This is a genomic window from Sphingomonas sp. Leaf339 (assembly GCF_001426195.1).
Taxonomy (GTDB): domain Bacteria; phylum Pseudomonadota; class Alphaproteobacteria; order Sphingomonadales; family Sphingomonadaceae; genus Sphingomonas.
The window spans coordinates 403,763-634,448 of sequence record NZ_LMRS01000001.1 but is presented as its reverse complement, the minus strand read 5'-3'; the positions used below and the strand labels follow the sequence as shown (position 1 = coordinate 634,448).

Sequence of the window (230,686 nt, the reverse complement as noted above, 5' to 3'; positions counted from 1 at the left end):
TGGGATCGGATCTGGCGCCCGATTATCTGACGCAGGTGGAATTCGGCGACCATTTCGGCTGGCCGTGGTTTTACTGGGGTGGCTATGTCGATGACCGGGTCGAGCCGAAGAACATCGCCTTGCAGGAATACTCCAAGCGTCCCGACTACGCACTTGGCCCGCATGTCGCCGCTCTGGGGCTGACGTTCGCGCCCGATGCGAAGCTGGGCGGCCGGTGGGCGCAGGGCGCGTTCATCGGTGAACATGGGTCGTGGAACCGCAAGCCAGTGTCGGGCTACAAGGTCGTCTGGGTACCGTTCGGCTCCAACGGATTCCCCAAGCCGGGGGTCAAGCCGGTCGATGTGCTGACCGGCTTCTTGTCGAAGGATGGCGATGCGCTGGGTCGTCCGGTCGGCGTCATCACTGACCGGACCGGCAGTTTGCTGGTGGCGGACGATGTGGGCAACCGTATCTGGCGGATCAGCGCCGCCGGACAGGTCGCGGCTCGTTGACCGATGACACCATCACCGCGCATCGTCGCGGCGATGGTGTCAGGCCATGGCGGGCAGCAACCGCGCTTCCTCTTCGGCTTGGAACAACGGCGATCGATACAGTCTCCAACGGGCGAGGCGATATTCCAGTGCGGTGCCGACCACGCCCAATCCATAAATGCAGCTACGACGGAAATTGATGCTCGACGCTTCTTGAAAATATTTTGTCGGACAGGATATTTCGCCAATCTGGTAACCGAACCACGCGGTCTGCGCCACCATCTGATTGTCGAAGACGAAATCGTCGGAGCAGGCCAGCAGAGGTAGCCGCTCCAGCACCGACCGGCTCCAGGCGCGATAGCCGGTGTGATACTCGGACAGCTTCTGTCGCATAACCAGGTTCTGGAATGCGGTCAGCGCGCGGTTGCAGATGTATTTATAGAGCGGCATGCCGCCGACCAGCGCCCCGCGACCCAAGATTCGCGATGCGAATACGGCGTCGTAATGACCGCTGGCGATCATCGATGCCATCGCCCGGACGAGCAGCGGCGAATATTGATAATCCGGATGCAGCATCACGACGATGTCCGCCCCACGGGCGAGCGCGGCCTGATAACAGGACTTCTGGTTGCCGCCATAGCCGCGATTGGCAGGATGCGACACGACATGGATGCCAAGTTCGCGCGCGACCGCGACGGTATCATCACGACTGGCGTCGTCGGTCAGGATGATGTCATCGACGATATCGAGCGGAATCTCGGCGACCGTACGCCGCAACGTTCTAGCAGCGTTATAGGCAGGCAGCACCACAGCAACCTTGCGACCCTCGATCATAAACCCCTTCCCCCTGCGACCCCGACGGACCGGGCTGGCAAAGACGCCTATCGGGCATGAGCGTTAAGAACGGCCTAATCGCTAATCGTGCGCACTTATCGCATCGTTAACCATCCGGGATTAGTCGCCTCTATATGGCTCAGGTCTTCACGCTCACCACCGATGCGCCCGCGAAAGACAACCGCGTGCTCCGTGGTTGCCTCTTCGGCGCTTGGCTGGGGATTGCCGGCTATTTCATCATCACTCATGTGATGTGGCGCGACGAAGTCAGGGCACTGAGTTTCGCGCTGGCCGGCGATTCTATCGGGGCGATGCTCCGCGGCGTGCAAGGCGAAGGGCATCCGGTGCTCTGGTACGTCCTGCTTCGGGTTGCGCACGATCTGGCCCCAGTCCGCGAGGTATTGCCGGCCATGGGCGCAGCGATCGGAATAGCCGCCGCCGCAATGCTCGCGTTCCGGGCGCCGTTTCGGCCGATCATACTGATGCTGGCACCGTTCGGTGAGTGGCTGATCTTCGAATACACCGCCGTCGCGCGCAATTACGGCATGAGCGCGCTGATCCTGTTCGTGATCGCCGATCGATATGATCCTCGATCAGGACGTGGATGGTTGGCCGGCGTGCTGCTGTTCCTGCTGTGCAACACCAATGTGCCGTCGATGTTGCTGGCCTGTGGCATTCTGCTGTTCTGGCTGGTCGAACTGCTGACGTCCGATGGTCTGCGGTTAACGCCGGCTATCAAAAGATGGGCGGTGGCGGCGGGTTGCTCGGCATTCGGTGCGATCGCCTGCGCGCTGGCGGTGTATCCGCCGTATAACGATGCCGCGGTGTCGCCGGCGCTCCACCATCTGTCGCCCGCGATCATATGGAACGCCGCGACCGACTGGGTGAACGCCCTTTTCCGCCTGCTGCCCTTCTACCTGTGGCAGTGGCGGCCGGCGACCGATGTACTGCTCGTCGTCCTTGTGTGTTGTATGCCGCTCAGCCTGATCCGCTCGCCGGGCGGATTTGCCGCGAGCCTGTTCGCCACCGCGATCTTCATTCTGTTCTTCGGCTTGATCTATCCAGCCAGCTATCGTCACGCCGCGCTGCTGTTAGCGTTCGTAATCGCCTTGCATTGGATGGTGGCCCGTGGTGGCGGCGGGCGTTGGTCATCGACGATCCAACCAAAGCTGCAATTGCCAGCCAGTGTGGGATCAGCCGGATTGGCGCTACTTCTCGCGTTGCAGGTCAGCATCACTATGGTCCAGCTGGACTATATGCTGCACGGAGGCGTCTACAGCCGCTCCGCCGATCTGGGGCAGTTGTTGAAGCGGCCCGATCTGCGGCGAGCCGTCGTGATGGCCAACCCGGACGTGATGATCGAGGCGTTGGGCTATTATGCGCCGAACCCGACTTGGCTGGTCAGGCAGCATCAGTTCGGCCGGGTCGTCCGCTTCACCTTCTATCCTGACAAGGATCTGAGCTTGGGCGAATTGCTTGCCGAAGCGCAGTTCGTCAGACGCCAGACCAGACGCCCGGTGGTGATCGTCATCCGTGAACATCTCGATGCCGGTCGTGCCGCGAAAATCGGGGACGAGGGTTATCAGATCACCTTCTCGACCACGCCAGCCCAAGTGCACGATTTCTTCGCAGCGACTCGGCGGATCGCGCGCTTCGGCCCCGCACAGATGGACGAGGATTACGACGTCTATCTGCTGCGCTGACCCTGTCAGACCTTGGCGGAATAAATCATCCGGCCGGAGCCAAGGTTGGCGAAGACGCGGTCGAGATCGTCCTCTCCGACCGCGAAGCAGCCCTGGCTGCGGCCAAGAACGCCGTGGGTCCGGATCATGTCGGGATTCGCGTACCACGCCGAATGAACAACAATCGCTCGGCCCATCGCGTTGCAATTGGTGGGGTCCAGACCGATCAACCGCTGCGACCGGCCATGCTTGCCGACATAGTAATCGGCGGTGACGAACGCCCCCTCGGACGAGGCGTTTGAATCGAAGTCATTGGAAAAGCGCTCGACATAACCGGTGTGGGCGGGATCGGACCCGCTGCCATGCGCGACCAGCAACGACTGGCTGCGGCCGCTGATGAGATCGACGAGATGGAACCGTGGCTGATCGGAGCCGGCGGCGAAGTCGGCAATCGCGATCCTGTCGCGCTGGGCGATCCGCGCTCCGTGATGGTTCAGGGCAGCTAAGGCGTTACGCAGCAATTCCGGACGCACCACGCGAGCCGACACCAGCGGTGCCGGTGCGATCCGGGCGGTCGGTTCGATCTGACTCATATCGCGGGTCGCACAGGCGACGGCACCTGGCACTGCGATCGCTCCCGCCAGCGTCAGGCCAGTCTTTAAAAATGCGCGCCTTGCGCGCGCCACATCGTGATCGTGCATCGATTTCCCGATTACCAGGTAGCCCCTTGCGACTCCCGATAGCACAAAGCACCTGAATTTTCTTAACCTTCCGAGCCACTTGTTCCGGCTACGGCCCCCATTCGCCGCAAACATCCCCCGCCCTGTCGCGCAGCGTAATGCCGGCACATTTCATCGGATCAGGCGTTGACAAGTCGAAAATGGATACGGTCGAAAGGCGTAAGCATATGAAATCAGGCTGGCTTGCTATCGGTGCGTGCATAACGATGGCGATAGGAACGTCTCCCGCCATGGCTGCGGATACGGGTGCGATGGTGGAAGAGGCCGCCGCAACCCTGGAGCCGAATCGCTATGTCTGGGTCGATCCCGGCACGTCCGATCCGGTAACGGTGGTCGTCAGCATTCCGCAGCAACGTGCGTTCGTTTATCGTGGGGAAGCGCTGGTCGCCGCGTCGAGCGTATCGACCGGCAGGGACGGCAATGAAACGCCCATCGGCATCTATCCCATCCTGCAGAAGAACGAGGTTCACAAATCGAACCTGTATAACGACGCGCCGATGCCGTTCATGCAGCGCCTGACATGGGACGGCATCGCTCTGCATGCCGGTCGCAATCCCGGTTTCCCCGATTCGCATGGCTGCGTCCGGTTGCCAGGCAGTTTCGCCAAGAAGCTGTTTGCCGTCACCGATCTGGGTAGCACCGTCGTCGTGACTGACCAATATGTCGAGGGCAGGACGCTCGATCCGACCCTTCTCCTCACGGATACGATGCAGGCCAATAGCGATCGGCTGGCCGCCGTGATGGGTTATTAAGCCGGCAGTCCCAGCGCGCGCAGACGCGGCAACAGATCATCGACACCGGTAAACAGAATGGCTGTCAGCCCGACAGCCTGCGCACCGGCAACGTTGGCCGCATTGTCGTCGATAAAAACCGCATCGCCCGCATCGATGCCGAAGCGGTCAAGCGCCAGTCGATAGATCGTCGCATCCGGCTTCACGAGCTTCTCTTCGCCCGAAACGACGATATCGCGAAACCGGTCGAACAACGCCGCTTCCTTTGCGCGAAAAGGCGGGAAGAATTCGTGGCTGAAATTGGTGATCGCAAACAGCGGCACACCGGCGTCATCCAGCCGCGCGGCCAGCTCGTGCATTCCGCGAATAGGACCAGGAATGGTATCGCCGAAACTCGGCCCCCACACCGCGATCAGGTCGGCATGCTGGGGATACAGCGCGACCAACTCCGCCGATGTATCGGCGAAGTCGCGGCCAGCATCATGCTGGAAATGCCAGTCGTGCGTGACGACATCGCGCAGGAACGATTCGAGCGCCTCACCCCGTGGGATCAGACGCTCGTACAGGAACCGTGGGTCCCAATCGTACAGGACGCGGCCGATGTCGAAGATGACCGACGACACCGGCATCGCGGGCTGGATCAGCCCTGGCGCGCCTTGAAACGACGGTTCGTCTTGTTGATGACGTAGGTACGGCCGCGACGACGGATCACGCGATTATCGCGATGGCGGTCCTTGAGCGACTTCAGCGAATTGCGGATCTTCATGGTTTCGCGCTTCTGTTCGAATGGTGTCGGAAAGCGCTGGCGCCTAGTGGTCGATCACGTGCAAGTCAAGCAACGGAGCGCCGCTCTGGCGCGTTACGCCCTCGCAACATTCGCTCGATCACCGTCCTTTCAAGGGGTTTCCATGTCCATCCGCCCGCTTACCGCCCTGCTCCCCCTCGGTCTGGCCCTGTCGGCCTGCGCGACCGGTGGCGCATTGCCGCCGACCGAAGTGATTCGCTATCATCTGGGCGAGCCGGTCGATCGCGGCACGATCCGCGTCGAACCGCTGGCGACGGGTACGGCGAGCATCGAGTTCAAGACCTATGCCGCTGCCGTAGAGACGCAGTTGCTGCGCAACGGCTATGCGATGCCGGCGGTGGGTGCGCAGCCGCAGCTGGTCGCGACCGTCGGCTTCAATCGCGCGAACCGGCTGGGACCGCCGAAATCGTCGCCGGTGCAGATCGGGCTGGGCGGCGGATCGTTCAGCGGCGGGCGTCGCGGTGGCGGTGTCGGTCTGGGTGGCGGGATCGGCTTCCCGATCGGCGGTGGCGGCCCGCGCGAGCTGGTGGTGACCGAACTGGTCGTCACCATCAAGCGCCGGGCCGACCAGTCCCCCGTGTGGGAAGGCCGCGCGCAGGCGGTGAGCGATCCGCGCAAGGTGGAGGGCGATGCGGACGTGCAAGCGGCAAAGCTCGCCAATGCGTTATTCACGGGGTTTCCGGGTGAGTCGGGTCGCACTATCGAGGTGAAATGACCCTCACTTCCTCTCCCCTCGCCATCAACGCCGCCTTTGACGGCGGCAATATCCGCGTCGTCTCGATCGACGACGCGGCCGATGGCTGCCGAATCGATCTGGAGATCGTCGCCGATCACCAGTCGGACTTCTTCCAGTGGTTCTATTTCCGGATCGCCGGTGCGCGGATCGGACAGGCGATCACGTTCCGCATCTTGAATGCAGGCAAGTCGGCCTATCCGTTCGGGTGGCCGGGGTACAAGGTACGCGGATCGACCGACCGGCTGGCGTGGCGGATGCTCGACACAGACTATGCCGACGGTGTGCTGGAATGGACGTGGACGGCGGACCGTTCGCTTGGCTGGTTCGCCTATTTCGCGCCCTATACGATGGAGCAGCACGAGGCGCTGGTCGCGCGCATCGCGGCGATGCCCGGCGTGCGTCACCGTGAGCTGGGCCAGAGTCTCGACGGGCGGGCGATCGATTACCTGTCGGTGGGCACCGGTCCCAAGCAGGTCTGGCTCTATGGCCGCCAGCATCCCGGCGAATCGATGACCGAATGGTGGATGGAAGGCGCGCTGGAGCGGCTGACCGATGCCACTGATCCCGTCACCGCAGCGTTGCTGGCCAAAGCGACATTCCATGTCGTGCCGAACATGAACCCGGACGGCACGCGGCGCGGACATCTGCGCACCAATGCGGCGGGGGTGAACCTGAACCGCGAATGGCATGCCCCCTCGCCGGAGCGCAGCCCGGAAGTGCTGTGCGTGCGTAACGCGATGGACGCGACCGGCGTCGATGTGGCGATGGACGTGCATGGCGACGAGGCGATCCCCGCCAATTTCCTCGCGGGCTATGAGGGTATCCCCTCATGGACAGATGCGCATGGTGAGAAATTCTACGACTATGGCCGTCGCCTTGCTGCCCACACGCCCGATTTCCAGACCGAGAAGGGCTATACCAAATCGTCGCCGGGCAATGCCAATCTGTCGATGTCGACCAACCAGTTGGCCGAGCGCTTCGGTGCGATGTCGATGACGCTGGAGATGCCGTTCAAGGATCATGATCCGAACGCCGACCCTAAATTCGGTTGGAGCGGCGAACGGTCAAAGAAGCTGGCGCATGCGATGCTGGAGACGCTGGCCGGGATGATCGACGAACTGTGACATCGCCACTGGTGATTCGGCAGGACGATCCGGCGGCGGCGCATGTCGCGCCGCTGCTGGCGATGCACCTGACCGAACTGCGCGGGCACATGCGCGAATTCGCGTTTGCGCTGGATGCAACGGGGCTGTCGGCGCCGGACCTGACGTTCTGGACCGCGTGGCGGGGCGAGATGCTGGCGGGCTTTGCCGCACTGAAGCGGCTGGACGGCGAACAGGCCGAAGTGAAGTCGATGCGCGCGGCCCCGGCGGCGCGGCGGACGGGTGTTGGCCGTGCGCTCCTGATGCATGTTATCGGCGAGGCGCGGGCACGGGGTTACCGCGTCTTGCATCTCGAAACCGGCACCGCCGATCTGCACGCACCCGCCGTCGCGCTGTATCATAGTGCGGGCTTCGTGGACGCCGGGCCGTTCGCCGACTATCAGCCCAGCCCTCATAACCGATTTATGTCGCTCACGCTCCGAGGCGATTTATGTCGCTCGACCTGTAAGGAACCCGCATGCCCAAGCTCGTCCTGATCCGCCATGGCCAGTCGACCTGGAACCTGGAAAACCGCTTCACCGGCTGGTGGGACGTGGATGTGACCGAGAAGGGCGCGGCCGAGGCGCGGGCGGCGGGCGAATTGATGGCGGCCAAGGGCCTCGACTTCGACCAGACCTTCACCAGCCTGCAATTGCGGGCGATCAAGACGCTGAACCTGGCGCTGGAGGCGATGGGTCGGTTGTGGCTGCCGACCGAGAAGGACTGGCGCCTGAACGAGCGGCATTATGGCGGCCTGACCGGCCTCGACAAGGCGGAGACGGTGGCCAGGCACGGCGAGGATCAGGTGAAGATCTGGCGCCGCAGCTTCGACGTGCCGCCGCCGGTCAGCGAGCCGGGTGGCGAGTTCGATATGACTCATGACCGCCGCTATGCCGGCATCGCCATCCCGACGACCGAGAGCCTGAAGGATACGATCGAGCGAGTCCTGCCCTATTGGGAAGAGCGCATCGCGCCGGCGCTGAAGGACGGGCAGCGAGTGCTGATCTCCGCTCACGGCAATTCGCTGCGCGCGTTGGTGAAGCATCTGTCGAACATTCCGGACGACGAGATCACCGGGTTGGAAATCCCGACCGGCCAGCCGATCGTGTACGAACTGGATGCCGATCTGAACCCGACCGACCGCTATTACCTGTCAGAGCGTTGATCGGCGGATCGCCGCCCGCTAGGCGACGGACATGACACTGGTCGGCATCATCATGGGCTCGACGTCCGATTGGGACACGATGCGCCACGCCGCCGAGACGCTCGATGCGCTCGGCGTTCCGTATGAGACGAAAGTCGTATCGGCGCATCGAACGCCGCAGCGGCTGGTCGAATATGCCACCGGCGCGGCGGATCGGGGGCTGAAGGTCATCATCGGCGGCGCGGGCGGGGCGGCGCATCTGCCGGGCATGGCCGCGGCGATGACGCATCTGCCGGTGCTGGGCGTGCCGGTGGAATCGAAGGCGCTGAAGGGCATGGATAGCCTGCTCTCCATCGTCCAGATGCCGGGCGGCATTCCGGTGGGAACGCTGGCGATCGGCAAGGCGGGTGCGATCAACGCGGGGCTGCTGGCCGCCGCGATCCTTGCCACCGGTGACGAGGCGCTGACCGAACGGCTGAAGGCGTGGCGCGCGGCGCAGACCGACGGCGTGGCGATCGATCCGGCATGATCGAGCCGGGTTCCACGATCGGTATCCTCGGCGGCGGGCAACTGGGCCGGATGCTGGCGGTCGCGGCCGCGCAACTGGGGTATCGCACGCATGTGCTGGCGCCCGATCGCGAGAGCGTGGCGGCGCAGACCGCGTCGAGCCTGACACGGGCCGATTACCACAATCGCATCGTGCTGGCCGACTTCGCCGAGGCGTGCGACGTGGTGACCTACGAGTTCGAGAATATCGCGCTGGGTCCGGTCGAATGGCTGGCGGAGCGGGTGCCGGTGCATCCGCACCCCCGCGCGTTGGCGGCGGCGCAGGAGCGGATCGCGGAGAAGCGCTTCGTTGAGAGCGTCGGTGGACGGCCGGCGCGATGGGCGGCGGTGGACAGTCGCGAGACGCTGGAGGCGGCGATCGCGCATGTCAGCACGCCGGCGGTGCTGAAGACGGCGCGGTTCGGCTATGACGGCAAGGGGCAGGTGCGGCTGTCGTCGTCCGCCGATGCGGATTCGGCGTGGGAGGCGATCGGCGGGCCGGCGGTGCTGGAGGCGTTCGTCACGTTCGAGCATGAATTCTCGGTCCTGATCGTGCGCGGGCAGGACGGCGCGACGGTGCGATACGATGCGCCGCTGAACGTGCATGAGGACGCGATCCTGCGCACCTCCACCCTGCCCGCGCCCACCGCCGTGCTGGCGCAGGTGGACGAGGCGACGGCGCTGGCGGGCCGGATCGCGGCGGAGCTCGACTATGTCGGCGTACTGGCGTGCGAGTTCTTTGCGACGGCCGAGGGGCCGGTATTCAACGAGATGGCGCCGCGGGTGCATAACTCCGGGCACTGGACGATGGAGGGGGCGGAGACGTCGCAGTTCGAGAACCATATCCGGGCGATCTGTGGCTTGCCGCTGGGGTCCACCGCGCTGACCGGGTCGGCGGTGACGATGCACAACCTGATCGGTGACGATCCGTGGGCGGACGCGCTGGTCGATCCGGGCGCGCATCTGCACCTGTATGGCAAAGGTGCGGCGCGGCCGGGCCGCAAGATGGGGCATGTGACGCGGGTAATGCGCGGCTAGGGTGGATGGCATGAACCATCGATTCGTGCTGCTCGCTCCCGCGCTCCTGACCATCGCCGCCGCGCCGCAGGTGGCGCCCGTGCCGGCGGTGACGCCGGTTCCGCTGGCAACACCGGTGCCGCTGCCGGCCCCCTCCCCTGCGCCCAAGCCCTATGCCACGGTCGGGGTGACGATCGTGACGAGCGAGGGGCCGATCGTGCTGGAGCTTGAGCGTGAGCGGGCGCCGATCACGACGGCCAATTTCCTGCGCTATGTCGACGGCAAGCGGTTCGACGGGACGACGTTCTACCGGGCGATGAAGCTGGGTCAGGCGGGGCTGATCCAGGGCGGCGTGCGCAATGCGACCAAGCTAATCTATCCGCCGATCGCGCATGAACCGACGACCAGGACGGGCCTGACGCATGACGACGGCGCGATCTCGCTGGGGCGGGCGGCGCCGGGGAGCGGACGGGGCGACTTCTTCATCATGGTGGGATCGGTGCCGACGCTGGATGCGAACCCGGCCGCGACGGGCGACAAGCTGGGCTATGCGGTGTTCGGGCATGTGACGAGCGGGATGGAGATCGTCCGCCACATCCTGGGCGAGCCGACGTCGCCGACCGCGGGGCCGCCGGCGATGAAGGGCCAGATGCTGATCGCCCCGATACGTATCCTGACGGCGCGTCGGGTGGTGGCGAAGCGAAGCTGAGGCCGCTCGGAACGCCGGAAAGTTAGGCTAAGGTTAGGCCAAAAACGTCAGTTTTCCGCCGTTTTTCCGTCCGCCTTGTCAAAGAGCGATGCTTGATGACGCCATAGGCTTTTCGGGGGCTGTAGGACAGCGCCTGCGGAGGCAAGATGGCTCAGCGGCGGACGTCGAGGCCACCGGCGAGATAGGCGTCGAGATCGGGCTGGCGGAAGAGGCTGGCGTCGCCGGGCAGCGAATGTTTGAGGGCAGCCAGTGCGAGACCGGTGGCCGCCGCGTTGGCGATGTCGCCGCCGGAGCGAAGCGCGTGGAGGACACCCGCCGCGAAGGCGTCGCCGCCGCCGATGCGATCGACGATACCGGCCAGCACGACCTCCTCGGTCTGCGCCTGACCCTCGCGCGAATCGACGCGGGCGGACAGGCGGTGGAGATCGACATGTTCGACATGGCGCGCGGTCGAGGCGATCGTCTGGAGCCGGGGAAAGGCATCGAACGCGGCTTCGGCGGCATGACGGCGGCGGTCCTCGCCATTTCCGGAGAAGTCGTCGCGGCCGAGCAGCAGGGCGATGTCGCGGTGGTTGCCGAACATCAGGTCGGCATGTTCGACAAGCTGGGTCAGGATCTGGCGGGGGTTGGAATCCCACCGCTCCCACAATTTGCCGCGCCAGTTGCCATCGAACGAGACGGGGATGCCGCGGTCAGTGGCCGCGCGGGCGGCGGCGATGGCGCTTTCCGCCGGTACGGGCCCGAGCGCGGGCGTGATGCCGGAGAGGTGGAAACGGTCGACCCCGGCGAGCAGCGTATCCCAGTGCCAGGCGCTGGTCGGTGCCTCGGCGAACGAAGACCATGCGCGATCGTAGATGACCTCCGTCGCGCGCAGCCCGGCGCCGGACGTGACGAAATAGAGACCCATCCGGTCGCCGCCGAGCGCGATCGTGCCAGTATCGACACCGTGCCCACGCAAGGTGGTGATCGCGGTACGGCCGAGATCGTTATCCGGAACGATCGTCGCCATGCCGACGTCATGGCCCAGGCGGGCAAGCTGGGTGACGACGTTCGCCTCTGCGCCCGCGACCCACACGTCGAGGCGCGGGGTCTGGAGCAGCAGCTCGCGGCCCGGTGGCGACAGGCGCAGCATGATCTCGCCGAATGCCAGGAACTTGGCCATGCCTTCCACCCTCACCCTTTCGGCGCGTTGCGCCTGCGTCCCTCTCCCGGTGGAAGAGGGATATCATTATCGCGCCAGCCAGCCGCCATCGACCGCCAGGATGTGACCCTGCACGTATTTCGCCGCGTTGCTGGCGAGGAAGACGGCAGCACCGCCGAGATCGTCGGCATCGCCCCAGCGGGCGGCGGGGATGCGATCAAGGATCGATTTGTTGCGGGCCTCGTCGGCCTGCAGCGCGGCAGTGTTGTTGGTGGCGATATAGCCGGGGGCGATCGCGTTGACGTTGATATTCTTGCCCGCCCATTCATTGGCGAGCAGCTTCGTTAGGCCACCGATGCCGCTTTTCGACGCGGTGTAGCTCGGCACGCGGATGCCGCCCTGGAAGGTGAGCATCGAGGCGATGTTGATGATCTTGCCGCCGCCGTTGGCGATCATGTGGCGACCGGCGGCCTGACACAGGAAGAACACCGATTTCAGGTTGGTGTCGACGACCGCGTCCCAATCCTCCTCGGTGAAATCGACTGCGTCGGCGCGGCGGATGATGCCGGCATTGTTGACGAGGATATCGAGGCCGCCGAGCTTGGATACGGTTTCGTCGACGACACGGCCGATCGGTTCGATGGTGGAGAGATCGGCGGAGACGACCTCCGCCTTGCGACCGAGCGCGCGGATTTCGGCGACGGTGTCTTCGGCGGGGGTGCGGCCGACACAGGCGACGTCGGCGCCGGCGGCGGCGAGGGCCACGGCGATCGCCTGACCGATGCCGGTGTTGGCACCGGTGACGATGGCGACCTTGCCGGAGAGATCGAACGGGTTGGTGATCATCTTGGTCTCCTCCCCTACCGCTGGCGGGAGGGGTCGGGGGTGGGCTTGCACAAGCGTCGCGCGGGTGGACAGGCCCACCAGCTCCTCCGGCAAGCGGGAGGGGAGTTTGGCTTCCCCTCCCCTATCGGCGGCTTTCCGGCGTGAGGCTTATGCGAGCTGGCAGATGTCGAGGACGTTCATGTCGGTATAGTCCTGGTTCTCGCCGGCCATCGCCCAGATGAAGGCATAGGCGCGGGTGCCGGAGCCCATATGGACCGACCAGGGCGGCGAGATGACCGATTCCTCGTTGCCGACGACGATGTGACGCATGGCCTCACCCTCGCCCATGTAATGGAACACCTTGTCGTTGTCGGTGGGCAGTTCGAAGTAGAAATAGATCTCGCTGCGCCGCTCGTGGATGTGCGGGGGCATCGTGTTCCAGACGCTGCCGGGCTTCAGGACGGTCAGGCCCATGACCAGCTGCGCCGAATCGCAGACGCCGGGGATGACGAGCTGGAAGATGGTGCGCTCGTTGGATTCCTCCAGGCTGCCACGCTCCAGCGCATTGGCGTCGGCGATGCCCAGCTTGCGGGTGGTGAACGCCTTGTGCGCGGGGCACGACGCCAGATAATAACGCGCGCCGGCGCCGGCAAATTCGACGTCGGCGGCGCCCATCGTGACGTACAGGCAATCCTTGTTGCCGAGCGTGAAGCTTTCGCCATCGACGGTCACGGTGCCTTCGACATCGCCGACGTTGACGATCGCGAGTTCGCGGCGTTCGAGGAAGGGGTGGCCGACGGCCGATTTCGGCTCAGTCTGCGCGGGCAGTTTCACCGGCGCACCGGCGACGGCGACGCCACCGATCACGAAGCGGTCGGCATGGGTATAGTTCAGGACGCACTCACCGTCGCGGAACAGGCCCTGGATCAGGTAGCGGTCGCGCAGTTCGTCGTTAGAGACGCACTCCATCATATCGGGATGCGTGGCGTAGTAGGTGCGGTCGAACATCAGATCACTCCGGTTTCGGCGGTGGCGTCGGCATAGCCGGGGCCGCGCGCCCTGATGGGGAACGCTACGACGGCCGCCCCGTCAGGGGAAGCCGTCGTTCATGCGCTTGCCCGCCTATTCGCACATGCTGGGATGAATTCCCAAATGTTTATTGCGGATCGGCGGCGGCCTCATCTGGGAAGGCGTTGGTCGGCTTGCTGCCCCAGACGGCGTAGAACAGGATGTATAGTTCGCAGACCGCGGTCAGGATGAACGACGATTGCAGGCCGTAATGATCGGCCAGCCAGCCCTGCACCGCGACGAGCGCGCCACCGGCGATCGCCATGATGAGCAGGCCCGAACCCTCCTCGGTCAGCGGCCCCAGCCCCTTGATGCCGAGGGTGAAGATCGTCGGGAACATGATCGAGTGGAACAGGCCGACGAGGATCAGCGACCACATCGCGACATGGCCGGTGGTGACGACGGTGATCGACATGACGACGAACGCCCCGATCGAGAAGAACGCCAGCACCTTGTCCGCCGCGACCTTCTGCATGATCGCCGAGCCGACGAAGCGGCCGACCATCATGCCGCCCCACAGGAAGGTGAGGTAGCGACCCGCCGATTCGGTGGTCATGTTGCCGATTTCGGGGCGGCTGACGAAGTTCACGAACAGGTTGCCGACGCCGATCTCGGCGATCAGGTAGATGAAGATCGCGGGGATGCCGAAGACGAGGTTGCGATGCTTCCACAGCGAGTGGTTGCGGCGTTCCTCCTTGGCGACGCGGCTGGTCGACGATCCCATCGCCGGCAGCGGGAAACGGGCGATGATGATCGCGAGCACCACGAGGACGATGGCGACCAGCGCATAGGGCAGGACGACCGACTGCGCGTCGGCCAGCCGCTCTGCCTGGGTCAGGACGACGCCGGCCTCTGCCGTCCCGCCCTTCGACCGGCCGAGGATCAGGTACGCGCCGAACAGCGGCGCGAGCATGGTGCCGGCCGAGTTCATCGCCTGCACCAGATTGAGCCGCGACGACGCGGTCTTGGGCGATCCCAGCACGGTGACGTATGGGTTGGCCGCGACCTGCAACAGGGTGATGCCGCTGGCGATCACGAACAGCATGACCAGCGTGATGCCATAGGACGGGATGCTGGCGGCCAGGATCATGCCGAGCGCGCCGGCGGCCATGATGAGCAGGCCGATAACCAGCGATTTCTGATAGCCGATCCGCTCGATCAGTTTGGCCGACGGGATCGAGGCGAAGAAATAGGCGATGAACCACACGCTTTCGATCAACGCGGCCTGGAAATAGCTGAGGTCGAACACGCTGCGCAGATGCGGCAGCAGCGTACCGTTGATGACGGTGATGAAGCCCCACATGAAGAACAGGCTGGCGAGCAGGCCCAGCGCCTTGCCATAACCCGATGTGGGTTGGCCGGGCGCGATGACGCTCGCGCTGTTGGTGCCAATCGGTGCGGCCATGCGTGGAAAACCCCTCTCTATTTTTTCGCGCATCCAGCCCCGCGACGATGCGGGCGGACTTGCTCTCGCGCTTTTTGTCTGAGTATAAGCGATGGCATAGTACGTCAACGGTCGGCAACTGGCCGGAACGGGAGGATCGTCCATGAATATATTACCGGCCGCCGGCGCCGCCGCGCTCGCCCTCGCTTCGGGCAGCGCCCATGCCGCGGAGGCGAAACGCGCGCCGTTCGGGACGCTGGCCGATGGCCGCCCGGTGGAGGCGGTAACACTGACCAACGCGCACGGCGTGACCGCGCGGATCATCAATTACGGTGCCATCCTGCAATCGGTGCAGACCCCCGATCGCGCCGGCAAATCGGCCGAGATCACGCTCGGGTACGACAGCATGGACGGCTATCTGAAGGCGCCCAATTATTTCGGCGCGACGGTGGGCCGCTATGCCAACCGGATCGCCGGCGGCAAATTCTCGCTGGACGGCAAGCAGTACACGCTGGGGCTGAACGACAAGACGAACGCGCTGCACGGTGGCAAGGTCGGCTTCGACAAGGTGTTGTGGCGGATCGTCGACGTGAAGAACGGGCCGGCGCCGTCGGTGACGCTGTCGTACACCAGCGCGGATGGCGAGGAAGGTTATCCCGGCAAGCTGGACGTGACGGCGACCTATACGCTTGACGACAGCAACGCGCTGACCGTGGAATACAAGGCGAAGACGGACAAGCCGACGATCGTCAACATGACGAACCACAGCTTCTTCAACCTGAACGGCGAGGGATCGGGCAAGTCGATCCTGACGCACGTCCTGACCCTGCCCGCCGAACAGTTCACGCCGGTGTCGGCGACGCTGATCCCCACGGGCGAGCGGCGGCCGGTGGCGAATACGCCGTTCGATTTCCGCACACCCCATGTGATCGGCGACCGGGTACGCGACGGCCGCGATCAGCAGATCGTGTTCGGTCAGGGATATGACCACAACTATATCCTGGGTGCCGCCGACGCGAAGGGGCTGCGTCCCGCCGCGCGGGTCGAGGAGCCGGCGACCGGCCGAGTGATGGAGATCGCCACCAACCAGCCGGGCGTGCAGTTCTACACCGGTAACTTCCTCGACGGGACGGCGATCGGCCGCTCTGGCCTGGCCTATCGCCAGTCGGACGGGCTGGCGCTGGAACCGCAGGTGTTCCCGGATACGCCAAACCAGCCGGCGTTCGGTTCGGCCCGGCTCGATCCGGGCCAGACGTATCGAAGCGTCATCGTCTATCGTTTCTCGACCAGCGCCCGCTGATCCAACCCCGGACTACCATCACCATGACCGATCGCCCGAAGCTGCGCAGCCGCGCCTGGTTCGACAATCCCGACAATATCGACATGACGGCGCTGTATCTGGAGCGCTATCTGAACTTTGGCCTGTCGCTGGAGGAATTGCAGTCAGGCAAGCCGATCATCGGCATCGCCCAGACCGGCAGCGACTTGAGCCCCTGCAACCGTCACCATCTGGTGCTGGCGGAGCGAGTGCGCGAGGGCGTGCGCGACATGGGCGGTATCGTGCTGGAATTCCCGGTGCATCCGATCCAGGAGACGGGCAAGCGGCCGACCGCGGGGCTCGACCGGAACCTGGCCTATCTGGCGCTGGTCGAGGTGCTGTACGGATACCCGCTGGACGGCGTGGTGCTGACGATCGGATGCGACAAGACGACACCGGCGTGCCTGATGGCGGCGGCGACGGTGAACATCCCGGCGATCGCGCTGTCGGTCGGCCCGATGCTGAACGGCTGGCACAAGGGCGAGCGCACCGGATCGGGCACGATCGTGTGGAAGGCGCGCCAGTTGCTGGCGGCGGGCGAGATCGACGATGCGGAGTTCATCCGGCTGGTGTCGTCGTCGGCGCCATCGACCGGTTACTGCAACACGATGGGCACCGCGACGACGATGAACTCGCTGTGCGAAGCGCTCGGCATGTCGCTGCCCGGCTCGGCCGCGATCCCGGCCCCCTATCGCGACCGGCAGGAAGTGGCATGGCGGACGGGCAAGCGCATCGTCGAGATGGTCGCCGAGGACCTTAAGCCGTCGGACATCCTGACCAGGCCGGCGTTCCATAACGCGATCAAGGTCAATTCCGCGATCGGTGGATCGACCAACGCGCCGATCCATCTCGCCGCCATCGCGCGCCATATCGGTGTCGACCTGCCGCTGAAGGATTGGGAGACGGAGGGGCACAAGGTGCCGCTGCTCGTCAACCTGCAGCCGGCGGGCGAGTATCTGGGCGAGGATTATTACCGCGCCGGCGGCGTGCCGGCGGTGGTGAACCAGTTGATGGGCCAGGGCCTGATCGCCGAGGACGCGCTGACCGTGAACGGCCGGACGATGGGCGACAATTGCCGCGGCGTGGCGATCGAGGATGAGAAGGTCATCCGTCCGTTCGCCGAACCGCTGAAGGAGGAGGCTGGCTTCATCGTGTTGTCGGGCAATCTGTTCGACGCGGCGGTGATGAAGACCAGCGTGATCGGGCCGGAATTCCGCGAACGATATCTGTCGAACCCCGACGATCCCGAGGCGTTCGAGGGGCCGGCGGTCGTGTTCGACGGGCCGGAGGACTATCACCACCGGATCGACGATCCGTCGGTCGGCATCACGCCCGAGACGTTGCTGTTCATGCGCGGCGCCGGCCCGATCGGCTATCCGGGCGCGGCGGAGGTCGTGAACATGCGACCGCCGGCGTATCTGATCACCGAAGGCGTTCATGCCCTGCCCTGCATCGGCGATGGTCGCCAGTCGGGCACGTCGGGATCGCCATCGATCCTGAACGCCAGCCCGGAGGCGGCCGCGGGCGGTATGCTGGCGCTGCTGCGCACCGGCGACCGGGTACGCGTCGATCTGGGCAAGGGCACGGTCGATGCGCTGGTGCCGATGGAAGAACTGGCAGCACGGCGCGCGGCGTTGCAGGCGGCGGGCGGCTATGCCTACCCTGCCTCGCAGACGCCGTGGCAGGAGATCAGCCGTGGCCATGTCGGTCAGATGAACACCGGCGCGATCATCGAGGGTGCGGAGAAGTATCAGCGGATCGCGCAGACGAAGGGATTGCCGCGGGACAACCATTGAGGAGTGGCCGGTTCGGGGCGGTTCCTGTGCCCCGGACCGGCTGTCGATCGGTTGATTTATTCGCACTGAGAACGTGATGGCGGGACACAGATAGGTCCGTCATCGCGAGCGGACCGGAGCAACCCACAGCAGAACGTAGCGCTCTGGGTTGCTTGGCGTCACTCGCGACGACGAGTTAAACCGGCGTCATTATTTTCTAATGTAGCTGGTTCTGCGTCCGGGCGATCAACGGTGCGTTGCCGGGCCGGTCGCCAAAGACGGGCGGTGGGTCGAGATCGCGGCTGCGGGTCAGCAGGGCGCGGGCGTCGCCGGGGCTGAGCGAGGGCCGGCCGTCCTGCCCGGCAGCGGCGATCACGCGGTCGAGCAGGTCGAGCCCCTCTGGCCAGCGACCGATGCCGCTGGCGGCGTTGATGTGGCCGGTATCACCGACGTCGACGAAATGACTGCCCCATTCGGCCGCCAGACTGTGCGCGCGGTCAATCGTGATCCACGGGTCATCGGTGCTGGCGACGACCAGCGACGGAAACGGCAGGGGGATGCGCGGGCTTGGCGCAAACGCTTTCAATTCGGCACAGGCATCGGGCCGGTCGGTATCGGCGGGCGCGACCAGCAGCGCGCCGGCGACAGGCCAGCCATAAGGCTGCGGGCTTAGCTGCGCCCACCACGCCACCGCCAGACAGCCCAGGCTGTGCGCGACGAGGATCACCGGCGCCTCGGCCTGGCGGATGGCCTCGTCCAGCTTCGTCACCCAACTGTTGCGATGGGGGGTGTTCCACATGCCCAGATCGGCGCGGTGAACGCCCGGCACGGATGATTCCCACAGGGTCTGCCAATGCGAAGGCCCAGAGCCGCCCAGACCCGGCACGGTCAGGATCGTCGGTCGAACGGCGTCATACGCGGCGAATGATCCCATCATGCTTCTCCTTCGAGTCGCCGAGATTTGGCCTCCTGCCAACAGAGGCAGCCAGCCATACTCTCGTCCCCTATTTATATCCCATCATATTAGTGGGCAATGGAGACTGCGATGAAGCGAACGGACGATGCGATGGTTCCCGGCGTACGGTGACCGTACCACGATCGTCGGCGGCAAAAGCGATACCGAAGGAACCGGGGGCGCTGCATCCGCCGGGGCGGATGACGCTGTCAGGTTATCCAGCTTCGCTGGCATCGGGCGGTCCACCGATCGTGTTTCGGTCTTACGATGCACATCATGCCGTAGCCGAAATTACCCGCCTCCCTCGTCGATAGCTCCACCAGCGCGAACGTGCCGTTGCTGGAGAATATCGGACTGCTGAAGGTCGTGTAGGTCGCATGTCCCTCCTCATCGACGACCGGGCCGGCAGAGCCTTTCCATACGCAGTGCGGATCGAACGATGGATCGCGATAGATGTCCTGTCGAGCGACCAGATCTCTGGAATCGCGGGGAGTCAGACCAAGATTGGTCCCATCGCCGGAGATGATGCCCGTACTGCCGTTCGGCGTGCGCTTCATGCGAACGTCGACTGGATAAGCGGGAGTGCGCGCGCCGATCGCGGCGGTATAGGCTGTTTGCAGGACGGCGCAGGTTCGCGGTGCGGCGGCAAAATGGCGCTCGGTCACCAGATACGAAGCGAGAACCAGCGGCAAAGCCAGCGGCGCGATCAGTCGCACCCCGGCAGGTCGACATGGATGCGGCGGTATCGCGCCTCGACAAAGCTGTAGATGCCGAACAGGCCGAGGCCGATGCCGGTTGCGGCGAGCAGCCATTGGCCGCCGGGCTGGCCTTGTAACATACCCAGTGCCGCCGCCATGCCGCCAGCCTCGCTCGCCTGCGCCTGCCACGCGGCGAGGGTGAAGAAGCCGGCGAGGATCACGAACACCAGCGCCCGCGCGCCATAACCGAGGCGGCCGATCGTGCAGACATAGGTCGGCGTCGGCGTGTCACTGCGCAAATCGGCGGCGAACCCGCCGGTCCATGCCTTGCGCGCCTGTTGCCCCGCCGCAACGACCAGACCGACCGCGACGATGCCGACAAGAATCTGGCCGAATGGCTGCGCGAGCAGCCAGGCGGTCCAGTCGCGGGCACTCTCGTCGCCGGGGGACGTGCCGCCTTCGGTCTCGCCGATATCCAGCGCGATGCGCGCGGCGGTCCAGGCGAGGATGACGTGGGCGGTGCCGCTGACCAGATGGCCGAGCCGCCTGAAATTGCCCTTCGCGTCACGGGCGATCCGTTCGGGGTTGGCCAATCCCTCGGTCAGGCGCCAGACGGCATAGCCCAGCATGCCGGCGGCGATGACCGCCAACAGGATATGGCCGAATTGTTCGTCGGCCAGCGAGGCGATCGCGCCCTGATTGTCGGCGGCCTGGCCATCGCGGAACGCCGCATCGATCGCGAACCAGCCGACCAGCAGATAAACGAGACCCCGCGCGGCGAAGCCCAGCCGGGCCAGCCATGTCGCATTGCGGTCAGTAAACATGGTTGGTGGCGCCCCGGCGGTGAGAAATGTTGCGGAGGCTCAACAATCCTCAGGCGCGCGCGTTCCTGTCGTCGGCGATCAGGCCGCGACCGCCTGTTCAGTGTCGCGCAGGGCCAGCGCCACGAGTTCGGTCATGCGGACGCGCGCGAGATCGCCGTCGCCCGCCGCGATCGCATCGTACAGCGCGAAATGTTCGGGCATCGGATCGCGCGGCGGCAGAGTGCGACGCTGCTTGAAGATCGTCGTCCAGCCGACCGCGGCGGCGATAGTGGTCGACAGCGTCGTCAGCGGCTCGTTGCGCGTCGCCTCCAGCACCAGATTGTGGAAAAGCTGGTCGGCGGCGCGGCCAGCGGGAGACGCGAGCCCGTGATGCGCCATGTCGTGCAGCGCCGCGCCCATGCGGGACAGCTCGTCGGCGGTGCGGCGTTCCGCGGCGAAGGCGGCGGCGGCGGGTTCGATCATCATGCGCAGTTCGAACAAGCTGCGGATGAACACCTCGTCCGGCTCGCTCTCGAACATCCAGGCGAGGACGTCGGGATCGAGCATGTTCCAGCGCCGACGGTCGCTGACGCGGGTGCCCGTTTTGGGCCGGCTTTCGACCAGTCCCTTGGCGGCGAGGATGCGCACCGCCTCGCGATACGCGCTGCGCGACACGTCGAGGCGGTGGCTGAACTCGATCTCGCCGGGCAATATCTCGCCCGGCTGGTGATGGCCGGTGACGATCGCGACGCCCAGATCGTGTGCGATGTTGCCGTGGATGCGGCGTGGTGCACTGGTCCCCAGCGGCGATGTTTCCGGCGTCGATCGCTGGCGGCTCACCGCATTTCTCCTGTCAGCCCGCAATCATGGGCGCGGGGTCCGCAGGTGTCGAGCGATCAGTAATGGAATGGCTCCACCGGCTTGCGGACGCCGCGCAGGAACGCATCGGTGACGTGCGCCAGCGGGGTGGTGTCGGCATCCGATTTGCCCGCGGCGATCAGTTTGGCGAATTGATCGTACAGGCCGCGATATTCGGCCTCTGGCGCGGTGGTCTTCAGCACGCCATCAATCCACAGCTCGTTGCCGCCCTTGGCGAGCAGCATCGTGCCGGCGGCGGTTTCGGCATGGACCTCCCAGGTGTGTGGCCCCGGCTGGCGGAAATCGAACTCGGCCGCGACGGGCACGCCGGCGGTGTCGACATAGGTCAGGTCGGCGGCGATCGGCGCGGCGCGGTTTTCGGGGAACTCCAGCGTCGCATCGAGCAGGAAGAAACGGCGCGGCAGGATCGCGGTCAGCACCGACAGTGCGTTGATGCCGGGATCGAACACGCCGAGCGCACCCGCTTCCCACAGCCACTCCTGCCCCGGATGCCAGACGCGGACGTCCTCCTTCCAGATGGCCTTGACCGAATGGATCGTGGTGGCGGCGAGCCAGGCGCGCGTATCCTCGATCGCGGCGCCGTAGCGGGAATGCCAACTGGCGAACAGCGACACGCCGGCATCCGCCGCCTGTTCGGCGAGCGCGGCGACCTCGCCCAGCGTCATGCCGGGTGGTTTTTCGAGGAAGACGTGCTTGCCGCTGGCGATGGCGAGGCGGGCCGCGTCGTAGCGGACGTGCGGCGGCTGGCAGAGGGTGATGGCGTCGATCGTCTCGGGACCGTCCAGCATCGCCTCGATCGAGGGATAGGAGGGTGTGCCCTCGACGCTGCCGTGGCGGCTGGCGGTGGCGACCAGTTCGAAATCGGGCGAGGCGGCGATGGTGGGGATATGCTGGTCGTGCGCGATCTTGCCGACGCCGACGAGGCCGAGACGGATCGTCATCAGAGCGCCCTCACCGCGACCGGGCGATGCACGTCGGTGGCGACGGTGTTGCGCAAGGGAAGCGCGAAGGGCGCAGCCTCAATCTCGAACACGTCGCCTTCCTGCGTGGTCACGCCGTCGCTGAACGACAGGGTGGCGGTGCCGAAGAAGTGGACATGGACGTCGCCGGCGCTGCGGAACAGCGCGTACTTGAAATGATGGTGTTCGAGATTGGCGAGGCTGTGCGACATGTTCGCCTCGCCCGACAGGAACGGCTTCTCCCACAGCGTCGCACCGTCGCGGACGATGCGGCTGGTGCCGATCACCTCCTGCGGCAAGTCGCCGACGAGCAGTTCGGGGCCGATCGCGGCGGGGCGCAGTTTCGAATGGGCGAGCCAGAGATAGTTGCCGCGCTCCGTCACATGGTCGGAGAATTCGTTGGCGAGCGTGAAGCCGATGCGGACGGGGGTGCCATCCGATGCGACGAGATAGACGCCGGCGATCTCCGGCTCCTCGCCCGCGTCCTTGGCGAAGGCGGGGGAGACGAGCGGCTGGCCGGGGGCGACCAAGGACAGGCCATTGCCCTTGTAGAACCATTCGGGCTGCGCGCCCTCGGTACCGGCGGCGGGCTTGCCACCCTCGACACCCATCAGGAACATCTTCATCGAATCGGTGGGCGCGGCATCGGCCTTGGCGGCGCGGTGCATCTGGTCGCGGCCCTCGGCGGAGCCGAGATGGGTCAGGCCGGTGCCGGTGAGGATGCAGTGGGCGGGATCGTCGTGATCGATCGGCGCGAGCAACGTGACCTGATCGAGATCGACCACATCGCCGAAACCGGCGGCAGCGACGGCGGCAGCGAGACCGTGGCCGGCATCGATCGCGCCCTGCGCCAGCGCGCGGACGCTGGTGGCGCCGGTCACGCGGCGGGGAACGCGGTCCTCACCCAGCGCGGCGACGCCGCGGTTACCGGACGCATCGCGGAATTGCAGCAACGACAGGCGCATCGGCCATCCTCTCCTGATCGGACCTGCGGCCCATTACTCAGACAAGTCGATAGCGGCTGGATGCGCGGGCGGCAAGCGCCTCCTCAGATATCGAGGCCCAGTCGGTAGATGCGGTCGGCGTTGCGTCCCCACATCGCGCGGCGTTCGTCGTCGGGGTAGCCGGCGATGATCGTCGCATAGGCATTCAAGGTATCGTCGAAATCGCCGAACAGACGGTCGGTGGGGAAATCGCTGGCGACGAGGCAACGGTCGGGGCCGAACAGGTCGATCGTCTCGGTAATCCAAGGCCGCGCATCGTCGGCGGTCCAGGGCCGCTGGACGAAGCCGAAGCCGGAAATCTTGACCGACACCTGCGGCAGCGCGGCGAGCGCGGCCATGCCGGTGCGCCATTGGTCGCGGCCGTCGGTGTCGTCGGGAACGGGCATGCCGAGATGGTCGACGATGACCGGCGTGTCGGGGTGGCGGGCCAGCAGGGTGGCGAGCGCGGGGAACTGCGCAGGATATGCCTGAAGATCGAAGGACAGGCCGTATTTGGCGAGCAGTGCAAAGCCGCGTTCCCAGGCGGGATCGGCCGTCAGGTCGCGCGGCGTATAGGTGCGGCGCGAGGTGGCGTGCCAGTTGACGATGTGACGGATGCCGCGGACGCGGCCGTGCGCAGCGTGGGCGGCGAGCAGTTGCTCGACGTCCGGGTCGTCGAGCGCGGCGAAGGCGACGATGCCGGTCGGCAGGTTGCCGTCGTTCGCCTGTGCTTCGAGCCATTCGGTTTCCGCCAACGCATCGTCGCCATGCGCGCCGGCGTCGATATGGACGATGCCGGCGACCGCCCAGTTCGCCGCCTCGGCACGATAGTCGGCGGGGCGATAGGTCGCCGCGATCGGCTCGACGCTGCCGTTGGGGCCATCATCGGCGAAGGGCGGCGTCAGCCATGGGTAGCGGAGATGGTCGAGGTCCCACAGATGGACGTGAGCATCGACGAAGGGGATGTCTCGCATCCGCTCGGGGGGGATGTCGCGCATGGATCAGGCTCCGCGATAATTGCCGTAACCGATGACGATGGTGGCGAGGACGAGGATGGCGACGCCGCTCCATACCATGCCACGAACGCGGGGGGCGGCATCCTTCCATTCGCGGAAGGCGAAGCCCCACAGCGTGCCGAAGATGATGATCGACGCCATGTGCAGCGTCCATGACGAGAAGCCGTAGCGACCCATCTGGCTCTCCCCCATCGTGTAGAAGAAGAACTGGAAATACCAGGCGATGCCGGCGACCGCGCAGAGCAAATAGTTGCGCAGCATCGGTGCCTTGGCGGGGGTAGTCGATCCCACGGCAGTGGCCGCGGGTTCGAACGTGGCGCCGTGATCGGGCGAGGCGGTCTGTGCGGCGGGATCGCTGGCGACGCCCCTGCCGAACCACTGCCCGGCGCTGCGGTTCTTCACGACGAGATAGCCGCACCACAACGCGTTGGTGATGAGGCCGCCGAACATGACGAGGCACAGCACGGGCAGTCCGGTCCAGAGCGGGCCGGTGCCGGCGGCGGCGGACAGCGCCTTGATCGGCTCACCGGCGGCGAGGCCGAAGGCGAAGCAGGCGGACATGATGCCGGCGAAGATCGCGACGACGATGCCCTTCTTGAAATCGAACTCGGCGACGGCGGCGGCCTTTTCCTCCTCGGACAGGGCGGCATCCTTGCGGGCGCCGGCCATGGCGACGACGATGATGCCGACCAGCGTCAGCAGGATGCCGGCGAGGATGATGTTGCCCGATGTCGTGGCGAGCAGTTTCTCATGGAAATCGCCGAGGAACAGCGGCGGCACCAGCGTGCCGAAGACGGTGCAGAGCCCCAGCACCACCGCCATGCCGAGAGACAGGCCGAGATAGCGCATCGTCAGGCCATAGCCGAGGCCACCAAAGCCCCAGAGTACCCCGAAGAATACCGGCCACCAGATGTTGGGCGATGGCGTGGCGGCCAGCACGCCGAGCAGGTCGTTGGTCTGGATGCTGGCGAAGAACCACGGCGCAAGCAGCCACGAGAAAATGCCGCCGGTGAGCCAATAGACCTCCCACGACCAGCGCTTCACGCCCCGGTAGGGGACGTAGAAACTGGCGGAGGCGAGACCGCCCAGCCAGTGGAACGCGACGCCGATCAGGGGATTGCCCATGGTTGCTCCGTCGAAATGAAAATAACCGTTCGTCCTGAGAAGTCGCTGAGTCTGTCGAAGCGACGTATCGAAGGACTGGCCCGCCCGGGGCAATGTCCTTCGATACGGGTCTTCGGCTTCGCTCAGCCCCTGCTCAGGACGAACGGATAATGGTCTAGAACGTCGTGCGGCCGCCCGATGTGTCGAACGTCGAGGCGGTCGTGAAACTGCACTCCTCGCTCGCCATGAAGCACACCATCGCCGCCGATTCGTCGATCTCGCCCAGCCGGCCCATGGGGATTTTCGATCGCATGTAATCGACCTGGCTTTTGGGGAGTTGTTCCAGGATCGGGCTTTCGAACGTCGCGGGGGTCAGCGTGTTGGCGATGACACCCTTGCCGGCCAGTTCCTTGCCCAGCGACTTGGTGAAGCCGATCACGCCGGCCTTTGACGCGGAATAGGCCGACGCGTTGGGATTGCCCTCCTTGCCCGCGACCGACGCGACGTTGACGATGCGGCCGTAACCGTTCGCCAGCATCAGCGGCACGACCGAACGGTTGCAATAGAACAGGCCGTTCAGGTTGATGTCGACGACGCGCAGCCAGCTGTCGATCGGGAATTCATGCACCGGCACGGTCGCGCCCGTAATGCCCGCCGAACAGACCAGCACGTCGACACGGCCACCGAGCGCGGCGTTCGATTCCCGCGCGGCGTTGGCGACGGCGGCATGATCGGACACGTCGATCGCGACGGTGTGGGTCGCGCCGATTTCGGTGCGCGCGGCGGCGAGCGCGTCGGGGTTCAGATCCCACAGGCACACCTTGCCACCCTCGGCGACGATGCGCTTGGCCACCGCCTTGCCGAGGCCGGACGCGCCGCCGGTGACGATGGCGGTGCGTCCGTCGAAACGGCCCGAAAAAGTCCTCATGCGGCGGCGCCGGTGCGCGGGTGCGCCCAGGCGACGACGGCCTGCGTCTGCGTGCCGAGCTTGTCGATCGACAGCGTCATCGTGTCGCCCGCCTTCAGGAAGATCGCCTCTGGCTTCTTGCCTTCACCCACGCCCGGCGGCGTGCCGGTGATGAGCAGATCGCCCGGCTCCAGCGTGACATATTCGCTGACGTAGGAGATCAGTTCGTCCACCGCGAAGATCATCGTCTTCGTGTTGCCGGTCTGCATCCGATCGCCATTCACGTCGAGCGACATGGCCAGATCCTGCGGATCGCCCACCTCGTCGGGCGTTACCAGCCATGGACCCACCGGGCAGAAGGTGTCGTGACCCTTGCCCTTCGACCACTGCGTGCCGCGCTGCTTCTGGTTGAAGCGTTCCGACACGTCGTTGGCCAGCACGTAACCGGCGACGTGATCCATCGCCTCGGCCTTGTCGACATAGCGGCAGGTCTTGCCGATGATGACGCCCAGTTCGACTTCCCAGTCGCCGTGGGTCGCGCCCTTTGGCAGCATGACCTGATCGTTCGGGCCGGTCAGGCTGGACAGCGCCTTCATGAACATCATCGGTTCGGTCGGGATCGGCAGGTTCGATTCGATCGCATGGTCGCGGTAGTTGAGGCCGATCGCAACGATCTTGCCAATGCCGGCGACGGGCACGCCGTAACGCGGGCTGCCCTCGACCACGGGCAGGCTGGCGGCATCGACGCCGGCCAGGGTCGTGAGGCTGGCGATGGTGATGTCGTCGACCTTGCCGGAAAGGTCACGGACCTGGCCGTCGGCATCGACCAGACCGGGTTTCTCGGCGCCCTTGGGGCCATAACGGCAGAGTTTCATCGGGTACGTCCTCGCGTGAAAATGTGGTGTCTCCCCCCGCTTGCGGGAGGGGCTTAATCAATGCGTGTACGGGCGGTGCAGCGCGACCTCGGGGTTCAGTTCCACGCCGAACCCCGGCTTGTCGAGCGCCGACGCCTTCAGGCGTCCGTTCTGCGGCACCGGCTCGCCCAGCAACTGAGGGCTGAACATCGGCACCACTTCGGTCGGTCCCGGGTGCATCATCAGGAACTCGGCGAAGGGCGAGTTGTGGCGGGTGATGACGAAGTGGTAGCTGTAGACCGACGAGCCGTGCGGCACGACCATCTTGCCCTTGGCATCGGCCAGCGCGCTGATCTTCAGCAACTCGGTCACGCCGCCGCACCAGCCGACATCGGGCTGGATGATGTCGCAGCAGTCCATCTCCATCAACATGCGGAAGCCCCAGCGGGTGGCCTCATGCTCGCCGGTCGTCACCAGCATTCCCTTGGGGACGTTACGCTTCAGCTCGGCATAGCCCCAGTAATCGTCGGGGCTGATCGCCTCCTCGATCCACTTCAGGCCATGTTCGTGGCACGCGATGGCGAGGCGGGTGGCGTAGTCGACGTCGAGCGCCATCCAGCAATCGTACATCAGCCAGAAATCGTCACCGACCTTCGACCGCATGTCTGCCAGCAGCGCGACGTTCTTGTGCAGCCCCTCCAGCCCCTCGGCCGGGCCATGGTGGAGCGGCAGCTTGCCGCCGATGAAGCCCAGTTCCTTGGCGATGTCGGGCCGCGCGCCGGTGGCGTAGAATTGCAGTTCGTCGCGCACCGCGCCGCCCAGCAGGTGATACACCGGCTCCTGCCGCAGCTTGCCGAGCAAGTCCCACAGCGCCAGATCGACGCCGGAGATCGCGTTCACGACCAGCCCCTTGCGACCGTAATACTGGGTCGAGAAGTACATCTGGTCCCAGATCTTCTCATACTCGGCCGGGTCGCGCCCTTCGAGGAAGCGGGCGAGGTGCTTTTCGACGATGAACGCCGCCGGTTCGCCGCCGGTCGTCACCGCGAAACCGACCGTGCCGTCCTCCGCCTCGATCTGCACCACCAGCGTGCCGAGCACGTTGATACCGAAGCTTTGCCGCGACTGGCGATATTCGGGATAGCGGCTCATCGGCGTGGCGATGTGATCGTCGATCCAGTGGCCTTCGCCCTGATCGTGGTAATCGGCACCACCGCCGCGCACGACGAATGCGCGGACGTGCTTGATCTTCGACAGGCTCATGCGTCTTCTCCGAACATGAGAGATAGGCAGCGCGTACCAGCATTTGGTACGACGTCGCATCGCGATGGATGACGATTGCTGTCCAGGGCCCCTCTCCTACCGCTTGCAGCGGCTTAACTTCCACATTATGGAATGGCGTATTACGAAATGAAAAACTCTCCGTCAAATCCAGAATCGGCCGACAGCACGGTCAAGAGCCCACCCGGCAGCCAGACGCTGCTGCGCGGGCTCGACGTGCTGGACGCCGTGGTCGATGGGCCGATCGCGCTTGCCGACCTCGCCGCCCGGCTCGGGCTGACACGGTCCACCACGCATCGGCTGGCCAATGCACTGATCGACCGGCGTTACCTGACGTTCGTGCCGCGGCTGGGATACCAGTTCGGGCCGAAGCTGCTGGAACTGGGCTTCATGGCGCAGCGGCAGGCGGACGTGGTGCAGATCGCGCGGCCGCATATCGAGGAGCTGGCGACGCTGAGCGAAGATACGGTGCATCTTGGCATCCTCGACCAGGACCGGGCGCTGTATCTGGACAAGATTCCGGGCCGCCGGCGGGTCGAGATTTCCAGCCGGATCGGCGACCGCCAGCCGCTGACCGCGACCGGTCTGGGCAAGGCGCTGATGCTCGACGACCTGCCGACGCGGTGGGAAGCGCTGTTCGCGGGCGATCAGGCGGCGGGCGCACCGGCGGCCGATTACGCGCTGTGGACGGAGCGGATGCAGGGCTATGTCGGTGCCGGCCGCGCATTCGATCTGGAAGAGAATCAGGATCAGATCCGCTGCGTCGCCGCACCGATCCGCGACGCATCGGGCCGGATCGTCGCGGCGATCAGCGTATCGAGCGCGGCGCAATATATGTCCGACGAGCGGATGGGGACGCTGAGCGACGATGTGCGTGGCACCGCGACCTCGATCAGCCGCGACCTCGGCTGGACCGACGAGACGCCGATACCCAAGCAAAAGCGATAATCAGGAGAGCGTTCGTGAAGTTACTCGAAGGCAAGACGGTATTGGTGACGGGCGCATCGGCCGGGATCGGCCGCGCCGCGGCGATCGGCGCGGCGCGTCACGGGGCCGACGTGGTCATCAACTTCTCACGCGACGAGGCCGGTGCGGCAGCGGCGGTCGCCGAGATCGAGGCGCTGGGCCAGCGCGGGCTGTATGTGCAGGGCGACGTCGCCGATCCGGCCACGGCCAAGGACTTCGTGGCGGAGGCCGTCGACAAGTTCGGCAAGGTCGATGTGTTCGTCAACAATGCCGGCATCTGCCCCTTCCACGCCTTCCTCGACATGCCGGTCGAGACGTTCGAGCGGACGATGCGCGTCAACATGCACGGCGCGTATTTCATGGTGCAGGCGGCGGCGAACCAGATGGTCAAGCAGGGTCACGGCGGCGCGATCGTCGCGGTGTCGTCGATCTCGGCACTGGTCGGCGGCGAATATCAGACACACTATACTCCGACCAAGGCGGGCGTGCATTCGCTGATGCAGTCGACCGCGATCGCGCTGGGGAAGTACGGCATCCGTTGCAACTCGGTGCTGCCGGGGACGATCCTGACCGACATCAACAAGGACGATCTCGCCGACGTCGAGAAGCGCGAATATATGGAAAAGCGCATCCCGCTCGGCCGGCTGGGGCAGCCCGACGATCTGGAGGGGCCGATCGTGTTTCTGGCGTCCGATCTGGCGAAGTACGTTACCGGTGCGGCGCTGCTGGTCGATGGCGGTATGTTCGTGAATCTCCAATAGGGCTTTGGCGGTAATGGCAAAGGCGGCATCTGCGCTCGATTACCGGGAACTGGCACGGCGCAAGCTGCCGCATTTCCTGTTCGAATATATCGACGGCGGTTCCTATGCGGAGGTGACGCTGCGCCGGAACGTCGCCGATCTGGAGGCGATCGCGCTCCGCCAGCGGGTGCTGACCGATGTGTCGACGCTGGACCTGACGACGACGCTGTTTGGGCGCGAGCAGAAGCTGCCGGTGGCACTCGCCCCGATCGGCCTTGCCGGCATGAACGCGCGCCGTGGCGAGGTGCAGGCGGCACGGGCGGCGGAGAAGGCGGGTATTCCGTTCTGCCTGTCCACCGTGTCCGCCTGTCCGATCGACGAGGTGGCGCAGGGTACGAGCCAGCCGATCTGGTTCCAGCTATACATGATCCGCGACCGGGGGTTCATGAAGGACCTGCTGGCGCAGGCGAAGGCCGCCGGGTGTACCGCGCTGATCTTCACGGTCGACATGCCGGTGCCGGGATCGCGGTATCGCGATTACCGGTCGGGGCTGGCCGGCGCATCCGGCTTTGCCGGATCATTCCGGCGGACGGTGCAATCGATGCTGCGGCCCGCCTGGGCGTGGGACGTGGGCGTGAAGGGGCGGCCGCACCAGTTGGGCAATGTCGCGCCGGTGCTGGGCAAGAACACCGGGCTGGAGGATTTCTTCGCCTGGATGCGCAATAACTTCGATCCGACCGTGTCGTGGAAGGACCTGGAGTTCATCCGCGACAGCTGGGACGGGCCGCTGGTCATCAAGGGTATCCTCGACCGCGAGGACGCGATCGCGGCGGCCGATCTGGGGGCGGACGGGATCGTCGTATCGAACCATGGCGGGCGGCAGTTGGACGGCGTGCCCTCCACCGCGCAGGCATTGCCGCCGATCGCGGACGCGGTGCGGGACCGGCTGACGATCCTGGCGGATGGCGGCGTGCGATCGGGTCTGGACGTGGTGCGGATGCTGGCGCTGGGCGCGCATGGCGTGCTGCTGGGCCGGGCATGGGTCTATGCGCTGGCGGCGGCCGGCGAGGCGGGCGTGACGCACATGCTGCAGCTGATGGAAGCGGAGATGCGGGTGGCGATGGCGCTGACCAGTTGCACCAGCATCGATCGGATCACACGGGATGCTTTGGTAGATTTTCGCGGCTGATCTGAGTTTCAGAGAGAAGAAGGTTGGTTCGCGCGGAGGCGCGGAGACGCGGAGAAGAAGAAGGTATTTATAGCGCTGCGCGCGGCTGTTCTTCGCCGCCGCCGGCGTCTTTCATCATGCTTGTCATCACCGGGGCACGATGCGGCGCGTCACATTCACCAGCACCCCCCCCTCTTCTCCGCGTCTCCGCGCCTCCGCGCCTCCGCGCGAACCAAATCTTCTTCCTCTGATCGACATACCCAACCAAGTGTCGCCTACGAAACCACTTGCATCATGTGAGATAGAGTACTATTATCTGGGACGAGAGCGGCGCCAGACCGCATGAGCGTTCCCGAGGAGTGGTGCATGAAGTTCGCGTCCCTGTTGCTCGCCATGGCGCTGCCCGCCGCCGCTCTGGCGCAAGCGCCCTCGCCGCCCGCGTCGATGCCGGCGTCCTGGGTGGATGCGAAGACCGGGCACCGGGTGATGCGGCTGTCCGACGTGCCGGGCAATTACCTGCTGTATTTCAACTACAACGCCTTCACCCCGCAGGGCGACAAGATGGTGTTTTCGACCGCCGAGGGCATTTCGGTCGTCGATCTGAAGACATGGGCCGTCAAGCCGCTGGTCAAACAGAAGATCGTGCGACTGCTGTTCACCGGTCACAACACGCGCACCGCCTATTACACCGTTCGCGCCACCGGCAAGGCGGCGACAGCGGGCGCGGGATCGGATGGGCAACGCGATCCACTGGAGCTCTGGGCCGCGGATATCGATAGCGGCAAGGCCCGCAAGGTCATCGATTTGCCCGCCGGCCAGATCGATACGATGAACGCGGACGAGACTTTGGTGGCGGGGCAAGTCGCCGAACGGGCGATGCCGCTGCAACCGGGGCGGACGGCGCGAAGCGGCAAGACCGACCAGGCGGAATATGCCGCCAACGGGCCGGACGGCAAACCCCTGCCCTTTGCCGAGGCCAAGGAGGTGCGGCTGAACGACCGGCTGGAAGCGCGTATCCCGATGGAGATCTTTACCATCGACCTGAAGACCGGCGCGCGCACGGTGGTGCACCAGGCGACCGACTGGCTGAACCATCTGCAATTCTCGCCGACCGATTCCGGCCTGTTGATGTTCTGTCACGAAGGGCCGTGGCATAAGGTCGATCGCATCTGGACGATCCGCACCGACGGCACGCAACTGACGAAGATTCATACGCGGACGATGAACATGGAGATCGCCGGGCACGAATGGTGGAGCCCGGACGGCAAGACGATCTGGTACGATCTGCAGACCCCGCGCGGACAGGTATTCTGGGTGGCGGGATACGACGTCGCGACACAGAAGCGGCGCTGGTATCATGTCGAGCGCAACCAGTGGTCGGTCCATTACAACACCTCGTCGGACGGCAAGACCTTTGCCGGGGACGGCGGCGACAGCGAGATGGTGGCGCATGCGCCGGACGGGAAGTGGATATACCTATTGACGCCGCAGGCGATTCCCGACGTCGCCGGCATCCACGCGGCGGATGCGGACAGTTTGATCGCGCCGGGGACATTCGCGCCGGAGCGGCTGGTCGACCTGTCGAAGCACAATTACCAGCTTGAGCCGAACATCCACTTCACGCCGGACAACAAGTGGATATTGTTCCGGTCGAACATGGAGGGCCGCAACGCGATCTATGCGGTCGAGGTGGCGAAAGCGGTGGCGCGATGAGCCGGCTCGCGATCCTGTTTGCGCCGTTGCTGCTGCTCGCGGCACCTGCGGTGGCCGGCGACAAGGTGGCGTTCGATGCGGACTGGCGTGTCACGCGCGGCGATATCGCGGGAGCAGATGCATCTGCCTTTGGCGATACCGGCTGGACGAAGATCGATTTGCCGCATGACTGGGCGATCGCGGGGCCGTTCGACGAACATGCCGCCGCGACCGGATCGGGCGCATTCCTGCCCACCGGCGTCGCCTGGTATCGCAAGCATTTCGCGCTTGCTCCGAACATGCGCGGCAAGCGGGTGTTCGTCGAGTTCGACGGCGTCATGGAGCGGTCGGGCGTCTGGGTTAACGGCGTGCATGTCGGCCACCGGCCGAGCGGCTATGCCAGCTTTCGCTACGAGATCACGCCGCACCTGAAGGCGGATGGCGACAATGTGATCGCGGTACGGGCCGACACGTCGTCGCAGCCGGCGTCGCGCTGGTATGCGGGTGGCGGCATCTATCGCCATGTTCGGCTGATCGTGAGCGGCGACGTGCATGTCGATACCGACGGCACCTATGTCACGACGCCCGCGCTGACCGCCGATGCCGCGACGGTCGCGGTGCGCAGCAGTGTCGTCAATCAGGGAACGGCCGAGCGGACAGCGCATCTGGAGGTCGACCTGATCGGCCCGGATGGCCGCCGCGTCGCGACGACGAAGGGCGAGGCGGTGGTGCTGCCGGTCGGGCGGACGATCGATCTGTCGGCGCAGGGTTCGGTTGCGAAGCCGCGCCGCTGGGATATCGACGATCCGGCGATGCACAGTGCGGTGGTGCGGGTCGTTGCGGATGACGGCAGCGTGCTGGACGAGGACCGGGTCAGTTTCGGCATCCGCGACATGCGGTTCGAGGCGCCGACGGGGTTCTGGCTGAACGGCCGCAATTTCAAGCTGAAGGGCGCGGCGATCCATGCCGATGGCGGCGCGTTCGGGATGGCGGTGCCGCTGAGTTTCTACGAACGCCGGTTGAAGGGGTTGAAGGCGCTGGGCGTCAACGCGATCCGCACCGCGCATCATCCGTTCGGGCCGGAGTTCCTCGACCTGTGCGACCGGCTGGGGTTGGTGGTGATGGACGAGGCGTTCGACATGTGGACGGTGGCGAAGAACCCGCAGGATTATCACCTGTTCTTCACCGACTGGTCGACGATCGATGCGCGCGCGATGGCGCGGCGCGATCGCAACCATCCGTCGATCGCGTTGTGGTCGATCGGCAACGAAATCCACGACACGCCGTACCCGCTGGTGGCGCAGTCGATCATCACGCGGCTGCGCGACGTGTTCCATGCCGAGGACCCCAGCCGCCCGGTCACGATGGCGCTGTTCCGGCCGAACGTGACGCATGATTACGAGAACGGCACCGCCGATCTGCTCGACGTGGTCGGCCAGAACTACCGCGAAAATGAGCTGGCCAAGGCGCATGCAGACAAGCCGAGCCGCAAGATCATCGGCACCGAAAACGGGAAGAACCGCAGCAACTGGCTCGTGGTGCGCGACGACCCGGCCTATGCCGGCATGTTCCTGTGGACCGGCGTCGATTATCTGGGCGAGGCGGATCGATCGGGCTGGCCGGCGATCAGCAATCCGTCGGGGCTGGTCGATCGCACCGATGTGGTGAAGCCGATCGGCTGGAAACGCGCAAGCTGGTGGTCGGACGCCCCCGTGGTGAAGATCGCGCGGCGGGTGACGGAGGTGATCGACATCAGCGAGATGCCGACGATGGTCGGCGTCGCCCTGCCCCAGCCCAAGGGGCCGGGGGCGCTGGCGGACTGGTCGCCGACGAACCGCACGCCGCATCCCGAGACGGTGGAGGTGTACAGCAACGCGCCCGAGGTCGAGCTGATCATGAACGGCCGCTCGCAGGGACGCAAACCCCGGCCGGCCGATGATAGCGCGCGGGCCTGGCAGGTCGGGTTCGTGCCGGGCGAGGTGCGGGCGATCGGCTGGGACGGGAAGCGCAAGGTCGCCGAGGATCGGCTGCGGACGGCGGGACCGGCGGCGGCGATCCGGCTGGTGCCGGAGGCGCGGACGATCGGGCGCGGCTTCGATGCGGTCGGTTATGTCCGGGTCGAGGTGGTTGATGCCAAGGGTGTGATCGTACCCGATGCCGCCGTGCCGGTGACGGTCGCGGTCGATGGCGGGACACTGGCGGCGTTCGACAATGCCGGCGTGACCGACCACACCGCCTTTGCCAGCCCGACGCGGACGACCAGTGCCGGCCGCGCGCTGGCGATGGTGCGCGCGGGTGACGGACGCGGGCCGGTGCGCCTGAGCGCGACCGCGCCGGGATTGAAGAGTGCCACCACCAGCTTTGCGAGCGACCGATGATCCATACGACCTTTGCCACCCTCGCCGCCATGCTGCTGGTCGGCGCGACCGAGCCACCGCGCATCTTCATTGCCAGCGATTCGACCGCGCAGGATTACAAGGCGGACAAGGCGCCGCAATCCGGCTGGGGGACGATGCTTCGCTGCTGGACGCCGCTGGCAGTTGAGAATCGCGCGATCGGCGGGCGCAGCACGCGCAGCTTCATCGCGGAGGGGCGGTTCGACAGGATCGCGACCGATATCCGCGCCGGCGATACGCTGCTGATCCAGTTCGGACATAACGACGCGGACACGAAGAAGATGGCGGAGCGGTTCACGCCGATCCCCGACTACATCACGAACCTGCGCCGCTTCGTGGCCATGGCGCGCGAGCATGGCGCGTCGCCGGTCATCATCACGCCGGTCACGCGCCGCGCGTTCAAGGACGGGCATGTGCCGCGCAGTTTCCCGCTGTACGAGGATGCCGCCAAACAGGTCGCGGCGGAGACGAAGACGCCGTTGATCGATCTGTCGCTGCTGTCGCGCGGCTGGGTAGAGCGGGCGGGCGAGGACAGGTCACGGGGATACTATTTGCATGCGACGGCGGCGGATAACTGGCCGGGCTTTCCCAAGGGTGTCGACGACGACGTGCATTTCAGCAAGGCCGGTGCCGAGGGGGTCGCTGCGCTGGTCGCGGGCGGGTTGAAGCGGACGCGCCTGCCGGTGGCGGCGACGATCCGGCGGCGGCCGTCGTGCGGCTGATCGCTTTTGCCGTGATCGCGATGATCGCCTCGCCCGTGGCGGCGCAGCGTTTCGACCTGACGGCGGCGCGGCCCTATGATGGTATGTCTGGGTTCGAGCCGGGGCAGCCGCGCCTGTTTTCGGTGAAGGTGCCGGAGGGCAATTACCGCGTCACCGTAACGCTGGGCGATCCGAAACGCGCATCGGAGACGACGATCAAGGCGGAGAGCCGGCGGCTGATGCTGGATGCCGTGGCGGTGCCGCGTGGGAAAAGCGTGACGCGGAGCTTCGTCGTCAATGTGCGTACCGCCGCCCTGCCCCCGCCGCCGGCCAATGCGCCGGGCGGGGTCGCGGTACGGCTGAACGAGCGTGAGACAGGGTCGTTCAGTTGGGACGACAAGCTGACGCTGGAGATACTGGGCGACCGCGCCGCCGCGACGGTGGTGGCGATCGAGCCGGTCGAGGTGCCGACGCTGTACCTTCTGGGCGATTCGACCGTGACCGACCAGCGGTATGAGCCGGCGGCGAGCTGGGGGCAGATGCTGCCGGCATTCTTCGGCCCCGGCATCGCGGTGGCCAACCATGCGGAATCAGGCGAGACGTTGAAGTCGTTCGTCACCGAGTTGCGGTTGGACAAGGCGCTGTCGCGGGTGCGCCCAGGCGACTGGGCGATGATTCAGTTCGGGCATAACGACCAGAAGGCGCAGTGGCCGCAGACCCATGCGCCGGCCGCGACGACCTATCGCGACTGGCTGCGCACCTACATAGCTGAATTCCGGCGACGGGGTGCGATGCCGATCCTTGTCACCTCGCCCGAGCGGCGGAACTGGACGGGCGATCGGATCAAACCGACGCTGGCGGATTATGCCGAGGCGGTGCGCGCGGTGGCGGCCGAGGAAAAGGTGCCGCTGATCGACCTGAACGCGGCGTCTATCGCGTTTTATGAGGCATTGGGGCCGGCGCGTGCACCGCTGGCGTTCAACGATGGCGGCAAGGACGCGACGCATCACGACAATTATGGTGCGTGGGTGTTGGCGCGCGCGGTGGCGGAGAAAGTATGGATGTCGGGCCTGCCACTCGCGGCGATGCTCGCGCCCGGCCTGACGTCGTTCGACCCTGCGCATCCGCCTGCGCCCGAGACATTCCGGATCGCCCCCAGTGTCGCATCCAGCGACCAGCGACCCGCAGGAAACTGAGCCGATGGACCGCCGCACGCTTCTCGCCGCCGGGCTCGCCGCCAGCCTGACCGCCACCACGCCGCTTCGCGCGCAGCTATCCGTCAAACCGGCGCAGCGCATTCCGTTGTGGCCGGGGCGGGTGCCGGGCGGCGAGGGTCTGAGCGTCGCCGATACCTTCGTGAAGCGGTCGCCCGATGGTCCGGCCGACGACATCGCGTGGACGCATCTGGCGACGCCGGTGTTGAAGGTGACGCCGGCGCTGAAGCCGAACGGCACCGCGGTGCTGATGATCCCCGGCGGCGGCTATACCCGGATCGCGGTGGGCAACGCGCCGTCGAATCTGGCGCAGATGTATGCGGCGAACGGCGTCAGCGCGTTCGAACTGCTGTACCGGTTGCCGCACGACAATTGGGCGGCGGGGCCGGATGCGCCGTTGCAGGACGCGCAGCGGGCGATGCGGATCATCCGGGCAGGCGCGCGGCGATGGGGTTTCGATCCTGCGCGGGTGCTGGCGCTGGGCTTTTCGGCGGGCGGGCATCTGGTCGGGCGGCTGGCGGAACAGGCGGGATCGGCGACGTACCAACCAGTCGATGCCGCCGATACGCTGTCGGCGAAACCGATAGCGGTCGGCATGTTCTTTCCGGTGGTGACGATGGCCGAGGCGGATGCGCACGGGCCGTCGAAGCGCGAGTTGCTGGGCGCCTCGCCGACCGCGCAGACCGGCGACACCTATTCGCTGGAACGGCATGTGCCGGCCGATATGCCGCCGACCTTCGTGTGCCACTGTGCTGACGACAGGACGGTGCCGTACACTAACAGCATCCGCATGTTCACCGCGTTGCAGGCGGCGAAGATTCCGTCCGAACTGTCGATTGCCGAGGCGGGCGGGCACGGCGTGCCGCTGATCGGGCGGGACGGCAAACCGCATGTGTGGCTGGATCTAGTTGCGGCGTTTGCGGCGCGGCATGGGTGGGTGGCGGCGTGATGGTCCTTGCGCCCGTGCATGGTGCAGACCTGGCAATAGTCTCGTCCGATGTCGTTCTGCCTTCCGGCGGAAGCAATAAGGGCAGGATGGCAACAACCGAGGAGCCGGCATGATCGACCGGCGCGCCATCATCGGTGCAGGACTGGCGATGCCGCTTCTGACCGCCGCGACGGCCCCTGTCGACGTGCGCAGCTTCGGCGCGAAGGGCGATGGCCGGACGCTGGACCACGACGCGATCAACCGGGCGATCGTCGCGGTGGCGCGGACGGGTGGCACGGTGCTGGTGCCGGCGGGGCGGTATCTGTGCTTCTCGATCCGGTTGCTGAGCGGCATCACGTTGATGCTGGCGGAGGGTGCGGTGATCGAGGCGGCCGATCCGGCGCGTCACGCCGGTGGATATGACCTGCCCGAGCCACCGTCGAACGATGTGTATCAGGATTTCGGCCACAGCCATTTCCACAACAGCCTGATCTGGGGCGACGGCGTGCATGATGTCGCGATCATCGGCCCCGGCCGGATCGACGGCATCGGCCTGACCCGCGAAGGACCGGGCGCGCGTTGGAAAGGCGGGGGAAAGAACGCAGGGTCGCACCCGGCGTCGATGCGCGGCGTAACGGCCAGCGAGATGCAGCAACTGGAACCCGATCGCAGCCTGATGAACGGGCGCGGCAACAAGGCGATCGCGCTGAAGAATGCCCGGCGGGTGCGGATCGCCAACCTGACGATCGCGCGCGGCGGGCATTTCGCGATCCTGGCCACCGGCTGCGACGATGTAGCGATCGAGGGGTTGCGGATCGACACCAATCGCGACGGCATCGACCTCGACGCCTGCCGCCGCGTCACGATCCGCGACTGCCAGGTCAACAGCCCGAACGACGACGCGATCGTCCTGAAGGCCAGCTATGCACTGGGCGAAACGCGGACTTGCGAGGACGTCACGATCACCGGCTGCACGGTATCGGGATACGACCCCGGCACGCTGCTGGACGGGACGCGTGGGCGCACGCAGGAACTGGCGCCCGACCGCGACCGCGTGACCGGGCGGATCAAGCTGGGCACCGAATCGACCGGCGGTTTCCGGCGGATCAGGATCGAGGATTGCCGCTTCCTGCGTTCGCGCGGCCTGGCGATCGAGATGGTCGATGGCGGCGTGCTGGAGGAAGTGACGGCGCGCAACCTGTCGATGGAAGAGGTCACAACCGCACCCCTGTTCCTGCGACTGGGTGACCGGCGGCGCGGGCCGGAGGGGACGGGTGTCGGGCTGTTGCGGCATGTATCGATCGCCAACCTGACCGCGACGGGTATCGATCCGCGCTATGCCGCGACGATCGCCGGCCTGCCCGACCGGCCGGTTGAGGATGTACGCTTGACGGATATCGACCTGCGCTATGCCGGCGGCGGCACGACGGCGGAAGCCGCACGGGTGGTGCCGGAGGCGCGGGACGGCTATCCGGAGCCCAGCATGTTCGGCACGTTGCCCGCCTATGGCCTGTATGTCCGCCATGTGCGGGGGCTGACGGTGAAGGGGCTGGCGATCGCCACCGACGCGCCCGACGCGCGACCGCCGGTAATTGTCGAGGATGCGCGCGACGTTCGGATCACCGGCCTGCGTGCGAGCGGCGAGCCGGTGGTGCGCGACGGTCGGAATATCAGGATCGACGCTGCGTCGTAATTGACGACCTCGCCCGTATCGGGCATGACTCCCAGATAATGATCCGTTGTTCCACATAATCAACGGACGGAGGAGTTGATGTCCACTCACGCCTTTCGTATGCAGCTAAAGCCCGGCACGATTGCCGAGTATCGCCGTCGCCACGACGAGATCTGGCCGGAACTGGCCGAGGCGATCTCGGCGGCGGGCATCCATGACTATTCGATCTTCCTCGATGAAGAGACGCTGTCGCTGTTCGCGGTGCTGAAGCGGCGCGACGATCATACCAGCGATCAATTGCCGCATCAGCCGGTGATGCGCCGCTGGTGGGATTACATGGCGGAGCTGATGGTAGTAGAGCCGGACAACAAGCCGGTCGAATGGCCGCTCGTGCCGCTGTTCCATCTCGCCTGATGCGCCGTCTTGCCCTTCTTGCCGCCCTGCTCGGTGCCACCGCCGCGCCGGCGCAGGTCGCCGCCCCCGCCAAGCCGCGTGTGGCGTTCGACGAGCGATCGTTCATCATCGACGGCAAGCCGACGCTGATCTGGTCGAGCGAGTTCCACCCATTCCGCCTGCCCTCGCCCGACCTGTGGCGCGACATCCTGCAGAAGATGAAGGCGAGCGGGTTCAACGCCGTCGCGATCTATTTCGACTGGGGATATCACAGCCCCAAACAGGGCGTGTACGACTTCACCGGCATCCGCGACATGGACCGGGTGCTGGACATGGCGAAGGAGGAAGGGCTCTACGTCATCACCCGCGCCGGGCCGTATGTGAACGCGGAACTGTCGCGCGGCGGCTTTCCCGGCTGGCTCGTGAACCAGCGCGGCCGGGCGCGGAGCGACGATCCCGAATATATGGCCGCCGCCGATGAGTGGCTGACACGGATCAACGCGATCATCGCGCGTCACCAGTTGAACGACGGCCGCGGCACCGTGATCCTGCACCAGATCGAGAACGAGCTGGCGCTGACGACGCCGTCGCAATCGCGCTATATGCAGCACCTGTACGACAAGGCGCGCGCGGACGGCATCACCGTGCCGATCTTCCACAACGATCAAGGCCGCAACGGATACTGGGTGCCGAAGTCGTCCACCGTGCCGCTGACGGTGCCGGGACCGCAGGAACTGTACGCGTTCGACGGTTATCCGGGGGCGACCTGCACCGTCCACAACACCGTGACCAAGGGTGCGCCTGCCCCCGATTGGGGACTTTACGGCGAGGGCGCGCGTGGCGGTGCGAGTGCTTCGCCGAAGACGCCGGGGTTCATTGCGGAATTCGGTGGCGGCTGGTTCGATTACTGGGGATCGAACGGCATGTATCCGTGCAACGCGATCCAGCGCGGCGTCGGGTATCAGCGCGTCTTCTATGGCACCAACATCGCCAACGGCATCGCCGCGCAGAGTTTCTACATGGGTTATGGCGGCACCAGCTGGGGCTGGCTGCCGGCGCCGGTGGTGTACACGTCGTACGATTACGGTTCGGCGATTTCCGAGCCGCGCGTGCTGCGCGACAAGGCGCTGGAGCTGAAGCAGCTTGGCCAGTTCGCGACCGGAGTTCCCGATCTGGCGAAGCTGGTGAAGGCGCCGCCCGTCACCGTGTCGGCGGCGGACGTACAGGTCTATTCGGATCGCAATCCCGATACCGATGCGCGGTTGTTGTTCGTGGCGCACAAGCCGTCGACCTCTGGTGGCGACAAGAGCTTCACGATCACCGCCGACCTGCCCGACGGGCGTTATACCTTCGCGAGCGAGCTGCACGGGCTGGACGCGAAGCTATTGCTGGCGGGGTATGATCTCGAACGCCAGCGGCTGGTCTATTCGACCTCCGAATTGCAGACTTCGCTGCGGCGGGGGGCGGAGGATATCGCGCTGTTCTATGGCCGTCCGGGCGAGAAGGGCGAAACGGTCCTGCGCTTCGCCGCCGCGCCCAAGGTGACGGTGCTGGAGGGCGATGTCGCGTCCAGCTGGGATGCGGGCAAGCGCGATCTGAAGCTGGATTACGCGCATACCGGCCTGGCCCGCGTGCGGATCGAGGGCGGCAAGGCGCCGCTGACATTGTTGATCGGCGAAGTGAAGGAGGCGCAGCGCTTCTTCCGGCCCGATGCGGCGACGCTGGTGCGCGGGCCGAACCTCGTGCGGCACGCGGCACTCGCGGGCGGGACGCTAAGCCTGACCGGCGATACGGCCGGCGGGGAACCGCTGGAAGTGTGGACGGGCGCGGGGCGCGTGCGGTGGAACGGGCAGGCGGTCGCCACCGGGCGATCGACGAGCGGTAGTCTGGTGGCGCGCGCGCCGTTGGCCGGCCCGCGTGACCTTGCCTTGCCGGAGCTGACCGGCTGGCGGATGGCGGCGGGGTCGCCGGAAACCGATCCCCGCTTTGATGACAGCGCATGGGCGGTGGCATCGGGCGGGCGCAACGCCAGCACGATCAAGCCGCCGACCGGGCAGCCGAGCCTGTCGATGGACGGGTACGGATTCCACGATGGCGACGTCTGGTATCGCGGGCGCTTCACCGGATCGGCGGAGGCGAAGACGATCGCGCTGCATTACGGCGCGGGCGGTGCGGGGATGCTGCAATTGTGGCTCGACGGGAAACTGGTCGGCCAGCATGAGTTGCCAACTGGCCTGCCCCGCCCGATCACCACCGGCGTCGCCGAATTCGCGCTGCCCGAAGCGGCATCCGTGCCCGGCGAGCATGTGCTGTCGGTGATGGTTCGCAACAACGGCCACAACTGGGACCTGGATTCGGACGAGTTCCACAAGGAAGCACGCGGCCTGATCTCGGTCTCAATCGCGCGTCCCGGCGGCATCAGCTTTGCGGTGCCGGTGGCGTGGAAGATTCAGGGCAAGCTAGGCGGCGAGGATCTGCCCGATCCGGTGCGCGGGCCTGCCAATAACGGCGGGCAATATGGCGAGCGGATGGGCTGGCACCTGCCGGGCTTCGACGACGCCGGCTGGACGCCCGCGAGCGTGCCGGCGGCAACGCCGGTGCCGGGGACAATCTGGTATCGCACCCGCTTCGACCTGAACGTCCACAAGGGTGACGATGCGACGATCGGCGTCCAGATCGGCGATCCCGCCACGCCGCGTTCGCCGGGTCCGGGCCGTTACCGCGTATTGATCTTCGTCAATGGTTGGCAGATGGGGCAGTTCGCCGCCAATGTCGGGCCGCAGCGGACTTTTTCGGTGCCGGAGGGTATCCTGAACCATCGTGGCCGCAACAGCATTGCGCTGGCCGTCACCGGCGACGGTGCGCCGGGTGCCGCGCTGGAGCCGGTCAAGCTAGTCACGCTTCATCATGTTCGCGGAGGCGTGCCTGTCGGCCTCGTCGCCGCTTCCACCACCCTATCGACCCCCAAGGAGTAATTCGTGGCCGCCCTAACCCATCAGGTTCCGCGCAAGCAGGTGACCGACGCGATCACGCTGCTGATCGACAACCTCGTCAACATCAAGGACGAGACGGGCGAGTTCCTGTTGCGGCTGGAGGACGGCCGCGTCATCGACACCAAGGGGTGGAACGACTGGGAATGGACGCACGGCATCGGCCTGTTCGGGCTGTGGCGCTATTACGAGCAGACCGGCGATGCTTACGCCTATGACGTGATGGTGAAGTGGTTCGACGATCGCTTCGCGGCCGGTACGCCGACCAAGAACATCAACACGATGTCGCCGTTCCTGACGCTGGCGTATCTGTACGAACAGACCGGCGACCAGAGCTATATCCCCTATCTGGACACTTGGGCCGAATGGCTGATGGCCGATGACGGCCTGCCCAAGACCGAGGAGGGCGGGTTCCAGCACATCGTCTTCAATGACGAGAATCCGGGCGAGCTGTGGGACGACACGCTGATGATGTCGGTGCTGCCGCTGGCCAAGATCGGCCTGCTGCTCGACCGGCCGCATTATGTCGAGGAAGCCAAGCGCCAGTTCCTGATCCACATCAAGTATTTGTTCGATACGAAGACCGGGCTGTGGTTCCACGGCTGGGACTTCAACGAGCGGCACAATTTCGCCGGGGCGCTGTGGGCGCGGGGCAATTGCTGGGTCACGATCGCGATTCCCGAGATCATCGAGATGCTGGACCTGCCCGAGGGCGATGCGTTCCGCACCTTCCTGATCGATACGCTGGCGGCGCAGGTGAAGACGCTGGCCGAGCATCAGGACGAGAGCGGCCTGTGGCACACGCTGATCGTCGACCCGACCAGCTATCTGGAGGCATCGGCCACCGCGGGCTTCGCGTACGGCATCCTGAAGGCAGTGCGGAAGGGGTATCTGCCGCGCCACTATGAAACGGTCGGGATCAAGGCGATCCAGGCGGTGCTGGCCAATATCGACGACAAGGGCGAATTGAAGCAGGTGAGCTTCGGCACGGCGATGGGCAGCACGATGCAGTTCTACAAGGACATCGCGCTGACCAGCATGCCATACGGCCAGAGCCTGGCGATCGTCGCGCTGGGCGAATTCTTGCGTTCGTATATCTGATCGACTGACCGATGGCTGTTCCCCGGCGCAGGCCGGGGTCCAGTCGGGCCGAAGCGACGCGAAGATGCGCAGCGCCCACCAACGACCCACATCGCAACTGGACCCCGGCCTTCGCCGGGGAACGGATTGTTCTCACGTTGAGGAAGCCCATGGCCAGCACGCCCGCCGCTGTCGTTCCCGCGATGCCCGTGGCCCCCACGCGGCCGGTGCGGTGGTACAACCTGCTCGCCTATGGCTCGAACGATGTCCTTGGCGCCGGGTCGATGGCGGTCATCAGTACGTGGATACTGATCTTCTACACCAGTTTCTGCGGGCTTTCCGCCGCGCAGGCGACAATCATCTTCGGCGTCGCCCGCGTGCTGGATGCGTTCACCAGCCCGATGATCGGGCATCTGTCCGACAACATCGGGCGGACGCGGCTGGGCAAGCGGTTCGGGCGGCGACGGTTCTTCATCCTGGCCGCCATCCCGCTGTTGCCGGCGTTCGCGATCATGTGGGTGTCGGGGCAAAGCTTCTGGTATTATCTCGTCACGTACGTGCTGTTCGAGATGGTCTATGCGATGGAGATCATCCCGTACGAGACGCTCGCGTCCGAAATGGCGACCGATTACAAGACCAAGGCGAAGTTCGCCGGCGCGCGCATCCTGTGCGGCCAGTGTTCCGCGATCGCCGCCGCGTTCCTGCCGGCATGGCTGATCGCGTATCTGGGGCCGGATTCGCCCGACACCTATCTGTACATGGGCATCATCTTCTCCATTCTGTTCATGGGCGCGGCGGGGCTGCTCTATGCGTTCAGCTGGGAGCGGGAGCGGCCACCGGAGCTGGAGGCGGAGGAGGCGGCGCGCGAGCGGCCGACGCTGGGCGCGTCGTTCCGGGCGCTGTACCGCAACCTGTTCTCGACGCTCCGCATCCGCGCGTTTCGCCTGCATCTGGGCATGTATCTGGGCGGATATATCAGCCAGGACATCTACAACGCGGCCTTTACCTATTTCGTGATCTTCGCGCTGGCCGGATCGACCGCGATCGTCGGGCAACTGGTCGGCGTGACGTATATCGTGCAACTCGTCGCGGTAGTGCTGGCGATCAATTTCGCGCTGCGACTGTCGCCGGCGATGGCATACCGCTTCGCCGCGCTGAGTTTCGCGATCGGGGTGTGCATCTTTCTCGGCATGTACTCGGCGGGCTATACCGCGACATCGTCACTGTTCTGGCTGCCCGTGGTGTTCGCCGGGCTGGGCCGCGGGGCGCTGAACTACATCCCGTGGGCGACGTACAACTATATGGCCGACGTCGATGAGATCGTGACCGGCCGCCGCCGCGAAGGTGCGTTCGCCGGCGTGATGACGTTCGTGCGCAAGATGAGCCAGGCGCTGGCGGTGATCCTGGTCGGGCAGGTGATGCAGGCGTCGGGTTTCGTATCGAAGGCGACGGTACAGAGCCCGGAGGCGATCGCCGCGATCGTCGGCGTGCTGGGGCTGGGCACGATCGCGATGCTGATCTTTGGCGTGTTCGTATCGACGCGCTTCCGGCTCGACCCCAGGACGCATGCGATCCTGTTGAGCGAGATCGAGCATCTGCGCGCCGGCCACGATACCCCCACCGACGAGCGTATCGCGCGCGTGGTCGAAGACCTGTCGGGTTGGCGATACGATCAGCTCTGGGGCCGGAACCCGGTGGCATGAGCGCGCCGATGTTCGGGGCGGACAGCGCCCTGCCACTGTGGGACGACCAGCCGGTCGAGGGCGCGTTCACGCTGGCTGATGCCGGAGTCGTCGGCGCGGTGGAGCGGCCCTGGCTGTTCGGCTTTGCGCCCGATCGGCCAAATGGTGCGGCGATGCTGGTGCTGGGCGGCGGCGGCTATACGCAGTTGATGGTGGAGCGCGAGGGCGTTGCGGTGGCGCGCTGGCTGAACGGCCTGGGCATCCACGCCTATGTGCTGGTGCACTGTTTTCCGACCGCCGACACCGGACCGCTGGCGCCGCGCGCCGATGCGATCCGGGCAATTGCGATGATCCGGGCGTCGGGCCATGACAAGGTCGGCGTGGTGGGGCTGTCATCGGGCGGGCATCTGGCCGCTTGCCTGTTGACGGAAGGCGCCGAGGTGGCGCGGCCGGACGTGGCGGTGATCGGCTATGCGCCGATCTCGACCAATGCGGCGGGCCGCACCGTCATCGCGGACAAGCCGCCGCTGCCGCCGGTGGAGAAGCAGGCGCTGTACGACCGGCTGCAACCCGACGCGCAACTGGCGGACGCACCGCCGCCGGTGTTCATTGTGTATGCCGGCAACGATCCGGTCGTGCCGGTGGCCAACGCGTACCGGCTGAAGGATGCGATCGCAGCGAAGAGCGGTGCGGCGGAACTGCATGTTTTCGCGGATGCGCCGCATGGCTTTGCGCTGGATACGCCGGACCAGCCGGTCAGCCTGTGGCCGATGCTGTGCGCGGCGTGGTTGCGACAGGTCGGGTTTTTGACAGAGTGATGCCAGCACTGGCTTGATGTCGTCGTTGCTTCGCTACGTTTGCAATGACGATGCAGTATGAAAAGCCCCTCCTTTGAAAAGGAGGGGCTTTTTGACGTTCAGCGTAGCTCCAGCACCGCCACCGACTTCGCCGGCAACGTCACCGACAACGTGCCGCCAGCGACCTGCGCGCCATTGAACGCGGCGGGCTTCACCGCTTCGCCCGTGCCGAAATCGTTATGCGCATCGATCGTGGCGGCGGTCAGAATTCGCCCCGTCACAGCGGTCGCGGCCACGCCAGTGATCGCCACCGACACCGACGCCGCCCGGTTGGGATCGACATTGGTCATCGCCACGCGGACCACCCCGTCCGTACCGCGGGCGGCAGTCGCGCTGACCGATGGCACCGTCCATTGCTCCTTGTTGTACCACGGCGATTTCAGGTCCAGCGGCAGATAGGTCGCGTCCTGGAAGCCCTTGTACATCTCGAACACGTGATAGGTCGGGGTCAGCACCATCTGCCCCTCGCGCGTCAGGATCATCGCCTGCAGCACGTTCACCATCTGGGCGATGTTGGTCATCCGTACCCGGTCGGCGTGACGCGTGAAGATGTTGATGTTCAGCGCCGCGACGATCGCATCACGCAACGTATTCTGCTGATACAGGAAGCCGGGATTGGTGTTCGGCTCGACGTCGTACCACGTCCCCCATTCGTCGACCGCCATGTTCACGCGCTTCTTGGGATCATATTTGTCCATGATCGCGCCGTGCTTGATGATCAGCTCTTCCATCTTGAGCGTCTTCGAGATCGTGCGGGCGTAGTCCTCTTCGCTGAACTGCGTCGCCGATCCCTTGTTCTTCCAGTCACCCGGCACCGTGTAATAATGCACGCCGATGCCGTCGATGCGGTCGCCCGCCTCGCGCATCATCACCTCGGTCCAGTTGTAATCGTCGGAATTCGCGCCGCTGGCGATGCGCAGCGTCTTCGTACCCTCTGGCACCTTGATGAAGGTGCCGTAACGGCGCGTGACGTCGGCGGCATAATCCGGTTTCATGTTGCCGCCGCAGCCCCACAGCTCGTTGCCGATGCCGAACATCGGCAGCTTCCACGGTTGCTTGCGGCCGTTCTTCGCGCGTTCCTCGGCCAGCGTGCCGGCGGGGGCGGTCATGTATTCGACCCACTCGGCCATCTCGGCCGGGGTGCCGTTGCCGACATTGCCCGACACATAGGCATCGGCACCGATCAGCTCGGCGAAGTCCATGAATTCGTGCGTGCCGAACGCGTTCGATTCGGTGACACCACCCCAGTTGGTGTTGACCTTGGTCGGGCGCTTGTTGCGCGGGCCGATGCCTTCCCGCCAATGATATTCGTCGGCGAAGCAACCGCCCGGCCAGCGGACCAGCGGCACCTTAAGCGCACGCAGTGCGGCGACGACATCGTTGCGATAGCCGCGGGTGTTGGGAATCTTCGACCCCGGCCCGACCCACAAGCCGCCATAGATGCCGTAGCCCAGATGTTCGGCGAACTGGCTGAAGATATGGCGATCGATCGTCGATCCCGGCGCATCTGCCTTCAGCGTCGCCGTGGCGGTCACGGTCGCGGCCGACGGCGCTGCTTCCTGCGCCATCGCCACCATGGGCGTCATCACCATCGCCGCCGACGCCATTGCCAGCGCGAACAATCCTGCTCTCATCCAATCCTGCTCCCTTTGTTATATTGTCTGAGTAATCGATCGGGAGCAGAACGTAAAGCTCAGGATACCTGTTGCGATTTCCCCTTCTCCGACCAGGCGGGGATCGTCCCGCGATCGATCGCTTCCGGTACTAGCGCCAGCAACTGGATCGCCGCCAACCCCCATTGCGAGGCGGCATTAGTCGACACGCCGGGCCATTCGATCACGCCCCCCACGGTGCGGCGCGGATCGTTGGTCCAGGTGCCCAGCCCCGCCTCGCCCGAGAAGAATTCGGTCGCGGCGCGGGTCGCCAGCGCCGGGTCGTGCTCCATCTGCGCGGCATAAGCGGTCAGCCGCGAATGCCCCTCGCGCAGGTTGCGGGGGCCGGCAGGCGGGCCGAACTTCGCCACGAACTGGTCGCGCGGCGCATTGTACCAGCGGCAATATTCCAGCCACGCGGCCCGGTAACGCGGTACGTCGATCAGTTGGATCAGCTCCGCATTCACCTCCACCGCGCCGAACACCGCGCTCAGATGCGACAGCCGGATTTTCTTGCCGGGATCGAGGTAACGCCCGCTTTTCAGCTCGAACGGCGCGCTGCCGGTCAGCCAGCCGCGTTCCATGCGGCCGATGCTGTCCATGCCGTTCGCCACCCGGTCGCGCCATTTCGTATCGCCGGTCCGCTCCCATTCGGTCAGCCACGCGCCGGCCATCGCGGTCCAGCTGGGGCCGAAGCCCATTTCGATCGTGCCGGCGGGCGTCGGCGCTGGCGGGCCGCTCGGCACCTTGCGACCGATCTCGACGCGGGTCAGCGTCTCGTCGGAGGTGATCAGGTCGTGCATCAGGTCGCCGACCCGCTCGTCCGCGGTCAGGTAATAGAACAGGCGGCGATAGGCGACGTTGGAGACGCGCGGCTGTTTCGAGCTGTCGGAGAAATGCTGCACGCCGTGGCGCGTGCCCATGCCCTTGAAACGACCAAGGTGATAGGTATCGACCTCGCCGGTATGGCGCGTCATCGCCTCGGCCAGCCGAAATGCCTGCGCCTTGCCGCTGCGCAGCGCCGCGTACCAAAGCCACAGGTCGGGCGAGAGTTCGCTGTTCGCCCAGGCGAAGCCGCCGATGTCGTATTTCCACTGATGCCGGTCGGAATCATAGCTGTGCATCACATCGCCATGGTTCCAGAACCCGTACCAGTTCCGCCGCTCCACCTCGCCCGCATAGAAATCGACGAGGTGATCGAGTTGGTCCTCGATCGCCACGCGATTGGGCGTGGAGCGATCCGGCAGGTTCCAGATACCGAGCACTTCGGCGGCGTGGAGGCTGGCGGGATCGGCCATCAACTGCGGCGGCACGGCGCTGGCGGCGGCCATCGCGTGGAGCGTGTTCGTCTCGGGCGTGGCGGGCAGCGCCCAGAGCGTCAGCTCGCTGGTGCGGGCAATGCCGGTGGCCGAGTCCCAACCGGGTTCGTAGTCTTCATAGGTGACATCAAGCCCCTCGTTCTGGGCGGCGAATTCCTCCATGCCCATGACGCCGCGATATGGGCGCAGGTCCATCGGCGGTGCCTCGGGCGACCACATCCAGGCGGTCAGTGTCGCACTGTCGGTCGCGGCATCGCGGATGTGCAGCGCGCTGGGGTGGCGTTGCCAGAAATAGCGTTGCGCGATCGCGACGCCGCCCTCCGGGCCGCCGACATAGGCGAGGCCGGGGGCGCGTGATCCTTGCGCTGAATCGATCCAGGCATGGCCCTCCCCCGTCCGCTTGACGATGGTGAAGCCGTGCGCGGTCGGCTGTTCCAGCGACACGTCGCCCCAGGCGGGAATGCGCTCCAGCTTGTCGCGGACCGACTTGTCCATCGATGCCAGCGCCGGGGTGGCGCGGCCGGCGGTCTGTGCGGCACGGAACGCCGCGCCGGGATCGCGACGCAGGCCGGTCAGCGGCCGCACGCCCTCCACGAACATCGCGCCATCGGTGGCAAGGCGCAGGTGCCGATCGTGCAGCGCGCCGCGCATCGGCACGCTGGCCTGCACGCCGATCGCCGACAGGAAGTCCTTCGCCGGATCGCCGTCATAGATGAAGCTGTGGACGATGCGCAGATGGCTGGTGCCGGCATAGGCATAGAGGCGCACGGTGAACGGCAGCCAGCTTTTGCCCGCGCCCTGATGCATCCCGCTCACGCGGATAACCGCGCGGACCGGGCCGGTGCTCTCCACCACGGCGTTATCGATGCGGCCGGTAAAGGCGGCAGGTGCGCCGTCGAGCGAGGGGCGTACCGCGCCGACCAGCGTGACGGGGCCGAGGACCGGCCGGTCGCCCAGCCGCGCGCCACGGATCAGCACATCACCGCTCCTGGCGATATCCCACGTCAACGTGCCGGTGCGGACGGTGATGGTGTCGCCGCGTTCGGTGACGCGGACGGGTTGCGACGGGGCGGCGGGGCGACCGGGGGCGACGGTCAGGCCCTCCAGCGCCGTACCGGGAGGCACCGCATGGGCGGTCCATTTGATCGATCCGTCGGGCCAGGTGGCGGTGGTCCAGTGCTGCGACGGCACCGCCCTGCCCCCTGCGTTCACCGACAGCGCCGCGCCCTTGCGTAAGGCACCGCGCGGCCAGGCGACGCCGACCGTCTGGCCCAGATGCGATGCGGGGGCGGCGCCGTCGATCCAGCGCAGCGGCACCGGGCGGGTGGCAGCCGGGCGCGCAATCGCGGCTCCCGTGGCGGGTGCGGCGACGGCAACGCCACCCAGCAGCGCGGCCTTCACTGCATCACGTCGGTTGATGGTCATGGCTCTCAAGTCCTTCAGGGATGCGTGACGCGCACATGGCGCAGGCGCCAGTGGCTGGCCGTAGTGCGAAAACCGAACCAGCCGCTCGTGTAGGGATGCGGATCGTCCATCACGAACAGCGGCGCGCCGTCGCGGTGGACCGCGATCCGCCGGCCATCCGCCACGAGCCGGATATGCGTCCAGCGGTTTGCGACCAGCATCGACCCCGGATCGGCGCGATCATGCTGCGGCAATAACGGCCGCTCGCCGGGCCGCCCGACATAGCGCCGCATCCGCGTCGTCGTGTTCCGGTTACCGCCGACGCCGACATAATAGGTGAGGAGCGTGTCATACTCCTCGAACTTGCCCGATCGCGGCTTGGCGAGCGGCGAGCCATCGGCGGCGGCCGGATCGGTCGCCATCCAGAATGCGTTGAGATCACTGACCGTATCTTTCGCGCCACCGGCGGACACCGCCATCGCCTCGAATTCGATCGCCACCGGCCCCGACAGGCGCTTCGCATACCAGAGCGTCAGGCCGCCGGCGGTATCGATATCGATCGTCCCCGCCGCGATGCGAACGCGCTTGGCCGGGTCCTCCGCCTCGACCCGCCACGCATTGGCGCTAATCGGCAGGTTGCGGGCCGGCGATGCGGCCGCCGTCATCATGGCGTAAACCGCCAGCCCCCAGAAAAGAGGCCCGACGCGAACGGATCGCGCCGGGCCTATCCGACCGTCATGAAACGGACGATCGGAGGGGGAACTCTGAGGCAGTGGACGGGCGGCAGCTGACATCGTCGGCACCTTCCCGTCCAAGCCCATCACAACTTCATCTGCGCACCAACGGTGATGCGCTGCCCGGGGTATGAATACTCGATCGGCCGCGCGGCATCGATGTAGGTTTTGGTGAATTCCTTGCCGAGGTTCTGACCCTCTGCCCAGATGCTGTAACGCGGCGACAGGCGGATCAGGACCTTGGCGTCGAGATACGTCTCACCCTTGCGGAAGATAGGATTATTCCCGTTGTTGGCATCGGCGGCAGTCTGCAACCAGGAACTGCGACGGTTATAGTTGAACTTGGCGTTCAACCAATCCCTGTCGTAAAAAACGCTGGCATTGTAAGTAAACTTTGACAACCCAGGATAGGCATTGAGCGGCTCGCCAGTAGCGACGTTGGTCAACGCATTATTGACAACACGGGCATAAGTGAAATTTCCACTTAGTCCAAAACCATCGAAGGGTTGAGGAAGGAAAGTGAAAACGGTCTGGGCACTCGCCTCGAATCCATCGAGCTTTGCGCCAAAACCGTTCACTGGCTGGCGAACCGTGTACAGTACGCCGTCGCCGAACAGATCGACGTTGGAGCGCGTCTGTGCCGGCAGGACGAAACTCTTGATGTCCTTAAAATAATAGCCAAGGCTGAGCAGGGTATCGACGTTGGGATACCACGACACGTTCACTTCATACTGATCGGCACGATAGGGCTGCAGTGCAGGATTGCCCGCCGTGCAGACATCGGCGATCCCCACTGTGTCCAGTGTATCGAACGTACAGGAGATCGACGGTGACAGATCACTGGGCCTGGGCCGCGCCAGATTCTTTGCGTAGTTGGCTCGGACAAACAGATTTTGCTGCACTTCCAAGTTGAAGTTCACCGCCGGCAACCAGTCATGGTAATCGTTCTGAAGGGTGATCTCCTGCACAGACACCGTGAAGTTTTCGGTAACGGCCGGGATGATCGTACCGTTCGGCAGCGTCACACCGGTTCCCGGAACAATACGACGTTCAACCCGCGTGTTTACGCTGGTGCCGCGGTCACGGGTGTAGGTATAACGCATACCGGCATTGCCGGTCAGTCGCATTCCCAGAAATTCCTGTTCGAAATTGAACTTCAGGTAGCCGGCGACGATATCCTCGTTGATGACGTAACTGGGAATCTGCGGCAGGCCATCAGCAAACCGGACGTTGTCCTGATCGAAACCGGACAGGTCGTAATAGCGCGACAGATTACCATAGTTAAATAGCGGGATCGCCAGCCGGGTCGGTGCACCGTCGGGGGTCGCGGACAGACCGGTGAAGAGCGGCGCCCCGCCAGTTACGCCGGCGTTCTGGGCCACGAATTGCTGATACTGCGCCTGTGTCAGATAGACCGTGTTGGCCGCACGAACCGCCGGCGGCGTTTCGGTGATGATCGTGTTCAGCGACACGTTGGCGGTCGTCTGAAACACCGCCGGCACACCGACGATCCCCGCCGATGGAACCGCCGTCACCGCCGGCCGTAACAGCCGATTGCCGCCGCCGAGATAGCGGAAGTATCCAGATTCGCGATACTGGCCGCCAAACTCGACGCTGGTCAACAACGGCAACAGGCCGCTCGTGTCATAGTCCACGTCCAGCTTCAGCTGCTTCTCGCTCGTGCCGGCATCTTCTGGACGGTATTGAACGCTGGGGCCGGCCTGCAACAGCCGCTGCCCATTGGCACCGGTGCGATTGAAGTTCGCATAATCGGACGGGTTCGCCGGGTCGAAACTTTCGGGGAAGATCAGCACGGGCACGCCCGCGTCGTTGCGCCGATCAACTTGGATGCTGCCGACGCCGGTGCTGATCGCCACCAAATTGGTGTTATTGATCAGCTTCGCCTTTGAATAGGAGGCAAGACCGATCATCTTCATCCGATCGAGTTCCCAGTTGAACCCGGTCTGATAGTATTGCGTCAGCTGGTTATAGTCGAAATCGCGCCGCTGGACGCTAACGATGCTGTTCGCGCCAAGGTATGTCGGCGCGGCGGCTGTACCAGTGTTGATCCCGTTAGCCTGCGTGATCCAGCTGGTGACCGTGTGCGTTTCCTGATCGACGCTGAACGTGCCCGGGGTGATACGCTGACGGCTGGCCCCTTCGAACAGGTTGGTGCCGAGCGCGCGACCGACCGGCGTAATCGGACCGTCGAAGTTAAAGCGATCGACCGAACCCGCATTCACGGCGTAATTGGCGTCGCGCAACTGCTGAATACGCTGATTGACCTGCGCCTGCCCCCAAATATTGAAGTTATCCGCAACCTTGAACTGCAATTGGAAGTCGGCGGTGGTCCGCTTGTCGTTGCGATCAAGCGTCCGATAGCGTGCGATCGTCGGCGCCCAATCAAAAAACTGGGTTTCGCAGGCCAATCGGTTAGCCGTCGCCACCGCCTGCGTATTGCCCGTCGCGCCCGAGCAGCTCTCATACGTCGCGTAGTTCGCATAGGTCGGGTTGGCGATCGTCTTGGTGCCCGACCGATCGAAATCCGCGATGCGGCCCCAATTAGTATTGGACGCATAATCTTCACGCGTATCGACGTCCGAGTAGGTGACGTTGACGATGAAGCCGAGACGATTATCGAGATAATCCCCGCGACCCGCCGTGAAATTCAGGCGCGGCTTCCAAGATTCGGTCAGGTCGAGATGCTGCGCTTCGGCCTTGATGCTGAAGATCGGGTTCTTCAGTTCCAATGGGCGCCGCGTCTCGACGCTGACGGTGCCGCCGATGCCGCCTTCGGTCAGATCGACGGTATAGCCCTTGTACACGTCGATCGACTTGACCAGCTCGACCGCCAGTTCACGGAAATCGCCGCCGCGAGCGCCCAATGCCGACTGCTGGCTGACGCCGTTGATTTCGACGCGGTTCAGATCGGGTTCGACGCCGCGGATCGAAATCTGGTTACCCTCGCCGAAGGTGCGGCTCAGCTGCACGCCGGTGATGCGACCCAGCGCTTCGCCGACGTTCTTGTCGGGGAAGCTGGCGATGTCGTCGGCGACGATCGAATCGACCACGGTGCCGGCGTTCTTCTTGCGCGCGATCGCGGACTGCAAGGACGCGCGGGTGCCGGTGACGATGATGTCTTCGGGGTTGGTGTTTTCCGGCGTGTCGGGTGTCGCCGGGTCCTGCGCCGTCGAGACGGTCTGCGGCGCGGCTTCGACGGCCTGGCTGCCGGTTGTATCCGTCGCTGGAGTCGTGGAATTCTGCGGCGTGGCGGTCTGCGCCTGCGCCGGCGCGGTCATAACCATGCCGCTCGTCAATGCGATGATCGAGGTCGCGCCCTGGATGGCGACCATACGGGTCCGAAACGTCGTCAAGCAAACCTCCCCTGTCATCATTCCCCGCAGCGCCGATCAGGGCGCCGCCGGCACTTTTTCCATGCCTTAAATCCGACATATCCGAGATTGAGGAGGATGCAAATCTATTTTCAACATGTCGAAAATTAATCCATATGTTAAGACAAAGAAAATATGAGGAGGATGTCATGCGAAGGATTCGGTGGGCGGCTTGGCTTCCCATGGCGGTCGCGACGGGAGCCGCCGTCTCTGCCGCCAGCCCTCCCGTATCGGTTGGCGGGCGCCAGATGGAGCGGCTGGATCGTGGCCTGATCGCGGTGCCGGCGGCGGATGGCGGCAACCATGTCCAGTGGCGATCGCTCGGCACCGACCCCGCCGGCACCCGCTTCGAGCTTCGGCGCGATGGCCGGCGGCTTGCTACCATTGGCGGTGACGAGGCGACCAGCTTTCACGACCGCAGCGGCACCGCCACGTCGCGCTATGCCATCTCCGTGCCGGGCCCGCGGGAACGCTCCGCCGTCGTTACCCCATGGGCCGCCGGCTTTCTGCGCATCCCGCTCGACAAGCCAGCCGACCGGACGGCGCCCGATGGCGAGCGATACAGCTACACCGCCAACGACGTCAGCGTCGGCGATCTGGATGGCGACGGCCGGTACGAACTGATCGTGAAATGGTATCCGTCGATCGCCAAGGACAATGCCTTTGCCGGCTATACCGGCGAGACGTTGCTGGATGCGTACACGCTGGAGGGCAAGCGGCTGTGGCGGATCGATCTGGGGCGTAACATCCGATCCGGCGCGCACTATACGCAGTTCATGGTGCAGGACTTCGACGGCAATGGCCGGGCGGAGGTGATGATGAAGACCGCCGATGGCACGATCGACGGTACTGGCCGGACCATTGGCGATGGCAAGGCGGACTGGCGCGGCACGGCGGCGGATGGCGAGGTGGACCAGCGCGACCGCACCGGCGCCAAGACACTGGCGGACGGCCGTCGCGTCGCGCCGCTGGTCGGGCGTATCCTGAAAGGGCCGGAGTTCGTGTCGGTCTTCGATGGTCGCACCGGGCGGATGCTCGCCACCGCGCCCTATGCGCCGCCGCGCGATGCGACCACGCTGACACCGACGACGGCGCAGATGGCGGCGACCTGGGGCGATGGCTACGCCAATCGGTCGGACCGGTATCTGGCTGGCGTGGCGTATCTGGATGGCACACGGCCGAGCGCGATCTTCGGGCGCGGTTATTATGCGCGGTCGACGGTGGCGGCATGGGACTGGCGCAGCGGCAAGCTGACGCAGCGCTGGTTGTTCGATTCCGCCGCGCCCGGCAACGCCGCTTATGGCAGTCAGGGCAATCACCAGTTGTCGGTCGCGGATGTCGATGGCGATGGCCGCGACGAGGTTATCTATGGATCGATGGCGATCGACGACACCGGGCGCGGTCTGTGGACGAGCGGGCTGGGCCACGGCGATGCGATGCACGTCTCCGACCTCGATCCGACACGGCCGGGGCTGGAGAAGTTCGGCGTGCATGAGGATGTGCGCGGCAATGGCGGGATCGGCGCAGCGATGCTCGATGCGCGCACCGGCGAACGACTGTGGACGAAGCCCGCCGACACCGACACCGGGCGCGGCATCGCCGCCGATATCGATCCACGCCATCCGGGCGCGGAGGTTTGGGCATCGAACGCGCGCGATTTGTTCAACGTGAAAGGTCAGGTAATCCCCGGTGGCCGGCCGCGCGCCGCCAATTTCGCGATCTGGTGGGATGGTGATCCGTTGCGCGAACTGCTCGACGGGACCTGGATCAGCAAATGGGACTGGCTGACCGGTACGGAGCGGCCTTTATTGTCGCCGGAGGGTGTGGCGTCGAACAACGGGACGAAGAACAACCCGGCGCTGAGTGCGGACATCCTCGGCGATTGGCGCGAGGAATTGGTGGTGCGCGATACGTACAGCACCGAATTGCGGGTCTATGCCACGCCGTATCCGACCAAGTATCGGCTGGCGACGCTGATGCACGACCCGGTCTATCGCGCGGGCGTCGCATGGCAGAACACGGCGTATAATCAGCCGCCGCATACGTCGTTCGATATGATGACGCGGCTGGAAGGGAAACAGTAGGGGCTAGACTGTTCCCCGGCGGAGGCCGGGGTCCAGTTGGAAAGTGTAACGACCGACCGCAACGCTCGACAATCTGCGTTCCCAAACTGGACCTCGACCTTCGCCGGGGGAAAGTTAAGCGGTGAACGACGCCGTCGTCTTCGCCCGCACTTCGTCCACCGTTACCCCCGGCGCGCATTCGACCAGGCGGAATGGCGTGTCGTGATCAGGCCGCTGGAATACCGCCAGATCGGTGACGATCATATCGACCACGTTCTTCCCCGTCAGCGGCAGCGAGCAGGCGGGGATGAACTTGGGGTCGCCGTTTTTCGCAGTGTGCTCCATCACGACGATGATCTTCTTCACGCCGGCGACGAGGTCCATTGCGCCGCCCATGCCCTTGATCATCTTGCCCGGGATCATCCAGTTGGCGATGTCGCCGCTCTCGCTGACCTCCATCGCGCCCAGCACGGTCAGGTCGATATGGCCGCCGCGGATCATCGCGAAGCTCTGCTCGCTGCCGAAATAGGCGGAGGACGGCAGTTCGCTGATCGTCTGCTTGCCGGCGTTGATCAGATCGGCATCGACCTCGTCGTCATACGGGAACGGGCCGATGCCCAGCATCCCGTTTTCCGACTGCAACGTCACCGTCATGCCGGCGGGGATGTTGTTGGCGACCAGCGTCGGGATGCCGATGCCGAGGTTCACGTAGAAGCCGTCCTGCAATTCCTGCGCGGCGCGGGCGGCCATCTGGTCACGGGTCCAGCCTTTGATTTCCTGGGCCATCAGACGCTCTCCCTTTCGCGCACGGTGCGGAATTCGATTTTCTTGTCGTACGGGCTGCCGACGATCATCCGCTTCACATAGATGCCGGGCAGATGGATGTGATCGGGATCGAGCGAGCCGACCGGCACCACCTCCTCCACTTCGGCGACGCAGATGCGGCCGGCGGTAGCCATCGGCTGGTTGAAGTTGCGTGCGGTCTTGCGGAAGATCAGGTTGCCGCTCTCGTCTGCCTTCCACCCCTTGATGATCGACAGGTCGGCGCGGATGCCGCGCTCCAGGATGAATTCCTCACCGTCGAAGATTTTCACCTCCTTGCCCTCGGCCACCTGCGTGCCGACTCCGGTCTTGGTGTAGAAGCCGGGGATGCCCGCACCACCCGCGCGGCAGCGTTCGGCGAGCGTCCCCTGCGGGCAGAACTCCACCTCCAGCTCGCCGCTCAGATATTGCCGCTCGAACTCCTTGTTCTCGCCGACATAGGACGAGATCATCTTCTTCACCTGTCGCGTGCGCAGCAGCTTGCCGAGACCTTCGTTATCGATACCGGCATTGTTGCTGGCGATCGTCAGGCCGCTGGTGCCGGCGTCGCGGATCGCGTCGATCAGGCGTTCGGGAATACCGCACAGGCCGAACCCGCCCGCACAGATCGTCATGCCGTCATGGAGCAGTCCCTCCAGCGCAGTCGCGGCATCCGGGTAAAGCTTTCGCATCGATATCCCTCCGTTTGGCGGAGCGTTAAGCGGCTGGACGCCGCCTGGTCAATCGCAGGCCATCGTTGACTTTTGCAATCAACCCGCTAGTGGCACCCCCGCGTTCGGCAGGCTTCTGCCCGTCGAACTCCGTCCAAGACAGCAGGTGTCGTGGGTTTGCCACGGCTTAATGTCCTGCCGAGACGGGGATAGAGAATTATCTGCCGTATTCCATGCGGCCGGTCCCCCTTCCCCATCGATGGACTCAACCGGACACGTCCTTTTCGGGCGTGTTCAAACGTGGAGAATGGCATGGATCGGACTGAAAAGGCCGCAGCCGTCGCCGAGTTGAACCGTAACTTTGCCGAAGTCGGCGTGGTCGTCGTGACCCGCAACCTCGGCATGACCGTCGCACAGTCCACTGTGCTGCGCGGCAAGATGCGGGACGCTGGCGCGACGTACAAGGTCTCGAAGAACAAGCTTGCCAGGATCGCGCTCGACGGGACCGACTATGGATCGATCGGCGATATGCTGACCGGCCCAGTCGCTCTTGCCTCCTCGATCGACCCGGTCGCCGCAGCCAAGGTTGCGGTCGAATTCGCGAAGACGAACGACAAGTTCGAAATCGTGGGCGGCGCGATGGGCTCTACGCCCCTCGACGTCGCGGGCGTTCAGGCACTCGCAACGCTGCCGTCGCTGGACGAACTGCGTGCCAAGATCGTCGGCCTCATCGTGGCACCTGCCACGAAGATCGCCACGATCACGCAGGCTCCGGCTGCACAGCTCGCACGCGTGCTGTCCGCCTATGCGGAGAAGGAGGCGGCCTGAGCCGTCTTGAGCATTCCTGGTTTCAACCTGAACTTTGGGGGCGTCGTCCCCCGCATGGAGAATACACATGGCAGACCTGAACGCGCTCGTTGAGAGCCTGAGCGAACTGACCGTCCTGGAAGCAGCCGAGCTGTCGAAGATGCTCGAAGAGAAGTGGGGCGTTTCGGCCGCAGCAGCGGTTGCCGCGCCGGCAGCTGGCGGCGGCGCCGCCGCACCGGCCGCTGAAGAGCAGACCGAGTTCGACGTGATCCTGACCGGCGACGGTGGCAAGAAGATCAACGTCATCAAGGAAGTCCGCGCGATCACCGGCCTGGGCCTGACGGAAGCCAAGACGCTCGTCGAGAGCGCTCCGAAGGCCGTCAAGGAAGGCGTGAACAAGGACGAGGCCGCCAAGGTCAAGGCGCAGCTGGAAGCAGCCGGCGCGACCGTCGAGGTCAAGTAAGCCGCAGGATCGGGTCGACGGACCCGATCCGAGGCCGGCCGGCGGCGCTCGGCGCCGTTCGACGTCATGGGATTAACTCCCATGACGGCTCGCCAAAGATAAAGGGCGGTTCCCACAAGGGAGCTGCCCTTTTTCGTTTCCGCCAACAGCTACCCCGTGGATCTTGAACCTGAGGCGCCGCCCGACCAATAGACGCCACCACGGCGAGGTCGGAAGGAAACAGGGCATGGCCGCGAACGGCACAACCGCACGGCTCATCATCGCGACCACAGCCATCGGCATCACGGTCGCCGCGCCCTCACCCGCGGCCCCGCGCTCTGCGATCACCCGGTCCGAATTCATCTACGCGACGGCCCCCTATCCGCAGGCACACGCCTCGACGATCGTCGAGTTGCCCGATGGCACGCTGGCCGCGTCATGGTTCGGCGGCAGCGGCGAAAGCCGTCCGGACGTCGCGATCTGGTTCGCCCGTCGCGGCCCCGCCGGCTGGGCGACCCCCACCGCGGTCGCCGATGGCAAGACCCCGGACGGCCGCCGGTTCCCGACCTGGAACCCGGTGCTCTTCCAGCCGCCCGGCGGCGACCTTGACCTGTTCTACAAAGTCGGCCCGTCGCCGCGCGACTGGTGGGGCATGGTCATCACCTCCACCGATGGCGGTCGCCACTGGAGCATACCGCGCCGCCTGCCCGACGGCGTCCTCGGCCCGATCAAGAACAAGCCCGTCATCGCCCCGGATGGCGCGTGGCTTTCCCCCTCCAGCCGCGAGGAGGGAACGGCGGAGGATAATCACTGGTCGATCCGCATTGAACGCAGCACCGATCGGGGCCGGACATGGCGGGTCGGCGAGCGGATCGCGTCACCCATGCATATCGAAGCGATCCAGCCCAGCATCCTGTCACATCCCGGCGGCAAGCTGGAACTGATCGCCCGCACCCGGCAGGACGCGCTGGCAATAAGCTGGTCGCGCGATGCCGGTGTCACCTGGTCGCCGCTCGCCGCGATCGACCTCCCCAATCCCAACGCCGGCACCGATGCGGTAACGCTGCGCGATGGCCGTCAGTTGATCGTCTACAACCACGCCGCGCATTTCGCCGACCGCCCCGGCGACGGACCACGCTGGCCGCTTAACGTCGGGCTGTCGGATGACGGCATCCACTGGCGCAACGCGCTGACGCTGGAGAGCAGGCCGGTACCGGACGGTTATGCCTATCCCGCCGTCATTCAGACGCGCGACGGCCTGATCCATGTCACCTACACCCACAACCGCACGCGTATCCGCCACGTCGTGATCGATCCACGCTGGGTGCGGTGAAGGTGCATACCCCTTTGACACGACCCGATGGCGACCCTATATCCCAACCCTTGCCCCAGTCTCCGGGAAACGACGCGCCGTCGCGCAGCGCGCTGATCGAATGGGAGACTGACGGTATCAGGACGCCGAAAGCCGACGCACGGGTTGCGATCGGCTTTTTTGCGTCCGACCCCTGCGCCCGTAATTCTGGCTGACCCCATTTCGTTTCGAAGGGCAACTACTCCATGGCAACCAAGGCAATCGACGGCGGTTCGATCAACTCGGGCGCACGACGCACCGAGAGCGGCACCGCGAAGCGTCGTATCCGCAAGGTCTTCGGCAACATCCACGAAGTCGTGCAGATGCCGAACCTGATCGAGGTTCAGCGCGAAAGCTATGAGCAGTTCCTGCGTTCGGACAAGTCGATCGGCCACGTCTCGGGTCTTGAGAAGACGCTGCGCAGCGTGTTCCCGATCCAGGATTTCGCCGGCACCGCCTATCTCGATTTCGACGATTACGTCCTGGAGCCGCCGAAGTTCGACGTCGAGGAATGCCGCCAGCGGGGCATCACCTATGCCGCGCCGATGCGCGTCACCCTGCGTCTGACCGCGTTCGAGGTCGATCCCGACACGGAAGCCAAGTCGGTCATCGATATCAAGGAGCAGGACGTCTACATGGGCGACATGCCCCTGATGACGGAGAACGGCACCTTCTTCATCAACGGCACTGAGCGCGTGATCGTGTCGCAGATGCACCGGTCGCCGGGCGTGCTGTTCGACCATGATCGCGGCAAGACGCACGCATCGGGCAAGTACCTGTTCGCCGCGCGCGTGATTCCGTATCGCGGTTCGTGGCTCGACTTCGAGTTCGACGCCAAGGACATCGTCAACGTCCGCATCGACCGCAAGCGCAAGCTGCCGGTCACGGCTCTGCTCTATGCACTGGGCATGACCAGCGAGGACATCCTCAGCCAGTTCTACAACCGCGTCACCTATGTGCGCGGCCAGGGCGGCTGGATCATCCCGTTCGATCCGGCCAACTGGCGCGGCGTGAAGCCGTTGTTCGACATCGTCGACGCCTCGTCGGGCGAGGTCGTGTTCGCCGCGCAGCAGAAGATTTCGCCACGCGCCGCGAACAAGTCGGCCAAGGACGGCCTGAAAGAACTGCTGATCCCGACCGAGGAAATCTACGGTCGCTATTCCGCCTATGATCTCATCAACGAGGCCACTGGCGAAATCTATGTCGAGGCCGGTGACGAGATTTCGGCCGAAAACCTGGAGGCGCTGGACAAGGCCGGGATCGAGAAGCTCGAACTGCTCGACATCGATCATGTCTCGGTCGGTCCGTGGATCCGCAACACGCTGAAGGCCGACAAGGCTGAAGAGCGCGAGCAGGCGCTGTCCGACATCTATCGCGTGATGCGCCCCGGCGAGCCGCCGACGCTGGAGACGGCCGAGTCACTGTTCTCGGGCCTGTTCTTCGATCCCGATCGCTATGACCTGTCGGCCGTCGGTCGCGTGAAGCTGAACATGCGTCTCGACCTCGATGCCGAGGATACGGTGACGACGCTGCGTACCGAGGATATCCTGGCGGTCATCAAGACGCTGGTCGATCTGAAGGACGGCAAGGGCGACATCGACGATATCGACAACCTCGGTAATCGTCGTGTCCGCTCGGTCGGCGAGCTGCTGGAGAACCAGTACCGCGTCGGCCTGCTCCGCATGGAGCGCGCCGTGAAGGAGCGCATGTCGTCGGTCGATGTGTCGACGGTGATGCCGAACGACCTTATCAACGCCAAGCCGGCGGTTGCCGCGGTGCGTGAATTCTTCGGCTCGTCGCAGTTGTCGCAGTTCATGGATCAGACGAACCCGCTGTCCGAAGTGACGCACAAGCGTCGCGTATCGGCACTCGGGCCGGGCGGCCTGACGCGTGAGCGCGCAGGCTTCGAAGTCCGCGACGTTCACCCCACGCATTACGGCCGCATCTGCCCGATCGAAACGCCGGAAGGCCCGAACATCGGTCTCATCAACTCGCTGGCATCGTTCAGCCGGGTGAACAAGTACGGCTTCATCGAAACGCCGTACCGCAAGGTCGTCGACCACAAGGTGACGAACGACGTCGTCTATCTGTCGGCGATGGAAGAGGCCAAGCACACGATCGCGCAGGCATCGGCCGAGCTGACGCCAGACAATGGTTTCGCCGAGGAACTGGTGTCGTCGCGTCAGGCGGGCGAATTCCTGATGGCGCTGCCCGACAACATCACGCTGATGGACGTCAGCCCCAAGCAGCTCGTCTCGGTCGCCGCATCGCTCATTCCGTTCCTGGAAAACGATGACGCCAACCGCGCGCTGATGGGATCGAACATGCAGCGTCAGGCCGTGCCGCTGGTACGCGCCGAGGCGCCGTTCGTCGGCACCGGCATGGAAGAGACGGTGGCCCGCGATTCCGGCGCCGCCATCTCGGCCCGCCGCGCCGGCATCGTCGATCAGGTCGATGCGTCGCGTATTGTCATTCGCGCCACGGGTGAGGTCGATGCCGGCAAGTCGGGCGTCGACATCTACACGCTGATGAAGTTCCAGCGCTCCAATCAGTCGACCTGCATCAACCAGCGTCCGCTGGTGAAGGTGGGCGATGTCATCATGGCCGGCGACGTGCTGGCCGATGGTCCGTCGACCGAGTTCGGCGAGCTGGCGCTGGGCCGCAACGCGCTCGTCGCGTTCATGCCCTGGAACGGTTACAACTACGAGGATTCAATCCTCATCTCCGAGCGGATCGTGAAGGACGACGTGTTCACGTCGATCCATATCGACGAGTTCGAGGTAATGGCTCGCGACACGAAGCTGGGGCCTGAGGACATCACCCGCGATATCCCCAACGTCGGTGAGGAAGCGCTCCGCAACCTCGACGAAGCGGGCATCGTGTATATCGGTGCAGAGGTCGAGCCGGGCGATATCCTCGTCGGCAAGATCACGCCGAAGGGCGAAAGCCCGATGACGCCGGAGGAGAAGCTGCTCCGCGCCATCTTCGGTGAAAAGGCATCGGATGTGCGCGACACCTCGCTGCGCTTGCCGCCGGGCGTTGCCGGTACGATCGTCGACGTCCGCGTCTTCAATCGCCACGGCATCGACAAGGACGAGCGCGCGATGGCGATCGAGCGCGAGGAGATCGAGCGCCTGAAGAAGGACTCGGACGACGAACGCGCGATCCTCAACCGGGCGACATGGAGCCGCCTGCGCGAGATGCTGCTCGATCAGGTCGCGACGGCGGTGCCGAAGGGCCTGAAGAAGGGCTCGGCAATCGACATGGACCTGCTGGACAGCGTCGACCGCCACGACTGGTGGAAGTTCGCGGTGCAGGACGACAAGGTCCAGTCCGATCTGGAAGCCGTGAAGCAGCAGTATGACGACGCCGCCAAGCTGATCACCGACAAGTTCCACGACCGTCGCGAGAAGCTGGAGCGGGGCGACGAGCTGCCGCCGGGCGTGCTGAAAATGGTCAAGGTCTTCGTCGCGGTGAAGCGCAAGCTGCAGCCGGGCGACAAGATGGCCGGCCGTCACGGCAACAAGGGCGTCATCAGCCGCATCCTGCCGCAGGAGGACATGCCCTTCCTTGCGGACGGGACGCCGGTTGATCTCGTGCTCAACCCGCTGGGCGTGCCGTCGCGCATGAACGTCGGCCAGATCTTCGAGACGCATCTGGGCTGGGCCGCACGTGGTCTGGGTCAGCAGATCAGCGTCGCGCTGGACGACTGGCGTGAGGCCAATCCGGACGCCAAGGCGGGTGCGATGCCCGAGGCGGTCAAGGAGCGATTGAAGGTCGTCTATGGCGATCACTATATCGCCGACATCGAGGCGCGCGACGGGCAGGAGATCGTCGAACTGGCGGAGAACCTGCGCGGCGGCGTTCCGATGGGCACCCCGGTGTTCGACGGCGCGGTGGAAGCCGATGTGGCGGCGATGCTGGAGCTGGCGGGTCTCGATGTGTCGGGCCAGTCGGACCTGTTCGACGGCCGCACCGGCGACCAGTTCGACCGCAAGGTCACGGTGGGCATCATCTATATGCTGAAGCTCCATCACCTTGTGGACGACAAGATCCACGCACGGTCGATCGGGCCGTACTCGCTCGTCACGCAGCAGCCGCTGGGTGGTAAGGCGCAGTTCGGTGGCCAGCGCTTCGGCGAGATGGAGGTCTGGGCACTCCAGGCCTACGGCGCCGCTTATACCTTGCAGGAAATGCTGACGGTGAAGTCGGACGACGTGGTCGGCCGCACCAAGGTCTACGAGGCGATCGTCAAGGGTGACGACACGTTCGAGGCCGGCATCCCGGAGAGCTTCAACGTGCTCGTCAAGGAAATGCGTTCGCTGGGCCTGAACGTCGATCTCAAGAGCAACGAGGTCGACGCGGACGGCATCGCCATCGCGGCGGAGTGACCTTCGTCTCCCTCTCCCGGCGGGAGAGGGAGGAAGGCGCGCAGCGCCGGAAGGGTGAGGACAGGTAACTGCCCTGCCCTCACCTTCCCACCAGCGGTGCTGGCGGGCCCCTTCCTCTCTCATCGGGAGAGGAGTTGAGTTTCAAAAGAGGTTCATCCCCATGAACGAACTGACCAATTTCGCCAATCCGATCGCGAAGCCCGAAACCTTCGACCAGATCCAGATTGGTATCGCTTCCCCCGACAAGATCCGTTCGTGGTCGTTCGGCGAGATCAAGAAGCCCGAGACCATCAACTATCGCACGTTCAAGCCAGAGCGTGACGGCCTGTTCTGCGCGCGCATCTTCGGTCCGATCAAGGATTACGAGTGCCTGTGCGGCAAGTACAAGCGCATGAAGTACAAGGGCATCGTCTGCGAGAAGTGCGGTGTCGAAGTCACGGTGTCGAAGGTTCGCCGCGAGCGGATGGGCCATATCGAGCTGGCCGCGCCGGTCGCGCACATCTGGTTCCTGAAGTCGCTGCCGTCGCGCATCGGCCTGTTGCTCGACATGCAGTTGAAGCAGCTGGAGCGGGTGCTCTACTTCGAGGCGTATATCGTCATCGAACCGGGTCTTACCCCGCTGGAAAAGTTCTCGCTGCTGACGGAGGATGAACTCCTCGACGCGCAGGACCAGTATGGCGAGGACGCGTTCTCGGCCGGCATCGGCGCCGAGGCGGTCCGCATCATGCTCGAGAGCCTCGACCTAGAAGGCGAGCGCAAGGAGCTGCTCGAAGAGCTGGCCACGACCAAGTCGGAGCTGAAGCCCAAGAAGATCATCAAGCGCCTGAAGGTCGTCGAGAGCTTCATCGATTCGGGCAACCGCCCGGAGTGGATGATCCTCGAGGTCGTGCCGGTCATCCCGCCCGAACTGCGCCCGCTGGTGCCGCTGGACGGCGGCCGCTTCGCGACGTCGGATCTGAACGACCTGTACCGCCGCGTCATCAACCGCAACAACCGCCTGAAGCGGCTGATGGAACTGCGCGCTCCGGACATCATCGTCCGCAACGAGAAGCGCATGTTGCAGGAGGCGGTCGACGCCCTCTTCGACAACGGCCGTCGCGGCCGCACGATCACGGGCGCCAACAAGCGTCCACTGAAGTCGCTGTCCGACATGCTGAAGGGCAAGCAGGGCCGCTTCCGCCAGAACCTTCTGGGCAAGCGCGTCGATTATTCGGGTCGTTCGGTCATCGTGACCGGTCCCGAGCTGAAGCTGCACCAGTGCGGCCTGCCGAAGAAGATGGCGCTCGAGCTGTTCAAGCCGTTCATCTACGCGCGCCTCGACGCCAAGGGCCTCAGCATGACGCTGAAGCAGGCGAAGAAGTGGGTCGAGAAGGAACGCAAGGAAGTCTGGGACATCCTGGACGAGGTGATCCGCGAGCATCCCGTGATGCTGAACCGCGCGCCGACGCTCCACCGTCTGGGCATCCAGGCGTTCGAGCCGGTCCTGATCGAGGGCAAGGCGATCCAGCTGCATCCGCTGGTCTGCTCGGCATTCAACGCCGATTTCGACGGCGACCAGATGGCCGTGCACGTTCCCCTGAGCCTCGAGGCCCAGCTGGAAGCGCGCGTCCTGATGATGTCGACGAACAACATCCTGTCACCCGCCAACGGCAAGCCGATCATCGTCCCGTCGCAGGACATGGTGCTTGGTCTGTATTATCTGTCGATGCTGAAGGAAGGTGAGCCCGGCGAGGGCATGCTGATCTCCGACATGTCGGAAGTGCATCAGGCGCTGGAGGCCAAGGCCGTCACGCTGCACACCAAGATCATCAGCCGCGTTCCGCAGACCGATGAGAGCGGCAAGCAGTACATGAAGCGTTTCGAGACGACGCCGGGCCGCATGCTGCTGGGTGAAACCCTGCCGCAGTCGTCGAAGGTGCCGTTCGAGACCGTCAACCGCCTGCTCACGAAGAAGGACGTGGGCGACGTGATCGATGAGGTCTATCGTCACACCGGTCAGAAGGAGACCGTGCTGTTCGCCGACGCGATCATGGCATTGGGTTTCCGTCACGCGTTCCGCGCCGGCATCTCGTTCGGCAAGGACGACATGATCATCGCGCCGGACAAGGACAAGCTGGTCGATGAGACGCGCGATCAGGTGAAGGACTTCGAGCAGCAGTATCAGGACGGTCTGATCACGCAGCAGGAGAAGTACAACAAGGTGATCGACGCCTGGAGCCGTTGCGGCGACCAGGTCGCGAATTCGATGATGAACGAGATCAAGGCTGTCCGTCATTATACCGACGGTCCCAACAAGGGCCGCGAGAAGGACATCAACTCGATCTACATGATGGCGCACTCCGGCGCCCGTGGTTCGCAGGCGCAGATCAAGCAGCTCGCCGGTATGCGCGGGCTGATGGCCAAGCCGTCGGGCGAGATCATCGAAACGCCGATCATCTCGAACTTCAAGGAAGGTCTGACCGTCCTCGAATACTTCAACTCCACCCACGGCGCCCGCAAGGGTCTCGCGGATACGGCGTTGAAGACCGCCAACTCGGGTTACCTGACCCGCCGTCTCGTCGACGTGTCGCAGGATTGCGTCATCATCGAGGAGGATTGCGGCACCGAGCGCGCGCTGGAGATGAAGGCCATCGTCCAGGGCGGCACGGTCATCGCGTCGCTCGGCGAGCGTATCCTGGGCCGGACCACGGCCGAGGACGTGGTCGACGCGAAGACCGGCAAGGTCGTCATCCCGACGGGCACGCTGCTCGACGAGGCGATGATCGTGCAGATCGAGGGGATCGGCATCCAGGGCATGAAGATCCGCAGCCCGCTGGTCTGCGAATCGAAGATTGGCGTCTGCGGCAAATGCTACGGACGTGACCTCGCCCGCGGTACGCCGGTGAACATCGGCGAGGCGGTCGGCGTGATCGCGGCGCAGTCGATCGGCGAGCCGGGCACCCAGCTGACGATGCGGACGTTCCACATCGGCGGCGCAGCCCAGCTGAACGAGCAGTCCAACCTTGAGGCACCGGTCGACGGCACCGCGCAGTTCAAGGATCTGCGCCTGATCGTCGATCAGCGTGGTCGGCGCGTGACGCTGTCGCGCTCCGGTGAGATCGTGATCGTCGATATGGATGGTCGCGAGCTGTCGACGCACCGTATCCCGTACGGCGCCTATGTGTTGTTCGAGGACGGCCATGTGCTGACCAAGGGTGATCGCATGGCCGAATGGGACCCGTTCACCATGCCGGTGATCACGGAGAACTCGGGCATCGTGAAGTATGTCGATCTGATCGAGGGCAAGACGCTCACCGAGCAGACCGACGAAGCGACGGGCATCGCCCAGCGCGTCGTCATCGACTATCGCACGTCGACCAAGTCGAAGGAGGATCTGCGTCCCCGCCTGACCCTGACGGGTGACGGCGAGGCTGAGGCCGCACGTTACATGCTGGCATCGGGCGCCACCCTATCGGTGGATGACAATGCGCAGGTCCACGCCGGTGACGTGCTGGCCCGTGTCAGCCGTGAATCTGCCAAGACGCGCGACATCACCGGCGGTCTGCCGCGTGTTGCCGAGCTGTTCGAGGCACGCATCCCCAAGGAAGCGGCGATCATCGCCAAGGTTTCCGGTCGGGTCGTGTTCGGCAAGGATTACAAGGCGAAGCGCAAGATCGGCATCCAGCCTGAGGATGGCGGCGATATCGTCGAGTATCTGGTGCCGAAGTCGAAGGTGATCGACGTTCAGGAAGGCGACTACGTCAAGCGTGGCGACAACCTGATCGGCGGCAGCCCCGATCCGCACGACATCCTGGAGACGATGGGGATCGAGCCGCTGGCCGAATATCTCGTGTCAGAAATCCAGGAGGTCTATCGTCTGCAGGGCGTGAAGATCAACGACAAGCACATCGAGACGATCGTTCGCCAGATGCTGCAGAAGGTCGAGATCACCGATGGTGGCGACACCACGCTGCTGAAGGGCGAGCAGGTCGATCGCGACGAGATGGACGCGGTCAACGACAAGCTCGACAAGGGCCTGGCACGCGCGTCCGGCAAGCCTGTCCTGCTCGGTATCACCAAGGCGTCGCTGCAGACCCGCAGCTTCATCTCGGCGGCATCGTTCCAGGAGACCACCCGCGTCCTCACCGAGGCGGCTGTCCAGGGCAAGCAGGACACGTTGATGGGCCTGAAGGAGAACGTGATCGTCGGTCGCCTGATCCCGGCGGGTACGGGTGCGGGCATGAACCGTCTGCGCGTGGCGGCCACCAGCCGCGACGTGGCGCTTCGTGCGCAGCAGCGGGCGCTGTCGGCTTCGATCGTCGCGCCGCTGTCGGCCGCCGATCAGCGCGCCGCTGAAAAGGCCCGCACCGCGCGTGAAAGCGCCGGTACGGGTGACGATGCACTGGCCGCGGTCGTGACGTCGGGCACCGGCACCGATGCCGATGCGGGCGAGTATCTGAACGACTGATCCGCCGTTCAGGCTGAATGAGGAAAAGCCGTCATCCGGACCACCGGATGGCGGCTTTTTCATTCCCTCTCCCGCCGGGATAGGGAGGAAAGCGCAAAGCATCGGAAGGGTGAGGGTCGGCGTCAGGGGAAAAAGCGCTGTCCTACAGCCACTGACCCACGTAGCCACTCCAACACCTGCTCTTTCTCACCGCGGCGATTAAACTCCCCACATCCGCGCGCGCCAGCGCGCGCGCGCGGCGCCGTAGGTGTGACTTTAGCGACTTTCCGATCGAACCCCAATCGCCACCGCCTGTCCCGGTTCCGCACTCATTGTCGCTGCACCGCAACAAAACCCGGTCATCCACGACTTGTTTAACAACGCGGTTTAAGGGATGAAGCCAGCATGCAATCCACCCTGCCCACCCTGATCGAACCGCGCCGTCACGGCGACGCCCGCGGATGGTTTACCGAGGTCTATAACGAGGCCAGCTTTGCCGAACGCGGTATCACCTGCCGCTTCGTCCAGGACAACCATTCGATGTCGGCGCCGCGGTTCACGCTGCGCGGTCTGCATTTCCAGCGCCAGCCGCATGGGCAGGACAAGCTGGTCCGTTGCATCCGTGGCCGCATCTTCGATGTCGCGGTCGACATCCGCAAGGGCTCGCCGACCTATGGCCAATATGTCGGGGCCGAGCTGACCGCCGAGAACGGCCACCAGTTGTTCGTGCCGGTCGGCTTCGCCCACGGATTCCTGACGCTGGAGGAGGATTGCGAGGTCACGTACAAGGTGTCGTCGCTCTACGCCCCCGATTGCGATGGCGGCGTCCGCTGGGACAGCTGCGGCATCGACTGGCCGATGCCCGCCGGCACCATTCCCGAATTGTCGCCCAAGGACGTGAAGCTCCCGACGCTCGCCGACTTCGACAGCCCCTTCCCTTACGACGGCAGCCCGCTGGCGCCCCTGGCTTGAGGTAATATCATGCGCATTCTGCTTACCGGCGGTGCCGGCTTCATCGGCTCGGCCCTTGTCCGCCAGCTGATCGACCACAGCGAGCACGAGGTTCTGAACTTCGACAAGCTGACCTATGCCGGTACGCTGACCACCGTCGAGAAGGTGTCGAGCTCCAATCGCTATCGCTTCGTGCAGGGCGATATCTGCGACGGGGCCGCCGTCCGCGCCGCGATCGAGGAATTCAAGCCAGAGATCATCACCCATCTCGCCGCCGAGAGCCATGTCGATCGTTCGATCGACGGCCCGGACGCGTTCATCCAGACCAACATCGTCGGCACGTTCCAGATGCTGACCGAGGCACGCCGCTACTGGCAGACGCTGGAGGGCGCCGCGAAGGAAGCCTTCCGCTTTCACCACATCTCGACCGACGAAGTGTTCGGCTCGCTGGGCGACACCGGCTTTTTCACCGAAGAAACGCCCTACGACCCGCGCTCGCCCTATTCGGCGTCGAAGGCGAGCAGCGACCACCTCGTCTCGGCATGGGGGCATACGTTCGGCCTGCCGGTGCTCATCACCAATTGCTCGAACAACTATGGCCCGTACCACTTCCCAGAGAAGCTGGTGCCACTGATGATCGTCAAGGCGCTCGCCGGTGAGACGCTGCCCGTTTACGGCAAGGGCGATCAGGTCCGCGACTGGCTGTTCGTCGAGGATCACGCCCGCGCCCTGCAGACCGTGTTCGAGAAGGGGCAGGTCGGCCGCACCTATAATATTGGCGGCAATAACGAGAAGCAGAACGTCGAGGTGGTGAACACCGTCTGTTCGATCCTCGACCGCCTGCGCCCGCGCGCCGATGGCCAGTCCTATGCGACGCAGATCGGGTACGTCGCCGACCGTCCCGGCCACGACAAGCGCTACGCGATCGATGCCAGCCGCATCCGTGACGAACTCGGCTGGAGCCCGGCCGAAACCTTCGACAGCGGCATCGAGAAGACCGTCGCCTGGTATCTGGCCAACGAAAGCTGGTGGCGGCCGATCGTCGAGAAGAGTGGCGCCGATCAGCGTCGCGGTCTGGCGGCCTGATTTGTCCGTGAAGCACGTCCTCGTCACCGGTGCTTCGGGCCAGGTCGGCACCGAACTGGCCCGTCACACATGGCCAGAAGGCTGGGCGGCGGTCGCGCTGACCCGCGCCGATCTCGACCTGACCGATCCCGCCGCGATCACCGCGACGGTGGCGGCTGGGCATGACGGCCAGCCCTGGTCGGCGATCGTGTCGGCAGGCGCCTACACCGCCGTCGACAAGGCAGAAACCGATGTGCTGACGGCATGGGCGGTCAATGCGGTCGCCCCCGCCGCGCTGGCGGCCGCGGCACAGGCGGCGGGCATTCCGATCGTCCATGTCTCGACCGATTACGTCTTTGCCGGCGACCGCGATGGCGAGTGGGAAATCGACGATCCCGTCGCCCCGCTCGGCGTCTACGGCGCATCGAAGCTGGGCGGCGAACTCGCCGTTCGCACCGCCTGCCCCCGCCATGCGATCGTCCGCACCGCGTGGGTGGTCAGCGCGCATGGCAACAACTTCATCAAGACGATGCTACGCGTCGGCGCGGATCGCCCAACCTTGCGCGTCGTCGCGGATCAGCGCGGCAGCCCGACGAGCGCCACCGACCTCGCCGCCGCGCTTGCCACGCTGGCGGTGCGGCTGGTCGAGGATGCCGACGCACCGACCGGCACCTATCACTTTTCCAACGCCGGCCCGACCAACTGGCATGGGTTCGCCGAGGAGATCTTCCGCCAGTCGGCTGCACGCGGTGGCCCATCCCCGACGGTGGAGCCGATCACGACGGCGGACTATCCGACCCCGGCCAAGCGCCCGGCCAATTCACTGCTCAGCCACCGTGCAATCGAGCGCGAACACGGCATCCATCCCCGCGGCTGGCAATCGGCGCTGGGCGACATTCTCGACGAACTCCTGGGAGCATCCAAATGAAGGGCATCATTCTGGCCGGCGGCTCCGGCACCCGGCTTCATCCGGCGACGCTGGCGATCAACAAGCAGTTGCTGCCGGTCTACGACAAGCCGATGATCTATTACCCGCTGTCGGTGCTGATGCTGGCGGGAATCCGCGATATTCTCATCATCTCCAGCCCCGAATATATCGACAATTACAAGCGCATGTTCGGCAACGGGTCGAACTGGGGCCTGGCGATCAATTACGCCGAACAGCCCAAGCCGGAAGGTCTGGCGCAGGCGTTTACGATCGGCGCGGACTTCATCGGTGACGACCGTGTCGCGCTGGTGCTGGGCGATAACATCTTCTTCGGCGCGCACCTGACCGACCTGCTGGAAAGCGCCGTGGCGCGGACCGAAGGCGCGACCGTGTTCAGCTACCGTGTCGATGATCCCGAGCGGTACGGCGTCGTGGAACTGGTCGAGGGCGGAAAGGCGATCAGCCTTGAAGAGAAGCCGGAAAAGCCAAAGTCGAACCACGCGGTCACCGGTCTGTACTTCTATGACAATCGCGTCGTGCAACTGGCCCGCGACCTGAAGCCGTCGCATCGCGGCGAGTTGGAGATCACCGATCTCAACCGGCTCTACATGGAGGCGGGCGATCTCTACGTCGAACAGATGGGCCGCGGTTATGCGTGGCTGGATACCGGCACGCATGACTCGCTGCTAGAGGCATCGGAATTCGTCCGCACGATACAGCATCGCCAGGGCATTCAGGTCGCCTGCCTGGAAGAGATCGCATTCGAAAAGGGCTTCATCACCGCCGATCAGGCGCGTGAGCGTGGCGAAGCCCTGAAGAAGACCGCCTATGGCCGCGCCATCTTAGCCGCGGTCAACGACGCTCACTGATCGATCGAAACATCGCCGGCCGCCATCGCCTGATTCTCGGCGCTGGCGGCCGCAGGCATGGCCTTTCCTGTCGCGCCACATTCACGCAGGCTCTTCACCTCGTTGTCGCCGCCGCGCTTGATGAGCACCGACAGCGTCCGGCACCGACCATCGGACGGCCCGGCGACGACGAAGCCGCGCTCGCTGCCGTCCGACTTCGCCCATTGCTGCATCTGACCGGTCTTCATCGCCGCCGACACCGCCGGCTGCATCGCCGCCAGCCGGGTGACGGGCAGGTCAGGCGCCGGATCGTCTTCGATGACCGACACCGCCGCATCGTCCGCCACCACATCCGCTGACGGCATCGGCGACGCGGCAATAGCGGTGCTCGGCACCGCGACCGACTTCCTAATAGCTTTCGCCCTCACGACAGCGGCTCGCGACTTCTCCGGCACGGCGATGCTTAGCGTATAGCGATTGCCCGCCGCCGCTCGCTCGGAATTGACCGCGAGGCCCAGCGTCGTCGCACCGGCGATCAGCGCCAGCATAATTCCAAGCATCGTCGTGATCGACCGCCGCTGCGGGGCTGCGCGATGGTTGATGACCTGCAACGCAGTGCAGGACGAGCGATAATCAACCTTGGTGAAGGACCAGCGCCGCGACCCTGTGACCAGTGTCCAGGATCGTTCATACCGCTGGATGTCATCCACGAAGGGATCGATCGGCCGCGTCGTCATCATGGTTCCCCCATGACGGCATTCTACGCCATCGCCGGATCAAGGCCACCCCGGAAAATGCGAGGCGTCCGTCCCGCTATGAACTGACAAAAAAAGGGGCGCCGCGACGATGGTCGCGACGCCCCTTTTTTAGATATCCGAATAACTCAGGCGAACACGACGTTCGTGCGGCGACGACGAGCGCGCATCGCCAGACCAATCATGCCGAACCCGGCCAGCATCGTGAGCCAGGTCGAAGGCTCCGGCACCGCGAACACGACGTTATCGACCTCGGCCGAATTCAGGCCGCTGCTGAACGAGATACCACCGATCTTGGCTTCGCCGCTGCCCACCGAGTAGGTGACGCGACGGTTGAAGTACGGGAACGACCTGTCGCCATTCGGTTCGAACGGCAGGGTGAAATCGGCACCGGTATAGGCGGCGATCAGGGCGCCGGTGGTGCTGAAGATCCGGACCGAGTTGAACGTATCGATCGAACCCAGGAAGAAGCTTACCGACTCGAAAGCGGCCGAACCCTGATACGATGCGGTGCCACCGCCATAGACCGCGAGATAGCCACTGCCGTCGCTGAACGCCGGCGCCGCGCTGCAACCCGTGACGCACGACAGCGGCGTGGTGCCGGAGGTGATCGCCGCGTTGGTCAGCGTGAACGCCGACGTCGGCGCGTTGAAGTTGAACGTCAGCGCGCCAGCGGGGGCGGCGAACGTCGCGGCGCTGCCCTGCTCAGAAACGAGCGTAGCGGCCGATGCCGGAACGGAAACCAGTGCGCCGAGAGCGGCGGCGGCGAACAATACCTGCTTGATCATCATAAATCTCCCTGTCTCACCTTGTCTTGCAATCTGCGCTTCGCTGGTGGAGCGCTTGATCGCGGGGGCGAACCGCGTTGCGGCCTGCAATCGGTAAAGCAGTCGTTAATCTGAGAGTAAAGCAGTCGTCGTCCATAAAAGATCGATTCCGAACGATTTATCGATCGGTGTGGTTAACGGGCAAGACCCCCGTCCCATGCTGAAACAGCACCTCTGCGCTTAATCGGCGGAAAGCGTCGGCGATCGCGATCCCGACCACGTCGCGCAACCGACCGACCGAATCAGTAGGCGGATTTGGGGAAGAGCACGGCCGCGACGGTGCGGGCCATGATGTAGAGATCGAAACCGACCGACCAGTGATCGATGTAGAACAGGTCGAATTCGACGCGCTTCAGCAGCTTCTCGTCGGTGTCGGTTTCGCCGCGCCAGCCATTGACCTGCGCCCATCCGGTCATGCCCGGCTTCACGCGGTGACGAGCGGCATATTTCTGCGTCGCTTCGCTGAACAACACGCCCGCCACCCGTGTGGAGGGTGCGTGCGGACGCGGACCGACGAGCGACATGTTGCCGATGACGACATTGAAAAGCTGCGGAATCTCGTCGATGCTGGTCGCCCGGATGATCCGACCGACACGCGTCACGCGCGGATCACTGACCTGCGCCTGCTTGATCTCGTCATATTGCAGCGTGTCGCTACGCATCGAGCGAAATTTCCAGATGCGGAAGCGACGATGGTTGAATCCCTCCCGCTCCTGCTTGAAGAACACCGGTCCAGGGCTGTCCAACTTGATCGCCAGCGCCACGATCGCCAGAAATGGTGCTGCCAGGATTAGGACGATCGACCCGAGCAGCAGATCCTCCACCCGCTTGATGACCTGATCGACATCGTTGATCGGCCGTTCGAACAGGGTCATCAGCGGCAGATCGCCGAGCATCACCATCGACTGACCGGCCATCGTGAACGACGACAGGTCGGGCGCCAGCCGGATCAGCACCGGGAGCATCGCCAGCCGCCCGACAACGTCCTGCAATTCCTCGTCACTGGCGAACGGCATCGCGACGATAACCTGATCGATCCGTTCGGCGCGGATATCCGTCAGTAGCTGCTCGACCCCACCGCGCATGGGGATGCAGCCGCCGTCATCGCCAGTAGCGCGATCGTCATAACAGCCAACGATATCCACCGTCAGCACGCTGTTTGACCGAATATAGCTGGCTAGCCGGCGCCCCTGCGTATTCGCGCCGAGAATGGCGACACGCTCGTTGAAGATGCCACGCCGCTTCAGCGATCGCAGCCCCACTGTCGTTAACCCGCGCACGACGACCAGGGACAACGCAACCGAGACGAACCAGAAGACCGCCCACCCGCGCGAGAAACCCTCCGACGCCTTCAGGAAGAAGGCGAGCGTGAGCATCGCGACGCACGAGCCCACCCATGCGGTCAGCACCCGCGTCCAGCCGTACCGCAGCGAGAAGCGGGCATCGACGTCGTAACAACCGGTCAGCTCGCCGATCAGCGCATAGACGACCGCGCTCAGCCAGGCGACGCGGACATATTCGTCCAACGGGGTCAGATCGAAAGTTATGAAGGTCAGCCAGATGCCGATCAGCCCGACGACGAGCACGGTCAGCCCTTCGAACAGTCGCGCGGCGAGGCTCGACAGCTCGAGCATCGCCGGCGTGCGGCTCGCACGCCGATCCTGCTTCGGGGGGCCGGACCCGGCGCCGTTGCCAGCATCAGTCACCGGGCTCACGATCGTCTCAACTCCCATTCCCCCGTTCTACCCCTTCGTCGCCTTGATAGAGATAGCATGATTAATATCGCGCAAACTCAACCCGGATCAGTCCCGATCGGTTCTGATCCACGTCCGCTCTCGCCGTACCAGCGCCGCCAACGACAGGCCGAGCTTCCATACGACGTAGCGCGGTACATCGCGCCAGCCCCGTAACAAAGCCGTTTGATGATGGGCAACCAACGCGACGACAACGGCGAGCATCGCCATGACCGTCATCACCATCAGGATACCCATCGCCGCGCCACCGACCCCCGCGATGACGAACGCCACCATCAAGAGAAGCGACGCGGCGGTGTCGAGCATCAACAGCGGCACCAGCGGCGGCGTCAACAGATGCAGGCCCAGCCACGCCAGACCGGGGCGACGGGTGGTGACGGCACGCCGGAACAGCGCGCCAGCACTGTCGCCGGCCACCTGGAAAAAGCCCGACTCCCATCGGCGCCGCTGCACCGCCGTGCCTCGATCGGAACTCGCGGACCCGAGCACGATGGCTAGCGCATCGAACGACGGCGGCCGCCCTGCCAGACTGGACTGCACCCCCAGCATCAGGTCTTCGGCGACATGTCCCGTCGCCAGCGGCAGATCGGTGAAGATCGCCCATGGAAAGGCCATGCCCGATCCGGTCAGCAACGCCGGTGCGCCGATCCGGGCCGCACCCAACTGGCGCACCGCGTTCTTGATGTAGAAGGCGGCGGCGGAAAAACGGGCGACGCTGCCATCGGCGTCGGTGACGGCGATCGTATAGGCGCTCTGCACCGGCCGGGCGGAGGCGATTGCCGCGCCGGCCAACCGGACCAGCGCACCGGCGGCCGGCACGGTATCAGCGTCCACCACGATCACGCACGCGGGCGGATCGCCGGCCATTTCCTGCCGACCACGATCGAGCGCGAAACCCTTGCCACGCCGCTCGACATCATGCCGCTCGACTACGTCCGCCCCGGCGGCCCGCGCGACAGCGGCGGTCTGGTCAGAACAATTGTCGGCCACGACCAGAATGCGCATGCCGGCGGGAACGCCCGCGCGCATCGCGGCCAGAACCTTACCAATCCCCAGTTCCTCGTCATGCGCCGGCACCAGGATGACGGCCGACGCGGGATCGAAGGGCGGCGTAGTACCGTGCGCCTCACGGCGCGGAATGGCGCCGCCCAACGCCTCTACCAGAAAGACGCCGGTCGCGAGGATCAGCGGCGCGACCACCAGCAGGCAGAGCAGGTCGATCACCGTCATGCCGCCTCCATATGTTTCAGCAATATGGCCGCGTTTCGACCCGCATCATGATCGTGCGAAACCCGGCGGCGACCCTCCGCACCCATCGTCGCGCGCCGTTCGGCGTCCGCCGACAGCGCCTCGGCCATCGCATCCGCCAGCGACTCGACCGACCCCGCCGGCACGATCCAGCCACAGCCGTCATCGACCAGCTCGGGAATGCCCGCCACCGCCGTTGTCACGACCGGCGTACCGACCGCCAGCGACTCCATGATGACGACCGGCAATCCTTCCGCGAAACTTGGCAGGACCATCGCCCGCGATGCCCGCAACTGCGCCGCGACCGCCGCGCCGCCCTTGCTGCCCAGCAAGGCGACCTGCCCGGTCAGCCCCCGCGCGGCGATGTCGCGTTCCAGTTCGTCCCGTAGCGGGCCGTCCCCGACCAGCGCCACGCGCGGGCGCACACCGCGTTCGCCCAGCAACGTCAACGCCTCCAGCAGGATCGGCAGTCCCTTTTGCGGCGCGAGGCGGGCGATGCAGCAGAAATCGAAGCCGGGTTCGGCATTGCCCTGCGCCGCGTCGATCGCCGCCAGATCGACGCCGCAGCGGACGACCACGATGCGCGACCAGTGCGCGGTATCGACCCAGCGGCACAGCTGGCTGCGCCCATAATCGCTGATCGCCACCGTGAATTTCGCATCGGCGATCTTGCCGGCGAGATCGAGCTGGCGCGGTTCATCGAACTCGTCGGGGCCATGCACGGTAAAACTGTATGGGATACCAGAGATCAAATGCGCCATCCGCGCGACGGCGGCGGGGTTGGTGCCGAAATGCGCGTGCAGATGGCGGACATCGGCGCGGTGCATCGCCGAACTGAGCGAACAGGCCTCCGCCAGATAGGCCACGCGCGCCACGAAGCCGCGCGCGGTCGGCGGCGTCATCGCCTTGCTGGCGCGCCACGCCGCCCATGCGCCGCCCGGCCGCCGCAGTACGACCGCGGCTGCGCCCAGCAACAGCGGCACCGGTTTGGTCAGGATAACCGCCGTCTTCTCCCGCTCCGCGCGATCGGCGGGATCGGGCAGGTCGTCGGGCGCGGCGCGGATCGAGAAACGATGGACGCGGTGACCCGCCGCCTCGATCCCCAGGATTTCGCGGCGGACAAAAGTATGGCTCACGGTCGGATAACGATTGACGAGATACGCGATGTTCATGACTGATCGGATCGCCCCCGCCCCGTGGTACACCGATGATACGCCGTCGGTCGAAATGACAAAGACGATCGGACGCGCAACGTCAACGCCTTCCCCGTCCAACCCCTCTTGTCAGTGTCGGGGAAAGTCGGGTTTAGCGGTGGAACGCCGCAATATCACGGGAAAGAGATTACGCGCATGACCGGCAGCATCGACGATCCGGCCCCGCCGCGGACGACCCTGGTCGAACCCGACTGGTCGCGGGAGCATAAGCGGCGGCTGCAATGGTATCCCTCGCGCGCGCTGCTGCGCGCGATCCGTGATTATCAGGCCGCCAGCGGCCCCTTCGCCCGGCTGAAGCGGCGGTTTGCATCCGAACGTCATCGGTTCTGGTCGATCATCACCGGCGCGGACATCCCCATCGGATCGCGGATCGGTGGCGGTTTGATGATGCCGCATCCATCGGGGATCGTCATCTCGCCCTGGGCGGTAATCGGCCCCAACTGCCTGTTGTTTCAGCAGGTGACGATCGGCAACACCGGCAAGGGCGCGCCGACGCTGGGCGCCCACGTCGATGTCGGGGCGGGCGCCAAGATCATCGGCCCGGTGACGGTCGGCGATCACGCCCGCATCGGCGCGAATGCGGTCGTAACGTCCGACATACCAGCCGGCGCCACCGCCGTCGGTATCCCCGCGCGGGTGATCAGCCGGGTAGACTGACCCCGGGCGCGTCCGGCACGGCCCGCAACCGAATCGTCGCTGGGACCCCCACCGCCAGCGCGCCCGCCGGCACATCGGTCAGCACCACGGCATTGGCCCCGATCGCCGCCCCCGCCCCGATCGTGACACGGCCCAGGATCACCGCCCCAGCCCCGACATTGACGTCGGCCATCAGCACCGGCGCATCCTGCAACCGGTCGAGCGAGCGGACGCCCAGCGTGCAGTTCTGCCGAATGATGCAGCGATCGCCGATCACGGTGGAGCCATGCACCACGATCCCACCCTGATGCTCGATCACGACATCAATGCCGACCGTCGCTGTGTAGGGCAGTTCGATACCATAGATGTTCCGGCACCAGCGAAACGCCCATCCATACAGGACCGACAACGGCGCCCGGAACGGCTGTCGCACCCCCATCCGCCAGACGCCGAAACGATAGGCCGCGATGGTGCGGAAACCGGGCTTGGTCCAGTCCTGACCATGTGCCCGCCAATCAGCCTTTACCCGCCGGCACAGATCACCCAGCGTCATGCGCGTTGCGCTTCCGGGCCCTTATATTCGATCAGCGATCCGCTCCGCCCGGTCAGGCGCCGCCAATGAAACAGCCCGGCGCCCTTGATCTGCGCGAACTTGCCCAGCACCAGATGGAACGCCAGCGACCATGCCGCCCGGTCGTCGAGTCCCGGCCGATGCCGCAACCGGCGCGCGATACGCACCACCTGCACCGGATAGAGTAACGCGACGGCGAGCCCGACCCACCACCCGATGGCGATCGCAGCGACGACAATCAGGATCGGCAGCAAGCCCGCCCAAACCGTCATGCTGCGCACCTCGCGCCGCCAATGCGGATCACCGGCCGTACCATGCCGCCACGCCAGTTGCGCAAAGGCGTGGCCACTGCGCTCGGTGCGCCGCCACCACTGGCCGAACCGCGTCATCGCCGCATCATGGCGCGTCATTTCCGCATCCAGCCGCCGAATGCGCCAGCCCGTCTTTCGTAGCCGCAGACACAGGTCAGGCTCCTCGCCGGCGATTAGCTCGGGCGCGTAACCCTCCGCCTCATCCAGCGCAGCCCGGCGGAACAACGCATCGCCGCCACAGGACTTGGCCTCGCCCACCGGCACGTTCCACTCGTCGTCGCACATGCGGTTATAGATGCTGGCATCGGGAAAGCGCTCGCGCCGGCGACCGAACACGACGGCCAGGCCGGGATCCGCGGTCAACGCAGCCACAGCGGTATCCAGCCACGCGGCATCGAGCTCGCAATCGCCATCCACCACCTGCACGAACTCGGTCGGATGCCCGGTCAGCGCCGCCAGTCCGGCATTGCGCGCGAGTGCCGCCGTGAAGCGCGTACCGGGCGGCAGGGTGACGACCTCCACCCCTTGCGTCTCGGCGAAGGCCACGCTGCCATCCGTCGACCCCGAATCGACATAGATGCGCGCCGCGTCGGCGGGCAGCGAGCGAAGACAGGTCTTCAGCCGCTCTCCCTCGTTGCGCCCGATCGCGATGATCGCAGGCGATGGCCGGGCACCGGTCATGATCGCGTCTTCCAATGCGGCAGTTGATCCTGCGGACCATCCCAGCGGCCGATCGCGGTTTCCCGGTCGAGCGAGGACGGCCCCACGCCGTTGCGGATCAGGTCGCGCCATTCGCCCGGCGCATGTGCACTGTCGCGGCCCAGGCCCGCGATCTCCCGCAGGCGCCAGATCGCATAGCCGCCCAGCCACGCGATCCCAGAAAGCCGGGCCTGTAAGGGCCCATAGGCTTTGGCGAAGAACCGGCGACGCGACCGAAACCAGTAATCGGGCAATGGCCGCTGCGCGCTCGCACCATCGACCACGCCCGTTGCCGCTCCGCCGACATGCCAGACGCGGCTGGCTGGACAATGAAGCGATCGCCATCCCGCAGTGGCGAGGCGGTGCATCAACTCGACCTCCTCGAAATACAGGAAGAAGCCCTCGTCGAACAGGCCGCAATCCCGCAGCGCCTCCGCCCGTAACAACACGCTGGCGCCGGTTACCCAGTCGGCCTCGGTCGTCTCGGTCGCCTCGATGACCAACGGGGCGCTGCCGACGAGCCGTTCGATCAAAGGCGTATTCGCCCCGCGCAAGAATTCGCGCGCAACGGTAGGAAAGCGGAAAGCAGACCCGAGCGGATGCCCATCGGGCGACAGCAGCAGGCTACCGGCCGACGCCGCCTTTGGCGCATCGACCAGTGTCGCCACCAGCAGCGCCAGCGCGCCCTCCTCGATCACCGCATCGGGGTTCACCAGATAGATAAACTCGGCGGGCTCGCTCCGCGTCAAGGCGCGGCGGATGGCCTGGTTGTTCGCCCAGCCGAAGCCACCGTTGAACGCCAGCGGCAGGAACGTCACCCAGTCGACGAACGCATCCGCCTTCACCGCATCGGCCAACATGTCGGCCGACCCGTCGCCCGATCCGCCATCGACCAGGATCGCGTCCAGCCCCGGCAGGAAACGCCGTTCCCGGTCGAGTGCCGCCAGACAGGCCATCGCCAGATCGGGTGTGCGATAATTGACGATCACCGCCGTCACGCGACGATCGATGATGCGCGGCAGGACAGGGTCCGTCATGCCGGCTTCCGATCGGCGGCATTAGCCTCGGGACCGCCTAGCCGAGCAAGGCCGCGGCCCATTCCTGCCGCGGCGATAGCCAAGATCAAATCACGCACCTGTTTCACGCTCCCGGGCGCCCGCCGCGCCGTAAACCACAGCGGCATCGATCTTCTCCTACGCCCCGGCCGTTCGGGCTGGCAAGCAGCGGCGGCGGGGTACATTCGCCGATCAACGGATGTGAAAGACCGAATGCCCCAGCACGTCGACGCCATAGCCGATGGCCAGACCGGCAAGGCCCGCTGCGATGATGAGCAATTCGCGTGATGGGCGGAAAAAGCCCAGCCGGGCGAGCCGGGTCCAGGCATAGATCTGCCCGGCGAGTTCGACCGTGCCGACCACCCAGATGATTCCGATCGGCCCAAAATACCTCCACCCCAGCCAGGCGCCGACACCCAGATAAATGATCCGGACGATGTTGGCGGCAAAGGTGTAGCTCGTCTTGCCGATCGTGATCATGATGTCGTTGGCGACGCTCGTGCCCGCCGCGAAGAAGGTCGAGATCAGCAGGATCTGGAGATAATGACCGGCGTCGGTGTATCGCGGATCGTACAGGATGTTCACGACCAGCGGCGCGCAACCGATGAAACCGCCGACGGCAAAGGCGTACAGCAGCGACAACCGCATGCGTACGCTATAGAATTTCTCCTTCAGCGCGCCCGGATCGGTACGGAATATCTCGGCATATTGCGGATACAGCACCCGCCCCGCATAGGAGCCGACCAGCGACACCGGCGTCGCCGCCAGCCCCGCCGCCATCACGTAGAGCCCCATGATGCTGAGCGGAAAGGCACGCGACAGCACCAGTTTGTCGCCTTGGCTGATGACCAGCGTCAGCATCGTCGATCCGGTGATGAACCGCGAAAATTGCCAGAGTTCGGCCGCCCGCTCGCGCGAGAAATTGAAACGCTGCCCGGAATCGGGATATAGTTTGTAGCTGAAGAACACGCCCATCAACTGGCCGAGCAGGCTGGAGAAGATGATCGCCCAGTAGGAATGGAACACCAGCGCCAGCGCGATGGTGATGGCCGCCCCCAGCAATTGGCTCATGACGTCGATCGCGCTGAGCAGCCGGACCTTGCGATTGCGCAACGCCGTGAACGGCGCCATCGACCCCAGCCCGTCGATGATCGAGAACAGCCCGGCCGCCGCGATCGCCCATTGCAGATAGGGCTTCTGCATATAGTCCGCGACCGTGCTCGCCAGCACGGCGATCAGGATCGACAGCACGATCCCGCGGATCAGACGCAGCGTCCACACCTGATCGCGGAATTCGCGTTCGTGGCTCCGCTCGTGCCGAACCATGAACGCGATGATGCCGACGTCGGAGATGAGCGCGAACGTCACCATCACCGATGTCACGATGCCGGCGACCGCGAATGCCTCGACGTTCAGCAGGCGGGTCAGGATCATCGAGCTGCCGATGCGCAGCAAATTCTGGAACACCATCACCCCGACGACGACGCCGGCGTCGCTCGCCAGGCTGCGTCGCGCGGCGCCGATCCCGGACATCAGGGGGTTCATCAGCAATCTCGGATGCATCGTCACTCGCTTTGGTCGTGCGGATCAGGAGGAACGAAAGGAGCGGTCATGCGCGCGGGCGTAGACGTCCTGCCACCGCGTCAACAGATCACGCCAACGGAACCCCAGCGCCATCGCCTTGGTCCGCGCGCGTTCCGACAGGCCATCGGCGAATGCGCCGTCCTGCCCCAGCCGATCCATCGCCACGGCCACCGCCGCCACGACATCGTCCTCGCTGGTCGGCGCGATCATGATGGCTTCATCGGCGGTCAGCAATTCCTGCGGCCCAGCCCAATCGACGCACACCACCGGCAGGCCGAGCACCATCGCCTCCTGAAACGCGATCCCGTTGGCTTCGGCGACAGAAGGCAGCACCAGCGCACGATATCCAGACAGCCGGTCGTACAATTCAGGCCCCGCTGGCACCCAGCCGACGAAGCGGACGCGCTCACCCAGCCCCAGTTCCGCGACCAGCGCCTGCAACGCCGGCCGTTCGCTGCCGTCACCGATGATGTCCAAGGTCGCCTCTGGGTGTGCCAGCGCCAGCGCCCTGATCGCCAGATCGCATCCCTTGTATGGCACCAGCCGGCCCAGATGCAGGAACGACCGGTTGACACCGGCGTGCGCGATCCGCGCGCGATCGACCAGCGCGTCGGGGATGCCGCAATCGAGCGTGAAGACGAACTGATCAGCGGTGCAGCCGCCCATCGCCAGCGCATCCGCCGTCCGCTTGCCGCCGGAGATCAGCAATAGTGCCTGCTTCTTGCCATGGAACAGAAGTCCAAGCAGCGCTTGCATCGGCCGCAGCACCGCGCGGCCCAATTTCTTCCCGGTCGGCTCACGCGACTGGAAAGCTGCCGGATGCGCGACATTGCCGTTAAGCGGCCCGATCACCACCGACCGCCCCGGCATCCGGAAATACGGCAGCACGGGTGAAATCGGCGAGGTGAAGTGAACCACCCATGGATCAAACCGATCGGCGACCGTCCGGCTCAATCGGTGGAGCTGCCATCCGTTCAACAGCCCGAGCAATGGCTTCAGCCGCAACCGGTGCAGCCAGATCTGCGCCGCATCGTCCTCGACATAATCGATCGCCAGATCGGGCTGGTCGCGCCGCATCTCGTCCCGCACGCGCGCATGCGTCACCTGACGGACGTCATGACCCATCGCCCGCAGTTCGAGATGAATCTGCAACGCCTTCAGGCCTTCGCCGCCCATTTGGCGCGAGATATTGGGGGCGACGAGCAGGATGCGCCGTCGGCCGTCCCCGCGATCGCCGGTCGCGGCGTCTGGCATCAGCCGTTACCTATCACCGAATAGAGACCCAGCTTGCGCGCGAGCTTGCGGATGCGAATCTTGCGTTCGAACTTGGCCAGCGGATAGAGAACGAACGGCCGCACCGGTGTCGCTTCGACCCGCGGCGAGCCATCGGCAAATACGCCTTCACGCTCGGCATCGACCAGCCAGTCCTTGGCGATCCCGCCGGCATGGAAAGCCTTCATCCGGCCGAACGCCAGCTTGCGCAGCATCTCGGGCCCGCTGCGGCCCAGCCGCCGCGCGATCCGCCCGGTGACCGTATTGCCGTAGCAATGCCAGCTGCTCGGATCGAGATACCCGCCACCCATCTGTTCGGCCAATGCCGCCCAGACAATCGACTCGACATGCATCGAATGGGCATATGCCCGCGTATCAAGCGTTTCCAGCAACCGCTCCAGCTCGGCATAGGGCAGCGGCGCCCGAAACTGGCAAACACCGATATCGGTGTGGTCCGCCATCGGCACCGATTGCGCATAGGCATCGCGCACCAGTGGTTCGGGCAGCAGGCAATTCGGCCGCTGCCACATCAGCAACAGGCCGGTCGCCGGCGTCGGTTCGAACGTGAAGCGATTCGGGAAATAGACGTCCGGATCGATGATGATGACTTCTTCGCCGGGCGCGGCGTAGAGTACCGGGTCGGTGATCTTGCGCCAGCACGGATGCCCGCCCCGGAACCGGATGATCGCCGGATAATCACGGAAGATGTCGGCCGCGCGCGCGTCGGCATCGGCCTGATCGTACACCGTCAGGCGGTGCGCGGTGCCCGCGACGAGCGGTTCCATCGCTTCACGCAGGGCCACTGCATCGGCGGGCGCATCGGTCAACAGGAATAGATCGAGCGGCTCGTCCGACTGTTGCAGCATGCTAGCAAGGCATGCCCGCGCATAGCGCAATGACCGCGCGCCGAGAACACAATAGACCTTGCGAAACATCGTCCCGCCCGCAGTTGCATCGTCAACGATCAATTGTAGTAATCCGAATAGCCACTGCCCTTGCCGTAGCCATAGCCATAATCATCGCCGGTGAAACCCTGAACGTAATTGTTCAGGACCGTGCCGAAGCAGCGCACCGACTTCATCAGGCGCATCGAATCGCGGACCTGCTTGGCGGTGGTGACACCGTCCTCGACCACCATGAGATAACCGTCGATCAACTCACCCACGATCATCGCATCGTCGTTGGCGAAGATCGGTGGCAGATCACACAGGACGACTGCCTGTTCCGGCATCGCCCGAGCCGCCGCGATCAGTTCCTGGAAACGTGAACCGGCCAGCAATTCGGACGACAGCACCTTGCGTACCGCCGCCGGGTAGATGGTCAGTTCCTGCCCCGCCACGCCCCACGCGATCTCGGACAGATCGTCGATCCGCCCGGCCAGATATTCCGTCATGCCGCGCTCGACCGGAAGGTTGAACCGCTCCGCCACCGAACCACGCCGCAGATCGAGGTCGATCAGCACCGTCTTCAGATCGGGCAGTCGCGCCATCGACGCGGCCAGATTGCACGCGACGAACGTCTTGCCGACCCGCGGGGTGGCGGACGTGACGCCGATCACCCGAACGCCGCCGGCGACCAGCCGGGCGATCTGCGTGCGCAACAGGTTGAACGGCCGCGACCGTTCATCCCGGCTGCGAAAGCCGACGATCGCCTCGCCCAGATTCTCGACGGGCAGGAAGTGCCGGGGCTCGGTGCCGATGATCGGCAAGCCGGAAGGGGCCGGGGACTGAAAATTCATCGACAAATTCCCGTGCTCAGCTCGTGACCGCGGCGGCCGGTGCATCCTTGCGACGCAGCAACGTCTGCCACCATTTCTTTTTCTGCAACAGCTTCGGTACGATCACCAACGGCGGCTCGCCGGTAATGTCCTGCAAGGCACCGACGCCGCGTATCGGCCGCGCAATCAGTTCGAGCAGCAACGCGATCGCCAGCCCCAGACCGCCACCGGCGATGATGCCGCCGGCGATCAGGATCGGCCGGTTGGGCGAGGAAGGATGATCCGGCACGACCGGCGGATCGATCACGCTCAACCGCTCACCGCGCTGTTGCTCGCTGATCCGGGCGGACCCGCGCGCGTTCATCAGGTTGGTCTGGATCGTCTGATAGTTGTTGCGCAAGCCGTCGGCCCGCGACTGCAACTGCGAAATCTGCTCCTGCACCGCCGGCGCCCGCGCCTGTGCGCTGGCGACCGCACTGGTCCGTGCCTGCGCGCTGCCCTGCGCCGATTGCAGATTCGCGATCGACTGGTTGTTGGTCGCGATCTGACTGCGGATCTGGGCGCCAAGATCGGCGCGCGTCACGTTGGTCGCGGCGAATTTCTTCGATTCGGCCAGACGTTGTTCGGCGAGACGGACATCAGGATGATTGTCCGAATAGATCGCGCGCATGCTGGCGAGCTGAGCCTCCGCCGCAATGACACCCGGATCGCGATCGATCGCGCCCGACTGCTGGCGAAGCTGCACGCCGAGCTGCGCATTCTCACGTTGCAGGCTGGCGATCTGGCCCGAATAATCGCTGCCGCCCGGCAGCATCAGGCTGTTGGCGCTCGACAGCGCCATACCGTTGGTCAGCTTGATGCTTTCGATCTGCCGTTCGATCGCGCTGATCTGGCCCGACAGACTATTTGCCTGCTCCTGCAGAAACTCGACCGTGCCCGTCGCCTGTTCGGCGGTCTGGCTGGCATCCAGCTTCACCAGCCGCTCGACGAAATCCTGTGCGACGATCTGCGCCTTTTGCGGCTCAGAATAATCGAAGGTCAGGTTGAACGCGATCGTGTTGGAACCCGGGCCATTGCCGATATCCGCGGCCACGGGCGAGATGCTGGTCGATCCGCGCATCTTGTCGAGGATCGCCGACAGCGGCTTCTTCTGCCGTTCTTCGCTGTAAAGATTGTTCGCCTCGATCAGTTCGATCAGGTCGGGGCGGCTGAGTATCTGCTGGCGCACCTTGGCGATCCGGCGATCGATCAGGCTGTTGGCGCCCTGCCCCCCGACCAGCTCGCTGGGCAGTTGCGGCGATTCGACGAGCAACGTGGCACCCGACCGATAGGTCGACGGCATCAGGAACGCCGCGGCGCTGCCCAGAATCGTCCCCGCCACCAGCGGCCCAACGATCCACCAGCGGCGCTGCCATGCGATGGACGGCAGATACGCAATGAAGCCAGCACCGCTGCCCTCATTGTCCATGTCCTGGGAATAGCCTTCGTTCATTCAACGTCCACCAATCGACACCGAGAGACCGAGCCGTGCACTCAGGTCCGATCCACTCGCATACACGCCATTAACATAGCGATAACCGACCGAACCAACCGCCGACAGTCGCCGCCCCAGCGCCCGGCTGAGGCTGACGTCGCTGGAGAACAGGTCCTGCGAGCCGGCATTCAACAGGCTGGTTCCGGTGCTGACGATGCCGTTGTTGGTATGGTTGTAGGAACCGTTGACGCCGATGTTCAACACTTCGCTCAACCGCTGCGAATAGCTCAGGCTGACCTGATTCTGCACCGTCACGCCGCCCAACCCGGTCGCGCCGGGGACCCGGGATACGGACAAGCAGCCGCTGCCCCGTTCACCCTGGCGGCAGACCGATCCCTCCACCGACAACGACGTCGACGTGCCGTTCAGGCTGTCCTTCACGATGCCGGCGCCGACCGCCGCGTTGAACGACCAGATTTCCGACAACGTGCGCGAATAGGTCAGCCGGGGCGTATAAATCTGCGACGACAGTCCACGGCTGTAATCGACCTTGCTCGCCGAAATCTGGAAACCACCTGACGACACTTCAGACAGCGTCCGGGAATAGCCGAAATTGGCACCATAGCTCTTGTTGTTCGAGACCAGCGAGTTGCTGCCGGGAACCACGTTACCGCCGGGATAGGTTGCCCGCGAGCCGAAGATACCGAGATTGGCCGACGACCGGCTGCTGAGCGCGTAGGAGCCATTCAACTGCGCCGACAACTGATTGCGTCGTTGCCGCAGACCGATCAGGCCGACATCGCCGTTCACACCCGTCAGATCAGGGCCGACGACCACGGGTGTAGTCAGTATTGGCGCTGTCGCGACGGGCGTCGTCACCGTCGTGCCGGTCGTAATCCCGGCCGTCGGCGTCGTGATCGTCGATACGTTGGGAATATTAAACCCACCGTTATTGCCCAGGATCGAACTGTCGTACGATGCCGACAGGCCGAGCGACGCGCGCGGATTCAACTGCGTGCCGGCATTCACCCCGATGCCGTACCCATCGTTGCTGCCATAACGCGAGAAATAATCGGAGCGGTTGTAGTTACCGCTAATGGTCGCCTGATTGACGCCATCGATCAGCAGCAATGACGGTCGGATATCGACTTGGGTCGATCCCGCGCCCGGCTGGTCGTCCCCCAGGAACGGGTTGGTCGAATAGGAACCGCCCACCGTCGCGGTCAGCGAGGGGACGGTCGTGATCTGCGCCCCGGCACCGCCCCAGGGGATGACGGCCATCGCGCTCAGCGACACCGTGGCGATCGAGAGACGGCGCATGGTCACGGAACGATGACCGTGTCGCCGCTCTGCAATTCAGGCAAGCCGGCCAGATCGCGGGCGCTGGGATTGCCCTTGATCGCATCGCTAAGCCGGACGCGGATCGGGGTCAGGCCGCTGCCCTGCTTGCGCAGGATGATGATGTCGTTGGTATTAGCGAAATCGGTTGGACCGCCGGCGATGAACAATGCCTCCAGCACGTTCAGGTAGCGGCCCGGCGTGAACGAACCCGGCGCCCGCACCTTGCCGATGACCGAGAACTGGAAACCTGATGGCGTACGGATCGACACCGTCACCTGCGGCACCTGCTCACGGAACTGGCTCGCCAATCCGCGCGAGATCGCCGCCTCGATTTCACCCGGCAGCTTGCCCGCCGCGTCGATCCGGCCGGCAAGCGGGAACGAGAATGTGCCGTCGGGGAGCACGCGGACGCCGCGCTGCAACCGCTCTTCGCCCCACACGTAGACTTCCAGCTCGTCGCCGGGATTGATGCGATAGGGGGGCAGGGTCGCCGTCGCCCGCGCCGTGGACTGCTGTTGTGCAGCTGCCGGCAAGCCGCCGACCATCGACGCCGCCGCGCCGGCAATCGCCAGCGCCCGCACCAGGACCATCTTCATTCGAAACCCCCACGCCTATTCGTTCGACCTGCTTGCCTTAGCTTCAGAACCTTGAGAAAGCCATACGCCAAGCGCCGTCGGCATCGGCCGGGCGGCATGATGAGGCGGATGATCTGCCCCTGACAGAAGAACGATCGGAAACCGGGTGATGGTCAGACAACAGCGGCGACGCGGAGCGCGAATCGCGACGCCCCGGCATCCCGGCGACGGAGCGGCGCGGCGGATCGTGATGACGGCGCTGGCAGTTGGCGGCGCGATCCTGCTCGCTGGCTGCCAGTCCCCCGCGGAGCGCGCGGCAGAGGCGATGGCGATGGGGCAGCAACTGGCGTCGGCCGGGCAATATGGCCCGGCGCAGCAGCAGTTCGACATCGCCGTCGCGGCGCGCGACGATCTGCCCGAACTGTGGATGGCGCGCGCGCGCAATCAGGTCGCGCTGAACGATTATGCCGGCGCGTTCGGTTCGTTCCGCAATGCGCTGGACCAGGATCGCACGAATCGGGAAGCACTGGATGCGGTGGCGCAATTATCGCTGGCGACCGGCCGGCTGGACGACGCCCGCGATTACGCAACACAGATATTGTCGCTCGATCCGAACAACATGAATGCCCTGCTCGTCGATGCCACCGTCGCCTTCCGACGCGGCCGGCTCGATTATAGCGAAAAGCAGATCGCCAAGATCAGGACGCTGGAACCGAACAACGAGGCAGGCCGGGTTCTCGCCAGCCAGTTCGCCCAGCGGCGAGGCCGACTGGACGAGGCACAATCATTGATCGAGCCGATCTTCGTTGCGGGTGAAGGCGGTCGCGAGCTGCGGCGGCAGTTGCAATCGCTGTATGAGCGCAGCGGCAATGCTCGTGGCCTGCTCGCCATCGCCCAGCGCAATGCCGCCGAACAACCCCGCGATCCGGCCACGCAACTGGCGCTCGCCAAACAATTGCTGCTGGGCGGTCAGGATCGCGCCGCTGCGCAGGCGCTCGACCAGATCCACCGCGCCGCACCGGGCGATGCCCAGCGCGACATGACCGTGGCGATGCTGGCCGATGCCGATGTCTCCGGTGCTAGCCTGGTCGCAATGCTGGGCACCCTGTCGCCACCCGATCCGGAACTGGCACTGGCCGCCGCGCAATATGCGCTGGCTCGCGGCGATTATGCCAGCGCGGAACGGCTGCTGGCGCCGACCGCGCGCGATCGTCAGGTCGGGCCCGACACCGCCGATGAACAGGGCGCCTATGCGCTTGCGCTGGCCGGGCTAGGCCGATCCGACGAGGCGGCTAGGCGCGCGAAGACCGCGCTGCAATTCGATGGCGGCCAGACCGAGGCGCTGATGGCGCGCGCGTTGGTCGAACTGGCCGCGCGCAACGTCGACGGTGCACTCCGCGATGCCCGCGTGGTCGCGGCCCAGAGCGCGGATTATGCGCCGGGTGCGGCCCTGCTTTCGCGCGTCTTCAATGTGGCGGGAGACAAATTGCTGGCGGACAAGGCACTGTTCGATGCGATCAACGCCGATCGCGACGATCCCATCGCGCTTCGTCAGTTGACAACGATGCTGGTTCAGCGCGGTCGCGCCGCCGATGCGGCTGATTATGCGCGCGGATTCACTGTGCGCAATCCGGCCTCGGTTGCCGGCTGGTCGATCCGTCAACCGCTATGCCGCCAGACCCGTGACGCCAACTGCGTTGCCCGCGCGACGGCGATGAGCGCTCGCCTGCACGGCCAGTCGGCGGCGCTGCCCGCCACGCCGGAGGACGAGCAACTCGCCGAGCGCGATTACAGCGACGGCGGAGATACGAAATGACCGACGGCCGCCCCCGCACGAGCTTTCTCGGCATCGATTACGACCCGCTGACGCTGACGGAGGTCGCGGCGCAGCTCGACGCCCGCCCCGTCACCGCGCCGTTTGCCTATCTGGTCACGCCCAATGTGGATCACGTCGTCCGCCTGCACGACGATCATGGCGCCGATCGCGAGACGATCTGGGCGGCCTATCGCGGCGCAAGGTGGTGCACCTGCGACAGCCGTATCCTCGCCGCCCTCGCCCGACCACAGGGTATCGACCTGCCGGTGGCGGCGGGCAGCGATCTGACCGCGCTGATCCTGGAGACATTGTGCCGGCCGGGCGACCGGATCGCCGTCATCGGCGGCAGCGAATCGACTGTGATCGCACTGGCGAAGCGCTTCCCCGATCTCGACATCGTCCAGCACAGCCCGCCGATGGGCCTGCGCCATGATCCGGTCGCGATGGCCGCCGCTGCCCGGTTCGCCACTGACGCGCGGGCAAGGTTCACGTTTCTGGCGATCGGATCGCCGCAGCAGGAACTGCTCGCCGCGCTGATCGCGCAATCGGATGGGGCGACCGGCATCGGCCTGTGCATCGGCGCGGCGATCGAATTCGTCGTCGGCGAAAGCAAGCGGGCGCCCCGCGTGCTTCAGCGACTGCATCTGGAATGGGCGTTCCGACTGGCGTCGAACCCGCGCCGCCTGTGGAAACGCTATCTCGTTACCGGCCCGCGCATCTTCCGGCTTGCCCGGCAGCATCGTAAGGCAACGCCCGGCGCCTAAGACAGCGCCGGGCGTCATGTAGCGTCAGGTCTTGTTGGCGCCTGCCGCTGCCGGCTTGCTGGCATCGGTCTTGGGTGCGAAGCCCGGCTGATATTCGATCTTCGCCGCGTCGCGCGCCTGCTTCAACTGCTTCTGGGCGATCTCGGACACCGCGGCCTTCCGGATGGCCTCGGCGGCGATCCGACGGGCCTGCTCGCCGGCAATCGGCTGCGATTCCTTGCCGGTGATGACGCTGACGACACCCTTGCCGCCCGTCGCCACGACGAACGGCTCGCCGGCCGGCAAGGCGTTGACCTGCGCCAGGAACTGCGGCGGCGTCGCCACGGTATCCAGCTTGCCCGGCGCCCGCTGGAACGGGATCGACATGCTGCGCAGGCGCGCCGCTACCGCATCGAGCGTGTGGTCAGCCTCCAATGCCTTCAACCCGCTGGGGTCGGCCGGCAGCGGGAACACGATCTGGTCGATCGCATAAACCATGCGGTTGGCGAACATCTCGGGATGGCTGGCGATATAGCGATCGATGTCGGCCGCGGTCGGCACCGGCACATTCTTCGTGACCTGTTGGCCCAGCATGCCGATCATGACCTCGTCGTCCATGCGGCGCTGTTGCTGCAGGTAATCCGGGTCCTTGTCGATCCCGCGATCGCGCGCCTGCTGCACCAACAGCTTGCGGTTGATGAGGCTTTGGAGGGCGGCGGCGCGGATTACTTCCTTATCACCACCGGTCGGCGCGTTCTTGAGCTCGCCGTTCAGTTCCGACAACGACACTTCCTCGCCATTCACCACGGCCACGACCTGACCGGTGGCGGAGCGCTTGCACCCCGTCACGGCGATTGCCGATGCCATAAGTAGGATCGTTAATGCTTTAGATCGCATAACCGTCTTTAACTCCTAACCAACGTCCAGTAACCGGATATGGCAAGCCCATCGGGTGAGGGGTGCCCGCATATACCGCCCAAGGCGGAATTCTGGAAGGAATACGTGATGCAGACTGTGTACGATTGGATCACGGTGGCCTTCTTTGCCGGGCTCGTGGTCCTGCTGCTCCAGCGCTCCGTCGGACCGGAGGAGAAGCAGGATTCGATGCTCCATTACATCGTGCCTGCCGGTGGTTGCGCCGTCACCAATTATCTCGGCAACAATGGCTACGACGCCTTCGCGATCCTCATCTTCGTCGGTATCATCGCGTATACCCTGTATTTTCTGAAGCCCTTCGCGCGAACCTGAGCATGTTTGGCCCGCCCGGCCCTCGGGCTAGTGCGGGCCGATCAGCATCGCCCGCCCCTGCTTGCCGGTGGAGGCCACCATCGTCTGAACGAACCGGGTCAGCGTTGCGAAGGCGGCGTCGCGGTCCGTGCCGATGATCGATGCCCGCGCCAGCAGACCATCCGGGATCGACCCTTGCAGGTTCGCCTTCGCCATCATCAGGCGCTGGTCGAACCAGCGCACCGGCATCGAATCGCCCACCCGCGTCCAATACACCACATACTCCCGCCGCGCGCCGCGGTCGGCGGTCAGCAGGCGGACGGGGATCGCGAAGTCCTTGGTGATCGGAATTTCCTGTGCCGTATTCTCGATGATCGAGAACCCCGCCGCCGGATAGCAGACCTCCGGGCGGTGGACCTGCAGCCGACCCTCCTGCACGCTGCTATACGCCAGCACGAGCATCACCGATTCGTCGTCGCTGCCGTTCTCGGCATACACCCGCGTCAGCAACTGTTCGTACAGTGTGCGCGACAGCTGGTCCTCCGGCGGCAGCACCAGACCCGATTCGGTCAGATAGTGCCACGGCCCGAGCGTCGTCGGCACCAACCGCTCGAACCCCGCCTCGCTGATCCGTGCGACGCTCCGCTGCGGCACATACAGCTCGGACAGCACCACCGTACCGCCGACCGCCAGACCGATGATCATCTTGCGCCGCGAAATGTCACGGCGGCCAGTCGTGTCCGCGCTCATGCCTTCATCAACCCAAGCCGATAGCCGACGACCGTGAAGATCTTGTCGACCAGGAAAATCGTCAGCACCGACACCACGAACATGAACAGCCCGGCGGCTTCGTGCAGGAAGCCCTGCGCCACCGCCTCGCCACCATAATAGGTGAGCAGGACGAGCATCAGCACGCGCAGGAAATTGGCGAACACCGCGATCGGGAAGATCGTCATGATTAGCAGCAGGGTGTACCGCCAACTCGCATTGTGGCGCAGATAGACATAGAAGCTGCCGATCGCCGTCAGGCTGATGAGCGAGTTCAACCCGGCGCACGCCGCCGCGATCAGCAGCTCGAACTGGCCGATATAAATGCTGACGCCCGATGTCGCGACCGGATAGCCGATGCCCGATAGCAAGCCGACTACCGCCTTCGAGATCGCTAGCTTCACCGGTTGCGTCGCCATATCGACGAAGGTGTCGGGGATCGGGATCAGGAACAGCGAATACAGGATCGGGAACCACAGTACTTCCAGCGATCGACGCCCGCCGACCGCATACAGGATCGCGACGAACGACAGATACGCGGCGAGGCCACGCACCTCCAGCAAACCGGTGATCCGCGCCGCCGCATACAGGATGAGGCACGGCGCCAGCCACAGATAGGCGATCCACGCCCGTGGCGGATCGGCGACGGCGGCGGCCCGTTTGGCGCTGAGCGCGAAGATCCAGATGGCGGTGGCGAACACGATCGGCGCATGCGCTGCCTGATCCGTGCCCCACCCGCGCGAGGCCAGTTCGAACAAAGTCGGTCCGGCCAGCAGCACCAGGCCCAACCAATAGATCGGGTCACGGCGCAGCGCCGCCCAGATAACCTTCGCCGTCGCCAACCACTCCTCGCGCCGGGGCGGCAGCGTGGGCGGCGTACCACCGGCGGGCGGTCCCATGGCATTGGTCGGCGAAGCCCATTCCGGCTCTGACGATGCGGTAGATGAAGAAGCGCTCAGGTCCATGATATCGGCAAGTCTAACCCGCAAAGGTTAAGGGCGAACCCAATAAAGCGATGATGAGCGGCGTTCCAAGTCGATGGATACCGAACGGCGCCAGCGGCCTTCCGGTAATGTCGCACCCCCTCCAACGCTCCGGATGTAGCGGTCGCCCGTGATCTTGGCAATCCGCGACCAAGCGGTGCGTCATTGCGATAATGTACAGATGCGGCCACTGTCCCTACACGGGACTCGGGCACCGTATTTCGGGAGAACAGGGGCATGGCTGACAATCGGGGTCGCATCGCTCGACATCGCCACGCTATGACGCGGGTTAACCGCTGATGCAGCATGACGAGATCGAACGGCGGACACGACGGCGGCGACGGGTGCGGTCACTGCTCGCGATATGGGCAGTATTCGTGTCGGTGTTCCTGTTGTGGCAGACCCTGACGTATCGCGGCCTGATGGCGCTGGCGGCGGAGTGGCAGTTCAACACCTTCGGCCGTTACTATCCCTCCCTCACCTATATCCTGCTGGCGGCGATCATCGCCTCGCCGGTGCTTTGGCTGCTGCGCGGCCGCCGTCGCCGCGACGACGAGGTCCGTGGCGTCAATTACACCATGACCGAAGCGGCACAGGTCGCCGCGAAGCTGCCCGGTCGCAACTTCATCCGCGCCATCCTCGGCGTGGCCGGTGGCTGCGTCGTCGCCTGTCTGGTCGTGCTGATCGCGATGGCGTCGCTGCCCAGCGACGTCGGTCAGGTACAACGCATCGCCATTGGCTCGCCTGCAGCGATCGAGCCGCGCACCGGCCCGACGGAACTGGTCGGCTCCGTCCTGCGCAGCCGCACGGCCGGCCTGAACCAGGAACTGCTCGTCGCCCGCCGCACGATCCGCTTCGCGCCGATGTTGTCGCCCGGCGGCAACAACCGCGAGGCACTGCATTTCTTCGTCGAGATCGGCGCCGACGAGAATGCGGCCACATTGCAGAGCGATGGCACGCGCGAAGGCGTGCTTCGCCGACACGGCCTGCCCGGCGAACTGGTCCGCCTGTTCCAATATGCCGGTTACGAGGTCGCCGACCCCTATTACGTCCTGTTCGCCTCGCGGAGCGCGCTGCAATGGCCGTACCGGGTGGCGGCAATCCAGTTGGCTATCGTCGGTCTGATCTGCCTGATCGCGGCGGGTGGCCTGCATGTGCGGCGTGAGCGGTTGCGTCGCCATCTGCGCGAGCAGGACGTGGCGATCGCGCCGGCGGGGACATCGCCGGCCTGAATCTCCTAACGCCGCATTAACGGAGCCATGGAAGGCAATCTTTAGGCCTGCGGATGCAAAGTCTGCCCATGGCTGCTTCGCTGTCCTTCAAATCCTTCTCGCTGGCCCTGGCCGCGCTCGGCTTCACCGGCGTCGCTCCACCCAGCGGCGGCGCGCGCGTCGTGCCTCTGCCCGCCGTGGTCCCGGTCGCCGCTGCGGAGGACACGATTGACCCGCTGACGCTTACCAAGGCGCATGACGGCCTGTTCTATGTCACCGCGAAGGTGAACGGGGTGCCGATCCGCTTCGTCGTGGATACCGGCGCCAACGTCGTCGTCCTGACCAAGGAAGACGCCCTGGCCGCCGGGGTCGAAAAGTCCGGCGGACCCAGCCGCACGTTGCAGACCGCCGCCGGCGATTCTACGATGCACTGGGCGAAGATCGATCACGTCACGATCGGCGACCACGCCGTTACCAGCGCCGATGCGGCGATCCTGACCGGCAACGGCCCGCCCCATTCGCTGCTGGGTCAATCGGTGCTGTCGCGCCTCGACTCGGTCACGATGCGCGGCAACCGCCTCGAATTACGCTGACGCCATTCCGGAGGCTATTACCTCCGCATAGACGCAGGTTTTCCACCCCGCCCCGTTCGCCCTGAGCGAAGCGAGGGGCATATCGAGCGATGCCGCGGCCCGGATCATCAACAGCGCAAGCCGCTGATCCCAGCGCTTGAGAACTTCAGCTAACCCGTTCGCGCCGAGTAGACCCAAAGGGGCGTATCGAGGCACCGCCCCGCGTTCCAACCCACGGGCAAAGCCCGGCTACCCCGCAGGATAGCCGGTCCAACAGCATCGATCAGAGTGCCGGAGCAGCCGAAGCCTTCGCCCGACGAGCACGACGGGTTACGATCCCGACCAGCCCCATACCCATCAGCAACATCATCCACGATGCCGGCTCCGGCACCGGCGTCACGGGATCGGGCGTCGGCGTCGTGACTGGCGGGATCACCGGCGTATCGGTCGGCGTAGCAGTGGGGGTGCTCGTCGGCGTGCTGGTGGGCGTTGCCGTCGGCGTCGCGGTCGGAACCGCCGTAGGCTCCGGTGCCGGCGTGGCCGTCGCGACCGGATCGGGCGTCGGCGTAGTCGCCGTCGGCCCCGGACCGCTGCCAACCAGACCAAAGCCGGGCGTCAGCGCCGCCAACTGCGGCCCCGGCGACCCGGCGCTGCTCGCCGGCGTCAGACCACCGGCATCGCTGACCAGCACCGGCGGACCATCGGTAGCGGGCGTCAGGAAGCTGTCGTTGACCGGCGAATCGGGAACCGTCCCCGGCACCAGGTTCGACAGCACGGTGCGCGCCGGCCCCTGCGGCGCCGCCGGCCGACCTGACCGGAACGCGCGCGCGAACGACGTCGGCGTCATCACACCGAAGCGCCTGAGCGTCGGGATTACGGGCGCCGGCACCACGGCCGCGAAAGCGGCGGGTATCCGCCCTTCCTCGAATAGCGCTCGCTCCGTATGGGGAGATAGGGCAACGATAGCGAACACGGTAACTAGACTGCCAACTACGACCGCCTGGAAGCGTCGTTCGTGTGAAGCCAAGGCCAAGGGGGAAGATATCATGATGCGGTTCCTCACCTGCATGTATAGCGCGGTAAACGACCGATGGCGATCATCGATGCACAGTTTTCAGGGGCCAATCGTCTCGACCGGCCCGTTCGGGGACACAGGCCGCTCTCGCCGGTGGCGATCGACCCGGATCGGGACGGCAATGCTGCCGATCGCGCTCGCCGCCTGCTCGGTCGGACCCGGTAACGACGATACCGCGATCATCCGGGCGACGCTGGCGCTGTTGCAATCCGGTCGCGCCCCGACGGCGCCGGGTCTGTGCGTCGATTCGCGCCCCCGCGGTGCGGCGCTCGCCATCTTCCGAACGATGCGGATGACGACCGAGCCGGACGAGCGGCCATGGCGCCTGCCCGCCCCGCTCGGCACCCCGCCCCGCGTCGTCGGTCGTCAGTTGTTCAACGATGCCACCGGCCGCGACCGGCTGCGTATCCGCGAACCCGATGCGGAGACCGCCGAATTGCCGCGTGAGACGCAGGCCCGGTTCGATGCCGCCGCCCGCGCGCTGTCGCTGGCCGACCGGTCCGAATCGTTCGTGATGAATGACGACATGGCGCCGGCCGGCATGGCCGTCCGCTGGTGGTTGATGAACCGGATCATGCGCGGGTGCGAGCGGACGTTCGTCCTGTCGCGGATCGCGCGCAACGACCGCATCGGCTTTGTCACCGTCACGGCCGATCACTGGGGCACCACTTATGCGGTCGAACGCGCTACCGATGGCTGGCGCGTGACCGGTCAGTGGGACAAGTGGCTCTATTGATCGCACGCCGCCGCGCATCGCTCGACGTCGCTCAGGCCAGCGCGGTCAGGATCGCGCCGATGATGATCCACGGCACGATCAGTCCGGTCAGGATGATTGGCCCCCGGAACTGACGGATGCGCCGCTCGACCGCATCGAGCGGCGGGTCCTCGTGCATCAGCATCGGCGGTGAGGCGACCGTGCCGAAATCGGCGCGGACGATCGTCTGCGGCGGTTCGGCCACGTCGATGCCGTCGATCGACACCGGCCGCAGGAAGCTGCAGCCATATTGATTGCCGTTCTGGCGCACGACCCGCGCGGTGTGGCGGCCCAGGCCCGCGATACCGACCGATACCGTCGAATCCATCGCGATCGGCTCGTCGCTCTGCATCCGGAACCCGGTCGACGACAGGTCGTCGATCTGCACGTCGATCGGTCGCTGGTCGTCCCGGCGCACGGTGGCGCCCAGATTCACCGGCTGCCGATCGGCGATCCGCTCGTCCTGCTCGCGATAGAGTTTCGCCGTCAGCGACATGGTACGCATCTCCAACCGATCATCGGTCAGTCTATGCGGTCGGTTGGGTTAGGGGCGCGTCAACAGCGCTGGTTAACGCAGGGGCAAAGGGCACCGCCGACCCGATCGGTCGACGATGCCTTTCAATCCCTCAGTCCGCGAAACGTACCACCGTCCGGCGCCGTCCGTACCGGATGGCGCCACCGATCAGACCGAAGCCGACCAGCATCATCGCCCAGGTCGTCGGCTCCGGCACCGGCGCCAGCACGCGATAGATGTCCGCCGACGTCGCCAGATACTTTGAGTTGGCCAGCACGTCGAAGTTCAGGTTCCACCCGATCGCATCGAACGCGGCCAGATCGTTCGCGGTCACTTCGCCCATCTGGCTGAAGCAGAAATTCGGGTCCATGATCCCGATCTGGTTGGTGCAGCCGCCCTTGTCCTTGAAGTGCGACGCCTGCTGCCCATCACCAAAATTTCGGCCGGTCGAAAAGCGCGAATCACCGAACAATTGCGAATAGCCGCCGTCGATCGAAAAATAGGTCGGCGACCCCACCGCCAGATCGAGCACCGGCCCCGAACCCGGCACAACGTTGGTCGGGTCCTGGCTATACCGGAACAGGTCGAGCGTCGTGAAGATGGCGCCCGAATTATTGATGTTGACCGCGCCATTGGCCGGGTTGTCATAGATGTCGACGCCGCTGGTGAAGCCCAGCGCATGGCCGATCTCGTGGATCGCCACGCCGATGAAATCCATCCGCCCCGCCGTGATCCCGTCGCTGGGGTCGAAATCGAACGCGAAGTTGCTGCTGAAATTCACCTGCGCGTCGCGGGCCGTGGCAGCAAAACCAGTGAAACCCAGCGCCTTCAACGCCGCGCCGTTGACGCCCATCGTCGTATTGTTGAGGCTGTCGTCGGCATCGAATACCCGCTTGGTGGTGTCGATCCCGACCTTGGTCGCGTCGTTCCGATACCCGCTGGTGATCGCCTGCAGGCCCCCGGCGCTGGTCAGCGGCATCAGGTTGGCGACGGCGATGGCGTCGAGCCTGCTATCGCCCGTGGCCGCAAGCTGTTCGTAGATGTCGGTGGTGTTGACCCGATAGCGCGAGCTGCCCGTCGATCCGATGACGTTGGCCGCTAGCGCGTTGTACCCGATCTCCAGGCGCACAGTCACGTCGTTGGTCAGGACAGACGCCCAGTAATCCGTTGCGATCTTGAACCCGACTTCGGCCGGCGTGCCGCGGACCGAGCCGTTGTAATCGACCAGATCGAACGTGAGGGCCTGTGCTGGCACCGCAGTCATTGCTGCCACCGCGATCCCTGCGGCGAGGACGTGTCTCATCATGCTCATGAACGCTAACCCTTTGTCTGGCGGACCTAACCGCTTTTGCCCCGAGCGGGCCCGACCCTTTCGGATCGGCCAGCGTCACTGTCTGGTTAACGGATGCTTCATCATTGCCCGCTGGTTATCAATTGTTTTCCTTGAACTGCTGCAACGGTTTTGCCGCATCGCGGCATATTTGCCACATGCCCGGTCAGTCGCCGGCAAATCGCAACGCTGGCACGCCTCGCTCGCGATCGTTGATCGATAGTGACCGGCCCAACGGCGGCAACGATCGTTGCCGGCAATCGGGTCGGAAACAGGCCCGGCACCCCAGCCCGATCGGTGTCGCCGGCCCGGCCAGATCGACCCCGCGCACCGCCACCAGCGATCCCGCCCGACCCACCTCCACGCCGATACCGACTGCAAAGCCGACCGGCGCCCCGCCCCACCCTTGGGACGACACCGCCCGTTGCAACGTCACCCAGCGCGCACCGTCCTCCATCTCGACCAGTTGCATCTGTAGCGACCCCGGCCGGTCGAACACGCCGTGCAGCTGCCACAGCGGACAGCGACCGGCGGCGGTGGCCAGCACCGATCCGCTCGCCCCGGCAAACCGCTTCGACACCTGCCCCGCCCGATCGATCCGGATCATGAAAAACGGCAGCCCGCGCATCCCCACCCGCTGCAACGTCGTCAGCCGGTGCGCGACCTGTTCATACCCCATGCCGAACCGCCGTTGCAGCAGATCAAGGTCATAGCCGCTGCCCTCACAGGCCCGCAGGAACCGGGTATAGGGCATGATAATCGCGCCTGCGAAGTAACTGCCCAGATGTCGCCTGAACAGCCGCTCCGCGACCCGGTCGGCAAAGCCCGCCCCGCGCGCCAGCGCCTCAATCTCCGCCCGCGCCTCGATCAAGCCCAGATGGAATGCGACCGCGAAGACCCGCCCCGGCGCATCCAGCGCCTCGCTCAACTGCAACTGCCGCGCATGCAGGTCCAGCCGGCGGAGCGCGTCGGGCATCACATCGACGGGCAGCACCCGGATCGACAATCCGTGCTTCACCCGCAACCGCTCGACCATCGCGCCATACAGGTCGGCACCCACCAGCCGCAGGTCGTCGGCCAGCAGTTCCGCCTGCTGGTCCAGATCGGCGAAGTGATTCTGCCATCGCTCCACCTCCTGCCGGACCAGCGCCAGTGGATCGTCGCCACCGATCGCCGCCGGATCGCCCCCCGACCCGCCCAGCCGGTCGAACGCCCGCGCGAACGCCTCTGCCCCACCAGGCGCGGCGGCCAGCCATTCGTCCACCTCGGATCGATCGACCTCCAGATCGGCGAACAGCGGATCGGCCAGCCGCCGCCGGATCGCCACCGCGCCGCCGCCCGGTTCCCCCGCCGCCAGCGTGCGCGGATCGAGATCGAATTGCTCCGCCATCCGCACCAGCAACGATGCGGACAGCGGCCGGTGGTTGCGCTCGATCAGGTTCAGGTAACTGGGCGACACGGCCAGCATCTCCGCCATCGCCGCTTGTGTCAGACCCGCCCGACGCCGCAACCGCCGCACCGCCTGTCCCGCCAACAGCTTCCGCTCCGCCACGCCCGCCTCCTTGTAAACAACATTACAGCTTTACCGGAAAATAACACAGCCGTCCGACGATACGACGCGATTTCTGGCAAAGATTTGTTCTGATATCGTCAATCCTGCCGCATCAGATTGCCACGAGCAACGCCGGATCAGGCGACTGACTCATTTGGAGAGATGCGATGAACACCGAACCAGCACGCAGCCGCGCCGTTTTCTCGACCGAGGATTTCGGCCTGATGAAGGAAGCGGTCGCCGACTATGTCCGCAAGATCGCGGAGGACCCCCGCTCGGTCAAATTTTCGAACCTGTACCACCGGCTCGGCCGGCTCGGCTGATCGCGTCGCGCGCAGGGGGGAGGAAGACATGGGATATCAGGATCGCATCGCACAGGCCGAACGGCTGACCCGGACACACGGACCGTCATGGGACGGCATCGGTGCGGCGGCGGTGGCGCGCATGCAGACGCAGAACCGCTTCCGCACCGGGCTCGACATCGCCCGGTACACCGCCGCGATCATGCGTCGCGACATGGCCGCCTATGATGCCGATCCAGCCGCCTACACCCAGTCGCTTGGTTGCTGGCATGGGTTCATCGGCCAGCAAAAGCTCATCAGCATCAAGAAGCATTTCGGCACCACCGACCGTCGCTACCTGTATCTTTCGGGCTGGATGGTGGCGGCGTTGCGCTCCGATTTCGGCCCCCTGCCCGACCAGTCGATGCATGAGAAGTCCAGCGTCCCCGCGCTGATCGAGGAACTCTACACCTTCCTCCGCCAGGCCGATGCGCGGGAACTGGGCCAATTGTTCCGCGATCTCGATGTCGCGCGCGATGCCGGCAACCAGATCGACGAACAGCGCCTGCTTCACGCCATCGACCAGCATCAGACACATGTCGTGCCGATCATCGCCGATATCGACGCCGGCTTCGGCAATGCAGAGGCGACGTACCTGCTGGCCCGCAAGATGATCGAAGCTGGCGCGTGCGCGATCCAGATCGAGAACCAAGTGAGCGACGAAAAGCAGTGCGGCCATCAGGACGGCAAGGTGACGGTCCCGCACGAGGACTTCCTCGCCAAGATTCGCGCCTGCCGGTACGCCTTTCTGGAACTGGGCGTCGATGACGGGATCATCGTCGCGCGAACCGACTCGCTCGGCGCGGGCCTCACAAAGCAGATCGCCTATTCGCGTGAACCCGGCGATCTTGCCGACCGGTACAACGCGTTTCTCGATTGCGAGGAGGTGACGGACCTTGCGGGCTTGCGTGGCGACGTCCTGATCGAGCGCGACGGCAAGCTGATGCGGCCGAAGCGCCTGCCGTCGAACCTGTTCCAGTTCCGCGAGGGCAGCGGCGCCGACCGCTGCGTGCTCGACTGCATCGCCTCGCTCCAGAACGGCGCAGACCTGTTATGGATCGAAACGGAGAAGCCCCACATCGACCAGATCGCCGGCATGGTCGATCGCATCCGCGCGGTCGTGCCGGATGCCAAACTGGTCTACAACAACTCGCCCTCGTTCAACTGGACGCTCAACTTCCGCCAACAGGTATACGACGCATGGGCTGCCGATGGCCGGGACGTCGCTGCTTATGACCGTGCCCGCCTGATGAGCGCGGATTACGACGACACGCCGCTCGGGATCGAGGCGGACGACCGCATCCGCGAGTTTCAGCGCGAAGCGTCGGCGCGGGCGGGCATCTTCCACCATCTCATCACCCTGCCGACCTATCACACCGCCGCGCTGTCGACCGACGAACTGGCCCGCGAGTATTTCGGCGAGGCGGGGATGCTCGGCTATGTCGAGGGCGTCCAGCGTCAGGAAATCCGCCGCGGCATCGCCTGCGTCCGCCACCAGAACATGTCGGGCAGCGATATCGGCGACGACCACAAGGAATATTTCGCCGGTGATGCGGCGCTGAAGGCCGGCGGCGCCCACAACACGATGAATCAATTCGCCGCCTGACGATGCCACTACCTCTCTCTATGCGGGAGAGGAAAGGATCGGCCAAGCCGTCATCCCAACGCCTCGTCATTGCGAGCGTAGCGACGCAACCCAGTGTCCCGCGCGCTGCCCTGGATTGCTTCGCTCCGCTCGCAACGACAAACATCGATCGATCGTCACCGACGACAAGGGGAATAGGCCTCTGTCCTACACCACCCCATCAGGGTTATCCCCACCGGATGACCACCCTCCCCGGCCCCCACCACGCCCGCGCAAAATCCTCCCCCCCGCGGGCGGGCGCACGCGCACGACCGCGCCCGCGCGTGGATGGGTGTGACTTTCGAGACCTTCCGCCCCCGCCAGCAGCGACCCTCAGGTGATCTGCCGCTTCTCCAGCTTCCGTGCCAACGTCCGCCGATGCATCCCCAGCCGCCGCGCGGTTTCGGAAATGTTGAAGCCCGTGGCGGCCAGCGCCTCGTTGATGTGCTCCCATTCGACCGTCTTGATCGAACTTGGCCGAACGCTGATGGGCGCGGTCGCATCGCCACCGCCGACCTTGCCGAACGCCGCTTCGATATCGTCGGTATTGGCCGGCTTGGCGAGATAATGACAGGCACCCAGCTTGATCGCCTCGACCGCCGTCGAAATACTGGCGAACCCGGTCAGGACGACGATCAGCATCGCCGGGTCATGCTTGTGCAGCGTCTGCACGCATTCCAGCCCGGATGCTGTGCCCAGCTTCAGGTCGACCACCGCCCGGTCGAACGTTCCCTCGATCAGCAACGCTGCCAGTTCGTCGGGACCGGCGGCGGTCGACACCTGATAGCCGCGTCGTTCGAAGGATCGCCTGAGCGTGCGGGCGAAGACCTGGTCGTCCTCCACGATCACCAGCGTATGTGCCATGTTATCGTCCTTCCTCGTCGATGCCGATCGTCGACAGCGGCAATGTCAGTGTCACCGACGCACCGCCCCCCGGCCGGTTGGCGGCATCGGCCCGCCCGCCCAGCTTGCGCGCGACATTGACCGCCAGGAACAAGCCGACGCCATGGCCCGATCCCTTGGTCGAGATATGGGGCTTGCCGAAGTCGGCGAGGAGGGCGGGCGCGAAGCCGGGGCCATGGTCGCGCACCGCCAGCACCAGCGCCGCGTCTCGTATCCGTGCCTCCAGTTCGATGCCGTCGGGCGAAGCCTCACCGGCATTGTCCAGGATGTTGGCGATCGCCTGTCGCAGCGTCGGTTCCGCCACGATCGGCACATCCGCCGCCTCGTCGCGGACATATGCCAGCGGTATGCCGGCATGACTGGCGCGCCAGCCCTCCACCACATGATCGACGAAGGCGTGAGCGGATGTGACCTCCGGTCCCTCGCCACGCGGCTCGCCGGCAGATTGCAGGATTTCGGTAACGATCGCCTTGCAACGGGCGACCTCGGCCTGCATCTCCGCGATCTCACCCAGCAGGTCGCGGTGACGCTGGAACACCGGCATCCGTCGCCAGTCGCTCAGGATCACCGACAGCGATGCCAGCGGCGTCCCCAGCTCGTGCGCCGCACCGCTCGCCAGCATACCCATGCGGACGATATGATCCTCCTCCGCCGCCTGTTGCCGCAGATCGGCCAATCCCGCGTCGCGCGCGCGCAGGTTGCGCGTGATCCGCGTCACGAACATCATCAGCAACGTCGCGATCAGCCCGAAACACAACCAAGCGCCCAGCGTGAACAGATCGCGCGCATCCATCGCCAGCGACGACGGCAACAGCAGCGGGCGATAGATGAAAGTCAGCAGCGCGAAGCACAGGCTGGTGATGACCACGACCGCCCACGCCGCCCATGCGTTCAGCAGGATCGCCCCCAGCACCACCTGCAACAGGAACAGCGAGACGAACGGATTGGTCGCCCCGCCGCTCAACCCCAATTGCAGCGTCAGCGAGGCGATGTCGAACAACAGCGCGAAGAACAGTTCCAGATTGCCGATCGTCCGCTGCCGCATCCGCGGCGTGCTCGCCAGATTGACCAGCGCCGCGACGCCGACGATGGCCAGCATCGGCAGCAGCGGCAAAGGTACGCCCATCGGGCCGCTGGCGATCAGGATCGTGACCAACTGGCCCGCCACCGCCAGCCACCGCAGCTCGACCAGCTGGCGCATGTTGCGCGCACCGGTGCGATCGGGGCCGCCCGTCACCTTGCGCGCCAGCGACAGCAGCGGCGGATCGATCATCCGTCCTGCCCGCCGCTTCTTTTTCCGCTCCGCACCACCATCACCATCGCGCCCGCCACCATCGCCGCCAGCGCATACCATGTAATGGCATAGACGAGATGATTGTTCGGAAACCGGATCACCGTCATTCCGCCGATCGGATAGCCACCGGGATTGGGCGTCGCATCCGCGTCGACGAAATAGGGTGCCGCCACGATCCCGCGATGCTTCGCGATAGCGGCCACGTCGCGCGAGAACCAGCGGTCCGCCGCCGGATCGTTGCTGCGCAGGAAACCGCCCTTCGGTTCGGTCAGCCGCACGAGCCCTGTGATCGAGGTCTCACCCCCCGGCGCCGCGCGCGCCAACCCTGGCGGCTCGGTGGGCACGAAGCCGCGGTTGACCAATACGACCGGCCCGCTGGACGTCGCCAGCGGCATCATCACCCAATATCCGGCGCCCCGCTCGGTCAGCGCCTGCACCAGCGTCGGTGCGCCCGGCATGAAGCGACCCGTGAGCCGCACCCGCCGGTATTCGTCATCGCGGAAATCGCCGCCCAGCGCGGACACCGCGACCGGCGCCCCATGCACCCGCGCCTCGACACGGGCGATCAGGTCCAGCTTCCATGCCCGGCGCTGCACCTGCCAGCTGCCCAGTGCCAGCAGCGCGATCACCAGCATCCCGCCCAGTCCCAGCACTAGGGCCAGGCCGCGCGGGCGCCGGCGGTCGGTCACCGCATCTCGCTCATCGCCTCGGCGGGCATCATGTTGCTATTCAAATGATACATGACCCAAATTGACCCGGACAAGGTGATGACGACCAGTACGACGGTGAAAACCAGCGCCATCATCGTCCACCCGCCCTCGGACTTGGAATCCATATGCAGGAAATAGATCATGTGGACGATGATCTGCACGAACGCGAAGGCCATGATCGCCATCGCCGTGGCTCCAGCGGACAACGGACCGCCCATAACCAGCCAGAACGGGATCGCCGTCAAGACCACCGATAACGCGAAGCCGATCAAGTAGCTCTTGCGCGATCCGTGGTTATGGGTGTCGCCATGATCGTGATCATGGTCAGCCGCGTGATCGGCGACATTCACAGGGCCGGCGCTCATCGCAGCACTCCCAGCAGATAAACAAAGGTGAAAACGCCGATCCAGACGACGTCGAGAAAGTGCCAGAACATGCTTAGGCACATCAGGCGGCGCCGGTTCTCCGGGATCAGGCCGCGGCGCGATACCTGCACCATCAGCGTGACCAGCCAGATGATGCCGAACGTCACATGTAGACCGTGCGTGCCAACCAGCGTGAAGAACGCCGACAGGAAAGCCGACCGCTGCGGCGTGGCACCTTCATGGATCAGGTTGGCAAACTCGTAGAGTTCGATCGACAGGAACGCGAGGCCGAACAGCCCCGTGACCGCCAACCACCCCTGCGTCTCGCGCTGCGCCCCGCGCGCCATGGCCAGCATCGCAAAGCCATAGGTGATCGACGACAGCAGCAGCATCGACGTGTTGAGCGCGACGAGCGGCAGTTCGAAGATCTCGCGCGGCGTCGGTCCGCCGGCATAGGCAGTGCCCAGCACGCCATACGTGGCAAACAGGACCGCGAAGATGAGGCAATCGCTCATCAGGTAGATCCAGAAGCCGAGCGCGGTACCGCCCATGCCGCCGTGATCGTGCGCTTCCTCTTCAGCGAGGTAGAAGATCGCCTTCTGCGCCGGATCGCTAGAAAGAGTAGAGGACGACATCAGTTGTGGCTCCCCACCCCGACCGGCAGCGCCAGGAGGCGGGTACGCTCGCCCTCCTCGTGCAGCACTTCATCGGCCGGAATGTAATAGTCGCGATCATAGTTGAAGCTGTGGAAGATCGACACGCCAATGATCGCGGCAAAACTGAGCGCCGCCAGCCACCAGATGTACCAGATCATCCCGAACGCAAAGGCGACGCTAATACCCGCCAGGATCACGCCGGTGCCCGTGCTCTTGGGCATGTGGATCGGGCGATACCCCTCCACCGGACGCTCATATCCGCGCGCCTTCATGTCTGACCACGCATCCAGATCATGAACGACGGGCGTGAACGCGAAATTGTAGTGCGGCGGCGGCGACGAGGTCGACCATTCCATCGTCCGGCCACCCCAAGGGTCGCCAGTCACGTCGCGCAGCTTCTCACGGTTTCGCACCGATACGAAGATCTGCATCAGGAACGCGCCGATGCCGACTGCGATGATGGCGGCGCCGATCGCAGCGATGATGAACCAGATTTGCAGCGACGGATCGTCGAAGTGGCGCAGACGCCGGGTAACCCCCATCAGACCGAGCACGTACAATGGCCCGAACGCGACCCAAAAGCCGATCGACCAGCACCAGAACGATACCAAGCCCCATGTCTTGTCCAGCGTGTATCCGAACGCCTTCGGCCACCAATAATTGATGCCCGCGAACGCCCCGAACAGCACGCCGCCGATGATGACGTTGTGAAAGTGCGCGACGAGGAACAGCGAGTTGTGCAGCACGAAGTCCGCCGGCGGCACCGCCAACAGCACGCCGGTCATCCCGCCAACCGTGAAGGTCAGCATGAACGAGATTGTCCACATCATCGGCAGCTCGAACCGGATCTTGCCTCGGTACATCGTGAACAGCCAGTTGAAGATCTTCGCCCCCGTCGGGATCGAGATCACCATGGTGGTGATGCCGAAGAACGAATTGACGCTCGCCCCCGACCCCATGGTGAAGAAGTGGTGCAGCCAGACAAGGTACGACAGGATGGTGATGACCACCGTCGCATAAACCATCGACGTGTAGCCGAAGAGCCGCTTGCCCGAAAAAGTCGAGGTCACTTCCGAAAAGATGCCGAACGCCGGCAGGATCAGGATGTACACCTCCGGATGGCCCCAGATCCAGATGAGGTTGAAGTACATCATCGGGTTGCCGCCGGCCTGGTTTGTGAAGAAATTCGTGCCGACGTACCGATCAAGGGACAGGAGGACGAGCGTCGCGGTCAGTACCGGGAAGCTCGCGACGATCAGGATGTTGGTGCACAGGCTGGTCCAGCAGAACACCGGCAGCTTCATCATCGTCATGCCGGGTGCGCGCATCTTGATGATCGTCACGACCAGATTGATGCCCGACAGCGTCGTGCCGACACCGGCCACCTGCAACGCCCAGATATAATAATCGACGCCGACATCGGGGCTGTAATCCAGCCCCGACAGCGGCGGGAACGCCAGCCAACCGGTACGCGCGAATTCGCCGATGAACAGCGACATCATGATGATGACGGCACCCGCCACGGTCATCCAGAAGCTGAAATTGTTGAGATACGGGAACGACACGTCGCGCGCGCCGATCTGAAGCGGGATGACGTAGTTCATCAACCCGGTCACCAGCGGCATCGCCACGAAAAAGATCATGATGACGCCGTGGGCAGTAAACACCTGGTCGTAATGATGGGCGTTCAGATACCCTTCGTTCGCACCGAACGCCATCGCCTGCTGCCCGCGCATCATGATGGCATCCGCGAAGCCGCGCAGCAGCATGACGATCGCCAGCACCATGTACATAATGCCGACCTTCTTATGGTCGACGCTGGTGAACCACTCCTTCCAGAGATAGCCCCACAGTTTGAAATAGGTCAGCAGGCCGAGCACGCCGATACCGCCGATCACCACCGCGACGAAGGTCGCGACGACGATCGGTTCGTGGATCGGCAGGCTGTCGATCGTCAACCGGCCGAAGATGGTCTTCAGGAATGTGGGGTCCATGGCGGGTGCCTTCAGGCGCGGTCGGCGGCGCCGGCGGCGCGCGCGTGGGGGATGATGGTACGGGGGTCGAGCGCGGTCATATCGCGGTTGCGTTCATTGCCGGGGGCCGCGTTGCCCGGCGAACCGGGGAGGCGTTCCTTGGTCATGTGCGGGGACGTGCCCTTTTCACCGGGATCTTTCAGCAATGCGCCCTCAGCCTTGTCACCGTGCATCGGCGCGGCGTCGTTGACCGGCGGGTTGCCGGAACCGGGCCGCATGCTGTGCGGATCGCCACCGCCCCGCCGGTCGTGCGACATCATGTCGGACATGCACGGCTTGCCCGGCTCGACGCAGCGGTTGACGATCTTGCCGAACAGGCCGTCTTCGACCGTGGCAAAACGAATCACCGGCACCTTTTCGGTCGGCTTTTCAAGGCGGGTATAGAGCGAGGCATCGAGGCGCCGTGGATCGGCCTTCACCCGTTCCACCCACTGCGCGAACCCGGACTGATCCATGCCCAGCATCTTGAACTTCATGTCCGAAAAACCGGCGCCGCTATAGTGCGCGGCGATCCCGTCGAACGTGCCGGGCTCGTTCAGCACCGCATGCAGCTTCGTTTCCATGCCTGGCATTGCATAGATCTGGCCGGCGAGCGCGGGAATGTAGAACGAATTCATAACCGACGAGGCGGTGATCCGGAACGTGATCGGGCGGTCGATCGGCGCGGCCAGTTCGTTGACCGTCGCGATCCCGAGTTCGGGGTAGATGAACAGCCACTTCCAATCGAGCGCGACGACCTGCACCTCAAGCGGCTTGACGCCGGCCTTCAGCGGCTGGCCCGCCTTCAGCCGATCGATCGGGCGATAGGGGTCGAGCAGATGGGTGCTGCTCCATGTCACCGCGCCCAAAAAGATGATGATGAGCAGCGGCGCCGACCAGATACCCAGTTCCAGCATCGTCGAATGATCGAAATCGGGATCATAGGCGGCGTCCTTGTTGCCGGCCCGATAGCGCCAGGCGAACACGACGGTCGCAACCATCACCGGGATGACGATCAGCAGCATTAGGCCGACCGAGATCAGGATCAGATCGCGCTGTTGCAGGGCGACGTCACCTGATGGGTTCATCACCACCATGTTGCACCCCGGCAGGAGCGCCAATAGGGCGAGCGGAGCCCAGCGGCCTTTTAAAGTGCGAGCGGCGGACGCGACAGGGGGAAGGTGCGGCATGATGGTGGTCAGCTAGGCCTTTACGCTGCACTGCGACATTGGACAGTTTGTCCAATCCCCTCGAGGCTATGCTATCGTCATAAGCCGCCCTGCGAGCACCTGAGTCCGGTGCCTGCATGTTTATTCGGAGCCATGGCCGTGAGTGCAGCAACCGCCGCGTCGAATTCGACGCAACTCGAACGCGACGCGCGCCAGATCAACGCGGACGGCCACAAGGTCGCGCCCGGTGAGATCGCGATTGGCGTCATCATCGGCCGGACCTCCGAATTCTTCGACTTCTTCGTGTACGCCATCGCATCAGTGCTGGTGTTTCCGTCGCTGATCTTTCCGTACGTCGACGCGCTGACAGGGACCATGTACTCGTTCGCGCTGTTCGCGCTGGCGTTCATCGCCCGGCCACTCGGCACCGCGCTCTTCAGCATCATGGACCGCCGTTATGGTCGCAGCGTCCGCTTGACGATGGCGCTGTTTCTGCTCGGCGGATCGACGATGGCGGTGGCGTTCCTGCCTGGATACGACCAGATCGGCAGCTACGCCGCGGTGTTGCTCGGCCTGCTCCGCGTCGGTCAGGGCATGGCGCTGGGCGGCGTGTGGGACGGTTTGCCGTCGCTCCTGTCGCTGAACGCGCCGGAGGAGAAGCGCGGCTGGTATGCGATGATCCCGCAGTTGGGTGCGCCGATCGGCCTGTTCGTGGCTTCCAGCCTCTTTGCTTTCTTTCTCGCGACGCTGACCACCGCCGACTTCCTTGAATGGGGCTGGCGCTATCCGTTCTTCGTGGCGTTCGCGATCAACGTGGTGGCGCTCTTCGCCCGCCTGCGCATCGTCGCCACCCCGGAATTTCAGCAGATGTTCGAGAGCCGCGAGTTGCAGCCGGCCTCGATCCGCGAAACGATCCGGTTCGAGGGGCGTGTGATCCTGCTCGGCGCGTTTGCTCCGCTTGCCAGCTTCGCGCTGTTCCACCTCGTCACGGTGTTTCCGCTGTCGTGGGTCGTGCTGTTCACGCAGCAGGCGCCGGTGCGCTTTCTGGTGATCGAGATGATCGGCGCGGGCTTCGGCGTCGTGTCGATCCTCGCGTCAGGTATCATCGCCGACCGGGTCGGCCGGCGTACCCTGCTTGGCGTATCCGCCGCGCTGATCGCTGCCTACAGCGGCTTTGCGCCGCAGTTGTTGAACGGTGGCGACATCGGCGAGACGATCTATACCATCGTCGGCTTCATCCTCCTCGGTCTTGCCTTTGGCCAGTCGTCGGGCGTCATCGCCTCGCGCTTCACACCGGCGCGACGCTACACCGGTTCCGCGCTGACATCCGACCTCGCCTGGCTGGTCGGTGCCGGTTTCGCACCGCTCGCCGCCTTGTTCCTATCGAGCAATTTCGGGCTGCTGGCCGCCGGTGCCTATCTGTTGTCGGGCGCCGCCTGCACGCTGATCGCGCTTGGTTTGAACAAGGAGATGGGCCGCCGGATGGGCTGATCGGAAATTCCGGTCGCATCGATCAGGGAAACCGATTTCCATGCTGCGGCGCAGCAAGGTAACAGCGTTTTCACGTTGCGATGCACAAAGGAGTTTCCATGTCGCTCATCGGTACCCAGCTAAAGCCCTTCACTACCCAGGCGTACAAGCAGGGCAAGTTCCTAACCGTGTCCGACGCCGACGTGCGTGGAACATGGGCGATCTTCTTTTTCTACCCGGCCGATTTCACGTTCGTTTGCCCGACCGAACTGGAAGACCTTGCCGATCAGCACGACACGTTCGCGCGTATGGGCGTCGAGATCTACAGCGTGTCGACCGACACACATTTCAGCCATAAGGCCTGGCACGACACGTCGCCCGCGATCGGCAAGATCCGCTATACCATGCTGGGTGATCCCGCCGGCGTCATCACCAACAATTTCGGCGTGATGCGTGAGGGCCAAGGTCTGGCCGATCGCGGCACCTTCGTCGTCGATCCCGATGGCGTGATCCAGTTCATGGAGATCACCTCGGAGGGCGTCGGGCGCAACGCGATGGAATTGCTGCGCAAGGTGAAGGCCGCGCAGTACATCGCCGCGCATCCGGGTGAGGTTTGTCCCGCCAAGTGGGAAGAGGGCGAAGAGACGCTCGCGCCCTCGCTCGACCTCGTCGGCAAGATCTGATCCACGCACCTCCCCGCCCGCGGGGAGGTGGCAGGCTGTGAAGTCTGACGGAAGGGGGGATCGACGGACATGATCCGCTCGCCGCGATCCCCCTCCACCGGCTTCGCCGGTTCCTCCCCCCGTGACGGGGAGGATCTAAATTCAACGGAGGCCGTCCGTGCTCGACGCCAATCTCAAGACCCAGCTCAAGACCTATCTCGCCAACATCCGCCAGCCGATCGAGCTAGTCGCGTCGCTGGACGACGGCACCAAGTCGGCCGAGATGCTGTCGCTGCTCACCGAGATTGCGGCACTCTCCGACGATGTAACGGTCGTGCGCAGGGATGATGATCGTCGTCGCCCGTCGTTCATGATTCGCCGGACCGGCACCGATCTCGGCGTTCGCTTCGCCGGTATCCCAATGGGGCATGAGTTCACCTCGCTGGTGCTGGCGCTGCTTCAGGTTGGCGGTCATCCGTCGAAACTGGCACAGGACGTGATCCAGCAGGTCCGCGACCTCGATGGCGATTATGCCTTCGAAACCTATTTCTCGCTCTCGTGCCAGAACTGCCCTGACGTGGTGCAGGCGCTGAACCTGATGAGCGTCATCAACCCCCGCATCAGCCATGTCGCGATCGAGGGCAGCCTGTTCCAGGACGAGATTGCCAGCCGGGGCGTCATGTCCGTGCCGGCGATCTTCATGAACGGCGAACTGTTCGCATCGGGCCGGATGGACGTGGAGCAGGTGCTCGCCAAGCTCGACACCGGCAGCACCGCTCGCGCCGCCGAGAAGATCAGCGCCAAGGACCCGTTTGACGTCCTCGTCATCGGTGGCGGCCCCGCCGGCGCGGCGGCGGCAATCTATGCCGCCCGCAAGGGCATCCGCACCGGCATCGCCGCCGAGCGGTTCGGCGGACAGGTGCTCGATACCATGTCGATCGAGAACTTCATCTCGGTCCAGCATACCGAAGGGCCGAAGCTGGTCGCGAACATGGAACAGCATGTCGCCGAATACGGCGTCGACCTGATGAATCTGCAACGCGCCGAACGACTGATCCCGGCGCATGACGAAGGCGGCCTGCACGAGGTGCGGCTCGCCAGCGGCGCCTCGCTGAAGGCACGGACGGTGATCCTGTCGACCGGCGCGCGCTGGCGGCAGATGAACGTGCCGGGCGAGGAAGCGTACCGGAACAAGGGCGTCACCTATTGCCCGCATTGCGACGGTCCCCTGTTCCGCGGCAAGCGCGTGGCGGTAATCGGCGGCGGCAACAGCGGGGTCGAGGCGGCGATTGACCTCGCCGGTCTGGTCGCACACGTCACGCTGATCGAATTCGACACCGACCTGCGCGCCGATGCCGTTCTTCAGCGGAAGCTCGCCAGCCTGCCCAACGTGAAGGTCATCACCTCGGCGATGACGACCGAGGTGGTCGGTGACGGGGACCGCGTGGCGGGCCTGCATTACAAGGACCGTCATCACGGCACGCTGCACCAGATCGAGCTGGAGGGCATCTTCGTCCAGATCGGCCTTGTTCCCAACACCGAGTGGCTGAAGGACACCGTCGCGCTGACGCTGCGCGGCGAGATCGAGGTGGACGATCGCGGCGAAACCTCGCTGCCAGGCATCTTCGCCGCCGGTGACGTGACGACCGTGCCGTTCAAGCAGATTGTCGTCGCGATGGGCGAAGGATCAAAGGCATCGCTCGCCGCCTTCGACCACCTGATCCGCCTGCCGGTGCCGGACGCCGCGCTGATCGCTGCCTGACGTGCCGGCCGGGTTGAGGCGGCACGCTTTGCCGCACCCACCTTAACCCGGTTGCAACGCTGGCCATATATAACTTCATCCCTCAGCGGGGCCGCGTTATAGCCACCCCGCTCGTGGCGGCTCTGGAGGATCATCATTATTAGCCCCCAATCGATCTGGCCGGCCATTAAGCGGCGTATCTGGCCGCTGACGTCGCGTGTGGAGGATATCGGCGCCGATCGGGCGGTGAAGCCGAAGCTGGCACAGCTTCGCGCCTCGTCCTTCTATGCCGACATGCCCCGTCGCCGCATCCTGGCGTTGGGCGTGCAATCACCGCGCCGGCCCGGATCGCTCGATCGCATCTACCGGACGATGCAGAACAGCGGTCGTCATGAGGTTGTGGTCGATAGCAAGGGCGTCGACGGGATCGGCAAGCTCGACAACATCAACCTGCTGGTCGAGCGGCATGATATCAGCCAGTTCGACTGGATCTGGATGGTGGACGACGATGTCGAGTTGCCCGCCGATTTCACCGATCCGTTCGTGGCGCTGTCCGAATATGCCGATCTGAAGATCAGCTCGCCCGCCCATCGTTCCTTCTCCTATTGGAGCCATGACGTCACGCATCGTCAGCGCGGGATGCTGGTCCGCCAGACAAACTTCGTCGAGGTCGGGCCGATCACCGCGTTTCATCGCGATACGTTCAGCTCCGTCTTTCCACTGCCCAGCCTTCGCTATGGCTGGGGTCTCGATCTCGTCTGGCCGGTGATCGCGGAGCGCAACGGATGGAAAGTCGGCGTGGTCGATGGTGTGGCCCTGCGTCACACCAGCCCGATCGCGGCCACCTATGACGTCGCTGCCGCCGGGGCCGAAGCGGAGGCCTATATGGCGCCATATGGCGTCAAGACGGGGGTGCATAAGATCGTCACGATCGACCGGATCGCCTCGATCGACGACCGCTCGCCGCGTGGCTGAAATCATGCCTGCCGCCGGCCTCACCACGTTGATGCTGGTGCTGCCGCTGCCGATTTTTTGCGATGGCGACGCCTGTGTGATCGATCGTCAGGCGCATAACGGTATCCGCCGCTGGCTCGACAATTTCGATCGTCTCATCATCTGCATGCCGGAACTGCAGGTAGCCGATGCCTCGGCGGACGTGTCACCGTTGCTGAAAGATGATTTTGGCGGCCGCTGTCGCCTCGTCCGATTGCCCGATCATCGCCAACCATTGCCATTCATGAAGGCGCTTGGACCGACGACAAAACGACTGGACGCGTTGATCGACGAGAGCACGCATCTGTGCTTCGCGATCGGCGGCCTGTTCGGCGACTGGGCGGCAGTGGCCGCCCTGCGCGCCGCCAAAAAGGGTAGGAAAGCGGCGATCTGGACCGATCGGGTCGAATCCCAAGTGCTGGGCTTTACCGCCTCACAGGCCACGGGTTTGCGCAAGATCTATTGGTCGGCGACGGCATGGGCGATGCGGCATTACGAACGGCTGGTGATCCGGCGCAGCGCACTCGGCCTGTTCCACGGCGCCGACTGTTTTGCCGCCTATGCGGCGTACAGCCCCGACGCCCATCTGGTCCACGATATCCATCTGTCCGAAGAATCGCGGATCAGCCCGGCTGAGCTGGATGCCAAGAGCCAACGGTCGGGACCATTGTCGATCATCTATGCCGGTCGCGCGCATCCCGACAAGGGCGTGCTGGATTGGGTAGAGGCGCTGAGATTGTTGGCGCAGGCCGGCGTTGATTATCATGCCACGTGGTACGGGGATGGTCCGCAATTCGACGAAGCACGCCGTGCGGTGTCTGCTGCGGGGCTGGATAGCAGCATAACTTTCCCCGGCCCGCTGCGGGATCGCGATGCCCTCATGCGGCACATGCGCGCGGCCGATATCTTCCTGTTCTGCCACAAGACACCGGAATCACCACGTTGCCTGGTCGAGGCGCTGATCTCGGGCACACCGATCGTCGGATACGACAGTAGCTATCCCGATGATCTCATCAAGGAACATCGCGGCGGGGTACTGACGGAAGGTAACCCGGTGGCGCTCGCCCACGCGTTAAAGACCCTGGCCAAGGACCGCGAACGGCTCGCAAACCTGACCCGGGCTGCCGCGGCGGATGGATATCCCTTCACGGACGTCCATGTTTTTCGCCACCGTTCCGACCTGATCAAGGCCGCGTCGTAACGCGGCCTTGATCGGCACGCTCAGTCCGGCTTCTTTGCGACGCCGACCAGCGACGGCCGCAACAGCCGGTCCTTGATCATGTAGCCGGCCTGCATCTCCTGCACGATCGTCCCCGGCGCTTCATCGCTCGCCAGTTCCATCATCGCCTGATGCTTGTTCGGGTCGAGCGGCAGGCCCATCGCTTCGATCTTGGTGATGCCATGGCGTGCCAGCACACTGTCGAGTTCGCGACCGGTCGCATCCAGGCCAACTACCAGCCCCTTGAACCGCTCGTCCTCGCGCGCATCCGCCGGAATCGCGGCGAGACCGCGCGAGAGATTGTCCGCCACCGACAGGATGTCGCGGGCAAAGCTGGTCGCGGCATAGGCGCGCGCATCGACCGCATCCTTTTCCGCCCGGCGACGGACGTTCTGGATATCCGCCTGCGCATAGAGCGTGGCCTGTTTCGCCTCGGCCAGTTGGTTCTTCAGCTCGGCAATGCGGGCCGCCGCGCCGTCATGCTCGGCTACCTCGGGTGCTGCCTCGGCCGTTTCCTGCCGCAAGGTGTCGGCGCCGGATTCATTCTCGTCGATCATCATATTCCCTGTACTTCAGCCCATCAGACGGGCGAGCGTTGCCGCCGTGAAATCAACCATGGGCACGACCCGTGCGTAGTTCAACCGCGTCGGCCCGATCACACCGACCACACCGACCACTTGTCCGCCCGGTCCCCGGAACGGTCGAGCGATGACCGACGATCCACTGAGCGCGAACAGTTTGTTCTCCGCGCCGATGAAAATGCGCGTCGCATCGCCGGCGCTGGCCGAATCGAGCAGGCTCGCAATCTCCTGTTTGCCATCGAGATCGTCGAGCAGATCGCGCACCCGGTCGAGATCGGCCGCCGCCGCCGCATCGATCAATCGCCCCTGCCCGCGCACGATCAGCACCGGCCGGCGATCGCCATCCTCGCTCCACACCGCCAGCCCGCGCTCCACCAGTGTGCGTGCCGCGCCATCCAGCGCCGCGCGGCCGTCCGCCAGTTCCCGCTCGATCCGCGCTCGTGCCTCGCCCAGCGTCAGGCCACCGAGCGTCGCCGACATGTAATTGCCCGCCTCGACCAGCGCCGATCCCGTCAGTCCCGGCGGCAGGTCGAGTACACGGTTCTCGACCGTGCCGTCCTCGGCGACCAGCACCGCCAGTGCCTGCACCGGCGAAAGTGGCACGAAACCGATCGACCGCAACGTCAGTTCGCGTTTGGGCACCAGCACCAGCCCCGCACAGGCCGACAGGCCGGACAGTGCAGCGGTCGTTGCGGCGAGGGCTGCCTCCACCGGACCGCCGCGCCCGGCGTTGCGACCGATCTCCGCCTCGATCTGCGCGCGCTCGTCCGCCGATGGTTCGGTCGCCTGCATCATGCCGTCGACGAACAGGCGCAACCCGCGTTCGGTCGGGACCCGGCCGGCGGAGGTGTGCGGGCTGGCGAGCAGGCCGAGCGATTCGAGCTGGCCCATCACGTGCCGGATCGATGCCGGCGACAGGTTCAGCCCGGTAGCGAGCGCAATCGTTTTCGACCCCACCGGCACACCCGACGTCAGATAGCCGTCCACGACCGCGCGAAAGATATCGCGCGCCCGGTCGGTCAGTTCGGTGACGGGAGGACCCATGCCCATGATCTAGGCTGGCGTGGCCCGGAACGGAAGGCTACGCAGCCGCACCGGTTCACGACGAAGGAAATACCATGCGCCCCAGCGGCCGCACGCCAGACCAGATGCGCACGATCACGATCGAGCCGCGCTTCACCCGCCATGCCGAGGGTTCGGTGCTGATCGGCTTCGGCGACACGAAAGTGCTCGTCACCGCCTCGATCGAGGAACGGGTGCCACCGTTTCTGCGCGGCAAGGGCGAAGGCTGGGTCACGGCCGAATACGGCATGCTGCCCCGCGCCACCCACACCCGCAGCAACCGGGAGGCCGCCAAGGGCAAGCAGTCCGGCCGGACGCAGGAAATCCAGCGGCTGATCGGTCGCTCGCTTCGCGCCGTGGTCGATATGAAGGCGCTGGGCGAACGCCAGATCGTGCTCGATTGCGACGTGATCCAGGCAGATGGCGGTACGCGCACCGCATCGATCTCCGGCGCATGGGTCGCGCTGCGCCTGGCGGTCGATGGGCTGATGGCGTCCGGCAAGCTGACGGTCGATCCGATTCGCCAAAAGGTCGCGGCGGTCAGTTGCGGCATCTATCAGGGCACGGCCGTCCTCGACCTGGATTACGACGAGGATTCGAATGCCGATGCCGACGGCAATTTCGTGTTGCTCGAGAACGGCCACATCGCCGAGGCTCAGGCGACCGCCGAACACGCGACCTATGACGAGGAATCGCTGCTTCGGTTGCTGCGGCTTGCGCGGATGGGTTGTGCCGATATCTTCCGGGCGCAGACGGAGGCGGTGAAGAAATGAGCGGCGAGGGCAAGGAACCACAGGCGATCCGCAAGCTGACACCCGGCCGGCTGGTGATCGCCAGCCACAATGCCGGCAAGGTGCGTGAGATCGCCGCGCTGCTCGCCGGCCGCGGTCTCGACGTCGTGTCGGCGGCCGAACTGGACCTGCCCGAACCGGAAGAGACGGGCACTACGTTCGTCATGAATGCCGAACTGAAGGCGCGCGTCGCCTCCGACCTGTCGGGGCTGCCGGCACTGGCCGATGACAGCGGACTGTGCGTCGATGCGCTGGGCGGCGATCCGGGCATCTTTTCGGCACGCTGGGCCGGCGAATCGAAGGATTTCGGCGTGGCGATGGACCTGATCGAGCGTAACGTCGCCGCATCCGGTCCGGCACCGGCGCGCACCGCGCATTTCGTCTGCGCGCTCGCGCTGGCGTGGCCGGACGGGCATGTCGAATGGTTCGAAGGCCGCGTCGACGGCTCGCTGGTCACGCCGCCACGCGGCGACAAGGGCCATGGCTATGACCCGATGTTCCAGCCCGATGGCTATAACACGACCTTCGCCGAGATGGACGAGGACCTGAAGAACGAGATCAGCCACCGGGGCGTGGCATTCCGGCAGATGGTGGCGGCGGTCTTCTGAGCCGCGGTCGCTCGGCGGGGCCTCAGAAGGCCGCGCGGCCGATCACATTGCCGGCCGGGCTATAGCGACAGACGAGGTAATCCTCCTCGTCGTCGCTGGCCATGCCGCACCCTACCTCCCGCGTGCCGCGCCACACGATCTGGGCGTAATGGCCGACATCCTGCCATTGCCCAGTGCGGCTGAACGCGGGGGTCGGTGCGTTGACGAAATTGCGCGATTCTTCGACCCAGGCGCCGGCCATCTCGTCGAACCGATAGGCGCCGCGGGTGCCCATCCATAGGTTCTCGCCCTGTGCCTCCTGCAACAGGCCGCCCGAATGACGAAAGCGACCAGTGCGGGCGAGTTCGTCGGCATATGCCTGCGCCCTAGCAGCGAGACTGGGGTTCCACGCCAGCGGTCCGACCCCCACCGCGCGGCGGGCGGCGGCGTGGGTGCCCAGCATCGTGTCACGCAACGTCTCGCTCGACAATTGCGTCGATCCGACCGCCGGCAACTCGGTCATCGCCATCAGGCTGGCGAGCAGCAAGGGAAGTTTTGCCAACTCCATGCCCGATCATCTATCGGGCAAAGATGAAACCGGACAGAATGCCTATCGTTAACACGTCCGACACGGCGACCGATCTGGCGCTATACGTCCACTGGCCGTTCTGCGTGTCGAAATGCCCTTATTGCGATTTCAACAGCCATGTCCGGGCGGACGTGGATCAACGAGCCTGGCGGGACGCTCTGCTCGCCGATCTGGCGTACGAGGCGTCGTTGCTGCCCGGCCGGCGGTTGGGATCGGTTTTCTTCGGCGGGGGTACGCCATCGTTGATGCCGCCGGCGACCGTCGCGGCGGTGCTGGATGCGGCGGCGGACGCATGGGGCTTCACCGACGGCGTCGAGATCACGCTGGAGGCAAACCCCTCGTCGGTCGAGGCGGCGCGCTTTGCCGATTTGGCGGCGGCGGGGGTCAACCGGGTTTCGCTCGGATTGCAGTCGCTGGATGACGACGCGCTGCATTTTCTGGGTCGGGCGCATGATGTGGCCGAGGGATTGGGCGCGCTCGCCGTCGCGCAGTCGGTGTTCGCGCGAGTCAGTTTCGACCTGATCTATGCGCGGCCGGGGCAGACGATGGCGGCGTGGTCTGACGAGCTGGCGCGGGCGCTGTCATTCGGAACCGAGCATCTGTCGTTGTACCAACTGACGGTGGAGCCGGGCACCCGCTTCGCCACCGAGGCACTGGCGGGGCGGCTGGTGCTGCCCGATGGCGATGCGGCGGCCGATCTGTTCGAGGCGACGCGGGCGATGACCACCGCCGCCGGATTGCCGGCCTATGAGACGTCGAACCATGCGCGGCCGGGGGCGGAGAGCCGCCATAACCTGACCTATTGGCGATACGGCGATTATGCCGGCATCGGTCCCGGTGCGCATGGCCGGCGTGGCGGGCTGGCGACGGTGCGCCATCGCAAGCCGGAGAACTGGCTGGGCGCGGTGGAGCGCAACGGCCACGGTGCGCAGAGCGAGGAGGTGCTCCCCCCGCACGATCGCGCCACCGAGGCGCTGTTGATGGGCCTGCGGCTGGCCGAGGGGATCGACCTGACGCGGATCGCGGCGCTGGCCGGCGGCGTCGCGCCGGTGGATCAGTCGGCGGTCACTCGCCTTTCCGCGCTGGGCCTGATCGAGCGGACCGGCGACTGGCTGCGCGTGACCGAGGCCGGGGCGCTGCTGCTGGATGCGATCCTGCCCGAAGTTGTGCTGGATGCGCCGGTGGTGGTTACCGCCTGACCCCTTCGGAAAGTCCCGAAAGTCACACCCTCCTACGCGCGCGGGATCGCGTGGAGCGGGGCGGGATGTGGGTGGCGGACGATGAGAAAGACCGGTGGTGGGTAAACCATAACCGGATGCGGCCCTGTAGGACATGACCGCATCCGTCCGGCTCGCCCTATTTCCCGAAACCCGCCGGGGCCGGCGACACGGTGGTCGCGGCGCCGCCGGTCACTTCCTGAACCTCCAGCGCGCGTTCGGCGACGCCGTCGCGGTTGAAGCGGAACGCGCCGTCGATGCCGGAGAAGCCATCGGCGTCGCGCAGCCGGTTCTCGGGGAAACGCTGACCCACCTTCCAGTCGCGCGAGATGCGGACCGTCAGCAGGACCGCGTCATAGCCAAGACTAGACAGGCGATACGGCGGGGTGCCGAAGCGGGCGCGGTATTTGGTGACGTACTGGCGATAGAGCGTGTTCGATACGCTGGCGAACCAGGCGCCGCTGAGCGCCGGCCGGGCGATGCCGGTGTCGGAATTCCACAATTCGGTGCCGAGCAGCCGTGTGGTGGCGCCGCCGCCCCGCTTGATGGCGGGCGCCGCCGCCGCCGCTGTCGAGGCTGCGTCAGCGACGAGGACCGCGTCATAGGGCGACTTGGCCGCCAGCCGCTGCGCCGCGGCGCCGATCGCGCCGGCGGTACGACCATAGGGCTGAAGCGAGACGACTTGCCCCCCCGCCCCCTCGACCGCGCGCAGGAATGCGGTCGATGCGCGCTCGCCGTACAGCCCGTTCGGGACCAGTCCGGCGAAAGTCGTGACGCCGCGCGACCGGGCGTAATCGACGACGCGCTCGATCGATTGCGCCGGGACATAGCCCATCAGGTATGCACCGTTGCCGGCGACGCCGGTGTCGTTGGAGAAGCTGAGCACCGGCACCCCCGCCGCCCGCGCGATCGGGGCGACCGCGCGCACGTCGTCGGCGAGCAACGGCCCCAGGATCAGCTGCGCACCCTCGGCGATCGCCCGATTCGCGGCGGCGGCGGCCCCGCCGGCGGTGTCGTAATTGGTGATCCGCACCGACTGGTTCTGGGTGTCGAGCAGCGCCAGCATCGTCGCGTTGGCGATCGATTGACCGACGCCGGCATTGCTGCCCGACAGCGGCACGAGCAACGCCACGCGATTGCGCGCGGTGTCCCTGGGGATGCCGAGTTCGACCGATGGCGGTGCGACCGGCCCGGTCGGGCGCGTCACCACGCGTTCGGGTGGGCGTTCGACGCCGCGCGGCAGGACGGTCTGACACGCGCTGAGCAGGCACGCGGCCGTCAAAGCGATCCAGCGTCCAACACCCAGGCGTTGCGGTAGTGCTCCGGCGTCTGCCATGACGGTATCCATGCTCCCTCTTGATCCCGGCCTCTACATCGTTGCCACCCCAATCGGCAATCTTGGTGACCTATCGCCCCGCGCGGCGGACATATTGGCGCGCGCCGACGTGGTCGCGGTGGAGGACAGCCGCGTCACGGCGGGGCTGCTCCGCCATATCGGCGCGAAGCGGCCGATGGTGCCGTATCACGACCATAATGCCGAAGGGGTGCGCCCCGGCCTGATCGCCCGCATGGCGACGGAGGCGGTGGCGCTGGTGTCGGACGCCGGCACGCCGCTGATCTCCGATCCCGGTTACAAGCTGGTGCGCGATGCGCGGGCGGCGGGGCATCTGGTGGTGACGATCCCCGGCCCCTGCGCGGCGGTGGCGGCGCTGACACTGGCGGGGCTGCCGACCGACCGGTTCCTGTTCGTTGGGTTCCTGCCATCGAAGGAAAAGGCGCGCGGAGAGGCGATCGCCGAGATCGCCGGCATCCGTGCGACATTGGTGATGTACGAATCGGGGCCGCGCCTGGCCGCTTGCCTGAGTGCGCTCGCCGCCGGTCTGGGCGACCGCGAGGCGGCGGTGACGCGCGAGATCAGCAAAAAGTTCGAGGAAGCGGTGACGGGGCCGCTGTCGATGCTCGCGGCCCGCTATGCCGATACGCCCCCGCGCGGTGAGATCGTGGTCGTCGTCGCCCCGCCGGGCGAGGCCGCACCGGCCAGCGAGGAGGACGGTGACGCCGCGCTGGCCGAGGCGCTGACCCGCCTGCCGGCCGGACGGGCAGCGAGCGAGGTGGCCAAGCAACTCGGGCTGGATCGGCGGACGCTGTATGCGCGCGCGCTGACCATGAAATGACTGGGAAGCGATCGGGAAGCGATCCGTTCGTCCCCATCGACGATCATCGCGCGTTGGGTCGGTGTTTCCGGGAGATACGCCAATGAACGATCGTGAGAGCAATGCCCATGTCAACGAGAAGAAGGGCTTCAAGCCAGCAAAGGTGCTGGTGATGGCGATGGTGGCCGTGCTGTTCGGCGCCTCGGCATTGATGGCTTGGTATATTCATCGGACGGCGGATCCCGCGAAGATGCAGCAGCCCGAACAGGCGCAGCGCGAGATGCAGCAATGACGGGCAACCGATCGATCCGATGACATCGAACATGCCACCGCCAGCCGGCCCTCGCCGTACCAAGCCAGATCGCCGTGTTGCCGAGGCCGCCGGGCGGCGCGGCGAACGGCTGGCCGGGTGGTGGCTGCGGCTGAAGGGGTGGCGCATCCTCGACCGGCGGGTGCGGACCCCGGCGGGTGAGGTTGATCTGGTTGCGCGCAAGGGCAATCTGGTGGCCTTCGTCGAGGTGAAGACGCGGGGATCGGCCGCCGAATTGGACTTTGCGATCGACCAGCGGCGGCTGGCACGGGTTGCCGCAGCGGCAGAGGTCCTGATGCCGCGCTATGCCGGGCCGGGCGACGATATCCGCGTCGACGTGCTGTTGATGGCCCCGGGCGCGCGCCCAAGGCATATCGAGAATGCGTGGATGCCGTGACTTGGCGCGCGCCGGCCCCTACATGGCGGGCGAATAACCGAACGGAGCCTGCATGTCCCTGACCGTCGCCGTCCAGATGGACCCGCTCGCCGATATCAACATCGCCGGGGATTCGAGCTTCGCCTTGATGCTGTCCGCACAGGCGCGGGGGCATCGGCTGTTCCATTACGATGCGGGCGACCTGAACTGGTCGGAGGGGCGGCTGTGGACGCGGGCGCATCCGGTGACGGTGCAGCGGGTGCAGGGCGATCATTTCAGCGTCGGCGATGCCGTCAGCCTCGATCTGGGTGACGAGGCGGATGTGGTGCTGATGCGGCAGGACCCACCGTTCGACCTGGGTTACATCACCGCGACGCATCTGCTGGAGCGGATCGCCGACCGCACGCTGGTGGTGAACGACCCCGCCAGCGTCCGCAACGCGCCCGAGAAGGTGTTCGTGCTGGATTATGCGCGCTTCATGCCGCCGACGCTGGTCACGCGCTCGCTGGAGGAAACGCGGGCGTTCCTGAAGGAGCATGGCGCGATCGTCATCAAGCCGCTTCACGGCAATGGCGGCAAGGCGATCTTTCGCGTGGGACCAGAGGGCGAGAACCTGTCGGCGCTGATGGAGGTATTCAACCAGACGTGGCGGGAGCCGCATATGGTGCAGGCGTTCCTGCCCGACGTGGCCAAGGGCGACAAGCGCATCGTGCTGGTCGACGGCGAAGTGGCGGGCGCGATTAACCGGCTGCCCGGCGAAGGTGAAATCCGCTCCAACCTCGCGGTCGGCGGATCGGCGGAAAAGACCGTGCTGACCGACAAGGAGCGCGAGATCTGCGCGGTGCTGGGGCCGGAGTTGAAGGCGCGCGGGCTGTTGTTCGTGGGCATCGACGTGATCGGCGGCGAGTGGCTGACGGAGATCAACGTCACCTCCCCCACCGGCATCGTCGCGATCGAGCGGTTCGACGGGACGGATGTGGCGGGCATGATCTGGGATGCGATTGAGCGGAAAGTCGCCGCGCGTCGTTGAGCGCCGCATGGCTTTCCTATCATGACCCAGTTTATCGTCGAATGGATCGCGCGGGGTGGGTATCTCGGCATCGCCCTGCTGATGGCGTTGGAGAACATCATCCCGCCGATCCCGTCCGAGGTCATCATGGGCCTGGGCGGGATGGCGGTGGCGCGGGGGCGGATGCAGCTGGGCTGGCTGATCGTAGCGGGCACTATCGGGACGGTCGCGGGCAATTACTTCTGGTACTGGGTCGGGCGGCGGTTCGGATATCAGGGGCTGAAGCCCTTCGTTGCGCGATGGGGCCGCTGGCTGACCATCGAGTGGGAGGATGTCGAGCGCATCACCCGCTTCTTCCACGACCGGGGCGGCTGGGTGGTGTTCGTATTCCGCTTCATGCCGACGTTCCGGACGATGGTGTCGCTGCCCGCCGGCATGTCGGCGATGCCGCGCTGGCGGTTCCTGATCGCGACTGCGGGGGGATCGGCGATCTGGAACACGATCCTGGCGGGCGCAGGGCTCTATCTTGATCAACGATTTGAAGAGCTCGATCGATATGTCGGGCCGTTGGCTATCGCGCTGTCGGTGGCGATCATTGTCTTTTATATCTATCGCGTCGTGACCTGGAAGCCGCGCGAGCGATCGGAAAGTTAGGCTAAGGTTAGGCTAAGGTTAGGCCTAAACCGGTACTATCTGATGCCTAAACAGGCGGCGGAACGGTGGGATTGCCGGCCCGGATTAGGGATAGCATGACCCCTTGCCTGTAGGACAGCCGGCTCACGCACGCGGATGGGCGTGGCGATAGACGTCGAGTAGATGCGCGGCATCGACCGCCGTATAGACCTGTGTCGAGCTGAGGCTGGCATGACCCAGCAGTTGCTGGAGCGAGCGGAGGTCGGCGCCGCGCCCGAGCAGATGCGTGGCGAAGCTGTGGCGGAGCGCATGGGGCGTGGTGCGTTCACCGAGGCCCAGCCGGGCGCGGGCGCCGCGTACCGACAGGCGGACGACGCCGGGGTCGAGCGGGCCGCCACGCGCGCCGCGGAACAGCGCCTCGGTGCGGGGCAGCGGCCAGGGACATTGGCGGACATAGTCCTCAATCGCGATACGCACCTGAGGGAGCAGCGGCACGATGCGGGTCTTCGCGCGCTTGCCGGTAACGGTCAGCGTCTCGCCAAGCGGCACGACACCGCCGGTCAGCGCCAGCGCCTCGCCGATGCGCAGGCCGCCGCCATAGAGCAGCAGCAGCAGCGCCCAGTCGCGCGCGCCGATCCATGGCTCGCGCGCATCCTCGGCGACGTCCTCGGCCAGTGCGATGACATCGGCAGGGGCGACGGGGCGCGGGATGCCCTTGGCGACCTTCGGGCCGCGCAGGCGCGGGCTGGCGGTGCCGGTCCATTCGAGGAAGCCACGGACTGCCGACAGCTCACGCGCGGCCGACGCGTTGCCGAGGCCGTCGCCGCGTCGGCTGGCGAGGAAGGCGCGCAGGTCCGCAGACGTGATGGCCGCCAATGCTCTTGCGTCGATCGCGCCGCCCCAATGCTGGCCGAGGAAGGCGAGCAACCGGTCGGCGGTGGCGTGATAGGCGCGCACGGTATGCACCGACCGTCGCCGGTCGCGCGACAGATGCGCGGCCCAGTCGGCGGCGAGCGGGTGCGGGAGGGTGGCGACAGGCATGGCCCGGTATGTGCCACCGGCGATCGCTCAACGCTATGCGTACCCACCGACTTCACGGGGACTCACGAAGGCCCCATATAGCGGCCCGATGTCGCGCGCCCGTGTCCTGCTCCTCAATGCCGCCCTCGGGCCGCTCGATTACCGTGTGCCGCCTGGGATGACGGTGGAGCCGGGATCGATCGTCGTCGCGCCGCTCGGGCCGCGCCAGTTGCTGGGCGTGGCGTGGGAGGCGGAGCGGATGCCGTCGGACGCGGAGGTGGGCGACAACCGGCTGCGGCCGTTGCTGGCGGTGGCGGACGTGCCACCGCTGCGCCCTGCCCTGCGCCGGCTGGTGGAGTGGACGGCGGATTATTACCTCGCGCCGCCCGCTGCGGTGTTGCGCATGTGCCTGGCCTCCACGTCGGCGCTGGAGGGCGCGCGGACGGTGACCGAGTATCGCGCGACGGGCGAGGTGCCGGGCCGGCTGACGCCGCAGCGCGAACAGGCGCTGGAGCGGATCGGCGACCGACAGGGCCTGATCCGCGAGCTGGCCAGTATCGCCGATGTGTCCGACGCGGTGATCCGGGGGCTGGTGAAGGGGGGCGTGCTGGAAGCGGTGACGGTTGATATCGACAGCCCCTATCCCCTGCCCGACCCCGCTTATGGCCCGCCCGAACTGTCCGACGACCAGCGCGCGGCGGCCGACGTGCTGGCGGCGGGGGTGGCGGCGCACCGGTTCGAGACGACCCTGCTCGACGGCGTGACCGGATCGGGCAAGACCGAGGTGTATTTCGAGGCGGTGGCCGAGGCGATCTTGCACGGGCGCCAGACATTGGTGCTGCTGCCCGAGATCGCCCTGACCGAGCCGTTCCTGAAGCGGTTCCGCGACCGGTTCGGCGTGGAGCCGGTGGCGTGGCATTCGGGCCTTCGCTCCACCCAGCGGCGGCGCGCGTGGCGGGCGATCGCGAGCGGCGAGGCACTGGTGACGGTAGGGGCGCGATCGGCGCTGTTCCTGCCCTACGCCGCGCTTGGCCTGATCGTGGTGGACGAGGCGCACGAGACGAGTTTCAAGCAGGAAGAGGGTGTGCATTACCACGCCCGCGACGTGGCGGTGATGCGCGGCAAGTTCGAGGAATGCCCGGTCATCCTCGCCAGCGCCACGCCGGCGATCGAGACGCGGCAACAGGTGGCGCTGGGCCGTTATGCCGAACTGAAGCTGACCGGGCGGTTCGGACTGGCCGAGATGCCGGCGATCGAGGCGATCGACCTGATCCAGGAACCACCCGAGCGTGGCCGCTGGCTGAGCCCACGGCTGGTGAAGGCGATGGGCGAGACGCTGGAACGGCGCGAGCAGTCGCTGCTGTTCCTGAACCGGCGTGGCTATGCACCGCTGACCCTGTGCCGGACGTGCGGGCATCGCTTTCAATGCCCCAACTGCACCGCATGGATGGTGGAACACCGGCTGACGCGACGGCTGGCGTGCCATCATTGCGGGCATGTCGAACCGGTCCCGCGCGCCTGTCCCGAATGCAAGGGCGAGGATACGTTGGTCGCGTGCGGCCCCGGCGTGGAGCGGATCGCGGATGAGGTGGCGGCGCTGTTCCCGGAGGCGAAGACGGCGGTCGTCACCAGCGACACGATCTGGTCGCCGGCCAAGGCGGCGGAGTTCGTCGGGCGGATGGAAATGGGCGATATCGACATCGTCGTCGGCACGCAGTTGGTGACGAAGGGATATCACTTCCCCAACCTGACGCTCGTCGGCGTGATCGATGCCGATCTGGGGCTGGAGGGCGGCGACCTGCGTGCGGCGGAGCGGACGTTCCAGCAGATCCGGCAGGTGTCGGGCCGCGCCGGTCGCGGCGAGAAGCCGGGGCGCGTCTATATCCAGACGCATAGTCCGGGCGCGCAGGTGATGCAGGCGCTGATTACCGGCGATGCCGACGCGTTCTATGCGGCCGAGACGGAGGCGCGGGCCGATGCGGGCGCGCCGCCGTTCGGGCGCTATGCGGCGATCGTGGTGTCGTCCGAGGATCAGGCGTGCGCGCATGAGACCGCGCTGCTGGTCGGGCGGGCGGCGCCGAAGGTGGACGGAATGGCGGTGTACGGACCGGCACCGGCGCCGCTGGCGATGCTGCGCGGGCGGCACCGGTATCGATTACTGGTCCATGCGCGGCGAGCGCTGGACGTGCAGGATGTGATCCGGGACTGGCTGGGGGCGCTGGACTGGTCGGCCAAGGCGCGGGTCACGGTGGACGTGGACCCGTATAGTTTCTTGTGATCGAAGTTGATCGATCCTGCTCCCCGGCAGAAGCCAGGGTCAGGTCAGACGTTTTACCGCGGACACGCGCTGTGCTCCGTGGCCCTGTCCTTCGCGGCCAACCCCGGCCTTCGCCAGGGAGCAGACAGCGGGTAGGGTACCCGCCTCAGCCCGCGTGTTCGGCGAGGATCGTCAGGCCCTTGGCGTTGACCTCGGCAAAGCCGCTCTTGATGGCGACGGTTTCGGGGGTGCCGCCCTGGCTGCGATAGATCGAGATGATGCCGTCGCGGACGGTGGACATGAAGGGGGCGTGGCCCTCCAGCACGCCGAAATCACCCTCGGTGCCGGGGACGACGACCATGTGGACTTCCTCCGAGCGGAGGAGCTTTTCGGGCGTGACGAGTTCGAAGTGGAGCATGGAATGTCTCGCTCCCCGCCCGTACGCGGGAGGGGCTGGGGGTGGGCATGGAAGCGCGCCCTCGACAGGCCCACCCCCGTCCCCTCCCGCTCGCGGGAGGGGAGATGCAGGCTTTACGCCTCCTGTGCCATCTTCTCGGCCTTGGCGACGGCTTCGTCGATGCCGCCGACCATGTAGAAGGCGGCTTCGGGCAGGTGATCATATTCGCCGTTCACCACGCCCTTGAAGCTGCGGATCGTGTCCTCGATCTGCACGAACTTGCCGCTGATGCCGGTAAAGACCTCGGCGACGTGGAACGGCTGGCTGAGGAACTTCTGGATCTTGCGGGCGCGCGTGACGGTCAGCTTATCCTCTTCGGACAGCTCGTCCATGCCGAGGATGGCGATGATGTCCTGCAGCGACTTGTACCGCTGGAGCAGCGACTGGACCGCGCGGGCGGTGTCGTAGTGATCCTGGCCGACGACGCGGGGTTCGAGGACGCGTGACGTCGAGTCGAGCGGATCGACCGCCGGGTAGATGCCCAGTTCCGAAATCGCGCGGTTCAGCACCGTCGTGGCGTCAAGATGCGCGAACGACGTGGCCGGTGCCGGATCGGTAAGATCGTCGGCGGGAACGTACACGGCCTGTACCGAGGTGATCGAGCCCTTGTTCGTGGACGTGATCCGCTCCTGCAGCGCGCCCATGTCGGTCGACAGCGTCGGCTGATAGCCCACGGCCGAGGGAATGCGGCCGAGCAGCGCCGACACTTCGGCTCCCGCCTGGGTGAAGCGGAAGATGTTGTCGACGAAGAACAGGACGTCCTGCCCTTCCTGATCGCGGAAATATTCGGCGATCGTCAGGCCCGACAGGGCGACACGGGCGCGGGCGCCCGGCGGCTCGTTCATCTGGCCGAACACCAGCGCGACCTTCGATCCCTCGCTGGTCGGATTGCCGTCGGCATCCTTGGCGATGACGCCCGCGTCGAGGAATTCGTGGTAGAGGTCGTTACCCTCGCGGGTACGCTCGCCGACGCCGGCGAACACCGACGTGCCGCCGTGACCCTTGGCGATGTTGTTGATGAGTTCCTGGATCAGCACGGTCTTGCCGACGCCGGCGCCGCCGAACAGGCCGATCTTGCCGCCCTTCGCATAGGGGGCCAGCAGATCGATGACCTTGATGCCGGTGACGAGGATGGCGTTTTCGGTCGACTGGTCGACGAACAGCGGCGCATCGGCGTGGATCGGGCTGCGCAGGTCGGTGAGGACGGGACCACGCTCGTCGATCGGCTCGCCGATGACGTTCATGATGCGGCCGAGCGTCGCGGGGCCGACGGGGACGCTGATCTGCGCGCCGGTATCGGTGACGGTCTGGCCGCGGGTCAGACCCTCGGTCGCGTCCATCGCGATCGTGCGGACGGTGTTCTCGCCCAGATGCTGCGCGACTTCCAGCACCAGCTTGTTGCCGTTGTTGCTGGTTTCCAGCGCAGACAGGATCGCCGGCAGCTGCTCGGGGAAATGCACGTCGACGACCGCGCCGATGACCTGCGAGATCGTGCCGACGTTATTGGTGGCGCCAGTGGTCTGGCGGATATCTTCAGCGGCGGTTGCCATGGCGTTCTTCCTGCTTCGAGGCGTTAAAGCGCTTCCGCGCCAGAAATGATCTCGACCAGTTCGGTCGTGATCGCGGCCTGGCGGGCGCGGTTGTACTGGATGGAGAGGCGCTTGATCATGTCGCCGGCATTCTTGGTCGCGTTCTCCATCGCGTTCATGCGGCTACCTTGTTCGGAGGCCGCATTTTCGAGGAGCGCGCGGAAGATCTGGATCGCTACGTTGCGCGGCAGCAGATCGGCGAGGATGGTTTCCTCGTCCGGTTCGTATTCCGTCACCGCGCCGCCGCTGGTCGCTTCGACTTTGTTCACGCCGGTTTTCGCGGCTAGCGGCACGGGGACGATCTGGATACCCGTGGGCTCCTGCACCAGCGCCGACACGAACTTCGAATAGAACAGGTGCGCGACGTCAAATTCGCCGTTCAGGTAACGGGCGATGATGTCGTCGGCGACGACGCGGGCGTCGTCGAACGTCAGCTTCTTGATCGCGCCCATTTCGTGATCGGCGAGGATCGCGGTGGGGTAGAAACGACGGAGCACCCGCCCCTTCTTGCCGGCGAGGTAGAACTTCACCGTCTTGCCCTGCGCGGTCAGTTCGTCCGCCTTGCGGCGGGCGGCGCGGACGATGTTGGTGTTGAACGCGCCGGCCAGACCCCGTTCGGAGGTGGCGACAACGATCAGATGAACCTGGTCCTTGCCGGTGCCCGCCAGCAGCGGCGACGCGCCGACGCCGCTGATCCGGCCGGCAAGCGACGCCATGACCTGTTCCAGCCGCTCGGCGTAGGGACGGCCGTTCTGCGCCGCCTCCTGCGCACGGCGCAGCTTGGCGGCGGCGACCATCTTCATCGCCTTGGTGATCTTCTGCGTCGACTTCACCGAGCCGATGCGGATCTTGAGGGCCTTCAGGCTCGCCATGCTGCTATCCGGTCAGATGTTTACGCGAAGGTCTTCGCGAACTGGTCGAGCGCGGCCTTCAGCCCCGCCTTCGCCTCGTCACCCAGATCGCGGGTTTCGCGGATCTTGGTGAGGACGCCGGCGTGGTTGGCGCGCAGGTCGGACAGCATCGCGGTTTCGTACCGCGTCACGTCCGCCACCGGCACCTTGTCGATATAGCCTTGCGTCCCCGCGAAGATCGACGCGGTCTGTTCCTCGAACGGCATCGGCGCGAACTGCTTCTGCTTGAGCAACTCGGTCAGGCGCGCACCGCGGTTCAGCAGTTTCTGCGTCGAGGCGTCGAGGTCAGAGCCGAACTGCGCGAAGGCCGCCATTTCGCGGTACTGCGCCAGCTCCAGCTTGATCGAGCCGGACACCTTCTTCATTGCCTTGGTCTGGGCGGCCGAGCCGACGCGGCTGACCGACAGGCCGACGTTGATCGCCGGGCGGATGCCCGCGAAGAACAGGTCGGTTTCGAGGAAGATCTGGCCGTCGGTGATCGAGATCACGTTGGTCGGGATGTACGCGGATACGTCGCCGGCCTGCGTCTCGATGATCGGCAACGCGGTCAGCGAGCCGCCGCCGTTCGCGTCCGACATCTTGGCGGCGCGCTCCAGCAGGCGCGAGTGGAGATAAAACACGTCGCCGGGATAGGCTTCACGGCCCGGCGGGCGGCGCAGCAGCAGCGACATCTGGCGATAGGCAACCGCCTGCTTCGACAGATCGTCGAACACGATCAGCGCGTGCATGCCGTTGTCACGGAAATACTCGCCCATCGCGGTGCCGGTATAGGGCGCGAGGAACTGGAGCGGTGCGGGCTCGGATGCGGTCGCGGCGACGACGATGGAATATTCCATCGCGCCATTCTCTTCGAGCGTCTTCACGAGCTGGGCGACGGTCGAGCGCTTCTGGCCGACCGCGACATAGACGCAGTACAGCTTCTTCGATTCGTCGGTGCCGGCGTTCACGCCCTTCTGGTTGATGAAGGCGTCGATCGCGACGGCGGACTTGCCGGTCTGGCGATCGCCGATGATGAGTTCGCGCTGGCCACGGCCGACCGGCACAAGCGCGTCGATCGCCTTCAGGCCCGACTGCATCGGCTCGCTGACCGACTGGCGCGGGATGATTCCCGGCGCCTTCACCTCGACGCGGCTGCGCTTCTCGGCGACGATCGGGCCCTTGCCATCGATCGGATTGCCGAGGCCATCGACCACGCGGCCGAGCAGACCCTTGCCCACGGGGACGTCGACGATCGTGCCGGTGCGCTTGACGACGTCACCTTCCTTGATCTCGGCATCCGAGCCGAAGATCACGACGCCGACGTTATCGGCTTCGAGGTTCAGGGCCATGCCCTGCACGCCGTTGGCGAATTCGACCATTTCGCCGGCCTGGACATTGTCGAGGCCATAGATGCGGGCGATGCCGTCGCCGACCGACAGCACCTGACCGGTCTCGGAGACCTGTGCCTGGTCACCGAAACTGGCGATCTGGTCCTTGATGACCTTCGAGATTTCTGCGGCGCGGATATCCATCAACTCAGCCTTTCATCGCGTGCGCGAGAGCGTTCAAACGGGTGCGGATCGACGAATCGATCATCTGGGAACCGAGGCGGACCACCAGTCCACCGAGCAATGCGGGATCGACCGACAGGTCGACCGACACGTCGCGGCCGACGCGCTGGCGCAGCTGCTGCTTTAGCTCGCCGACCTGATCGTCGGTGAGCGGGTGGGCGCTGGTCACTTCAGCCGACATTTCGCCACGGTGGCGGGCGGCGAGCGTGCGAAACGCGCGGGCGATCGCCGACAACTGGCCGAGGCGGCGGTTTTCAGCGAGGACGCCGAGGAAATTCTTCGTCGTCGGATCGACACCGAGCTGGTCGGCGACGGCCAGCACGGCCTTCACCGCCGCGCCGCGCGCGATCAGCGGACTGGTCGTCAGCCGGCGCAGATCGACCGACTGCGACAGGGCGTCACGAATCGTGGCGAGGCTGGCTTCCACCACCTCGATGCTCTTCGATTCGCGCGCAAGGTCGAACAGCGCCACGGCATAGCGACCGCCCAAGCTTGCCTGAATACCGCCAGCTGTCTCCACGGACCCGGAATTCCTCGTCATCAGAACGGTTTTGCCCATAGGAAACGGAGCGCCGAAAAGCGCTGCCGATAGGCTGCGGCGCGGCTAGCATGGGGGTGGCGCGGATGCAAGACGGCGGACAGTCCGCATTCAGGATCAGGGCCGTATCGGTCGCTTGAACGAGCGGGGATACAGACGATGCGCGGTGCGATGGGGATGGCAGTGACGATCGTGGCAATTGCGAACGCCCTGCCCGCCCGGGCCGAGACGCTGCGCATCGAGGGCATCTTCGCCGCCACCGCGCGGGAGGCCAGTTTCCTGCCGACGATCGGCGTCGATACGCTGTCCGGGCGGGCGGGCGAGCAACTGGGGATCGCGATCGAGCGGCAACTGGAGGAACTGGAGACGAGCGGCGTGCCGCACCCCCGGTTGGTGCCGACGTCGCTGCGCCCCGATGGCCTGTTGCGCGGACAGGCCGATGTCGCGGTCGAGGAGAACGACTATACCGAGGCGCGTGAGCGCTGCACCGAGAAGAAGGACGGCAAATGCGTGCGGCGGGTGTCGTACCGGGTCGGCTGCACGACGCGGACCATCCGGTTGCGTGCCGATCTGCAACTGGTCCGCCGCAGCGACGGGCGGACGCTCTATGCCATGCCACAGACGCGCGACGACAGCGGGTCGTGGTGCGAGGATAGCGGCGTCGAGCCGGTCGTCGAGCTGGCGGTGGACGTGATGACCGAATCGATCGCGCGGGCGGTGCGGCTCGATCTCGCCCCGCACCGCGAACGCTATACGATCCGCGTGCAGGAGAACCGTGACGGGTTGGCGCATGACACCGCCGACCGGTTCAATCAGGCGGTGCGGCTGACCAAGACCGACCAGTCCGCCGCCTGCCGCACCTTCGCGGATGTCGACCGGATGGCGCCCGACAACGGATCGACGCTGTTCAACCTGGCGCTGTGCGCGGAGGCGGAGGGGCGGTACGCGATGGCGGGTGACCTCTATAGTCGCGCCCGCGTCTTCTCGCCGCGGGCAGGTGGTGACATCAGCAAGGGGCTGGGCCGCGTACGGTCGCTGGCGGACGGCGAGGCGGATGTGAAGCGGATGGCCGCGCTTTGATCGCAAGCGCCGGGATGAGCCGGCGCGACGGACGCGCTATAGCGGTGTCATGAACGACCCTGAGAATCATAACGGCGCCACCATCGATACCGACGCGGCCTGGGCCGCCTTTTCGGCGCGCGACCGGGCCGCCGACGATCGCTTCGTCGTCGCGGTGACCAGCACGCAGATCTATTGCCGGCCGAGCTGCCCGGCGCGGCGTCCGAAGCGCGAGCATGTCCGGTTCTATGCCGATGGCGGCGCGGCGCGGGCGGCGGGGTATCGCGCGTGCAGGCGTTGCCTGCCCGATGCGGTGGCGCGCGACCGGACGGCGGTGGCGGCGGCCGCCGCGCTGCTGGATACCGGCGCGACGCCGACGCTGGCCGATCTGGCGGCGCGGGTGGGCTATGCACCGCATCATTTCCAGCGGCTGTTCGTGCGCGCGACGGGGATCAGCCCCGCCGCCTATATGCGTGCGCGCCGGGCCGAGCGCGCCGCCGCGGTGCTGGCGACGAGCGACAGCGTGACGGCGGCGATCTATGACGCGGGCTATGCCGCGCCCAGCCGCTTTTACGACGAAACCGCGCCGCGACTGGGCATGACGCCCGCCCAGCGGCGGCGGGGCGCGCCGGGTGAGACGATCCGGTGGACGCGGGCCGACACCAGCCTGGGGCCGCTGCTGATCGCGGCGACGGGCAAGGGGCTGTGCCGCGTGGCGTTCGACGAGGACGAGACGACGCTGGCGCAGCACTTCCCGCGCGCCACGATCCGGCCGGGCGATGCGGCGCTGGACGCGTGGGCCAACGAGGTGGTGGCGATGGTCGAGACGCCGGGGCGCGATGCCGACCTGCCGCTCGACGTGCGCGGGACGGCGTTTCAGGAATCGGTGTGGCGGGCGCTGCGCACGATCCCGCCGGGCGAGACGCGCAGCTATACCGAGCTGGCGGCGCTTGCCGGCCACGCCACCGCGATGCGCGCGGTCGGCAGTGCGTGCGGGGCGAATGACCTAGCGGTCATCATCCCCTGCCACCGCATCCTGCGCGGCGATGGCGGGATCGGCGGCTATGCCTATGGCCCCGACCGCAAGCGGGTGTTGCTGGACCGCGAGGCCGGGGGCGGCACGGCAGGTTAGGTAAATGGTAAAGCTTGGCCCTTAACCCTTCGGTCAACTCGAGAGGTTTGGGCATGAGCGCGTTCGGTCGGCGTAGTGGCGTGAGTGGTGGTCAGCCGGTGAGGCCGGCGTTCGGCGTCGCGCGGCCGATGCAGGGCGGCGGCCCGGTGCCCCGTACCGAAACACGCGCCGAGGAGGGCGGCCAGCAATTTCCGCCGATCGATCTCGGCGCGTTGTCGGGTGACGGCGATGTCGGCATGTCGGGCGCGACCGTCGATGCGATGCAGCGCCTGTCCGATCGCCAGAATTCGTCGGGCGAGGCGGGCAACAGCCGGGTCGAGGGGTTCGAAAGCTCGATCCACAAGATCAAGGAACAGGTTCTCCCCCGCCTGCTGGAACGCGTCGATCCGGAAGCCGCAGCGACGCTGGGCAAGGACGAGCTGGCCGAGGAATTCCGCCCGATCATCGGCGAGGTGCTGGCCGAGTTGAAGCTCACCCTCAACCGCCGCGAGCAGTTCGCGCTGGAAAAGGTGCTGGTCGACGAGCTGCTGGGTCTGGGGCCGCTGGAGGAGCTGCTGGCCGATCCGAACATCAGCGACATCATGGTCAACGGCCCCGACCAGACCTATGTCGAGCGCAAGGGCAAGCTGGAACTGGCGCAGGTGCAGTTCCGCGACGAGGAGCATCTGTTCCAGATCGCGCAGCGCATCGTCAATTCGGTCGGCCGCCGGGTCGACCAGACGTCGCCGCTGGCCGACGCCCGGTTGAAGGACGGCAGCCGCGTCAACGTGATCGTGCCGCCGCTGTCCTTGCGCGGCACGGCGATCTCGATCCGTAAATTCTCCGCCAAGCCGATCACCATCGACATGATGGCAGGTTTCGGCAGCATGAGCCCGAAGATGGCGACCGCGCTGAAGATCGCGGGCGCCAGCCGGTTCAACGTCGTGATCTCCGGCGGCACGGGTTCGGGCAAGACGACGATGCTGAACGCCCTGTCGAAGATGATCGACCCGGGTGAGCGCGTGCTGACGATCGAGGACGCGGCCGAGCTTCGCCTGCAGCAGCCGCACTGGCTGCCGCTGGAAACCCGGCCGGCCAATCTGGAGGGTCAGGGCGAGATCTCGATCCGCGATCTGGTGAAGAACGCGCTGCGTATGCGGCCGGACCGGATCATCCTGGGCGAAATCCGTGGCTCCGAATGTTTCGACATGCTGGCGGCGATGAACACCGGCCACGACGGATCGATGTGCACCCTCCACGCCAACTCCCCGCGCGAGGCGCTGGCCCGGATGGAGAACATGGTGATGATGTCGGACATCAAGGTGCCCAAGGAAGCGATCAGCCGCCAGATCGCCGATTCGGTCGAACTCATCATCCAGGTGAAGCGCCTGCGCGACGGGTCGCGCCGTGTCACCAACGTCACCGAAGTCATCGGCATGGAAGGCCCGGTGATCGTGACGCAGGAGCTGTTCAAGTTCGAATATCTGGACGAAAGCGCCGACGGCAAGATAATCGGTGAGTACCGATCGATGGGCCTGCGCCCCTATACGCTGGAAAAGGCCAAGCAGTTCGGCTTCGATCAGGCGTATCTGGAGGCCTGTCTGTAGAATTATACCGCGGACATGGCAGACACGCGCCCGGTTCGGCACTAGGGGCAGCGGCGATGTCGTCTTCCGTCTCGATCCGGCCCGTCGTCCTTCTTCAGCCGGCCTGGCGGGACTGGCGCGTGCCCGCGTCCGCCACCGCGCAGTTCCTGCTGCTGCTGGCCGCCGCGATCGCGACGCGCGGGGCGCTGTACGGCAATCCGGTGATCCATAGCGACGAGCAATTCTATCTGCTGGTCGGCGACCGGATGCTGCACGGCGCATGGCCGTTCGTCGATATCTTCGATCGCAAGCCGGTGGGGCTGTTCCTGATCTTTGCCGCGATCCGGTCGATCGGCGGCAACGGCATTCTGATGTACCAGTTGGCCGCGACATTGACGGCGGCGGGCACCGCGTTTCTGGTGACACGGATCGCCGGGCGGTTCACGACGCGCGATGCCGCCTTTGCCGGGGGGCTGTTCTATCTGATCTGGCTGGTCGTGTTCGATGGGGCGGGCGGGCAGTCCGCGGTGTGGGGCAACGCGCTGATGGCCGGCGCGGCGCTGATCGTGGTCGATGCGATGGCGGCCAAGGATCGCGTACGCGAGCGGGGGACGCTGGCCATGCTGCTCGTCGGCGTGGCGATGCAGGTGAAATACACCGCGATGTTCGAGGGCATCTTCTTTGGCCTGACGCTGATGTGGACGCCGTACCGGGCGGAGCGGCCGTTGCCGGGACTGGCGATCGACGCCGCCTGCTGGGTCGCCGCCGCGCTGGTGCCGACCGCGCTTGCCTGGAGCGTCTATGCGCTTGCCGGCCATGACGCGGCGTTCGTGTTCGCCAATTTCCTGTCGATCTTCGGACAGCAGGACGACGACACGTTCTGGACCGACGTGCCCAAGGTGGCGGGTGCGCTGGCGCTGTCGGCCCCGCTGTTGCTGATGGCGTGGCGAGGACGGCGGCGTGGTGCCTGGCCGCTCGCCTGGGTGGGCGCGGCGCTGGTCGCGATCTACATCATGGGGACGTGCGAACTGTTGTACTGGTTGCCGCTCGCTTTGCCGCTGTCGATCGCAGCGGCGCTGGGGCTGGATCGCCATTGCCGCTGGGCAAGCCGGCAGGTGGTGGCCGTGGTTCTGATCTTCGGGGCGATCGGTGGGGTCACGATGTCCGTTGTAAGGGTCGAGCGACGCGGGACGGCGGCGCAGATCACGCGGCTGGTCGATATGATCGGGCCGGCACCACGCGGTTGCCTGTTCACGTTCGGGGCGGAACCTATCCTGTATTATCTGACGCGGTCGTGCCTGCCGACCCGGTACGTTTTTCGCAGCCATCTGGGCCAGATCAGCGAGATTAGGGGAACGGGCATCGATCCGGTGGCCGAGGTCGCGCGGTTGCTGGCCGCGCGACCTGGCGTGATCGTGATGCGGGCGCCGAAGCCCGCGACCAATCCGGCGACGCGGGTCCTGGTCGAACGGGCGGTCGCCACACGGTATGATCTGGTCGGCACCGTGCAGATCGGCGAGTTGCCGCAATCGGTGTATCGCCTGCGGCCGCTCGCCCGGCCTTAAACGCTGACGGTGACGGTCGCCGTGACCGATGGCAGGTTCCGCTGACGCAAGGCGACCGACACGGTGCCGCGATAGGCCGCCGCCAGTGCCGGCACCCGGACCACCGCCTGCCCGGCGGCGGATGACGACAGCGTTGGCGCGGGCGTCCAGTTGCCGCCGTCGAGCGCATGGTCATAGCCATCGGGACTGCCGCTATAGTCGATCGCCAGATCGATCGTGCGGGTGGCGGCATCGAACGTCGCCGACCGGATCGCCAGCGGCGCGACCAGCGCGCCCCAGGTCACGTCCGCCATCGCCGGCCCGACGGTAACGACGAAGCGCACGCCAGTGCCGCGTACCGGTTGCAAGGCGTCGAGCAGCTCCGCCGACACCCATGCCGATACCAGCACGCCGTCCTGATAGAAGCCGGCGCTGCCATCCGGCGCCGTCTGCAACGCGATCATCGCGGTGCCGGGCTGTGCCACCAGTCGCGGCGCGAAGGTGCGATAGGTGAAACCGCTGACGTCATCCATCACGCCGCCGGCCAGCCGCGACAGACGGTAATGATCGTCGTCGATGATCCGGAACACCATCCCGTCGTCCGACCCGGTCATCCGGAAATAGAAATCGGCCGTGTTGGTCGCCCGGCGGAACCGCGCGCCGACCGTCTGGGCCGCCGATCCGGTGTCGCGATAGCCTAGGCTGGATAGCGTTCCGGCGTTGGTCGGCCCCGCGATATACGGCGCGAGCACGACGTCGGTTGGCTTGGGTGTGGGCGTGGGCGTGGGTGTCGGGGCTGGTGCCGCGACGATGGCGGCCGTGGTCGATCGGGGTGATCCGGTCGCGCCGGCAAGCGTCTCGGTCAGCGATCCGGCGACGCCGCCGGCCGCGACGCCGTCGAACCCATAGCGACGGGCGGCGCTGTCGATCGTCAAGCCCGGCAGGTCGGTGGTCAGCGTCGATCCGTCCGCCGCCCCCGCGATCGTCCCGGTGGACGCCGTTCCCGCCGTCAGCGCGCCGGACAGGCTCAATGCCCCTAGCGTGACGGCGGGCGGCGGTACGGCGACCCCGCCGTCGAACGGCACCGGTCGCTGCGTGAAGGCCGCGCCATCGGCGCCCACGCGGATCGTCACGCGCGTGACCATCGCGCCCGTCACGCCGCCGTCGAGCGACGCGACGCCACCCGCCGACGCCGCCACCGTCATCAGGCCGGTCGCGATCACGTCGCGGCCCAGCCGGTATCGCTCCGCCAGTTCGGCGATCACTGGCTGGCCGTACAGTGCCTCCGACAGGCGACCGTCGCGGGCGAAGCGGACGAACGCGCCGCTGACATCGGCCATCGGCTGCCCGGCGATCGAATCGACCGTTTCGCGACCATCGCCATAGAACGACAGCACGAACGCGCGGCTCGCAAGCGGCATCACTGCGCCGGCGGGGTCGAGGAACTGGACGTCGAGCAGGAACGGCTCACCCGCCGACAACGTGAAATTGGAAAGATCGCTGGCGATCGTCAGCATCATCATGTCTCCGAATAAACAAGGGAAAGGATCAGCCGCCGGTGGCGAGCCGATAGGCATTGGCGGCGGCCGCCGCGTCGGTGAGCGCGGCCCGCCGGGACGCCCGGTCGTGGGCGACCTGCGCCGCCGCCAGCGCGCGATCGACCAGCAGGCCGAGCGCATCGATCCGCGCGGTTTGCGCTGGCGACAGATACGGCCGGAACAGCAGGGAGACGGCGCGCGCCGCTTCATGGGCGCGTTGCAGGCGGACGATCGGCGAATCCGCCATCGTGGTTTGCGTCGAGTCAGCCGCGCACCCGTTCAGGCACAGCGCAGCAACCGGGAGCAGCGCCGCCCTCACCGCTCCGTCCCCGTATCGACGCGGCGGAACAACAGGCCGCCGATCGTGCCGAGCAGCGTGACGAGACCCGTCGTCACCTTGTCCGACGTGGCGATCAGGCCATCGGGCAGTACCTTGCCGAGCAGTCCCGACACGATGATCGGCGCCAGCGCGACCACCAGCGTGGCCAGCACGACGGCGAGGAACGCGCGGTAGCGCAGTCGTTGCTCGCTCATGCCGGTTCCCCCACCCGGTTCGCCAGCCAGCCATAGAGGAACGCCTCATTAGCCGGGCGCTTTTCGGCGAGCGTCAGGTAGCGGGCGCCCTGCAACGCCTCGATCGCCTTCAACAGCACGTTCTCCCCGATAGCACGGCGCGTGCGGAGGAAGGCGTCGAACGCGGCCAGCGTCGCCGGGCCGATGCGGCCGTCGAGCGTCAGATCGGCGTAATCGGTGGCGCCGCGATTGAGCGCGTTCAGCACGCGTTGCAGGAACAGGACGGCGGTCGCCGGCCCCATGTTGACGCCCGTGTCGAACAGCTCGGCCGCGACCAGCGGCGCGCGCGCCGCCACCGCGTCCAGCCTCGGCCGGTCCCAGTAGAGCCGGCGATAGATCGTCGCCGCCGCACTGCGCGGAAAATGCCGCATGTCGCCGCGCCAGCCATGCGCGCGCGCTACCGCGACGGTGATACCCCAACGGGTCGCGCCGCCGCGATCCGCCGGATGATCGACATACCCGCCCTCGCGATCGATCACCGCGTCGATCAGTTTATCGATGTTCATGGCCGCCCCCATTCGTGATTGAGGGTGACCAACTATCCTATCTGGTTAGTTGTAGGACAGCCCCTTTCGACATCGCCGCAATCCCACCACCATTGCGGCTTACGCGTGATCGGATGAGCGGCAGGAAACGGACATACGCATGAAGGCGATCATCATCGCGGCGGGCCAAGGCTCGCGCCTGTTACCGCTGACGCTGGAGACTCCGAAATGCCTAGTGCCGGTGGGCGGTCGCGCGATCCTAGATCATCAGCTGCGCGCGGTGGAGCAGGCGGGAATTCGTCATGCGGTGGTCGTCGGCGGTTACCGGGTCGAACAGATCGCCGAGCATCTGGCGCGACATAGCGGCGCGGTGGCGACCGAGCTGATCTTCAATCCCTTCTGGGCGGCGGGCAGCAGCATCGGCAGCGTGTGGGCGGCGCGCGCCTGCCTGACCGATCCGTTCGTGCTGATGAACGGCGATACGGTGTTCGACGCCGATATCCTCGCCGCCGCGGTGAGCGACGAGCGGCGCGGCGTGAAGCTGGTGGTCGATACGCTAACCGTGCCGGAGCTTGACGACATGCTGGTCGAGGTGGCGAACGGCCGGGTCCGTGCGGTCGGCAAGACGCTGGATGCCGCGCGAGCGACGCACCGGTCGCTCGGCGTCGTCGCGTCGAAGGGCGGTGGCGCCTATGCCGATGCCCTGCGTGCGGTGATCGGCGCGGCGGACGGCATCCACGCGTTTCACCACGCGATCATCGACCGGCTGGCAGGCGTCGATGCGGTCGCCGCCGTCACCGTGCCGCGCGACGCGCACTGGCAGGAGATCGACCGGCCCGACGATATCGAACGCTGGCGGCGGGAGCATGGCGCTTGAACCGACAGGGTCCGGTCGCCTTCCTGTTTCTGGGCGAGACGTTGCTGATCCCGCATCTGTACCCGATCGTCGAGGCGCTCGCGGCGGACGGCGATGTCGCGATCGACCTGTGGGTGGCGACCTCCGTTCATGAAACGCTGCTGACCCGGTGGAGCGAGGGGCTGGCCGGCGTCCGCATCCGTCGCGTGCCGGGGTTCCGGCGGATCGCGGGTGCGGCGGACGGGCAGAATCCTCCGTTGCCGCCGAAAATCCCGACACTGCTCCGGCTGTTGCCGCATCTGATGCGGGCGCGCGCGGCGGTGTGCGCGGAACAGACCAGCCTGTGGCTGCCGCGCGTGTTGCCGCTGCGCACGCCGTTCGTGAAGACCTCGCACGGCGTCGGATCGATGAGCGCGCGCGACGATCCCCGCCGCCGCGCCGCCGCGATGATGATGGTGCCGAGCGAGCGGGAACGCGCGACCTATCTCGATCGAGGCTTCGATCCGGCGCGGGTGGTGGCGACGGGATATGTGAAGGCGTCGTTCCGGCAGCGGAGCATAACCACCCTGCCCTTTGCCGAGCCGCGTCCGACGATCCTCTATGCGCCGCACTGGCAGCGACACCGCTCGTCATGGTGGGCATGGGGGGCCGATACCGTGCGTCGGATCGCGCAGGACGGCCGCTGGAACCTGATCTTCGCGCCGCACCAGCGACTGGCGGAGGGCGCGCCGGAGGTGCGGGCGGTGATGGACGAGGTGCGCGGGCTGCCCAACGTCCACTGCGACATGGACGGTTTCGCAATGGTCGATGGCAGCTACACCGCCGCCGCCGACATCTATCTGGGCGATACGTCGAGCCAGGTGATCGAGTTCCTGCAACGCCCGCGCCCCTGCGTTTTCCTGAATGCGGGCGGCGTCGAGTGGCGTGGCGATCCGTCCTATGCGCAATGGACCTGTGGCGAGGTCGTGAACGATGTCGGCGATCTGCTGCCGATGCTGGCGCGGGCGCCGGCGGTGCATGATTCGTTTGCCGCGATCCAGGCACGGTTCGCAGGCGACTCACTGGGTGACACCCGCGGGTCAGCCCCCGCACGCGCGGCACGGGTCATCCGGGACCTGCTCGACAAACGAGCGTGATGGGGTAACGCGCCCCCATGACTTCTCCCGCGCTCGCCACCATCGGCGACAATTCCACGCATCTCTGGGGCATGACCAATGCCGAACGCGTGCGCCGCATCTCGCAGGCGCAGGGGTTCGACGAACAGGGCCCCACCATCATCCTCGCCCATCTGGATTACGCGTTCGATCCGATGTGGACCACGTATCTAAAGTCGCGGCCCGGCACGGTCGTGACGCGAAACGGCCGGCCGGTGCTGGCGCATGTCGGCGAGGTCGAGGCGAACGAGGCGGCGGCGCTGATGCTCGCCGGCCGCCGCCTCCCCGGCCTGACGATCGTGCAGGCAGAGGACGAGGCGGGCATCCTGAACGAGGCGCTGAGGAAGCGCGAACGACCGTTCATGGAGCCGCTGACCCCAGACACCGTGCCGGCGATCGAGCGGTTGAGCTACAGAGGTGCGTACAAGGGCGTCACAGATGTCCTGACCAAATATCTCTGGCCGGAATGGGCGTTCCGGCTGACGCAGCTATCGGCGCGGATCGGCATCAGCCCCAACGGCATCACCGCGATCGGCAGCGTGCTGTGCATCGTGGCGACGGTGGCGTTCTGGTATGGCTGGTTCTGGACCGGTCTCGCCACCGGGCTGGTCTTCATGGTGCTGGATACCGTCGACGGGAAGCTGGCGCGGTGCACGATCACCTCGTCGAAGCTAGGCAATGCATGGGACCACGGCGTCGATCTGGTCCATCCGCCGTTCTGGTGGTGGGCCTGGGCGGCGGGGTGTGCGCCCTATGGCCGGGCGCTGTCGGACGAGACGTTCTGGATCGTGATCGGCACGATGCTGTTCGGCTATGTCGCGCAGCGGCTGATCGAGGGGGCGTTCATCGTCCGCTTCGGGATGCACATCCATGTCTGGCAGAAGTTCGACAGCGATTTTCGCCTCGTCACCGCGCGGCGCAATCCGAACATGGTGATATTGCTCGCCGGGTTGCTGGTGGGGCGGCCGGATTGGGGGATCATCGGCGTAGCGGCGTGGACGGCGATCTCGCTGGTGGTGCATCTGGTGCGGCTGTTGCAGGCGATGGCGGTGAAGCGCGCCGGGGTGGCGATGGTGAGCTGGCTGGCGTGATTTTGGGGGTCTAGCGGAGCAGTGAGGATTCCGTCCTGACCCGCCACAAACAATACACCGCCAGCGCGTAAAGGAAGCGGCTGTAGTCCCGCTTCCCCGCGCGGTGATCGGCGAACACCCGGTCGACCGCCGTCGCGTGCCAGATACCCTCGCCCCGCGCGCCGCTGTCGCGCCATAGTTCTTCGGCATAGCGGCCGAAATCGCCGGCGAACCATGCCGACAGCGGCATCTGGAAACCCTGTTTGCGGCGGTCGAGGATGCCGGCGGGGAGCCATGGCGCGATGGCTTCGCGGACGACGTGCTTGCCCACCCGGCCATGCAGTTTCATGTGCAACGGCATCCCCAGCGCCAGATCGATCATCGGTTGGCCCAGCATCGGCACCCGCACCTCCAGCGAATGCGCCATGCTGGCGCGGTCCACCTTGGTCAGCATCGCGCCGGGCAGGTTGAGCGCGAGGTCGCACAGGCCGAATTGTTCGAGCGTGTCGGCGGAAATGGCGCCGGCATCGGGGAAATATTCCGCGCATAACCGGTCGATCTCGCCCTCTCCGCCACCGGCGCGGGCGAGGAAATCTGGGGTGAAGACGCGGGAGCGGAAACCCGCCGCGGTGATCTGCGTCTTGGCGAAGAAGCGGGCGACGCCGCTAGGCAGGCCCGCACTCGCCGCTGTTTTCGTCCAGCGCTGGATACGTTCGTTGAGCGCGCGCGAGGGCAGCGACGGAATCGCGCCGATTGCACGGGCGGCATGGCGCAATGGGGCCGGCAGGCTGCCGATCCGGCGTTCGGTGGCGTGGCGTTTATAGCCGAAGAACAATTCGTCACCGCCATCGCCAGACAGCGCGACCTTCACCTGTTCGGCGGCGACCTTGCTGACATACCAGGTCGGCACCATCGACGGGTCGGCGAACGGTTCGTCATAGGCGGCGGCCACCGCCGGCAGCAGATCGCGGGCGTGCGCCATCTCCAGCCGTCGGGTTTCGTGGCGGGTGCCGAGCGCGCGGGCGATCGCCTCGGCCGGGCCGCTTTCGTCGATGCGCGGATCGGGAAAGCCGATCGTGAAGGTGCGGACCGGACGATCGGATATCCGCATCATCGCCGCCGCCACCGCGGACGAATCGACGCCGCCCGACAGAAACGCGCCGACCTCGACATCCGCGACCATCTGTTTGGCCACTGTTTCCAGCCAGCGGGTGCGGAACCGGTCGACCCATTCGTCGTCGCCCAGCGGTTCGGGCGTGGCGTATCGCGGCGTCCAATAGGCGCGCAGCACCGGTTCGCCCGCCGGCGGCAGCGTCAGCACATGCCCCGGCGGCAGTGTCCTGACCTGTGAATAGATCGATCGCGGCGTCCGCACATGACCGAAGCGGAAATAGTCCAGCAGCCCGCGCTCGTCGGTGTCGAACGCGAAACCGGGCAGCAGCGTCAGCGCCTTCAGTTCCGATGCGAAGGCGAAACCGGCAGGCTGATCGGTATAATAGAGCGGCTTGATCCCGACCGGATCTCGCGCCAGCGTCAGCGTGCGGGTCGCCCGGTCCCACACCGCCACCGCGAACATCCCGTCGAGCCGCGACCAGATGCCGTCGCCCCAGCGTTCATAGCCGGCCAGGATGACCTCGGTATCGCCGTGGCTGTCGAACACCCGGCCCATCGCCGCCAGTTCGGTGCGCAGGGCGGGGAAATTGTAGATCTCGCCGTTGAATACCAAGGCATAGCGGCCATCGGGCGAATGGAACGGTTGATGCCCGCCGGCCAGATCGACGATGCTGAGCCGCCGCATCCCGAACCCGAAGTCGCGATCGACGAACACGCCCTCGTCGTCCGGGCCGCGGTGGACGATCGCGGCGCATTGCGCGCGCACGGTATCGGCGCCAACGCCGCGCCCGCGTGCATAAAGACCGGCGATGCCGCAGATGACGCAATACTCCCAGAACGAGACGGCCCGCGCATAGGGCCGACGTGCCCATCATGTCACGGCTCTTGCCGCATTCGACCGAGCCGATTAATCCCCGCCAAACGCATGTCGAGCCCGCTTCCCCCATTGTCCCCATTGCCGTCCGGGGATAGTTCGGGCGGTCTGTTCCGCGCCGCCGCCCGCAACCTCGGCTGGCTGCTGGCGAGCCGCAGCGTGCTGGCGGTGCTGTCGCTATTCTATCTGGGTATCGCCACACGCTCGCTGGGCGTCGTCGGGTTCGGCCGGTTCGCGCTCATCACCGGCGCGGCGCAGACACTGGCGACGCTGGTCGCGTTCCAGAGCTGGCAGGTGATCGTGCAGTATGGCGTCAGTCCGCTCGCCACCCGCGACGACGGGGCGCTGGCCCGGCTGTTCCGGGGAAGTGCGATCCTGGATTTTGCGGGATCGATCGTCGGGGCCGTGCTGGCCTGGCTGATCCTGGATTTGTGGGGGGAGGCGCTGGGCATCGGATCGACGCTGAAGCGGGCGACGCTGATCTTCGTCATCATCCAGCTCGTCACGATCCGATCGACGCCGCTCGGCATCCTGCGCCTGCGCGACCGGTTTGCGCTGGCCGCCATTGCCGACAGCGTGACGCCGGTCGCGCGCTTTATCGGAGCGATCGGGGTTTGGCTGATCCATCCGACCGTGCAAGGGTTTCTGGCGGCGTGGGCGGCGGCGGAGGTGCTGACCGCCGCGACATACTGGTTCATGGTCGCGCGGAGCGGCGATCTGGGTCTGATGTGGCGCGGGCGCGGATCGCGGCATCTGGCACGCGAGCATCCCGGCATCGTCCGATTCGCGCTCAGCACCAACGCCAGCTCCACGCTCGGCCTGTCGAGCAAGCAGATACCGCTGTTGCTGGTCGGCGCGGCGGCGGGGCCGGCGGCGGCGGGCGTGTTCCGCCTCGCCTCGCAAATCGCGCAGGCGCTGGCGAAATTGTCGCAATTGATCTCACGTGCCGCTTTTCCAGAGGTGGTGAAGACGTTGCGCGACGCACCGCCCGCGCTCCTCGCGCGGCTGATGTCGCGGCTGTTTCTTGGCAGCGGGTTGGCGGCGGTGGCGATCATGGCGCTGGTGCTGGTGGCAGGCAAGCCAGTGCTGAACCTGGTCGGCGGGCGCGATTTTCGTGGCGCGTGGCCGGTGCTGCTGTGGCTGTCGGTCGCCGGCTGTCTCGATCTGGCGACGACCGGGGTCGATACGGTGATGACGGCGATGCAGCGTGCCGGCAGCGTCTTCGCGATCCGTGCCGCCGGCGTCGGCGTGCTGTTCGGCGCGACCGCGATGCTGACGCCATGGTACGGGGCCACCGGAGTCGCGATGGCAGTGACGGTGGGATCGGCGGCGGTCGCGGTGCTGATGGCGATTGCCGCGCTGCGCCTGTCGCGCGTTCCCCGCCACAATTCGCCACAGTAAAGCCGCGGTTCACTCCCACATCGCTATCTCAGTCGGTTCTCGCACCGGCGACAAAGAGAAGCGTTCGATGAAAATCCTGTTCCTGCTTGCCGCCCTTTCGGGCGTGATAGCTGCCGCCCCGGCGGCCGCGCAGTCGTGTATGGGGACGCCCGGCGGCAATGCGGTGAAGCTGACGGTACAGGCCACCGGCCTGCACAGCGGCGACGGCGAGGTCGCGTTCACCGTGTATCCGGACGACAAGGGTCGCTTTCTGGCGAAGGGCGGCAAGCTGTTGCGCGCGCGCGTGCCGACCCGCGCGCCGGCGACCACCGCCTGTTTCTGGCTGCCGCCCGGTTATTACGCCATCGCGCAATATCACGACGAGAATGGCGACCACAGTTTCAACCGTACCCTGTGGGCACCCAAGGAGGGGTTCGGGTTTTCCAACGATGCGCCGACCTCGATCGGCTTGCCTTCCTTCGCCTCCGCGCGGTTTGCCGTACCGGCCGGCGGTGCGACCATCCGCATGGCCATGCGTTACCGGCGTTGAGGAGTGATCGTGATGATTCCGTCACAAAATTGTAGCGGCACTGCCATGTTCGCGGTAGCGAGGTAGACGTGCCGTCATTTTCGCCTGCCAGCGTTCTCGCCTTTGCCGGACCGGATTCCGCCCGATCGGTGACGGTGAAAGCCGCGCCAACCGCCGCAGCGGTCGGTCGGCTGCGCATCGGTATCGTCTGCAATCCCAAGAGTCATCTGAACCACGGCGCCGAATATGAAGCGGGCGTTCCCGGCGTTGACAGCGTCCTGCTTGCCGCACCCGGTACCCGTACCGCGCTGGTTGATACGCTCGCAGAGTTTGCCGAACGAAAGATCGACCTGCTGGTGATCGACGGCGGTGACGGCACGGTGCGTGACGTGCTGACCTGCGCCGCGCATGTGTGGAAGGGCAAGTGGCCCGATATCGCGGTGATCCCGTCGGGCAAGACCAATGCGCTGGCGATCGACCTGGGGATCCCGTCGGGCTGGACGCTGGCCGATGCGCTGGCCGCGGTGACGCGCGGTCGCAGGGTCGAGCGTCGTCCGGTCGAGATCGCGCGCGATGATGGATCGCGGCCGCTGCGCGGATTCCTGTTCGGCGCCGGTGCCTTCGTGAAGGCGACCGAACTGGCGCAGCACACGCACCGGGCGGGTGCGTTCAACGGCGTCGCGGTCGGCCTGGCGCTCGGCTGGGCGTTGATCCAGACGATGTTCGGCGGCGCGAAAAGCAGCTGGCGCGTGGGCACGCCGCTTGATCTGAAGCTGCCCGGCGGGACGGTCGATTCCAAGCCCCGCTATCTGTTGCTCGCGTCTGCGCTTCGCCAGTTGCCGCTGGGCCTGAAGCCGTTCGGGCAACCGCGTGATGGCATGAAGCTGTTGGTGATCGATGCACCACCGAAGCGGCTGATGCTGACCGTTCCGGCGTTGCTGGCGGGATCAGAGGCCGACTGGATGCGGCGGGCCGGGTATCACCATATCGACACCGCGTCGTTCGAAGTATCGCTGGACGATGGCTTCATCCTCGACGGCGAGCATTTCGACGGCGGCAAGCTGGCGGTACGGCAAGGGCCGGTCCTCTCCTTCATCGCCCCGTGATCTGGAATTGATCCGGCCGTGATGGACGCGCTGGACGCGTATGTCGCCGCCGCGCTGGATGCCGAGGTTCGCATCGAGGTGGGCGATCTGGCGGCGACGCTGGCGGCGGAGCCATCGGTGCAGGCGGTGCTGTTCTATGGATCGAACCTGCGCATCGGCTCGCTCGACGGGGTGCTCGATTTCTATGTACTGACCGCCGGCCCGCCGGAACGCGGGCTGTGGCCGACCGTCAGCTACCGTGAAGTAACGCGGGACGGCATCACCCTGCGCGCCAAGATCGCGACGATGCGGCTGGCGACGTTTCGGGCGGCGGCGTCGGGCGAGTTGATCGATACGACGATCTGGACGCGTTTCGTGCAGCCTGCAGCACTTGTCTGGCAGCGCGATGACGAGGCCCGCGCCGACGTGGTGCACGCGATCGCCGCCGCCGCGGTGACCGCCGCACGCTTTGCCGCCGCGCTGGGGCCGGCGCGGGGGACCGCCGCCGATTACTGGCGCGCGCTGTTCCGCCAGACCTATGCCGCCGAACTACGCGTCGAGAAGAGCGGGCGGGAGGAGCAGATCCTCGACCACGGTGCGGGTCGTTATCAAGCGATCCTGCCGCTGGCGTGGCAGGCTGGTGGCATCGCGTTCGCACAGGACGGCCCATTGCTCGTTCCCGATGTGCCGGATCGAGCGCGGATATTGGCCCGCTGGCACCGCCGCCGCCGCGCGGGCAAGCCGCTCAACATCGCCCGGCTGATCCGCGCGGCGTTCACCTTCGACGGTGCCGCCGCCTATGGCCTTTGGAAGGTGGAGAGGCATACCGGCGTGAAGGTGGCACTGACGCCGTGGCGCGAGCGGCATCCGATCATGTCGGCGCCGGCGGTGTTCTGGCAGGTGTGGCGGGCGCGGCGATGACGGACGCCTGGTCTGCGCTGATCCTCGCCGGATCGCGGCCGGGGGCGGTCGACCCGCTTGCCGCATATGCCGGGGTGCCGCACAAGGCGTTGATCGTCCTGGACGGCGAGACGCTGCTTTCCCGCGTCGCCGTCGCCGTGCGCGGGGCCGGCGCAATGACGGTTGCCGTGTCGGCCGACGACGCCGCCGTCGTTGCCGAGGCGAACCGGCTGCACCTGCGCGTGATCCCGACCGCGTCCGGTCCCAGTGGCAGCGTGGCGCGCGGGCTGGAGGCGCTGGGGACGCCCCTGCTCGTCACCACCGCCGACCATGCCTTGTTGCGGCCGGCATGGATCGACCGCTTCATCGCCGATCTGCCGCCGGGCACGGATGTGGCGACGCTGCTGGCACGGCAGGACGTAATCGAAGCGGCGGCACCAGGCACGCGCCGCACCTATCTGCGCTTCGCCGATGGTGCGTGGTCGGGGTGCAACCTGTTCTGGCTCGCCACCCCCCGCGCCGCCGGCGCGATCGGCCTGTGGGCGCAGGTCGAGGCGGATCGGAAGCGGCCGTGGCGGATCGTGCGCCGGCTCGGGCCCGGCCTGTTGTTGCGTTATCTGACCGGGCGCCTGACGTTGAACGACGCCGTTCGCCACCTCGGCCACCGGGCGGGGGTCGAGGTGGCGGTGGTCGTGACGCCCTTCGGTCTGGCGGCGGTCGATGTCGACAAGCCGGCGGACCTCGATCTGGTCCGCACGCTGATCCGCAATTGATCCGTCAGAGGCCGCTGCCGAGTTTCTCCAGCGACTTTCCTTTGGTCTCCGGGAAAAACAGGAAAACCACCACGAACTGCGCCGCCATCATCGCGGCGAACACCACGAACGGCGCCCCGCGCGAGGCGGCGGCAACCAGGGGGAAGCCGGTGGCGATCACCGCATCGACCGCCCAATGCGTCGACGATCCCAGCGCCTGTCCCCGCGCCCGCACCTCGGTGGGGAATATCTCGCTGACATAGACCCAGATCACCGCGCCCTGGCTGAAGGCGAAGAACGCGATGAAGCCGACCAACAGCCACAACAGCCACTCCTCGCCCACCCCGCTGAGGAACACTGCGGCGGTGCCAGCCAGCGTCGCAGTCAACCCGACCGAACCGATCAACAGCAGCGTCCGCCTTCCCAGCCGGTCGATGACGGTCAGCGCCAGCGCGGTGAAGAACAGGTTTGCCGCGCCGATCACGATCGCCTGCCGATCCGCCGACACATTGTCGAAGCCAGCCGCGGCGAAGATGTCGTTCAGATAATAGAGGATGGCGTTGATGCCCGACAGCTGGTTGAACGCGGCGATCGTGATCGCCAGCAGCATCGGCTTGCGATGCCGCCGCCAGCTCAGCTTCGCCTCGCCCGTGCTTTCGTCGCTGCGGTGGAAGCTCGCCAGTTCCGCCCTGGGGTCGGCGATGCCCAGCCGCCCCAGCACGTCCAGCGCCTCGTCATCACGACGCTTCGCGGCCAGCCAGCGCGGACTGTCGGGGATGGTGAAGAGCAGCAGGAGCAGTAGCAGCGCCGGCGCCGCCGTGACGCCGAACTTCACCCGCCATTCCCAGTCGCCGAGATCGAGACTGGAAACCCAGAAATTGCTGAGATACGCGATGAGAATACCCAGCACGACGTTCAACTGGAACGCGCCGACCAAGGCACCGCGCTTCTCCGCCGGCGCGATCTCCGCGATATAGACGGGCGCCAGCACGGACGACGCGCCGACCGCCAGCCCCGCCATCACCCGGAACAGCAGCAACGCGCCCCAGTCCCACGCCATCAGGCAACCGAGTCCGGATACGACGTAGAGCAACGCGATCGCCTGCAAGGACACCCGCGCGCCGAAGCGGTCGCCGGGCTTCCCCGCCAACAAGGCGCCGGCCAGCGTACCCCAAAGCGCGCTCGACACGGTGATGCCGACGCCCGCCGCGTCCAGCGAGAAGGCTTGGCGGACGCCAGCCGTCGTCCCCGCGATGACGGCCGTGTCGAAACCGAACAACAGTCCGGCCAGCGCCCCCACGGCGACGCCGCGAGCCAGCGTTGCGTTCATCGGATATTCCTCCCCAGTCGTGCCATCGACATGGCGGAGCAATCGATGGCGGGTCAAGCATCAAGGCGCTGTCATTCCGCCATCACACCGGATAGCGTGATCCGACAAATGAGGGGGAAGGGATGACCGTGACCGTTCAGGACGACGTGCTGGAGCAACTGGCCGCGACACCGGCCTATCGGCATCTCACGCGGACCCGCAACCGGTTCGCGGCGGCGCTGACTACCATCATCCTGATCGCCTATTTCGGATTCATCCTGCTGATTGCGTTCGATCCCACCTTTTTGGGCCGGTCGATTTCCGGCGGGGCGATGACGCTGGGCGTGCCGGTCGGGCTGGGCATCATCATCCTCGCGATCACGCTGACGGCTTTGTACGTCTGGCGGGCAAACCGGGTGTTCGACGCCGATCTCGCCGCCGTGCTGCGCGCGGTCGACGCGTGAGGCTCATCACAACGGGCGTCGCCGCGTTAGGCGGAATCGCCCTTGCCGACGCGGCGCAGGCGCATGCCGTCGCGCCCGGCGGCGCGCAGCAACCGACCAACTGGATCGCACTTGGGATGTTCGCGGGCTTCGTCCTGCTGACGTTGGGCATCACCCGCTGGGCGGCGCGCAAGACCAAGACGGCGTCCGATTTCTACACGGCGGGCGGTGGCATCACCGGGTTCCAGAACGGGCTCGCCATCGCTGGCGATTTCATGTCGGCGGCGTCGTTCCTGGGGATTTCCGCGCAGATCTACACCGATGGGTATGACGGGCTGATCTATTCGATCGGCTTCCTTGTCGGCTGGCCGATCCTGTTGTTCCTGATGGCGGAGCGGCTGCGCAATCTGGGACGCTTCACCTTTGCCGATGTCGCATCGTTCCGGTTCGCCCAGACGCCGGTCAGGACGTTCGCGGCAATATCGACGCTGATGGTCGTGCTGTTCTACCTGATCGCGCAGATGGTTGGTGCGGGGCAGTTGATCCGGCTGCTGTTCGGCCTGCCCTATAGCTATGCGGTCGTGATCGTCGGCGTGCTGATGACTTTCTATGTCCTGTTCGGCGGCATGACCGCGACGACCTGGGTACAGATCGTGAAGGCGGGGCTGTTGCTGGGCGCAGCGACGTTCATCGCGGTCGCGGTGCTTGCCAAGTTCGGCTTTTCGCCCGAGGCGATGTTCGCCCGCGCGGTGGAGGTGAAGACGCAACTGGCGCTGGGCAAGGGCGCCACGCCCGATGCCGCCGCGAAGGCCGGCAGTGCGATCATGGCGCCGGGCGGGTTCGTGAAGGATTCGATCTCGGCGATCTCGCTCGGCATGGCGCTGATGTTCGGCACCGCCGGCCTGCCGCACATCCTGATGCGCTTCTTCACCGTGCCCGATGCCAAGGCGGCGCGGACATCGGTGTTGTGGGCGACGGGGTGGATCGGATATTTCTACCTGCTGACCTTCATCATCGGCTTCGGCGCGATCGTGCTGGTGGCGACCGATCCGGGCTATCTCGATGCGGCCGGCGCATTACGCGGCGGCGGCAACATGGCGGCGATCCATCTGGCGCATGCGGTGGGTGGCGACATCTTCCTGGGCTTCATTTCTGCGGTCGCGTTCGCGACGATCCTGGCGGTGGTCGCGGGCCTGACCCTGTCGGGCGCGTCGGCGGTCAGCCACGATCTGTATGCCAGCGTCTTCGCGCGCGGCCGGGTCGATTCAGCCAAGGAACTGCGGGTATCGCGGATCACCGTACTGGTGCTGGCGGCCATCGCGATCGTGCTGGGCATCCTGTTCGAATCGCAGAATGTCGCATTCATGGTCAGTCTCGCCTTTGCGCTGGCGGCATCGGCCAATTTCCCGGTGCTGTTGCTGTCGCTGCTGTGGCGTGGGTGCACGACGCGCGGTGTGGTGGCGGGCGGTGCGACCGGACTGTTGCTGGCGCTGGGCCTGACCATCCTGTCGCCGGCGATCTGGGTGACGGTGTTGGGTCATGCGGCGCCGATCTATCCCTATGGCTCGCCGGCGATCTTTTCGATCCCGGCGGCGTTCTTCGTCATCTGGCTGGTGTCGACGCTGGATCGCAGCGGCCGGGCGGCGGTAGACCGAAGCGGTTATCTGGCACAGCGCGTCCGGTCGGAAACGGGCATCGGCGCGGAGGGAGCGAGCGCTCACTGAGTCGGCCTTGCGGCTCGCCGCTCAAGTCTGGTAGCGCGATCTGTCATCAAGGGGTCGCGAAATGGCCCGACAGTCGCTATCTGTCCGACAATAGAACAACCAAGGAATGTGAGTGATGATCGACGGAGCCATGCTGATCGGCAGCGACGAACGCCAGGCGACGGCGCGTTTCAGCGCAATCGATCCGGCGAGCGGCGAGACGCTGACGCCCGATTTCTCGTCGGCGGATGCCGGCGCGGTCGCCGATGCCTGCGCGCTGGCCGATGCCGCCTTCCCGATCTATTCGGCGACGACGCCCCAGGATCGGGCCGCGTTCCTTGAAGGCATTGCCGATGCGATCGTGGCGATCGGCGACGACCTGATCGTTCGTGCGATGGCGGAAAGCGGCTTGCCGCGCGCCCGGTTGGAGGGTGAGCGCGGTCGCACCGTCGGCCAGTTGAAGCTGTTCGCACAGGTCGTGCGTCAGGGTGACTGGCTGGACGCCACGATCGATCCCGCCATGCCCGATCGGGCGCCCCTGCCCCGCCCCGACCTGCGCCGCGTCAACCTGGCGATCGGCCCGGTGGCGGTGTTCGGTGCATCGAACTTCCCGCTCGCGTTTTCGGTCGCCGGTGGCGACACCGCCTCGGCACTGGCCGCCGGTTGCCCGGTGGTGGTGAAGGGCCATCCGGCGCATCCCGGCACCGGCGAATTGGTAGCGCGCGCGATCGCCAAGGCAGTCGCCGACGCCGGCCTGCCTGCCGGTACGTTCTCGTACTTGCCGGGTGAGACCAACGATCTGGGCGGTGCGCTGGTCGCCGATCCGCGCATCCAGGCGGTGGGCTTTACCGGGTCGCGCGGCGGTGGCCTCGCTCTGGTGCGGATCGCCGCCGGGCGCGAGCAGCCGATCCCGGTCTATGCCGAGATGTCGAGCATCAACCCCGTCATCCTGTTCCCCGCCGCGCTGGAAGCGCGGGGCGAGGCGATGGCGACGGCGTTCGTCCAGTCGCTGACGATGGGCGCGGGCCAGTTCTGCACCAACCCCGGTCTGGTACTGGCGATCGATAGCCCCGCGCTGGACACGTTCATCGCAGCCGCGACCACCGCGATGACCGGCAGCCAGCCGGCCGTCATGCTGTCGCCGGGCATTCATGCCAGTTTCGAACAGGGCGTCGATGCGCTTGCCGCGCATCAGTCGGTGAAGACGGTCGCGCGCGGTTGCGTGGGCGAAGGCGTCAATCAGGCGGTCGGCGCGCTGTTCCAGACGGATGCGGCCAGCTTCCTGGCCGATCGCGCGCTGGGCCATGAGGTGTTCGGGTCGTCGGCGATCGTCGTCCGCTGTGCCGACATGGCCGAGATCGCCAGCGTCATCGCGTCGCTGGAAGGCCAGCTGACCGCGACGTTGCAGATGGACGCCGCGGACGAGGCGGATGCCGCGCAACTGATTCCGGTGATCGCGCGCCGTGTCGGCCGCATCCTCGCCAATGGCTGGCCGACGGGGGTCGAGGTGAGCCATGCGATGGTGCATGGTGGTCCCTTCCCTGCCACCAGCGACGGCCGCACCACGTCGGTCGGCACGCTGGCGATCTATCGCTTCCTGCGGCCGGTGTGCTTCCAGAACCTGGCGCCGTCGTTGCTGCCCGCCGCGCTGGGCGACGGCAATCCATGGGGCGTCGCCCGCCGGATGGACGGCCTGCGCGAGGTGTCGCCGCGCTGATCTGCGCGACGATCTGCGTCGTGGTGCAGCTTGCTCACTCCCGTCCGGCAGTTCATGCTGCCGGACGGAAGGGGTCTGCATGAAGGAGCCACGCGCCTCCCGGCGCCAGCGCAACGCGCCGACGATCAGCGACGTGGCGAAACTGGCCGGCGTGTCGCCGATGACGGTGTCGCGCGTCATCAATAACGAGGGCAATGTCCGCGACGAGACGCGCGAAATCGTGCAGACCGCGATCGCCGAGTTGAACTATGCGCCGAGTGCCGCGGCCCGTGCGCTGGCCGGGGGCGAGGAAATCCGCATCGGCCTGCTCCATTCCAATCCCAGCTTCGCCTATCTCAGCGAGTTTCTGGTCGGCAGTCTCGATCAGGCAAGCCGCAGCAACGTACAGCTGGTGGTCGAGAAATGCGACGAGGCGGGGCTGGAAGGCACCGCCATCGAACATCTGATGAGGGGGCGCATCGACGGCATCGTCCTGCCGCCGCCGCTGTCGGATTCCGCCGCCGTGCTGGCCGCGCTGGAAAAACAGGACGTGCTGGTCGTCGCGGTCGCCACCGGCCGCGCGCCGGATTGGGCGATGGCGGTCAGCATCGATGATGAACAGGCAGCGTATGACATGACACGCCATCTGGGCGGGCTGGGCCATCGCCGCATCGGCTTCATCACCGGCAACCGCAACCAGACCGCCAGCGGCGAACGGTTGACCGGTTACCGAAGGGCGCTGGCCGAGCTGGGGTTGCCCGATGCGCCGGAACTGGTGGCGGAGGGTCTGTTCACTTATCGATCCGGGCTGGATGCCGCGGACCAGTTGCTCGACCTGACCGATCCGCCGACCGCGATCTTCGCCTCGAACGACGACATGGCCGCCGCGACCGTCGCCATCGCGCACAGGCGTGGGCTGGACGTGCCGGGCGACCTGACCGTGTGCGGGTTCGACGATACCGCCCTCGCCACGACGATCTGGCCCGAGCTGACGACCATCCGCCAGCCGGTGACCGAAATGTCGCGTACCGCCGTCGACCTTCTGATCCGCGCGATCCGGGCGCGCAAGGCGGGTCGTGTTGCTGACCCTGAGCATCCCCGCCACGTCACCGCCGATTACACGCTGGTGCGGCGACAGTCCGATGCGGCCCCGCGCCAGCGACCGGCGGCGCGGCGGAGCGGTCGCTGAACGGGAACCCGTCGGCGCGGTCCGGCAAAAAACATCGTCCTGTCCGAACCCATCGTGACGCAGCGCGTTCGGTGTTAATGATTGGTACCGATGGGGCCCTATGCTCCTGATCCTGTTCCTTGCGCTCGTCGGCAGTTGCATCGTTCCGCTCGTCGCCCGCATCATGGGCAAGGGCGCGGGGCTGGTCGTCGCGCTGTTCCCGTTCGGGTTGCTGGGCGCTTTCATCGCGCTGGCGCCGGTGATCGAGCGCGGTTGGGTGCGGAGCGAGAGCTGGCGCTGGGCGCCGTCGCTGGGGCTGGACGTAACGCTTAGGCTCGATGGATTCTCGTTCCTGTTCTGCCTGTTGATAACGGCGATCGGCGGGTTGGTGACGATCTATTCGGGCGGCTACCTGACCAACAAGTCACGACCGGACCGCAGCCGGTTCCTGACGCTGATCCTGTTGTTCATGACGGCGATGCTGGGATCGGTGCTGGCCGACAACATGCTGGTGTTGATCGTGTTCTGGGAAGCGACCAGTATCCTGTCGTTCCTGCTGATCGGGTTCGACGGTCGTAGCGCGCGTGCGCGCCGCGCCGCGATCATGGCATTGCAGGTGACGGCGGGTGGCGGCCTGGCGCTGGTCGCCGCAACGGTCATGATCGGGCATGTGCTGGCCAGTTATTCGCTGTCGGGCGCGATCGACCGGGCGCCGGAGATACTGGCGAGCCCGCTGGCCACGCCGATCATCATCGGCATCCTGATCGCCGCCTTCACCAAATCCGCGCAGTTCCCGTTCCATTTCTGGCTGCCCAACGCGATGCAGGCGCCGACGCCGGCGTCGTCGTACCTGCATTCGGCGACCATGGTGAAGCTGGGCATCTATCTGCTCGCCCGGTTCGAGCCATTGATCGCGGGCGTTTGGTGGGGGCGCACGCTGCTCATCACCGTTGCCTGCATCACGATGCTGGTCGCCGCGACGCAGGCCTTGCGCGCCGAGAGTTTCAAGGCGGCACTCGCCTATTCGACGATCGCGTCGCTCGGTATCCTCGTGCTGCTGGTCGGGCTGGACGGGCCGGCGGCGACGGTGGCGATGATCGGGTTCCTGCTGGCGCACGCGCTGTACAAGGCGGCGCTATTCTTCTGCGCCGGATCGGTGCTGCATTCGACCGGTCTGGGCAGTCTCCGCGCGCTGGGGGGGTTGCGCAAATCCCTGCCGCTGACGGCGCTGGCCTGCACCGGCGCCAGCCTGTCGATGGCGGGCATTCCGCCGTTTCTGGGCTTCATTTCAAAGGAGTTTCTGTTCGAGGCGCAACTGGAGAGCAGTTGGGAACTGGTTCCGCTGGCGATCGCCGTGCTGGTCAACGCGGTGATGGTCGGCGTCGCCGCCGTCATCACGCTGAATCCGTTCTTTTTGAAGGCGGATCATCCGATCGAGATCAAGCATCCCGAAAGTTTCTCCGTCGCGATGCCGCCGCTGCTGTTGTCGCTGGCCGGCCTAGTCATCAGCCTGGAGCCCGACTGGATCACCCGCGTCGCGATCCGACCGGCGGTGGCGGCGGTGTACCGGCAACCGGTGAAGGTAGACGTGGCGGTGTGGCATGGGCTGACGCCGATGCTGGCGCTGAGTGCCGTGGTCGTGGCGATCGGATTCGTGATCGTCCGGTATTGGCGCGCGATCCATCTGCGGTTGCGGCGTCAGGGCGGGTTCGAACGATTCGGGATCGAACGGGTTTGGGAACGCCTGTTGCGGACGCTGTTGCGTGCCAGTGCGGCTCTGACGCGGCTGGTGGAGCATGGTGATCTCCGACGCTATCTGGCGACGACGATCGCGGTGATCGCCGCGCTGGTGATCGCGATCTGGTGGCAGATCGGCGCGGCTCCACGGATCGCGATCGGCGATCGGCCGATGGTGGGCGACATACTGGTGACACTGACCGGCGTGGCGGGGGCCCTGGCGGCGGCACGGGCGAAGAATTTGCTGACAGCGATGGTGGCGGTGGGGCTGACGGGTTTCGCGGTGGCGATCACATTCATGACCAACGGCGCACCTGATCTGGCCATCACCCAGTTTGCGGTCGAGGCGCTGATCGTGGTGCTGTTGACCGCCCTGTTGCTGATCGTACCGCTGTCCGTGAAATCGACGAGGTCAGGATCGCAGCGGCGGACCGACGGGATCATCGCCGCCTCGTTCGGGATCGTGATGTTCGTTGCGCTGCTCGACATGGCGGCGGTGCAGAACGCCACGCCAGCCGCCGACTGGTTCGGGCAGATGAGTTACATCGCCGGCAAAGGCCATAATGTCGTCAACGTGATCCTCGTCGATTTCCGGGGATTCGACACGCTGGGCGAAACCGCCGTGATAGCCATCGCGGCGCTGCTCGCGGGATCGTTGCTGGGTGTCCGGCCCGGCAAGCGGGACAGCGACGATGCCGTCCAGTCGGTGCATTACAGCTTCGCCGCCGCCAGTGGCCACTTGTTCGTGCTGCTGCTGGTGGCGTCGATCGTGATCCTGTGGCGCGGCCATGACCAGCCGGGTGGTGGGTTCGTCGGTGGGTTGGCGGCGGCATTGGCGTTCGCAATCCTGTCGCTGGCGCGAGGCGTGCGATCCGCCGAGCGAACATTGCGCGTGCGGCCATCGACACTGGTCGGCGGCGGTCTGGCTCTGGCCTTCATCAGCGGCCTGCCGGGGATGCTGGGCGGTCAGGCGTTCATGACGCAATTATGGACCGAACCTTATGGCTGGGTGCCGAAATTGAGCACGACCATCTCGTTCGATCTGGGCGTGTACATGGTCGTTGTCGGCGCGGTACTGGCGTTTCTGTTCGGGTTGCAGCGTGAGGCGGCGCGATGAACGTCCTGTATGCAGGTGCGGTCGCGGCGATCATGGCGGCGGCGATCTACATGATCCTGTCGCGCAATCTCGTGCGGATCATGTTGGGCCTTGCGTTGTTGTCGACGGGCGTCAACCTGTTGCTGTTCACTGCCGGCGACTTTTCCAGCCGCCAACCGCCGATCATCGCCGAGGGTCAGGACCGGCTGGGCGAAGCGGGCGACCCGCTGGCGCAGGCGTTGATCCTCACCGCGATCGTGATCGGCTTCGCGCTGACCGTGGTGCTGGCGACGGTGGTGCTTCGCGCGTGGCGGGCGACGGGATCGCTGGATGCCCGCACCGTCGAGGCGACCGAACAACCGGATGATCCCGAATTGCTGGACCCGGACAATGGGTGATCCGCTGATCCTGCTGGCGCCGGTCGGCATCCCGTTGCTGGGCGTGGCGATCACCGCTTTGCTGCGAACCCGGCCGCGCGCGTGCGAGGCGGCCGGGTTCGTGATGGTCGCCGCGACGCTGATCGCCGCGATCGCCCTGATCCAGCGCGCGATCGCGGGCGGACAGGGGGCGCTGGTGGTGTTCGGCGGCTGGCCAGACGCGATCGGCATTGCGTTTGCCGCTCGCTTGCCCGGCGCGGCGCTCGTCGTGGTGGCGTCGATTATCGCGCTGGCGGTGGCGCTGTACGGCCATGCCGATGTCGGCCCACGTCGGCGGCGACGTGGATATGACGCGATGAGCCTTGCGATGCTGGCCGCGGTCAACGGCGCGTTCCTGACCACCGACCTGTTCAACCTGTATGTCTGGTTCGAACTCGCGTTGCTCGCTGCGCTGGGCCTCATCACGATCGACCGGCGTGAGGCACAGATCGGCGGTGCGATCCGCTATGCCGCGTTCGGCATGGTCGGGGCGACCGCCGTGCTGGCTGGTATCGGCATCATCTATGGCGTCGCGGGGACGCTCGATCTGCAGACGCTGGCAGCGCAACTGCACGGCGGCCCGCCGAGCGTGGCGGTCGCAGCGGCGGGGACGCTGCTGCTATGCGGTTTCGCGCTGAAATCCGGGTTGTTTCCGTTCCATGCGTGGTTGCCGGCATCATACGCGGCGGCCCCTTTGCCGGCGGGGGCGGCGTTTGCCGGGTTGCTGACCAAGATGGGCTTTTATGCCCTGCTGATCATCGTCGGAGGCGTATTCGGCGGCATCGGCGCGACCGCATCGGTCAGCGCGCCGCTGCTGACGACGATCGGCGTCATGGCAACGGCGACGATGGTGCTGTGTGCGCTGTCGGCACTGGCGCAGAGCGATATCCGCCGCATCCTGGGATATCAGGTGGTGGCGCAGGTGGGGTACATGGCGGCCGGGCTGGCGATCGGCACACATGACGGCGTGGCAGGTGCGGTCTTCTACATGGTGCATTCGATGATCGTGCAGGCCAATCTGTTCCTGGGGGCCGGCGTCATCCGTCGCGCGACGGGCAGTTGGGATCTGAAGCGGGCCGGCGGCATGACGCGGTCAAATCCGCTGTTCGCGTTTCTGTTCGCGGTGCCGATCCTGTCGCTGGCCGGCATTCCGCCGCTGTCTGGTTTCTGGGCGAAGCTGGTGGTGATCCGCGCCGCCTTCGACGGCGGCAGCGCCTGGATCGCGATGGCGGCGTTGGTGGCGGCGATGCTGACGATCGTGTCGATGGCAACGATCTGGTCGGAGGCGTGCTGGAAGAGCCTGAGCGGACGACAGGCACGCAAAATCCCCGCCGCCATGCTGGCCGGCATGGCGGTGCTGTCGGCGGCCACGCTGGCGATCGGACTGATGCCGGAACCGCTGTTCGATGTTGCGCGGCTGTCGGCGGATGCGCTGGCGGGGATGGGCTCATGAGCATCCTGCGCAAAGCCGTCGCGGTCGTCCTGCTGGCGGCCACATTTGTCGCGGACCTGTTCCTTTCGTCGCTGGCGGTGGCGCGGCTGGTCCTGTCGCCACGGATCGAGACGCATCCGGCGATCGTGATGGTGCCGGTGGCGGTGGAGCGGCCATGGGCGGTGGCGTTGTTCGCTTGCTTCACCTCGCTGACGCCGGGATCGACCTGCCTGCATGTCGCCGAGGATCGCCGCACCCTGTATCTGCACGTGTTGGACACGCGCGATCCGGCGGCGACGATTGCGCGGTTCAAACGGCTGTACGAGCGCCACATCGCGGAGCTGGAACGGTGATCGATCTGCCACTGGTCGCCGCCATCCTGTCTGTCGCGCTGTGCATCGCGCTGGGTCTGGCCGGATGGCGGATGGTGCGCGGGCCAAGCGTCGCCGACCGGTTCGTCGCGTTCGACATGCTGACGGCGGTCGCGGTGGCGTTTTCGGCGCTGACGGCGGTATTGACGGGGCGCAGTGCGTTTCTGGATATTGCACTGGGCCTGTCGCTCATCAACTTCGTGGCGACCGCCGCCTTTGCGGTATTTCTGGAACGAAAAGGTGGCGGGCGATGATCGTGTTCGGGGTCGCCATACTGACGCTGGGCGTCGGGTTCTTGCTGGTGGCGGCGATCGGCCTTGTCCGGTTACCCGATCCGTTCCAGCGGATGCACAGCGCGACGAAGGCGGGGACGCTGGGAACCAGCCTGATCGTGCTGGGCGTGCTGTTGCTCGACCAGACGGCGCGGTTATCGACCGGGTTGCTAACTATCCTGTTTCTGCTGGTCACCCTGCCGATCGGAGCGCAGTTGCTGGGCCGTGCGGCCTATCTATCGGGCGCAAGGATGGAGGGCGTGGAGGACGATCCGCTGGCCGAGGTGCTGGGTCGCGACGAGTCGAAGGCGACCGATCGGCGCGAGTGACGCGATCGATCATGGCGATTGCGAGCCAGCGGCGCTAAGTCCCGCGGATGCTGCGTATTACCGATCTGAAGTTGCCGCTGAACCATGCGGAGGAAGCGTTGCCCGCCGCGATCCGCAATCGGCTGCGCATCACGCCACGCGATCTGGTCCGCTACACCATCGCCCGGCGCGCGCACGATGCGCGTGACAAGATGGATATCCAACTGGTGTATTCGGTCGATGTGACGCTGAAGAACGAGGCACCGGTGCTGGCGCGGTTCCGGCGCGACCGGCATGTGAACACGACGCCCGACACCGGATACCGTTTCGTGACGAGGGCGCCGGCCGATTATGACGGGCCGCGACCGGTGGTGGTGGGCGCCGGCCCCTGCGGCCTGTTCGCCGGACTGATCCTGGCGCAGATGGGGTTCCGCCCGATCATCCTCGATCGCGGCAAGGTGGTGCGCGAGCGGACGAGAGACACCTGGGGCCTGTGGCGGCGTAGCGAGCTGAACCCCGAATCGAACGTTCAGTTCGGCGAGGGCGGAGCCGGCACCTTCTCCGACGGCAAACTGTGGAGCCAGATCAAGGACCCCCGCCACCTCGGCCGCAAGGTGCTGATCGAGTTCGTGAAAGCCGGTGCGCCGCCCGAGATCCTGACCGAGGCACATCCGCATATCGGCACGTTTCGGCTGGTCACGATGGTCGAGAGCATGCGCCGGACGGTGGAGGCACTGGGCGGCGAATACCGCTTCGAACACCGGGTCGACGATCTTGACGTCGCAATCGACGCCGATGGCGCGCGACGCCTGCGCGGCATTCGCTTGCAGACCGGCGAGGTGATTGAGACCGGCCCGGTCGTCTTCGCGGTCGGGCATAGCGCACGCGACACGTTCCATATGCTGCATGATCGCGGCGTGTATCTGGAGGCCAAGCCATTCTCGATCGGTGTCCGCATCGAACATCCGCAAAGCTGGATCGACAATGCACGGTTTGGCCCGTGTGCCGGGCATCCCGATCTGGGTGCCGCCGCGTACAGCCTGTCGCACCACTGCAAGAACGGGCGAACGGTCTATAGCTTCTGCATGTGTCCGGGCGGCACTGTCGTCGCGGCGACTTCGGAGGTCGGGCGGGTCGCGACCAATGGCATGAGCCAATATTCGCGCAACGAGCGCAATGCGAATTCGGGCATCGTCGTCGGCATCGATCCGGCGCGTGATTATCCGGACCATCCGCTGGCCGGCATCGAACTGCAACGCCATTGGGAAACGCGCGCGTTCGAGGTCGGGGGCGGCACGTACAAGGCACCGGCGCAGCGGCTGGGCGACTTTCTAGCGGGGCGCCCATCGACTGAGCTGGGCAGCGTCATCCCGTCCTATCGCCCTGGCGTGCAATTGACCGATCTGGCGGCCTGCCTGCCGGACTTTGCGGTGACGGCGATGCGGGAGGCGCTGGTGGCGTTCGGACGGGAGATTCCCGGTTACGATCATCCCGATGCGGTGCTGACGGGCGTCGAGACGCGGACCTCATCGCCGATCCGGGTGACGCGGGGCGACGATTTTCAGAGCGTCAACACCGCCGGGCTCTATCCGGCCGGCGAGGGCGCGGGGTACGCCGGTGGCATCCTGTCGGCAGCGGTCGACGGGATCAAGATCGCCGAGGCGGTGGCGCTGGCATTGACGGGCGCGGCGGGACAGGTCGGCGGCGGACGCGAGCGCTGAGCCGGCTCAGTCGACGACCTTCAACCGCGCGCGGCCGACGGCGGCGGTGCGCAACAGTTCGTCGACCTTGGCGGCCAGATCGACCTGCCGGAACGGCTTGGCGAGACGCATGACGTCCGCCGGCACATCCTCACCCGCTGCCGCGTAGCCGGTGACGAGCAGGGCCGGCAGACGGATGCCCGATGCGCGCACTTCGTTGATGAGCTGTCCGCCGGTCATGCCCGGCATCAGGTAATCGCTGACGAGCATGTCGGCCTCCGCCCCCGCGCGGATCGCACTCAGCGCCTGCGTTCCGGAATTCGTCTCGATAACCGTGTAGCCGATATCGCGCAGCATGTCGGCGGTGGCCGATCGGACCAGATCCTCGTCGTCCACCAGCAGGATCGTCGCCGCCCGCCGCGCCGCGACCGGTTCGGCGCTATGCTCGCCAGTGCCGGCCGCCGCCTCGTCGGTGGCGGGCAGCCATAGTTCCACCGCCGTGCCACGACCGGGTTCGCTGCTGAGGCGCAGCGTGCCGCCGGATTGAGCGGCGAGACCGTGGATCATCGACAGGCCGAGGCCCGTCCCCTTGCCGACGCCCTTGGTCGAGAAGAACGGCTCGGTGGCGCGGGTCAGTGTGGCGCGATCCATGCCGGTGCCGGTGTCAGTGGCGATCAGGCGGACATAGCCGCCGGCCTTCAGACCGACGATGTTGCGATCGTCGACGGTGACTTCGCTGACGCCGATCACCAGCTTGCCCCCACCCGGCATCGCGTCGCGGGCGTTGATCGCGAGGTTCAACAGGGCAAGTTCGAGCTGGTTCGGATCGACTCGCGCCGATGGCAGGTGACGTGGAATTTCCAGATTGACCGCGATCGATGGCCCGAGCGACCGCCGGATCAGATCGACGATCCCGTCGATCAGTGCGCCGACGTCCACGGCGCGCGGTTGCAGTGCCTGACGGCGAGCAAAGGACAACAACCGCTGCGTCAATGTCGCCGCACGTTCGGCCGCCTGCAACGCGCCGCCGATCATCCGCTGCGTTCGATCGTCGTCCTTGTGACGCCGGCGGAGCAGATCGAGGCTGCCGACGATCGGTGTCAGCAGGTTGTTGAAATCATGCGCGACGCCACCGGTGAGCTGCCCGATCGCGTCCATCTTCTGCGCCTGTGCCAGTTGCGCATTGGCTTCGCGGCGGTCGGTGACGTCGGAGATGACGCCCGTCATCCGCACCGGCGCGCCATCGCCACCGTAGCGGACCCGCCCCTGCGCCACGATCCAGCGGTTCTCGCCCGTCGCGGTAGTGATCGCGCATTCGACATCGAGGGAGCCCGATGTCAGCGCGTCCTCAAAGGCCTTGTCCACCACGGCCCGCTGCGCCGGATCGACGTGGGTGAGGAAAACGTCCTTGTCCCAGCGATCAAGCGCCGTCGTGTAACCGAAGATTTCGTCATGGCGCAGCGTGCGCCGCGCTTCGCCCGTAACCAGATCGAGATCCCAGCTGCCCATCGCAGCGGCATCCAACGCGATTTCAAGGCTGTCGCGTGCGGCCTCCAGATCGCGGGTCCGATCGACGACGGCGCGTTCCAGCGTATCGGCGGCGTCGCGCAGCTCATATTGGCGGTGCCGTGCCTTCAGCGCGGATCGCACCGCGCCCAGCATCGCCTCGGCATGGAGCGGTCGTTCGAGCAGCACGACGTTGCCCAGATCGGCCAGACGCTGCGTCGCCGGCGCGGTCCGCGGTGCCCTGGTACCGTTGGCGAGAACGACGAACGGGATATCCGACCAAGTCGGCTGAGCCGCTACCCACGCGGTCAGCGCGGCGGGATCGGCCATCACCAAGGCTTCCTCCGTCAGCATCACGACGTCGGCGCCGACCTGCAATTCCGTCAACAGCGCCGCCTGGTCGGCACAGACGTCGGCTTTGATGTCATTGCGCTTCAGCAGGCCCGCGGCGATTACCGCATCGCGGCCGCGCGGCGCCAGGATGAGGACCCTGCCCTCCATGCTATCCATGCGCGTCCAGCGTGCCCATGCGGCTTGCCATCAATGTCTTACCCTCGCCGGAGAAGGTGGGAACGCCAGTCAGCACGCCCTGGAAGTTGCGCAAAGGCGGGCCGACCTGCAACCCATTACTGCCAATCTGAAATTCGCGGATCGCCCGTTCGTGCCGGGCGGTGCGGGTCTTGATGACGGAAATAGCCTGCCGCACTTCGCCGTTCGCCTCGAAATAACGCAATTGCACGACGGTATCGGACAGGTAGCTTAAATCGATGTCCGCCCGGATATCGCCCATCACCCCGTGCAGCCCCAGGATCAGCAGACTGACGACGCCTTTCTGCCCCAGATAGGTCAGCATCTCGTGCATCTGAAGCACCAGGAACTGTTCGTTGGGCATCGATTGCAGATAGGCGTTCAGACTGTCGATGATGACGACGCGGGCGTCATCCTCCTCGACGGCCGCCTGGAGCGCACCGGCGAACTGACCGGGCGACATCTCCGCCGGATCGATCGCCCGGATCGATAGCGTGCCGTCATCCAGGAAGGGCTGCAGATCCATGCCGAGCGCGGCACTGCGGGTCAGCAGCGTCGGCAGACGTTCGTCGAACAGGAAATAGGCGGCCTTTTCACCGCGTTTCAGGGCGGCGACCATGCACTGGACCGCCGCGGTCGTCTTGCCGACGCCCGCCGGCCCGGTCAGCAGCGTCGCCGTCCCCGGCACCAGCCCGCCACCCAGCAGCGCGTCCAGTTCCGACGATCCGGTGGATACCGCGCTGCCCGCTTTGTGCGTCTCATGCTCGGCCGCGACCAGTCGTGGAAAGACGCACAGGCCACCGCGCTCGATCTCGAAATCATGATAGCCGCCACGGAAACGCACGCCGCGCATCTTTACGACGTGCAGGCGTCGGCGTTGCGCGCCGAACCCGGACAGCACCTGTTCGAGGGCGATCACGCCGTGCGCGATGCTGTGCAATTGCAGGTCGCTGCCGGTCGCGCTCTTGTCGTCGAGGAACAGGACGGTGCATTGCCGGGTCGAAAAGAAGTGCTTCAAGGCGAGGATCTGGCGGCGATAGCGGATCGGGCTTTGCGCCAGCAGCCGCAGTTCGGACAGACTGTCGATCACGACGCGCGTCGGGCGCAATTCATCGACCTTGGCCATCATGTCACGGATCGTCTCTCCCAGTTCGACCTCGCTGGGGTGGAGTAGCGTCTGTTCCTGATCCTCGCCGAGGCCGTCGACCGGCACCATCTCGAACAGGGTCAGGGCATCGAGTGACCAGCCATGGGTGCGCGCGACGGCGCGGAGTTCGACCTCGGTTTCGGCGAGCGTGATGTAGAGGCCGGTATCGCCCACGTCCGCGCCCGCGAGCAGGAAGCCCAGCCCGAGCGTCGTCTTGCCCGTGCCCGGCGTTCCTTCGACCAGGTACATCCGGTCCGGCGTCAGGCCGCCGTTCAGAATGTCGTCCAGCCCCTTGATACCCGTCAGGGCGAGTGCGGGCAGTATATCCTCTGACGACAAGCGATGGTCCCCTCGTTCACCCTTAGCACGGTGCGCCGTAGGTGACTGGAGCGATACGGGATAATCGCCGGTTCGCCTAGTCATGGATCGGGTCGGCCGCCGCGCTAAGCATCGCCCCAGCGACGCAGCAGATTGTGATAGACGCCGGTCAGCCGGATTGCCGCCGGATCGGCATGGCCGTGGCGACCGGCGACATCCTGCACCGCCTGATCCAGTTCGAATAGCAGACGGCGTTCGCCATCGTCGCGGACCATCGATTGTATCCAAAAGAACGACGCCACGCGCCGCCCACGCGTGACCGGCGTGACGTGGTGCAGGCTGGACGCCGAATAGAGGACCATGTGACCAGCGGGCAGCTTCACCCGCTGATCGCCGAATTGCTCCTCAACCACCAGTTCGCCACCGTCATAGCTGTCGGGATCGGCAAGGAAGATCGTCGCCGACAAGTCGCTGCGGATACGGAAATCGCTGCCGCGCTGCATCCTGATTGCGTTGTCGACATGCGTGCCGAAGCTGTGGCCGTCGCCGTACCGGTTGAACAGCGGCGGGAAGACCTTCAGCGGCAGGGCGGCGGCGATGAACAGCGGCGAGCGGCCGAGCGCGTCGAGCACGATACCGCCCGCCGCCTGCGCCGCTGGCGATCCTTCCGGCAATTGCTCGTTGCGCTTGGCCAACGCCGATTGCGCGCCGGAGGTGGCGTTACCGTCGATCCAGTCGGCGGCGCCGAGCAGCGCGCGTACCCGCGTCAGTTCGTCGGGCGACAACACATCGGGGATGGCGATCAACATGACGGAGGCCCTTGAAAGCGTGACCGAGCAGGCGGGGATTGCGACGGCAACGGGGAGCACATCCACCACTATTGCGAATGATTATCGCCGTCAACGTCGGTGCCGCTCGGGGCGATCGTTAGTCGAGCGCCCTGAACCGGATCGCCTGTCCACCGCCCGGCGCGAGCGCCAGATCGAGCGCGTCGGCGGCGGTCACAGTGCGGCGGCTGATGGCGATCCGCTCAGGCGCGGTGCGCCAGTCGGCACCCGGACCGTCGGCATAGATCTGCGCCTCGTATCGACGACCCTTCGTCAGAAAGTCGAGCGGCACCTTCAGCGTGCGGGCATCGCCGTTGGTGATCGCACCCAGATACCAGTCCGGGCCGGCGCGATCCTGCCGGGCGACGACGGCGTAATCGCCGATCCGGCCCTGCAACGTCCGCGACTGTTCCCAGTCGGTCGGCACATCACGGATGAATCGAAACGCATCGGGATGCTCGTCATAATGTTCCGGCAGATCGACCGCCATCTGCACCGGGCTGTACAGCACAACGTACAGTGCCAGTTGATTGGCGAGCGTGGAGGGCACGCGATTGTTCGGCCGCGTCGTGCGGTAATCGAAATGGAATACGCCCGGCGTGTAGTCGAACGGCCCGGACAGTAACCGCGTGAACGGCAGGATGGTCGTATGGTCAGGCGCGTTGCCGGTATCGGGGCTGCCACCATTATATTCCTGACCACGCGCGCCTTCACGGCTCATCAGATTGGGCCAGGTGCGGCGCAGGCCGGTGTCCTTGACCGGTTCGTGCGGGAAGATCGCGATCCGGTGACGGGCGCTGGTCTCCACCACTTTCTGGAAAGCCTCGACGGCGTATTGGCTGTCCGGCCATTCGATCAGGTCGAGCTTCGTCCCGACATAACCGAGCTTGATCGATCGCACGCCATAGCGATCATAATAATCGAGCGCCGGTTCCAACTGCGCCAGATAATCCTTCACCTGGCCGCCGGTTTCGTGATGTCCGATCAGGTTCACACCCTTCGCCTTCGCATAGGCGGAGACGGCGGGCATATCGAATGCCGGCTGTGCGCGGTCGAGAAAGAATCGCGAATGGCCGTTCTTCCACCATTCAGGCACATCCCAGCCGACGTTCCAGCCCTCGACCAGCACGCCTTTGATACCATGCGCCGCCGCCCAATCGATATATTGCTTGGTGCGGTCGGTCGTCGCGCCCAGCTTCGGACCGGGCTCCCAGGTCAGCAGGCCGGTGTGCATAGCCCAGAAGATGCCGATATATTTCTGCGGCACCGCCCATGTGACGTCACCCAGCCGGTTGGGCTCGTTCAAATTCAGGATGATCGTCGAGTCCGCCAGATGCGCGGCGTCATCGGCCACCATCACCACCCGCCACGGGGTCGCCTGCCCGCCATGCACGCGCGCGCGATCGCCGTTCGACCAGGGTGACAGATCGGCCTTCAAGGTGCGGCTGTTCTCGTCGGGCATGCGCAGGTTCATGGATGGAAAATCGACCAGTGCTGCCTCGTGAACCGCGAGCGCGACGCCGTCTCCTTCCAGCGTCAGCGGCGTCTGGGCGGTCTGGATCGCCGACAGTGCCGAGCGGCTATACTCATACTCGCTGTATTTCTCGCGATAGGCGGGGATCGACCAGGCGCGATAATTCTGTGCGAAATGGAATTCGGTCGCCTCGTCACTGACGACCAAGCGGTCACCGGCCTTGCCGGGGAGCGTGTAGCGGAAGCCGAAACCATCATCGAACACGCGGAACTCGACACCCAGCGCACGGCCGTCGGCCGCCGCCAGCGTGATGGCGAGGCCGTTGTACCGCTCCCGCATCTGGCGCCGTTCGCCCCATGGCTGTTGCCAGGCGGCGTCATGCGTCAACGGGTGCGCCTTCAGGATGCGGAAGCCCGCATCGAGGGGCGCGGCGTCCTTGAATCGGAATCCCAGTTTAGACCGATCGAGGATCGATCGCCCCTTGAACGACGCGCGATAGATGGCTTCACCTTTGTCCACCGCCAGATCGACGACGATGCGGCCATCAGGGGATCGGACCGATCGCCATTCCTGCGCCGCTACGGGTGTTGCCGACACCATCGAACCCACCAGTGTCGAAAACGCCCAACGGTGCATCATCGCCCCCTCCCCCCATGCACGCCCGGCCTGTTTGCGGACATTACGCGCTGAGGCATAATTGGTATCGCAATCGTTTGCAAGGCTTCGTGCGATCGAGTGACAGTGACATCAACCGCCCTGAGTTTTCGGTAATCGACCGGACGGATTTGCGCGGACGAAACTGGTAAGTGGCTGAATATATGGAGAGCGCCGATCCGTTCAATCAGCTTGTCAGCGCGTCGAGCATGGTAATCACGCGCCGACGCAAATCCGGATCGCGCGTGATCTCCAGCATGGCGCCGAGACTGGCCCGCGCCGCCGCGATCTGATCATCGACGAGTTCGAGCCGGGCGCGCTCCCACCACGCATGCGGATAGGCCGGCGCCATCGTCGTCATGCGAATATAGAGTTCGAGCGCGCGTCGCCCCTTCCCTGCTTGTTCGGCGCGCGATGCTTGATTCTGGAGGAGGCGGACGAGCACGGCCCGGTTCGGCATCGCCGCAACATGCGCCACCGCGCGGCCGGCACCGGCGGACGCTTCGACCAGGGCCGCCAGTTGTTCGGCGCCGACGCGCACGCCGCCGGCAAACGGATCGACGATCACCGGCGCCGCCTCCGCGCCGACGACGACGAGGACATGACCGGGAACGTCGAGCACGTCGGCACGCCAGCCAAGTCGCCGGGCCATCGCCACCCAGAGGATCGACAGGCTGACCGGCAACCCGCGACGGCGATCCAGAACGCGGATGAGATCGGCGTTGGCTGGGTCGTCATAGGTTTCTGCGTCGCCCGCGAAACCAAATTCGCCGGCGAGCACGGCAGCGAGGGCATCGGCCCGCTCGGCGGGTGTCCCGGCATCGGCGCCGACTAGATCGAGTTGCAGTTCGAGCTCGTCCAACAGATCGTGATAGGGCGCGATATCCGTATCGGGATGATCGAGGAGTGCCAGCGTCAAGGCGGCATCGTCGAGGTCCATCTCTTCGTCATCGATCAGCCCGAGGCGATTGAGTTCTTCATGCATCCTGCCCAGATGGGGACCGCAGAGGATAATGGAACGGCCAGCGGCAGAGGCGCCCGGACTTCCGCCGAAACACGATCGCAGCGGACATTCGCGACGTGCACCTCGTTACAGCCGACATCACGCGCGATACCGGGAGCCGCATCATCTTCAACCTCGTTTTCGCCGTACCGGCGCTCGTCGTCATCGCCCGCTGGCTTTGGCCGCTCCCGCTTCCGCTATCGGCCAAGGTGCTGACCGCGCTGCTGATGCTCGCCGCGTCCCAGTTCCATCTGTGGAGCCGGCTGTCGTCGGGCTCCGTGTTCGCACCAGAGTTTCCGCGCGTGGTTGTCATCCTGTTCAACTGGGCGTTCGGTGCGCTTGTCCTGCTCGCCGTCTTTCAGTTGGTCCTCGATGTCGGCACGCTGCTGACGATGCTGTTTCGACAGCACAGCGTTGGGCAGCCGACGCCGCTCCGCTATGCCGCCGCGACGCTGGCGGCGCTGTTGGCTGCGATCGGGGTCGGCAATGCGCTCCGCGTGCCACCGGTCAGGGACGTGACCGTCGCGATCCGTGGCCTTCCTGCCGCGTTCGACGGATATCGCATGGTGCAGCTCACCGATCTCCACATCAGCCGCCTGTTCCCCGCCCGATGGGCGCTGGCCGTCGTCGATCGCGCCAACATGGCCGGCGCCGATGTGATCGTCGTGACAGGCGACTTCATCGATGGATCGGTCGCGATGCGCCGCGCCGACGTCGAGCCGCTGCGACAGTTGCGCGCGCCGGACGGTGTCTACGCCATTCCGGGCAATCACGAGTATTTCTTCAACTATCGTGACTGGATGCGGCACCTGGCGGAGATGGGATTCCGCATGTTGCCCAACACGCATGCCGTCATCGACCGCGATGGCAGTCAATTGGTGATCGCCGGTGTTACCGATCTGTCGGCGCCGAGCGTCGGCGAAGCGGCGCCCGACCTTCGCCTTGCCCTTAAAGACGCACCCGCCGAAGCCCCGATCGTCCTGCTCGACCATCAGCCACGCCGGGCGCCCGATGCCGCAGCGCGTGGTGTTGCGCTTCAACTGTCGGGGCATACGCATGGTGGCATGATCGTCGGGCTCGACCGCCTCGTCGCACGCGGCAATGCGGGATTCGTCTCGGGCCGATACGATGTCGGCGGCATGACGCTCTACGTCAGTAACGGCACCGGGCTCTGGCCGGGCTTCGCGCTAAGGCTCGGTGTCCCATCCGAGATCACGCGATTCACGCTGCGACAGGCAAAATAGCGCAGCGAACCTGGTTTACGAGTTTACGACCCCGCCCTTCATCACCATCCGGATGCGGCGAACCGCGCCGATATCTGTAGCCGGATTAGCAGACACGGCGATCAGATCGGCGAGCAGGCCGGGTTTCACGGCACCGAGTTTGTCGGCAAGGTGCAGCCACCGGGCATTGCCCGACGTCGCCGCGATCAGCACCTTGGCCGGGCTCATTCCGGCCGCGACCAGCAGGTCCAGCTCGCGCGCGTTCTGGCCGTGGGCGAATACACCGACGTCGCCACCCATGCAGATCGGCACACCGGCCTTGATCGCCATCTGCAGGCTCGTACGGCTGAGCTGGACCGGGCGCGGCGCCGGCTCGCTGCCGTTCCAGCCGCGGTAACGCGACGTCGCGTTGGATGCCGCCAGCGTCGGACATAGGGCGATCTTCTTCGCCGCCATCGCCGCGAAGATGTCCGGTGTGCCGCCATAGCCGTGTTCGATCGTATCGACGCCGGCTGCGATCGCGCGGCGCATCCCTTCGGCCGTTGCGGCGTGGACGGCAACCGGGCGGCCGGCATCATGGGCAGCAGCGACCGCCGCCGTCATCTCGTCCAGGCTCAACGTGGCCCGGCTCTCCTCACCCGGCCGCCAGCGATAGTCGGCGTAGAGCTTCACCCAATCGGCGCCGGCGGCGATCCGGCGCCGCACGGCGGCGACGATCTGATCGACGCCGGACACTTCCTCTGCCCCCTGCGGCACGGCGACGCCTGGCTCGAACCCCTTGGGACCATAGGCACCGAGGGCCACGATGGCGCGTGTCGCGACGGACAGGCGCGGTCCTGCCACGATCCCCTGGTCGATCGCCTCTTTCAACCCGACATCGGCATAGCCCGCCCCCTCCGTCCCGAGATCACGCTCGCTGGTGAAGCCCGCCAGCAAGGTCGCCCGCGCATTCACCACCGCCCGTGCCGTTCGCAGCGCCAGCGGTTCGTGCAGGACCTGATCGTCCCAGCTTGTCTCGTCATACGGATGCAGGAACAGGTGGCCGTGCCCCTCGATCATGCCGGGCATCAGCGTATCGCCGGCAAGCTCGATGATCCGGGTGTTCGCGGGCACCGGCAGGTCGGGGCCGACCGCGTCGATCCGGTCGCCGGTGACGAGCACTTGCCAGCCGGCATGCACCGTGCCGTCGACACCGTCGAATACGCCCGCGGGTTTCAACAGGATCGACACCCGTTCGGCGGCGGGCACCGCGCCCGCCGGCCCGAGCAGGGTCGTCACGACCGCCAGCATCCCCATCGCCATCCAACGCATGGTCTTTCCCTCTTTGCCGCCTTACCCTGCATCGATGGATAGGGTCTTCAGGCTCACACGCAAACCGGTCATCCTGCTGGCCTTGCCGGCACTACTCGCGGCGGCGCCCCGTCCTCCGCAGTCCGAAGCGGCGCGGTGGCAGGCGCAGACCGATCGCGTGATGATCACCCGTGACGATTGGGGCATCCCGCATGTCCACGGGCAAACGGATGCCGATGCGGTGTTCGGGTTGATGTACGCGCAGGCGGAAGATGATTTCGCCCGGATCGAGGCCAATTACCTGACCGCGCTCGGCCGTACCGCCGAAGCGGAGGGTGAGGACGCGATCTGGGCCGATCTGCGCCAGCGGCTGTTCGTCGATCCGGCGGAATTGCAGGCGCAATATGCGTCCAGTCCCGCCTGGCTGCGCACGCTGATGCAGGCATGGGCAGATGGCCTGAACTATTATCTGGCGACGCACCCGCAAACCAAACCGAAGGTCATCGAACGGTTCGAGCCGTGGATGGCGCTCAGTTTTACCGAGGGTAGCATCGGCGGCGATATCGAGCGTATCTCGCTCAGCGACCTGAAGACATTCTACGGCACGCCCACCCCGCCGACCCCGGAGGAACAGGGTATGGTGCCGCGCGAGCCATCGGGATCGAACGGTATCGCCATCGCCCCACGTCTGACCGCCAAGGGCCGCGCCCTGCTCCTCATCAACCCGCACACCAGCTTTTATTTCCGCTCCGAGGCGCAGATGACCAGCGCAGAGGGCCTGAACGCCTATGGCGCCAGCACCTGGGGGCAGTTCTTCGTCTATCAGGGGTTCAATCCGAGCGCCGGCTGGATGCATACGTCATCGACCGTCGACAATATCGACGAGTTCGCGGAACGGATCACGCGCGCCGGCCCCGGTTATGCCTATCGCTATGGCAGCGCCGATCGTCCGGTCACGGCACGGGCCGTCACGCTGCGCTATCGCAACGCCGAGGGCACGATGGGGGAGCGCCGCTTCACCACCTATCGCACGCATCACGGCCCGATCGTCGCCATGAAATCGGGGCGCTGGATCGCCACCGCGCTGATGTGGAAACCCGTCCCCGCCCTTGAACAAAGCTATCTGCGCACCAAAGCAACCGATCTTGCCAGCTTTACGGCCGTCGCGGAGCGGAAAGCAAACTCGTCGAACGACACGCTGTTCGCCGATAGCAAGGGTGAGATCGCTTTCCTGATGCCGCAGTTCATGCCGATGCGCAGCGACCGGTTCGATTATACCCGTCCCGTCGATGGCAGCGATCCCGCGACCGACTGGCACGGACTTCATACGCTGGCCAGCCTGCCGAGCGTCGCCAATCCGCGTACCGGCTGGGTGCACAACACCAACGACTGGCCATGGAGCGCGGCGGGTCCGGACAGTCCCAAAGCCCGCGATTATCCCCGGTATATGGATCAGGTGGGCGGTAATGCGCGCGGAGTGCATGCGGACCTGCTGCTGACGAACAAGCGCGGCTGGACACCCGATGGCCTGCGTAACGCTGCATTCGACCCCTTTTTGCCCGCTTTTGCCCAATTGCTCCCCGGACTCGTCGATGCGTGGAGGGCGCTGCCCGCTGGCGACCCAAGGCGGGCCGCCCTCGCGGCGCCCGTCACCTTATTGAAAGAATGGGATCACCGCTGGGCGTATGATTCCGTCGCAACCAGTCTCGCCGTGTTCTGGGGCGACCAGTTGTGGCGTGAGGTCGGCAGCTTCGCGCAGACAGAGCGGTTAAACGTGCCCGATTACATCGCGACCCGCGTGACGCCGGAGGCCAAGATCGCCGCGTTGTCCGCTGCGATCGATCGGCTGACCCGCGACTTCGGCGACTGGCGCACGCCGTGGAAGGACATCAACCGTTTCCAGCGGCTCGATGACGCCATCAAACCGCATTTCGACGATGCCCGACCATCCGTCCCCGTGCCGTTTACCTCGGCACAGTGGGGCAGTCTCGCGTCGTTCGGCGCCAAGCCGTGGCCGGGCACGAAACGGTATTACGGCACCAGCGGTAACAGCTTCGTCGCGATCGTGGAGTTCGGGCCGCGCGTGAAGGCGATGGCGGTGATGGCCGGCGGTCAGAGCGGCGACCCGGCATCGCCTCACTTCGCCGACCAGATCGCCCGCTATGCTCAGGGGCAGCTACGCCCCGTCTATTTTTATCCCGACGAGCTTCAGGGTCATAGTGAGCGCACGTACCGCCCCGGCCGTTAGCGCCGCCATCTATCGCCGATGCGCCGCGATGTACCGCCCGATCTGCTCGTCCAGAACGTCGAGGGGCAACGCTCCCTGATCGAGGACCGCTTCGTGGAAATCACGGATGTCGAAGCGCGGCCCGAGCTCCCGTTTTGCCCGCGCGCGCAGTTCGGCAATCTTCAATTGCCCCACCATGTAGCTGGTCGCCTGCCCCGGCCAGTTGAAATACCGATCGACCTCACGCGCGATGTCCTTGTCCGACACAGAGCTGTTCGCCTTGAAATAGGCGATCGACTGTTCGCGCGTCCACCGCTTGGCGTGGATACCGGTATCCAGCACCAGCCGGATCGCCCGCCAGACCTGCAACGACAACATGCCGAACCGGGCATAGGGGTCCTTGTACACCCCCATCTCGTTGGCAAGCCGCTCCGAATACAGCCCCCAACCCTCGACATAGGCACCATAGCCGCCGAACTTGCGGAACTTAGGAATGCCCGTCAGTTCCTGTTGCCGCGCGATCTGGAAATGGTGGCCCGGTGCGCCCTCATGCGCGGCGATGCCGGCCACCTGCACCTTCTGCGTCTGGTTCATGTCGACCAGGTTCACGTAGTAGATGCCGGGTCGCGACCCGTCCGCAGAAGGCGGGTTGTAGAACGCGGTGGACGCGGTGCCCTCGCGCCATTTCTCGACCGCGCGGACTTCCAACGGCGCCTTGGGCAATGTCCGGAAATAGCGCGGCGCGGCCGCCATAACCGACGCGATCACACCGCGCGCGTCGCTCAGATACTGTTCGCGACCGGCCGCGGTATTAGGATATTTGAATTGCGGATCGGTCCGGATCTTCTCGAAGAACTGCTCCAGCGTCCCCTGAAACCCTACCTCACGCTTGATCGCCTCCATCTCCTGACGGATCGAGGCTACCTGCTTCAGGCCGAGCGCGTGAATCTGGTCGGCGGTCAGATCGGTCGTCGTCGAATTCTTGAGCCGGTCGGCATAATAGGCGGCGCCGTTGGGCAAGCTCCAAGCACCGAAGTTGCCCTTCGATTGCGGCTCGATCGCGTCGAGCGCGGCGAACAACAAGTCGTACCCACGGCGGAACGGGCCGGTCAGGGCCTCGCTCGCGCCCTGCAACAGCGTAGACTTGGTCGCGGCCGGTACGTTCAGCGCCGCCACCTTCTTGCGGAAATCGGCCATGACCGTCGAATCCGCACCGCCGTCGAACGGTGCCCCGGTCAGGACCGCACGCGCATCGGCGCGGACCGGCGCGAAGTTCACCTTGTTGGGGACGATGCCAGTCGCCGCCTGCTCGCGCATCGTCGCGGTGACCTCACGCATGACGCGTTCGGTGTCGCGCAGGCGGGCGATATAGGCCCGCGCATCGGCCAGCGTGTCGACCTTGTGGTTGTTGATGAGCAGCACCGGAATTTCGCCCGCCGGACTGCCGTTGGTTGACACCGGAAAGCGCAGCTTGCGGAACTGGAGCGACTGGCGACCGCGTTTGACCTCGTATTCGAACAATCGGTAACTGACGCGCGCACTCTCGCCCAGTTGTTCGGGCCGGAACCGCGCCCGCATCGCCTTCAACTGCTGCTCGGACAATGTTTGCGCGCGGACGGCAGCAGCTTCGGTGTAATCGTCCAGCCGGTCGTAATGCGTCTTCAGGCCCAATTGCGTCAGCGATTCGGGGCTGAGATCGAGCTGCTGGTCGTAAGCGGCATCGAGAAACGTGAGTAACGCAGCGTCCGCTGCCGCCGTGGACTGCGGCTGCGGCCGGGATTGCATCGGCATCGGCGCCGCAGCCTGAACAACCGGCATGGCCGACAGCAACAAGAGGGCAAGGGCAACACGCATCAAATTCCTCCATCGACGGCGTTTGTCGCGCGCCATCGCGATCGACGCAATTGCCGGCACACCGTTCACCGGCACGCGTAGCCGTGTTTCACGGGAAGCTACAACCCGCTGCCGTTTCGCGTGGTAGAATGCGCCAGCTCACAGAAAGCCGAAGGGCAATATCCGACAGGGTATGTGACCTTTTTGCTACGCCGACGAGAAATCTAGGTCTGGCATCCTGCCCTAGCTTTACGAATGTTAACCATTGGAGCAATCGCCACATCGCCAGTGTGTGTGATCGTACCGCGATTCATTCGAATTGTGAGCGATCGCCAGAGCTTAAGATCAGCAGAAGGTTGTCGCCGATGTCGTCCCTTTCCACCTCCACCCGTGCCATGCTGCTTCGCGGAGCAGCGCTTTCGATCGTCGCCGGGCTTGGCGGCATGGTGCAGATTGCATCGGCGCAGACCGGCGACCAGCAGCCGCCAGCCACCTCCGTCGTGACCACGCCCCCCGCCGCGACGCAGGACGCGACGACGACGCAGCCCACTCCTCAGCCGCAGGATGCGGCCGATGCAGGCGCGCAGGATATCGTGGTCACCGGCACACTGTTCCGGCGCACTGATACGGAGACGCCGTCGCCAGTGACGACGTTGACCGCCGACACGCTGGCGAAAGCCGGTATCAACAACATCTCGGACGCCGTCCGCTCGATTTCGGCGGACAGCTCAGGCTCCATTCCCACCGCCTTCTCCAATGGGTTCGGCGCGGGTTCATCGGCGGTTTCGCTGCGCGGCCTGACCGTCAATTCGACGCTGACGCTGGTCGACGGCGTCCGCACCGCCGCCTATCCGCTCGCCGACGACGGTCAGCGCTCGTTCGTCGATCTGAACACGATTCCGCAAGCGACTATCGACCGGATCGAGGTGCTGAAGGACGGTGCCTCGTCCAGCTACGGCGCGGATGCGATCGCGGGCGTCGTCAACATCATTACCAAGAAAGAGATCACCGGCGTCAACGGCACGGTCGAAGGCGGCGTCACCGATCGCGGCGACGGCGGGTCGCAGCGCGCGACGTTGGCGATCGGCCATGGTTCACTGAAGCAGGATGGCTTCAACGTATACATCGCCGGCGAATATCAGCGGGACAGCGCCATCTACAATCGTGACCGCGGCTTCCCCTATAACACCGCCGACCTCAGCTCCATTGGCGGCGACAACAACAACGCCGGCGCCCTGGTCCCCGGCGCCACCATCGCCGCCGTCGTCGCGCCGACCACGCAGACCATTCCCGGCGACATCCTGTCGGGCAATGGCGTCGTCACCGGCCCCTTCCGCGTCCTCAACAACGCCGGTTGCCCGACCGGCCTCATCACGCGGACCGCGACGGCCGGCACCGGTTGCGAGCAGAACCTGTCGGGCGATTACGGCCAGCTTCAGCCGCGCCAGACACGGTATGGCGGCACCGTCCACGGTACGCTGCAACTGAACGACGACACCCAGGCTTATGCCGCGATCTCCTATTTCCAGAACGAGGTCGCTGCATCGGGTACGCCATCGTCGATCCGCGCGGTGAACCCGACGAACACGCTGAACATCGTGCTGCCCGCGCTGCTCACCAATGGCCAGCAGAACCCCAATAATCCGTATGCGGCAACGGGTCAGGCGGCAGCGCTGTATTACCGGTTCGGCGACATCGCGCAGTCGTCGACCTATCGCAATCGGGTGCTGCGGGCACAGGCCGGGATCAGCGGCCAGTTCGGCGACGGCTGGGGCTATTCGGTCGACGCGACCTCCGCCAAGTCGTGGCTCCAGATCACGCAGGACGGCTATATCAACCTTCCGGCGCTGCGGACCGCGGTTGCGACCGGCAGCTATAACTTCGTCAATCCCGGCCTCAACACCGCCGCGGTGCGTGCCGCGCTGTCACCGACGGTCATCACCGATGCGACCAGCGAGCTCGACCAGGTACAGGCGGTCGTCACCAAGGATCTGTTCGCGCTGCCAGGTGGTAACCTGCAGCTCGCGGTCGGCGGCTCGTTCCGGTACGAGGCGGTCAATGATCCGAACCAGAATGCCAACGGCCAGACGATCAACCTGAACCAGTTCACCGCCGTCGGCGACCGCAAGGTCTATTCCGGCTATTTCGAGGTGAACGCCCCCGTTTTCGACAAGCTGGAGATCAACGGCTCCGGCCGGTACGATCATTATTCGGATGGGTTCAGCAATTTCTCGCCGAAGATCGGCGCCAAGTTCACACCGTTCCGCCAGCTCGCCCTGCGCGGTACGTTTTCCAAGGGGTTCCGTGCGCCGAGCTTCGCGGAACGTGGCGGTTCGGTCGTCGGATTCACATCGGCACGGGCACCCTGTTCGGTGCGGTTACAGCACGGCGCGACGGGTAACGAGACGACCTGCTCGGGCGGCAGCGCGTACAACGCCAGCTACGGCATCGGCTTCAACACCATCGGCAACGCCGACCTCGATCCGGAGAAGTCGACCAGCTTCACGGCCGGCACCGTCGTGCAGCCGACCCGCTGGCTTAGCTTCACGGTCGATTATTACAACATCAAGAAGACCAACATCATTGCCGCTGCGCCGCTGTCGAGCGACGCACTCGATGCCTTTTACGCCGGATCCGCGCTACCTGCCGGATATTCGATCACGCCGGACTCCCCCGACCCTTCGTTCCCCAATGCGCCGCGCCGTGCGCTTTTTGTGAACGGGCCGTTCGCCAATGCGGCAGCATTGAAGACGCAGGGCATCGATTTCGCCGCCCAGGTCAATTTCAAGCCGGCCGACGACGTCCGGTTCACCAGTCGTGCCGAGGCAACGTGGATCCTGAACTACAAGTTCAAGGCATCTGACGGCGCGGCCTATGACGACTATGTCGGTACGCAGGCACCCTATATCACTTCATCGGGTGCCGGCACGCCGGAGTGGCGTGGCAACTGGCAGAACAGCATCGAATGGGGCGCTTATACGATGACCGCCACCGCCTATTACACGGACGGGTACAAGGCGGTCGCGGCGGACCAGTTCGGCGGCACCGATTGCGAGACCTCGAGCACCTATCAGGGCACCGATCCGTCCTTCAACTGCCGGGTCAAGCACTTCATCAATGTAGACCTGACCGGCAGCGTCAAGGTCAACGACCAGTTCGACCTCTACTTCAATGTCGTCAATCTACTGGATGAGGACGCCCCGCTCAACGCGGGCAACTATGCCGGCGTGAACTACAACCCGACCTATCACCAGATCGGCGTCGTTGGCCGCACGATGCGCGTTGGCGCCAACTTCAAATTCTGAATGGCGATCCCCACCCGGTTGCGGCTGCATGCCGCATACCGGGTGGGAGATTTGCCCTTCTCAAAGAATTTTCCGTTAAACTATGCGTGCCGAGTGAGCGCTGTATCAGGTTTTGACTTGGTCCGCCGACCGCTTCCGTGGACGTCAAGATGCGCCGATTGCGATAGACAGCGATAAAGCTGACAGTTCGGAGATCGCGATGCGCGTGCTAGTGACGGGATTGGGCGATATCGCTCGCAAAGCATATCTCCCGGTGTTGTCGGCGCTTCCGGAACTGGAAGTGCATCTGGCGACCCGCGACAAGATGGTACTTCACGACGTTGGCCGCATGTTCCGCGTGCAGCACGTGCATGCCAGCATCGACCACGCACTGGCTGCGACAACGTTCGATGCGGCGTTCGTTCATGCGGCAACCAGCGCGCATCCGGCACTTGTCCGGATGCTCCTCGAACGGCGTGTCCCCACCTTCGTCGACAAGCCGCTCGCCGATAATTTTGCTGAAGTCCGGCAGCTTGTCGCGCTGGCCGAACGGCATGCGACACTGTTGAGGGTCGGATTCAATCGCCGGTTCGCCCCGGATTATGCGGCGCTTCGTGACACCGGCGCAAACCTGATCGTGATGGAAAAGCATCGGCATCGTCAGCCTGACACGCCGCGAAGAGTGGTGTTCGACGACTTCATCCATGTCGTTGATACGCTGCTGTTCCTAGCCCCCTCAGCGGTGCTGCGCCACACGATAGAAACCCATGTAGAGCGTGGATTGCTGAAGGCGGTGACCCTGATGCTGGCGGGCGATGGCTATACCGCCATCGGCACCATGCACCGGGATAGCGGGCTAGACGAGGAACGGCTGGACGTGATCGGGGGTGGGGTCAGGCAGTCAGTGCTCAACATGGCGGAATCGGTCCGCTCGGCGGGCACGGAATGCCGACATCGGCGCGGCGACTGGACCTCCGTTGGCCGTCAGCGGGGTTTCGAGGCAATGTGTGCGGATTTCCTGCTGGCCGTGCGCGATAAGCACCCGACCATTGCCGCAGACATTCTGTCGACCCACGAAATTTGCGAGGCGATCACCTGCCATGCCGAAGCGGAGGCGCGGGATTGTACGACCGAGTGACGGCAGCGTCACGCCTGATGAGGATCAGACAGTCCCAACGCCGCTCGATCGGGCAGCGACCACGTCCGTCATCGCCTGAAGAAGCTCGCCGGTCGGCCCGCCGACCTCCCACGCATAGATCGAGAGCGACAATGCTGTCTCCGCAGAGAAGACCTCGCTTGGGCGCACGGCGTATGTACCGATAGTGCTGATCGGTAGGACGGATACGCCAAGCCCGGCCTCGACCGCCGACAGGACGCTGCCGAGACTGTTGCCGGTGAACGCGATGTACCAACGGCGCCGTTCGCGCTCTATCCGGTCGATCATCACATCGCGATAAAGCCCGCCTGGCGGGAACGTCACCAGCGGAATGGGGTCCTGCCAGCCGGCGGTGGAGTTGGCTTCGAACCAGCGCAGTGGCTCGGGGAAAATGGCGCGGGTATCGCCGTCCGCCAACACCTCCTTAACGATGGCAATGTCGAATTCCCCCGCGCGGAATCCTTTCTTCAGATCACGGCTGAGACCGGTGGTCACGTCCAGGCGGATTGTCCGATGTCGTTCGGCGAATTTCGCGAACCGACGGCTCATTGCCGATGTAACGATATCGTCCGGCACGCCAATGCGTAGCGTGCTCGTTCCCGATGGATCGGCGAGCAGTGTCTGCGCCTCGTCCTGCAAGGCCAGGAGCCGCTTCGCATAGCCCAGCAGTCGCTCGCCTGCGGGTGTTGGTCTGATCGGCCGGGAGGACCGGTCGATCAACGGCCGACCCACCGCCGCTTCCAGCCGCCCGAGATGCTGGCTGACAGTGGATTGCGTGGAATTCAGCCGATCGGCGGCGATCGTAAAACTCGCCGTGTCCGCGACCGCCACGAACGTACGAAGCAACCTCATGTCCAACATCGCATCATTCTATTCTTGAATGATCGTCATTCAAACATACCATTCGCAAATGGGCCACTCAAATGCCATTTGCCACTTTTGCAAACCGAAGAAACCGTGGGGTGATCATTCCGGCATCGACATCGCGGATTGATCAGCTTTTTCTACACGCCGATAACTACCAAGGATTTCGACCATGAGAAGCATCGCACTCGCGTTGTTAGTCGCCGCCGCTGCCACACCGGCCGCGGCGGCCGATATTTCGACCCACGTTCTCGACCTTGCCCGGGGGGTCGGCGGGAAGGCTGTTCCGGTCGTCCTCTCCAGGCGCGGCTCGGACGGCAAATGGCAGCAGGTCGGCACCGCAACGACGGACGCCGACGGCCGCGTGCGCCGTTTCGGGGATGGCAAGGCGTTCGACACCGGTATCTACAAGCTGGAGTTCGATATGTCGGGTTACCCCGATGTATCGGCGACGCCATTCTTCCCGGAAATCACCCTGACGTTCCGCGTTACCGACAAGGCAGGTCATTATCATGTACCGGTAGTCGTCAGCCCCTATGGCTATTCGACCTATCGAGGAAACTGATCCTGTCCGGCCTTACCCTTCCTGTCACGTTGATCGCCGCGGCTGCGTTGGGCGCCATCAATCTGTGGCTCGCCTTACGCATAGTTCGCATGCGGTTGCGTGACGAAGTGCTGATCGGTGACGGCGGGGATGACCTGTTGGCCGGACGGATGCGGGCGCAAGCCAATCTGGTCGAATACGCGCCGTTCGTCCTCATACTGCTGGCGCTGATCGAACTGGCCCGCGGGACCAGCGCGACACTGGCTGCCGCGGCCATCATCTTCGTGATCGCCCGGATCGCGCACCCCATCGGCATGGACCTGCGTCGATCCAATGTGCCGAGGGCCGGCGGAGCTGTCGTGACATGGCTTGTGCTCGCATTCCTCATCGGCTGGGCCCTGTTGATCGCGATGGGCATCGCCTGATCCGTTATTCCACTACTTCCATTCGAAAGCCTGTGACGGTGTTGAACATCCTCCTCCTTCCCTTTGCCCTGACCGCGTCGACGTCCGCCTTACCGCTACTGGAGCGCAAGACGATATCGCTGGTCTTGGCCAACCGCCTGGCGGATGCGGCCATTATGTCATGCCGCGCGATCAACAAGGAAGCGGTGGTGGCCGTCGTCGATCGCGGCGGCAATCTGATCGCGCTCCAGCGTGGTGACGACATCGGCCCACACAACACGACGGCTGCCCAGCGTAAGGCATTTACTGCCCTGTCAACAAAGACGACCACGGCCGCACTGGCCCAGCGCGCGGCCACCGACCCGACGTCGCGTAACCTGCTGACTGTTCCGGAACTGCTCCTGCTCGGTGGCGGTGTGCCGCTGGTCGTGGATGGTGTCGTGGTCGGCGGCATTGGTGTTGCCGGTTCGGGCGGGGCGGCCAATGACGAACACTGTGCGACAGAAGCCATCGCGCAGGTCCTCTCTGTCACGAAGTCGCGTCGATGACCGGTCTGCCGCATCACGATCGTTACGACTATCTGCCGATCGTTGGACGTCCCGGTTATTCCTGGCCGGAGGGCCGTCGCCTGGCGATCTATCTCTACGTCAACCATGAGGTTTTCGCATTCGGCGACGGGTTGGGTGCCACCCTGGCACCATCCAAGACGGACCCGGATGTGATGAATTTCGCCTGGCGCGATTATGGCAACCGGGTCGGTGCATGGCGCTTCATGGAGATGTTCGACCGGCTGGAACTCAAGACGACGGCGCTCGTCAACAGCGCGATCATTACGCAGTGTCCCGGTCTAGCCGAGGCCTGCCGCGACCGCGGTGACGAGATTGCCGCCCATGGCCGCACTAACGCCCAAGCCGAAGGCGACCAGAGCGAGGACGAAGAGCGGGCCATGATCGCGCGCGCACTGGAGGATTTCGACGCGATCGGTGTTCGCCCGCGCGGTTGGCTTGGCCCATGGATTTCGGAAAGTCATCGGACTCTCGATCTGCTTGAGGAGGCCGGCTTCGATTATGTTCTCGATTGGGCCCATGACGATCAGCCGACGCGACTGCGAACGCGTAGCGGCAAGGGTATTCTCTCAATCCCTTATTCGCAGGAGATCAATGACATCCCTTCGATCATCGCCCGCCATCAGGAGGCGGCGACATTCGCCGGCATGATCGAAGACACGGTCGAGCAATTGCTTGCCGAGTGCGATCGCTGGCCAGCGGTGCTGGGCATCGCGCTCCATCCGTACATCATGGGACAGCCGCACCGGGCGCTGCATCTCGACCGGGTCCTGACCCGACTGCGAGAGGCGGCCGATCCGCGCATCTGGTGGACGACGGCCGGCGCCATCGCGCACCATGTGTCCGGAGGAGCTTTGAACGCGGCACAACCAACGAGCTAGTCTGACCGGCCATCGCAATCACTGATTATCCGCAAACGACAGCATCAGCTTTCCACGCTGCATGCCGCTGACGATCGTCGGCTGTCCGGACGGACCGGAGTCCTCAGGCTTGATGAATTTCGATCCCATTCCCGGAATCGCGCCTAGGATAGAGATGTCGCCCGATGGAAAATCGACCGTCGTGTAGGGGTGATCGTTCGGGCGCGTACCCACTCGCAGATATTGATCGGGAACAGCACTCGTTAAGGACCACGATGCCTTCTTGCCGCTGAACGTCGCCCATCGCAGCCCGGCGAAATATCCCGCCGTCGCCGGGTTCGGCAAGCCGCCAGTCGTGCCGGCGACATCGTGGACACCCAGCACGCCGCCCTGCAACCGGTTGCGCCAAACGGGATCGCCGCCATTCACCAACGCCCGGACGGAGTGGAGGTCGGCCAACGGCGTATCGAAACTGACGCCGTGGTACAAAACCGGCCCGGTCAATCGGTAGCCATAATCGAGCGTAAGCACGCCACGCGCATCGATCGTCCAGCGTACCCGATCGAGGCCGCCGGCGCCCGGTGCCTCGATCCACGCTTCTTCCGCGCCGGTTTTGGGATCGCGGCTCTGACCGGTCTGGATCGTCACCGACGTCGACGCCGCGGGAAAGCGATCGGGTTCATAGCCGAGCCGTACCGCCTTCACCGCGACTGCCTGTCCATCGGCGCGCTTGGGATCGCGGATGCGGATCGCCTTCACGATCTGCGGCGGAAATACGTAGCGCTCGCCATCGGTCTTGCGGCGCGATCCGTTGAAAATCGTCCGCCATTGCTGCCCATCGGGCGAGATATCGAGCGCAAAGCCAGCCCAACTGTCGGCCTTCGCAAAATCCAGTTCGACTTCCGCGACGCTGGCCAGTGCCGCGTTGGGCACGCGTCGGGTCAGACCAGCATCGTCACCGCCAGCGATCGGTAACCATCTCGGCGCGCCTGTGTCTCGCGGTCGGGCGAAGGTAAGGCGAGGGCCGTTGGATAGCGTGTAGCGCCGATCGCCGCGGCGGACTTCGCGGAGCAATCCTGATATCCGATCGAACGTCGCATCGACGCCGCCCCCGCTCAGATGGACCGTGTCCCCCACCTTTGCGACGGACGGCGCCACCGATCGTCCGGCAGGGAAGACGGGCACCGCCGCATCGAGCCGTGCCGTGGGCCATGTCCAGGTCCAAATGTCCTGCCCGTCCCGCATTGCGGTCAAAGCCAGCGCGTCCGCCTCCTGCCAGCGGGCGGGCAAACGCAGTTGTAATCCACCGCTCGCATGTGGTGCGATGTCAGGGACAGCCGCCTCGCCCTTGCCGATCACATCGGCCGCAACCGTGCCTGCGACAGGGCCGGGAAAGCGGAGCAGCCGCCAACTGAATCGAAGCTGCGACAGGCTGGTGAAATCGTATCCGTTGCGAACGTTCAGCAGACCCGTGAAACGATCGTCCAGCGTCGGCGGATCGATCTGTACCGGCGACCAAAGATCGCGGATAGTGGCAACGCTCGGCTCCAGTTCGTGGCGCGGGCCGACGATCCCGTCGGGTGCGAACGTGCTGAATGTGTCGATCGCGCCGCCGCGGTCGGTGCGCGCGATTCCTTCATCGGCAAATACCCAGATGAAGCCACCGCCACCGCGGGGCGAACCCGCGATCGCTTTCCAGTAATCCGCGAGTCCCGCACCGCCGCCGCCGTCGAACAAGCCATGCATGAATTCGGTTGGCATGAAGATGTTGGGACCGTCCAGACGCTTCAACACATCGGCATAGGGCGGGTAATGTTTGGTATCGACGTCGGCATGGATCGCCCAGGGGTGCAGGACGGGCCGCTGTTGCGGATCGTACAACGCGTAATCGGCGTCGAGGTCGAGGTTGAAGCCCCCTTCGTTACCATTGTCCCAGAACAGGATGCTGGGATGGTTCACATCGCGTTCGATCATCTCGCGCACCAACCGCCGCCCGACCTGCGTGTCGTGCGCGTGCTGCCAGCCGCTTAGTTCGTCGAGCACGTAAAGGCCGAGTTCGTCGGCGGCTTTCAGAAACGATTCGTCGGGCGGATAATGCGACATTCGCACCGCGTTCATGTTCATCGAGCGTATCAGGCGGACGTCGTCGTAATTGTCCTTCGTGGTCAGCGTGCGTGCGGTATCCGGACGGAAGCTGTGGCGGTTGACACCCTTCAGAAGAATGCGCTGTCCGTTCAGGAACAGACCCTGCCCCGCGCGCACCTCGAACGTGCGGAAGCCGAAGCGTTCATGGGTCTGGTGGACCGCGCGATCGCCCTGAACCAGCGTCAGCGTCAGGCCGTAGAGCGCGGGCGTCTCCGCCGTCCACAGACGCGGATCGGCGATACGGGTGGCCAGCCGGATGCGGCCCCCGCCGCCCGCCGGGATCGTTTGAGTGAACGCCGCGCCCACCGGACGGCCATCGGGCGCGGTCACTTGCGCGGTCAGGCGGGCGACATCTTGCGGCGCAGCGAGCGTGACATCGGCGGTCAGCGTTCCATCGGCACGTCCGTCGATCGCGGTATGGGCGATCGCCTGTAACGGCGTGGCCTCCAGCCAGACCGGACGGAAGATGCCGCCGAACACCCAGTAATCCGCCGCCCGTTCGGCCCGGTTGGTGTCGGGATTAGCCGATGCTTCGTGGACGACGACCTCAACCGTGTTCGCCTGCCCGATTTTCAGCAGCGGCGTAATGTCGAAGCCAAAGCGATAGAAGCCGCCTTGATGCTCCGGCCCGGCAGATACGCCGTTCACCGTCACCGCCGCGTCGGTCATCACGCCATCGAATATCAACCGAATACGCCGGCCCTTCCAAGCCGCCGGCACGGTGAACTGCCGGCGATAGGTACCGTGATCGGGTTGGCCCGACCTTCCTTCTTCACCATATTGATAGCGTCCGAAACCGTGCTGCTGCCAATTGGAGGGGACGGGGATGTGCGCGGCTTCCCCCGCGCGTCGGCCGCCGCCGATCTGGAAATCCCAATTGACGGCGTCATCCGGCCCTTTGCCGGACAGCATCATCGTTTCGGTTTGCAATGCCTGCGCGCAGGTCGCGACGGGGAGCATCCCGACCGCCATGACGCACGCCATTGCTACGTGCCGCATTGGATTTGGGCGCACCGCTCTCTCCCTATCGACCAGCCACCGTGCATTTTTCTGCGGTGAAGCGACGAACGGCATCTTGCTTGATCACCGGCCAGCGAAAGTCAACGACGTTGATGCCAACGCTGGCATATCGATCGATCTTATGCAAAGCACGCGTTCGTACCAAGGGGGTTTCCGAATTGCGTCACGCTCAGGCTAGCATGATCGCCGTGTTCCTGCTGGCTGGCTGCGGCCAACCCCAGAGTGCGCAACCGACGGCGACCACACCGCACGCGCCGGTGAATTACGGCAATGCGAAGCCCGTCGCGAACAAACCGTTCAAGATCGGCACCGTGGCGACGTTCGATACGCCCTGGGCGCTCGCCTTCCTGCCCGACCGCACGATGCTGGTGACCGAAAAGCCCGGTCACTTATGGCTCGTGACGCAGGCCGGCGGGAAGACCGAAGTGGGCGGCGTGCCCACCGTGCACTTCGAAGGACAGGGTGGTTTGCTCTTCGTCGCGACCTCGCCCACCTTCGGGCGGGATCGGCAGATATACCTAACCTATTCCGAGCCGGGCGAAGGCGGCGATGGACTGGCGCTCGCCCGCGCCAGGCTCGACATGGTCGGTGGTCGTCCGGTGTTGCAGAACCTTCAGGTAATCTGGCGACAACTGCCCCGTGGCCAGGGCGGCCAGTTCGGTGGATACATCGCGTTTTCTCCGGATGGGCAGTATCTTTTCCTGACCTCGGGCGAGCGGCAGCGCTTCACCCCCGCCCAGGACCCGGATCAGGCGCTGGGCAAAATCCTGCGCCTGACGCTCGACGGCAAACCTGCGCCCGGCAATCCCGGCGCGGGCAAGGTCGGCGGTACGACGATCAGGATCATCGATCCGCCCGAAAATTCGGGATCGGCAGCCAAGGCAGCGGCGCGCACAGCGACTATCCCCGGCCCGAACCTGACGCCTGCTGAAACGTGGACCACTGGTCACCGCAATCCCTATGGGCTGGCGTTCGATGCTCAGGGGCGGCTTTGGGAAACCGAGATGGGTCCACGGGGTGGAGACGAGTTGAACCTGATCGAGGTCGGCAAGAATTATGGTTGGCCGAACACGTCATATGGCAAAAATTACGACGACACGCCGATAGTGCCATCGACGGCGGGCGCCGGGTTTCAGGAGCCAGCGCTATACTGGAACCCGGTCATCGCACCCGCAGGTCTGGCATTTTACAATGGCAACATGTTCCCGCAATGGCGCGGATCGGCCTTCGTCGGCGGGTTGGCATCCACGGCGTTGATCCGGGTCGCGTTCGACGGGGCATCACCGCGAGAGGCGGAACGATGGGACATGGGCGCCCGCATCCGCGCCGTCATGGCAGGGCCCGATGGCGCGCTTTGGCTGCTGGAGGACGGAACAGGCGGCCGGCTGTTGCGGCTGACGTCGAAACGGGGCGGTTGATCGGCCAATCGTCCATCGCCGCTGGCAAAAGCGAGCGTCATGACAAATAAAATTACCGACCGGTACAAAACCGGTTGACGAGATGAACGCCAGGTTTATATACCAACTGGTATCGAAGCTCCATCCTATGTCGGATGAGGCCTGACGGGGACAAGCATCCATGATCGGGATCATCACCTGAACCATCGCCGCCGGTAAAACCGGTCGGCGTCATCACATTTCGCGCAGGCGAAGCGCGGCGCAACGGTGTGCCGGGGACGACTGCGCACGTCTTTGCAACAGGCCGGAGAACCGACGATCCGTCGTCGGTCGTGGCTGATGCTTGCCTGACAAAGGGGAATTTCCCATGGCCTATCTCGACCTCGACAACATGTTCGCCGCCCCCGTCGCCAGCCGTCCGGCGGCTGCTCCGAGCACGACCATGGCTGGTTTCTCCGCGCTGGAGTGGAGCGTGATCGCGCTCGCCCGGCGCGATACGCTGCGCAGCCTGACCCAGCCCGGTCGGCTTTCGCGGGCGATGGGCAGCCTGTTTGGGCTTGGTACGACATCGTCCCTTGCTGATCCGCGGCTGGAGGCGTTGCGGCGGCTCGCCGTGTATGTCTGGCAGCGGGGTTTCGCGCTGCCGATGGCGGAGATCGAGCGATTCCGATCGGCCGGATTTACCCCGGCACAGGTCGAGACGCTGGTGGTCAGCGTGACGGGCATTCGCATCGGTGCCGAACAGCGGAGCATCGCGGCATGAACATGATTTCCCCGATCGAGGCGGCGAACGACACGGATACCGTGTCCCCGCCCGCCGAGCGCCATCGACGGCCCGCATGGCAGCGCGGCGCGGTGATCCTCGTGCCGATCGCGCTGCTCGGCGCGGACGGCGTTAAGCTGTTCGACCAGCCCGATGCTGCGATAGCGGCGCCCCCGCCCGCCTCCGTCACAGTCGCGTCGCCATTGGTGCGACAGGTCAGTGAATGGGACGATTATGTCGGCCGCTTCGCCCCCAGCCGGACGGTCGAGATTCGACCACGCGTGGCCGGCGAAGTGACAGGCATCCATTTCCGTGATGGCGAGATCGTGAGTAAGGGGCAGTTGCTCTTCACGATCGATTCACGACCATTCGCCGCATCGCTCGCCGAAGCACGCGCCAATGCGGCTAGCGCCGCCAGCGCGCTGACGCTGGCCCGCACCGACCTAGGCCGGGCGGAACGCCTCGTCGCGGACGAGGCGGTGTCCGCCGGCGAGGTCGATGCCTTGCGCGGTCGGGTACAGGCGGCAAGCGCGGCGCTGGCCGCGGCCAATGCGCGTGTTCGGGTGCGGGCGCTCGACGTGTCGTTCGCCCAGGTGCGCGCGCCGATCGGTGGCCGTATATCCGACCGGCGTGTCGATGCGGGCAATCAGGTCGCGGGCGGAGAAGGCACTGGCGGCACGGTACTGACGACGATCAACGCGCTAGACCCGATCTACTTTACCTTTGATGGGTCCGAAGCACTGTATCTGAAGACGCAGCGTGCCCGCCAACCGGGGGCCGCACCGGCAGCGGTGGAAATCCGCTTGCAGGACGAGGCGGAGCACCGATGGAAGGGCAAGCTGGACTTTACCGACAATGGTCTAGACCAGCGGTCCGGCACGATCCGCGGCCGCGCGGTGCTGGCCAATCCGGGATATTTCCTGACACCGGGCATGTTCGGCAATATGCGCCTGGCCAGTGCCGGCACGCGCTCAGCGCTGCTAGTGCCGGATGATGCAGTGCAGACCGATCAGGCGCGCAAGGTGCTGCTGACGGTCGATGCGAAGAACGTCGTGACGCCGAAGCCGGTTGAACTGGGGCCGGTGGTCAATGGCCTGCGCATCGTGCGATCCGGGATCGGGCCGAAGGACCGGATCATCATCCAGGGTACGCAGATGGCGATGCCCGGCGCGACGGTCGCGCCGCATATCGGGCGGATCACGGTGCAGCCGGGCGCACCGGCTCAGGCAGCGGCACAACCGCTGGCTGGCGAGGCCACGCTGGCGCCGTAACCGATCCCCGGCTCCAGCCGGCAAGGCCTACCGAATACTCACTGCCGTTCGCCCAACTGTTCCCGGTTTCCGCCGGGGGACGGAACGGCGGGTCGCGCCCTCTCTACCGAGGAAAAACCCATGCGCTTTTCGCGCTTCTTCATTACCCGGCCGATCTTTGCGGGCGTGATCGCGGTCATCATCACCATCGTCGGCGCGATCGCGTACCTGGCGCTGCCCGTGTCGCAATATCCCGACATCGTACCGCCGACCGTCACCGTCAGCGCCGTGTATCCCGGTGCATCTGCCGAGACGGTGGCCGAAACCGTCGCCGCGCCGATCGAACAGGAAATCAACGGCGTCGACAACATGCTGTACCAGTCGTCGCAATCGACCGGGGACGGCAAGGTGACGATAACCGTTACCTTCAAGATCGGTACCGATCTGGATGCCGCGCAGGTGCTGGTGCAGAACCGCGTCGCGGTCGCCGTGCCGCGCCTGCCGGAGGACGTGCAGCGCTTGGGCGTCGTGACGCGCAAGACGTCGCCGGACTTCCTGATGGTCGTGAACCTGGTGTCGCCCGACGGATCGCTCGATCGCGGTTACATCTCTAACTACGCGCTGACGCAGGTCCGCGACCGATTGAGCCGAATCGACGGCGTCGGCGACGTGCAACTGTTCGGTGCGCGCGATTATTCGATGCGCGTGTGGATCGATCCCGGCCGTGCCGCTGCGTTGGATCTGACAGCGGGCGAGATCGTCGCGGCGCTGCGCGCGCAGAACGTGCAGGTCGCCGCAGGTACGCTGGGCCAGCCCCCCTATGGCAAATCGAGCGCGTTCCAGTTGAACGTCGAGACGCAAGGTCGGCTGACCGATCCCAAGCAGTTCGCCGATGTCGTGATCCGTACCGATGCGGCAGGGCGTCAGGTCCGCGTGTCGGATGTCGCCCGCGTCGAACTCGGCGCGCAGGATTATGGCGCGAACACCTATCTGAGCGGTCAGCCGACCGTCATCGCCGCCGTCTTCCAGCGTCCTGGATCAAACGCGCTGGGCGCCGCGAAGGCAGTGTCTGCCGAGATGGAAAGCATGTCCAAGCGCTTTCCCAAGGGGTTGGAATACCGCGTCATCTATAACCCCACCGAATTCATCGCCCAGTCGATCGACGCGGTGAAGCATACGCTGGTCGAGGCGATGATCCTCGTCGTGCTGGTGATCCTGGTCTTCCTGCAGAAGTGGCGGGCCGCGATCATCCCGATCGTGGCGATCCCGGTATCGCTGATCGGCACGTTCGCGGTGCTGGCGGCATTCGGATATTCGCTCAACAACCTTTCGCTGTTCGGACTGGTGCTGGCGATCGGTATCGTCGTCGACGACGCGATCGTCGTGGTCGAGAATGTCGAACGCAATCTGGAACACGGCCTGTCACCGCTGGAGGCGGCGCGAACATCGATGGACGAAGTGTCGGGCGCGCTGGTCGCGATCGTGCTGGTGCTGTGCGCGGTGTTCATTCCGACGGTGTTCCTGACTGGCCTATCGGGTGCCTTCTATCGCCAGTTCGCCGTCACGATCTCGACCGCGACGATAATCTCGCTCGTGTTGTCGCTGACGTTATCGCCGGCGCTCGCGGCACTGTTGCTGAAGCCGACCGAGCCGGCGGATACGGGTAACCGCGTGACCCGGCTGGTCCGGCGCGCGGGAGACAGCTTCAATCGCGGGTTCGAGCGGATGAGCGACAGCTATGCGCGGCTGACCCAGCGGCTGGTATCGGCGCCGAAGCGGATGATGATCGCCTATGCCGCGTTGATCGCGGTGACAGCGGGCGTGTTCATGGTGACACCGACCGGCTTCGTACCAGCGCAGGATCAGGGATATTTCCTGACCGTCATCCAATTGCCACCCGGCTCTTCGGTCGAACGGACGGATGCGGTGATGCAAAAGGTCGCCAAGCGCATCCTGCCGCTGGCCGGCGTGAAGGGCGCGGTGATGCTGGCGGGCTTCGACGGCCCATCGCAGACGCTCGCACCGAATAGTGCCGCCGCGTACATCCCGCTGAAGAGTTTTGAAGAGCGCAAGGAGTTGGGCGTCACCTTCGCCGGGATTATGGCGGAAGCACGCAAGGTGACGGGCGACATCACCGAGGCCCGGTTGCTGATCGTGCCGCCACCACTTATCCAGGGTATCGGATCGGCAGGCGGATACCGGCTGATGGTGCAGGATCAGGGCGGCCATGGTTATGGCGACCTGGGCAAGACCAGCTACGATCTGATCGGCAAGGCGAACCAGACCAAGGGACTGGCGCAGGTCTATACCTTCTTCGACACCGCCACGCCGCGCATCTTTGCCGATGTGGATCGCGCGAAGGCCAACATGTTGGGCGTACCACCAGAACGGGTGTTCGAGGCGTTGCAGGTCTATCTCGGGTCGGCGTTCGTCAACGACTTCAACCTGCTGGGCCGCACCTATCGCGTCACCGCACAGGCCGATGCGCCGTTCCGCAACACGACCGCCGATATCGCGAATCTGAAGACCCGGTCCAATTCCGGGCAGATGGTGCCGGTGGGATCGATGTCGACCTTCCGCGACAAAACCGGGCCGTATCGCGTCGTGCGATATAATCTGTTCCCGGCGGTCGAGGTCGATGGCGATACCGCGCCCGGTTTCTCGTCCGGCCAGTCGCTAATTGCGATGGAGAAGTTGGCCGATACCGCGCTGCCGACCGGATATGCCCATGAGTGGACAGGCATAGCGTATCAGCAAAAGGCGGCGGGCAGCACGGCGGCATTGGTGTTCGGCATGGCGGTGCTGTTCGTCTTACTGGTGCTGGCCGCGCAATATGAAAGCCTGACGCTGCCGCTGGCGATCATCCTGATCGTGCCGATGTGTCTGTTGGCGGCGATGACCGGCGTGAACCTGCGGGGAATGGACAACAACGTCCTGACCCAGATCGGCCTCGTCGTGCTGATTGCGCTGGCCGCCAAGAACGCGATCCTGGTGGTCGAATTCGCCAAGCAGGCAGAGGAACAGGACGGCCTGTCCTCGGCAGAGGCGGCGGTGCGCGCCGCGAAGGACCGGTTGCGCCCGATCCTGATGACCAGTTTCGCGTTCATCCTGGGCGCGGTGCCGCTGGTGATCGCGACGGGCGCAGGTGCCGAATTGCGGCAGGCGCTGGGGACGGCGGTGTTCTTCGGGATGATCGGCGTGACCGGGTTCGGTCTGCTCTTCACTCCTACGTTCTATGTGGTGGCGCGCGGGATGGCGAAGCGGTTCGAGCGTCGCCGCCCGGCCCCCGCCCCCACGCTCCAGCCAGCCGAATAAGGAACGATCATGAAGTCATTGCTTCTTGCCACCCTGTCGGCGTTGACGCTGGCCGCCTGCGCCGCCGGCCCCGATTATATTGCGCCGATCACCCCACCCACCGCGGCGGCGGCCTTCGCCACGGCCAATGCCGCCACGACCGCCACGGCACCAGTCGACGATGATTGGTGGCGGATGTACCGCGATCCGGTGCTCGACGGCCTCGTCGCCGATGCGCTGGCCGCGAACACCGACCTGCGCGTCGCGGTGGCGCGGCTGGACAGCGCGCGAGCATCGCTAAGGGGCGCGAAGGCCGATCGCCAACCACAGGTGGATGCGGGCGCGAGCGGCAATTATGCGCGCACATCGCAGCTCCAGAACCTGCCCGGCTTCGACCGCGAACGAGCGACCTACGACGTCGGACTGGACGTCAGTTACGAGGTCGATCTGGCCGGTCGCGTCCGCCGCAATGTCGAGGCGGCGCGCGGTGACGTCGGCGCTGCGCAGGCGGATGCCGATGCGGTGCGTGTATCGATCGTGGCGGCCACTACCCGCGCCTATGTCGATGCCGCGTCGTCGGCCGAACGGCTGGCGGTGGCGGAGCGGATCGTCGATCTGCTGGCGAAATCCACCACACTGACCGGCAAGCGGGTTGAGGCTGGTCGCGCCGCAAAACTGGACGAGGTGCGGATCGCCGCGCTGCGCGATCAACGCGCCGCGCTGGTGCCGCAGATCGCGGCGGAACGGCAGGCGGCGTTGTTCCGGCTGGCGACACTGACCGGGCGGACGCCGCAAGAATTGCCGGCCGCCGTCGGTGCGCGAACCACGACGCCTCGGCTGGTCCAGCCGATTCCGGTCGGTGACGGCGCTGCGTTTTTGGCGCGTCGCCCGGACGTGCGCGCCGCCGAGCGCCGGCTGGCGGCATCGACGGCCCGGATCGGGGTGCAGACGTCGCAGCTCTATCCGCAGATCTCGCTGGGCGGCTCGATTGGTTCGACCGCGCTGAGCATGGGAGACATCTTTACCGGCGGGCCGATCCGCTGGCTGCTGGGGCCGCTACTGAACTGGTCGCTGAACCAGTCGGCGGCGCGTGCACGGATCGCCGGCGCGGAGGCGGATACGCGGGGCGCCCTGGCCAGCTTTGATGGCAGTGTCCTGAATGCGCTGGAGGAAACCGAAACGGCGCTGTCGAACTATGCCCGCGAACTAGATCGTCGCATGCGATTGCAATCGGCGCACGACAACGCCGCCACCGCCGCCCGCATCACCCGCGCTCGCCAGCGCGAAGGGCAGATAGACTTCCTGATCGTGCTGGATGCGGAACGAACATTTGCCGACGCGGATGCCGATCTGGCGGTGGCCGATGCGCGGATCGCGGATGCGCAGGTCGATGTGTTCCGATCCCTCGGCGGTGGATGGCAGACGGTGGCGGTTGGGCAAGTCAGCGCGCGGTAATCGGGGATTGGGGTGACGACATTGTCATTGGGCAATGTTGCACCGACCGATCTATCATCATGGCGCTTCGGGGCTTCGATGGAGATTACCGATGTGGTTTGCATGGTTCGCGATGCTCGCGGCATCCGCTGCTGCTGCGCCCGCAGTACAATCGGCGGCCGGCAGAACGACAAGTTGCAGCACGTCGGATGTCGTCAGAATATCTCCCGCCGACCAGCTTCAACTGCTGGACGATTTCAGAACAGGTTTGCCGGCGCGTGACCGTCAGCGACTTGACCTCGTCCTCCCCCGCTACGTCGATGGGGGCATCGCGCAGTGCGACGATATCGACCGCAGTCGCGCCTCATGCGAATCCGGCGCTTACCTGCCGGCGCTCAGGAAAACGGGGCTGATGGCACGGTTTCTCGCGGCAAGCTGTTCAAAGAATTTCAAAGCCGAAACGAAACAGGGCTATCGCTCCCACCAATAACCGCAATCTATTGAAGGTCAGGGATCGAAATACTGCCGACACAAGTGACGCCGGCCTGATGATAGACCGGCGTCCACCCTGTTAGATCAAACCTTCATGAGTCATCGCCGCCTTGACGGACGGCCGCTCCATCAGTCGATCGCGATAGCCAACCAACTTCTGCGGTACGTCTAGGCCATTCTTGCGCGCCCAGAGCAGCATGACGAAAAGGTAGCAGTCGGCGACGCTAAGATCGGCGCCGAACAGGAAATCGCCTTCCATCGTGTCGGCGAGATATCCCATCCGTTTCAGGATCGTCTCGCCAGCCTTCGCCTTTTCGTCGTCACCGGCACCGGCGAAGAAGGGCTTGAAGCTTTTGTGTATCTCGGTCGAGATATACGCCAGCGCCTCCAGCAAATGAGTGTGCCCCATCGGGCCTGAGGGCTTCAGCTTCGTATCCTGATGCGCGATCCAGTCGAGGATCGCGATGTTCTCGCTCAGCGTCTCCCCGCTGTCGAGCGTTAGCGCCGGGACATATCCCTTCGGATTGATCGCCGTGTAGTCAGCGCCACTTTCGGTTCGCTTGGCCTTCAGATCGACCTTCTCGTGCTCGAACGAGAGGCCCGCCTCATGCAACGCGATGTGATCGGCCAGACTACAAGCGCCCGGCGAGTAATAGAGCTTCATCAAGCTTCCTCCATGCTGAACTGCCTTAACGCGTGGGGCGTGCGATAGCTGCTTCGGACCGCTTGGTATCGAAACCATGGCCCCAGTGCGCTATCGCCAGTCCCATGTTACGGTGGGAGATAGCATAATGCGCAAAATGCTGGTGATGGCGGCCCTGCTGACGACGGCTCAAACGGCACCCAATCCTCATCTGCCGACCGCCACCTATGATGTGGTTGCCCCAGTAATTCCCGCTGGACTGCGGCACGCGGTGCTAATCGTGTCCAAGACGAACGGCTGGCGACATATCGAGCATATCCCGCACTCGAACGCCGTCCTCGCCGATATCGCCCGAGGTTTGGGCCGTCAGAGCTATGTCACCGAAAACGCGGCTGTCTTCAACGATGAACAGCTACAGCACTTTGACGTCGTCGTCCTCAACAGCGCCAGCGGTGAATTCCTAACCCAGGATCAGCGGGCTGCGTTCATGCGCTTCGTGACGAAGGGCGGTGGCGTCGTGGCCCTGCACGCCGCCGGCGACGACAGTCATAAGGAGGCATGGTATAAGGACACGGTCATCGGCACCAAATTCATCGGCCATCCGGGTGGAGCAGATCAGTTCCAGCCGGCCCGGATCGTCGTCGATCGTCCGCATCACCCTGTCATGGCCGGTGTCAAACTACCCTGGTCACCCGTCGATGAATGGTATTCATTCGACGCCAACCCCGCAGCCCGCGGCATGACCGTGCTCGCGCGGATTGATGAAGCAAGCTACCGTCCGGGTGCCAAACTGGCGATGGGCATGCACCCCGTCATCTGGATCAATCCCTCATCGAAGGCACGGATCTTTTATTCCGCGCTTGGCCATCAACCCGCGGCATATGACGATCCAAACTATCGGCGCATTCTCGTCAATGCGATCCGCTGGGCAGGAAAATAGACGGAGAGTATTCCGTAATTGCGAGCTTTCTTCGGTTCGTGATCCGATCTGTGGTGCAATGTCTGGCGTTCGATAGCCCTTGGGCGGTGTCGGCTCCAAAATTTTCGACAGGCGTCGTCCAATCTCCGCTATCTTTCCAATGATGCTCCATATCGCTGCGCACCGACGGCGATAGAGCAGCCTTTCCAACCCCGATCAATTGCTCCCTTGACTGTCGACAGGCAAGACATGCTTGCGATTTGCAGGATCGATCGGAGGCTTGCAACCGGCGTTTACGGCCGGAGCAGCTCCCCGGACGCGAAATCAAAGCTTTTCCTTCGACAAGGGCTTGGCCGGTAGTGGCGACGATCCGACAATGGCAAAAGCCGCCTTCAGCATTCGAGGCCTCATGACCGATCTCGCCGTCCTCTACGAACACCCGCTCTGGTTCGCGCCACTTTTTGCCGCACTGGAGAAGCGCGGGATCGATGTCGCCAAATGCTCGCCCGATGGGGACTGGAACCCGGCCGATCCGATGCCGCCGGCACGCGTGGTGTTCAACCGGATCGCCATGTCGAGCTTCCTGCGGTCGGACGAGCATCCCATCTTCCACGCGATGGCGTTGCTCGATCATTGGCGGCGGTCTGGCGCGCGCGTCATCAACGGCGCCGATGTGTTGGCGATCGATGCGTCCAAGGCCCGGCAATTGTCGCTGATCGCCTCACTGGGCCTCGCCATTCCCGATACGCGGGTCGTCCACCGTGCGGCCGATGTGGTCGAGGCGGCGCGGACCCTGCCCTTCCCGTTGGTGGTGAAGGCCAATATCGGCGGCTCCGGTGCCGGTATCGTCAAATTCGAGAGCCTCGACGAGCTGCGTGCCGCCGTGGCCGATGGTAGCTTGCCGATCAGTGTCGACGGCGTGTTGCTCGTGCAGGATTACGTCCCCGCCCGTGACGGCATCATCACTCGGATCGAGACGCTCGACCGCCGTCTGCTCTATGCGATCGAGGTCGCGGGCGGCGGCGCGTTCGACCTGTGCCCGGCAGACGCATGTGTGGTGCCGGGATTGGGCATCCGTATGACGGCGGTCGATCCGACCAGCGAGTTGAGCACCGCGGCGGAGCGGATCGCCGACGCGGTCGATCTCGACGTTGGCGGGGTCGAGGTGATGATCGACGACCGCGATGGTGTACCGCGCTTCTATGACATTAATGCGCTGTCGAATTTCGTCGCACGGCCGCTCGACGTGCTGGGCTGGGACCCGCATGAGCGCCTCGTCGATTATCTGGTCGAACAGATCGAGAAGGCACGCTGATGCGGTATGGATATTGGACGCCGGTGTTCGGCGGCTGGCTGCGCAATGTCCCGGACGAGGGGATGGACGCCAGCTGGGACTATACGAAGCGGCTAACGCAGGACGCGGAACGCTGGGGTTACGACCTGACGCTGATCGCCGAGCTGAACCTGAACGACATCAAGGGCATCGACCAGCCCGCGCTGGATGCCTGGTCGACCGCGGCAGCGATGGCGGCGGTGACGGAGCGACTTGAGCTGATGGTCGCGGTCCGGCCCAATTTCCATCACCCGGCGCTGTTCGCCAAGGCGGCCGCCAATATCGATCGCATCGCCGGCGGCCGGCTGGCGCTGAACGTCGTGTCGAGCTGGTGGGCGGACGAGGCGACGCAATATGGCCTGCAATTCGACCAGCACGACGATCGCTATGCCCGCACGCAGGAATGGCTAACCGTGGTCGATGGGCTATGGACCAAGGATCGGTTCAGCTTCGATGGTCAATTCTATCATACGCAGGAAGCGATCTGCGCGCCCAAGCCGGTCAAGCGCCCTACCGTCTACGCGGGCGGTGAAAGCGAGAAGGCGAAGACAATGATCGCCGCACAGTGCGACGCCTATGTCATGCACGGCGATCCGGTCAGCGCGATCGCGCCAAAGATCGCCGATATGGCGGCAAGGCGCGAAGCGACAGGCAGCGCGCCGATGCAGTTCGGCATGGCCGCCTATGCCATCGTCCGCGACAGCGAGGCGGAGGCGCAGCGCGAGCTGGAGCGGATAACCACCGTCATCGACCTGCCCCCCGGGTTCGCCAATTACGACCAGTGGCTGTCGGGCACGCAGCTGGAACGCGAATTGAAGCTGCAGGAATATTCAGTCTCCAACCGCGGCCTGCGCCCAAATCTGGTCGGCACGCCCGAGCAGTTGAAGGAGCGCATCGCCGAATACGAGGCCGCCGGACTCGACCTGTTGCTGCTCCAGATGAGCCCTCAGCATGAGGAGATGGAGCGTTTCGCGGTGCAGGTGATGGGCACCGCATGATCGCGATCGATCGCGTATCCAAGCGGTTCCCCGACGGCACCGCCGCGTTGGATGGCGTGTCGCTTGATATTCCGCGCGGGGCGGTGTTCGGGGTGATCGGGCGGTCGGGCGCGGGAAAATCGACGCTGCTCAGGATCATCAATGGTCTGGAACAGCCGAGCGGAGGAGATGTAAGCATCGATGGCGTCGCGCTGTCTTCGCTCGACCGTGCAGGTCTAACCGCGTTGCGTCGGCGGATGGGGATGATCTTCCAGTCGTTCGGACTGCTCGCCAATCGCACCGTAGGGGGCAACGTCGCGCTGCCGCTGGAACTGGCCGGTATTGGCCGCACCGAGCGCGAGGTGCGTGTTACCGAACTGCTCGACCGGGTCGGGCTGACGGACAAGGCTGATGCCTATCCCGCCCGCCTTTCGGGCGGTCAGCGCCAGCGTGTCGGTATCGCCCGTGCGCTCGCCACCCGCCCCGATATCCTGCTGTGCGACGAGGCAACCAGCGCGCTCGATCCGGAAACGACGCGATCGGTGCTGACGCTGCTCGGCGAACTCAACCGCGAACTGGGACTGACGATCGTCCTTATCACCCATGAGATGTCGGTGGTTCGTGAAATCTGCGACCGGGTTGCGGTGCTCGACCATGGCCGCCTGATCGAACACGGGCCGGTCGACGCGGTATTCGGCACGACCGGCCATGCCGCGACGCTCGCGCTGTTGGGCGAGCCGGCATGACGGGCTGGTTCGCGAACATCGTATGGGGCGATATCGGGCAGGCGACGCTCGACACGCTTGTGATGCTCGGTGCCTCGCTGGCGCTGACGATCCTGCTCGGCGTGCCGCTAGGCGTGCTGCTGTTCCTAACCGACCGTGGGCAATTGGCTCAGAGCGGCTGGATCAATCGGACGCTGGGCGTCGTCGTGAACGTCCTGCGATCGATCCCGTTCGTCATCCTGTTGATCGTGATGATCCCGCTAACGCTGCTCATCGTCGGCACATCGTTGGGCGTGGCGGGGGCGATCCCGCCACTGGTCGTTGGCGCTGCGCCATTCTACGCGCGGCTGGTCGAACAGGCGCTGCGCGACGTACCGCGCGCAACGATCGAGGCAACGCAGGCGATGGGCGCCAGCCGATGGCAGATCGTGACGAAGGCGCTGTTGCCGGAAGCGTTGCCGGGTCTGGTGTCGGGCGCCACCGTTACAGCGGTGGCGCTGGTGTCGTTCACCGCGATGGCCGGTGTCGTTGGCGCGGGCGGGCTCGGCGATCTCGCCATCCGTTACGGCTATCAGCGGTTTCAGACCGATGTGATGCTAGTCACTGTCGCGTTGATGGTGCTGCTCGTCCAGATCATCCAGCTCGGCGGCGACTGGCTCGCACGCCGGGTCGACCACCGTTAGAGGTATCCCATGATCGACCGCCGCTTCCTCCTGAGCCTCGCCCCCGCGCTGTTGCTGGCCGCCTGCGGTGGCGGTGACGCAAAATCCGACGCCAACCACCTGTCGGTGGCCGCAACCGCGGTGCCGCACGCCGAGATATTGGAGCAGGTGAAGCCGGTGTTGGCTAAGGAGGGTCTGACGCTCGATATCCGCGTGTTCAACGATTATGTGCAGCCCAACATGCAGGTCGATCAGGGCCAGATCGACGTGAATTATTTCGAGACGAAGCCCTATCTGGACGACTTCACAGCCTCGCGCGGCACGAAACTTGTGCCGATTGCGGGCATCCATGTCGAGCCGCTGGGCGCCTATTCACGCAAGTGGAAGACGATCGCTACCGTGCCGAACGGCGCCAGCGTCGCGATCCCCAACGAGCCGAGTAACGGCGGTCGTGCGCTGTTGCTGCTGCAAAAGGCCGGGCTGATCCGATTGAAGGACCCGGCGAACCCGCTGTCGTCCCTGCGCGATATCACCGCCAACCCGAAGAACCTGCAATTCCGTGAACTGGAAGCCGCCACCTTGCCGCGCGTGCTGGGTGAGGTCGATCTGGCGCTCATCAACACCAACTATGCGCTCGATGCGAAGCTGAATCCGGTGCGCGATGCGTTGGCGATCGAGGACAAGGACTCTCCCTACGTCAATTACGTCGTCGGACGTCCTGGCGCGGCGACCGACCCCCGCGTCGTGAAACTGGTCGCCGCTCTCCGCAGCCCGGCGGTCAAGCAGTACATTGAGACGACGTATAAGGGCGCAGTCCTCCCTGCTTTCTAAGATCTGCTCAACCGAGCGTCATCAGCCGTTCCCGCCATGCGGCCGGGAGCGGCACAGGGCGGCGGCTGTCGCGCCCGACATAGACATGCGTGAACTGAGCCTCCGCTGCCGCTTGGTCGTCACCGGCCGTGAACACGCCGAGATAATAGGTGACGCTGGAACCGCCCAGCCGCTCCAGCGCCAGCCCAATCTCGACGGGCTCCGGATAAGTGACGGAGCGGGCGTAGCGGCAGCTCGTTTCGACGACGAGGCCGATCGGATCGCCCGCCGCCACGTCGAGCAACCCCGCCTCGATCAGCCAACCGTTCACCGCCGTGTCGAACCAGTGGTAATAGACCGCGTTGTTAACGTGACCATAAGCGTCGTTGTCGCTCCACCGCGTCACGATCGGCTGCCACCAGCGATACGCGTCGCGTGCCCGTAATGCATCCCGCGCCATGGTTTCTCCGTTTGCCGATCATCGGCTAGCATGGCGAGCGACGGGCACGAAAGCGCCGAATGGAGAGGAATGCCGATGAAGATCGAGGCCGCCGTCCTGCGCCATCGTGGCGCGTCACGTCCCTATGTGGATAGCCGCCCGCTGGTCATCGAGACGCTAGACCTCGATCCGCCGGGCAAAGGCGAGGTGCTGGTCCGCATCGCCGCCGCCGGGCTGTGCCATTCCGACCTGTCGGTCATCAGCGGCGACCGGGACCGCCCAGTGCCGATGGCGCTGGGGCATGAGGCGGCGGGCGTCGTCGAGGTGCTCGGCCGGGATGTCGACGATCTGGCGGTTGGCGACCACGTCGTGATGGTCTTCATGCCCAGTTGCGGTCATTGCCTGCCGTGCGCGGAGGGGCGGCCGGCGCTGTGCGAGCCCGGCGCGGCGGCGAACGGCGCGGGCACCTTGCTGGGCGGCGGGCGGCGCCTGCATGACGGTGAGACGACGGTCCATCATCATCTCGGCTGTTCCGCCTTCGCCAGCCATGCCGTCGTCTCGCGGCGCTCGCTGGTGAAGGTCGATCGCGACCTGCCGCTGGAAGACGCGGCGCTGTTCGGATGTGCTGTGCTGACCGGTGTCGGCGCGGTCGTGAATACCGCGAAGGTGCAGGCCGGGCAGACCGTGGCGGTGGTCGGACTGGGCGGCGTCGGGCTGGCAGCGGTGCTGGGCGCGATCGCGGCGGGTGCGGCACAGGTGATCGCGGTCGATCTATCGCCCGACAAGCTGGCCCTCGCCCGCGACCTGGGTGCGACGGCCACCGTTCTCGCCGGGGCGGAAGCCGCGGCCGAAGTTCGGGCGTTGACCGACGGCGGCTGCGACGTGGTACTGGAAATGGCCGGCGCGATCCGCGCGCTGGAGAGTGCGGTGGCGATGACGCGGCGGGGCGGCACCACTGTTACCGCCGGCCTGCCACCACCCGATGCCACACTGCCCATCAACGTCGTCGCGCTGGTCGCGGAAGAGCGGACGCTGAAAGGCAGCTATATCGGAACCTGCGTACCCACCCGCGACATTCCGCGATACGTGGCGTTGTACCGGGCCGGGCGACTGCCCGTCGACCGGCTAGTCAGCGGTTATCTGACGCTCGACCGGATCAACGAGGGTTTCGATGCGCTACACGCCGGCACCGCAGTGCGCCAGATCGTGAGGTTTCCACAATGAGCCGTGATTTCGTCGAATCGATCAACCCCGCCACCGGCGAGGTCATCGCTCGCCATACCATGCTGGATGCCAATGCGCTCGATAAGGCGCTCGACACCGCCCATGCCGGATGGATGGCATGGCGGGATAGGCCGCTGGCCGATCGTGCCGCCACGCTGGCCGCACTCGGCGCCGTCTTGCGAGATCGCGCCGATCGCTTGGCGCGGTTGATAACTGCCGAGATGGGCAAGCCGATCGCTCAAGCTCGTGCCGAGGTCGAGAAATGCGCCGGCCTATGCGACTGGTATGCCGCCAACGGCCCCGCCCTGCTGGCCGACGAGCCGCTGCCCGTCGCCGACGATGGTCAGGCGGTCGTCTGCTGGCAATCGATCGGCATCGTATTCGCGGTCATGCCGTGGAATTTCCCGATCTGGCAGGCGTTGCGCGCGGCGGTGCCGATCATGCTGGCCGGCAATGGTTTTGTCCTGAAACATGCCGACAATGTCCAGGGATGCGCGGCGCTGCTGGCGGACACGGCGGTGGCGGCGGGTATGCCCGTCGGCGCGTTCACCAATGTCGCTATTACGCAGGAGGCCAGCATCGGCGTGGTCGGCGATCCGCGCATCGCCGCTGTCACCGTCACCGCCGGTCCGGCAGCGGGCGCAGCGATCGCGGCAGAGGCAGGCCGGCATCTGAAAAAGTCGGTGCTTGAACTGGGCGGCGTCGATCCGTTTATCGTGCTGGCCGATGCCGATCTGGATGCGGCGGTCGCGGCGGCGATAACGTCTCGCTTCGCGAACGCCGGGCAGGTCTGTATCGCGGCCAAGCGGCTGATCGTCGAGGCACCCGTGCTGGCGGCATTTACCGAACGCTTCGTCGCCGCGACCCGTCGGTTGGTGGTCGGCGATCCGATGGACGACGCGACATTCATCGGTCCGCTGGCCCGCGCGCGCGGCCGCGACGAACTCCACGCGCATGTCGTTGCCAGTGTGGATGCGGGGGCGCGGCTGCTGCTCGGCGGCGAGCCCCTGCCCGGCCCCGGCAATTTCTATGCGCCCACCATCCTTGCCGATGTGACGCCGACGGTGGCGGCAGGATGCAACGAATTGTTCGGTCCGGTCGCGGCGATCATGACCACCAACGATGCCGACCACGCGATCGCGCTGGCCAATGCGACAGAATACGGCCTGTCCGCCGCGCTTTGGTCAGGCGATGCCACCCGCGCCGACAAGCTCGCCCGCCGGATCGACGCGGGCGCGGTGTTCGTCAACGGCATCTCCGCCTCCGACCCCCGCGTGCCGATCGGGGGCATCAAGCGATCTGGCTATGGCCGCGAATTGTCATGGTTCGGTGTGCGCGAGTTTGCCAATGCCAAACTGATCTGGACACGCTGAATGCTGACCGTTGCCTATCGTCGGCGCGCCGTTATCGTATCGGTCATGATCCGCCCGCTTCTCGCCCTTTTCGTGACCCTGACGCCGCTTGCCGCCTTCGCGCAGCAACCGGCCGCCGTGCCGACGCCGGTGCGCGTGACCATCACGACCGCCGACGGACCGATCGTCGCCGAACTGGACGCCGTGCGCGCGCCCATCTCGACGGCCAACTTCCTGCGCTACGTCGATGCCAGGCGGTTCGATGGCATCACGTTCTTCCGGTCGATGAAGCTGCCGTGGAATGCCGGCATCATTCAGGCGGGGCAGCATGATGCGAAAAAGGTCTATCCACCGATCGCGCATGAACCGACCAGTAAGAGCGGCCTCAGCCATGTCGAGGGCGTGTTATCAATGGCGCGGCGGGAACCCGGCACAGCACAGGGCGACTGGTCGATCACGATCGGCGACATGACCGGGCTGGACGCCAAGCCGGATGGTCCGGGCGACGATGTCGGCTATGCGGTGTTCGGCCGGATCGTCGAGGGGATGGACGTCGTGCGACGCATCTGGTCCGCGCCGACCGATCCCAACGCCGGCGATGGCCCGATGAAGGGCCAGATGCTGAAGCCGCCCGTCCGCATCCTGACCATCCGCCGCGTGGCGCCCGCGGGATAACGATACGAGCGAACGGCCCGCCGCCGCGCTACACCAGCAGCTTGTCCAGCGTAATCGGCAGGTCGCGGACGCGCGTGCCGGTCGCGTTGTAGACCGCATTCGCCACGGCCGCCGCCACGCCGGTGATGCCGATCTCGCCCACCCCGTGCGCGCCCATCGGCGTGTGCGGATCGGCGATATCGGTCCAGATCACCTCGATCTCCGGCACGTCGAGATGCACCGGCATGTGATATTCGGCGAGGCTGGGGTTCATGATCCGGCCGTTGCGCTCGTCAAACTCGGTTTCCTCCATCAGGGCAAGGCCAAGGCCCATAATCATCCCGCCCCGGAACTGGCTGCGCGCGGTCTTCGGGTTGAGGATGCGGCCACAATCGAACGAGCCGAGGAAGCGGCTGACCCGAATTTCGCGGGTCACGGCGTTGACGCGCACCTCGCAGAAGATCGCGCTGTGCGAGTGCATCGACCAGTGCATCAGCTCCAGCGGCATTGAACCTTCCGCCGATACGCTGACTTGATCGCGCTGTGCCCGTTGAAGGATGGACGCATAGCTTTCGCGTCGAGCCGGATCGTCCAGTTTGGCCAGCCCGCCATCCTCGCTGCCGACCTCATCGGGTGACAGCCCTGCCAGTGGCGAATCATTGCCCGCGAGTTTCAGCAATTCGGCGACAAGTGCGTTGTGCGCTGCGATCACCGCCGCGCCGATCGCGGCCGTCTGTTGCGATCCACCGGCCAGAATCGCGCCGGGGATGATCGAATCGCCATAGCGCACCTCGACCGCCTCCAACGGCAAGCCGAGCCGATCGGCGGCGACCATCGTGGTCGTTGTCGATGTCCCCATGCCCATTTCATGGGCCGCCACCTCGACCAGCGCGGTGCCGGCCCGGTCCAGTGTGATCCGTGCGGCCGCGCCCGGCATCCGGTAATAGGGATAGGTGCCGGTCGCGCAACCCATGCCGATCAGCCATTCGCCCTCGCGCTGTGCGCCCGGCAGTTCGCGCTTGTCCCAGCCGAATTTCTCGGCGCCCGCCCTCCATGCCTCGACGATATGCCGCGCCGAAAAGGGCAGGCCCGAGGTTGGGTCAACATCCGGCTCGTTGCAAATGCGCAGTTCGATCGGATCAATGCCGAGATCGACCGCGAGTTCGTCGATTGCAGATTCCAGCGCGAACGTGCCGACCGATTCGCCGGGCGCGCGCATGAACGTGTTGGCGAGCATGTTCATCCGCACGACATCGACCGACAGCTTGATACTGTCCGCCGCATAGCCGGCTCGCGTGCCGAGTATGAACGGTTCGGGCATGTTGTTGTGCGGGGTCGTCGCCGTCGTGCCGGCGTGGATCAGCGCCTGGAAATGCCCGTCGGCCGCCGCACCGATGGCGACCCGCTGTTCGGTCAGCGTGCGCCCGCCAACCCCACGATACACCCCCTCACGGGTCAGCGCGATCCGCACCGGGCGCCCCGCCAGCTTCGCCGCCGCCGCGCCCAGTATCTGGTGATCCCAAAGGCATTTGCCACCGAAGCCCCCCCCGACATAGGGGGAGGTCACGCGGACCTGCTCCACGTTCAGGTCGAACACACCAGCGATCGTTGCTGCTTCCATCGACACCAGCTGGCTGGCATCGTGGACGACCAGATCGCCGCCGACCCAGGCGATCGTCGCGGCATGCGGTTCGATCGCGTTGTGATTGTGCCGGGGGGTGCGATAGACGTGATCCACCTTGTGCGGCGCCGCCGCCAGCATCGCATCGGCATCGCCGATCTCGTTCACCAACGGCTGCCCCATGAAGGACGCCGGCGCCGCGCCCTTCTCCTTGGCCGCGGCGAACGACGTTACAGCTTCCTCGACTTCATAAGTCGCGACGATCAGCGAAACGGCATGATCCGCCTGCTCCTGCGTTTCTGCCAGCACCACCGCGATCGGCTGTCCGTTCCAATGGATACGGTCGTCCTGCATGATTGGCAGGTCGGCGGGACCGGCGGCGGTCGGTGATGATCCGAACACGGCGGGCTGCTTCATCCGCGGCGCATTTCGGTGCGTCATCACCGCCACGACGCCGGACGCCGCCTCGGCCGCCGCCACATCGAGCGTGGCAATCCGTCCGCGCGGGATCGTCGCGAAGGCAAGTGCGGCATAGACCATGTCGTCGAGCGCGAATTCGGCGGCGAACCGTGCCGCGCCCTTCACCTTCAGCGGTCCGTCGAGTCGGGGCACCGACGTACCGATCAGCCCGTGCTTCCGCGCGATCAACGGGTCGGGCACGCCACCTGGGATCCAGCTGTCGGGCGCCAGCGGCACCAGTTTGGCCATTGCGCCCTGCACCAGACCCTGTGCGGCTTCCTTGGCGGTATCGAGAATGCTCATGCAGTGGCTCCCGACAGGTCGCCGAGAACGGCGACGATCGTGCGTTTGGCGAGTTCGATCTTGAACCCATTGTCGCGCAATGGCCTGGCGTCGGCCAGTTCGGCGATCGCCGCATCGCGGAACGTCGCCTCGGTCGCCGGTCGACCCCGCAACAGCGACTCCGCGGTCGTAGCGCGCCATGGCTTGTGCGCGACGCCGCCCAGCGCGAGACGGACGTCTCTGATCTCCCCACCGACCACATCGATCGCGGCGGCGACAGAGATCAGTGCGAAGGCGTAACTCGCCCGGTCACGGACCTTTCGATAGGTCGACGATGCGGCGAATGGCAACGGCGGCAGTTCAATCGCGGTTATCAACTCGCTCGCGTCCAGAACCGTATCGAGCTCTGGCCGATCGCCCGGCAGTCGGTGCAGGTCGCCGAACGCGAGAGTACGCGCGCCGCCCGGGCCCTCGACATGGACTACCGCATCCAGCGCTGCGAGCGCCACACACATGTCCGACGGATGCGTCGCCACGCACGCCGACGATGCCCCGAGGATAGCGTGGATGCGGGTAAATCCGCCGACCGCATCGCAACCCGATCCTGGCGCGCGCTTGTTACACCGCGATCCATCCGTGTCGTAAAAATAGGTGCAGCGCGTCCGCTGGAGTAGATTGCCGCCGACCGTCGCCATGTTGCGAATCTGCGCCGACGCCCCCGCCAGGATCGCGCGCGACAGCATGGGATAGCGCGTCCGCACCGCTGGATGCTCGGCCAGCGCGGTATTGCGGACAGCCGCTCCGATCAGCAGACCTCCATCTGGGGTTTCGGTGATCGCGTCGGATAATCCGGTGACGTCGATCAGCTTGTCAGGCTTCGCGATCGTTTCGCGCATCAGGTCGACCAGATTGGTGCCGCCGCCCAGATAGGCTGCCGTGCCGCCGCGTCCGAGATGCAGCGCTTCTGCGGCGTTGCCCGCCCGTGCATAGGAGAACGGGGTCACGCCGCCATCTCCGCCGCGACCGTGTCCCGGATCGCGTCGATGATCCCGTTATGCGCGCCGCATCGACAGAGATTGCCGCTCATCCGCTCTTGCAGCTCCTCGCGCGTTAGTCTGATATCGGCGGAGAGATCGGCGCTGACATTGCTCGGCACGCCGCGCTTCGCCTCGGCCGCCATACCGATCGCGGAGCAGATTTGGCCGGGCGTGCAGTATCCGCACTGGAAGCCGTCATGATCGATGAACGCCTGCTGCAACGGGTGCAGAGCATCGCCATCCGTTAGCCCCTCGATGGTGGTGACTTGGCGCCCCTCATATTGCACCGCCAGTGCCAGGCAGGAAAGGATACGCTCACCATCAATCAGGACGGTGCAGGCTCCGCAAGCGCCTTGGTTGCAGCCCTTCTTCGTGCCGGAAAGATGCAGTCCCTCGCGCAGCAGATCGAGCAGCGAGACACGGGGGTCATCGGGCAGCGCGACCGCAGAACCGTTGACGAGTATTGGCATCGCCATCTCCTGATGCGCCGGCGATACCGGATGGTTCGCAGGGCCCGTATTAACTACCGACCGGTATACCCGGGTCGTCCGCGATCTGCCAAGCGGCGAATGGCGCGGATGGCGCTGGATCGCTAATGGAGAGATCATAAATTGTTTTAGGCAACGTCATGGCTCGCAAACATTCGAAACACGGTCCCTATGAGGACGTGCAACCCGCAGACGAAGCACCGGCACCGGTCGTATCTTGCTGGCTATGCGGCCGTCCGACCGGCAAGACCATCGTCTGGCATCATCCCGTCCCCAAGAGTCGGGGCGGTCGCGATGTCGTTCCCATGCATCCTATCTGCCAACAGACGCTGACCGCGAACTTCACCAATTCCGAACTGCAACGCCACGCGATGGACGTAGAGGCCCTGTTGGCCAACCCCGCCGTGCGCAAGTTCGTGGATTGGGTAGCGAACAAGGATCCCGACTTCACCGCCACAACGACGAAGAAGCAGCGCTGAGCGGAAATACCGCAATCGGCATGGCTTTTGCCCTTCAGCCATAGAGGCCCGGTGCTCCTGCACCCCCCACCGCACGACGCCTAAAAAAAAGCGGTCGCTTTGCCTTCGCCGTGATCTCGCGCGCCACCGGTATTTTCGTTCCGCTTCGGAACTGATGTGCTTGGTGAAGCGATACGGCGAGACGATCACATCTCGCTAAAAGCCTTCGTAAACCGAATCTGAACGACGCCGTTCAGGCTGCTGCCGCTGGAGCGTTCTACCGAACGCCCCACATTTCGTTGCGCGAATCCTGGAGACACATGATGGCATCTGTAGCAGCCATGCCTGATACGACGGGATCGCCCAACGGACACGCACCCACCCGCACGTTGGATGCGCTCAATTTCTTCCTGGCGGACGTTCGCGATGGGCTGGGGCCTTACCTGGCCATCTACCTGTTGGTCGTTCGCGGTCCGTCGCACGGCTGGAACGAAGCGACCGTCGGCCTCGTGCTCACCATCGCCGGCATCGTTGGACTGCTATCTCAGACGCCCGCCGGCGGTTTGATCGATCGGGCGAAGAACAAGCCGCGCATCGTCATCGGCGCCGCATTACTGGTTACGTTGAGCAGCCTGTCGCTGCCGATCGTATCGGGTTTCACTATGGTGACGATCACCCAGTCGATCGCCGCGGCGGCGGGTGCGGTGTTCGCACCGGCGATCTCGGCGATCACGCTGGGTCTGGTCGGGCCGAAGCTGTTCGCCAAGCGGGTCGGCCGTAACGAGGCGTTCAACCATGCCGGCAATGCGGTGTCGGCTGCACTGGCCGGCGCGCTAGCCTGGTCGTTCGGACCTGTCGTCGTCTTCTGGCTGATGGCGGCGCTGACCGTCGCCAGCGTCATCGTCGCGGCACGGCTGAAGAACGATCAGATCGACAACGCGGTCGCCCGCGGCCTCGATTGCGAACCGGAGGAAGGATGCGAGGAGCCGAGTGGCTGGAAGACTCTGATCGAGAACCGGCCGCTGATGATCTTTGCCGCCGCCGCCTTCACCTTCCATCTGGCAAATGCGGCGATGCTGACATCGGTCAGCCAGTTGTTGGGCAGGACCGTTGGCACCGACAAGGCGACGTCGCTGACCGCCGCGTGCATCGTCGCGGCACAATTGGTGATGGTGCCGGTCGCGATCGTCGTCGGGCGGAACACCGAGCGCTGGGGAACCAAGCCCATCTTCCTGGTTGCGTTCGGTTTCCTGGCCGCACGAGGCGCCCTCTACACGGTATCCAACGATCCGTGGTGGCTGGTCGGCGTACAGGCACTGGATGGTATCGGCGCGGGGATTTTCGGCGCGCTGTTCCCCGTGATCGTCGCCGACCTGACCAAGGGTTCGGGTCGGTTCAACGTCAGCCAAGGCGTGGTGTCGAGCGTATTCGGATTGGGTGCAGCCCTATCGGCGACGCTGGCCGGATCGATCATCGTCTGGGCAGGATATAGTGCCAGCTTCCTGACGCTCGCCGGTATCGCGGCCGCTGGGTTCGTCCTCTATCTCACTGCCATGCCGGAGACGCACAAATGACCGGAGTCCCCTGCCTGACCTGGGTCCATATCGGCGATCTTCACATGGACGAAGCGAATGGCTGGCAGAGCCGGGCCCGGCTCACGGCGATCGTTACCGAGATCAACGAGCACATCGGTGACGCGGCGCACTTCGTCTTCCTGCCCGGCGACAATGCCAATCACGCGACCGTCGAACAATATCGGGTCATCACTGAAAGTCTCGCCCCGCTGCGCCTGCCCTACCGGGTCATTCCGGGTGATCACGATTTCGAACTGGGCGACCTTGCCCATTATGACGCCGCTTTTCCGCAGGCGAACCGGCCGGAGGCGGAGGTCATCGCCGGCCACCGCTGCATCTTCCTCGACATCATTTCAGCGGGCGCTGGCGGACCCGATTTCCGGCTGACGATGCACCACCGAAATCGGCTGCTCGAGGAACTGGCACGTGCCGAGGCGGAGGGGCAGGTACCGGTCGTGTTCATGCACGCCTATCCCGGCGATCTGGCCGCGGATGGCGAGGATATCGCCCGCATCTTCGCCGACGCACGCGTTGCCTTTGTTGATACCGGGCATACGCATTACACCGAGTTGCTCAACGATGGCCGCGTCATCTATGGCGCCACACGCTCGACCGGCGAGATCGAGGAGGGCGGCGGCAAGCCCGGTTTTTCGATCACGACGATCCACGGCCGCGTGCCGAGCTGGCGATTCAAGGAGACGGGTGGGGAATGGCCGTTCGTCCAGATCATCTCGCCAGCGGACGTCCGGCTGGTGACCCGACCGGCCGACGCGACGCACGTTCCACGTCCCGGTGAGGTAGAGATCGTCGCCAAATTGTTCGGCAACACGGAACAGCCCGTGATGCTGTCGGTCGACGATGGTCCTGCCCGGCCGATGACATCTTTACCCGGCACCGCTCAATGGTCGCTGCATATCGCGCTAGACGCCGGCCTTCATCGCGTCATGGCCAGCGTCGGCACCGATCGCGACGTCATCGAAGTGCTGGTACGGGGCGCAAAGGATATTCCCCGACGTGGTATGCCCATCGCGCCGGGCCGTGACATTCACAGCATCGGCGCATGGCCCGAGCACGGCATCGCCGGCACGCAACTCGGCCCCAACAAGAACGGGAAGCGCTGGTGATACTCGCGACAGGTGCGACTTGGGGTATCTGCGCGGCCTCCACCGCAGCCGTGATCGCGCGCCCTTTTCGCTGGCCGGAGGCAATCTGGGCGGTGGCGGGTGCCGTACTGTTGCTGCTGTTCGGTCTGATGCCCTTCCCCGCAGCGATCGGCGCGGTGGCCAAGGGACTGGACGTCTATCTGTTCCTGATCGGCATGATGCTGCTGAGCGAGGTCGCGCGGGCGGAGGGGCTGTTCGATTGGGTCGCCGCCACCGCTGCCATTTACGCCAAAGGGTCCACGGCTCGCCTGTTCGCGCTCGTCTATGTCACCGGCATCATCACCACGACCTTCCTGTCGAACGACGCGACCGCAGTCGTGCTGACGCCGGCCGTATATGCGGCGGCCAAGAAGGCCAAGGCCGATCCGCTGCCCTTGCTGTTCGCGTGTGCACTGATTGCTAATGCGGCAAGTTTCGTGTTGCCGATCTCCAATCCCGCCAATCTGGTGTTGTACGGCGGCAAGATGCCGCCGCTCGGCCAGTGGTTCGCGTCGTTCGCGCTGCCGTCGCTGGCGTCGATCGCGGTCACTTTTCTCGTTCTGCGGCGGCTTGAGCGCAAGCGGCTGGCGGGTAGCTGCATCAGCGAAGTCGAGCGCACGCCGCTGACCGCAGGCGGCAAGGCCGCCTTTGTCGGGATCGTCGCCACCGCGATCGTGCTGCTGGTCGTCTCCGCGCTCGATATCGAACTCGGACTGCCGACCGCGATCGCCGGCATCGTCACGACGCTGGCGCTTTGCGCGATCGCTCGCACGTCGCCGATCGCGTTGCTGCGCGATATCTCATGGAGCGTGTTGCCGCTGGTCGCCGGGCTGTTCGTGCTGGTCGAGGCGCTGGACCTTACCGGCGTGATCGGCTGGGTCGCGGCTATGATCCGCACCGCGTCGGCCGATCCCGCGCAGGCATCGGCGGTTTCGGGCACGATCCTAGCCTTCGCATCGAACCTGATGAACAACCTGCCGGCCGGCCTGGTCGCCAGCACAGCCGTCGCACAGGCTCAGCCGCCGCGATTGGTCGTCGACGGCCTGCTGATTGGTGTCGATCTTGGTCCCAACCTGTCCATCACCGGCAGCCTGGCGACGATCCTGTGGTTGCAGGCGATACGGCGGGAGGGCGAGGATATCGGCTTCTGGCGGTTCCTGAAGGTGGGCGCCGTGGCGATGCCGCTGGCGTTGATCGCCGCGCTCGGCGCGCGGATCGCCCTCGGATGACACGAGACCGGTTATGGCGACGCCTGCTCATGGCGCTGTTCGTCGCCGTGTTGGCCTTCACCGGCTATCACGCGGTGCGTACCGTCAGCGATGCGATCTATTGGAACGCGCACCGTGACGAGCCGATCGAGCGCTGGATGACGATCGGCTATGTCGCACATTCCTACCACGTCCCGCCGCATATCCTCCACCGCGCGTTGAATCTGCCGCCGGAACCCGATCGACGCCCATTGGGCCGCATCGCGCAGGAAAGCGGGCGTTCGATGACGGAGATCGAGGCAAGGCTGACCTACGCCATCGTCCACGCCCGGCCCCCGTATCCGCCGCCTGCCCCGCCTGAAAACATCTTGCGGCCGGCAAAGCCGAACTCGTGACCGAACAGCTTCTCGAACTGCTGACGACCTATGGCTTGCCCGCGCTTTTTGGCGTGATGGTGCTGGCGGCGGCAGGCATGCCCTTCCCTAGCTCTCTGACGCTGATCGCCATGGGGTCGTTCGTGGCGCAGGGCGAACTGGATTTTTGGCCGGTCGTGCTGTCGGGCGCGGCCGGCGCGGTTTTGGGCGACCAGATCGGATATGCTTTCGGCCGATATGGCGGTCGGCCGCTTCTGGCGGCGGTGACGAAGCGGATCGGCGGCGCCGACAAGGTCGCACAGGCGGAGGCGTATTCGCGCAAATGGGCAGGATGGGGCATTTTCTTCAGCCGATGGCTGATCGGTCCACTCGGCCCCTGGATCAACGTTACCAGTGGCCTGACGGAATATCCCTGGCGGTGGTTTGTCATCCTGGATGTTGCCGGCGAATTGCTCTGGTTGGTGATCTACGTCTCGATCGGTCGCGCATTCAGTGATCAGGTGCAGACCGTTGCAAGCCTGCTCGGGAATCTCACCTGGGTCGTCGTCGGCCTACTCGTCGCCGGATTTTTGGGATGGAAGCTGTTCGGGAGACAGCCGACGGAGGCGTTGCCCGTGCCGCCCGACGCCGCCGCCTGAAACGAAGGGACGTGGATCGCGAAGTCGTGCATTGATGGCAAGGTCATCAGTCCGGCACCGGGAGCAACATGGCCGTCACCGACATCGCGACCCGCACGTACGACCATGGCTTTCGTCTCGATCCGATCGTTCGCAGCCTGCTCGACACGGACTTCTACAAGCTGCTGATGTTGCAGATGATCCGGCATCTGTACCCGGACGTGCGGGCGACGTTCGCGCTTATTAACCGGACGAAGACCGTAAGGCTGGCCGATGACATCGACGAAGCCGAATTGCGCGTCCAGCTCGACCATGCGCGCACTGTGCGTTTCACTAAAAAGGAACTGATCTGGCTGGCGGGCAACAGCTTCGCCGGGCAGGACCGGATCTTTGAGCCCGACTTCATCGCCTGGCTCGCCGGTTTCCAGCTTCCCGATTACGACCTGCGTCGCGCCGATGGCCAGTTCGAGCTGCACTTCGCGGGGCCGTGGACGCACACCACGCTGTGGGAAATTCCGGCGCTGACGATCATCAACGAACTCCGTTCGCGTGCCGCCACGCGGGACATGGGCCGCTTCACCCTCGACGTCCTCTATGCCCGGGCAAAGGCGAAACTGTGGGACAAGGTGGAGCGATTGCGCGCCTTGCCCGATCTTGTCATTTCCGATTTCGGCACGCGTCGACGCCATGGCTTCCTGTGGCAACGCTGGTGCGTAGAGGCCTTGAAGGAGGGTCTGGGCAACCGCTTCATCGGGACGTCAAACGTCCTGCTGGCGATGGACAACGACCTTGAGGCGATCGGCACCAATGCGCATGAACTGCCGATGGTGCTCGCTGCGCTGGCCGACAGCGACGCAGATGTCGCGGCGGCCCCGTACCGTGTTCTCGACGACTGGCGGCGGCATTATGGGGGTAATCTGCTGATCGCTCTGCCCGACGCCTTTGGAACGGCATCGTTCCTGTCAAGAGCGCCGGATTGGGTCGCGGACTGGACCGGTTTCCGCCCCGACAGCGCGCCGCCGATCGCCGGTGGCGAGCAGATCATCCGTTGGTGGCAAACGCACGGCCGCGATCCAGCGACCAAGCTGCTTATCTTTTCCGACGGTATGGACGTCGAAGCCATCGAAGCGACCTATCGTCATTTTCATGGTCGAGTGCGGCTGAGCTTTGGATGGGGAACCAACCTGACCAACGATTTCCGCGGCTGCGCGCCTGATGCCACCGGTGGTCTGGAACCCATCTCGCTGGTCGCCAAGGTCGTGACGGCCAACGGCCGCCCTGCGGTCAAGCTGTCCGACAATCCTGCCAAGGCGACCGGCGACCCTGCGGAAATTGCGCGCTATGTGCGGATCTTTGGCGAGGAGGGTCGATTGCCCCTGCCCGTGTCGGTTTAGCTACTTCTGCCACCCGCCGACCGAGCCACGAAAGGTCCTTGCATGTATCTTGCCCTTCTGGCCGCGGCCATCACCCTGATGCCGGTGGAGGCGGAGGCTCCCGTGCCGAAACCCGGCACGATCACCATCGTGGCAGGCGGCACCGGGACGGCGGTCGATCCGGTGATGGCGACGTTCGTGGGCGCTGTCGGCAATGCCATGCTGCGGACCGGCTTCTTTCCCCTGCCGGATACCGGCCATGGCCGGTACGTGGCCACGGTGAAGGTGTCACGCACAGCGCGCGGCATCGTGACGTCGGCCGGCGACGGATCATCGGCGTCCAGTCTTGACCGTCAGGGAAGCGGCCTGTCCCTGAGCCTGCCGTCAGCCAAGCGTCAGTTGCGCGGGCTGGTCGTGACCCGTCTGGACGTGATCGTCACGCTTCGCAGCGACGGCCACACGGTGTGGTCCGGATCGTCGACCACGGCGCGCATCGACGAAACGCAGGCCGGTTCGCCTGCCGCTGTTGCCACCGCCCTGTCCGACGCCCTCCTTTCGCGGTTTCCTCAACCATTGCCGGAAACACTCTCCGTGCCGTAATCATCCGCTAAACAGGATATTCGATCGGTGACGACAAAGCGCTGATCCGCAGGCAAGAGACGGAGAATCCATGCGTCGACAATTGATCGCGTTGGCGTTGGCGTTGATGATGACTATGCCGACGCCAGGCAGCACCCGCACGGTCGCGCCCGCGCCGCTGCTGATGCCGGACATGCCGCTTCACGATCCCTGGATTGTCGTGGACCGCGCAACCGGGACCTACCACCTGTTCACCCGCAACGAACGCCGGATGACGGGCGACAAGCGTCTCGGGATTATGGCCTACACCAGCCGCGACCTGAAGCACTGGACCAGGCCAAGCCTGATCTTCACGCTGCCGCCGGGCACCTGGGCGAACGACGGTGCGTGGGCGCCGGAAGTTCACCGGTGGAAGGACCACTGGTATCTGTTCGCGACCTTCTACAACGACGATGCCAAGCTGCCGGCGAAGGGCAAACGCCAGCCAGTCCGTCGCAGCACTATTTTGGCGGTGGCGGACAAGCTGGGCGGGCCTTTCCGGCTGGTGCGCGGTGGCGCGCCGGTAGTCGATCAAGGACAAATGACGCTGGATGGGACTCTCTATATCGATCCGGTGGGCAAGCCGTGGATGGTCTATGCCCATGAATGGGTACAGGTTGGCGACGGGACGATCGAGGCGCTGCCGCTGACTGACGATCTTGCCGCCGCCGGCCCACCCCGGGTGTTGTTCAAGGCGTCCGAGGCGGAATGGGCGGATGGCAAGCCGCAGAAGGAAGGCGATACGATCTACGTCACCGACGGGCCGGAGCTGTTCCGCACGCGGACCGGCGTGCTGCTGATGCTATGGTCCAGTTACGACAAGCAAGGCTATGTCCAGGGGATCGCGCGATCGAAGAGCGGCGGGATCGAGGGACCGTGGGAGCAATTGCCGCCGCTGGTCCGCGGCGACAGCGGGCATGGCATGTTGTTCCGGCGACTGGACGGGACGCTGATGATGGTCCTGCACCGACCGTTCAACAACGCCCGCGGCAAGCTGTACCAGATGCGCGACGCTGGTGATCGGATTGAGTTGGTGCGCGAAGCCACCGAACTGGATGGCGACAAGGCTGGTGCCGCCACACCCATTCGAGAATAGTGCGCTGAAGTGGCGGCTCCCTTCAGCGACCCTCCGCATCCACCGTAAAAACCATCGGCTTACCCCGCGACACCGGCTCCCATCCCGCCGCCAACGCCGCTCGTATCCCGCGCGAAACCGTTGCGTCGTCGAGTTGAAGGCGCCCTCGTTGCAACCCCTTCAACAGGCGTTTGGGCGGCGGGAATTCCAGCAATGCCTCGCGTTGGGTGTCCCGCTGCCGAAGGGAAACGATCATGCCCTTCCAGCCATCGTCATCCGACCATTGCGGCTCACGCTGAAGTTGCCAGTCGTACGTTTCGCCATCCACATCGATGGCGCCATTGTTACTTCGGGAGTTTGACATACAATCAGCCGTAGCATGCTGATCGTGCCAAGCCACGGCCACATCGCGTCCGCAGGCAAACCCGCCCTCGGCCACCTGCTTGTCGACGGTCATCGCATCGGCGCGTCGCGCGCCGAGGATGGCAGCGGCGGACCGCGCTCCGCCGCACTTCGAGCGATCGTCTATCTGGTACCGTTGGCTGGGGCGGCAGGATTCGAACCTGCGCATGGCGGCACCAAAAGCCGCTGCCTTACCGCTTGGCGACGCCCCAGCAACCGGCCGGGCTTATACCGGTGTCAGCGGCATTGGAAACCCCGATAAGCATCGGGGACCAAATCGCTTCAGTCCAGCCGGTGCAGCCAACCATGCGGATCGGGCGCAGTGCCACGCTGGATCGCGACCAGCGCCTGATGCAGGCGATCCGTCACCGGGCCACCGGCACCATTGCCGATCGTGAAGTCGCCGTCACGATCGGCGACCTGACCGATCGGCGTCACGACCGCGGCAGTGCCGCAGGCGAATGCCTCGATCAACTGACCGCTATTGGCATCGTCGCGCCACTGGTCGATCGAATAGGGCTGCTCATGCACGGTTATGCCGGCGTCGCGGGCCAGCGTCAGGAGCGAATCGCGGGTGATGCCCGGCAGGATCGTGCCCGTCAGCGGTGGGGTGCGCAGGCTGCCGTCCGCGTGGACGAAGAACAGGTTCATACCGCCCAGTTCCTCGACCCAGCGTCGCTCGGCGGCGTCGAGGAACACCACTTGATCGCAACCGCGCGCGATCGCGTCCTTTTGCGCGATCAGGCTGGCGGCGTAATTGCCGCCGCACTTGGCCGCCCCGGTGCCGCCGGCCGCGGCACGGGTGTGTTCGCGGCTGACCCAGACCTTGATCGCCCGCACGCCGCCCTTCCAATAGGCGCCGACCGACGAAGCGATGACCATATAGAGATATTCCGCCGAGGGTTTGACGCCCAGGAACACCTCGGACGCGAACATGAACGGGCGCAGATACAGCGCGCCGTCGCCGTTCGGAATCCAGTCATGGTCGGCCGCGACCAGCCGCTCGATCGATTCGATGAACAAATCTGCCGGCAGTTCCGCCATCGCCATCCGGCGCGCCGAATCGCGGAAGCGGGCGGCATTCGCTTCGGGGCGGAAAAGCGCCGTGCCGCCATCAGCCAGCCGGTACGCCTTCATCCCTTCAAAAATTTCCTGCGCATAATGCAGCACGGACGAGGCCGGATCGATCGCCAGCGGCGCGCGGGCGGTGATGTGCGCGTCATGCCATCCCTTGGCGTCCGAAAACCGGATGACCGCCATGTGATCGGTGAAGACGCGACCGAAGCCGGGATCGATCAGACGCTCGGCGCGCTCCGCCGCCGCGACAGGCGCAGAATGGGCATCGAGGCGGAAAACGGAAGGTTGAGGAACAGACATTCGCGACGATCTCGTTCGTGATGGGTTGCGGACGCGTATGAGGGCTGGTTAGACGGGTCAACATGGCTGCCCCAGCACACTCCGCACCCGCCCAATTCCTTCGCGAGCCCGAACTGCGCCGCGGCCTGGAACTCTTATACTTCGGTCATAGCTACCTCAACCGGTCAATCGATCAGGATTTGGCGACGCAGGGACTGGGCCGGGCTCATCACCGGGCGTTGTATTTTATCAGCCGCAAGCCCGACTTGACCGTGAGCGAGCTGTTGTCGTTACTGGCGATCACGAAACAGTCGCTGGGGCGTGTGCTCAACGAGCTGACCGACCGCGGTTTAGTGGAGAACCGGCCGGGTGATCGCGACCGGCGCCAGCGTCTGCTGCGGTTGAGCGAATCGGGTCGTAAACTGGAAAGTGAGTTGTTCGAGGCGGCGCGGCAGAAGATTTCCGAGGCCTATTCCAGTGCCGGCCCCGCCGCCGTGGCGGGCTTCTGGGCGGTGCTCGAAGGACTGATCCCGGAGCCCGGCCGCCCGCAGGTGGAGGCATTGCGCCGCTGAGTTCGCCGATCGTCAGCCGCGCGCGGCCGATGCCATCTCCGCATTACGCCGGGCAGACGCCGCCAATGTGGCCGTCATCAATCGGATCAACGCCTGATCGGCGTCCAGCACGTTGAGCCCCTCGCGGGTCGATCCACCGGGGCTGGCGACGCGATCGGCCAGGGTCGCAGGCGGATCGTCAGCCGCGACCGCCATCGCCGCTGAGCCTGCCAGCGTCGCCAGCGCCAGCCGTCGGGCCTGTTCGGCAGGCAGACCCAGCGCCTCACCCGCTTCCGCCAGCGCATCGGCAAAGCGGAACACGAAGCCCGGACCACAGCCCGCCAGTGCCGTCACCGCATCGAACGCACTTTCGTCTGCGACCCACTCGGCGTGGCCGAGCGCGGCCGCCAGCGCATAGGCGGCATCGCGGACGGCAGGGTCGGACGAATCCGTGTAGAGTGCCGTCACCCCCTGCCCTATCGCCACAGGCAAGTTGGGCATCGTCCGCACGATCGCATCCGCCGGGATGCGCCGCGCCAGCGCCGAAACCTCGACCCCCGCCAGGATCGACACCAGCATGGCGGGTCGCAGCCCGGCCAGCATCCGCGCGACGATGTCGAGTTGCTGCGGCTTCACCGCCAGCATCAGCGTGGCAGGGCGTTCATCGGCCGGAATGGCCGTCAGCGAGCGAACGCCCGCCGGTACTCCCCCACCGCTGCGCGTCACGACCGTCACGCTCGCCGGATCGAGTCCTGCTGCGATCCAGCGCCGCAGCATCGCGCCGCCCATATTGCCGCAACCGATCGACCACAGCGGTCCAGCAGGCAGACCCGGGGCGCTCATGCCTCGCCCTGCGTCTCTACCAGCGCAGCCGCTAGCGCTTCCTTGGGGTTCTTGCCACCCCACAGGACGAACTGAAACACCGGATAGAAGCGCTCGCACTCCTCGATCGCCGATTCGACCAGGAGTTCCGCGCCAGCCAACGTCAATGTGCGATCCTCATCACCGTCGATCATCGCAGCATGACGGAACAATAAGATCCCGCTCGACGACCAAAGCTCGAAATGCCCGATCCAAAGCTGCTCGTTGACCAGCCCGATCGTCTCATAAATCGCAGCGCGACGATCGTCGGCCACCTTAATATCGGGGAAGGCGAGAAACTGCAGCACGCTGTCGTCTTCGCGCCACAAGGCGCGTAACTCGTACGTGGCCCAACTGCCCTTTACCGACGCGACGATCTCATCGTCCTGACGCTCGTGCTCCCAGCTATGCGCGGCGTAATAGGCTTCGAGCATATCGATGGGGGCGGCATCGTCCTCGTCATGATCGGCTTGGTTGAGCATCGGCTCCTTTTCGCACGTGTACGTACCGCGGGGAAGCGGTGGCGCGGGATATCGGGATCGTAGGGGCAGCCAAGGCCGCCCCGGCGCGTTCAGGCGGTGGGGAGCGGATCGCTCGACTTGGCTTCCAGCGCGTCGAGCCGGGCGCGCAGGACATCGGCCTCATCACGCGCCGCCGCCGCCATCGCCTTCACCGCGTCGAACTCTTCGCGGCTGACGAAATCTAGGCCGCCGATCCACTCACGGGCACGGGTGCGCGCGCTCGACTCCGCCTCGCGACCCATGCCCGCGATGGTGCCTGCCGCCCCGTTCACGAATTTGGACAGATCGTCGAAAATGCGGTTGTCGGATTGCATGGCGGTATCCCTGTATAGATCGGTATCGTTACAACATCTGGGATGTACGAACCGACGGCACAAGGGTTTCGGCGTTGGGGTTCATCTGGTCGATGCTCCACGTCAGCACGCCGGCGAAGCTGATCCATACCAGATAGGGTACCATCAACCACGCCGCGATTGTCCGTACGCGGGCGAAGGCGATGGTGGTGCCGATGCCGAAGACGATCATCGCCGAGATCAGGCCGATTGCTGCCGTTACCCGGTGGGCGCCGAAGAACAGGGGCATCCAGCCAAGCGACAGCGCGAACCCCAGCATGAACAATCCCGTCGCCAGCGCCCGCCCCCGCGCGCCGCGCGCGTTCAGCACGATCGCCACCGCCACGCCCATCAGGATGTAGATCGTCGTCCAGGCGACCGGGAAAACCCAATCGGGCGGCGTCTGCGCCGGCTTTGCCAGCGCCTGATACCAGAGATTGTCGGAACCCGCCGGCGCCGTCTTGCTGGATGCGAAACCCAGCAGCAGAACGAGCGGCACCGTGACCACTGCCCAGCGCAGCAACGACATGCGGAGTTGCCCCTTCGATGCGATCGCGCTCACACTACCTCCGTCGTTGCCGCCCGTCGGGAGGCTCCCGCATCTTCCTGCCGCAACGTCGTCGATCGGTAAACCTTGGGGGCGGAAATGTCCGCCGTGGTCAGCCGCGGATCGCACCGATCAGGAATTCGATATTACCCTCCGGGCCGGTGATCGGACTCGGCACCACGCCTATGACGTGCCAGCCCTGTTCGGTGAGCCAATCCGTCACGGCTTCGCAGACGCGGGTATGCACGGCGGGGTCACGGACGACCCCGCCCTTGCCCACTTCCTCGCGCCCCGCCTCGAACTGCGGCTTGATGAGCGCGCATAGACGGGCCTTCGGTCCGGCGAAGCTCAGGGGGCGTTCCAGCACCTTGGTCAGACCGATGAAGCTGGCATCGCAGACGATCAGGTCGATCGGTTCGGGTATGTGCGCCGCGGTCACGATGCGGGCGCTGGTCTGTTCATGAACGACGACGCGGTCGTCCTGGCGTAGCTTCCACGCCAGTTGGTTGGTGCCGCTGTCGATCGCATAGACGCGGGCGGCGCCACGCTGGAGCATCACGTCGGTGAATCCGCCGGTGGACGAGCCGACATCGATCGCCACCGCGTCCGTCACGTCCCAGCCGAAATGATCGAGGCCATGCGCCAGCTTGATACCACCCCGCGACACCCAAGGATGGTCGCGGCCCCGGACGTCGAGCAGGATATCGTCCGCCAGCTGCTGGCCGGGTTTGTCGATCTTGCGATCACCCGCGAAGACCAGCCCCGCCATGATGAGCGCCTGCGCCCGTGCCCGCGATTCGACGAGGCCCCGGTCGACGAGCATCTGGTCCGCGCGCAGTTTGGCCATGGCGCGGCCCTACGGCGAACACATGCTCCGGTGCAAGGAGAGCGACATGGCCGGGTTTGCGATGCGATGTCCGGCGGGTAAGGCGATCGGCATGATGATGACGAGACGGATGGTCGGCGGCATCGCGGCTGCGGCCTGCGCGCTGATATCGAGCCGCGATGGCCGGGCGGAGGTCGCCGCATTCGATTTGGCAGGGCCGCGCTTGACGATGACGGTGAAGCATGGCGGCGTCACCTTGCCGATCACGCAGGTGCCCAATCTGTCGGCGGGCGATGAAGTGCTGGTCCGCGCCGACCTGCCGGTCGATCAGGGTGCACGTTATCTGCTGGTCGTCGGTTTCCTGCGTGGCGCGACCAACCCGCCGCCCAAGAACTGGTTTTTCAAGGCGGAGACGTGGAAGCCCAAGAAGCGTGACTTGCGGTTGACCGTGCCGAAGGGCGCGCAACAGGTCGTCGCGTTCCTGGCGCCGGAGACAGGCGGTGATTTCGGGACGTTGATCGGTGCGGTGCGGGGACGGCCGGGAGCATTCGTGCGGGCGTCTCAGGACCTGAACCAGGCGGCGCTCGACCGGGCGCGGCTCGATACCTACGTCGCCGGGATCAACCGTCGCGATGCGGAGGGTGGTAGCCGGGTCGAGGTCGCCTCCCCCTTGCTCGCGCGCAGTCTGGCGATCCAGTTGAAGGCAGATTGTCTGGCGAAACCGGCGGAGTTGCAGGCGGGCTGCCTTACCGCGGGTCGCGACTCGCTGGTGTTGAGCGACGGGCATAGCAGCTCGCTGGCCGAGGCATTGACCGGCACGCCGACCGATCTCGCGTTTCAGGTGGCGGCCACACCGCAGGGCGGGTTGGGTTATTACAGTCCGTACATCGGCGTGGTGCGCGACGTGGCGCGCATCCTGGGGGCGTTTCGGACCGCAAATTACCAATATATCCCCGCGCTGGCGACGCATGACGGCAATGCGCTGGCGCTGCTGCTGAATGCCGCGCCGTCTTTCAACAAGCCGCAATCGGTGCTGGTCGCGGCGCTGCCACCGGTTGGGCCTGTGTCCCTGCCGCCTCTGAGAGCCACGGAGCCGGCGGCGCGATATTGTCTGGCACGGCCGGGACTGGCGTTGCCGGTGGAGGGCGCGCCGCTGATCTATGCCACCCGCTATGCCCGCAATGTCGCGCTGCGCGTGGCGGGTCGGGATGGCCGCGAGATCGATCTGCCGGTGGTGGCGGATGCGGAGAAGGGCGGTTTCGTGGTGAAGGGCGATCTGCCACGCGCCGCCGCGTTCGAGCCGGAACTGACCGGGCGGCTGCATGGCGACTGGGGCTTCGTCCCCTTCGATGGTCCCCGGTTTGCGTTGCAAAGCCCCCAAGGGCCGTCATGGCATCCCGCCGATGTTGACGGCGCGACGCTGGTGGCGGGACGCGACAATGCGCTGGTGCTGACGGGCGCGGCGCCGGCCTGTGTCGCGAATATCGAGGTAAAGCTGCCGGGCGGCAGTACGCGGGCGGTGACGTGGGAGCAGCGCGGCGCCAATGGGCTGACGGCGAAGCTGCCGCTGGGCGACGTGCCGCCGGGCGAGGTCACGGTGCGGATCGGGCAATATGGTGTGGCCGATCCGATCGAACTCAAGCTGACCGCCTATGCCGAGGCGAGCCGGATCGATTCGTTCACCCTACATGCCGGCGACCGGTCGGGTGTGCTGGCAGGCGCGCGGCTGGACAAGGTGGCGGCGCTGACGATCGACGGCACCCGCTTCGTACCCGGCGCGCTGGCGCGGGTGGAGGGGGGCGACCGGCTAACGCTGACTGCCGATGCGTCGCCGGCGCTGTCGGTGGGCGATGCAAAGACGGGCAA

Annotated in this window: 206 protein-coding genes, 1 tRNA gene and 2 pseudogenes (2 of these 209 cut by a window edge); 116 read left to right on the top strand and 93 right to left on the bottom strand. The window is 65.5% G+C overall.

Going from position 1 to position 230,686, the window contains the following annotated elements:
- Nucleotides 1–491 carry the 3' portion of a PQQ-dependent sugar dehydrogenase gene (locus ASG67_RS02910; RefSeq protein WP_056524954.1) on the top strand. 850 nt of this gene lie to the left of the window's left edge, so 491 of the gene's 1,341 nt are visible here — the last part of the coding sequence; the start codon falls outside the window, past its left edge; the stop codon is at nt 489–491.
- 39 nt (nt 492–530) lie between these two features.
- On the opposite strand, the gene ASG67_RS02905 is transcribed toward ASG67_RS02910, so the two are convergent.
- Nucleotides 531–1,304, bottom strand: coding sequence for a glycosyltransferase family 2 protein (locus tag ASG67_RS02905; RefSeq protein WP_056524951.1), 774 nt, complete (start codon nt 1,302–1,304; stop codon nt 531–533).
- A 134-nt stretch (nt 1,305–1,438) separates the two neighbouring features.
- Between ASG67_RS02905 and ASG67_RS02900 the strand changes: the two genes are divergently transcribed.
- Entirely contained in the window at nt 1,439–3,007 is a 1,569-nt protein-coding gene (locus ASG67_RS02900) for a hypothetical protein (protein WP_056524948.1), read from the top strand.
- Between the two features lie 5 nt (nt 3,008–3,012).
- Here ASG67_RS02900 and ASG67_RS02895 read toward each other — a convergent pair whose 3' ends face one another.
- Nucleotides 3,013–3,687 (bottom strand): murein L,D-transpeptidase catalytic domain family protein, encoded by a 675-nt coding sequence (locus tag ASG67_RS02895; protein ID WP_056524945.1) that lies wholly within the window; start codon nt 3,685–3,687, stop codon nt 3,013–3,015.
- A gap of 179 nt (nt 3,688–3,866) precedes the next feature.
- On the opposite strand from ASG67_RS02895, the gene ASG67_RS02890 reads away from it, so the two are divergent.
- Nucleotides 3,867–4,478, top strand: a complete 612-nt coding sequence (locus ASG67_RS02890; RefSeq protein WP_321163522.1) for a L,D-transpeptidase family protein — start codon at nt 3,867–3,869, stop codon at nt 4,476–4,478.
- Here the strand turns inward: ASG67_RS02890 and ASG67_RS02885 are convergent.
- Nucleotides 4,475–5,086, bottom strand: a complete 612-nt coding sequence (locus ASG67_RS02885; RefSeq protein WP_056524942.1) for an HAD family hydrolase — start codon at nt 5,084–5,086, stop codon at nt 4,475–4,477. The genes ASG67_RS02890 and ASG67_RS02885 overlap by 4 nt on opposite strands.
- Nucleotides 5,087–5,097: 11 nt before the next feature.
- Nucleotides 5,098–5,223, bottom strand: a complete 126-nt coding sequence (ykgO, locus tag ASG67_RS02880; RefSeq protein ID WP_003046794.1) for a type B 50S ribosomal protein L36 — start codon at nt 5,221–5,223, stop codon at nt 5,098–5,100.
- Between the two features lie 142 nt (nt 5,224–5,365).
- Here ykgO and ASG67_RS02875 point away from each other — a divergent pair, with 142 nt between their 5' ends.
- The 7 genes from ASG67_RS02875 to ASG67_RS02845 are packed head-to-tail and all read left to right on the top strand — an operon-like array spanning nt 5,366 to nt 10,556.
- On the top strand, nt 5,366–5,977 hold the full coding sequence (locus ASG67_RS02875; RefSeq protein ID WP_056524939.1) for a DUF4136 domain-containing protein: 612 nt from the start codon (nt 5,366–5,368) through the stop codon (nt 5,975–5,977).
- A complete protein-coding gene (locus ASG67_RS02870) occupies nt 5,974–7,122 on the top strand; it encodes a M14-type cytosolic carboxypeptidase (protein WP_056524936.1) in 1,149 nt (382 codons plus the stop codon). Before ASG67_RS02875 ends, ASG67_RS02870 begins: the two co-directional genes overlap by 4 nt.
- Nucleotides 7,119–7,637 carry a GNAT family N-acetyltransferase gene (locus ASG67_RS02865; protein WP_235535016.1) on the top strand — a complete coding sequence of 173 codons (519 nt, stop codon included), beginning with the start codon at nt 7,119–7,121 and terminating at the stop codon, nt 7,635–7,637. Before ASG67_RS02870 ends, ASG67_RS02865 begins: the two co-directional genes overlap by 4 nt.
- A complete protein-coding gene (gene gpmA, locus ASG67_RS02860) occupies nt 7,619–8,305 on the top strand; it encodes a 2,3-diphosphoglycerate-dependent phosphoglycerate mutase (protein ID WP_056524933.1) in 687 nt (228 codons plus the stop codon). The genes ASG67_RS02865 and gpmA overlap by 19 nt, the downstream gene beginning before the upstream one ends.
- Nucleotides 8,306–8,336: 31 nt before the next feature.
- Complete coding sequence (gene purE, locus ASG67_RS02855; protein WP_056524929.1) at nt 8,337–8,813, top strand: 5-(carboxyamino)imidazole ribonucleotide mutase; 477 nt, start codon at nt 8,337–8,339, stop codon at nt 8,811–8,813.
- On the top strand, nt 8,810–9,868 hold the full coding sequence (locus ASG67_RS02850) for a 5-(carboxyamino)imidazole ribonucleotide synthase (RefSeq protein WP_056524926.1): 1,059 nt from the start codon (nt 8,810–8,812) through the stop codon (nt 9,866–9,868). Before purE ends, ASG67_RS02850 begins: the two co-directional genes overlap by 4 nt.
- Nucleotides 9,869–9,878: 10 nt before the next feature.
- Complete coding sequence (locus ASG67_RS02845) at nt 9,879–10,556, top strand: peptidylprolyl isomerase (protein ID WP_056526372.1); 678 nt, start codon at nt 9,879–9,881, stop codon at nt 10,554–10,556.
- Between the two features lie 151 nt (nt 10,557–10,707).
- Here the strand turns inward: ASG67_RS02845 and ASG67_RS02840 are convergent, their stop codons facing one another.
- From ASG67_RS02840 to ASG67_RS02825, 4 genes are all read right to left on the bottom strand, one after another.
- Nucleotides 10,708–11,718, bottom strand: a complete 1,011-nt coding sequence (locus ASG67_RS02840) for a sugar kinase (protein ID WP_056524923.1) — start codon at nt 11,716–11,718, stop codon at nt 10,708–10,710.
- A 66-nt stretch (nt 11,719–11,784) separates the two neighbouring features.
- On the bottom strand, nt 11,785–12,540 hold the full coding sequence (kduD, locus tag ASG67_RS02835; RefSeq protein ID WP_056526367.1) for a 2-dehydro-3-deoxy-D-gluconate 5-dehydrogenase KduD: 756 nt from the start codon (nt 12,538–12,540) through the stop codon (nt 11,785–11,787).
- A 150-nt stretch (nt 12,541–12,690) separates the two neighbouring features.
- Entirely contained in the window at nt 12,691–13,530 is an 840-nt protein-coding gene (gene kduI / locus ASG67_RS02830) for a 5-dehydro-4-deoxy-D-glucuronate isomerase (protein WP_056524920.1), read from the bottom strand.
- 148 nt (nt 13,531–13,678) lie between these two features.
- Nucleotides 13,679–14,995 (bottom strand): sugar MFS transporter, encoded by a 1,317-nt coding sequence (locus ASG67_RS02825; RefSeq protein WP_056524917.1) that lies wholly within the window; start codon nt 14,993–14,995, stop codon nt 13,679–13,681.
- Nucleotides 14,996–15,137: 142 nt separating this feature from the next.
- On the opposite strand from ASG67_RS02825, the gene ASG67_RS02820 reads away from it, so the two are divergent.
- Both ASG67_RS02820 and ASG67_RS02815 read left to right on the top strand, forming a co-directional pair.
- Nucleotides 15,138–16,274, top strand: a complete 1,137-nt coding sequence (locus tag ASG67_RS02820; RefSeq protein ID WP_056524914.1) for an aldose epimerase family protein — start codon at nt 15,138–15,140, stop codon at nt 16,272–16,274.
- A 23-nt stretch (nt 16,275–16,297) separates the two neighbouring features.
- Complete coding sequence (locus ASG67_RS02815) at nt 16,298–18,088, top strand: IlvD/Edd family dehydratase (protein ID WP_268796271.1); 1,791 nt, start codon at nt 16,298–16,300, stop codon at nt 18,086–18,088.
- A gap of 196 nt (nt 18,089–18,284) precedes the next feature.
- Here ASG67_RS02815 and ASG67_RS02810 read toward each other — a convergent pair whose 3' ends face one another.
- The 11 genes from ASG67_RS02810 to rhmD all read right to left on the bottom strand — a co-directional run bounded on the left by ASG67_RS02810 (nt 18,285) and on the right by rhmD (nt 28,488).
- Complete coding sequence (locus tag ASG67_RS02810) at nt 18,285–19,001, bottom strand: RBBP9/YdeN family alpha/beta hydrolase (RefSeq protein WP_082543261.1); 717 nt, start codon at nt 18,999–19,001, stop codon at nt 18,285–18,287.
- A 230-nt stretch (nt 19,002–19,231) separates the two neighbouring features.
- Nucleotides 19,232–19,738, bottom strand: a complete 507-nt coding sequence (locus ASG67_RS02805) for a hypothetical protein (RefSeq protein WP_056524902.1) — start codon at nt 19,736–19,738, stop codon at nt 19,232–19,234.
- Nucleotides 19,729–20,544, bottom strand: a complete 816-nt coding sequence (locus ASG67_RS02800) for a DUF1206 domain-containing protein (RefSeq protein WP_056524899.1) — start codon at nt 20,542–20,544, stop codon at nt 19,729–19,731. Before ASG67_RS02800 ends, ASG67_RS02805 begins: the two co-directional genes overlap by 10 nt.
- Before the next feature lie 78 nt (nt 20,545–20,622).
- Entirely contained in the window at nt 20,623–21,363 is a 741-nt protein-coding gene (locus tag ASG67_RS02795) for a FadR/GntR family transcriptional regulator (RefSeq protein ID WP_056524897.1), read from the bottom strand.
- Nucleotides 21,364–21,419: 56 nt separating this feature from the next.
- Nucleotides 21,420–22,343, bottom strand: a complete 924-nt coding sequence (locus tag ASG67_RS02790; RefSeq protein WP_056524894.1) for a Gfo/Idh/MocA family protein — start codon at nt 22,341–22,343, stop codon at nt 21,420–21,422.
- Nucleotides 22,343–23,326, bottom strand: a complete 984-nt coding sequence (gene araD1 / locus ASG67_RS02785) for an AraD1 family protein (protein ID WP_056524891.1) — start codon at nt 23,324–23,326, stop codon at nt 22,343–22,345. Before araD1 ends, ASG67_RS02790 begins: the two co-directional genes overlap by 1 nt.
- Before the next feature lie 83 nt (nt 23,327–23,409).
- Nucleotides 23,410–24,342, bottom strand: coding sequence for an amidohydrolase family protein (locus tag ASG67_RS02780; protein WP_235535015.1), 933 nt, complete (start codon nt 24,340–24,342; stop codon nt 23,410–23,412).
- 3 nt (nt 24,343–24,345) lie between these two features.
- Nucleotides 24,346–25,485, bottom strand: coding sequence for an L-rhamnose/proton symporter RhaT (gene rhaT, locus ASG67_RS02775; protein WP_056524887.1), 1,140 nt, complete (start codon nt 25,483–25,485; stop codon nt 24,346–24,348).
- Nucleotides 25,486–25,639: 154 nt separating this feature from the next.
- Nucleotides 25,640–26,392 carry an SDR family NAD(P)-dependent oxidoreductase gene (locus tag ASG67_RS02770; RefSeq protein WP_056524885.1) on the bottom strand — a complete coding sequence of 251 codons (753 nt, stop codon included), beginning with the start codon at nt 26,390–26,392 and terminating at the stop codon, nt 25,640–25,642.
- On the bottom strand, nt 26,389–27,246 hold the full coding sequence (locus ASG67_RS02765; protein WP_056524884.1) for a fumarylacetoacetate hydrolase family protein: 858 nt from the start codon (nt 27,244–27,246) through the stop codon (nt 26,389–26,391). Before ASG67_RS02765 ends, ASG67_RS02770 begins: the two co-directional genes overlap by 4 nt.
- A gap of 57 nt (nt 27,247–27,303) precedes the next feature.
- On the bottom strand, nt 27,304–28,488 hold the full coding sequence (rhmD, locus tag ASG67_RS02760) for an L-rhamnonate dehydratase (RefSeq protein ID WP_056524880.1): 1,185 nt from the start codon (nt 28,486–28,488) through the stop codon (nt 27,304–27,306).
- 147 nt (nt 28,489–28,635) lie between these two features.
- Between rhmD and ASG67_RS02755 the strand changes: the two genes are divergently transcribed.
- The 14 genes from ASG67_RS02755 (at nt 28,636) to ASG67_RS02690 (ending at nt 46,946) form a co-directional block, all read left to right on the top strand.
- Nucleotides 28,636–29,454, top strand: a complete 819-nt coding sequence (locus ASG67_RS02755) for an IclR family transcriptional regulator (protein ID WP_056526364.1) — start codon at nt 28,636–28,638, stop codon at nt 29,452–29,454.
- 14 nt (nt 29,455–29,468) lie between these two features.
- On the top strand, nt 29,469–30,233 hold the full coding sequence (locus ASG67_RS02750) for an SDR family NAD(P)-dependent oxidoreductase (protein ID WP_056524877.1): 765 nt from the start codon (nt 29,469–29,471) through the stop codon (nt 30,231–30,233).
- 13 nt (nt 30,234–30,246) lie between these two features.
- Nucleotides 30,247–31,401, top strand: coding sequence for an FMN-dependent L-lactate dehydrogenase LldD (lldD, locus tag ASG67_RS02745; RefSeq protein WP_056524874.1), 1,155 nt, complete (start codon nt 30,247–30,249; stop codon nt 31,399–31,401).
- Between the two features lie 345 nt (nt 31,402–31,746).
- Nucleotides 31,747–33,093 (top strand): oligogalacturonate lyase family protein, encoded by a 1,347-nt coding sequence (locus tag ASG67_RS02740; RefSeq protein WP_056524871.1) that lies wholly within the window; start codon nt 31,747–31,749, stop codon nt 33,091–33,093.
- Nucleotides 33,090–35,450, top strand: coding sequence for a glycoside hydrolase family 2 TIM barrel-domain containing protein (locus ASG67_RS02735; RefSeq protein ID WP_056524868.1), 2,361 nt, complete (start codon nt 33,090–33,092; stop codon nt 35,448–35,450). The genes ASG67_RS02740 and ASG67_RS02735 overlap by 4 nt, the downstream gene beginning before the upstream one ends.
- A complete protein-coding gene (locus tag ASG67_RS02730) occupies nt 35,447–36,190 on the top strand; it encodes a rhamnogalacturonan acetylesterase (protein WP_056524866.1) in 744 nt (247 codons plus the stop codon). The genes ASG67_RS02735 and ASG67_RS02730 overlap by 4 nt, the downstream gene beginning before the upstream one ends.
- Nucleotides 36,191–36,210: 20 nt before the next feature.
- Nucleotides 36,211–37,365 (top strand): rhamnogalacturonan acetylesterase, encoded by a 1,155-nt coding sequence (locus ASG67_RS02725; protein WP_056526361.1) that lies wholly within the window; start codon nt 36,211–36,213, stop codon nt 37,363–37,365.
- Between the two features lie 4 nt (nt 37,366–37,369).
- Nucleotides 37,370–38,332 carry an alpha/beta hydrolase gene (locus tag ASG67_RS02720; protein ID WP_056524863.1) on the top strand — a complete coding sequence of 321 codons (963 nt, stop codon included), beginning with the start codon at nt 37,370–37,372 and terminating at the stop codon, nt 38,330–38,332.
- 109 nt (nt 38,333–38,441) lie between these two features.
- Nucleotides 38,442–40,004, top strand: a complete 1,563-nt coding sequence (locus tag ASG67_RS02715; RefSeq protein WP_082543258.1) for a glycoside hydrolase family 28 protein — start codon at nt 38,442–38,444, stop codon at nt 40,002–40,004.
- Between the two features lie 78 nt (nt 40,005–40,082).
- The gene (gene rhaM, locus ASG67_RS02710; RefSeq protein ID WP_056526354.1) at nt 40,083–40,397 is read left to right on the top strand and encodes an L-rhamnose mutarotase; all 315 of its coding nucleotides are present in this window, start codon (nt 40,083–40,085) and stop codon (nt 40,395–40,397) included.
- Complete coding sequence (locus ASG67_RS02705; protein ID WP_056524860.1) at nt 40,397–43,351, top strand: beta-galactosidase; 2,955 nt, start codon at nt 40,397–40,399, stop codon at nt 43,349–43,351. Before rhaM ends, ASG67_RS02705 begins: the two co-directional genes overlap by 1 nt.
- Nucleotides 43,352–43,354: 3 nt before the next feature.
- Nucleotides 43,355–44,467 (top strand): glycoside hydrolase family 105 protein, encoded by a 1,113-nt coding sequence (locus tag ASG67_RS02700; protein ID WP_056524857.1) that lies wholly within the window; start codon nt 43,355–43,357, stop codon nt 44,465–44,467.
- A gap of 149 nt (nt 44,468–44,616) precedes the next feature.
- Nucleotides 44,617–46,149, top strand: coding sequence for an MFS transporter (locus tag ASG67_RS02695; protein WP_235535014.1), 1,533 nt, complete (start codon nt 44,617–44,619; stop codon nt 46,147–46,149).
- Nucleotides 46,146–46,946: an alpha/beta hydrolase gene (locus ASG67_RS02690; protein WP_156460608.1), complete on the top strand. Its 801-nt coding sequence runs from the start codon at nt 46,146–46,148 to the stop codon at nt 46,944–46,946. The genes ASG67_RS02695 and ASG67_RS02690 overlap by 4 nt, the downstream gene beginning before the upstream one ends.
- A 98-nt stretch (nt 46,947–47,044) precedes the next feature.
- Here the strand turns inward: ASG67_RS02690 and ASG67_RS02685 are convergent, their stop codons facing one another.
- From ASG67_RS02685 to ASG67_RS02670, 4 genes are all read right to left on the bottom strand, one after another.
- Nucleotides 47,045–48,619 carry an alpha-N-arabinofuranosidase gene (locus ASG67_RS02685; RefSeq protein ID WP_056524855.1) on the bottom strand — a complete coding sequence of 525 codons (1,575 nt, stop codon included), beginning with the start codon at nt 48,617–48,619 and terminating at the stop codon, nt 47,045–47,047.
- Nucleotides 48,620–48,678: 59 nt separating this feature from the next.
- A complete protein-coding gene (locus ASG67_RS02680) occupies nt 48,679–51,381 on the bottom strand; it encodes a hypothetical protein (RefSeq protein ID WP_056524852.1) in 2,703 nt (900 codons plus the stop codon).
- A 14-nt stretch (nt 51,382–51,395) separates the two neighbouring features.
- Nucleotides 51,396–52,028, bottom strand: coding sequence for a DUF6250 domain-containing protein (locus ASG67_RS02675; RefSeq protein WP_235535013.1), 633 nt, complete (start codon nt 52,026–52,028; stop codon nt 51,396–51,398).
- A 152-nt stretch (nt 52,029–52,180) separates the two neighbouring features.
- Entirely contained in the window at nt 52,181–55,468 is a 3,288-nt protein-coding gene (locus ASG67_RS02670; protein WP_162244328.1) for a TonB-dependent receptor, read from the bottom strand.
- A gap of 167 nt (nt 55,469–55,635) precedes the next feature.
- Here ASG67_RS02670 and ASG67_RS02665 point away from each other — a divergent pair, with 167 nt between their 5' ends.
- Complete coding sequence (locus ASG67_RS02665; RefSeq protein ID WP_056524844.1) at nt 55,636–57,570, top strand: rhamnogalacturonan lyase; 1,935 nt, start codon at nt 55,636–55,638, stop codon at nt 57,568–57,570.
- A gap of 114 nt (nt 57,571–57,684) precedes the next feature.
- On the opposite strand, the gene ASG67_RS02660 is transcribed toward ASG67_RS02665, so the two are convergent.
- Together ASG67_RS02660 and ASG67_RS02655 are read right to left on the bottom strand one after the other, a co-directional pair.
- Nucleotides 57,685–58,335 carry a 3-oxoacid CoA-transferase subunit B gene (locus ASG67_RS02660; protein WP_056524841.1) on the bottom strand — a complete coding sequence of 217 codons (651 nt, stop codon included), beginning with the start codon at nt 58,333–58,335 and terminating at the stop codon, nt 57,685–57,687.
- Nucleotides 58,335–59,042, bottom strand: coding sequence for a CoA transferase subunit A (locus ASG67_RS02655; protein ID WP_056524838.1), 708 nt, complete (start codon nt 59,040–59,042; stop codon nt 58,335–58,337). The genes ASG67_RS02660 and ASG67_RS02655 overlap by 1 nt, the downstream gene beginning before the upstream one ends.
- Before the next feature lie 291 nt (nt 59,043–59,333).
- Between ASG67_RS02655 and rplJ the strand changes: the two genes are divergently transcribed.
- From rplJ to rfbA, 9 genes are all read left to right on the top strand, one after another.
- Nucleotides 59,334–59,849: a 50S ribosomal protein L10 gene (gene rplJ, locus ASG67_RS02650; protein WP_056524836.1), complete on the top strand. Its 516-nt coding sequence runs from the start codon at nt 59,334–59,336 to the stop codon at nt 59,847–59,849.
- 67 nt (nt 59,850–59,916) lie between these two features.
- Nucleotides 59,917–60,291, top strand: a complete 375-nt coding sequence (gene rplL / locus ASG67_RS02645; protein WP_056524833.1) for a 50S ribosomal protein L7/L12 — start codon at nt 59,917–59,919, stop codon at nt 60,289–60,291.
- 226 nt (nt 60,292–60,517) lie between these two features.
- Nucleotides 60,518–61,603 carry a sialidase family protein gene (locus tag ASG67_RS02640; protein WP_056524830.1) on the top strand — a complete coding sequence of 362 codons (1,086 nt, stop codon included), beginning with the start codon at nt 60,518–60,520 and terminating at the stop codon, nt 61,601–61,603.
- 224 nt (nt 61,604–61,827) lie between these two features.
- A complete protein-coding gene (rpoB, locus tag ASG67_RS02635; protein WP_056524826.1) occupies nt 61,828–66,012 on the top strand; it encodes a DNA-directed RNA polymerase subunit beta in 4,185 nt (1,394 codons plus the stop codon).
- A 160-nt stretch (nt 66,013–66,172) separates the two neighbouring features.
- Nucleotides 66,173–70,459, top strand: a complete 4,287-nt coding sequence (gene rpoC / locus ASG67_RS02630; RefSeq protein ID WP_056524823.1) for a DNA-directed RNA polymerase subunit beta' — start codon at nt 66,173–66,175, stop codon at nt 70,457–70,459.
- A gap of 384 nt (nt 70,460–70,843) precedes the next feature.
- The gene (gene rfbC / locus ASG67_RS02625) at nt 70,844–71,410 is read left to right on the top strand and encodes a dTDP-4-dehydrorhamnose 3,5-epimerase (RefSeq protein ID WP_056524820.1); all 567 of its coding nucleotides are present in this window, start codon (nt 70,844–70,846) and stop codon (nt 71,408–71,410) included.
- A gap of 9 nt (nt 71,411–71,419) precedes the next feature.
- Nucleotides 71,420–72,475: a dTDP-glucose 4,6-dehydratase gene (rfbB, locus tag ASG67_RS02620; RefSeq protein ID WP_056524817.1), complete on the top strand. Its 1,056-nt coding sequence runs from the start codon at nt 71,420–71,422 to the stop codon at nt 72,473–72,475.
- 7 nt (nt 72,476–72,482) lie between these two features.
- Nucleotides 72,483–73,382, top strand: coding sequence for a dTDP-4-dehydrorhamnose reductase (rfbD, locus tag ASG67_RS02615; RefSeq protein WP_056526340.1), 900 nt, complete (start codon nt 72,483–72,485; stop codon nt 73,380–73,382).
- Nucleotides 73,379–74,251, top strand: coding sequence for a glucose-1-phosphate thymidylyltransferase RfbA (gene rfbA / locus ASG67_RS02610; RefSeq protein WP_056524815.1), 873 nt, complete (start codon nt 73,379–73,381; stop codon nt 74,249–74,251). The genes rfbD and rfbA overlap by 4 nt, the downstream gene beginning before the upstream one ends.
- Here the strand turns inward: rfbA and ASG67_RS02605 are convergent.
- The 5 genes from ASG67_RS02605 to ASG67_RS02585 all read right to left on the bottom strand — a co-directional run bounded on the left by ASG67_RS02605 (nt 74,245) and on the right by ASG67_RS02585 (nt 79,986).
- Nucleotides 74,245–74,970 (bottom strand): hypothetical protein, encoded by a 726-nt coding sequence (locus ASG67_RS02605; RefSeq protein WP_056524812.1) that lies wholly within the window; start codon nt 74,968–74,970, stop codon nt 74,245–74,247. The genes rfbA and ASG67_RS02605 overlap by 7 nt on opposite strands.
- Nucleotides 74,971–75,113: 143 nt before the next feature.
- A complete protein-coding gene (locus ASG67_RS02600; RefSeq protein WP_082543313.1) occupies nt 75,114–75,773 on the bottom strand; it encodes a PEPxxWA-CTERM sorting domain-containing protein in 660 nt (219 codons plus the stop codon).
- 281 nt (nt 75,774–76,054) lie between these two features.
- Nucleotides 76,055–77,527: an undecaprenyl-phosphate glucose phosphotransferase gene (locus tag ASG67_RS02595; protein ID WP_162244327.1), complete on the bottom strand. Its 1,473-nt coding sequence runs from the start codon at nt 77,525–77,527 to the stop codon at nt 76,055–76,057.
- Nucleotides 77,528–77,614: 87 nt separating this feature from the next.
- Nucleotides 77,615–78,796, bottom strand: a complete 1,182-nt coding sequence (locus ASG67_RS02590) for a glycosyltransferase family 2 protein (protein WP_056524804.1) — start codon at nt 78,794–78,796, stop codon at nt 77,615–77,617.
- Nucleotides 78,793–79,986 (bottom strand): glycosyltransferase family 4 protein, encoded by a 1,194-nt coding sequence (locus tag ASG67_RS02585; RefSeq protein ID WP_056524802.1) that lies wholly within the window; start codon nt 79,984–79,986, stop codon nt 78,793–78,795. Before ASG67_RS02585 ends, ASG67_RS02590 begins: the two co-directional genes overlap by 4 nt.
- 177 nt (nt 79,987–80,163) lie before the next feature.
- Here ASG67_RS02585 and ASG67_RS02580 point away from each other — a divergent pair, with 177 nt between their 5' ends.
- Entirely contained in the window at nt 80,164–80,685 is a 522-nt protein-coding gene (locus tag ASG67_RS02580) for a serine O-acetyltransferase (RefSeq protein ID WP_056524799.1), read from the top strand.
- Here ASG67_RS02580 and ASG67_RS02575 read toward each other — a convergent pair.
- From ASG67_RS02575 to ASG67_RS02530, 10 genes are all read right to left on the bottom strand, one after another.
- Entirely contained in the window at nt 80,669–81,217 is a 549-nt protein-coding gene (locus ASG67_RS02575) for a serine O-acetyltransferase (RefSeq protein ID WP_056524796.1), read from the bottom strand. The genes ASG67_RS02580 and ASG67_RS02575 overlap by 17 nt on opposite strands.
- Complete coding sequence (locus ASG67_RS02570; protein ID WP_056524795.1) at nt 81,214–82,227, bottom strand: glycosyltransferase; 1,014 nt, start codon at nt 82,225–82,227, stop codon at nt 81,214–81,216. Before ASG67_RS02570 ends, ASG67_RS02575 begins: the two co-directional genes overlap by 4 nt.
- Entirely contained in the window at nt 82,224–83,282 is a 1,059-nt protein-coding gene (locus ASG67_RS02565) for a glycosyltransferase family 2 protein (RefSeq protein ID WP_056524792.1), read from the bottom strand. Before ASG67_RS02565 ends, ASG67_RS02570 begins: the two co-directional genes overlap by 4 nt.
- Nucleotides 83,283–83,492: 210 nt before the next feature.
- Nucleotides 83,493–84,845, bottom strand: a complete 1,353-nt coding sequence (locus ASG67_RS02560) for an oligosaccharide flippase family protein (RefSeq protein ID WP_056524789.1) — start codon at nt 84,843–84,845, stop codon at nt 83,493–83,495.
- Nucleotides 84,846–84,887: 42 nt separating this feature from the next.
- Nucleotides 84,888–86,138: a glycosyltransferase family 4 protein gene (locus tag ASG67_RS02555; RefSeq protein WP_056524786.1), complete on the bottom strand. Its 1,251-nt coding sequence runs from the start codon at nt 86,136–86,138 to the stop codon at nt 84,888–84,890.
- Complete coding sequence (locus ASG67_RS02550; RefSeq protein WP_056524784.1) at nt 86,138–87,091, bottom strand: hypothetical protein; 954 nt, start codon at nt 87,089–87,091, stop codon at nt 86,138–86,140. Before ASG67_RS02550 ends, ASG67_RS02555 begins: the two co-directional genes overlap by 1 nt.
- Before the next feature lie 29 nt (nt 87,092–87,120).
- Nucleotides 87,121–87,894 carry a CpsD/CapB family tyrosine-protein kinase gene (locus tag ASG67_RS02545; protein ID WP_056524781.1) on the bottom strand — a complete coding sequence of 258 codons (774 nt, stop codon included), beginning with the start codon at nt 87,892–87,894 and terminating at the stop codon, nt 87,121–87,123.
- 16 nt (nt 87,895–87,910) lie between these two features.
- A complete protein-coding gene (locus ASG67_RS02540; protein ID WP_056524778.1) occupies nt 87,911–89,365 on the bottom strand; it encodes a GumC family protein in 1,455 nt (484 codons plus the stop codon).
- Nucleotides 89,366–90,673, bottom strand: a complete 1,308-nt coding sequence (locus ASG67_RS02535) for a hypothetical protein (protein WP_156460606.1) — start codon at nt 90,671–90,673, stop codon at nt 89,366–89,368. It lies immediately after the preceding gene.
- Complete coding sequence (locus ASG67_RS02530) at nt 90,670–91,284, bottom strand: polysaccharide biosynthesis/export family protein (RefSeq protein ID WP_235535012.1); 615 nt, start codon at nt 91,282–91,284, stop codon at nt 90,670–90,672. Before ASG67_RS02530 ends, ASG67_RS02535 begins: the two co-directional genes overlap by 4 nt.
- 229 nt (nt 91,285–91,513) lie before the next feature.
- Between ASG67_RS02530 and ASG67_RS02525 the strand changes: the two genes are divergently transcribed.
- Nucleotides 91,514–93,079 carry a tetratricopeptide repeat protein gene (locus ASG67_RS02525; protein WP_156460605.1) on the top strand — a complete coding sequence of 522 codons (1,566 nt, stop codon included), beginning with the start codon at nt 91,514–91,516 and terminating at the stop codon, nt 93,077–93,079.
- A complete protein-coding gene (locus tag ASG67_RS02520; RefSeq protein ID WP_056524769.1) occupies nt 93,076–93,843 on the top strand; it encodes a WecB/TagA/CpsF family glycosyltransferase in 768 nt (255 codons plus the stop codon). The genes ASG67_RS02525 and ASG67_RS02520 overlap by 4 nt, the downstream gene beginning before the upstream one ends.
- 24 nt (nt 93,844–93,867) lie before the next feature.
- On the opposite strand, the gene ASG67_RS02515 is transcribed toward ASG67_RS02520, so the two are convergent.
- Entirely contained in the window at nt 93,868–94,719 is an 852-nt protein-coding gene (locus ASG67_RS02515) for an EpsD family peptidyl-prolyl cis-trans isomerase (protein ID WP_082543256.1), read from the bottom strand.
- A gap of 108 nt (nt 94,720–94,827) precedes the next feature.
- On the opposite strand from ASG67_RS02515, the gene ASG67_RS02510 reads away from it, so the two are divergent.
- On the top strand, nt 94,828–95,070 hold the full coding sequence (locus ASG67_RS02510; RefSeq protein ID WP_056524762.1) for an XrtV sorting system accessory protein: 243 nt from the start codon (nt 94,828–94,830) through the stop codon (nt 95,068–95,070).
- 27 nt (nt 95,071–95,097) lie between these two features.
- Here ASG67_RS02510 and epsI read toward each other — a convergent pair whose 3' ends face one another.
- Together epsI and xrtV are read right to left on the bottom strand one after the other, a co-directional pair.
- Complete coding sequence (gene epsI / locus ASG67_RS02505; protein WP_056524759.1) at nt 95,098–95,799, bottom strand: exosortase-associated protein EpsI, V-type; 702 nt, start codon at nt 95,797–95,799, stop codon at nt 95,098–95,100.
- The gene (gene xrtV, locus ASG67_RS02500) at nt 95,796–96,716 is read right to left on the bottom strand and encodes an exosortase V (protein WP_162244326.1); all 921 of its coding nucleotides are present in this window, start codon (nt 96,714–96,716) and stop codon (nt 95,796–95,798) included. Before xrtV ends, epsI begins: the two co-directional genes overlap by 4 nt.
- A 383-nt stretch (nt 96,717–97,099) precedes the next feature.
- On the opposite strand from xrtV, the gene ASG67_RS02495 reads away from it, so the two are divergent.
- Together ASG67_RS02495 and ASG67_RS02490 are read left to right on the top strand one after the other, a co-directional pair.
- Nucleotides 97,100–98,032, top strand: coding sequence for a hypothetical protein (locus ASG67_RS02495; protein ID WP_056524756.1), 933 nt, complete (start codon nt 97,100–97,102; stop codon nt 98,030–98,032).
- Between the two features lie 53 nt (nt 98,033–98,085).
- On the top strand, nt 98,086–98,604 hold the full coding sequence (locus ASG67_RS02490; RefSeq protein ID WP_082543254.1) for a TIGR02281 family clan AA aspartic protease: 519 nt from the start codon (nt 98,086–98,088) through the stop codon (nt 98,602–98,604).
- Nucleotides 98,605–98,866: 262 nt separating this feature from the next.
- Here ASG67_RS02490 and ASG67_RS02480 read toward each other — a convergent pair whose 3' ends face one another.
- Nucleotides 98,867–99,430: a PEPxxWA-CTERM sorting domain-containing protein gene (locus ASG67_RS02480; RefSeq protein WP_200940701.1), complete on the bottom strand. Its 564-nt coding sequence runs from the start codon at nt 99,428–99,430 to the stop codon at nt 98,867–98,869.
- 256 nt (nt 99,431–99,686) lie between these two features.
- On the opposite strand from ASG67_RS02480, the gene ASG67_RS02475 reads away from it, so the two are divergent.
- The gene (locus ASG67_RS02475; protein WP_156460604.1) at nt 99,687–100,394 is read left to right on the top strand and encodes a hypothetical protein; all 708 of its coding nucleotides are present in this window, start codon (nt 99,687–99,689) and stop codon (nt 100,392–100,394) included.
- A 31-nt stretch (nt 100,395–100,425) separates the two neighbouring features.
- Here ASG67_RS02475 and ASG67_RS02470 read toward each other — a convergent pair whose 3' ends face one another.
- From ASG67_RS02470 to ASG67_RS02460, 4 genes and pseudogenes are all read right to left on the bottom strand, one after another.
- The gene (locus ASG67_RS02470) at nt 100,426–100,917 is read right to left on the bottom strand and encodes a PilZ domain-containing protein (protein WP_056524741.1); all 492 of its coding nucleotides are present in this window, start codon (nt 100,915–100,917) and stop codon (nt 100,426–100,428) included.
- 121 nt (nt 100,918–101,038) lie between these two features.
- Nucleotides 101,039–101,173, bottom strand: a pseudogene (locus ASG67_RS19770) (PEPxxWA-CTERM sorting domain-containing protein); the annotation flags it as partial.
- 54 nt (nt 101,174–101,227) lie between these two features.
- Nucleotides 101,228–102,190, bottom strand: a pseudogene (locus ASG67_RS02465) (NF038122 family metalloprotease); the annotation flags it as partial.
- A gap of 232 nt (nt 102,191–102,422) precedes the next feature.
- Nucleotides 102,423–103,808 (bottom strand): helix-turn-helix domain-containing protein, encoded by a 1,386-nt coding sequence (locus ASG67_RS02460; RefSeq protein ID WP_056524736.1) that lies wholly within the window; start codon nt 103,806–103,808, stop codon nt 102,423–102,425.
- A gap of 167 nt (nt 103,809–103,975) precedes the next feature.
- On the opposite strand from ASG67_RS02460, the gene ASG67_RS19145 reads away from it, so the two are divergent.
- Nucleotides 103,976–104,131 (top strand): hypothetical protein, encoded by a 156-nt coding sequence (locus ASG67_RS19145; RefSeq protein WP_200940699.1) that lies wholly within the window; start codon nt 103,976–103,978, stop codon nt 104,129–104,131.
- Between the two features lie 28 nt (nt 104,132–104,159).
- Nucleotides 104,160–105,755 (top strand): isocitrate lyase, encoded by a 1,596-nt coding sequence (locus tag ASG67_RS02455; RefSeq protein ID WP_056524733.1) that lies wholly within the window; start codon nt 104,160–104,162, stop codon nt 105,753–105,755.
- Nucleotides 105,756–106,106: 351 nt separating this feature from the next.
- On the opposite strand, the gene ASG67_RS02450 is transcribed toward ASG67_RS02455, so the two are convergent.
- Genes ASG67_RS02450 through cyoA form a run of 7 tightly spaced genes read right to left on the bottom strand, consistent with a single transcriptional unit; the run spans nt 106,107 to nt 112,903 of the window.
- Complete coding sequence (locus ASG67_RS02450) at nt 106,107–106,637, bottom strand: response regulator transcription factor (protein WP_056524730.1); 531 nt, start codon at nt 106,635–106,637, stop codon at nt 106,107–106,109.
- Nucleotide 106,638: 1 nt separating this feature from the next.
- Complete coding sequence (locus ASG67_RS02445; RefSeq protein WP_056524727.1) at nt 106,639–107,949, bottom strand: ATP-binding protein; 1,311 nt, start codon at nt 107,947–107,949, stop codon at nt 106,639–106,641.
- On the bottom strand, nt 107,946–108,605 hold the full coding sequence (locus ASG67_RS02440; protein WP_056526331.1) for an SURF1 family protein: 660 nt from the start codon (nt 108,603–108,605) through the stop codon (nt 107,946–107,948). The genes ASG67_RS02445 and ASG67_RS02440 overlap by 4 nt, the downstream gene beginning before the upstream one ends.
- A 50-nt stretch (nt 108,606–108,655) precedes the next feature.
- Nucleotides 108,656–109,045, bottom strand: a complete 390-nt coding sequence (gene cyoD / locus ASG67_RS02435) for a cytochrome o ubiquinol oxidase subunit IV (RefSeq protein ID WP_056524724.1) — start codon at nt 109,043–109,045, stop codon at nt 108,656–108,658.
- Complete coding sequence (cyoC, locus tag ASG67_RS02430; protein ID WP_056524721.1) at nt 109,042–109,680, bottom strand: cytochrome o ubiquinol oxidase subunit III; 639 nt, start codon at nt 109,678–109,680, stop codon at nt 109,042–109,044. The genes cyoD and cyoC overlap by 4 nt, the downstream gene beginning before the upstream one ends.
- A complete protein-coding gene (cyoB, locus tag ASG67_RS02425; protein ID WP_056524720.1) occupies nt 109,680–111,695 on the bottom strand; it encodes a cytochrome o ubiquinol oxidase subunit I in 2,016 nt (671 codons plus the stop codon). The genes cyoC and cyoB overlap by 1 nt, the downstream gene beginning before the upstream one ends.
- Nucleotides 111,696–111,706: 11 nt before the next feature.
- A complete protein-coding gene (cyoA, locus tag ASG67_RS02420) occupies nt 111,707–112,903 on the bottom strand; it encodes a ubiquinol oxidase subunit II (RefSeq protein WP_056524717.1) in 1,197 nt (398 codons plus the stop codon).
- Nucleotides 112,904–113,041: 138 nt separating this feature from the next.
- Here cyoA and ASG67_RS02415 point away from each other — a divergent pair, with 138 nt between their 5' ends.
- The 5 genes from ASG67_RS02415 (at nt 113,042) to ASG67_RS02395 (ending at nt 118,949) form a co-directional block, all read left to right on the top strand.
- Nucleotides 113,042–114,373 carry an MFS transporter gene (locus ASG67_RS02415; RefSeq protein ID WP_235535010.1) on the top strand — a complete coding sequence of 444 codons (1,332 nt, stop codon included), beginning with the start codon at nt 113,042–113,044 and terminating at the stop codon, nt 114,371–114,373.
- Between the two features lie 98 nt (nt 114,374–114,471).
- Complete coding sequence (gene ahpC, locus ASG67_RS02410; RefSeq protein ID WP_056524711.1) at nt 114,472–115,035, top strand: alkyl hydroperoxide reductase subunit C; 564 nt, start codon at nt 114,472–114,474, stop codon at nt 115,033–115,035.
- Between the two features lie 157 nt (nt 115,036–115,192).
- Nucleotides 115,193–116,776 carry an alkyl hydroperoxide reductase subunit F gene (gene ahpF, locus ASG67_RS02405; protein ID WP_056524708.1) on the top strand — a complete coding sequence of 528 codons (1,584 nt, stop codon included), beginning with the start codon at nt 115,193–115,195 and terminating at the stop codon, nt 116,774–116,776.
- 198 nt (nt 116,777–116,974) lie between these two features.
- Entirely contained in the window at nt 116,975–117,730 is a 756-nt protein-coding gene (locus ASG67_RS02400; protein ID WP_056524705.1) for a hypothetical protein, read from the top strand.
- Nucleotides 117,723–118,949, top strand: a complete 1,227-nt coding sequence (locus ASG67_RS02395) for a glycosyltransferase (RefSeq protein ID WP_235535009.1) — start codon at nt 117,723–117,725, stop codon at nt 118,947–118,949. The genes ASG67_RS02400 and ASG67_RS02395 overlap by 8 nt, the downstream gene beginning before the upstream one ends.
- A 20-nt stretch (nt 118,950–118,969) precedes the next feature.
- On the opposite strand, the gene grpE is transcribed toward ASG67_RS02395, so the two are convergent.
- Together grpE and hrcA are read right to left on the bottom strand one after the other, a co-directional pair.
- A complete protein-coding gene (grpE, locus tag ASG67_RS02390) occupies nt 118,970–119,527 on the bottom strand; it encodes a nucleotide exchange factor GrpE (RefSeq protein WP_414887335.1) in 558 nt (185 codons plus the stop codon).
- A gap of 12 nt (nt 119,528–119,539) precedes the next feature.
- On the bottom strand, nt 119,540–120,592 hold the full coding sequence (gene hrcA / locus ASG67_RS02385) for a heat-inducible transcriptional repressor HrcA (RefSeq protein ID WP_056524702.1): 1,053 nt from the start codon (nt 120,590–120,592) through the stop codon (nt 119,540–119,542).
- Nucleotides 120,593–120,666: 74 nt separating this feature from the next.
- Between hrcA and rph the strand changes: the two genes are divergently transcribed.
- Together rph and rdgB are read left to right on the top strand one after the other, a co-directional pair.
- On the top strand, nt 120,667–121,383 hold the full coding sequence (gene rph / locus ASG67_RS02380; protein ID WP_056524699.1) for a ribonuclease PH: 717 nt from the start codon (nt 120,667–120,669) through the stop codon (nt 121,381–121,383).
- A complete protein-coding gene (gene rdgB, locus ASG67_RS02375; protein WP_056524696.1) occupies nt 121,380–122,009 on the top strand; it encodes an RdgB/HAM1 family non-canonical purine NTP pyrophosphatase in 630 nt (209 codons plus the stop codon). Before rph ends, rdgB begins: the two co-directional genes overlap by 4 nt.
- 22 nt (nt 122,010–122,031) lie before the next feature.
- On the opposite strand, the gene ASG67_RS02370 is transcribed toward rdgB, so the two are convergent.
- Complete coding sequence (locus ASG67_RS02370; protein ID WP_414887332.1) at nt 122,032–122,550, bottom strand: CAP domain-containing protein; 519 nt, start codon at nt 122,548–122,550, stop codon at nt 122,032–122,034.
- Between the two features lie 29 nt (nt 122,551–122,579).
- Here ASG67_RS02370 and hemW point away from each other — a divergent pair, with 29 nt between their 5' ends.
- A complete protein-coding gene (hemW, locus tag ASG67_RS02365) occupies nt 122,580–123,776 on the top strand; it encodes a radical SAM family heme chaperone HemW (RefSeq protein WP_056524693.1) in 1,197 nt (398 codons plus the stop codon).
- A gap of 157 nt (nt 123,777–123,933) precedes the next feature.
- Here hemW and ASG67_RS02360 read toward each other — a convergent pair whose 3' ends face one another.
- Entirely contained in the window at nt 123,934–125,130 is a 1,197-nt protein-coding gene (locus ASG67_RS02360; RefSeq protein ID WP_056524690.1) for a penicillin-binding protein activator, read from the bottom strand.
- 10 nt (nt 125,131–125,140) lie between these two features.
- Here ASG67_RS02360 and rsmI point away from each other — a divergent pair, with 10 nt between their 5' ends.
- The 5 genes from rsmI (at nt 125,141) to ASG67_RS02335 (ending at nt 128,296) form a co-directional block, all read left to right on the top strand.
- A complete protein-coding gene (gene rsmI / locus ASG67_RS02355) occupies nt 125,141–125,968 on the top strand; it encodes a 16S rRNA (cytidine(1402)-2'-O)-methyltransferase (protein ID WP_082543250.1) in 828 nt (275 codons plus the stop codon).
- A gap of 82 nt (nt 125,969–126,050) precedes the next feature.
- Nucleotides 126,051–126,239 carry a hypothetical protein gene (locus ASG67_RS02350; RefSeq protein WP_056524685.1) on the top strand — a complete coding sequence of 63 codons (189 nt, stop codon included), beginning with the start codon at nt 126,051–126,053 and terminating at the stop codon, nt 126,237–126,239.
- Between the two features lie 31 nt (nt 126,240–126,270).
- Nucleotides 126,271–126,654 (top strand): YraN family protein, encoded by a 384-nt coding sequence (locus ASG67_RS02345; RefSeq protein WP_056526320.1) that lies wholly within the window; start codon nt 126,271–126,273, stop codon nt 126,652–126,654.
- 52 nt (nt 126,655–126,706) lie between these two features.
- Nucleotides 126,707–127,663: a glutathione synthase gene (gene gshB / locus ASG67_RS02340; RefSeq protein ID WP_056524682.1), complete on the top strand. Its 957-nt coding sequence runs from the start codon at nt 126,707–126,709 to the stop codon at nt 127,661–127,663.
- A 21-nt stretch (nt 127,664–127,684) separates the two neighbouring features.
- A complete protein-coding gene (locus ASG67_RS02335; RefSeq protein ID WP_056524679.1) occupies nt 127,685–128,296 on the top strand; it encodes a DedA family protein in 612 nt (203 codons plus the stop codon).
- A gap of 123 nt (nt 128,297–128,419) precedes the next feature.
- On the opposite strand, the gene ASG67_RS02330 is transcribed toward ASG67_RS02335, so the two are convergent.
- Nucleotides 128,420–129,316 carry a tyrosine recombinase XerC gene (locus ASG67_RS02330; RefSeq protein WP_056524676.1) on the bottom strand — a complete coding sequence of 299 codons (897 nt, stop codon included), beginning with the start codon at nt 129,314–129,316 and terminating at the stop codon, nt 128,420–128,422.
- A gap of 88 nt (nt 129,317–129,404) precedes the next feature.
- Between ASG67_RS02330 and ASG67_RS02325 the strand changes: the two genes are divergently transcribed.
- Entirely contained in the window at nt 129,405–131,573 is a 2,169-nt protein-coding gene (locus tag ASG67_RS02325) for a primosomal protein N' (RefSeq protein ID WP_056524673.1), read from the top strand.
- A 145-nt stretch (nt 131,574–131,718) separates the two neighbouring features.
- Here ASG67_RS02325 and ASG67_RS02320 read toward each other — a convergent pair whose 3' ends face one another.
- From ASG67_RS02320 to ASG67_RS02300, 5 genes are all read right to left on the bottom strand, one after another.
- The gene (locus ASG67_RS02320) at nt 131,719–131,970 is read right to left on the bottom strand and encodes an ATP synthase F1 subunit epsilon (protein WP_056524670.1); all 252 of its coding nucleotides are present in this window, start codon (nt 131,968–131,970) and stop codon (nt 131,719–131,721) included.
- 113 nt (nt 131,971–132,083) lie between these two features.
- Nucleotides 132,084–133,559 carry a F0F1 ATP synthase subunit beta gene (gene atpD / locus ASG67_RS02315; protein ID WP_056524667.1) on the bottom strand — a complete coding sequence of 492 codons (1,476 nt, stop codon included), beginning with the start codon at nt 133,557–133,559 and terminating at the stop codon, nt 132,084–132,086.
- 23 nt (nt 133,560–133,582) lie between these two features.
- The gene (locus ASG67_RS02310) at nt 133,583–134,470 is read right to left on the bottom strand and encodes a F0F1 ATP synthase subunit gamma (RefSeq protein ID WP_056524664.1); all 888 of its coding nucleotides are present in this window, start codon (nt 134,468–134,470) and stop codon (nt 133,583–133,585) included.
- Between the two features lie 20 nt (nt 134,471–134,490).
- Nucleotides 134,491–136,020: a F0F1 ATP synthase subunit alpha gene (gene atpA / locus ASG67_RS02305; RefSeq protein ID WP_056524661.1), complete on the bottom strand. Its 1,530-nt coding sequence runs from the start codon at nt 136,018–136,020 to the stop codon at nt 134,491–134,493.
- Nucleotides 136,021–136,024: 4 nt separating this feature from the next.
- A complete protein-coding gene (locus ASG67_RS02300; protein WP_056526318.1) occupies nt 136,025–136,579 on the bottom strand; it encodes a F0F1 ATP synthase subunit delta in 555 nt (184 codons plus the stop codon).
- A 177-nt stretch (nt 136,580–136,756) separates the two neighbouring features.
- Here ASG67_RS02300 and ASG67_RS02295 point away from each other — a divergent pair, with 177 nt between their 5' ends.
- Genes ASG67_RS02295 through ASG67_RS02280 form a run of 4 tightly spaced genes read left to right on the top strand, consistent with a single transcriptional unit; the run spans nt 136,757 to nt 141,918 of the window.
- Entirely contained in the window at nt 136,757–137,677 is a 921-nt protein-coding gene (locus tag ASG67_RS02295) for a hypothetical protein (protein ID WP_056524658.1), read from the top strand.
- 49 nt (nt 137,678–137,726) lie between these two features.
- Nucleotides 137,727–138,788, top strand: coding sequence for a bifunctional transcriptional activator/DNA repair enzyme AdaA (locus ASG67_RS02290; protein ID WP_056524655.1), 1,062 nt, complete (start codon nt 137,727–137,729; stop codon nt 138,786–138,788).
- 53 nt (nt 138,789–138,841) lie between these two features.
- Nucleotides 138,842–140,374 carry a CpaF family protein gene (locus ASG67_RS02285; protein ID WP_056524653.1) on the top strand — a complete coding sequence of 511 codons (1,533 nt, stop codon included), beginning with the start codon at nt 138,842–138,844 and terminating at the stop codon, nt 140,372–140,374.
- A gap of 56 nt (nt 140,375–140,430) precedes the next feature.
- Entirely contained in the window at nt 140,431–141,918 is a 1,488-nt protein-coding gene (locus tag ASG67_RS02280) for a glycosyltransferase family 39 protein (protein ID WP_056524649.1), read from the top strand.
- On the opposite strand, the gene ASG67_RS02275 is transcribed toward ASG67_RS02280, so the two are convergent.
- From ASG67_RS02275 to ASG67_RS02260, 4 genes are read right to left on the bottom strand one after another with little or no spacing between them, the layout of a single operon-like run.
- Nucleotides 141,915–143,417, bottom strand: coding sequence for a hypothetical protein (locus ASG67_RS02275; RefSeq protein ID WP_156460603.1), 1,503 nt, complete (start codon nt 143,415–143,417; stop codon nt 141,915–141,917). The genes ASG67_RS02280 and ASG67_RS02275 overlap by 4 nt on opposite strands.
- Before the next feature lie 28 nt (nt 143,418–143,445).
- On the bottom strand, nt 143,446–143,754 hold the full coding sequence (locus ASG67_RS02270) for a hypothetical protein (protein WP_056524643.1): 309 nt from the start codon (nt 143,752–143,754) through the stop codon (nt 143,446–143,448).
- Complete coding sequence (locus tag ASG67_RS02265; protein WP_056524640.1) at nt 143,751–143,969, bottom strand: hypothetical protein; 219 nt, start codon at nt 143,967–143,969, stop codon at nt 143,751–143,753. The genes ASG67_RS02270 and ASG67_RS02265 overlap by 4 nt, the downstream gene beginning before the upstream one ends.
- Nucleotides 143,966–144,514, bottom strand: coding sequence for a glycoside hydrolase family 108 protein (locus ASG67_RS02260; protein WP_056526315.1), 549 nt, complete (start codon nt 144,512–144,514; stop codon nt 143,966–143,968). The genes ASG67_RS02265 and ASG67_RS02260 overlap by 4 nt, the downstream gene beginning before the upstream one ends.
- Before the next feature lie 139 nt (nt 144,515–144,653).
- On the opposite strand from ASG67_RS02260, the gene ASG67_RS02255 reads away from it, so the two are divergent.
- Genes ASG67_RS02255 through ASG67_RS02245 form a run of 3 tightly spaced genes read left to right on the top strand, consistent with a single transcriptional unit; the run spans nt 144,654 to nt 147,594 of the window.
- Complete coding sequence (locus ASG67_RS02255; protein ID WP_056524637.1) at nt 144,654–145,370, top strand: NTP transferase domain-containing protein; 717 nt, start codon at nt 144,654–144,656, stop codon at nt 145,368–145,370.
- The gene (locus ASG67_RS02250; protein ID WP_156460602.1) at nt 145,367–146,485 is read left to right on the top strand and encodes a hypothetical protein; all 1,119 of its coding nucleotides are present in this window, start codon (nt 145,367–145,369) and stop codon (nt 146,483–146,485) included. The genes ASG67_RS02255 and ASG67_RS02250 overlap by 4 nt, the downstream gene beginning before the upstream one ends.
- Nucleotides 146,486–146,502: 17 nt before the next feature.
- Nucleotides 146,503–147,594 carry a CDP-alcohol phosphatidyltransferase family protein gene (locus ASG67_RS02245; protein WP_056524630.1) on the top strand — a complete coding sequence of 364 codons (1,092 nt, stop codon included), beginning with the start codon at nt 146,503–146,505 and terminating at the stop codon, nt 147,592–147,594.
- A gap of 10 nt (nt 147,595–147,604) precedes the next feature.
- Here ASG67_RS02245 and asnB read toward each other — a convergent pair whose 3' ends face one another.
- Nucleotides 147,605–149,497: an asparagine synthase (glutamine-hydrolyzing) gene (asnB, locus tag ASG67_RS02240; protein WP_082543249.1), complete on the bottom strand. Its 1,893-nt coding sequence runs from the start codon at nt 149,495–149,497 to the stop codon at nt 147,605–147,607.
- 114 nt (nt 149,498–149,611) lie between these two features.
- Here asnB and ASG67_RS02235 point away from each other — a divergent pair, with 114 nt between their 5' ends.
- The 5 genes from ASG67_RS02235 (at nt 149,612) to ASG67_RS02215 (ending at nt 154,227) form a co-directional block, all read left to right on the top strand.
- Complete coding sequence (locus tag ASG67_RS02235) at nt 149,612–150,961, top strand: lipopolysaccharide biosynthesis protein (RefSeq protein WP_056524623.1); 1,350 nt, start codon at nt 149,612–149,614, stop codon at nt 150,959–150,961.
- A 67-nt stretch (nt 150,962–151,028) separates the two neighbouring features.
- Nucleotides 151,029–151,490, top strand: a complete 462-nt coding sequence (locus tag ASG67_RS02230) for a DUF2141 domain-containing protein (RefSeq protein ID WP_056524621.1) — start codon at nt 151,029–151,031, stop codon at nt 151,488–151,490.
- Between the two features lie 68 nt (nt 151,491–151,558).
- Nucleotides 151,559–152,575 (top strand): diacylglycerol/lipid kinase family protein, encoded by a 1,017-nt coding sequence (locus ASG67_RS02225; protein ID WP_082543248.1) that lies wholly within the window; start codon nt 151,559–151,561, stop codon nt 152,573–152,575.
- 21 nt (nt 152,576–152,596) lie between these two features.
- Nucleotides 152,597–153,475 carry a hypothetical protein gene (locus tag ASG67_RS02220; protein ID WP_056524614.1) on the top strand — a complete coding sequence of 293 codons (879 nt, stop codon included), beginning with the start codon at nt 152,597–152,599 and terminating at the stop codon, nt 153,473–153,475.
- Complete coding sequence (locus ASG67_RS02215; RefSeq protein WP_056526312.1) at nt 153,472–154,227, top strand: nucleotidyltransferase family protein; 756 nt, start codon at nt 153,472–153,474, stop codon at nt 154,225–154,227. Before ASG67_RS02220 ends, ASG67_RS02215 begins: the two co-directional genes overlap by 4 nt.
- A gap of 4 nt (nt 154,228–154,231) precedes the next feature.
- Here ASG67_RS02215 and ASG67_RS02210 read toward each other — a convergent pair whose 3' ends face one another.
- On the bottom strand, nt 154,232–155,536 hold the full coding sequence (locus ASG67_RS02210; RefSeq protein WP_056526309.1) for a sugar porter family MFS transporter: 1,305 nt from the start codon (nt 155,534–155,536) through the stop codon (nt 154,232–154,234).
- A gap of 122 nt (nt 155,537–155,658) precedes the next feature.
- Between ASG67_RS02210 and ASG67_RS02205 the strand changes: the two genes are divergently transcribed.
- From ASG67_RS02205 to ASG67_RS02155, 11 genes are all read left to right on the top strand, one after another.
- Nucleotides 155,659–155,979, top strand: a complete 321-nt coding sequence (locus ASG67_RS02205) for a DUF485 domain-containing protein (RefSeq protein ID WP_056524611.1) — start codon at nt 155,659–155,661, stop codon at nt 155,977–155,979.
- 5 nt (nt 155,980–155,984) lie between these two features.
- The gene (locus tag ASG67_RS02200) at nt 155,985–157,682 is read left to right on the top strand and encodes a cation acetate symporter (protein ID WP_082543309.1); all 1,698 of its coding nucleotides are present in this window, start codon (nt 155,985–155,987) and stop codon (nt 157,680–157,682) included.
- A gap of 115 nt (nt 157,683–157,797) precedes the next feature.
- On the top strand, nt 157,798–159,378 hold the full coding sequence (locus ASG67_RS02195) for an aldehyde dehydrogenase (NADP(+)) (protein ID WP_056524608.1): 1,581 nt from the start codon (nt 157,798–157,800) through the stop codon (nt 159,376–159,378).
- 79 nt (nt 159,379–159,457) lie between these two features.
- The gene (locus ASG67_RS02190) at nt 159,458–160,546 is read left to right on the top strand and encodes a LacI family DNA-binding transcriptional regulator (protein ID WP_056524605.1); all 1,089 of its coding nucleotides are present in this window, start codon (nt 159,458–159,460) and stop codon (nt 160,544–160,546) included.
- Between the two features lie 100 nt (nt 160,547–160,646).
- The gene (gene mbhE / locus ASG67_RS02185) at nt 160,647–163,379 is read left to right on the top strand and encodes a hydrogen gas-evolving membrane-bound hydrogenase subunit E (protein ID WP_056524603.1); all 2,733 of its coding nucleotides are present in this window, start codon (nt 160,647–160,649) and stop codon (nt 163,377–163,379) included.
- Nucleotides 163,376–163,756, top strand: coding sequence for a sodium:proton antiporter (locus tag ASG67_RS02180; RefSeq protein ID WP_056524600.1), 381 nt, complete (start codon nt 163,376–163,378; stop codon nt 163,754–163,756). The genes mbhE and ASG67_RS02180 overlap by 4 nt, the downstream gene beginning before the upstream one ends.
- Nucleotides 163,749–165,227 carry a proton-conducting transporter membrane subunit gene (locus ASG67_RS02175; RefSeq protein WP_056524598.1) on the top strand — a complete coding sequence of 493 codons (1,479 nt, stop codon included), beginning with the start codon at nt 163,749–163,751 and terminating at the stop codon, nt 165,225–165,227. The genes ASG67_RS02180 and ASG67_RS02175 overlap by 8 nt, the downstream gene beginning before the upstream one ends.
- The gene (locus tag ASG67_RS02170) at nt 165,224–165,559 is read left to right on the top strand and encodes a Na+/H+ antiporter subunit E (RefSeq protein WP_056524595.1); all 336 of its coding nucleotides are present in this window, start codon (nt 165,224–165,226) and stop codon (nt 165,557–165,559) included. Before ASG67_RS02175 ends, ASG67_RS02170 begins: the two co-directional genes overlap by 4 nt.
- Nucleotides 165,556–165,831 (top strand): monovalent cation/H+ antiporter complex subunit F, encoded by a 276-nt coding sequence (locus ASG67_RS02165; RefSeq protein ID WP_200940697.1) that lies wholly within the window; start codon nt 165,556–165,558, stop codon nt 165,829–165,831. Before ASG67_RS02170 ends, ASG67_RS02165 begins: the two co-directional genes overlap by 4 nt.
- Nucleotides 165,828–166,178: a monovalent cation/H(+) antiporter subunit G gene (mnhG, locus tag ASG67_RS02160; protein ID WP_056524594.1), complete on the top strand. Its 351-nt coding sequence runs from the start codon at nt 165,828–165,830 to the stop codon at nt 166,176–166,178. The genes ASG67_RS02165 and mnhG overlap by 4 nt, the downstream gene beginning before the upstream one ends.
- Nucleotides 166,179–166,225: 47 nt before the next feature.
- Nucleotides 166,226–167,878, top strand: a complete 1,653-nt coding sequence (locus tag ASG67_RS02155; RefSeq protein ID WP_056524591.1) for an NAD(P)/FAD-dependent oxidoreductase — start codon at nt 166,226–166,228, stop codon at nt 167,876–167,878.
- Nucleotides 167,879–167,884: 6 nt separating this feature from the next.
- On the opposite strand, the gene ASG67_RS02150 is transcribed toward ASG67_RS02155, so the two are convergent.
- From ASG67_RS02150 to ASG67_RS02130, 5 genes are all read right to left on the bottom strand, one after another.
- The gene (locus tag ASG67_RS02150) at nt 167,885–169,864 is read right to left on the bottom strand and encodes a PAS domain-containing hybrid sensor histidine kinase/response regulator (protein WP_056524587.1); all 1,980 of its coding nucleotides are present in this window, start codon (nt 169,862–169,864) and stop codon (nt 167,885–167,887) included.
- Nucleotide 169,865: 1 nt separating this feature from the next.
- Nucleotides 169,866–171,377, bottom strand: a complete 1,512-nt coding sequence (locus ASG67_RS02145) for an ATPase domain-containing protein (protein ID WP_056524585.1) — start codon at nt 171,375–171,377, stop codon at nt 169,866–169,868.
- A 104-nt stretch (nt 171,378–171,481) separates the two neighbouring features.
- Nucleotides 171,482–172,165 carry a Fe2+-dependent dioxygenase gene (locus ASG67_RS02140; RefSeq protein ID WP_056524583.1) on the bottom strand — a complete coding sequence of 228 codons (684 nt, stop codon included), beginning with the start codon at nt 172,163–172,165 and terminating at the stop codon, nt 171,482–171,484.
- A 118-nt stretch (nt 172,166–172,283) separates the two neighbouring features.
- Nucleotides 172,284–174,296, bottom strand: a complete 2,013-nt coding sequence (locus ASG67_RS02135; RefSeq protein WP_200940696.1) for a glycoside hydrolase family 97 protein — start codon at nt 174,294–174,296, stop codon at nt 172,284–172,286.
- A gap of 202 nt (nt 174,297–174,498) precedes the next feature.
- A complete protein-coding gene (locus ASG67_RS02130; protein ID WP_056524578.1) occupies nt 174,499–175,296 on the bottom strand; it encodes a SirB1 family protein in 798 nt (265 codons plus the stop codon).
- Between the two features lie 95 nt (nt 175,297–175,391).
- Here ASG67_RS02130 and ASG67_RS02125 point away from each other — a divergent pair, with 95 nt between their 5' ends.
- Nucleotides 175,392–176,558 carry a metallophosphoesterase gene (locus ASG67_RS02125; RefSeq protein WP_235535007.1) on the top strand — a complete coding sequence of 389 codons (1,167 nt, stop codon included), beginning with the start codon at nt 175,392–175,394 and terminating at the stop codon, nt 176,556–176,558.
- A gap of 15 nt (nt 176,559–176,573) precedes the next feature.
- Here ASG67_RS02125 and ASG67_RS02120 read toward each other — a convergent pair whose 3' ends face one another.
- Nucleotides 176,574–177,839: a metal-dependent hydrolase family protein gene (locus tag ASG67_RS02120; RefSeq protein ID WP_082543308.1), complete on the bottom strand. Its 1,266-nt coding sequence runs from the start codon at nt 177,837–177,839 to the stop codon at nt 176,574–176,576.
- A 43-nt stretch (nt 177,840–177,882) separates the two neighbouring features.
- On the opposite strand from ASG67_RS02120, the gene ASG67_RS02115 reads away from it, so the two are divergent.
- Entirely contained in the window at nt 177,883–180,075 is a 2,193-nt protein-coding gene (locus tag ASG67_RS02115) for a penicillin acylase family protein (protein WP_056524573.1), read from the top strand.
- A 9-nt stretch (nt 180,076–180,084) separates the two neighbouring features.
- Here ASG67_RS02115 and ASG67_RS02110 read toward each other — a convergent pair whose 3' ends face one another.
- Nucleotides 180,085–181,908, bottom strand: coding sequence for a DUF885 domain-containing protein (locus tag ASG67_RS02110; RefSeq protein ID WP_056526294.1), 1,824 nt, complete (start codon nt 181,906–181,908; stop codon nt 180,085–180,087).
- A 344-nt stretch (nt 181,909–182,252) separates the two neighbouring features.
- On the opposite strand from ASG67_RS02110, the gene ASG67_RS02105 reads away from it, so the two are divergent.
- Together ASG67_RS02105 and ASG67_RS02100 are read left to right on the top strand one after the other, a co-directional pair.
- Nucleotides 182,253–185,192: a TonB-dependent receptor plug domain-containing protein gene (locus ASG67_RS02105; RefSeq protein WP_235535006.1), complete on the top strand. Its 2,940-nt coding sequence runs from the start codon at nt 182,253–182,255 to the stop codon at nt 185,190–185,192.
- Nucleotides 185,193–185,304: 112 nt separating this feature from the next.
- On the top strand, nt 185,305–186,309 hold the full coding sequence (locus tag ASG67_RS02100; protein ID WP_235535005.1) for a Gfo/Idh/MocA family protein: 1,005 nt from the start codon (nt 185,305–185,307) through the stop codon (nt 186,307–186,309).
- A 24-nt stretch (nt 186,310–186,333) separates the two neighbouring features.
- Here the strand turns inward: ASG67_RS02100 and ASG67_RS02095 are convergent, their stop codons facing one another.
- Nucleotides 186,334–187,179: a LysR family transcriptional regulator gene (locus ASG67_RS02095; RefSeq protein WP_235535004.1), complete on the bottom strand. Its 846-nt coding sequence runs from the start codon at nt 187,177–187,179 to the stop codon at nt 186,334–186,336.
- A gap of 184 nt (nt 187,180–187,363) precedes the next feature.
- Between ASG67_RS02095 and uraH the strand changes: the two genes are divergently transcribed.
- Genes uraH through ASG67_RS02075 form a run of 4 tightly spaced genes read left to right on the top strand, consistent with a single transcriptional unit; the run spans nt 187,364 to nt 189,586 of the window.
- A complete protein-coding gene (gene uraH / locus ASG67_RS02090; protein ID WP_056524560.1) occupies nt 187,364–187,756 on the top strand; it encodes a hydroxyisourate hydrolase in 393 nt (130 codons plus the stop codon).
- A 29-nt stretch (nt 187,757–187,785) separates the two neighbouring features.
- Nucleotides 187,786–188,160, top strand: coding sequence for an MAPEG family protein (locus ASG67_RS02085; RefSeq protein WP_268796269.1), 375 nt, complete (start codon nt 187,786–187,788; stop codon nt 188,158–188,160).
- A 32-nt stretch (nt 188,161–188,192) separates the two neighbouring features.
- The gene (locus ASG67_RS02080) at nt 188,193–188,687 is read left to right on the top strand and encodes a GlcG/HbpS family heme-binding protein (RefSeq protein ID WP_235535002.1); all 495 of its coding nucleotides are present in this window, start codon (nt 188,193–188,195) and stop codon (nt 188,685–188,687) included.
- Nucleotides 188,684–189,586: a polysaccharide deacetylase family protein gene (locus ASG67_RS02075; protein ID WP_056524557.1), complete on the top strand. Its 903-nt coding sequence runs from the start codon at nt 188,684–188,686 to the stop codon at nt 189,584–189,586. The genes ASG67_RS02080 and ASG67_RS02075 overlap by 4 nt, the downstream gene beginning before the upstream one ends.
- A gap of 18 nt (nt 189,587–189,604) precedes the next feature.
- Here the strand turns inward: ASG67_RS02075 and ASG67_RS02070 are convergent, their stop codons facing one another.
- Nucleotides 189,605–192,682 (bottom strand): glycoside hydrolase family 2 protein, encoded by a 3,078-nt coding sequence (locus ASG67_RS02070; protein WP_200940695.1) that lies wholly within the window; start codon nt 192,680–192,682, stop codon nt 189,605–189,607.
- A gap of 227 nt (nt 192,683–192,909) precedes the next feature.
- On the opposite strand from ASG67_RS02070, the gene ASG67_RS02065 reads away from it, so the two are divergent.
- The 6 genes from ASG67_RS02065 to ASG67_RS02040 all read left to right on the top strand — a co-directional run bounded on the left by ASG67_RS02065 (nt 192,910) and on the right by ASG67_RS02040 (nt 201,358).
- The gene (locus ASG67_RS02065; RefSeq protein ID WP_082543244.1) at nt 192,910–194,148 is read left to right on the top strand and encodes a PQQ-dependent sugar dehydrogenase; all 1,239 of its coding nucleotides are present in this window, start codon (nt 192,910–192,912) and stop codon (nt 194,146–194,148) included.
- 346 nt (nt 194,149–194,494) lie between these two features.
- Nucleotides 194,495–194,890: a hypothetical protein gene (locus tag ASG67_RS02060; RefSeq protein ID WP_056524552.1), complete on the top strand. Its 396-nt coding sequence runs from the start codon at nt 194,495–194,497 to the stop codon at nt 194,888–194,890.
- Entirely contained in the window at nt 194,887–196,161 is a 1,275-nt protein-coding gene (locus ASG67_RS02055) for an efflux RND transporter periplasmic adaptor subunit (RefSeq protein ID WP_056524549.1), read from the top strand. The genes ASG67_RS02060 and ASG67_RS02055 overlap by 4 nt, the downstream gene beginning before the upstream one ends.
- A gap of 120 nt (nt 196,162–196,281) precedes the next feature.
- A complete protein-coding gene (locus ASG67_RS02050) occupies nt 196,282–199,455 on the top strand; it encodes an efflux RND transporter permease subunit (RefSeq protein WP_056524546.1) in 3,174 nt (1,057 codons plus the stop codon).
- A 9-nt stretch (nt 199,456–199,464) separates the two neighbouring features.
- A complete protein-coding gene (locus ASG67_RS02045) occupies nt 199,465–200,889 on the top strand; it encodes an efflux transporter outer membrane subunit (protein WP_200940694.1) in 1,425 nt (474 codons plus the stop codon).
- A 91-nt stretch (nt 200,890–200,980) separates the two neighbouring features.
- Entirely contained in the window at nt 200,981–201,358 is a 378-nt protein-coding gene (locus tag ASG67_RS02040) for a hypothetical protein (protein ID WP_056524540.1), read from the top strand.
- An 81-nt stretch (nt 201,359–201,439) separates the two neighbouring features.
- Here the strand turns inward: ASG67_RS02040 and ASG67_RS02035 are convergent, their stop codons facing one another.
- Nucleotides 201,440–202,024, bottom strand: a complete 585-nt coding sequence (locus ASG67_RS02035) for a glutathione S-transferase N-terminal domain-containing protein (protein ID WP_056524537.1) — start codon at nt 202,022–202,024, stop codon at nt 201,440–201,442.
- 127 nt (nt 202,025–202,151) lie between these two features.
- On the opposite strand from ASG67_RS02035, the gene ASG67_RS02030 reads away from it, so the two are divergent.
- From ASG67_RS02030 to ASG67_RS02005, 6 genes are all read left to right on the top strand, one after another.
- Nucleotides 202,152–202,943 carry a ThuA domain-containing protein gene (locus tag ASG67_RS02030; protein WP_235535001.1) on the top strand — a complete coding sequence of 264 codons (792 nt, stop codon included), beginning with the start codon at nt 202,152–202,154 and terminating at the stop codon, nt 202,941–202,943.
- Nucleotides 202,944–203,331: 388 nt separating this feature from the next.
- A complete protein-coding gene (locus ASG67_RS02025) occupies nt 203,332–204,237 on the top strand; it encodes an ATP-grasp domain-containing protein (RefSeq protein ID WP_056526279.1) in 906 nt (301 codons plus the stop codon).
- A complete protein-coding gene (locus tag ASG67_RS02020) occupies nt 204,237–205,253 on the top strand; it encodes an LLM class flavin-dependent oxidoreductase (protein ID WP_056524534.1) in 1,017 nt (338 codons plus the stop codon). The genes ASG67_RS02025 and ASG67_RS02020 overlap by 1 nt, the downstream gene beginning before the upstream one ends.
- A complete protein-coding gene (locus tag ASG67_RS02015; RefSeq protein ID WP_056524531.1) occupies nt 205,250–205,978 on the top strand; it encodes a methionine ABC transporter ATP-binding protein in 729 nt (242 codons plus the stop codon). Before ASG67_RS02020 ends, ASG67_RS02015 begins: the two co-directional genes overlap by 4 nt.
- On the top strand, nt 205,975–206,640 hold the full coding sequence (locus ASG67_RS02010; RefSeq protein ID WP_056524528.1) for a methionine ABC transporter permease: 666 nt from the start codon (nt 205,975–205,977) through the stop codon (nt 206,638–206,640). Before ASG67_RS02015 ends, ASG67_RS02010 begins: the two co-directional genes overlap by 4 nt.
- Nucleotides 206,641–206,649: 9 nt before the next feature.
- The gene (locus ASG67_RS02005; RefSeq protein ID WP_056524525.1) at nt 206,650–207,450 is read left to right on the top strand and encodes a MetQ/NlpA family ABC transporter substrate-binding protein; all 801 of its coding nucleotides are present in this window, start codon (nt 206,650–206,652) and stop codon (nt 207,448–207,450) included.
- A 7-nt stretch (nt 207,451–207,457) separates the two neighbouring features.
- Here the strand turns inward: ASG67_RS02005 and ASG67_RS02000 are convergent, their stop codons facing one another.
- The gene (locus ASG67_RS02000; protein WP_056524522.1) at nt 207,458–207,889 is read right to left on the bottom strand and encodes an acyl-CoA thioesterase; all 432 of its coding nucleotides are present in this window, start codon (nt 207,887–207,889) and stop codon (nt 207,458–207,460) included.
- Between the two features lie 75 nt (nt 207,890–207,964).
- Between ASG67_RS02000 and ASG67_RS01995 the strand changes: the two genes are divergently transcribed.
- Genes ASG67_RS01995 through ASG67_RS01985 form a run of 3 tightly spaced genes read left to right on the top strand, consistent with a single transcriptional unit; the run spans nt 207,965 to nt 211,119 of the window.
- Complete coding sequence (locus ASG67_RS01995; protein ID WP_056526276.1) at nt 207,965–209,092, top strand: zinc-dependent alcohol dehydrogenase family protein; 1,128 nt, start codon at nt 207,965–207,967, stop codon at nt 209,090–209,092.
- Nucleotides 209,089–210,465, top strand: coding sequence for an aldehyde dehydrogenase family protein (locus tag ASG67_RS01990; protein ID WP_056524519.1), 1,377 nt, complete (start codon nt 209,089–209,091; stop codon nt 210,463–210,465). Before ASG67_RS01995 ends, ASG67_RS01990 begins: the two co-directional genes overlap by 4 nt.
- Entirely contained in the window at nt 210,466–211,119 is a 654-nt protein-coding gene (locus ASG67_RS01985) for a peptidylprolyl isomerase (protein WP_082543243.1), read from the top strand. It begins immediately after the preceding gene.
- A 28-nt stretch (nt 211,120–211,147) separates the two neighbouring features.
- Here the strand turns inward: ASG67_RS01985 and ASG67_RS01980 are convergent, their stop codons facing one another.
- From ASG67_RS01980 to ASG67_RS01970, 3 genes are read right to left on the bottom strand one after another with little or no spacing between them, the layout of a single operon-like run.
- Nucleotides 211,148–213,481 carry a xanthine dehydrogenase family protein molybdopterin-binding subunit gene (locus tag ASG67_RS01980; protein ID WP_056524516.1) on the bottom strand — a complete coding sequence of 778 codons (2,334 nt, stop codon included), beginning with the start codon at nt 213,479–213,481 and terminating at the stop codon, nt 211,148–211,150.
- Nucleotides 213,478–214,464, bottom strand: a complete 987-nt coding sequence (locus ASG67_RS01975) for an FAD binding domain-containing protein (protein ID WP_056524513.1) — start codon at nt 214,462–214,464, stop codon at nt 213,478–213,480. Before ASG67_RS01975 ends, ASG67_RS01980 begins: the two co-directional genes overlap by 4 nt.
- Nucleotides 214,461–214,967, bottom strand: a complete 507-nt coding sequence (locus ASG67_RS01970) for a 2Fe-2S iron-sulfur cluster-binding protein (protein WP_082543306.1) — start codon at nt 214,965–214,967, stop codon at nt 214,461–214,463. The genes ASG67_RS01975 and ASG67_RS01970 overlap by 4 nt, the downstream gene beginning before the upstream one ends.
- 158 nt (nt 214,968–215,125) lie before the next feature.
- On the opposite strand from ASG67_RS01970, the gene ASG67_RS01965 reads away from it, so the two are divergent.
- The 9 genes from ASG67_RS01965 to ASG67_RS01925 all read left to right on the top strand — a co-directional run bounded on the left by ASG67_RS01965 (nt 215,126) and on the right by ASG67_RS01925 (nt 223,445).
- Entirely contained in the window at nt 215,126–215,464 is a 339-nt protein-coding gene (locus ASG67_RS01965) for a hypothetical protein (RefSeq protein WP_056524507.1), read from the top strand.
- A 302-nt stretch (nt 215,465–215,766) separates the two neighbouring features.
- On the top strand, nt 215,767–217,017 hold the full coding sequence (locus ASG67_RS01960) for an MFS transporter (protein WP_056526271.1): 1,251 nt from the start codon (nt 215,767–215,769) through the stop codon (nt 217,015–217,017).
- Complete coding sequence (locus ASG67_RS01955) at nt 217,014–218,141, top strand: metallophosphoesterase family protein (protein ID WP_056524503.1); 1,128 nt, start codon at nt 217,014–217,016, stop codon at nt 218,139–218,141. Before ASG67_RS01960 ends, ASG67_RS01955 begins: the two co-directional genes overlap by 4 nt.
- Complete coding sequence (locus ASG67_RS01950) at nt 218,138–219,388, top strand: arsenic transporter (protein ID WP_056524500.1); 1,251 nt, start codon at nt 218,138–218,140, stop codon at nt 219,386–219,388. The genes ASG67_RS01955 and ASG67_RS01950 overlap by 4 nt, the downstream gene beginning before the upstream one ends.
- Before the next feature lie 29 nt (nt 219,389–219,417).
- Nucleotides 219,418–219,762, top strand: a complete 345-nt coding sequence (locus ASG67_RS01945) for a hypothetical protein (protein ID WP_235535000.1) — start codon at nt 219,418–219,420, stop codon at nt 219,760–219,762.
- Nucleotides 219,759–220,379: a DedA family protein gene (locus tag ASG67_RS01940; protein ID WP_056524494.1), complete on the top strand. Its 621-nt coding sequence runs from the start codon at nt 219,759–219,761 to the stop codon at nt 220,377–220,379. The genes ASG67_RS01945 and ASG67_RS01940 overlap by 4 nt, the downstream gene beginning before the upstream one ends.
- A 68-nt stretch (nt 220,380–220,447) precedes the next feature.
- Nucleotides 220,448–221,752 carry a nicotinate phosphoribosyltransferase gene (pncB, locus tag ASG67_RS01935; RefSeq protein WP_056524490.1) on the top strand — a complete coding sequence of 435 codons (1,305 nt, stop codon included), beginning with the start codon at nt 220,448–220,450 and terminating at the stop codon, nt 221,750–221,752.
- 42 nt (nt 221,753–221,794) lie between these two features.
- A complete protein-coding gene (locus ASG67_RS01930; RefSeq protein WP_056524487.1) occupies nt 221,795–222,331 on the top strand; it encodes a hypothetical protein in 537 nt (178 codons plus the stop codon).
- A 70-nt stretch (nt 222,332–222,401) separates the two neighbouring features.
- Entirely contained in the window at nt 222,402–223,445 is a 1,044-nt protein-coding gene (locus ASG67_RS01925) for a glycoside hydrolase family 43 protein (RefSeq protein WP_056524483.1), read from the top strand.
- Between the two features lie 22 nt (nt 223,446–223,467).
- Here the strand turns inward: ASG67_RS01925 and ASG67_RS01920 are convergent, their stop codons facing one another.
- The 3 genes from ASG67_RS01920 to ASG67_RS01910 all read right to left on the bottom strand — a co-directional run bounded on the left by ASG67_RS01920 (nt 223,468) and on the right by ASG67_RS01910 (nt 225,203).
- Nucleotides 223,468–223,788 (bottom strand): hypothetical protein, encoded by a 321-nt coding sequence (locus ASG67_RS01920; RefSeq protein WP_056526268.1) that lies wholly within the window; start codon nt 223,786–223,788, stop codon nt 223,468–223,470.
- A 175-nt stretch (nt 223,789–223,963) separates the two neighbouring features.
- Nucleotides 223,964–224,038: transfer RNA gene (locus ASG67_RS01915), tRNA-Gln, on the bottom strand.
- 70 nt (nt 224,039–224,108) lie between these two features.
- Nucleotides 224,109–225,203: a branched-chain amino acid aminotransferase gene (locus tag ASG67_RS01910; RefSeq protein WP_056524480.1), complete on the bottom strand. Its 1,095-nt coding sequence runs from the start codon at nt 225,201–225,203 to the stop codon at nt 224,109–224,111.
- A gap of 62 nt (nt 225,204–225,265) precedes the next feature.
- On the opposite strand from ASG67_RS01910, the gene ASG67_RS01905 reads away from it, so the two are divergent.
- Complete coding sequence (locus tag ASG67_RS01905; protein WP_056524477.1) at nt 225,266–225,754, top strand: MarR family winged helix-turn-helix transcriptional regulator; 489 nt, start codon at nt 225,266–225,268, stop codon at nt 225,752–225,754.
- Nucleotides 225,755–225,766: 12 nt separating this feature from the next.
- Here the strand turns inward: ASG67_RS01905 and ASG67_RS01900 are convergent, their stop codons facing one another.
- The 5 genes from ASG67_RS01900 to ASG67_RS01880 form a co-directional block, all read right to left on the bottom strand.
- The gene (locus tag ASG67_RS01900; protein WP_056524473.1) at nt 225,767–226,576 is read right to left on the bottom strand and encodes a pyrroline-5-carboxylate reductase family protein; all 810 of its coding nucleotides are present in this window, start codon (nt 226,574–226,576) and stop codon (nt 225,767–225,769) included.
- Entirely contained in the window at nt 226,573–227,076 is a 504-nt protein-coding gene (locus ASG67_RS01895; RefSeq protein ID WP_056524470.1) for a YbjN domain-containing protein, read from the bottom strand. The genes ASG67_RS01900 and ASG67_RS01895 overlap by 4 nt, the downstream gene beginning before the upstream one ends.
- A gap of 89 nt (nt 227,077–227,165) precedes the next feature.
- Nucleotides 227,166–227,429, bottom strand: coding sequence for an accessory factor UbiK family protein (locus ASG67_RS01890; RefSeq protein ID WP_056524467.1), 264 nt, complete (start codon nt 227,427–227,429; stop codon nt 227,166–227,168).
- Between the two features lie 28 nt (nt 227,430–227,457).
- A complete protein-coding gene (locus ASG67_RS01885; RefSeq protein WP_235534999.1) occupies nt 227,458–228,009 on the bottom strand; it encodes a TspO/MBR family protein in 552 nt (183 codons plus the stop codon).
- Nucleotides 228,010–228,106: 97 nt separating this feature from the next.
- Nucleotides 228,107–228,841 (bottom strand): TlyA family RNA methyltransferase, encoded by a 735-nt coding sequence (locus tag ASG67_RS01880; protein WP_056524462.1) that lies wholly within the window; start codon nt 228,839–228,841, stop codon nt 228,107–228,109.
- Nucleotides 228,842–228,887: 46 nt separating this feature from the next.
- Between ASG67_RS01880 and ASG67_RS01875 the strand changes: the two genes are divergently transcribed.
- On the top strand, nt 228,888–230,686 hold the 5' portion of the coding sequence (locus ASG67_RS01875; RefSeq protein WP_235534998.1) for a hypothetical protein. It continues 589 nt past the right edge of the window; 1,799 of the gene's 2,388 nt are visible here — the first part of the coding sequence; the start codon lies at nt 228,888–228,890; its stop codon lies beyond the right edge, outside the window.

Coding starts and splice junctions, on each gene's coding strand:
- ASG67_RS02905 (WP_056524951.1), bottom strand. CDS start 1,304: ATGATCGAGGGTCGCAAGGTTGCTGTGGTGCTGCCTGCCTATAACGCT.
- ASG67_RS02900 (WP_056524948.1), top strand. CDS start 1,439: ATGGCTCAGGTCTTCACGCTCACCACCGATGCGCCCGCGAAAGACAAC.
- ASG67_RS02895 (WP_056524945.1), bottom strand. CDS start 3,687: ATGCACGATCACGATGTGGCGCGCGCAAGGCGCGCATTTTTAAAGACT.
- ASG67_RS02890 (WP_321163522.1), top strand. CDS start 3,867: ATGGATACGGTCGAAAGGCGTAAGCATATGAAATCAGGCTGGCTTGCT.
- ASG67_RS02885 (WP_056524942.1), bottom strand. CDS start 5,086: ATGCCGGTGTCGTCGGTCATCTTCGACATCGGCCGCGTCCTGTACGAT.
- ykgO (WP_003046794.1), bottom strand. CDS start 5,223: ATGAAGATCCGCAATTCGCTGAAGTCGCTCAAGGACCGCCATCGCGAT.
- ASG67_RS02875 (WP_056524939.1), top strand. CDS start 5,366: ATGTCCATCCGCCCGCTTACCGCCCTGCTCCCCCTCGGTCTGGCCCTG.
- ASG67_RS02870 (WP_056524936.1), top strand. CDS start 5,974: ATGACCCTCACTTCCTCTCCCCTCGCCATCAACGCCGCCTTTGACGGC.
- gpmA (WP_056524933.1), top strand. CDS start 7,619: ATGCCCAAGCTCGTCCTGATCCGCCATGGCCAGTCGACCTGGAACCTG.
- purE (WP_056524929.1), top strand. CDS start 8,337: ATGACACTGGTCGGCATCATCATGGGCTCGACGTCCGATTGGGACACG.
- ASG67_RS02850 (WP_056524926.1), top strand. CDS start 8,810: ATGATCGAGCCGGGTTCCACGATCGGTATCCTCGGCGGCGGGCAACTG.
- ASG67_RS02845 (WP_056526372.1), top strand. CDS start 9,879: ATGAACCATCGATTCGTGCTGCTCGCTCCCGCGCTCCTGACCATCGCC.
- ASG67_RS02840 (WP_056524923.1), bottom strand. CDS start 11,718: ATGGCCAAGTTCCTGGCATTCGGCGAGATCATGCTGCGCCTGTCGCCA.
- kduI (WP_056524920.1), bottom strand. CDS start 13,530: ATGTTCGACCGCACCTACTACGCCACGCATCCCGATATGATGGAGTGC.
- ASG67_RS02825 (WP_056524917.1), bottom strand. CDS start 14,995: ATGGCCGCACCGATTGGCACCAACAGCGCGAGCGTCATCGCGCCCGGC.
- ASG67_RS02820 (WP_056524914.1), top strand. CDS start 15,138: ATGAATATATTACCGGCCGCCGGCGCCGCCGCGCTCGCCCTCGCTTCG.
- ASG67_RS02815 (WP_268796271.1), top strand. CDS start 16,298: ATGACCGATCGCCCGAAGCTGCGCAGCCGCGCCTGGTTCGACAATCCC.
- ASG67_RS02810 (WP_082543261.1), bottom strand. CDS start 19,001: ATGGGATCATTCGCCGCGTATGACGCCGTTCGACCGACGATCCTGACC.
- ASG67_RS02800 (WP_056524899.1), bottom strand. CDS start 20,544: ATGTTTACTGACCGCAATGCGACATGGCTGGCCCGGCTGGGCTTCGCC.
- ASG67_RS02790 (WP_056524894.1), bottom strand. CDS start 22,343: ATGACGATCCGTCTCGGCCTCGTCGGCGTCGGCAAGATCGCGCACGAC.
- araD1 (WP_056524891.1), bottom strand. CDS start 23,326: ATGCGCCTGTCGTTGCTGCAATTCCGCGATGCGTCCGGTAACCGCGGC.
- ASG67_RS02780 (WP_235535015.1), bottom strand. CDS start 24,342: ATGCGCGACATCCCCCCCGAGCGGATGCGAGACATCCCCTTCGTCGAT.
- rhaT (WP_056524887.1), bottom strand. CDS start 25,485: ATGGGCAATCCCCTGATCGGCGTCGCGTTCCACTGGCTGGGCGGTCTC.
- ASG67_RS02770 (WP_056524885.1), bottom strand. CDS start 26,392: ATGAGGACTTTTTCGGGCCGTTTCGACGGACGCACCGCCATCGTCACC.
- ASG67_RS02765 (WP_056524884.1), bottom strand. CDS start 27,246: ATGAAACTCTGCCGTTATGGCCCCAAGGGCGCCGAGAAACCCGGTCTG.
- rhmD (WP_056524880.1), bottom strand. CDS start 28,488: ATGAGCCTGTCGAAGATCAAGCACGTCCGCGCATTCGTCGTGCGCGGC.
- ASG67_RS02755 (WP_056526364.1), top strand. CDS start 28,636: ATGAAAAACTCTCCGTCAAATCCAGAATCGGCCGACAGCACGGTCAAG.
- lldD (WP_056524874.1), top strand. CDS start 30,247: ATGGCAAAGGCGGCATCTGCGCTCGATTACCGGGAACTGGCACGGCGC.
- ASG67_RS02740 (WP_056524871.1), top strand. CDS start 31,747: ATGAAGTTCGCGTCCCTGTTGCTCGCCATGGCGCTGCCCGCCGCCGCT.
- ASG67_RS02735 (WP_056524868.1), top strand. CDS start 33,090: ATGAGCCGGCTCGCGATCCTGTTTGCGCCGTTGCTGCTGCTCGCGGCA.
- ASG67_RS02730 (WP_056524866.1), top strand. CDS start 35,447: ATGATCCATACGACCTTTGCCACCCTCGCCGCCATGCTGCTGGTCGGC.
- ASG67_RS02725 (WP_056526361.1), top strand. CDS start 36,211: ATGATCGCCTCGCCCGTGGCGGCGCAGCGTTTCGACCTGACGGCGGCG.
- ASG67_RS02720 (WP_056524863.1), top strand. CDS start 37,370: ATGGACCGCCGCACGCTTCTCGCCGCCGGGCTCGCCGCCAGCCTGACC.
- ASG67_RS02715 (WP_082543258.1), top strand. CDS start 38,442: ATGATCGACCGGCGCGCCATCATCGGTGCAGGACTGGCGATGCCGCTT.
- rhaM (WP_056526354.1), top strand. CDS start 40,083: ATGTCCACTCACGCCTTTCGTATGCAGCTAAAGCCCGGCACGATTGCC.
- ASG67_RS02705 (WP_056524860.1), top strand. CDS start 40,397: ATGCGCCGTCTTGCCCTTCTTGCCGCCCTGCTCGGTGCCACCGCCGCG.
- ASG67_RS02695 (WP_235535014.1), top strand. CDS start 44,617: ATGGCCAGCACGCCCGCCGCTGTCGTTCCCGCGATGCCCGTGGCCCCC.
- ASG67_RS02690 (WP_156460608.1), top strand. CDS start 46,146: ATGAGCGCGCCGATGTTCGGGGCGGACAGCGCCCTGCCACTGTGGGAC.
- ASG67_RS02685 (WP_056524855.1), bottom strand. CDS start 48,619: ATGAGAGCAGGATTGTTCGCGCTGGCAATGGCGTCGGCGGCGATGGTG.
- ASG67_RS02680 (WP_056524852.1), bottom strand. CDS start 51,381: ATGACCATCAACCGACGTGATGCAGTGAAGGCCGCGCTGCTGGGTGGC.
- ASG67_RS02675 (WP_235535013.1), bottom strand. CDS start 52,028: ATGATGACGGCGGCCGCATCGCCGGCCCGCAACCTGCCGATTAGCGCC.
- ASG67_RS02665 (WP_056524844.1), top strand. CDS start 55,636: ATGCGAAGGATTCGGTGGGCGGCTTGGCTTCCCATGGCGGTCGCGACG.
- ASG67_RS02660 (WP_056524841.1), bottom strand. CDS start 58,335: ATGGCCCAGGAAATCAAAGGCTGGACCCGTGACCAGATGGCCGCCCGC.
- ASG67_RS02655 (WP_056524838.1), bottom strand. CDS start 59,042: ATGCGAAAGCTTTACCCGGATGCCGCGACTGCGCTGGAGGGACTGCTC.
- rplJ (WP_056524836.1), top strand. CDS start 59,334: ATGGATCGGACTGAAAAGGCCGCAGCCGTCGCCGAGTTGAACCGTAAC.
- rplL (WP_056524833.1), top strand. CDS start 59,917: ATGGCAGACCTGAACGCGCTCGTTGAGAGCCTGAGCGAACTGACCGTC.
- ASG67_RS02640 (WP_056524830.1), top strand. CDS start 60,518: ATGGCCGCGAACGGCACAACCGCACGGCTCATCATCGCGACCACAGCC.
- rpoB (WP_056524826.1), top strand. CDS start 61,828: ATGGCAACCAAGGCAATCGACGGCGGTTCGATCAACTCGGGCGCACGA.
- rpoC (WP_056524823.1), top strand. CDS start 66,173: ATGAACGAACTGACCAATTTCGCCAATCCGATCGCGAAGCCCGAAACC.
- rfbC (WP_056524820.1), top strand. CDS start 70,844: ATGCAATCCACCCTGCCCACCCTGATCGAACCGCGCCGTCACGGCGAC.
- rfbB (WP_056524817.1), top strand. CDS start 71,420: ATGCGCATTCTGCTTACCGGCGGTGCCGGCTTCATCGGCTCGGCCCTT.
- rfbA (WP_056524815.1), top strand. CDS start 73,379: ATGAAGGGCATCATTCTGGCCGGCGGCTCCGGCACCCGGCTTCATCCG.
- ASG67_RS02605 (WP_056524812.1), bottom strand. CDS start 74,970: ATGATGACGACGCGGCCGATCGATCCCTTCGTGGATGACATCCAGCGG.
- ASG67_RS02600 (WP_082543313.1), bottom strand. CDS start 75,773: ATGATCAAGCAGGTATTGTTCGCCGCCGCCGCTCTCGGCGCACTGGTT.
- ASG67_RS02590 (WP_056524804.1), bottom strand. CDS start 78,796: ATGACGGTGATCGACCTGCTCTGCCTGCTGGTGGTCGCGCCGCTGATC.
- ASG67_RS02585 (WP_056524802.1), bottom strand. CDS start 79,986: ATGAACATCGCGTATCTCGTCAATCGTTATCCGACCGTGAGCCATACT.
- ASG67_RS02580 (WP_056524799.1), top strand. CDS start 80,164: ATGACCGGCAGCATCGACGATCCGGCCCCGCCGCGGACGACCCTGGTC.
- ASG67_RS02575 (WP_056524796.1), bottom strand. CDS start 81,217: ATGACGCTGGGTGATCTGTGCCGGCGGGTAAAGGCTGATTGGCGGGCA.
- ASG67_RS02570 (WP_056524795.1), bottom strand. CDS start 82,227: ATGACCGGTGCCCGGCCATCGCCTGCGATCATCGCGATCGGGCGCAAC.
- ASG67_RS02565 (WP_056524792.1), bottom strand. CDS start 83,282: ATGACGGACCCTGTCCTGCCGCGCATCATCGATCGTCGCGTGACGGCG.
- ASG67_RS02560 (WP_056524789.1), bottom strand. CDS start 84,845: ATGAACCCCCTGATGTCCGGGATCGGCGCCGCGCGACGCAGCCTGGCG.
- ASG67_RS02555 (WP_056524786.1), bottom strand. CDS start 86,138: ATGCCAGACGCCGCGACCGGCGATCGCGGGGACGGCCGACGGCGCATC.
- ASG67_RS02550 (WP_056524784.1), bottom strand. CDS start 87,091: ATGTTTCGCAAGGTCTATTGTGTTCTCGGCGCGCGGTCATTGCGCTAT.
- ASG67_RS02545 (WP_056524781.1), bottom strand. CDS start 87,894: ATGAATTTTCAGTCCCCGGCCCCTTCCGGCTTGCCGATCATCGGCACC.
- ASG67_RS02540 (WP_056524778.1), bottom strand. CDS start 89,365: ATGAACGAAGGCTATTCCCAGGACATGGACAATGAGGGCAGCGGTGCT.
- ASG67_RS02530 (WP_235535012.1), bottom strand. CDS start 91,284: ATGAAGATGGTCCTGGTGCGGGCGCTGGCGATTGCCGGCGCGGCGGCG.
- ASG67_RS02525 (WP_156460605.1), top strand. CDS start 91,514: ATGACGGCGCTGGCAGTTGGCGGCGCGATCCTGCTCGCTGGCTGCCAG.
- ASG67_RS02520 (WP_056524769.1), top strand. CDS start 93,076: ATGACCGACGGCCGCCCCCGCACGAGCTTTCTCGGCATCGATTACGAC.
- ASG67_RS02515 (WP_082543256.1), bottom strand. CDS start 94,719: ATGCGATCTAAAGCATTAACGATCCTACTTATGGCATCGGCAATCGCC.
- ASG67_RS02510 (WP_056524762.1), top strand. CDS start 94,828: ATGCAGACTGTGTACGATTGGATCACGGTGGCCTTCTTTGCCGGGCTC.
- epsI (WP_056524759.1), bottom strand. CDS start 95,799: ATGAGCGCGGACACGACTGGCCGCCGTGACATTTCGCGGCGCAAGATG.
- xrtV (WP_162244326.1), bottom strand. CDS start 96,716: ATGGGACCGCCCGCCGGTGGTACGCCGCCCACGCTGCCGCCCCGGCGC.
- ASG67_RS02495 (WP_056524756.1), top strand. CDS start 97,100: ATGCAGCATGACGAGATCGAACGGCGGACACGACGGCGGCGACGGGTG.
- ASG67_RS02490 (WP_082543254.1), top strand. CDS start 98,086: ATGCAAAGTCTGCCCATGGCTGCTTCGCTGTCCTTCAAATCCTTCTCG.
- ASG67_RS02480 (WP_200940701.1), bottom strand. CDS start 99,430: ATGACGCCGACGTCGTTCGCGCGCGCGTTCCGGTCAGGTCGGCCGGCG.
- ASG67_RS02475 (WP_156460604.1), top strand. CDS start 99,687: ATGCACAGTTTTCAGGGGCCAATCGTCTCGACCGGCCCGTTCGGGGAC.
- ASG67_RS02470 (WP_056524741.1), bottom strand. CDS start 100,917: ATGCGTACCATGTCGCTGACGGCGAAACTCTATCGCGAGCAGGACGAG.
- ASG67_RS19145 (WP_200940699.1), top strand. CDS start 103,976: ATGAACACCGAACCAGCACGCAGCCGCGCCGTTTTCTCGACCGAGGAT.
- ASG67_RS02455 (WP_056524733.1), top strand. CDS start 104,160: ATGGGATATCAGGATCGCATCGCACAGGCCGAACGGCTGACCCGGACA.
- ASG67_RS02450 (WP_056524730.1), bottom strand. CDS start 106,637: ATGGCACATACGCTGGTGATCGTGGAGGACGACCAGGTCTTCGCCCGC.
- ASG67_RS02445 (WP_056524727.1), bottom strand. CDS start 107,949: ATGATCGATCCGCCGCTGCTGTCGCTGGCGCGCAAGGTGACGGGCGGC.
- ASG67_RS02440 (WP_056526331.1), bottom strand. CDS start 108,605: ATGCTGGTGATCGCGCTGCTGGCACTGGGCAGCTGGCAGGTGCAGCGC.
- cyoD (WP_056524724.1), bottom strand. CDS start 109,045: ATGAGCGCCGGCCCTGTGAATGTCGCCGATCACGCGGCTGACCATGAT.
- cyoC (WP_056524721.1), bottom strand. CDS start 109,680: ATGTCGTCCTCTACTCTTTCTAGCGATCCGGCGCAGAAGGCGATCTTC.
- cyoB (WP_056524720.1), bottom strand. CDS start 111,695: ATGGACCCCACATTCCTGAAGACCATCTTCGGCCGGTTGACGATCGAC.
- cyoA (WP_056524717.1), bottom strand. CDS start 112,903: ATGCCGCACCTTCCCCCTGTCGCGTCCGCCGCTCGCACTTTAAAAGGC.
- ahpC (WP_056524711.1), top strand. CDS start 114,472: ATGTCGCTCATCGGTACCCAGCTAAAGCCCTTCACTACCCAGGCGTAC.
- grpE (WP_414887335.1), bottom strand. CDS start 119,527: ATGATGATCGACGAGAATGAATCCGGCGCCGACACCTTGCGGCAGGAA.
- hrcA (WP_056524702.1), bottom strand. CDS start 120,592: ATGGGTCCTCCCGTCACCGAACTGACCGACCGGGCGCGCGATATCTTT.
- rph (WP_056524699.1), top strand. CDS start 120,667: ATGCGCCCCAGCGGCCGCACGCCAGACCAGATGCGCACGATCACGATC.
- rdgB (WP_056524696.1), top strand. CDS start 121,380: ATGAGCGGCGAGGGCAAGGAACCACAGGCGATCCGCAAGCTGACACCC.
- hemW (WP_056524693.1), top strand. CDS start 122,580: ATGAAACCGGACAGAATGCCTATCGTTAACACGTCCGACACGGCGACC.
- ASG67_RS02360 (WP_056524690.1), bottom strand. CDS start 125,130: ATGGCAGACGCCGGAGCACTACCGCAACGCCTGGGTGTTGGACGCTGG.
- rsmI (WP_082543250.1), top strand. CDS start 125,141: ATGCTCCCTCTTGATCCCGGCCTCTACATCGTTGCCACCCCAATCGGC.
- ASG67_RS02350 (WP_056524685.1), top strand. CDS start 126,051: ATGAACGATCGTGAGAGCAATGCCCATGTCAACGAGAAGAAGGGCTTC.
- ASG67_RS02345 (WP_056526320.1), top strand. CDS start 126,271: ATGCCACCGCCAGCCGGCCCTCGCCGTACCAAGCCAGATCGCCGTGTT.
- gshB (WP_056524682.1), top strand. CDS start 126,707: ATGTCCCTGACCGTCGCCGTCCAGATGGACCCGCTCGCCGATATCAAC.
- ASG67_RS02335 (WP_056524679.1), top strand. CDS start 127,685: ATGACCCAGTTTATCGTCGAATGGATCGCGCGGGGTGGGTATCTCGGC.
- ASG67_RS02330 (WP_056524676.1), bottom strand. CDS start 129,316: ATGCCTGTCGCCACCCTCCCGCACCCGCTCGCCGCCGACTGGGCCGCG.
- ASG67_RS02325 (WP_056524673.1), top strand. CDS start 129,405: ATGTCGCGCGCCCGTGTCCTGCTCCTCAATGCCGCCCTCGGGCCGCTC.
- ASG67_RS02320 (WP_056524670.1), bottom strand. CDS start 131,970: ATGCTCCACTTCGAACTCGTCACGCCCGAAAAGCTCCTCCGCTCGGAG.
- atpD (WP_056524667.1), bottom strand. CDS start 133,559: ATGGCAACCGCCGCTGAAGATATCCGCCAGACCACTGGCGCCACCAAT.
- ASG67_RS02310 (WP_056524664.1), bottom strand. CDS start 134,470: ATGGCGAGCCTGAAGGCCCTCAAGATCCGCATCGGCTCGGTGAAGTCG.
- atpA (WP_056524661.1), bottom strand. CDS start 136,020: ATGGATATCCGCGCCGCAGAAATCTCGAAGGTCATCAAGGACCAGATC.
- ASG67_RS02295 (WP_056524658.1), top strand. CDS start 136,757: ATGCGCGGTGCGATGGGGATGGCAGTGACGATCGTGGCAATTGCGAAC.
- ASG67_RS02290 (WP_056524655.1), top strand. CDS start 137,727: ATGAACGACCCTGAGAATCATAACGGCGCCACCATCGATACCGACGCG.
- ASG67_RS02285 (WP_056524653.1), top strand. CDS start 138,842: ATGAGCGCGTTCGGTCGGCGTAGTGGCGTGAGTGGTGGTCAGCCGGTG.
- ASG67_RS02280 (WP_056524649.1), top strand. CDS start 140,431: ATGTCGTCTTCCGTCTCGATCCGGCCCGTCGTCCTTCTTCAGCCGGCC.
- ASG67_RS02275 (WP_156460603.1), bottom strand. CDS start 143,417: ATGATGCTGACGATCGCCAGCGATCTTTCCAATTTCACGTTGTCGGCG.
- ASG67_RS02265 (WP_056524640.1), bottom strand. CDS start 143,969: ATGAGCGAGCAACGACTGCGCTACCGCGCGTTCCTCGCCGTCGTGCTG.
- ASG67_RS02260 (WP_056526315.1), bottom strand. CDS start 144,514: ATGAACATCGATAAACTGATCGACGCGGTGATCGATCGCGAGGGCGGG.
- ASG67_RS02255 (WP_056524637.1), top strand. CDS start 144,654: ATGAAGGCGATCATCATCGCGGCGGGCCAAGGCTCGCGCCTGTTACCG.
- ASG67_RS02245 (WP_056524630.1), top strand. CDS start 146,503: ATGACTTCTCCCGCGCTCGCCACCATCGGCGACAATTCCACGCATCTC.
- ASG67_RS02235 (WP_056524623.1), top strand. CDS start 149,612: ATGTCGAGCCCGCTTCCCCCATTGTCCCCATTGCCGTCCGGGGATAGT.
- ASG67_RS02230 (WP_056524621.1), top strand. CDS start 151,029: ATGAAAATCCTGTTCCTGCTTGCCGCCCTTTCGGGCGTGATAGCTGCC.
- ASG67_RS02220 (WP_056524614.1), top strand. CDS start 152,597: ATGGACGCGCTGGACGCGTATGTCGCCGCCGCGCTGGATGCCGAGGTT.
- ASG67_RS02215 (WP_056526312.1), top strand. CDS start 153,472: ATGACGGACGCCTGGTCTGCGCTGATCCTCGCCGGATCGCGGCCGGGG.
- ASG67_RS02210 (WP_056526309.1), bottom strand. CDS start 155,536: ATGAACGCAACGCTGGCTCGCGGCGTCGCCGTGGGGGCGCTGGCCGGA.
- ASG67_RS02205 (WP_056524611.1), top strand. CDS start 155,659: ATGACCGTGACCGTTCAGGACGACGTGCTGGAGCAACTGGCCGCGACA.
- ASG67_RS02195 (WP_056524608.1), top strand. CDS start 157,798: ATGATCGACGGAGCCATGCTGATCGGCAGCGACGAACGCCAGGCGACG.
- ASG67_RS02190 (WP_056524605.1), top strand. CDS start 159,458: ATGAAGGAGCCACGCGCCTCCCGGCGCCAGCGCAACGCGCCGACGATC.
- mbhE (WP_056524603.1), top strand. CDS start 160,647: ATGCTCCTGATCCTGTTCCTTGCGCTCGTCGGCAGTTGCATCGTTCCG.
- ASG67_RS02180 (WP_056524600.1), top strand. CDS start 163,376: ATGAACGTCCTGTATGCAGGTGCGGTCGCGGCGATCATGGCGGCGGCG.
- ASG67_RS02175 (WP_056524598.1), top strand. CDS start 163,749: ATGGGTGATCCGCTGATCCTGCTGGCGCCGGTCGGCATCCCGTTGCTG.
- ASG67_RS02170 (WP_056524595.1), top strand. CDS start 165,224: ATGAGCATCCTGCGCAAAGCCGTCGCGGTCGTCCTGCTGGCGGCCACA.
- mnhG (WP_056524594.1), top strand. CDS start 165,828: ATGATCGTGTTCGGGGTCGCCATACTGACGCTGGGCGTCGGGTTCTTG.
- ASG67_RS02155 (WP_056524591.1), top strand. CDS start 166,226: ATGCTGCGTATTACCGATCTGAAGTTGCCGCTGAACCATGCGGAGGAA.
- ASG67_RS02150 (WP_056524587.1), bottom strand. CDS start 169,864: ATGGAGGGCAGGGTCCTCATCCTGGCGCCGCGCGGCCGCGATGCGGTA.
- ASG67_RS02140 (WP_056524583.1), bottom strand. CDS start 172,165: ATGTTGATCGCCATCCCCGATGTGTTGTCGCCCGACGAACTGACGCGG.
- ASG67_RS02135 (WP_200940696.1), bottom strand. CDS start 174,296: ATGATGCACCGTTGGGCGTTTTCGACACTGGTGGGTTCGATGGTGTCG.
- ASG67_RS02130 (WP_056524578.1), bottom strand. CDS start 175,296: ATGCATGAAGAACTCAATCGCCTCGGGCTGATCGATGACGAAGAGATG.
- ASG67_RS02120 (WP_082543308.1), bottom strand. CDS start 177,839: ATGGCGATGGGGATGCTGGCGGTCGTGACGACCCTGCTCGGGCCGGCG.
- ASG67_RS02115 (WP_056524573.1), top strand. CDS start 177,883: ATGGATAGGGTCTTCAGGCTCACACGCAAACCGGTCATCCTGCTGGCC.
- ASG67_RS02110 (WP_056526294.1), bottom strand. CDS start 181,908: ATGCGTGTTGCCCTTGCCCTCTTGTTGCTGTCGGCCATGCCGGTTGTT.
- ASG67_RS02105 (WP_235535006.1), top strand. CDS start 182,253: ATGTCGTCCCTTTCCACCTCCACCCGTGCCATGCTGCTTCGCGGAGCA.
- ASG67_RS02095 (WP_235535004.1), bottom strand. CDS start 187,179: ATGAGGTTGCTTCGTACGTTCGTGGCGGTCGCGGACACGGCGAGTTTT.
- uraH (WP_056524560.1), top strand. CDS start 187,364: ATGAGAAGCATCGCACTCGCGTTGTTAGTCGCCGCCGCTGCCACACCG.
- ASG67_RS02075 (WP_056524557.1), top strand. CDS start 188,684: ATGACCGGTCTGCCGCATCACGATCGTTACGACTATCTGCCGATCGTT.
- ASG67_RS02070 (WP_200940695.1), bottom strand. CDS start 192,682: ATGGCGGTCGGGATGCTCCCCGTCGCGACCTGCGCGCAGGCATTGCAA.
- ASG67_RS02065 (WP_082543244.1), top strand. CDS start 192,910: ATGATCGCCGTGTTCCTGCTGGCTGGCTGCGGCCAACCCCAGAGTGCG.
- ASG67_RS02060 (WP_056524552.1), top strand. CDS start 194,495: ATGGCCTATCTCGACCTCGACAACATGTTCGCCGCCCCCGTCGCCAGC.
- ASG67_RS02055 (WP_056524549.1), top strand. CDS start 194,887: ATGAACATGATTTCCCCGATCGAGGCGGCGAACGACACGGATACCGTG.
- ASG67_RS02050 (WP_056524546.1), top strand. CDS start 196,282: ATGCGCTTTTCGCGCTTCTTCATTACCCGGCCGATCTTTGCGGGCGTG.
- ASG67_RS02045 (WP_200940694.1), top strand. CDS start 199,465: ATGAAGTCATTGCTTCTTGCCACCCTGTCGGCGTTGACGCTGGCCGCC.
- ASG67_RS02040 (WP_056524540.1), top strand. CDS start 200,981: ATGTGGTTTGCATGGTTCGCGATGCTCGCGGCATCCGCTGCTGCTGCG.
- ASG67_RS02035 (WP_056524537.1), bottom strand. CDS start 202,024: ATGAAGCTCTATTACTCGCCGGGCGCTTGTAGTCTGGCCGATCACATC.
- ASG67_RS02030 (WP_235535001.1), top strand. CDS start 202,152: ATGCGCAAAATGCTGGTGATGGCGGCCCTGCTGACGACGGCTCAAACG.
- ASG67_RS02025 (WP_056526279.1), top strand. CDS start 203,332: ATGACCGATCTCGCCGTCCTCTACGAACACCCGCTCTGGTTCGCGCCA.
- ASG67_RS02020 (WP_056524534.1), top strand. CDS start 204,237: ATGCGGTATGGATATTGGACGCCGGTGTTCGGCGGCTGGCTGCGCAAT.
- ASG67_RS02015 (WP_056524531.1), top strand. CDS start 205,250: ATGATCGCGATCGATCGCGTATCCAAGCGGTTCCCCGACGGCACCGCC.
- ASG67_RS02010 (WP_056524528.1), top strand. CDS start 205,975: ATGACGGGCTGGTTCGCGAACATCGTATGGGGCGATATCGGGCAGGCG.
- ASG67_RS02005 (WP_056524525.1), top strand. CDS start 206,650: ATGATCGACCGCCGCTTCCTCCTGAGCCTCGCCCCCGCGCTGTTGCTG.
- ASG67_RS02000 (WP_056524522.1), bottom strand. CDS start 207,889: ATGGCGCGGGATGCATTACGGGCACGCGACGCGTATCGCTGGTGGCAG.
- ASG67_RS01995 (WP_056526276.1), top strand. CDS start 207,965: ATGAAGATCGAGGCCGCCGTCCTGCGCCATCGTGGCGCGTCACGTCCC.
- ASG67_RS01990 (WP_056524519.1), top strand. CDS start 209,089: ATGAGCCGTGATTTCGTCGAATCGATCAACCCCGCCACCGGCGAGGTC.
- ASG67_RS01985 (WP_082543243.1), top strand. CDS start 210,466: ATGCTGACCGTTGCCTATCGTCGGCGCGCCGTTATCGTATCGGTCATG.
- ASG67_RS01980 (WP_056524516.1), bottom strand. CDS start 213,481: ATGAGCATTCTCGATACCGCCAAGGAAGCCGCACAGGGTCTGGTGCAG.
- ASG67_RS01970 (WP_082543306.1), bottom strand. CDS start 214,967: ATGCCAATACTCGTCAACGGTTCTGCGGTCGCGCTGCCCGATGACCCC.
- ASG67_RS01965 (WP_056524507.1), top strand. CDS start 215,126: ATGGCTCGCAAACATTCGAAACACGGTCCCTATGAGGACGTGCAACCC.
- ASG67_RS01960 (WP_056526271.1), top strand. CDS start 215,767: ATGGCATCTGTAGCAGCCATGCCTGATACGACGGGATCGCCCAACGGA.
- ASG67_RS01955 (WP_056524503.1), top strand. CDS start 217,014: ATGACCGGAGTCCCCTGCCTGACCTGGGTCCATATCGGCGATCTTCAC.
- ASG67_RS01945 (WP_235535000.1), top strand. CDS start 219,418: ATGGCGCTGTTCGTCGCCGTGTTGGCCTTCACCGGCTATCACGCGGTG.
- pncB (WP_056524490.1), top strand. CDS start 220,448: ATGGCCGTCACCGACATCGCGACCCGCACGTACGACCATGGCTTTCGT.
- ASG67_RS01930 (WP_056524487.1), top strand. CDS start 221,795: ATGTATCTTGCCCTTCTGGCCGCGGCCATCACCCTGATGCCGGTGGAG.
- ASG67_RS01925 (WP_056524483.1), top strand. CDS start 222,402: ATGCGTCGACAATTGATCGCGTTGGCGTTGGCGTTGATGATGACTATG.
- ASG67_RS01920 (WP_056526268.1), bottom strand. CDS start 223,788: ATGTCAAACTCCCGAAGTAACAATGGCGCCATCGATGTGGATGGCGAA.
- ASG67_RS01910 (WP_056524480.1), bottom strand. CDS start 225,203: ATGTCTGTTCCTCAACCTTCCGTTTTCCGCCTCGATGCCCATTCTGCG.
- ASG67_RS01905 (WP_056524477.1), top strand. CDS start 225,266: ATGGCTGCCCCAGCACACTCCGCACCCGCCCAATTCCTTCGCGAGCCC.
- ASG67_RS01900 (WP_056524473.1), bottom strand. CDS start 226,576: ATGAGCGCCCCGGGTCTGCCTGCTGGACCGCTGTGGTCGATCGGTTGC.
- ASG67_RS01895 (WP_056524470.1), bottom strand. CDS start 227,076: ATGCTCAACCAAGCCGATCATGACGAGGACGATGCCGCCCCCATCGAT.
- ASG67_RS01890 (WP_056524467.1), bottom strand. CDS start 227,429: ATGCAATCCGACAACCGCATTTTCGACGATCTGTCCAAATTCGTGAAC.
- ASG67_RS01880 (WP_056524462.1), bottom strand. CDS start 228,841: ATGGCCAAACTGCGCGCGGACCAGATGCTCGTCGACCGGGGCCTCGTC.